Genomic DNA, 227,078 nt, shown 5'->3' with positions numbered 1-227,078 from the left:
GGGCCGGCTGCCCGGCAACGCGCACTTCTCCTTCCCCGGCTGCGAGGGCGACGCCCTGCTGTTGCTGCTCGACGCGCAGGAGATCGCCTGCTCGACCGGATCGGCCTGTTCCGCCGGGGTGGCGCAGCCCTCGCACGTACTCCTCGCGATGGGTGCCGACGACGACCGCGCCCGCTCCTCGCTGCGGTTCTCGCTCGGCCACACCTCGACCGCCGAAGACGTCGACGCGCTGGTCGCCGTGCTGCCTGCCGTGGTCGAGCGGGCCCGCCGGGCCGGCGCGGTCAAGTCCGCCCGGAGCTGAGCACCGCCCTGACGGCCGGGTCGGGCCCGCGGCCGGGCCGGTTACGCTCGGAGGGTGGAAGGGATGAACCGGTGAAGGTACTGGCAGCGATGTCCGGCGGGGTCGACTCGGCGGTCGCCGCCGCGCGGGCGGTGGACGCCGGCCACGACGTGACCGGGGTACACCTGGCGCTGGCGCGTAACCCGCAGACCTACCGCACCGGCGCCCGGGGCTGCTGCACGCTGGAGGACTCCCGGGACGCCCGGCGCGCGGCGGACGTGCTCGGGATCCCGTTCTACGTCTGGGACCTGGCCGACCGGTTCCACGAAGACGTGGTGGAGACCTTCGTCGCCGAGTACGCCGCCGGCCGTACCCCGAACCCGTGCCTGCGCTGCAACGAGAAGATCAAGTTCGCGGCGGTGCTGGACCGGGCGGTGGCGCTCGGCTTCGACGCGGTGGTCACCGGCCACCACGCCCGGCTCGGCCCGGACGGGCTGCTGCGACGCAGTGTCGACGAGGCCAAGGACCAGTCGTACGTGCTGGCGGTGCTCACCCGCGAGCAGTTGGACCGGTCGGTCTTCCCGCTCGGCGACTCGACCAAGGCGCAGGTACGCGCGGAGGCGGCCCGGCGTGGCCTGGCGGTCGCCGAGAAGCCCGACTCGCACGACATCTGCTTCATCGCCGACGGCGACACCCGGGGCTTCCTCGCCAACCGGCTGGGCGAGGCTCCGGGCGACATCGTCGACGCCGGTACCGGCGCGGTGCTCGGCGCCCACTCCGGCGCGTACGCCTACACGGTGGGCCAGCGCAAGGGACTGGCGCTGGGGGTACCCGCCCCGGACGGGCGGCCCCGCTACGTGCTCTCGATCACCCCGAAGACCAACACCGTGACGGTAGGCCCCGCCGAGGCGCTGGAAGTCTCCACGGTCAGCGCCGAGCGCCCGGTCTGGCCCACCGCCCCCCTCCCCACCACCCCCATAAGCTGCGAAGTCCAACTCCGCGCCCACGGCCAGGTCGTCCCCGCCACCGTCCACCTCACCGACGACGGCACCCTGCACGCCGACCTGCACCGCCCGGTCCGCGGCGTGGCCGCCGGCCAGGCGATCGTGGCGTACCGCCCCGACCCCGCTGGCGACGTCGTCCTCGGCTCCGCCACCATCATGTAAGGAAGGGCCCCTTCTTATCGTTTTCTGTAGAAGAAGGGCCCCTTTTTAACGCTCCTGCGCGGCGGGGGCGGAATGGGCGGTTGGTGGGATCCGGCCTGGTGGGGCGTGGTACGAATACCGGGGCGGACCACGCGGGGCGGGCGGATTGGTGGCAGGGCAGCGGCCGGCACGGCTCTTGCGTCAGCGCGAGCACTCGCGCCAGGCGTCCTTCCTCGAACTCTTCTTCGACCTGGCCTTCATCGTGACGCTGATGACGATGTCGGCGCGGCTGGTCCGCAACCTCGACTGGCTCAACGTCGGCGAAACGGCGATCCTGTTCGCCGCCGCCTGGTGGGTGTGGGTCGCGACCGCCTGGTCGACGGACTGGTACAACCCCAACGAGCCGATCATCCGGACGCTCGTCCTCGGCGTGATGTTCCTCGGCCTGCTGATGGCCGCCGCCGTTCCGAGGGCCTTCGGCGAGCACGGGCTCGTCTTCGCCGGTGCCTATGCGGCGATCCATCTCGGTCGGGCCGCGCTGCTCATGCCGGCACTACGCGGTCATCCGGTGCAGCGACGTACCCTCCTGGTCGCGATCTGGTTCGGGCTGTCCACGATCCCATGGATCGTCGGCGCACTCATGTCGGGCACGGCCCGGCTGGCCCTCTGGGCGCTGGCCGTCGTGCTGGACTACGCCAGCGCCGCGCTGGGCTGGCCGGTGCCGAGGCTGGGCCGCCTGCCCTCGGCACAGTTGCGGGTGATCGGCGAGCATCTGTCGGGGCGCTACCAGCAGGTTTTCATCGTCGCCCTGGGCGAGATCTTCCTGGTGATGGGGATGGCGTACAGCCGGGACCGCCTCGACCCGGTCGAGACGGTCATGTTCGCCGTCACCTTCGTGAATGCCGGGCTGCTGCTGTGGATGTACTTCGTGCCGGCCAGTAGCCGGCTCGGCGGAGCGATCGAGGAGAACCAGCCCCGCGGGGCCGTCCTCGCGGCCTACTGTCACGCGATCATGATCGCCGGGACGGTCCTCACCGCGGTCGGCGCCGAGGTGATGATCACCCATCCGCTCGGTGAGACCCGGGCGGCCTGGTCGGCGGCGATCATCGGCGGAACCGGGTTGTTCCTCACCGGGCGGATCCTGATGAGCCTGCTGCTGTGGGCGCGGTACACGTGGCGGTCGATCACGGGCCTGCTGGTCCTGCTCGCCAGCAGCCCCGGCCTGATCCGGCTTCCGCCGCTGGTCGTGGGGATCGTCACCAACGTCGTCCTGCTTGCCGTGGTGCTGGCCTACACGTTCCGGGCCGAGGCACGTCAGGCCCGGGCCGAGCAGCGGCGGGCGGCGGAGCGGCGGGCGACGGAGCGGCCGGTCGAGGAGCGGCAGGTGACCGAGCGGTGGGCGGAGGAACACCGCGAGGAGCGCCGGGCTGAGGAGCGGCGGCACACCACCTGACGGTCGGGATGCGCCGCCGGCCCGCCGACGGGTTATGGCACCAGTACGATTCGGCCCCGCAGGCCGCCCTTGGCGAACCGGGCGTGCGCCTCGGACGCCTGCTCGAAGGGCAGGACGTCGGCGACCCGGAGAGTGAGGTGACCCCGCTCGACCAGCCGGACCAGCTCGCGGAGCTGGGCGCCGTCGCTGTGCAGGCCGACGATCTCCATCCGGATGCCGCGCTCGGCCGGCGGTGTGGCCGGCGGTATGACGCTGACGAACACCCCGCCGTCGCGGACCGCTCCGAGCACGGCGGTGCCGAGCACGGCGGCGTCGAGCAGCCCGTCGACACCGTCGGGCGTGATCGCGCGCAGGGCGCCGGCCGGGTCGTCGCTCCGGGGTACGTAACGGGCGTCGCGCGAGGTCAGGAACCGCTCGTCCGGTGCCGAGCCGATCGCCAGCACCCGGATGCCACGCAACCGGGCCAGCTCGACGGCGTATCCGCCGACCGCGCCGCCGGCGCCGGTGATCGCGAGGGTCTGCCCTCGGGCGAGGCCGAGCAGGTCCAGGGCCTGGACGGCGGTGAGGGCGTTGGCCGGCAGGGTCGCCGCCTCCTGCGGAGTCACCCGGGCCGGGGCGGGAGCCAGCGCCGTGGCGGGCAGCACGACGAACTCGGCGTGGGTGCCGACCCGGGTGGCGAGCCAGTCGGAGAGCCCGACCACCGGCTGGCCGGGGCCGAGGTCCTCGACTCCTGGGCCGAGGTCCTCGACTCCGGGGCCGACCGCGTCGACGACGCCGGCGACGTCCCAGCCGGGAACGTACGTCGGTCCCGGCGGCACCATCGGGCCGAAGGCTCCGGATCGTACGGCCAGGTCGGCGGGTTGTACGGGAGCGGCCTGGACCCGGATCCGGACCTGACCGGCGAGCGGTTCGGGCCGGGCGACGTCGACGACGGACAGTACCTCTGGGCCACCGAAGGAGGTGAACGCCACGGCTCTCATAGTGTCTCCAGGAAGTCGGTGGGAGAATTAGTTAACCACATAAAGATTATGTGCATAACTAGTTTCTGGCGCAACCCGGAGGTCCACGGTGGAGTACGAACAGGCCGACGCGCTCAACGGAGCGATCCGGGTGATCGCCATCCGGCACCGGGCCCGTGCCGCGGCGAAACTGGCCGAACTCGGGCTGCATCCGGGGCACGAGGCGGTCCTGCTGCTGCTCGACGCGTACGGGCCGCAGACCCAGAAGCAGTTGGCCGTCGGGGCCGGCTGTGAGCCCCCCAGCATCACCCTGATGGTGCGCAAACTGGAGGCGGCGGGTCTGCTGAGCCGGCGCTCCTCGACCGAGGACGCCCGGGCGGTCGTGGTCGCGCTGACCGACGAGGGACGGGCCGTCATCGCGCCGCTGAAGGCGCTGTGGCAGGAACTCGCGGACGAGACTGTCGCCAGCCTGACCAGCACCAGCGCCGAGCAACTTCTCGCCGTACTGACCGATCTCGCCAACGGTCTGCGCAGCCCGGCGGTGGGCGACGGGTCGGTCTGAGCCGACACCGACCTTCCCGGGCCCGGCTGCCCGCAGCGGCCGGCTCCGGGGCTAACCTGCCCAGGTGACCGACCAACAGCAGGTGACCGAGCAACAGCAGGCCGCGGATCGGAAATGGCCGTGGCCGGTCGGGGCGGCGACCGGCATCGGATCGATGCCCGGCACCGACATCGCCGAGGCGCAGCGGATCGTGTTGGGCGAGCTGGCCCTGCCGCACCTGCCCGAACTGCCCGCGCGGGGACCCGGCGCCGACCTGATCGGACGGACCGCCGGGCTGCTGGTGGACCTGCCGGTCGAGCTGTACGCGGCCCGGTGGCGGATCGCCGGACGCCCGGGTCGGGACCTGCGCCGCGCCCTCGACTTCCTGGAGCGCGACCTGGACCAGATGACCGAGCAGGCCGGCGAGTTCACCGGCACCTTCAAGGTTCAGGCGGCCGGGCCGCTCACCCTGGCAGCCGGCCTGGAACGGCCGGTCGGCGGGCGGATGCTCCGGGATCCGGGCGCGGTCCGGGACCTCACCGAGTCGCTCGCCGACGGGCTGCGGGCGCACGTGACCGAGGTACGCCGCCGGCTGCCCCGGGCCACGGTACTGCTCCAGCTCGACGAGCCGACGATGCCCGCCGTACTGGCCGGACGAATTCCGACCGAGAGCGGGCTGGGGGCGTACCGGCCGATCGAGTCGAGCACCGCCACCGGACTGCTCCGGACCGTCGTCGAGGCGGTCGGCGTACCGGTCGTCGTGCACTGCTGCGCGCCGGACGTACCGCTGGAACTGATCCGGTCCACCGGAGCTGTCGCGGTCGCGCTCGACCTGCAACTGGTGGACCGGCTCGATCCGGTCGGTGAGGCGATCGACGCGGGCCTCGGGCTGTTCGCCGGGGCGGCACCGACGCTGCCTCCGCCGTCCGGCCAGGAGCCGTCGTCGGCCCAGGTCGCCGAGCGGGTACGCCAGGTCTGGGACCGGCTCGGCTTCCCCCGGGCCCAGCTGGCGGAACAGGTCGTCGTGACTCCGGCCTGCGGGCTGGCCGGTGCCTCCGACGGGTACGCCCGGACCGTGCTCACCGCCTGCCGGGACGCGGGCCGGCGACTCGCCGAGGAGTAGGTTTTCGTCGTACCGGCGCGGCAGGATGAGGGAATGATTGGTCGACTACGCACCGTGGTGATCGACTGTCCGGACCCGCGCGCCCTCGCCGGCTTCTACTCCGAACTGCTCGGCCTGCCGGTCGACGATTCCGGCGCCGACGACGAGGACGGCTGGACCGTGGTCGGAGGAGGACCCGGCCAGCATCCCCGGCTCGCCTTCCAACGGGCGAAAAACCTGCGGGAGCCGCGCTGGCCCGACCCGAGCCGGCCGCAGCAGTTTCACCTCGACGTGACCGTCGAGGACATCGACGCGGCCGAGGCGCAGGTGTTGAAGCTCGGGGCCACCCGGCTGCCCGGCCAGGGCGAGGGCTGGCGGGTGTACGCCGATCCGTCCGGCCACCCGTTCTGCCTCTGCTGGGACGAGTGAGCCGTACGTCGCCGGGGGTCGGACCTGCGGGTGGCAGCAGCCCGACGGCTGGTGGATGATGGCCGCCATGGTTGATCAGGTCACCGGTCCGCCGGGCACCCCTGTCGACGTGCGACGCGCCTCCGGATCGCTGTTCGGACTGGCCTACGGGGACGCCCTCGGGGCGCCGACCGAGTTCCTGCCGCTGGCCGAGATCGAGCGGCGGTACGGGCCGGGCGGCCCGCGTGACCTGGTCGGGGAGCCGGCCCGGGTCACCGACGACACCCAGCTGGGCCTGGCGGTCGGCTGGGCGCTGCACGAGGCCGGCACGGCGACCACCCCGGAGGTGCTGGAGCCGTTGCTCCGGCAGAACTTCGTGGCCTGGGCAAACAGCCCGGAGAACAATCGTGCGCCCGGGATGACCTGCCTGCGGGCCTGCGGCGGGCTGGCCGAGGGGCTGCGCTGGCAGGAAGCGACGATCGCCGGCTCGAAGGGTTGCGGGGCCAACATGCGGGTCACGCCCGTCGGACTGGTGCCCGGATACGACCTGGACACCCTCGCCGGGGTCGCCCAGCTACAGGCCGGACTGACCCACGGGCATCCGACCGGGCTCGCCGCGAGCGAGCTGACCGCGTACGCCGTCCGGGTGTTGCGGGACGGCGCGGCCCTGCCCGACCTCCCCGGCCTGCTGCGGCGCCGGGCCGAGGAACAGCGCACGGTCTACCGGGCGGACTGGTTGGGCGACCTGTGGCAGCGGCCCGCGGTCGACGACCCGACGAGCTTCATCTCTCGGGGCTGGGACGAGTGCCTGTCGGTGCTGGACCGGCTCGACTCGGCGCTGGCCCGGCCCGACGACGGCACCGATCCGTGCGAGGCCACCGGAGCGGGCTGGATCGCCGAGGAGGCCCTGGCCACCGCGCTGCTCTGCGCCGTCCGGCACCACGACGACCCGGTCTCGGCACTGGCCCGCGCCGCCACGACCTCCGGAGACTCGGACTCCATCGCCTGCCTGGCCGGCGCCTTCGTCGGTGCGGCGTACGGCATGGCGGCCTGGCCGATCGACTGGCCCGACCGGATCGAGTACGCCGACCAGCTCACCGCCCTCGGCACCGCCTGGGACTGAGCGAGCCCGCCTCCTGTGTGGGCGGACCCGGCGTTCGGCCGGATCGCCTAAGATCCTCTGGGCATGGCGGCCAATCGGGGAACGCGTCCGCCGGTTGGGCCGATCATGGCGGGGAAGGTCCGATGAGCGGCACCGAGGCCGGACTGTGGACACTGCTCGCCGGAACCGACCACATGGCACCCGGACCGGCGCGGACGGCGCTGCTCGAGGACATCATGTGGCGCGCGGACATCGGCGGCCACGCCAAGCTCGCCTCTGTCGCGCGCCGCCTGGTCGCCGATGCGTACTGCCAGGACGGTCAGTGGGAGCGGGCGTTCCCGCTGTTCGACCAGTGCCTGCGCGAGTTCGACCTCCGGCCCTGGGAGTTCGGCCCGGCCGAGGTGACCGACCTGGTCCGGTGGCTCACCTTCACCGCCCAGTCCATGGCGGACTTCCCGGACATCCCGCTGCGGCAGATCCACGACACCCACCAGGAGTTGGAACAACGGCTCCGGGCAGCCGGGCACAGCTCCCGCGGCCTGTACGCGGCGCGACGCCGGCTGGCCCAGATGATCGGCGACTGGGATGCGGAGGAGCGGGCGTACCGGCAGTGGATCGCGGCCGGTGGACCGGACCCGGACGACGTGTGGGACTTCGAGGCCGACCTCGAACGACTGGTGCTGCGCGGCGACGCGGCGTCGATGGCCCGGGCGTACGCCCTTGCCGAGCCGGTGCTCTCCGGTGGGCGGCGGTTCACCGAGCCGGCGGTGCCGGTCCAGTGCCTGATGCTGCTGCCGCTGGTCCGGGCCGGCGAGCACCGGAAGGCGGCGCTGGTCGAGCGGCGGATCCGGCGGGCGATGGCCCAGGGCGCGCACCGCTACGAGTACCTCGGGATGCTGGTCGAGTTCTACGCGCACACCGGCAACGAGGACGCCGGGATCGATCTGCTGGGGCTGATGGAGGGCTTCGACGCGTTCGAACGGCCGAGCGGCAAGCTGGAGTTCGCCACCGCCGTCGCGGTGCTGACCGGGCGGCTGATGGCGCTCGGCCGGGGCGGGACGCTGATCGACCTCGGTGACGGCCGGGGGCCGGTCTCCTTCGAGGCGTTGCACGACCGGACCCGGGGGATCGCCCTGGACCTGGCCGCCCGGTTCGACACCCGCAACGGCAGCACCGCGTACGGCGACCGGATCAGGGCGCGGCTCGTGGCAGAGCCGGTGGCCGACTTCGTGCCGCTCCGGCAGGGCAGCCGTCGACGGGTCGGCCTGCTGCCGCCGCCCGGCCTCTCCGACGAGCAGGTGCTGGACCGGGCGGAGTGGCACAACCACCGCTGCGAACCCGACGAGGCACGGGCCTGCCTGGCTGCCGTCGGGGACCTGCCGGAGCGGCTGGCGGCCCGTGCGGTGGAGTTGCGGGCGATGTTTTTCCAGAGCCCGGAGACCGAGTCCGGGTTGCGCTGGGCGGCCGAGGTGCACCAGCGGTACGGCGACCGTCAGCGGTCCCTGCTCACCCGCTGCTGGCTCGGCCTCTGGGTGGCGTACGACGGACGTGCCGAGGAGGGCGTGGCGTTGACGGCGGAGGCCGTGGCGGGGCTGCGCGACGACGGGTCCGAGTGGGCCCGCGCCTGGGGCGAGCACTGGCTGGCGCACGTTCTGGCCGGCCAGGGGCGCCGCGACGAGGCGTACGCCGCGCTGCGGCGGGCCGAGGCACACGCGACGCGGTCCGGCGATCCGCTGGTCGTCGGCGTGGTCGCCGGCCTGGAGGCGACGTGGCGGAACGCCGACCTCGCCGATCCCCGGCAGGTGATCGAGCTGGCCACCTCGGCCACCGAGTCCTTCGTCGCCGCGTCGGCCGGGCAGCGGGCGGTGGAGGCCGTCGAGCAGCTCCGGATCGGCGCCGTTCGGGCCGGAGCCGAGCGGGAGTTCGCCGCCTTCGTCGACCGGCAGCTGGCGGCGCCGGCCGTGGAGTCGATCGATCGGCTTCGCGGACACCTGCGTTATCTGCGTGGCCGGCGGCTCATCGACGCCGGACGGGCCGCCGAGGCGGTCGACGACCTCTACGAGGCGGTCGGGCTGGCGGCATCGACGGGGCAGGACGGCGCGGAGCTGTGGTACCACCTGGTCGTCGCCGCTCACGCCGACGGCCGGTTCGCCGAGGCGGTCGACGCGGGCCTGCGAGTCACGGACTGGTTGGACCGGCTGCGCGAGACCGGTGATCCGGCCGGGATCGAGTGGGCGGACAACTGCCGGCTGTTGCTCGCCGACAGCTATCGCGGGATCGGCGAGCGGGTGGTCGCGCTCGACGAGTACGAACGGGTCGTCCGGAACATCGAGGACCACACCGGGGGCGTCGGCGTGCCCCCGGCCAGGGCGCTCTCGGCGATCGCCGAGCTCTACGCCGAGCTGGACCGGGGCGGGTAGCCCGGCCCGCGCCGGTGCGCTTGTGCCGGAGGCGGTTCCGTCGGCCGGGTGTGCGGGTCGGGCCGGACGGTTACGGTTGCGGGGAGCGCGATCACGGAGGTCGACGGTGTCTGAGGAAGCGATCCCGCAGCAGGTCAGCGCCGCACAGGAGGCGGCGGCCGGCGCGGAGCCGACGGCGGGGGCCCGGGAGCGGCACGCCGCACTGAGTACCGAGATCACCGATCATCAGTACCGCTACTACGTGCTCGACGCGCCGATCGTCTCGGACGCCGAATTCGACGAGCTGCTGCGTGAGCTGGAGGCGCTGGAGAACAGGTTTCCCGCGCTGCGTACCCCGGAGTCACCGACCCAGCGGGTCGGGGGCACCTTCTCTACGCTGTTCACCCCGGTCGCCCACGTCGAACGAATGATGTCGCTGGACAACGCGTTCGCCCCGGAGCAGTTGGCCGGGTGGGTGGAGCGGATCGAGCGGGACGCCGGAGGCCCGGTCGACTACCTGTGCGAGCCGAAGGTCGACGGGCTGGCGATCAACCTGACGTACGAACGGGGTCGGCTGGTCCGGGCCGCCACCCGGGGCGACACCCGGACCGGCGAGGACGTCACCGCGAACGTCCGGACCATCCGGGAGGTGCCGGAGCGGCTGACCGACGGTACCGACCCGGTCCCCGAGCTGCTGGAGGTGCGCGGCGAGATCTACTTCCCGGTCGAGGCGTTCGCCGACCTCAACGCCGGCCTGGTCGAGCAGGGCCGGCCGCCGTTCGCCAATCCCCGCAACGCCGCGGCGGGGAGCCTGCGTCAGAAGGATCCCCGGATCACCGCGTCCCGACCGCTGCGGCTGGTCGTGCACGGTCTCGGAGCGCGCCAGGGCTTCGAGCCGGTGGCCCAGTCCGAGGCGTACGCGGCGCTGAAGGCCTGGGGGCTGCCGACCAGTTCCCGTTGGCGGGTCGTGCCGGACCTGGCCGGGATCCAGGGCTACATCGACTACTACGCGAAGCACCGGCACGACGTCGAGCACGAGATCGACGGTGTGGTGATCAAGGTCGACCCGGTCGCCATCCAGGGCCGGCTGGGCTCGACCAGCCGGGCGCCCCGGTGGGCGATCGCCTACAAGTACCCGCCGGAGGAGGTGACCACCAGGCTTCTCGACATCGCCGTCAACATCGGTCGGACCGGCCGGGTCACCCCGTTCGCCGAACTCGAACCGGTCAAGGTGGCCGGCTCCACGGTGGCTCGGGCGACCCTGCACAACGCGCACGAGGTGGAGCGCAAGGGCGTGCTGATCGGCGACACGGTGGTGGTACGCAAGGCGGGCGACGTGATCCCGGAGGTGCTCGGGCCGATCGTGGACCTGCGTCCCGCCGATGCCCGCCGGTTCGTGATGCCGACCCACTGCCCGGCCTGCGGCACCGAGCTGGCGCCGGCCAAGGAGAGCGACGTCGACATCCGGTGCCCGAACACCCGGACCTGTCCAGCCCAGCTTCGTGAGCGGATCTTCTACCTGGCCAGCCGGGAGGCGCTCGACATCGAGGTGCTCGGCTTCAAGGCGGCGGGTGCGCTGCTCGACTCGGCGGAGATCCCCGACGAGGGTGACCTGTTCGGGCTCGACTCCGAGCGGCTCGCCCGGGTGCCCTTCTTCGTCAAGAAGGACGGCAGCCTGGGCAGCAACGCGCGTAAGTTGCTGGACAGCCTCGCGGAGGCGAAGCAGCGGCCACTCTGGCGCGTGCTGGTGGCGCTGTCGATCCGGCACGTCGGCCCCACTGCGGCCCAGGCGCTGGCCCGGGAGTTCGGCTCGATGGCGGCGATCGAGGCGGCGAGCGAGGCGGAACTGTCGGCCGTGGACGGTGTCGGCCCGACGATCGCGGCCGGCCTGCGGGAGTGGCTGGCGGTCGACTGGCACCGGGAGGTGGTGCGGAAGTGGGCCGAGGCCGGCGTACGGATGGCGGAGGAGCGCGTCGCCGAGGGGCCGCGCCCGTTGGAGGGTCTGACCGTGGTGGTGACGGGGACCCTCTCGGGCTTCACCCGGGACCGGGCGGCGGAGGCGGTGCAGGCCCAGGGCGGCAAGGTGAGCGGTTCGGTTTCGAAGAAGACCGACTTCGTGGTGGTCGGCGAGAATCCGGGTTCGAAGGCGGAGAAGGCCGCGGCACTCAAGGTGCCTATGCTCGACGAGGCGGGCTTCGCCGCGCTGCTCGGGGAGGGTCCCGAAGCGGCAGGTAGGCTCGCAATAAGTAACGATTAGTGATTGAGTAATCAGCTCTCCGTCAACAAAGGCACCCAAGCAAGATGCGCAGTATTTCAAGTTAGTCACGACTCGACCCGATTCGCGTCTGTCGCCCCCCGCGCGGCATGGGTCAGGGCGTTTCATGGGAGGCATGCCGCGCGGTACCGGCCGCGCCCTGGACCGAAAGGCTCGGGAGGTCCCATGGAGGCCGCCGTGCTGCGGAACTCCGTCCCTCCGAATCGGACGGCGCCGTTCTTCGGTTTCGTCTGGGTGGTCGTCGGCCTGGCCGCCGGAGTTTCCGCCGTCCCGCTCAGCGGGCTGCCCGCGCAGATTCCCGAGCTGCCCGTGGCGTTCTGGCTGATGGCGGTGCTCGCGGTCACCTTCGACGCCCGTCCGTTCAGCCCGCACGGCGAGCGGCAGAGCCAGTCCGTCTTCCCGTCGATCTGCTTCACCTTTGCGATCGGGCTCGAATGGGGACTCGGGCCGGCGATCGCCGTACAGGCGGCGGCGGTGGTGGTCTCCGGCTGGCGGATGCGGTACGCCGCCTGGCGGACGATCTTCAACATCGGCCAGTACGCCTGCTCCCTGGCCGCGGCCGACGTGGTCATCCGGCTCACCCCCCACGGTGGGCCCGGGTCCGAGAGCCAGCTGCGGCTGGTCGACGTCGCCATCGCCATCGGCGCCGGAGCCGCCTGGCTGACCGTCAACCACGGCCTCGTCGCCACCGCCGTACGGATGCGCTTCGGCGGCCGGTGGCGGTCCCGGATCCGGCAGGGGCTCGGCTTCGAGCTACTCGCCACCGGATCCCTGCTGCTGCTCGGCCCGGTGCTGGTCGCCGCCGCCCGGTCCAGCGCCGCGCTGATTCCGATGATCGTGCTGCCGCTCTACGCGGTCTCCCGGATGGCCCGGCTCTCGGCCGAACGGGAGCAGCTCGCCCGGCTGGATCCGCTGACCGGGCTGGCCAACCGCAAGGCGCTGCTCGACGCGGTCACCGAGCAGTTGTCGATCCATGCCGAGTTGGCCGGCAAGGAGGCGCCGGGCGGCCAGCTGGCGCTGCTGCTACTCGACCTGGACCGGTTCAAGCACGTCAACGACGCCCTCGGGCACGCGGTCGGTGACCGCCTGCTGGTCGAGGTCACCCACCGGCTGACCGCCGTGGTACGCCCGCAGGACGTGATCGCCCGGCTCGGCGGCGACGAGTTCGCCATCGTGGCGACCCGGCTGTGCGGGGTGGACGACGCCCGCCAACTCGCCGACCGGATCGTCGGAGCCCTGACCGAGCCGGTTCCGCTGGACGGGCTGCCGCTCGACGTCGGCGGGTCGATCGGGATCGCGCTCTACCCCGAGCACGGCGCCGACTTCGCCACCCTGATGCGGCACGCCGACGTGGCGATGTACGACGCGAAACACCGTGGCGATCCGGTGGCGGTCTACGCCGCGGAATCCGACCACAACTCCGCCGAGCGGTTGAGCCTGCTGGCCGACCTGCGCCGGGTGTTGGAGACCGGTGGCACCGCCCCGCCGCCCGCCGGGGCGGGCCCGTCCGACGGCGACGCCACTGCGTCGACCTCCGCCGTGGCCGGCGGCGACGCGGGCGAGATCACCCTCTACTACCAGCCCCAGGTCGCGATCGACACCGGTGAGGTGATCGGGGTGGAGGCGCTGCTGCGCTGGCGGCACCCCCGGCGCGGCATGGTCGACCCGGAGGAGCTGATCCGGGTCGCGGAGCAGAGCGCGGTGATGCGGCTGCTGACCCGCCGGGTCATCGACGACGTCGTGGAGCAACTGGCGAAGTGGGCCGCCGCCGGGCTGGAACTGCGGGCCGCGGTCAACGTCAGCGTCCGCGACCTGCACACCGGGGAGATCGCCGACCAGATCGCCGAACGACTCGCCCAGTACGGCGTACCGCCGTCACGGATCCAGTTGGAGATGACCGAGGGGGCGCTGATGGCGGATCCGCGCCGGGTCCTCGCCACCATCACCCGACTGGACCGGATCGGGGTGGCGATCGCGCTGGACGACTTCGGCACCGGCTACTCCTCGATGCAGCACCTGCGCCGGCTGCCACTGGCGGAGGTGAAGGTCGACCGGTCGTTCGTACTCGGGATGGCGGCCGACGCCGACGACGCGGCGATCGTCCGGTCGGTGATCGAGCTGGCCGGAGCCCTCGGGTTGCGGGTCGTCGCCGAGGGGGTGGAGGACGAGCGCACCTGGCGGCTGCTGCACGCGGCGGGCTGCGACGCGGCCCAGGGCTGGTTCTTCGCCCGGCCGATGCCGGCGGAGGACCTGGTCACCTGGCTGGCCCGGTACCGGCCGATCAGCCCGAGTGGGGGCGGCGCGGCCCGGGCCGACCGGCGAGCCGCGCCGGAGGCAGCACCGGCGGCCCGGGTCGATCTTCCGGTGGAGTCGGTGGAGCCACCGACGGTGCTGATCGAGGCCGTGGAGGCCCCGGTCCGGCCGGGGCCGGCCGAGTCGATCGCCGGGTTGCATCCGAGCGTGGAGTGAGCCATGGCACCCACGCCCGGAGGATCTTCGGGGGAGCCGGGGACGGCGGCGGTCGGGGTCACAAATAGACTCGCTCGGGTCACGGCGCGCGTGCCACGCTGCGCCGGGAAGACGTCGGCGTGAGCCGCGTAGACGCCTAAGGCATGAAGGGGGCACCGATGTCCGCCATCTCCCGCGAGGAGGTCGCGCACCTGGCGCGGCTGTCGCGGCTCGCCGTCACGGAAGAGGAACTGGCAACCTTTGCCGGCCAGCTCGACGTGATCCTGCAGGCCGTCGCCCGGGTCGGTGAGGTGGCAGCCGCCGACGTCCCGCCCACCACACACTCCGTACCGCTGACGAACGTGCTTCGCGAGGACGTGGTGGTGCCCGGCCTGACCAGGGCCGAGGCGCTCTCCGGGGCGCCGGACAGCGAGGAGGACCGGTTCCGGGTGCCGCGCATCCTGGACGAGGACGAGCCGCCGAGTCCGCGCGGTGAGGGCCCGGCGGACTCCGAAGGGAAGGCGTGACCACCATGGCTGACGTGACCAGGATGACCGCGACCGAGATCGCGGCCGTCATCGCCTCCGGCGAGGCGTCCGCGGTCGAGGTGACCCAGGCCCACCTGGACCGGATCGCGGCGGTGGACGAGCGGGTGAACGCCTTCCTGCACGTCGACACCGAAGGGGCGCTGGAGTCGGCCCGAGCGGTCGACGCCCGGCGTGCGGCCGGGGAGGAACTCGGACCGCTGGCCGGGGTGCCGGTGGCGGTCAAGGACGTGCTCACCACCAAGGGCGTACCGACCACGGTCGGATCGAAGATCCTGGAGAACTGGCGCCCGCCCTACGACTCGACGATCGTGCAGCGGCTCCGCGCCGCCGGCACGGTGATGCTCGGCAAGACCAACATGGACGAGTTCGCGATGGGCTCCTCCACGGAGTACTCGGCGTACGGGCCGACGGGGAACCCGTGGGACCTGGGCCGGATCCCGGGCGGCTCCGGCGGGGGCAGCGCCGCCGCGCTGGCCGCGTACGAGGCGCCGCTGGCGATCGGTTCGGACACCGGGGGCTCGATCCGGCAACCGGGCGCGGTCACCGGCACCGTCGGGGCCAAGCCGACCTACGGCGGCACCTCCCGGTACGGCCTGGTGGCGTTCTCGTCCTCGCTCGACACCCCCGGCCCGTGTGCCCGTACCGTGCTGGACGCGGCGCTGCTGCACGCGGCCATCGGCGGGCACGACCCGCGCGACTCCACCTCGATCCCGCTGCCGGTGCCGGACGTGGTCGCCGCCGCGCGGGCCGGCGCCACCGGTGATCTCACCGGGGTACGGCTCGGCCTGGTCACCGAGTTCTCCGGCGAGGGTGCCGAGCCGGGCGTGCTGGCCGTGTTCCGGGAAGCGGTCGATGCGCTGACGAAGCTCGGGGCCGAGGTGGTCGAGGTCTCCTGCCCGCACTTCCAGTACGCGCTGCCGGCGTACTACCTGATCGCGCCGAGTGAGTGCTCCTCGAACCTGGCCCGGTTCGACGGGGTGCGGTTCGGGCTGCGGGTCGGTGACGACGGCGTGCACTCGCTGGAGGAGGTCATGTCGCTGACCCGGGACGCCGGCTTCGGGCCGGAGGTCAAGCGGCGGATCATGCTCGGCACGTACGCCCTGTCGTCGGGCTACTACGACGCCTACTACGGGCAGGCGCAGAAGGTGCGGACCCTGATCACCCAGGACTTCACCACCGCGTTCGAGCAGGTCGACGTGCTGATCTCGCCGACCACCCCGTTCGTGGCGTTCCCGTTCGGCTCGCGTACGTCGGACCCGTACCAGATGTACCTGGCGGACCTGTTCACCATCCCGACCAACCTGTACGGCGGGCCCGGCATCTCGGTGCCGTGCGGGCTCTCCGAGGGGCTGCCGGTCGGGTTGCAGATCATGGCGCCGACAATGGCGGACGACCGGATGTACCGGGTCGGCGCCGCGCTGGAGTCGGTGGTCGGCACCCTCACCCCGCCGGAACTCTGAGCGGAGGTCCGGCTCCCCATCGGACCGGTGGTTGCCGTCCGTCGCGGCCCGAGATCCGGGTACGTCAGGAGAGCGCCTTGTTGCGCATCGTGGCGATCAGAGCGGCGGCCTCCGACGTCTCCGGCACGATCCCGGAGTACCAGCGCATCGAGGTGTCCGGCTCACCCGGACGCTCGCCGGGGCGGCCCTGCCGGTAGATGGAGAGGGTGCCGTCGTCCGACTCGTGCACCCGGACCACCTCGGCCCAGCGCAGCGTCGACTGCTCGCCGGGGCCCAGCCCCCTGCCGTCGACGACGGAGAGCCCGCCCTGCATCACGGCCAGGTTGCCGAAGACCGCCCCGCTGCGGCGCATCGCCGCCTCGGACCGAGGGCTCGGCCCACCCGCCCGGCGGGCTCGGATGGCGTCGACGAACCGGTCCTGATGGCGGTAGCCGTGGTATTCCAGGACCAGCGGTTTGCCGTCGCGTTCGGCGACGATTCGCGCGGCGGCGCCGGTGGCGGTCACGGTGCGGGCCATCCCGGCCGGCATCATGCCGACGGATTCCCGGCTCTGGTCGACCCGCTGGATCTGCTCGAACCGCACCGGGCGAACGATCAGGTCGTGTTCGGGCATCCCGCCGGAGGGATCGGAGAAGGGCCGGGTGATGTCGATCAGGCCGTGCTCGTAGAGCGCGACCCAGCGGTCCGGCCCGTCGGGTGGCAGAAGCCGGGCCGCGATCGGCCCGGACAGCACCAGGCCGAGGATGTGCAGCGTGGCGACGAAGGCGAAGTACGCGCCGTCGGGGTAGAGGCTGTACTGGTGGTAGCGGGAGTACTGCTGGTCCCAGAGCACCCAGAGCAGGCCGACGAAGAGGCCCCCGAGGATCAGCCACAGCCAGCGGGCCCTGAAGCGGATCAGCGGCCGTTCCTGCCGGTGCAGGCTGACCAGCGATCCGAGCTGATGCTTCTCCGCCGTCGGGGCCAGCGCGGAGCCGAGATACCGCTTCACGATCCCTCCCGGCACGCAACTCCCGGCCGCCGGACGCGTGCCGGCAGTGGACGTCGACTCGACGCGTCGATCAACCGCACGATCGCAGAGTACGGCGGCTCGGCCAGATCTCGTGGTGGCCGGACAGCCATCATTTCGGCGTGGTGGTCCGCGATGCCGGTCACAGCCGGGGGCTTATTGCCATGAGTTTGCAATAGTGTGGGTGCGAATCGGTTACTCCGCGATGGGACGACTCATGCCGTACGCCGCCGACCTTGCCGCCACCCGCGAGGGCACCTACTCGGTGCCCGAGTTGGTGATGGCCTGGGGACGCGGCTGGGCCGTTTCCCGGGGCACCTCCGCGCCGGTCGGGGTGTCCGGCGGCTTCCGGGTCGACGTGGGACTGCCGGGCCACCGGGTACGCCACGTGCTGCACACCTACGACGCGGGCTCGCTCGGCCGGCTGGGGCGGGAGTTGACCGACCCGGGCACCTGGATCAAGGCGAGTGGAGATCCGGACGAATTCCGGGCCGCGCTGCCCGACGGCTGGACGGTGGACACCGCCGGATACCTGATGACCGTATGGTTCCGCGAGGGCGCGGTCGAGCCGCGGTCGGGGTACACGATCCGGGTCGACACCGAGCCCGACACCGGGGTCGTCGTCGCGACGGTGCTCGACGGTGCCCGGGAGACGGCGGCGTCCGGGCGGCTGGCGCCGGCCGGCGAGTTCGGCATCGTGGACAAGGTCGAGACCGAGCCGGCGCACCGGCGACGAGGACTGGGCACCGTCGTCATCCGTACCCTCGCCGATCGCGCGGCGGCGGGCGGGATGCGTACCGGGATCCTGGTCGCCACCGACGACGGCCGGGCGCTGTACCGCTCGCTCGGCTGGACGGTGCGCTCCGACGTCCCTGGGGCGTACCGCCCGGAGACGAGCGGTCCGGGTCTCCGGAGGTAGCGCCCGGCTCGTACGGTGGCGCGGTGGACGCGCAAGGATCGAAACAGGAGACGGTGCGGCTGTGGCGGCCGACCGGGCAGGCCGAGCTGGACCTGGTGGCGGCCTCGGGATGGCGGGCCTGGCCGCCGCGCCTGCCCGAGCAACCGATCTTCTACCCGGTCCTCAACCGCTGGTACGCCACCAGAATCGCTCGGGAGTGGAACGTGCCGGCCGGCGGCGTCGGCTACGTCACCTCGTTCGAGGTACGGCGGCAGTTCCTCGACCGCTACCCGGAGCGGCAGGTGGGCGGTGACGAGGTGCGCGAGTACTGGATTCCGGCCGAGGACCTCACCGAGTTCAACGCGAACATCGTGGGTGCGATCGTCGAAGAGGCGGACTACCGGGCGCCGGTGTCGGATGAGGAGTTCGCGGTGGCGGAGGCGGCCGGGGCACCGCTTCCCGCCGCCTGGCGCGGCTACCTGCAGAGCGCGTCGTGGTTCCGCCGTGGTTGGCTGCCCAACGAGCACTACCTCTGGCTCTACCCGCCGGTGGAGGCGATCGAGCTGCTCGACGCCTGGGGCGAGGAGGCGGCTGCCAGGCATCCCAGTGTCGCCATCATCGGGGGCAACGGTTCGCGTGAGCACCTTGCGCTGGACCTGCGCCAGGACCCGGCACCCGTCCTGCTGGTCGAGATCACCAGCGAGGGCTGGGCGGACGCCGTACACCAGGCCGACGACGTGGCGTCCTTCGTGGAACAGGTCGAGTCCGGTCGGTTCGAACTCCGCTGGGAGTAGGAGCGCCCGGTGTCGTGGGTATCGCCCCAGCGACGCCGAAATCCGATGGTCCCGCCGACTCGGCCCGTGCGAAGATCGACATCTGGGTCGCTAGCTCAATTGGTAGAGCACTCGGCTGAGTAGCGCGTCCGCTCTCCGCTTGTGCGGTTATGGGTGCGCTTCCTTCTCCTGGTTTAACCGAATGGTTCGGGGTTCGAGTCCCCGGCGACCCACTGTGCTGCGGCCGCGAACCGGCGACTGCCGGAGTCGACGCCCGGGTTGGCGTGAGGTCTGCTGCTCTGTCGAGGATCACGACCAGCGGAAGGGAGGATCGCGTGCTCGAAAGGCTGATTATCCAGAAGACACTGCGGGTGCCGGCAGGCACCGGCACGGTTGGCGACGGCACGACAGTGGCCCGGCAACTGGATGCGGTGCTGCTCGACGTCGGGTTCTCGGCGTCGCGAGCCTTGTTGGAACACGTCGGCACCCTGGCCCCCGGGCCGGCGCTGGATCTCGCCGCCACGGTCGTGTCCGCCGTGCGCGAGCTGGTCGGCGACCACGTCCAGCACAACGCCTATTTCATCGGCTTCCCCGACGGCGTGCCGGACACCGTCGAGTTCTGGATCGAGCGGCTGCGGGCGGCCGTGCTCACCGGCGGCGGCACGGCGACCGACGCGCAGCTGCGGGACGCGGTCGTCTCGGGCGGCGTGAACCTGCTCGACCTGCCGGCTTACGGCGCCTACCAGCACACCTACGCCGAGCTGTTGGCCGCGCACGACGCGCTGATCTCCGCGGCGGGTGACCGGTTGACCTTGCTGCGTCTCGGCGACACCGTCGACGTGGAGGCAGCGCGGCTCTATCTCGCCCTGGCCGGCAGCTCGACGCCACACGGCGAGGCGGACCTCGCGATCCTCGGCGAGCTCGCGGTCGCCTGCCTGGACGGCGCGCAGCCGGCCGAGATCCCGGTCCGGGAGAACCGCGCCGTACTCAACGGGATCCGGCTCGTCCTCGGGAGGCCGCTGGTCGCCGTGGACACCACGACCGACGTGCTGCGCCTTGCCTGCCAGGTCTCCGGCGGGGACGCCTCGCTCACGACACCCACCCGATTTCGTGCCTTCCGGCGCCGGGAGCGGCGGATCCTGCTGGCCGCGCTGAACGAGGTCGTCGGTGCGAGCGCGGACAAGCTCGGCGATGTCGTGCGCTACGCGGAGCGGTGGAAGCGGCTCGGGGAGCGGCTGCACCCGCACGAGTACGACGAGTGGCCGCACGCCCGGGAGGTGTTCGCGGTGGCGCGTGGCGAGCGGCGGGTACGCAACCTCGCCGGCCGCGCGGAGGCGGCGATCCGTACCGGAGCCATCGGTCCGGCCGCGTCGGTGCTGTCGGCCGCGCCGGGCCTGCTCCTGCGATCCGCGGACCGGCTGCTGCGGCTGGCATCGGCGTCGGAGCGAACCGTTGTGCTCGAAGCAGTCACGGGTGCGCTCGGCTCGGCGTCGGGCCGGGTGCTCTGTTCGCTGCGGGAGCATGTCGGCAATCGGCTGACGCCCGCGTCCGCCCGGATGTACGCGAGCCGCTCGCGCCGCGCGTGGATCGGTCCGGACGAGCGGCCACCGCTGCCGGCCGGGTTGGTGGCCGAGTTGTCGTCGCTGCTCGACGCGGAGATCAGCGCCCGGCTGCCGGAATCGGACCGACCGCTGGTGGTGGATCCGGAGGTGCTCGACGTCGCACTGCCGCTGTCCGGCAAGGCGGCCGAAGGCGGATTCGCGGTGCTGCCGAGGGGCTCGCGGGCCCCGGTATCCGGTGAGCTGCTGCGGTTCTTCACGTACTGGCGCCAGACCAGTAAGCGCACCGACCACGACCTGTCGGTGCTGCTGCTGAATGACGAGTTCCACAGCGCGGGCCAGGTGTCCTGGACGAACTACCACCACGACGGCATGGTGCACTCCGGCGACATCACCGACGCGACGGACGGTGCGACCGAGTTCGTCGACGTTCCCCTGACGGTCCGCGCGCACTACGTGGTGCCGCAGGTCTACGTCTATGCGGGCGAGTCGTTCGACGAGGTCGCCGAGTCGATGTTCGGGTACCAGACCCGCACACGGGACCAGCGCGGCGCCCCGTTCGACGCACGGACCGTGCGGGCGCGTTCGCACCTGCGCGGCCAGGGCCGAGTCGCACTGCCGATGGTGTTCGCCAGGGGCGAGCGTGGCTGGCAGGCCGTGTGGCTCCACCTGTACCTGCGGGGTATGCCGTCGTTCAACCGCGTGGAGGAGAACACGTTCACCACGGCCGACCGGGTACGGGCACTGGTGGAGCGGAACTACCTCACCGTGTCCTACCTTGTCGACCGGTGGCGCGGACGGACCGAGGTGACGACCTGGAACGGTCGGTTGCCTGACGAGCCGATCACGTTCGTCGGCATCGAGGCGCCCGAGGACCTGCCGGACGGATCGGAGGCCTACACGCTGGACCGGCTGGCCGAGCTGATTCCGGGGTGAGCGGCGACGGCCGAGGCCACGCGGCCGCTTCCGGCGCTACATCCGGGTACGGAGATCGTTGACGATCTTCTCTGCGGGAAGACGGTCGCCGGGCGTGGTCACGAGAGCCGCCACGTACAGGGTCTGGCTCGCGGAGCCGGGGCCGAACGCGCCGGCCGGTGCCCGCCAGACGTGCTCCAGCAGCAGATGGAAGGAACTCCGCTGGAGGATGTCCGGCTCGGTCGTACGCTCGGCGAGCCAGGTTACCGAGTCGACGGCCCGGGTCGGTCCGAACGCGAACGGCGGCCGCAGCCGCGACCTGGCGGCGGGATCGCAGGGCGAGGCACAGGGCGCGAGCAGCATGCGCAGTTCGAGTGCGTTCGAGTAGTTCTCGGCGCACTCCCACTCCGCGGTCGGCCGGGCAGTGTCGTCGGGCACGCTGAACACCACGCAGTGCCAGGGGAAGTGCGCCGGCAGCAGGAACGTGATCGGCAGGCCCGACTCGCTGATGGCGGTCGCCTCGGCCGGGCGGAACCGTGCCCCCGTACCGGTGTCCGGGCCGGCGGCGGGCGCCAGCGGCAGCGGCGTCGTGAGTGGATAGTGCGGAGCCGGCGGCACGGGAGGTATCGACACCCGGGTGGCCGCGCGGTCCACCCGGGCAGCCTGGGCCCGGCCCACCTGGGGCGCCACCGCCTGGCCCAGGGCGTAGCCGCCCCAGGAGAGCGCGGCGACGACGAGGAGCAGCGGAACCGGTGCCCGCTTCTTCCACCGGCGCAGCGACAGCAAGGCGTCCAGCCATTCGCTGTGGTCCTCCCGCTTGTCCGGCCGGACCGGGTCGGTCAGCATGTCGCGTGACATCGGGCCGCGACCTCCTGCGCCAGGCTCCTCGTCGCCCTGAACAGGGCGTCCCGGGTCGCGTACGGCGTGCTGAGCTGCGCTTGGACCGTCACCGTGCCGATGCGGACGCGTACCTGTGCGAACTGCCGGATCTCCTCGTACGTCCAGCCGTGTTCGAAGGACTCGTCGCCGATCCGGACCGGGGTCGGCTGCGAGTTGCAGTTGAGGCAAGAGGCGTAGCGGACCTTGCGCCGGGCCTGGAATTCCGCCGACGCCCCCTCCTTCCGCCCCTCGCGGACGTAGCCGAACCACAGGTCCACACTCTTCCGGCCGGCGCCCTCGCCCACCCAGCCCGAGAACTCGCACCAGCTGTTCGTGGGCCGGATGTCGGCCTCCGGCTCCGACGCCTCCGGCACCAGGCGGGCGATGGTTTCCGGACGGACGAAACCGCACACGTCGATCGAACGGCCATCGGGCGGCGCGTCGGCGGTCGTCACCTGCCAGCCGAAGCAGGCCACGGCGAGCGCACAGCCAACTATCAGCGCGTTACGTAGCCAGATCCAGACCTGCCGTGGCATACCACGACAGTCTAGGACGTCGGTGCACCCGTTCCCGCCGTCCGGACACCGCCTCCGCCGCGTCCGCCGTACCCGATCGAGCCGGACCGGAGGCGGCCCTGGCCGACCCCACGTCCAGCCGTGTCCAACCACGTCCAGCATGCCCGGCGACCCTCTCGTACATCGATGAATATCTCCCCAACAGTCGCGCCGGAGGGGGTTCGGTGCGGTGCCTACCGAGGAGGAGCCAGTACATGAGAGTTCTCGCGAGCAGGGGCAACTGGGCGACGTCGGCGATGGTCGCACTGGTCTTGGCGGCGGCGCCCGCGCTGGCGCTGGGCCAGCCGGCGAGTGCCGCACCGGCACCGAGCCTGGACCCGGTTGCCACCGCCGAGGCGTGGGCCGCCGGTCGGGCCGCGCACGGCGCGGACGCCACCGAGCACCAGGCGATCGTGGCGTACTGGACGCCGGAGCGGATGCGGGCCGCGCAGCCGGCCGAGGAGTCGCCCGCCTACAAGCAGGCGGTCAAGCGGTACGTCGACAGTGGCCAGGCCACCCGGCAGTCGGTCGACCGGGGCGCCCGGCTGACCGTCCCGCCGGCCGCCGGTGCGCTGGGAGTACCGAACAACGGTCCGGTCCCGGCGGCGCTGAACCCGAACTTCGCGTCCAACCACCCGACCGCGCGGACCAGCGGCAAGGTGTTCTTCACCCTGAGCGGCAGCAACTTCGTCTGCTCCGCCACGGTGATCAACTCTGAGGGTCAGGACACCGTCTGGACCGCCGGGCACTGCACCCACTCCGGCGGCGCGGGCGGCGTGTTGGCCACCAACTGGGCGTTCGTGCCCGCGTTCGACGACGACCTGGCCAACCAGCGGCCGTTCGGTACCTGGACCGCGGCGAGCCTGAGGCCCGCACCGGGCTGGCAGGCCAGCGGCAACTTCAACGAGGACATGGCCGTGGCGATCATGAACACGCTCAACGGCCAGCACATCGTCACCCAGCTCGGCGGGCAGGGCCTCGACGTCAACCGGGGCCTGAACGTTGCGATCAACGCCTTCGGCTACCCGCAGGAGGCGCCCTTCGACGGCGGCAACCTGATGCGCTGCTCCGGCACCTCGCAACCCGAGTTCCAGGGCGCGACCCAGACCATCCGGATCCCCTGCGACATGACCCGTGGCTCCAGCGGTGGCGGTTGGCTCCTGAACTGGGACGGAAACTTCGGCTTCCTGTACGGCGTCAACAGCCGGATCGACCGGATCGTCGCGCCGACCATCATGATCTCGCCGTTCTTCGACAACACCGCCCTGAACCTCTACAACCAGACCAGGAACCTCTGATCACCTGATCGACCGTCACACGCGGGGCCCTGGCGGGTGGACCGGCGCAACGGTCCACCCGTCAGTCTCGTGAGCAGGGCCTGATGCCTGATCTGGAGTGACGAGACCGCACGGTTCTAGCGGGCCATGGCCGGTTGGACCTGCATCCGGCCGAGGAACTCCCGGATGTGGCCGGCGATCTCGTCGACGTTGGTCTCCAGCGCGAAGTGCCCGGCGTCGAGAAGATGTATCTCGGCGTTGGGTAGGTCCCGTTGGAAGGCGCGGGCACCGTCCGGGCCGAAGATCTTGTCGTTGGCGCCCCAGACCGCGAGCAGTGGCACCTGGGTCTGCCGGAAGGCCTCCTGCGCCTGCGGATAGATGTCGAGATTCGTCTTGTAGTCCCGGAAGAGCTGCAACTGGTTCTCGTCGTTGCCGGGCCGGGCGAGCACCTCCAGGGCGTGCCGCCAGGCGTCCGGGCTGACCAGGCTGGTGTCGGGCACGCCGTGCTCGTACTGCCAGCGGACCATCTTCTCGGTGAAGGCCTGCCGGGCGGCGGCCTCCGTCTCCGGTCCGGGAGAACTGGCGTACGCGAACAGCGGCTTCCAGAACTCCTCCACAAATCCGTCCGGGTACGCGTTCCCGCTCTGGGTGATGATCGCCGAGATGCTCTCCGGACGGCGTAGCAGCAGCCGCAGCGCGATCGGCGCCCCGTAGTCCTGCATGTAGACGGCGTACCGGCGGATGTCGAGCTGGTCCAGCAGGCTCGCGGTGACGTCGGTCAGCGCGTCGAAGGTGTACGGGAAGTCGCCCAGCGGCGGCACCGAGGAGTAGCCGTACCCGATGTGGTCGGGGGCCACCAGGTGGTACTGGTCGGCCAGCGCCGGAATCAGCTCCCGGAACATGTGCGAGCTGGTCGGGAAGCCGTGCAGCAGGACCAGCGGGGGCGCCCCCGGCGACCCGGCCTCGCGGTAGAAGACGTCCAGTCCGTCGACCGTCGCGATCCGGTGGTGTACGCCGCCGACCATGGTGCCCCCTCAATCGCCCCGCCCAATCTGCCACGTTCTTCTCATACTGCCCGGCCTGCGGCCCTGCTCGGGTGGGTATCGACGTCGTCGTACCCCATGGGGAGGGACCGGGGCCGGCGCGCCGACGGGCGCCGGAACGCGCGCGGTTCTCCTCGCCTGCGCCTGGTACGCCGGCCCGGCGGTCACGGCTGGAGGAACCAGGGACTGGTGTACGCCACACCCCAGTCGTTGCACGGGTGGTTCGCCGGCCCGGGGCTGGCGTTCGGCTGGGACGGGTCGGAGATCCGCAGCACCACCCAGTGCCCGTCGACGATGTCCAGCGGCACGGTGAACTGGGTGACCCGACCTGCCTCTATGTCGATCATCTCCGGTACGACCGGCGCGTCACTGCCGGGCCGCAACACCTGGATCCGCAGCGGCTTGCCCACCCAGTCCGGTCCCCGGTCGAGGTCCACCGAGAAGGTGACGTCGCCCCGGCCGACCGGGAGTACCCCGCCCATCCGTACCCCGTTCGCGGTCGCGTCGAGGCGCAGCCCGGAGACCCGGGTGGCGAAGAACCGGCGGGCCCGCATCGCGGCGAGCACCTCCTGCCGGGTGTTCTGGGTGACCCAGAGGCCGGTTCGACCCTTGCCCTCGGGAAATCCCCAGTCGGTGCCGTGTTCGTCGGACACGCCGGTGAGACCGGGGCGCCAGCCGGCGTTGAGGCAGGCGACCAACGGCGACGTCTGCCCGCTGCCCCAGCCGTCGAAGAGGTAGTCGTCGCCCCGGTTGAACATCTCCAGCCCGATCATCGGCTCCCGGGCCCCGGCGACGTACCGGAAGTTGTCGAACCGGCCCACCTCCCGGCCGGGGTGGTTGAACCCGGCGATCCCGCCGGAGCCGCCGATCCAGCTGTAGAGCCGGCTCATGCTCGACGATTGCAGCAGATCGGTGTAGCTGCCGCTGAACCAGACGTTGACGTGGCCCAGCAGCGGGTGCGACCACTCGAAACCCCGGATCGCGGTGTACTGGCCGGGGTCGTCGGCGGCGTCGGCCAGCGCGCCGGTCCGGTCCCACTCCGATCGGGACAGCCCCTCGATCGAGAACAGCGTGCTGTGGTCGGTGAGCGCGGCGACGTCCAGGCCGGCCTCCCGCATCGAGGCGAAGGCGAGCGCCGGGTCGCCGTCCCCATCGGACATCAGGGTGTGGTTGTGCAGGTCGGCGTGGACCAGGGTGGTGCCCTGGGTGACCAGGGAAGTGCGCGAGGCGCCGGATCCCGGCGCCCGGTTCGGCCCTGCCGCCCGTGGGGTCGTGGCGGCGGACGCGGTCCCCGGGGCGGACGCGAGCATCAGCAGACCGCCGGCGCCCGCGATCAGCGTGCGCCGGCTGGTGCCGGTGGAGGTGTCTCCGGTCCCTGCGTGGGTGTGTGTCATGCCGGACAGTGCATAACGCGGCCGGCAACTCCGGCGGAGGAGCAGTTTGCCGGACGGTTAAGTCTGTCGATCGCTTGGCTGGCGATCCACCCGCCGACACGCCGAGCCGGTCAGGACGAGGGCAGCGCGTGCGCGGTGAGGAGTTCGGCACCGTCGAGGACCAGCGGTCTCCACTCCGCCGCCCCGGTACGCCCGTGCTTCGGATCGATCGCGGTGAAGATCCGGCCGCCGACGCGTACCCGGACGTGTCGCGCGGGCCAGTCGACGGTGGCGCGCTGGCGTACCCGGCCGGGGCAGCGCCAGGTCTGGTCCGCGAAGCGTACGGGCTGGGAGTGCCCGTGCACCTGGCCGAAGGGGACGAACCCGCCACCGGCGTAGAACTCCAGCCACGGCTCGTGCAGCTCCCAGCCGGCCTCGGCCCAGAACGGACCGGCCGCCCGGTCGACTCCGAACTCCCCACCCCGGAAGATCAGCGGCTGCGGGCGTTCGTCGAGCAGCCGGGCGGCGATCGCGGCGGTCGGCGGCTCGGCCAGCTCCCGCCAGGCGCCGACCGTCAGCCCGGCATGGGTGACCAGCAGGTCCTCCGAGTCGGCCGTCCGGATCGCGACGGCCACCCGCATCCGGCGGTCCGCCCACCAGGACCGCAGCAGGTCCGCATCGGCGTCGCCGAGGCGCTCCGGCCAGAACTCGGTGCCACCGGGCAGGTACTGCGACTCGTGGTTGCCGGCGAGCTGGACCCATCGCTCCGGCTGATTTTCGAGGTACCCGCGCACGATGGCCAGCACCGCCCGGCTGTCCGGGCCACGATCGACGAGGTCACCGACCTGGACCACCGTCATCCCCTCGGGCAGGTGGTGCCGGTCGACGTCCGCACCGAGCGAGGAGAGCGCGTCGCGAAGTTGGCCGGGGTGGCCACCGACGTCTCCGACAACCACTACCCGGGCCATGTCCACTCCTGTACCGAGCCGAACTCGCGTCTGACGAGCCTATCCCGGTGACGCCGGCGAGCCCGCCGGTTCCGCCGCCCGCGAAGGTCCCGCGCCGGCTAGGAGGGCGGGGTGATCCGGATGCGGCCATCTACTAGGGTCCTTGCCATGATCGGTGGCTCAGGTGACGGCTTCACCGTGGATCCGGCGGCGCTGGAGACCTTCGCCAAGACCAGTTTCGCGCGGGCGGACGACTTCGACGGGGTGCGCGGGCGGCTACGCGAGGGTGCGGTCGGGCGTTCCTCCTTCGGCATCATGCCCGCCTCGTTCACGCTCTACGACCAGTACGAGTCGTGCCTCGACGACTGCCTCCAGGCGCTGGCGGACGGCGTCGAGGTGATGGAGGTGATCGCCGACGCGATCACCGCCGAGCGGGACGCCTACCTGGCCAGCGACGCCGCCGCGCAGGGGCGGTTCCGGACCGGCGGCTGACCGGACGGGTCGGCGAGCCGGTCGACGACCGCCGGAGCCGGGCGGATCACCCATGACGATGCGTGCAGGGACGACGAAGGGGGATGGCTGAGTGTCGGCCGTCGCGCTGGAGCGCAGCAAGACCTATTTCGAGCAGTTCGTCGGCTCGGTGCCGGAACCGTTGCAGGGCTTCACCCGTACGGTGCTGTCGCCGTTCGAGCAGCTCCTGGAGCAGGTCGCCGGCGACCCCGACGACCTGATGCGGGGCGCCGAACGCTGCCTCGCCGCGTCGACCGACGTACTCGGGATCGCCGCACAGCAGGCCAGTGACCGGGCCCGGCTGCAACCGCCGGCTTGGGGCGGGGAGGCCGCGGACGCGTTCCAGACCGGCCTGACCAACGTCGAGGAGTCGATCCGGCAACTCGGGGACGGGCTGGCGGCGGCGAAGGAGGTGCTGGTCGAGGCGGCGAACGCCGCGGTGGACGCGTTCAACCTGCTCTGTGAGCTGATCTTCGAGTTCCTGACCGCCTTCCTGATCGAGGCGATCATCGCTGCCGCGGCGGCGTTCCTCAGTTTCGGCGCGTCGATCGCCGCGTTCGCCGTACGTTGGCTCGCCCGGCTGGCGCTGACGCTGGGCCGGGGCGCCCGGATCGTGAGCAGGCTGGTCCGGGTCCTGGTGAAGCTGGCCCGCAAGCTGGACGACGTCAAGGCCCTGCTCACCACCTACCGCAAGCGGGTCATGGAGCTGCGCAAGCTCAAGAAGCAGTACGCGATGTGGCGACAGCAGGGTCGGACCCCGCAGGGCCTCGCGGTGGCGAAGGAGTACGGCCTCAAGGTCGGCCTGCCACGCTTCGTCTTCAACCAGGTGTCGCCGGTCAACCTGAGCGGCAAGGGCGGAGCGGTGCTGGACACCGTCGTCGGTGGGCAGGACATCCGCGACGGCCAGAAGGACCGCAACTACGCGACCGACGGCACCTACCGGGACGACATCGGCCCGTACACCAAGAGCGTGCAGGATCTGATCGACTCGGTGGGCTGACCCGCCGGGCCGGCGGTCGCCCGACCCGGGCGGACGAGGGCAGGAGAGGAACGACGTGGAATACCCCGCGCTGGATCGGCTGGAGCAGCTCGCGAACAGCCTGGACGGCCTGCAGGACAGGATGAACCGCCGGGTCGAGGAACTCCGGCAGCAGCCGGTGGAGCTGGAGAGCGAGAGCGGCGCCGTACGGGTGTCGGTCGACCACGGCGGTCGGGTGGACCGGGTGGACATCACCTCCCGTGGCATGCGGTACAGCCCGGACCAGCTCGGTTCGGAGATCACCGGCACGATCCGGCGGGCGCAGCGGGAGGCGACCAGGCGGCTACAGGAGTCGATGCGGGAGGTGCTGGGCAGCGCCGCCGACGACTACCCGCTGGACTGAGCCGTGGGTACCGACTACCGCCACCTGTACGGCGACGCGGTCGCGCACCGGCTGGAACCCGGTGAGGCGATGCTCGCGTGCAGCGAGGCCAAGCGCCCGCACGGCCTGGCGCCGGACCCGCCCCCACGACCGCCGGAGCCGGCTCCGGGCGACGGGGCGAAGGTGGCCGGAATGGGCCTGGCCGGCGCCGCGCTCAGCGGTGTCGAGTTCGTCGACAACATCGGTGGCGGCGGTCCCACCGACTGGCTGATCCGGCTCCTCTTCGGTCGCGCGGCGCGCGGCCGGCTCGACTCGGTCGCCGCCGGTTACGTACGCGAGGTGCCGACCGACGCCAAGCTGCTGGTCGTGGTCACCGACCGGCGGCTGATGGTGCTGCGGATCGGCCGTTCCAACGAGATTCGACCGTTCGGCGAGCGGCGCAGGCCGGTGGTGGCGGCGAAGCTGAAGCCGCTGTGGTCGGTGGACCGGGCGGAGATCACGGGCGCCCGTCGGCGCTGGCACCGGCTGCACGGCGCCCGGCTGCGGGTGATGTTCCGGGACGCCTCCTGGTTGGAGCTGACCGGACCGCTGTGCCTGGGCCGCCGCCGGGCTGGCGAACTGCGCGACGCCCTCCGCACCTGAGTGCGACTCCCTGCGCACCTGAGTGCGACGCCCTCCGCACCTGAGCGCGACTCCCTGCGCACCTGAGCGCGACGCCCTCCGCGGCTGAGTTCGCCCCCGCGCACTACCGTGGTCGACGAACGACGGGTACGGGGGCTGCCCGGCGCGAAGGAGGTCCGACCGTGAGCCGGGGCTGGGTGCTGGACGACTGGCGAGAGGTGTTCCTCGTCGAGGCCCGGCTGCGCCGACTGCCCGGCACCGAGATCGGGGAGGCGCTCGCCGAGATCGACGCGTACTGCGCCGACTCCGGTGCCGATCCCGCCGAGGCGTTCGGAGAGCCGGTGGAATACGCCGCCGCTCTCGCCCACGGTCGCCGATCCGGGCAGGGTCTCCCGGCCGGGCGACGCCCGCTCTGGCGGGGCGTACTCGTCGCGGGCGGCACCCTGACCGGCGTGATGTCCCTGCTCGCCGGGGTCGACGCGGTTACCCGGGACGCCCCGGCCACCATCACGGTCGGCCAACTCGTCTCGGTCGCCGTCGGGGTCGCCGGGATCGTCGGCGTCGCCGCGTTCCTGCTCCGGTCGGGTCGCCGCCGCTCCGGTGGCCTCGACTGGCGGTTCGGCCTGGCCGCGGGCGTCGGGATCGCCGTGACGGCCGTTCCGCAACTGGTCTGGACGCGGGAGGTGCTCCGCGCGTCGGCCTGGCCGCTGCTCGGCGTCGGCCTGGTGCTGCTGGTGTGCGCCTGGTGGCCCCTGCTCTCCGGCCGGCTGCTGGCCGACCGCGTGGTCGATCCCGCTACCGGCGCCGAATCGGTCCCGACCCCGGGGTGGCTGCTCGGCGTCGTCCGGTGGGGCCTGCCGGTCGCGCTGCTCTGCGCCGTGCTCCTCGCCGTCCTGCTCGGGACCACCGACACCGGCTGAGGCGCCGCCGGGGTGCCGATGCCCTCGCACCCTCGGCGGGACGTCGGGATGCCGTCGCGACGGGCCCACCCACGGGCGCCGCCACCGTGTCGCCCGGGTCGGCTAGGGTGCCCGCCCGGACGCCAGCAGTGCGGCGGTGGGCAGCGCGAGGAAGCCACCGTCGGTGAGGTGAACGGCGCTCAGCCGGTCGTAGTGCTGTCGGATCTGCTCGACCACACCCGGCGGTTGGGCCGCCATCAACCTGCCGAGACGTCCGATGCCGCTGGCGGTGCCGTACCACCAGTCCTCGGGATCGGTCTGGTGGACCCAGGCGACGGTTTCGCAGTGCACATCGGTGAGCGAGGCGGCGCGGAGCAGTCCACCGAATCCCTCGACGGTATGCGCGAAGTCCCGTTCCGGCGGCACCGCCGGCTCATCGGCCGGACGTCGGGCACCGGCGGCGTCGAAGACCTGTTCCCAGAGTCGCTGTAACGGTGGTCGGGGACTCGGCCAGACCGTGGCGGCGATCCGACCGCCTGGACGGACGATCCGGCGTAGTTCGGCGACCGAGACCGCCGGGTCCCCGACGTGGTTGAGTACGAAGTTCGCCACCACCGCGTCGAAGTGGTCGTCCGGAAACGGCAGGTCGGGCAGGACGGCGTGGCACAGTTCGGCCTGCGGTACGCGGCGGCGCGCCAGCCGCAGCATGCTGAACTCGGCGTCGACCGCCACCACCCGCGCCCCCCGGGCACAGGCGAGGCCGGCGGCCGTCCCCGGACCCGTGCCGACGTCCAGTACCCGCGTTCCGGCCCGGACCCGCGCGGCGTCGAGCATCGCCGCCGCCGGATGAGCGCAGAGCGGGACGAAACAGCGTTCGTACGCCTCCGCCTGTCCCGCCCAGTGCGTCCGTTGCAGACGGTCGAACGCGGTCATCGGCAGCAGGCACCCTTCTCTGACCTAGCGTCGACGCCTGACCAGCGCACAGTAGCAGGATGGCGGGCCATCGATGCCGCGCCGGGTTTGCCGGTCCGTACGTCGACTACTGCGTCTGGCGTAGGTCGTGCTCGGTGGGCGTATCCGGTGACGACGGCCGTTGGCCGACGCCGCAGCAGGCCGGCCCGCCTAGCGTCGGTGTCGTCAGCTTCGCGGAGGAGGGACGACCGACATGACAGCAGGAACCGGATACGCCGGCCCGCAGGCCCCGGACCGGAGTCGACCGGAGATCGGGCATGCTCGACTGATGGCGGCAGGTGGTGGGCGCGAGGCCGGAGCCGGACCGGCGGTGGTACGCCGGCCGATCTGGCGGGACCTGGCACTGGCGGCCCTGACGACCTTCGGCGTGCTGGTCGGTACGGCCGTCGCCGGGGCGCCGATCACCTACGAGGGCACCGTGCCGATGGCCACCACGCTCGGCCTGCTCCTGCTGGCCCACCGACGGTGGCCGGTGGCCGTCCTGCTGACCAGCCTGGCCGTGATCATCGCGTTGCGCACGGCGGAGCTGACCGACGCCGGCTGGGTGTGGCCGGCTGCGGTGATCTTCTTTCTCGTCGCGGCCGACGACACCGCCGCCCGCCCCAGGCTGCCCTGGGCGGTCGGGGCGGGGCTGTTCCAGTTGGTCTTCGCCGTCAACTGGCAGTGGTCGGTGAGCGGGCAGGAGACGCAGCGGGCGATCGGCGAGGTCGGCGGCGAGGCGCTCTGCCTGGCGCTGCTCGTCGCCGTGGCGGTGGCGTACCGCAACTGGTTGCGTTGGCGTACCGAACTCGCCGCCGGGCTGGCCCACGCCGAGCAGGAACGGCGACTGGAGGCGGGTCGGCGGTCGGCCGAGGAGCGGTTGCAGATCGCCCGCGAACTGCACGACGTGGTGGCGCACACCCTGACCGTGGTGGGTGTGCAACTGCGGGTCGTGGACGAGGCACTGGACGACTCCACCGCCGAGGCGCGCGCGGCACTGCGTACCGCCCAGGAGGTCCGGGCCAAGGCCGTGGCTGACCTGCGGTCTCTGATCGACGTACTGCGGGCGCCGGGTGAGCGCTCCGACGCGGGTGCCGTACCCGCGCCCCAGGCCGACCTGGCCGGCCTGGCCGACCTGGTGGTACGGAGCCGGACCAGTGGGCTGGAGGTCGTCCTGGAGACCAGCGGCGATCCGGCGGTGGTCTCCGCGCCGGTGGCCCTGGCCAGCTACCGGGTGATCCAGGAGTCCCTGACCAACACCGTCAAGCACGCCGCTGCCCGCCGGGCCACGGTGCGGCTGGACATCACCGCCGACTCGGTGGACGTGGCGGTCATCGACGACGGGGTCGGCCCGGCCCCGGGTGCGGTGCCCGGCCACGGCATCAACGGGATGCGGGAACGGGTCGCGGCGCTGGGCGGTACCTTCCGGGCCGGTGCCGCCGAGGGCGGCGGCTACACGGTCCACGCCACGATCCCTGTGGCAGGCTTCCGGCCGTGACGATCACCGTGCTGCTCGCCGACGATCAGGCTCTGGTCCGGGCCGGGTTCCGCAGCCTGCTCGGCCGGGGCCGGGACATCGAGGTCGTGGGCGAGGCGGCCAGTGGTGACGAGGCGGTCCGGCAGGCCCGTACCCTCCGGCCCGACGTGGTGCTGATGGACATCCGGATGCCGGGGATGGACGGCCTCGCCGCCACCGAACGGATCGTCACCGACCCGACGCTGTCCGGATGCCGGGTCATCATCCTCACCACCTTCGAGACCGACGAGTACGTCTTCGCCGCGCTGCGCGCCGGGGCGAGCGGCTTCCTCACCAAGGAGATCGAGCCGGCGCAACTCCGCCAGGCGGTCGGGATCGTGGCCGCCGGCGAGGCGCTGCTCTCGCCCAGCGTCACCCGCCGGGTCATCGAACAGTTCGCGCACCGGCCGGTGGCGCCCACCGACAGCGAGGCGCGGTTGTCGGTGCTCACCGAGCGGGAGCGTGAGGTGCTGCAACTGATCGCCACCGGCCTGTCGAACGAGCAGATCGCGCAGCGCCTGTTCATCAGTCCGCTGACCGCCAAGACCCACATCACCCGGGCGATCGGCAAGCTCGGCGTCCGGGACCGGGTCCAGCTGGTGATCCTGGCGTACGAGACCGGCCTGGTCCGACCCGGCTCGGCGGCCGACCCACCGGTCTGAGTCCTCGTCGCCGGCCGGTCGACGAGAACTGAGGACAACTTCCGACCGGCCCGGGCGTCGTCGGCCGGGCCGGCCGGTGCGGTTCAGGCGACGGCCGCCACCTCGGCGACCTGCTCGGCGTCGGGTCGCAGTTGCGGGCTGGCCAGGGTGAGGAGCACGTTGGCGACCGCGAACGCCGCCGCGACCAGGAGACCCCGGTGGAAGCCCTCCACCAGGGCCTGCTGCTGGCCGGCTCCCTCGGCGAGCGCGTCGCCGACGCGGGTGGTGGAGAGCGTGGTCACGATGCCCAGGCCCAGCGCGCCACCGACCTGGAAGAAGGCGTTCACCACGCCCGACGCGGCGCCCGCCTCGTGGTTGGCGACGTCGGCCACGGCGACGATCTGGGCCGGCACGCTGAGACTGACGATGCCGAAACCGAAGAGCAGCAGTCCGGGCAGCAGTTCGGTGGCGTAGCTGCCGCCGGCTCCGGCCTGGCCGAGCAGCAGCAGGCCGACGAGGCCGACGGTCGCACCGGCGAGCTGCACCGTACGGGTGCCGAGCCGGTGCACCAACTGGCTGGCGAGGACGGCACCGAGGATGGCCGAGGCGCCCATCGGCAGGAAGTGCAGGCCGGCGTCCAGGGCCGAGTCGCCGCGTACCTGTTGCAGGTAGATCGCGGTCAGGAAGAACATCGACAGGAACGCGGCGCCGTTGAGGGCCAGGGCGGCGCTCGACACGCCCAGCGCCCGGGACCGGAACAGCCGTAGCGGGACCAGCGGGGCGGCGGAGCGGGCTTCGACGGCGACGAAGGCGACGAGCAGGGCGACACCGCCGACGAGGAAGGTGAGCACCTCCAGCGATCCCCAGCCGCTCGGTTCGGCCCGGACCACCCCGAAGACGACCGAGAGCAGCCCGGCCGTGCCGAGCAGCGCTCCGGCCGCGTCGAAGGTTCGCGCGCCGTCCAGGCCGTGCCGGATGTCCCGGACGTAGCCGGGGATGACGGCGACGAGCCCGATCACGATCGGCACGTTGACGAAGAACACCCACTGCCAGCTCAGCGAGTCGACGAGCAGGCCGCCGGCGACGACGCCGAGGGTGCCGCCGAGTCCGGCGAGGCCGCCCCAGACGCCCATCGCGATGTTCCGTTCGCGTCCGTGCGGGAACGTGACAGTGAGGATGGCCAGCGCGGCCGGGGACAGCATCGCGCCGCCCAGGCCCTGGACGGCCCGCGCCCCGATCAGAAAGCCGGGGGAGTCGGCCAGCCCGGCGACCAGCGAGGCGGCCCCGAACAGGACGAGCCCGGCGATGAAGACCCGGCGCGGGCCGAGCAGGTCGGCGGCCCGGCCGCCGAGGAGCAGGAAACCACCGAAGAGCAGCGTGTACGCGCTGATGACCCATTGCAGGTTCTCGGGGGTGAAGCCCAGGTCCGTCTGGATGTGCGGAAGCGCGACGTTCACGATCGTCACGTCGAGCACCACGATGAACTGCGCGAGTGCCAACACCGCGAGTGTGGCCCAGGGACTGCGTCGCATTACCTACCTCGTCTGCGGAAGCGGTCGGATGTGTACGGCGTAGGTCTACGCAGTATGTCTACACCGTAGACGAAAAGTCTACGGTGTAGACTTGGCGATGTGGCAAGTACGAGCAAGGACACCGGCCGGCAGCGGCGGCTCGATCCGGACAAGATCGCGGAGAGCGCCCTGGCCATCGCGGACGCCGAGGGGTTGTCCACGGTGACGGTCCGGCGGCTCGCCCAGCACCACGACGTCACCCCGATGGCCCTCTACCGGCACTTCCGGGACAAGGACGAACTCCTCGACGCGGTCGCCGAACGGCTCTTCGCCGCCGTCGTCCTGCCCGAGCCCAGTGACGCGCCCTGGCACGAGCAGATGCAGGACCTCCTCGCCGCGATCCTCGCCGCCCTGTCGCCGCACCCCAACGCCGCCGGGCTCACCCTCCACCGGATCTTCGCCTCGGAACCCGGCCTGACCGTGGCGGAACGGGCCCTCGCGCTCCTGGCCGAAGCCGGTTTCTCCGCAGACCAGGCCGCCGAGATCGGTAGTCAGGTGATCGGCTCCCTGATCGCCATCGTCACCCCCGAACCGGGGACCACGGAGAATCCCGATCCCGAGGCCCGCGACGAGCAGTTCCGGGCCAAGCGGGCGGCGCTGGCGGCCCTCTCGCCACGGCGTTACCCGCACGTCGTCGCCGCCGCCGAGACCCTGGTGCACTGCGCCAGCGGGCGGCGCGACCACGCCCTGGCCGTACACCTCATCGTGGCGGGTGTCCGGGCCGTGCGGCCGACCAACTCCCCGGCCACCACCGGGGCCTGACCGCCGGTTCGCCTCCGCCGGGTCGGTGCCCGGCCCCCGCGACCGGCCGGTCGGCCAGCGGGGGACGGGCCGTTCGACCGGGAATCCTCAGTAGAACGGCGGGCCGGTTCCCGACTGCCGACTCAGCTACCCTGCTCCCGGTCTTTCCGGTGCGTTGACGAGCGGGGTCAGATGGAACACGTCGTGGAGCAGCAGGATCGGCGGAGCCGTGGACCGGAACGGGTGCCGGCTACGCCGGAGCCGACCGGCGACGAACCCGATCCGACCGGAGCCGGCGCCGGAACCGGAGCCGTCGCGGGCGCCGGAGCCGTCGCGGGCGCCGACGACCCGAGCCCGACCGCCGGCCAGGACCGGCCCACGGATGTCGACCCCGCCGGTGGCTTCGTCCGGCGGAGCCTGCTGGCGGTACGTCCGCTGTTGTTCGCGGCCGCCGTCGGGCTGGTGGTGCTGGCGATCCACGCCCTGGCCGTGCGGGCCGGAGCCAGCCCCCGCTCCGGGCGCACCGAGTACGGCCTGCACACCGCGGCGCTGGTCGTGGCCGCCCTGGCCGTGTTCGCGGTCTGGTGGGCCCGGCGTCGCGGTCAGTCCTGGGACGCCGACCTGCTGCCCGCACTCTTCGGCGGCCTCGCCGCGCTGACGCTGATGACGGCCCTGCACGGAACCCCGTTCGACGCCTTCGGCCTGCGCGGCGACCAGTCCTTCCGCACCGCCATCGTCACCCGGTTCGCCGACTCGTGGCATCTCGCCGACTACACGTACGAGGGTCTGCCGGCCTACTACGCGCCCGGCTTCTTCTGGCTCCTCGGGCGGGCCGCCGACCTGGCCGGCGTCGCCCCCTGGAAGATGCTCAAGTACGGCCTGATCGCCGTCGGCTTCCTGGCGCCGATCGTCTCCTATCTACTGTGGCGCCGCCTGGTGCCGCTGCGGGTCGCGGCGCTGATCTCGGCCGTACCGCTCGTCTCGCCCGAGCTGTACGAGTCGTACGGCTGGATCGTGCTGGTCGCGATCGTCCCCTGGTGGCTGGAGGCGGTCCACGGGCTGGTCCGACCCGGGCTCCGGCCCCGCCACCCGGTGCTGCTCGGCCTCATCGGCTCGGTGCTGTTCTGTGTGTACTACTACTATTTCTTCCTCTTCATTCTCGTGTTCGCCCTGTACCTGCTGGTGGAGTGGCGGCGCGGTGAGTTCAGTCGGGCTCGGACCGGTCGCGGTCTGGGCGTACTCGCCATCGCGGCGCTCGGGGCCTCGCCCTACTGGGGCCCGCTGGCCTGGAACTTCCTGACCGCATCCCACTTCGAATCGCTGAACAACCGGTGGATCACGCTGAACTCCGGTGATCTCGCGTTGCCGATGCTCTCGCCCTCGGTCCTCGGCGTCCTCTACCTCGTCGGTCTCGGCTTCCTGCTGGTGACCGTCCGGGAGGCGTTGTCCCGGTCACTGCTGATCGTCTTCGTCTCGCTGTACGTCTGGCACGCCCTGGGTTGGCTCTTCGCCGCCGCCGACATGCCGCTGATGTCGTTCCGGATGAAGGCGCTGGTTCCGGTGGTGCTGCTGGCCGGGGCGGCGCTCGCGCTGGTCCGGGGGACGAGGTACGCGATCGGCCGGCTGTCCGCCGTGCACGAGCCCGCCGGCTACGTCTGGCGGATCGTGGCCGGCGGCGGGGTGCTGCTCGCGGTCTTCGCCGGTGACCGGTTCGTCACCACCGTGATGGACGACGAGCGGATCAGGGCGGCGCACAACGAGCCGTTCCCGAGCGGACGGCTGCCCGGCTTCCACGACGAGGAGGCGAAACCGGTCCCGCCGACGGCGGAGCCGGTGAACGCGTTCATCTCCGCCCGGTACCAGGGCTCCGGGCACCCGGTCGTCCTGTCGGACCGGACCCACCTGTTCGCCTTCTACCCGTACTACGGCTTCGTGCAGTGGAACGCGAACTACTCCCATCCGACGGCCCAGTACCACCGCCGGCTGGACTTCCTGGACAAGGTGGCCCGGTCGGCGACCCCGGACGAGTTCGCCGAGCGGACCGCCGCCAACCCGTACGACCGGATCGACGTCCTGGTGCTGCGCGTCGACAAGGACGTGCTGGTCTTCCAGACGGCCGACGACGCCTTCCCGTTCGGCACGAAGGCCCGCACCATCCGGATACCCCTCCGGCTCGTCGGGCCGGAACACTTCGAGATCACGAGGATCGACGGGTACCTGGTGGCGGTGCGCAGATAGCGCGTCACGGCGACCCGCTAAACCCGGGCGAGGCCGGGTCGGGTGAGCCATTAGGCTTGCAGGGTTCTGTCCGGATGTTTGCCGGGGGCGGTTGCCGCCCGAGAGCTGGAGTCTTGATGAGCACGACCGTCCTGCCCTCGTACGACGATGTCGTCGAGCGCTACGCCCCGGTGATCGGCCTGGAGACCCATGTCGAGCTGGGCACGAACACCAAGATGTTCTGTGGCTGCCCGACCGACTTCGGCGGCGAGCCCAACACCCGTGTCTGCCCGGTCTGTCTCGGTCTGCCCGGTTCGCTGCCGGTGGCCAACAAGGCGGCGATCGAGGCGACGATCAGGATCGGCCTGGCGCTGAACTGCTCGATCGCGTCCTGGAGCCGGTTCGCCCGGAAGAACTACTTCTACCCGGACATGCCGAAGAACTTCCAGATCAGCCAGTACGACGAGCCGCTCTGCGTGGACGGTTTCCTCGACGTCGAGGTCGACGGGGAGATCGTCCGGATCGGGATCGAGCGGGTGCACCTGGAGGAGGACACCGGGAAGAGCCTGCACGTCGGCGGGGCCACCGGTCGGATCCAGGGCGCGACGGAGTCGCTGGTCGACTACAACCGGGCCGGCATCCCGCTGGTCGAGATCGTCACCAAGCCCATCCCGGGTACCGGGGCGAAGGCACCGATCGTCGCCCGGGCGTACGTGACCGAGCTGCGGGACGTGCTCCGCACGCTCGGCGTCTCCGACGTCCGGATGGAGGAGGGCTCGCTGCGCTGCGACGTGAACACGTCGCTGTCGCCCGCCGGGTCGGCCGAGTGGGGCACCCGGACCGAGACCAAGAACGTCAACTCGCTGCGCTCGGTCGAGCGGGCGGTCCGCTCGGAGATGCTGCGCCAGGCCGCCGTACTGGACGGCGGGGGCCGGATCGTCCAGGAGACCCGGCACTTCCACGAGGACACCGGCGACACCACCTCGGGCCGGTCTAAGGAGACCGCCACCGACTACCGCTACTTCCCGGAGCCCGACCTGGTGCCGCTGGCGCCGGACGCGGCCTGGGTCGCCGAGCTCAAGGCCGCGCTGCCGGAACTGCCCCGGGTGCACCGTCGGCGGTTGCAGCAGGACTGGGGCCTGTCGGACCACGACATGCAGTCGGTGCTGAACGCCGGTGCGGTCGAGCTGATCGAGCAGACCGTGGCCGCCGGGGCGACTCCGGCCGGCGCCCGGAAGTGGTGGCTGGGCGAGCTGTCCCGGCGGGCCAACGAGGCCGGCGTCGAGTTGGCGGCGGTCGGCGCCAGCCCGGCCCAGGTCGCGGAGCTGCAACTCCTGGTCGACGAGGGCAAGCTCAACGACAAGCTGGCCCGTACCGTGCTCGAGGGTGTGGTGGCCGGTGAGGGCTCGCCGCGCGAGATCATGGCTGCCCGGGGCCTGGAGGTCGTCTCCGACACCGGCGCGCTGACCACCGCCGTCGACGCGGCGATCGAGGCCAACCCGGACATCGCCGCCAAGGTCCGGGACGGCAAGGTGGCCGCGGCCGGGGCCCTGGTCGGCGCGGTCATGAAGAGCACCCGGGGGGCGGACGCCAAGACCGTCCGCTCGCTGATCCTGTCCCGGCTCGGCGTCGAGAGCTGAAGGTGTAAGGAAGGGCCCCCGCTTATCGTTTTCTGCATAAGCAGGGGCCCTTCCTAACACCTCAGCCCGTGGGCGTGGGGGTGGGCGTCGACGGCGGGGTGGGAGTCGCCGGGGTGGGGGTCGCCGGGGTCGGCGGCTCCGGTTTCTCCACCACGTGCCGTTCCAGGTTGACCTGCGCCTCGCCGGTCCCGCCGAGCTGGATGTCGTCGTACGCCTGTAGGGCCCGTTGCTGGTCGAAGTAGAGCACCGACATCGCCAGCGGCGTCGGCTTGTCACCCTCCAGCCCGCGCAGCCCGGCCCCGCCGGTCGAGCCCTGCACCTGTAGCTGGGTGGCCATGGCGCCCGGCACCTGCGGCAGCTCGCGTACCTCACGGTTGTGGGTGTGCCCGGCCAGCACCAGCGGTACGAGGCCGGAGAGTGCCCCGGCCGAGGCCGGGTCGTGCACCAGCGCGATGTCGACCGGCCGCCCCGCCGCCCGGATCGTGCTGGCCAGCTTCTCGCCGGCCCCGGTGACCTGGCTCACGGTCTGCGGCGAGCTGCCGGACCCGCTCGGTGAGGTCTCCTTGTCCGGGGTGAAGCGGGGGTCCCCGATGCCCGCGATGGTCAGCCCGGCCACCGTGATGACCTGGTTGTCGAGCACGACCGCGTTGGGCTGCCGGTCGACGGCGGCGGCGGTGGCCGCCGAGTCGTGGTTGCCGCGGATGAAGACGTACGGCACCTTCAGCAGTCCGATGGAGCCGACGAAGGACGCCTCCGGCTCGCTGCCCCAGTCGGTGATGTCGCCGGTGTCGATCACCATGTCGATCTTGAACTGCTCGACCAGCGTCCGGACCACCGGCCAGACCGTCGGGTTCAGGTGCAGGTCGGAGACGTGCAGTATCCGTACCGTGCCCTGTTCCTGGTCGAATACCGGGAGGGTGGAGACGGTGGTGTAAAGCTGGCTGACGTTGCCGACCATCCGCTGGAGCTGTTCGGCGTACCGGCCGTAGTCGTCGGCGATCCGCCGGGCGTCGCCGACGATGGCCGGGGCGTTGACGAGGAGTCCCTCGTACCGGGGCTCCTCGATCGAGTCCGGCCGGAAGCTGAGCGCCGCGATCCCCAGGCTGCCGCCGGTGATCGCCAGAGCGAGCGTGCCGGCCCAGGCGACCCGGCGGGCCCGCCGGAACACCAGCGCCGACAGGATCAGCGTGGCCAGTACGGAGACCGCGACGGTCCGTACGCCGACCCGGATCACCCCGTTGGTCACGTCGGTGACGGCGGACTGGCTGGCCCGACTGATGCTGGCCGGGTCGTCGATCAACGCCTCGGTACGCCGCTGGTCCAGCGACCCGAGCCGGACCGACAGGTGCGCGGGCCCGGCGTGGCTGTCCAGTTGCAGCGCTCCGAGCGGCGGAATGGTGACCGTGGTGCCCCCGCTCACGGACGGAGTGATCGCCATCTCGGCGCGGAACGGCCCGATGTCGGTCTGCATCCGACCGCCGAGCAGTACGCCGATCACGATTCCGGTGACGGTGACGGCCATGATCGCCAGCGCCACGCCGGTCCGCCGAACCCCGACCGAGGTGAGGACGGCGCGGGCGACCCGTACGCCGGCATCGAGTGCCGCCAGCACACGCCGAACCGCCGGGGGCGACTCGCCCCCGGCGGTCCGGATGTCGTTCCTCCGCCTGTCCATGCTCAATCATGACCTGCCCAGCGGGACATCATCAAAACCTGCCGCAGGTCACACCCCATTTCGGCCATCCGGGCGGTCGGGTCAGCTCTTTCCGGCGACCCCGCCGGAGAAGACCAGCCGGATGATCCGGTCATCCTCGGGGGCCGGCTCGCGCTTGCCGTCGTGGTTGGAGGTGGAGATCCACAGCGAGCCGTCCGGCGCCGCCACCACGGCCCGGAGCCGGCCGAACTCGCCGGTCAGCAACGGCCGGGGCTGACCGAGGACGGTGCCGGCGGCGGTGAGTTCCACCAGCCAGAGCCGTTCGGCGCGCAGGCAGGCCGCCACGAACACCCGGTCGATGAAGGCCGCACCGGAACAGGACGCCTCGGCGGTGGTCCAGACGACGAGGGGTTCGGTGAACTTGTCGTTCCCCGCGCCGTCCTCGCTCTCACCCTCGACGTCGGGCCAGCCGTAGTTCTTGCCCGGCTGGATCAGGTTGACCTCGTCCCAGCTGTTCTGTCCGAACTCCGTCGCGTAGAGCCGCTTGTTGGCGTCCCAGGCGATGCCCTGGACGTTGCGGTGCCCCAGCGACCAGACCAGGGAGTTCGGGAACGGGTTGCCCGGCGCGGGCTTGCCGGCGGGGGTCATCCGGAGGATCTTGCCGCCGAGGCTTCCGAGCTGCTGGGCCAGCCCGCGCTCGGAGGCGTCTCCGGTGGTGGCGTAGAGGTAGCCGTCCGGGCCGAAGCCGAGCCGGCCGCCGTTGTGGATGCCGGAGAGCGGGATTCCGGTGACGATCGGCGTCGGCCTGGCCCCGAGGGTGAGCTTGGCGATCCGGTTGTCCTCGCTCGTGGAGTAGTAGATGAAGATCGTCTTGTCGCGCTGGTAGGCCGGCGACACGGCGATGCCCAGCAGACCGCCCTCGCCAGCGGCGTCGACCTCGTCGATGGTCTGCACCGTGCTGACCTTGAGCCCGTCCGGGTCGGACTCCGGCCCGACCTTCAGGATCTTGGCGGTGTCCCGCTCGGTCACCAGCGCCCCGCCGTCGGGCAGGAACGCGATCCCCCATGGCACCCGGAGCTGCTTGGCCAGCACGGTCGCCGCGACCTGCTGTTCGGCACCGCTTCCGGTCGGCGACACCGACGGGGTGGGGAAGGTCGGCGGCTCGCCGGCCGGGTCCGGCTCCGGTTCGCCGAACGAACAACCACTGATCACCATCACGGCTGCCGCACAGAGCGCGACGGCCGCGCGCCGACGGCTGATTCTGGGGTACGGGCGGACGCTCACCCGGCCCAGGGTAGTCGGGTCCGCGCATCTGTCGTTGGTCCGCTCGATCATTGCACCGGTCTTCCCGATCCGTCTCCACCCGGTCCGCCGGGTCAGCGCGGTCGTACCGCCTGGCCGGTGCCGGTCGGGTCGCCAGCACCGGACGACCCGTCAGCGGTGTGAGCCGTGGCCCGTTGGACAGGTTCCCGGGTTGGCCGGTCCGGTCGTGCGAGACTGCGCGGCATGGTGCTCGCGACCTCGGCGGAGCTGGCCGCGCCATTGATCGGACCCGCCCGGCGGCGACTCACCGCCGGGCGGGTGGCCGTCGGGCTCGCCGCGCTCGGTATCGGCTACCGGCTGGTTCTGCTGCTCGCCGAGGTGCCGCCCACCAACAGCGACGAGGCGGTCAGCGGCCTGGTGGCCCGGCACGTGGTGCAGGGACGCGAATTTCCGCTGTTCTTCTACGGCCAGTACTACATGGGCGCGCTGGAGTCCTACCTCGCCGCGCCGCTGTTCGCGGCCCTCGACTCGTCGATCCTGGCACTGCGGCTGCCCAACCTGCTGCTCTACGCCGCCTTCCTGGCACTGATGTGGCAGCTCACCCGCCGGCTCTACACCCCGTGGCTGGCGGCGGCCACCGTCGGCCTGCTCGCGCTCGGTTCCGACCGGATCCTGAAGAACCAGCTCATTGCGGGTGGCGGTTATCCGGAGATGAACCCGGCCGGTGCGCTGCTGGTCCTGCTGGCGGTGAACCTCGGGCTCGGCGTCGTACGCCGACGCGCGCTGGCGTACGCCGGCTTCGGGCTGGTCGCCGGACTCACCCTCTGGGACGACTGGCTGATCCTGCCGTACGTGGTCGCGGCGGGTGTGCTGCTGCTCGGCGTCGGATGGCGGGACCTGCCCGGCCGCCAGGGCCTCGCGCTCGGGACCGGGCTGCTGGTCGGACTGATCCCGATCGGGTGGCACAACCTGACCACCGCACCCGAGAACCGGTCGCTGGCCATCTACGACGTCCTGAACGGCGAGGTGGTGACCTCCTGGTACGACCGGTTCTCCGGCGGCGTCCTCTTCGGAGTGCCGATGGGCACCGGGCTCTGCCCGCCGGAGCGGTGCGCGTCCTGGCAACTGTGGTGGGGCCTCGCCTATCCGGTGCTGCTGGTCGCCGCCGTGCTGCTCGCCTCGTGCGCGCTGTTCCGGGCCACCGGCCGCCCGGAGCGGGTCCGGCAGGCGGGCCGGCTGACGCTGCTGGCCGGCGCCGGGGTGACCCTGTTCGCGTACGTCAGCAGCAGCGCCGCCGCGCTGACCCCGGTGGAGAGTGCCCGCTACCTCTCCTGCCTGCTGATCTCGACTCCGGCGCTGCTCTGGCCGCTGTGGTCGATGGCGACCCGGCGCCCGGTGCCGAATTGGCCGCCGGCGTCGGGCTGCCCCGGGACACCCGCGCGGGGCCCGGTGGCGGTTCGGCCTGGCAATGGCCGCGGGTTCCGACTGGTCGGGGCGGTGCCGTTGACGGTGCTCGCGGCCACCATGACCCTGGCCAGCATGTCGCTGATCGGCGCGAGCCCGGCCCTGGCCCGGGAGTCCGCCCAGCGCCGGGACCTGGTCGACGGGTTGGACCGGCTCGGCGTACGGCGGTTCTACGCCGAGTACTGGACCTGCAACAACATCATCTTCCTGACCCGGGAACGGATCGTCTGCGGGGTGATCCGGGACGACCTGCACGCGGGTTGGGACCGCTATCCGGCGTACCCGGCACTCGTCGCCGAGGCGTCCCGGCCGGCCTTCGTCCTTCCGGCCGGCACCGCGCTGAACGCGGCGGTCCGGTCCCACCTTGCCGGCACCGGGGTGGGGGTCACCGAGTCCAGCGTCGCCGGGTACGAGGTCTACCAGACTTCCGCCCCGGTCGACCTGCCGCTGCGCTGACAGGGCCGCGTCCAGGGCCCAACGCGGCGGCCGGCGGAGCTGACGGCTATCGTCGGCGACCGTGAAGGCATGGATTCCGCACCCCGAGGGTCGCGAGTTGCTCGGCGACATTCCCGAAGGCGTCACCGTGGAGGTCGCGCAGGCGCCGGACCAACTGCCCTCGGACCCGGCCGGAGTGCGCTTCTGGGTGCCGCCGTTCCTCGCTCAGGCGGCGGCGGTGCCGGTCGCGGCGAAACTGCCGGACCTGCGGGTGGTGCAACTGCTCTCCGCCGGCGCCGACACCTGGGCCGGACGGCTGCCCGACCGAGTCACCCTCTGCGACGCGCGTGGCGTGCACGACTCGTCGACCGCCGAATGGGTGGTCACGGCGACCCTGGCCCACCTGCGCTCGTTTCCGACCTTCGCCCGGGCCCAGGCCCGCCAGGAGTGGGCGTACGCCAGGGTTGCCCCCACCGACGAGTTGGCCGGCAAGCGGGTGCTGATCGTCGGCGCGGGTTCGATCGGGGCGGCCACCCGGGCCCGGCTGGCGCCGTTCGAGGTCGAGCTGACCATGGTCGCCCGGACGGCCCGCCCCGCCGAGCAGGTGTACGGCGTCGCCGACCTGCCGGAGCTGCTGCCGGCGGCCGACGTGGTGGTGCTGCTGGTGCCGCTCACCGAGCAGACCCGGGGTCTGGTCGACGCCCGGTTCCTCGCCGCGATGTCGGACGGGGCCCTGCTGGTCAACGCCGCCCGGGGACCGGTGGCCGACACCGAGGCCCTGGTCGCGGAGCTGTCCACCGGACGGATCTCCGCGGCGCTGGACGTCACCGAGCCGGAGCCGCTGCCGGCCGGCCACCCCCTCTGGGAGCTGCCCAACGTCCTGCTCACCCCGCACGTCGCCGGCTCGGTACGGGGGCTGCTGCCCCGCGCCTACCGCCTCGCCGGCCAGCAACTGCGCCGGTTTGCCGCCGGTGAGCCGCTGATCAACGAGGTACGCGACGGCTACTGACCGGCCGGGTCGGTGCGGTCCGGACTCCCGCCGTGCGCCTCGGCGGTCCGGCTCGGGTGGGAGTCGTCGAGCGACTGACCGCTCGCGGTGATCAGCGCCGGCAGGTCGACGGAACGGACCGCGGGCAGTGGTGTGGTCCGGCCGTCGCGGAGCCGGACCATCGCCTGGCCACGCGGGTTGGCGGCCAGCTCCAGGATGTCGGACCAGGGGATGCGGCGCTCTCCCAGGAGCGCCCGGATCCGCACGCCGCCGGTGTCGGCGTCGGTGCCGGCCCGCAGGCCCCACACCCCGATCGCCACCGGGACGAGCAGCAGCGGGGCGAGGTACCAGCGGGCGGTCGCGAGGGGGAGGGCGCCCAGGAACGCGATGACGGCGGCCACCGAGATCGCCTGGTTGTGCCGGAAGCGGAGCGTGCTGGTCTTGCTCACCCTGCGATTTTCGCACTTCGGCCCGGCAGGCCCGCAGGGGCCTCCGGCGGACCCGCGGTCCGGCCCGGCCGGCTCGGGGTGCGGGAGACTTGCCTGGGTGAGGGAAGATTCTCCTGAACGCACGAGTGGGAGATCCCCTACCAGTACGTAACCGCGCCCCCTTCCGATCGTTGGGGGTTGATAGGAATGGTTTGGCCCTTCATCCGGACCAGTCCCGCATTACGCCCCGTGCCCCCTCTGCGAAGGCATCCGCCATGTTCGTGGCGCACTCTGCGGATGGTCGAGCCCATCGCCGGCTCGCCACCCGGGTCAGTGAGAGCGGCGTTCCGCTGCTCGCCGTGGGTGTCCTGGCCCTCGGCCACTTCGGAGCGCTGTCTCCGTACGCCGCTGTCGCCCTTGCCGTGGGCGCGACCGCCGCGGTGGCCGCCACCCGGTTGGGACGCCTCGCCCTGCGGCTGCACCGCACCAACACCGGCTTCGGGCCGTGCCGGGGTGCCGGTTTCCTCGGGTTCGGGCTGATCGCGAGCTGCCTCGGTTCGCTCGCCATCTGGCTCGCCCCCTCCGACGCCCGCCCGATGGTGGCTCTCGGCGGCCTGTGCCTGGCCCTCGCCCTCTACCTGCTGGGCATGATGCTGCTGCCGGGCGCCGCGAGCACGGTGGGAGTGCGGCTGCGGCGCGGCTTCGACGGCCTGAGCCTGGGGATCAGCCTTGCCTTCTCGGCCTGGGTGATCCCGCCGGAAGGCGGGCTGCCGCCGCTCGGCCTGGCCGCCGCCCTGCTCGCCACCGGCGGCCTGCCGATCATCACGATCACCACCCTGCGCGCGTACGAGCACCGGCGGTCCGCCGCGCTCTGCGGAACCGGTGCCGGGCTGGCGGTCTTCGGGCACTCGCTGCTGGCCGTGCTCGTCGACTACGGCGCACCGGCCACCGCGTTGCCGGTGGTCGCCGTCGCGCTGGTCGCGGGCCCGGCGTTGATCGCCGCCGGCGCCCGCCGAGCCAACCCGGTGGCCCAGCCGACGACGATGAGCGAGCCGCAGGCGAACCTCAGCGCCTACCCGCTGCTCACGATTCCCGCGATCCTCGCGACGCTCTCCGCGCTGTACCACCTGGTCACCGTCGGCTCCTTCGACCACACCTCGATCCTGCTGGGGTTGGCGATCATTCCGACCCTGGTGGTCCGCGAGGTGCTCGTCATGCTCGACATCCGGCGGTTCGCCAGGCGGCTGGCCAACCAGGAGGCGCACTTCCGCTCCCTGGTGTCCGGGGCCAACGACCTGACCCTGGTCGTCGGCGAGGACCTGTTGATCAGTTGGCAGTCGCCGACGGCGGCGCGGCTGTTCGGGCTCTCCAACGCCGACGTCCTGGGCCGGGCCTTTCCCGAGCTGATGCATCCCGAAGACGCGGCGGACGTCACCCAGGTCCTCACCGACGTGCTCGCCGGGCGTGAGCCGACCGGCCGTCCGCAACTGGTCACCGCCCGGCTGCGGGACGGGCACGGTGCCTGGCGGGACACCGAGTCGACGATCAGCGACCAGCGGAACGTGCCCGAGGTGGCCGCGCTGGTGGTGCACGTCCGGGACGTCAGCGAACGGCAGCGGCTGGAACGGACCCTGCACGAACTCGCCTTCCGCGACCAGTTGACCGGGTTGGCCAACCGGCGGGAGCTGATGCGCACCATCGTCACCCATCGGGCGGTACCGGGCCACACGGGTGCGCTGCTCGTGATCGACCTGCACGGGATGTCGGACGTCAACGACGTGCACGGACGACAGATGGGTGACGCCGTACTGGCCGAGGCCGGGCGGCGGCTCCGGACCGGGGCCGGCACCGACGACGTGGTGGCCCGGCTGGGCGGCGACGAGTTCGCGGTGGTCACGGTGGACCGCCCGGTGCTCGCGTACGCGATGGGGACCCGGCTGCTGACGGCGTTGACCGAGCCGTACGAGGTGGTCGACGTGCTGGTGCAGTTGGGCGGCGCCAGCATCGGGCTGGCCGACCTGTCCGGCGGGGACAACGTCGACGACGTGCTGCGGCGCGCGGACCTGGCCCGGCTCCGGGCCCGGCAGCTCGGCCGCAACCGGGTCGAATGGTACGACGACGAGTTGGAGGAGCAGTTCACCCGCCGGCTCGATCTGGAGCGAGAACTGCCCGGCGCGGCACAGCGGGGTGAGCTGGACCTCGTCTACCAACCGGTCCTCGACCTCGCCACCGCGCAGCCGGTGGGCACCGAGGCGCTGCTGCGCTGGCGGAGTCCGGCGTTGGGCACGGTGCTGCCGAACGAACTGCTGCCGGTGGCCGAGGACCTGTCGCTGCTCGAGGAGCTGGGCCGCTGGGTGCTGGACGCCGCCTGTCGGCAGGTCTCGGCATGGTCGCAACGCCCCCGGCAACTGTGGATGTCGGTCAACATCTCGCCGAAGGAGCTGGCCGCGCCCGACTTCATCACTCTGGTGGGGATGGCGCTGGCCGAGCACAAGGTGGCCCCGGAACGGCTGGTGTTGGAGATCGGCGAGCCACGGGGCGGGGTCGACGTACCGGCGGTGATCACCCAGCTCGCCGCGCTGCGGGCGATGGGTGTGCGTACCGCGCTGGACGACTTCGGCAGCGGGCAGGCGTCCCTGGCCCAGCTCCGCCGGCTGCCGGTCGACTTCCTCAAGGTGGATCGGACGTTGGTGACCGAGGGCGGCAGCCGCAACGGCGAGAGCAAGCCGTTCATCGACGTGGTGGTCGGGCTGGGCAAACGGTTCGGCCTGGAGATCATCGCCGAGGGGCTGGAGTCCCCGGTTCACGTCGAGCAGGCCCGGTCGGCCGGCTGCCGGCTCGGCCAGGGGTACGCGCTGTCCCGGCCCGGCCCGGCGGAGCGGGTGGAGGCGTACCTGGAGGAGTTCCCAAGCCCGTCACGGTGAGCGACGGGCGGGGGAACAACGGAACCCGGTGACTCAGCCGGCGGAGAAGCCCGGCATCGGGTACGCGGCGAGCAGGTCCCGGACCTCGGCCGCGATCCGGTCGAGGGTCGGCTCGTCGTCCTTGATCGCTGCCGTGATCGCCTCGTCCATCCAGGCCGCGACCTGGGGCATCTGCTCCTCGGTCAGGCCACGGGTGGCCAGCGCGGCGGTGCCGAGCCGGATTCCCGACGGGTCGAACGGCTTGCGCGGGTCGTACGGCACGGTGTTGTAGTTCAGTTCGATGCCGGCCCGGTCCAGCGCCTGCGCCGCCGGCTTGCCGGCGATGCCCTTGCCGGTCAGGTCGGCGAGGATCAGGTGGTTGTCGGTGCCGCCCGAGGAGAGGGTGAAGCCCCGCTCGATCAGGGCCGAGGCCAGGGCCTTGGCGTTGGTCACGATCTGCTGGGCGTACCGCCGGAAGTCGGCCGTGCCCGCCTCGCGCAGTGCCACCGCGATGCCGGCGGTGGTGTGGTTGTGCGGGCCGCCCTGTAGGCCGGGGAAGACCGCCTTGTCGATGGCGCTGGCGTGCTCCGCGGTGGTCATGATCATGGCGCCGCGCGGGCCGCGCAGGGTCTTGTGCGTCGTGGTGGTGATCACGTCGGCGTGCCCCACCGGCGAGGGGTGGGCGCCGCCCGCGACCAGACCGGCGATGTGCGCGATGTCGGCCACCAGCACCGCACCGACCTCGCGGGCGATCTCGGCGAAGCCGGCGAAGTCGATGGTCCGGGGTACGGCCGTGCCTCCGCAGAAGATCACCTTGGGGCGTTCCCGGCGGGCCAGGTCGCGTACCTCGTCGAGGTCGATCCGGCCCGTCTCCGGCGAGACGCCGTAGCGGACCGGGTTGAACCACTTGCCGGTCGCCGACACCGACCAGCCGTGGGTGAGGTGCCCGCCCATCGGCAGCGCCATTCCCAGCACGGTGTCGCCGGGGGAGAGGAACGCCAGGTAGACGGCCAGGTTGGCCGGCGACCCCGAGTACGGCTGCACGTTGGCGTGCGCGACGCCGAAGAGTTCCCGGGCCCGGGTAACCGCGAGCGTCTCGATCGGGTCGATGTACTGCTGACCCTCGTAGTAGCGGCGGCCGGGGTAGCCCTCCGAGTACTTGTTGGTCAACACCGTGCCACTGGCCTCGAGCACCGCGGTCGAGACGTAGTTCTCGGAGGCGATCATCCGCAGCTTGTCGTGCTGCCGGCCCGCCTCGGCCTCGATCAACGCCCCCAACTCCGGGTCGGCGGCGGTCAGGCTGGGAATCGGTGGTACATGCACGATCGTCGTCCTCCTGGCTGGTCCACGCCTGCGGCCGATGCTATCGGTTGCCGCCGGACCGGCCGGCGCCGCCCGGTGGATCGGTCAGGGGTGCCGGGGCGGGGCGGTGCTGCCACGCGGGATGAGGTGGGCGGTGTCGTCCTGGTAGTCGCCCAGCGGCTTGCCGGCGATGGCGGCGAGCAGCCGACCGGCGGCGTGTGCCCCGTACGCCGGGATGTCCCGGCTGAGCGCGGTCAGCGACGGATGTACGAGTTGGCACAGCGGCGAGTCGTCCCAGGCGACGATGGAGACGTCGTTCGGCACACCGAGGCCCATCTCCTGGGCCACGGAGAGCCCGGCGATCGCCATCACGTCGTTGTCGTAGACGATCGCGGTCGGCCGGTCGGCGGAGCTGAGCAACCGACGGGTTGCCCGGGCGCCCTCCTCGCCGCTGTAGTCGGACGACACCGTGACCGTACGTTCCAGTCCGAGTTGCCGGCAGACGGTGCCGAACGCCTCGGTGCGGATCTCGGTGTGCAACAGGCCCGGCAGGCCGCCGACCCGGGCGATCCGTCGGTGTCCCAGCGCGACCAGGTATTCGACCGCCTCGGTCAGCGCCGCCGCGTCGTCGGACCAGACGTGGGCCAGCCCGCCGCTGTGCCCCGGTCCGCCGATCACCACGGCCGGCAGGTGCAGTTCCTCCAGCACCGGCACCCGGCGGTCGTCGAGCCGGAGGTCGCAGACGAAGACGCCGTCCACCCGCCGCTCGCCCCACCAGCGTCGGTAGACCGCGATCTCGGCCTCCGGATTCGCCACTACCTGGAGGGTCAGCGCGTACGACCGGGCGGAGAGTTCCGCCTCGACACCGCTGATCAGTTCCATGTAGAACGGCTCGATGCCGAGGATCCGGGCGGGTCGGCAGAGGGCTAGCCCGACCGCGTTCGCGCTGGCGCCGGAGAGCGCGCGGGCGGCGCTGTTGGGGTTGAAGCCGATCTCCTGAGCGATGGCGAGAATGCGTTGCCGGGTGGCGTCGGAGACGCCGGGCTGTCCGTTCAGGGCATACGACACGGCGCCCTTGGAAACGCCGGCCCGGCGGGCCACATCCGCGATTGTCGGCCGCTTCACCCGGTGCTCCTATCTGGGTCGACCCGATCACCGGTGGGCCGGTATCGGTGGCCCTTCGCCCGCTTCCTCCGGGTGCCCGGGCGAGCGGGGAGGCACGCGCCAGCCACCGGAGCAAACTTTTCCGGTTAAGCATACCGATTGGGAAATCTTGCCGGAACACCCGGGTAGGTCGATACGGCGCCGATGTAAAGCCGGATATCCGAGCTTGGGAGCGCTGTCGGCCGGATTGCTTGGATAGCGCTTTCTCGTCACCCTATCGGTCGCCGCAACCGAATTTGCGGCCATTGACAGGGCGGAGAGGCGCCCGTACCGTGACTTTACTTATCCGGTTCAGTCGACATCCCTCGATGTCTTGAGCCCGTCGTCCGGCCTCGCGAACTCGGCGGCGGCGCCCTCCACCTGGAGCAGGTGCGGTGAGGCCATGGCAGGTCGCGACTCGAGTGAGCTGAGGTGCCCGTGACGTCCTGGCAGAGCCTGCACGACGGTTGGTTCCTGACGGCGGTGGCCGGTCCGGAGATCCCGGACGCGCTCACGGCGGCCCGGGTTCCGGCCACGGTGCCGGGCTGCGTGCACACCGACCTGCTCGCCGCCGACCTGATCCCGGACCCGTACCTGGACGACAACGAACTCCGGTCGAGCTGGATCGGCCACACCGACTGGTGCTACGAGACCACCTTCGGATGGGCCGGTGACGACGGGGCGGACCGGGTCGAGCTGGTCTGTGCCGGCCTGGACACGGTCGCGACGATCACACTCAACGACGTCGAGATCGGTCGTACCGCCAACATGCACCGGGGATACCACTTCGACGTGGGCGACCTGCTGCGGGTCGGCGACAACGTGCTGCGGATCAGGTTCGACTCGGCCCACCGCTATGCCCAGGAGCAGCGGGACCGGCTCGGTGACCGGCCGAGCGCGTACTCCGATCCGTTCAACTTCATTCGCAAGATGGCCTGCAACTTCGGCTGGGACTGGGGCCCGTCGCTGGTCACCGCCGGAATCTGGCAGGAGATCGGACTGCGGACCTGGCGGACCGCGCGGCTCGCCGACATCCGTCCGCTGGTCACCGTGACCGACCGGGAGGGCCGGGTGGAGGTCCGGGTCGAGGTCGACCGGGCCGACGACGACGCCGGCGCCGAGCCGCTCACGGTCCGGGCCACGGTCGCCGGGGTGGCCGTCGAGACGGTCCTGCCGGCCGACCGGCGCGTCGCCGAACTGACCCTGACCGTCGCCGACCCCGAGCTGTGGTGGCCCCGGGGGTACGGCGAGCAGCCGCGCTACCCGCTGGACGTGACCCTGCACGCCGGAGAGCGGGAGCTGGACCGCTGGCAGCGACAGATCGGCTTCCGCTCCGTACGCCTGGACACCGCCCCCGACGAGTACGGCTCGGCCTTCACCATCGTCGTCAACGACCTGCCGGTCTTCGCCCGGGGCGTCAACTGGATCCCCGACGACTGCTTCCCGCACCGGGTCACCCGGGAGCGCTACGCGCAGCGGCTCACCCAGGCATGCGAGGCGAACGTCAACTTCCTGCGGGTCTGGGGTGGCGGGCGGTACGAGTCGGAGGACTTCTACGACCTCGCCGACGAACTCGGCCTGCTGGTCGGGCAGGACTTTCTCTTCTCCTGCGCCTCTTATCCGGAGGAGGAACCCTTCCGCGGCGAGGTCCGGGCGGAGGCGACCGAACAGGTCACCCGGCTGGCCAGCCATCCGAGCCTGGTGCTCTGGTTCGGCAACAACGAGAACATCTGGGGCTGGCACGACTGGGGCTGGCAGGAGCAGCTCGCCGGCCGCACCTGGGGCGCCGGCTACTACTTCGAGCTGCTGCCCGGGATCGTGGCCGACCTCGACCCGACCCGGCCGTACTGGCCGGGCAGCCCGTGGTCGGGGCGGCACGACGTGCACCCAAACGAACCCGGGTACGGCAGCATGCACATCTGGACGGTGTGGAACCAGCTCGACTACGTCCACTACCGCGACTACCTGCCCCGGTTCGTCGCCGAGTTCGGCTACCAGGGGCCGGCCGCGTACGCGACCATCCGGCGGGCGATCTCCGACGAGCGGCTGGTCGTGGACTCGCCCGCGATGGCACACCGGCAGAAGGCCGAGGGCGGTGACCTGAAACTGGCCCGAGGGCTGGCGGCGCACCTGCCGGCCCCGCGCGACTTCGACGACTGGCACTACCTGACCCAGGTCAACCAGGCCCGGGCCACCAGCCTGGGAATCGAGCACATGCGCTCGTACCGGCCGATCTGCATGGGCAGCGTGGTCTGGCAGCTCAACGACTGCTGGCCGGTCACCTCCTGGGCGGCGGTCGACGGCGACGGGCGGCGCAAACCCCTCTGGTACGCGCTGCGCCGGGCGTACGCCGACCGGCTGCTGACCATCCAGCCGAGAGACGACGGGCTGGCCCTGGTCGCGGTGAACGACGGCGGCGCCCCGTGGACCGGTCGGGTGGACCTGACCCGGCTGACCCTGACCGGTGAGCCCAGGGCCAAGACGTCGATCGAGTTGGCGGTGCCGCCGTACTCGTCGATGACCTGGCCGTTGCCGGCGGACGTCGGCGCCTCGGAGGAGCCGCGCCACGAGCTGCTGCTCGCCGATCCCGGTGGTGCCGGCGACCGGACCTTCTGGTTCTTCGCCGAGGACCACGAGCTGGCCTACCCGCCGGCCGGGTACGACGCCACGGTCGAGCCGCTGCCGGGCGGCGTGCGGGTCCGGGTGACCGCCCGGACGGTCCTGCGCGACCTGGTCCTCGCCCCGGATCGGCTCGATCCGGCGGCGGAGGTCGACGAGGCGCTGGTCACGTTGCTGCCGGGGGAGTCGACCACCTTCACCGTACGGTCCGCGCAGCGTCTCGATCCGGCGGCGCTCACCGCCCGTCCGGTGCTGCGTTGCGTCAACGACATGGTTCCGCAAGCTGATCCGCACCCCTGATCCCGGACATCCGCTCCCGGAAGGATCACCACCACCATGAAGCGCCGTGCCACCTTCGCGCTGGCTCTGGCCGGGCTGTTGCTCGCGGCCCAGCCGGCCCCGTCCTTCGCCGCCCCGCCCGAACAGAGCGGGCAGGCAAACCCGTCCGCCGGTTTCGTGGTCCGCAAGGGCGACCAGTTGCTGCTCGACGGCAAGAAGTTCCGGTTCGCCGGAACCAACAACTACTACCTGATGAACTAGTCGGAGGAGCGCGGGCAGGGTATCTGAGCTGCATCACCGTAGATCACCGTTCCTCTGTTGGGCGCATGGTGGGCACATCGCGCCGGAAAACGTCATCGATCGCTTGCCGGGAACGATCTTCGTCGTCCGCCCAAAGGTGCGCGTACACCCGAAGCGTCATCGCCGCATCCTTGTGGCCGAGCCGGGCCGCCACGACCTTGGGGTTGAGCCCGGCCCGGATCAGCAGACTGGCGTAGAAGTGGCGTAGGTCGTGCATCCCGACGTCCGGTAACCCAGCGGCGGCACGCGACGGGTTCCACACCTGATCGTTGAAGCTGTTCCGGTCGAGCGGGTTCCCGTCGGCGTCAGTGAAGACGAACCGAGCCATCCGGCGCACTGGCCGCATCCCGGTCGTGTCGAGCACTTCGACTTCCCGTGCCGGGAACTCGGCCAGGTGGGCACGCCACTTCTCCACCACGACCTCGGCCAACGGCACCGTGCGGTAGCTGTGCCGGTTCTTCGGTGCGCAGACGACCACGCCGCCACCGGTAGCCGGTTGCAGCTGCTGCCGGATCTGCACCACCCGCTCCGTGAAGTCGATGTGCTCCACCTCGATCCCGAACGACTCGCCCTGCCGCGGCCCTGCTCCGGCGACACCTTCCACCAGTGCCCGGTATCGCGGCGGTACGGCATCGGCCAGCGACTCGACCTGATCCAGGGTGAGCGGCGTGATCTGCTCGATCGGCAACTCCGGCAGCTTGATCGCACGCCGGCCGCACGGGTCGAACGGGATCACCCGGTTGCGGTACGCGTCGGCGAACACCGCCCGGACGATCGCGAACACCGGCCGGACCGTGCTCGCGGCCAGCGGCAGACCGGTTACGAATCCCTGTAGGTCCGTCTGTCCGATCGTCACCATCGGCCGGTCGCCGATCGCCGGGTAGATGTGCTGCTTGAGTTGCGACTTCACCCGCGCTTGCGTGTTCGGCCGGTGCGGTTGCGCGGTACGCCACAACTCGGCGCGCTCCCGGAACGTGACCTTCCCCGCCCGGGGGTCGATGTACGTGCCGATGCTGAGTTTGTGCTCGACCTCGGCACGGAACCGGTCGGCGTCGACCTTGCGGGCAAAGCCCTTCTTCCGCTGCACTCCGGCGGTGTCGCGCCACCGGCACACGTACGGCGTCTTCGTCCTGGTCGGATCCTTCTTAACCGTTGCCATCGTCGCCCCCGGCGGCCCGTGCTCGCGCTTCCTGCGCCTTCTTCAGTGCCCCGTAGATCGACACGAAGTCGCTTCCGGCGATCTTGCTGAAGTACGTATCCATGTTCTGATCGCCGATCGGCTGCCGACCCCGGATCCACTCCCGAGCGGTCATCGGGTCAACGACCTGTCCCTGTACCGGCTCGAACTCGGTCACGTCCGACTCGGTCGGTACGAGCACGTTGACCGGAGCGACGTCGAGCACGTACGCCAGCGCCAGGAACTCTTCAACGCTGACCGACGCCCGTCGACCGGTCTCCAGGTTGGCCACGATCGAGCGATCCCACGGGATACCCACCTTCACCATCTCGTCAGCAAGCTCCCGGGCGGACCAACCCCGACCCTGCCGGAGTGTCTTCACCCGCTCGGCGATCGCCCGGTGTGGGCGCCGTGTCTGTGACATGAAAGCACAGTACCGCGCCATGGTTGCACAGCACAAGACTTCACACTATGGTCATCTCGTCTCACACGGTTGCGCGTTAGGAGCACATTCGTGAGCGTCAGACGACCATCCCTTGCCACCACCACCGAAGTCGCCGAGTACATCCAGAAGCCGCCCCGGACGCTGGAGCAGTGGCGCTACCGTGGCGCCGGCCCGCGTTGGATCAAGCTCGCCAACCGTGAGGTTCGGTACCGCTGGACCGACGTAGAGAAGTGGCTCGACGACCAGTACGCGGCGGCTGCCTGAGATGGCCGGACAGAGCAACGCCGGGTCCGCAGCGAACGAACCCGGCGCCGAGACGGCCGACGAAGCCACGACCAGCGTACCGCCGGACACCGACTGGCGGGACCGGCTGGAACGCCAGCACACCGACTGGCAGCGGCGTACGACCGACCGGCAGCGGACCCGGACCGAGTTCGCCGTACGGCGTAACCACGGGCTCGCCGCCCGGCACGCCGCGAGGAGCCGAAGGTGACCGTGAAGACCTTCACCGCAGACGAGATGACGGAGTTGCTGGCGCTCGTGTTCTGGTCCGGTCGGCACGGGTTCGACGAAGACGTTGCCGAGATGCGGCACAGCTGGACCGTCCACGCCGACCCGCGCCAGACGTACGAACAGCGGGTTCAGCGTCGACTGCTTCAGATGGAGCAGTGCGCCGAGCGAAACCCTGCGGCGACGTGGCGTGGCCGGTATCCCGGTGGCCCGGTCGACTTCGAGACTGGCCGGCTCGCCCGACGACTGGAGCGTGCCGCGTGAGCGGGGTTGTTACGCAACCCCTGCGGAAATCCCGTAGGGGTGGGCGCCCGACCGTCTGGTCACTCGACTGCGACGTCTGCAAGCTCTCGATCCCGGACGGCGCGCCCGCGCTCTACGGCCAGCAGGAAGGTGGCACCGGTCCGCACCACGGGATGTCCGGCTGGTACACGGCCATCGTCCACCCCGACCCGTGCGGCACCGACTTCCTTCGCTCCTACCGCGACGCGTACAACTCGAGGCCTTGCCGGGGCTGCGCCCGACCGATGTGGGTCCGGCTTCGGTCTCGGCGGACCCATTGCTCGGCCGGGTGCCGGCAAGCTGACTACCGCCGCCGCCGAGACGCCGATGCGGCTGCTCTGGCTGATGGTCAGGTACTCAACCGGGCCGAGTTGTACTGGCGCACGCGGCCGGCCGGGGGTGTCGCGTGACCTTCAACCCCTACCCGCCCGGCGACCCGCTCCACGACGCGTACGGCCGGGGCGGACAGCTTCCGCCTCCGAAGGCGGAAGCTGTCGCGGACCGTTCCACCTCCGAAGGCGGAACGGTTGGTGCCGCTCTGCTCGACGAGTTGCGGGCCGCGCTGGTCCGTTACGTGATCCTGCCGACCGACCAGACGACCGACGCCGTCACGTGCTACATCGCCGCGACGTACGGCGTATCGGCGTGGGAGCACGCGACCCGGCTGATGATCCTGTCGCCGGAGAAACGGTGCGGGAAGAGCCGGCTGCTCGACATCATCGAAGCGACTTGCCACCGGCCGTTGATCACCGTCAACATCTCGCCGGCCGCGCTGGTCCGGTCGCTCGGCGACAAGCCGCCGACCCTGCTGCTCGACGAAGCAGACACGGTGTTCGGGAAGAAAGCCGCCGACAACAACGAAGACCTGCGCGGGATCCTGAACGCAGGGCACCAGCGCTCCCGTCCGTACATCCGGTGGGATGCAGCGGCACGCGCGTTGGAGAGCTGCCCGACGTTCTCCATGGCTGTGCTCGCGGGGATCGGCGACATGCCGGACACGATCATGGACCGGTCGGTGATCGCCCGGATGCGGCGCCGCGCCGCCCACGAGAAGGTCGCCCCGTACCGTCGCCGCCGGGACGAACCTGGGCTACGGGACATCGGGAACCGGGTCGGAGCGTGGGTCCGGGAGCACCTGGCCGAGCTCGCCGAAGCCGTGCCGGAGATGCCGGTAGAAGACCGGGCCGCGGACACCTGGGAACCGCTCGTGGCGATCGCGGATCTGGCCGGCGGGGACTGGCCGCGACGGATCCGGGCCGCGTGCGAATCGATGGTCGGCGAAGCTGACGCCGACGGGGCGGAAGCGACCCTTGCCCGCCGGCTGCTGGCCGATCTCCGGGACGTCTTCGGCGATGCGCAGAACCTCTACACCACGACGGTGCTGGACCGGTTGCACAAGATCGAAGACGGGCCCTGGGCGAACTACTTCGGCCGGCTGATCACGTCGAATGATCTTGCAAAGTTGCTCCGGGACTACCGGGTGAAGCCGGCGGACGTCCGGGAACCGGGTGGGGCGAATCGGAAGGGCTACCGCCGAGATGATCTCCACGATGCATGGAACAGGTACCTACCCCGCGACAGCCGCGACACGAGCGACTTGGCTGCTCAGTCCCGTCGCGGGGATGAATCGGACAGCGCGACAAGCCGCGACACCGCGACAGCCGCGACGCCCCTGACCTGCGAAGTCACGTCTGTCGCCCCTGTCGCGGGTGTGTGCCCTGTGTGTGGCTTCCCGGTCGATCCGGCGGCTGGCGACACCCACCCCGGGTGCGGCCCGTGAGCCGCACCGGGCCGCCGGACAGCAGACCGCCGCCACGGCCACCGACAACGCGACCCCGCCCGCAGTTCCCACGACCGAAGCCAGGAGGTACCCAGTGACCAGACCACGCGGATCCCGGGGACACGGACGCGGAAGGGGTGTCGGCAGTACCGATGCCCTCCACAGTGTGGACACCCCTCCGATGCCCGATCTGACGCGCGCCATCGACCTCGTGATCGGCTCGCTCGACGGCCACCCGCTGCTGCCCCGGATCGCCGCCGTCCGCCCCGTCGACGTCATCGGCGGACTCGTCGGCTTGGCGCTGATCCTCGGCGAACGGATCGCCGGACCCGACGGCCAAGACGCGTACCGGGCGTCGCTGCTCGACCTGCAAGCGCACGAACGACTCCGCGTGCTGTTCGCGGACCAACCCGAGGAGACAACCTCATGACCACCGAACCCGAGACGACCACCGAACCCGAGACCGACCCGGTACGCGACTTCACCCGGGCCCTGTTCGCCGGCGCCGACCGGGACGACGCCGAAACCCGGGCCCTGCTCGGTCTGGCCGATCCCCGCGAACCCGCCCAGGAACCCGACCGGAAACGCGCCCTCGTCGTACCCCGCGAGGGCAGCGTCGTCGAAAGCGGCGGTGGCAACCGGGAGTACCGCGAATGGGTCAACGACCTCTTCACCTTCTCCGGACAGATGCCGTGACCGCCGCCGTGATCGACGACGCCCGCCGGGCCGACGCCGTCAACCTGATCCGCGCCCTGTGCGGCCGCGCCGGAGACGAAGACGCCGTACTCGACGTCATCGAGCGCTACGCCCGACTGTTCGGCCCCGTCGAGACGGTACGAATCGTCGCCGCCGCCCTCGTCGTCACGTACGGCTCCTGCATGACCGCCCCGGTACCGCTCGACCCGCGGACCCCGATCCAGATCCCGATCCCCACCGAAGGAGCACCAACCCGATGAGCGCCACGCTGACCGCCCGCTCCGCCCTGTCTCTGCTCCGCCAACACTTCCGTAACCTCGGACTCGACCTACCCGCCGAGATGACCGCCGCCCTCGACGAACTCAGCGCCGCCAGCGACCACGTCACGCTGCACGCCAACCCGCGTGCTCTCGGTGCCGCGATCCTCGACGCCCTGACCGACGGCACCGACCCGGCCACCGACCCCGCCGTGCTCGCCGAACTCGCCCGACGGCAACTCACCGGACTCAGCGTCCTCATCGCCGACGCGATCGAAGAACGCCGCGCCGCGATCCTCCACACCTACGCGGCCGACATCCTCAACGCGCTCACTCCCGTCGTCGCCGCCGCAGACACGGCGCTCACCGACGCCCGCGAGAAGATCGGCGACCGGTTCGACCTGGCCGACACGACCATCGAACAGCTACGGCCCACCGAGATGACGCTCTGGGGCACCGCCCGGGAACACGCACACAGGGCACAACTCGCCGCCCAGTGCTGGCAGACCGTCGTACTCGCAACCGGACTCGTCGACCTACCCACGTACAAGCATCCGCTGATCCTCGCCGACCTCGACGCCGACCAGCTCGACGCGCTCGGCAACCGGCCCGCGGCCAACACACCGATCGCCGCCGGCCACCGGCTCGACCTGGCCACCCCGGACACGTTCCGGCAGCGATGCCAGCGCATCGACAAGGAACGGACGGAGCGAGCGGCCAAGCGCGAACGCGAGCAACGCGGCGGGCTACGCGCAGTGGCGTAGCAACACCAGGTGGGGGAGGAGATGCCAGACCCCCAGGGCCACTCCTCCCCCACCCCACCCCCGGCCGCACTCCCCCGGCATAGGCGAATCTCCCTCCGCACTTCTTTTTCCAAAGCGGCTAGCTGTCCCGTATCAACCTCTGCGCCCGCAGAATCGAGCAGATCCGGTGGCGAACACCGAAGTAGGGGCCGCGTACGTCAGCATTCTCCCTTCGCTGAAGGGGTTCACGAAGTCGCTGCAACGTGAGCTGAAGAAGGAACTGAACGCGGGCGCGATCGACAAGATGCTGTCGGACGCGTTCACGAACGCCCGGGTGCGGTTGCCGGTCGAGCCGGTTGTCGACGACGTCGGCCGGCTCGATCCGGTGGACGTGCCGGTGCGGGCGGACCGGTCGGCGCTGGACGATCTCCGTGACGACGTCGAGCGGATCGCGGAGCAGACGCGCGCGGTCGTCGCTGTGGGCCCGGACGGTACGACGTTCGGTCGGCTGCTCCGGGAGGAGGTCGACCGGGCTGACGACGGCGTACGCGCACGGGTCGGGACGGACGTCGACACGGGTGGGTTGCTGGCCCGGCTGAGCGAGTCCGTACGGGCCGCATCCCGGTCGGTGGTGGCTCGGGTACGGGTCGAGTTCGACCGGGAGCGGCTGGACGTCGACGTCCGGGATGCGATCGGCCGGATCCATGTCGACGCGGAGGGGCGGCAGCTCGGTAGCCGGCTCGCCGCCGGCGCTGGCGAATCGCTCCAGGGCGGCATCAGCTCGGCGCTGTCGAGCGTCGTCAACAACCCGGTCGTGTCGACGCTCGGGATCGGGCTCGGGGTCGGGATCGCTGGTGCGTTCGCTCCGGTCGCCGCCGCGACCATCGGGTCGGCGATCGGAGCCGCGATCATCGGCGGGACCGGGCTCGGGTTGATCGGCGCCGCAGCGTTGATCCTGAAGAACGAACCGGAGTTCGTCTCCGCCGCCGAGTCGCTGAAGGAGAAGTTCAGCAGCACCCTGCGGGATGCGGCCGAGCCGTTGCTGAAGCCGTTCGTCGCCGCCATGGGTGCGATCGAGCAACTGTTGACGGACATCGCCCCGGATCTGAAGTCGCTGTTCGCGGTGTTCGCTACCCCGGACGAGAACGGTACGACGGCGATCTCGGCGCTCACGGAAGCGCTGGCGGGCTTCGTGAAGGGTGCCCTGCCCGGGTTGACGGAGATGGCGAAAGCGGCCGTGCCGTTGTTGAAGGATCTGGCGTCGACGCTGCCCCGGCTCGGTCAGGACGTCGGCGACTTCTTCTCGCTCGTCTCCGAGGGCGGACCGGGTGCGTCGACGTTCCTGCGGGACCTGATCAACATCTCCGGACTGGCGTTGATCACGTTCGGCCAGTTCATCAGCTACGCCGGACAGGTGTACTCGGTGCTCCGGGCGACCGTCGACGACGCGCTCGAAGTCCTGCGGCAAGCGGTCGTCGGATGGGGGTACATCGTTGAGGACGTCGGCGACTTCTTCCAACACCTGGGCGCGATCATCGCCGCTGTCTGGCGGACGGTCCGGTACGACACCGGGGCGGTCGTCGACTTCTTCGCCGGCATCCCGCGTCGGATCCTGCGTGCGCTCGGCAACCTCGGTGACCTACTCCGCAACGCCGGTCGGTCGATCATCCAAGGGTTGATCAACGGCATCCGGGGCATGGTCCCGTCGCTGTCCGGGACGCTCGGCTGGATCACGAACATGATTCCGGATTGGAAGGGTCCGATGGACACCGACCGCCGGCTGTTGGAACCGTCCGGTACCGCGATCATGGGCGGACTGATCCGGGGCATCCACGGCGAACGCCGGGCCCTGGAGACCGAACTCGGGTCGGTCACGACGCTGATCAGCGGTACGCCGTTGACGTCGCCGGCCGCGGGCTTCGGCGCTTCGGCACCGGTCGCTCCGGCGCCGCGACTGACCGCCGAGTGGATCGGGAACGGTACCGATCCGCTCACCGTGGCGTTGAAGGAGAACATCCGCATCAGCTACGGCGGGGATCCGGTGTTCGCGCTCGGCTCGTGACCTCAGCCGAACGTACGAGGTGAACGCTCGGCACGCACAAACCGGCATAGCGGGACAGATGGCAGGGGTACGCAGAACGTGTGTACCCCTGCCGTTCGGCGAGATCATCCGCGACGGGGAGCGAGTTCAGAAGAGATCATCCGCGAGCGGCAACGAGATCACGTCTCGTCGGTGCGCTGCGTCGGTCGGTACTCCGCGATCCAACGTTCGACGTCCGCGCGATCCCAGACGCGCACCTTGCCGGACGCCACCGTGTCGATCGGCGCCGGGAACGTTTTCCGGTTCGTGATCTCGGTCGTCCTGGTCCGCGACACCCCGCCGAGCATCTCGGCGATGTCGGAGAGCGCGACCAGTCTCACGACCTTGACGGTATGAACGTGCAATGGGTGAACGTTGCCACTTCCAACCTTGACGGTGTGCACGTTGCAACTGAGTCTGGTGGGACGGGTCGTGCCGCTCTTGGCACGGAGTGCGGGGGCGGCACATCGGCCCCGGTCTGCCCCCGGCCGGATCACCCCGGAAGCTCTCCCATGGGAGAGGAGATCCGCCGGCCGGCGGGCGGACCCGGACGCGACGAAGGGTGTTCGCCGCCATGTTCAGTGAAGGTGACTTTCTCCAACCCGTACCCCGGGATCCCGGACCGGACCCGGTACCCGCCGACGTCGAGCGCGCCGAGATGCGCTCGATCCTTCGACGCCACACGGTGGTGAACGACCGGTGCCAGTCGTGCGGGAACCCGCCAGACCACACCGGCTACTGCTGGGCCGGCAGGGTGGCGTACGAGCGGCTACAGACCCCCTGGCCGAACTGACCACACGTTCCATCCGGAACACGTGCTGAGGGGACCTGAACCGCTCCCAAGGCGGTTCAGGTCCCCTCGATCACTTTCGGGACGTCCCGGATCTGATCAGGTCGACTCGACCCGTTCGGCTTCGGCCAGCACCCGGGCCGCGAACTGGCGGGCTTCGCTCGGGGTGAAGGACACCCACGCTTCCCGGGGCTCACCGAGCCCGGTCGGCCCTGCGACGACCAGGTGTACGCCCGGTCGCCCGTCGTCGCGGGTCTCGGCGTACACGCTCGCCACCCCGACCGTCACCCCACCAGCATCCTGGTGGATCTGCTCCCCGGCGGTTGCGAGCGTGTCGACGGGCTCGCTCATGCAGTCCATGCCGTCACAGGTCCGGTTCATCTCGCCGACACACCACGAGTGGACGCCGGCAACCGTCTCCGTCTCGGAGTCGGTTGGACCGGCACCGGTCCGGGCGACCGCCGACGCGATGGTGAGCTGTCCAGCGAGCCGAGCCGCGTGATCCGGGCTCAGTTCCCCGTCACCGGTCCCGACCGACACCGTGACCGCCGTTCGTTCGCCGGTTTCGAGGTCGTCGCACGTCGCCACCGCCACCGACGCGATGTAGTCACTGCCGTGGAAGATCTCCGGCAACCGCACCTCGTGCAGCCGGATCGCAGTCTCCTGCTCGATTTCCGCTTTCTGCCCGTGGTCGACACGGCAGAACTCGGGGCACGGCTTCGTCCGCGGGTCCGGGCGCCACCGCTTCGCCGACGCGGGCGGGCGAGACGGGTTCCGCCGACCCTTTCCGGCGCTCACCGCAGGTCCATTCCGGCCAGCGAGACGGCAACCCGGAGTTGACGGCTGAGCGACTGGGCCACGTCGAGCGGGTACCGGACGGACCGGGGGGCGATCCCGTCGAGCAGAGTGATCGCCGGCTCGCCGCCGACGTGCGGCTGCTCGATCTGTAGGGCGATCCGGTCAGTGACCCGGAAGAGCGTCGAGCGGTGGGTCCGGTCCGTGTCGTTGCGGTGGCACCAGCGCGGGTGTCCGCTGGGCAGCGGCACCTTGTTCGCGGCGATGAACGCGGCCACGTCGGCGTCCGACGGCGCAGTTACCGCTCCCGAAGCGGCAACCACTGGCGTAACGCCAGTGGTTGTCGTGTCGCCAATTGGCGACACGACGCCGGCCGGCTCGACCGGGGCGGAGAACGTGAAGACGCGTCCGCACGGCCACGTCGACACGTCGACCGGGGACGGATCCCGGTGCGGGGTGAAGCCGGCAACCTGAAGCGCCGAAACGATCTCCATGGCGTGCCGGTCGCATCCGTACGCCGCGCCGTCGAAGCTGCCGTGAGCGGCTGTCGCGGTCGGCGTGTAGATCTCGATCCTGGTCGTGCTGGGCTGCCCGCATCCGGGCAGGGTGGGTAGGTTACGCATTGGGTCAGGGCTCCGTCCTGATCAAGGGCCCGGCCGGTGCTTCGATCACCGCGTCCGGGTCCGTCCTATTGGGGAAACCGTGGGCACATGTTGGGCACGTGCCACTGTGAAGACGTGTGAGTTAGTGAGTAGTTCTCAGGGCTGTTTTCCCTGGTCAAGCGGGGTGCTGGAGGGTCATTTGCAGGTCACGGGCTTGCCGTGACTTCTTCCTGATGTACAAGTCCCGGACGATGGTCGACGACGTCTTCGCCGACGCCAAGGCCGCCGGGTTCACCGTGCTGCGGCACTGGGGCTTCCTCGACATCGGCAACGAAGACGGCACCGACTCGGTCGCCGGCAAGTCCGACGGCGTCTACTTCCAGTACTGGGACGGCGCGAGGCCGGCCTACAACGACGGGCCGGACGGCCTGGAACGGCTCGACTACGTCCTGTACGCCGCCCGGCAGGCCGGAATCAAGCTCGTCATCCCGCTGACGAACAACTGGCGGGACTTCGGCGGAATGGACCAGTACGTCCGCTGGCGGGGCGGGCAGTACCACGACGACTTCTACACCGACCCGGTGATCCGGGGCTGGTACAAGGACTGGATCTCGCACGTACTCAACCGGACCAACTCACTGACCGGGGTGCGGTACGCCGACGACCCGACGGTGATGACCTGGGAACTGGGCAACGAGCCGAGGTGCAAGGGCTCCGGCGTCTACCCGATGTCGCCGACCTGTACGCCCGAGGTGCTGACCGGCTGGGCCGACGAGATGACCCGGCACATCAAGTCGGTCGACCCCAGGCACCTGGCCAGCGTCGGTGACGAGGGTTTCTACTGCGACGACCCGGCAAGCTCGGACTGGACCGTCAACTGCGGCGAGGGGGTCGACAGCCTCGCGCTGACCCGGCTGCCGGCGGTGGACGTGGTGTCGTACCACCTCTATCCGGACCACTGGGGCAAGGACGCGGCCTGGGGCGTCGAATGGATCAAGCGGCACAACCGGGACGCCCGGCGGCTCGGCAAGCCCGTGATGCTCGGTGAGTTCGGCTACGTCGACAAGGCCACCCGGAACCCGGTCTACCAACAGTGGACGGACGCGTTCATCGGAACCGGCGGCACCGGGTTCCTCTACTGGATCCTCTCCGGGATCCAGGACGACGGCACGCTCTATCCGGACTACGACGGGTACACCGTCTACTGCCCGAGCCCGGTCTGCACGACGTTGAGCAATGCCGGCGACGAACTGACCCGGGGGCAGCGGTCCCGATCGCCGGTCGCCGACCACGACAACGCGGTGACCGAGTCGGGTACCCCGGTGACGCTGACCCCGGCCGGGAACGACATCGCGTACCGGACGACGGTGCGGGCGGCCAGCATCGATCTCGATCCGGCCACCGCCGGCCAGCAGCGCGGGGTCACCGTCCCGGGCGGCGGGTTCGCGCTCGACCCGGGTACGGGGGCGGTCGCCTTCACTCCGGCCGACGGCTTCCAGGGCCGGGCCGTCGCCCGGTACACCGTCCGCGACCAGGCAGGGCGTACGTCGAACGCGGCCGACCTGGCGGTGACGGTCAAGCCGGCGCCCGGTGATCCGATCCTGATCGCCTCCTGGGAGACCGGGCTCGAGGGCTGGGCACCGGGCAACTGGCAGCCCGACGCCGGCACGCTGGCACCGACCGCCGACTTCCACACCCACGGCTCGGCCGGGCTGCGGGTCGCCGCGACCGGTGGCGGCTGGTTCGGGGTGACCCTGCCGACCCCGGTGGACCTGTCGGCCAAGGCGACGCTCCGGTACGACCTGCGGACCGGGGCGGCGGCCGGCACCTCCAGCGCGATCGCGTTGCAGACCGGGCCGGAGTACGCGTGGTGCCAGTCCACCTTCGGCTGGGTGCCACAGGGCACCGAGACGACCGTGGTGGCCGACCTGCTCACCGAGATGTCCTGCGACGCGGCGGCGCTGGCAGACGTACGCGGGATCCTGATCTGGGTCAGCCCCGGTGACTTCGACCTGGACCACCTGCGCGCCGAGTGACGGTTGCCGGTTGACGTACGACGGGCCCCTGCCTATCCGGCGGGGGCCCGTACCTGTTCCGCTGCCACAATGATGATCATGTCCTGGATGCAACGGATCGTCGAGGTGACCGGCGCACGACCGGAGCCGCGTGACATCGACTGGACGTCAGTCGAGGCAGAGCTGGGCACGACACTGCCGACCGACTACCGCGAGCTGTGCTCGCTGCTCGGTGGCGGCTACTACTCCGGATTCCTACGGCTCGTGCGGCCCCTCGGTGACGCGGCGACGGACAGCCTGCTCTCCTCCTGGCGGTGGCACCAGGCCCGTCCGGAATATGCGGGTCTCTACGCGCCGTACGACCTGTACGGCGGTCCAGGGCGGCCGGGCCTGCTCTGCTGGGGCGACGATCAGACCGAGGGTGAGTACTACTGGCTCGCGAACGCGGAGACCGACCCGGCGGCGTGGCCGGTGGTCGCTCGCAAGGACGGTGTCGAGCCGTGGCACCGATACGACAGGAGCCTGTCGGAATTCATCTACCACATGCTCACAAATCGCGACTTCAAGCCGTTCACGGTGGCCGCCACGACAGCGCGACCGTTCCTGCTACCCGAGGGCGTGCAGATCACCACGGTAGAGGAGTGGAACGCGTGGGCGAACCGAACCGATCGCGATCCCAAGCCCTGACCTCGCTGCGAGTCCAGCGGGTGCCGAATGGATGGCTGGAGACCCTGGGATCATGACGTGATGTCGAACCAACATGATGCCGGTGACGCTCGGGCGACCGACCGGGCCGGAGGAGTTCCAGATCGTGATGGTTCACGGGGAAGCCTGCGGAAGTTCGGCTCGGCCGTCGGGGCTTTCGGCCGCCGACGATCCGGACTGGTGTTCCTGACCTGCCTGGCGCTGGTAAGCGCACTCGCCGTGGTGGCGGCCACCGTCCGGATCAGCTCGGCACTGATCGAGAGGGTGGGTCAGGGCGTGGCCGAGGAGAGGGCGGTCGAGGTCACCTACTGCGCGGGATGGGAGCCGGGAAGCCGGAAGCCCGTCGGCGTGATGGGTGTGGAAGAGGCGCGCAGGCGCGATTCGGCCGGTGAGCCTTACGCGGTACTGCTCACCGCCGGCGCACGGCCGAGGGCGCTGCTGCAGATCGACTGGGGGCACCGTTACCTGGGCCTGTTCCTCTTCGACGAGCACGGCCGCCGCGACCGTGCCTATGACTACCGCGAGCTCGAACCGGGCCTGCTCGATCTCCGCCAGTACGAGCAGTGGCGCTACGGGTCTGCGGACGAGCCGGAATTCCCCGAGCGCGGCTGGCACTTCACCCTCACCGCCCGGCCGGACAGTGACACCGCCGACGTGGAGCTGGACCATGGCAGCCTCTTCCAGACCAGCCGCGACGTCCCGGAGCGGCACCGCACCCTGCGCAGGGCCCCGTTCGCCGACTGGACGGCGTACGCGGACGGCCGGATGCTCGGTTTCAAGCGAAATGCCGGTCACGTAGCGCTCGTACCTGCCAGGCACCAGGAAGACCAGGGTCACCGGGAGGCCGCAACGCCGCCGTGGACGGCTCCGTCGGGCCTGCGGCCCCGCCATCTGGAGGCGCTGTTCACCCGGGGCAGTCGGTTCTCCGACACCGAGTCCGGCGTCGCGTTCGTTACCGAACCCCAACCCGCCGGGGTGCTGCGAGTGCCGACCGGCGCAGTGATCGCCGCCGACCCCGGCACCCTCGGCAGCAGCGATGAGCCGTACACGGTAAGGGTCCCGGCCGGCGACCACCCCGTGTTGGTCGCCGGCCTGCGGCGGGAGAGCGAAGGCTGGAACGAGACGACCGCCGCCATGGTGCGGATCCTGGACAAGCCCACCGCGAGCTGGGAACTCGCGGTCCGTCCCGGGCAGGACATCCGGCTGCTCGGCGACGACGAGTTCTACGGCTTCGGAGTGGACACCGGCACGGGCGCATTCCTGGACGCGTCAGGGCGGGACGCCCTCGGCGCAGCGTACGAGCACCGGCAACAGAGCGACGCCCGGGAGGATGACAAGGAGACGGAGGTCGCCGATCCGGCCACCGGTACCAATCTGATCGCCTTCCCGAGCGGGGCAGGCGACGGCTCCTACCCGGTCTGGATCGGCCGCACCGCCGACGGCGAGGTCACCTGTCTGGTGGCCGACATGCTGGTGCTGCACGACATGAGGCCCCTGCCGCCCACCGCACCCGACACCGCAGTCTTCCTCACCCCGGCCCCGACGGGCAGCGGCGTGCGGCCGGAGCCGAACCCGGCGGACCCCGAGGCAACCGCCGAATTCCTGGCCAAGGCCGCTGCCAGGATCGGGGCCGAGAAGGAGTAGGGCCAGGAGATCGTCAGGAGGCGGTGGGGACGTGGTCGCTCGGGCGGTACTTCATCAGGACGACGCCGGAGGCGAAGGGTTCGGCGGAAACCAGATCCAGTCGGACAGGCGGCTGGCTGCCGTCGAACAGGGCCTTGCCCTGGCGGAGGAACAGGGGGTGGACCAGGAGATGGAACTCGTCGACGAGTCGGAGATCGACGAGGGATCGGATCACTCCGAGACTGCCGTAGACCACGATGTTCCCGCCGGAGCGGCGCTTGAGCTCGGCGATCTCGCCGGGATCGATGCGGGCGAGCCTCTCGGTGTTCTTCCATGTGGCGGTGTTGCCTGAAGCGGAGACGACGATCTTCTCCATGGCGTCGAGCCGCTGGGCGTACCCCCTCACCTCGTCCGGCCCGTCGGGATCCTGGGCGGCCTGCGGCCAGTAGCCGGCGAAGTCGCCGTGGGTGATCCGGCCCAGCATCAGACTGCCGGAGTCTTCCACCAGGTCCCGCTCGTATCTCTGAAGCTGGTCGTCGACCAGGAGCCAGTCCATCTCGTCCTGTGGGCCGGCGACGAACCCGTCGAGGGTGATCCACACCGATACAATGATCTTGCGCATCCAACATCCTCTGTTCTGCGGCGTTGATTCTCTGCACCCTGCCCGGTCCATCACCCGGGCTCAGGCTGGTCTCCTCCGGTCAGCCCTCTCGACCGGGCCGGCTACCGGTCGGCGCCGAGGGCGGCCCGGACGGGCTGGGGTGTTCTCTCCGGGACCCGGTCCTGGAAATCGAGGACTCCGACCCACGTGGGGCGCAGTCCGATCCGGACCATCCGCAGGCCGGGCTGGTCGATCGCCTCCAGGTACGCGCTACCGGCCTCGTCGCCCATCCCTGCGCGCTGGATCGTGGCGTACTCGGGGAGGACGCCCTCGACCTCGGCCAGGGTGACCTTTCCGCGCAGCATGAGCACCTGCGGAAGCCCTTCGGTGGTGTCGATGCAGATCGCCACGTCCGGCCGGGCCCGCAGGTCACGGATCTTGTAGGTGCCGGCGAACGCGCCGACCACCAGCTCTTCGCCGGTCCACAGGAAGTTCACCGGGATCAACCGGGGCGTCCCGTCCTTGCGGGTGTAGGCCAGGTGCGCCACCCGGGGCTCGGTGAGCAGGCGCTGCGCGGCGGGCGTGTCCAGCAGCTTCACGTCGCCTTGCGGCAGGCTCGCCGCGCGGCTGTCGAGGAGGCTCATGGAAGTCAAGCTAGAGAGCTAACTCCTAAAAGACAAGTGACAATCCTAAACTAGGAGCTACGGTAGGCTGAGGGTCATGAGCGGCGTGCGCAGCTATGGGGATCCTTGCGGTGTGGCGCGTGGCCTGGACGCCATCGGCGAGCGGTGGGCGATGCTGGTGGTACGGGACCTCCTGCTCGGCCCCAAGCGCTTCAACGACCTGCTCGGTGGCCTGCCAGGGGTGAGCCCGAACGTGCTGAGCCAGCGGCTTCGCGAGTTGACCGAGCACGGCGTCGTGCGACGGCGGGACCTGGGGCCGCCGACCCGGGTCCACCTCTACGAGCTCACCGACTGGGGCCGCGCCCTGGAGCCCATCCTGCTGGAGCTCGGGCGCTGGGGGAGTCAGGCCCCACCGGTACGCGAAGGTGCCCTCGGCGTCGACTCCCTGCTGCTCAGCATCAAGACGGCCTTCGATCCGGCGCCCACCGCGGAGCTGCGCGGCGTCTACGAGTTCCGCGTCGACGCCGACACCTACCTCGTCGAGGTCGCCGACGACTCGGTTGCGATCCGTCGGGACACGGCGCAGGGGCAGCCCGATGCGACGCTCACCACCGACATCGACACGCTCCGGGCCGTCTGCGGGCACCAGGTCACCCTGGCGGCGGCGCTGGACTCGGGCACGCTACGGCTGGGCGGTGACGAGGACGCCAAGCGGCGCCTCACCGATCTTCTCCTGGCCCCGTTCGGACCGGCACCACAGTCCGCCCCATGACACTCACGCACCAGGTGGCGCAGGTACGGCCACCCGGTCGGCGACGAGCGGGCACGCTCCCGAGGACGCGATCAGTGCTGGCGACCCCACTGTCCATGGTGGATGACCGTGTCGGCGCCCCGGCGGCGCCCGGCGATGGCTGGGTTCTGCGGCGGCAGGTCGTCGGCGCGGTAGCCGATACAAATACCGCCGATCGGCGAGTACTCGTCGGGGATCGCGAACTCCGCTTTGAAGGCGGCGGTGTGCGCGGGCACGTCTGTCGCAGGATCGAAATCATCGTCCGCCATCGGCATGATGCCGAAGAAGCAGGCGCCCAAGCCTTCGTCGACAGCGGTGAGCAGCATCATCAGCGAGGCCATTCCCGTGTCGATGTACCAGTACGGTGCCGGCCAGCGGGCTTCGGACCGATCGGTCCAGCCTTTGTCGGCTTCGGCATACCGGGCAAGATATGCAGCCTTGTGCGCGAGCGGTACCACGACGAGGGGCGCGTCCTGCATGGTCGGAGTCTGCGCGACGCGGGTGGGGACAAATGGCCAGAACCTGGCCCGGTCGGCCGGGTCGGTGAGCGCGAGGAAGGCCCAGCCCTGCGAGAAACCGGCCGAAGGCGCGCGTAGCGCGCTGGCCAGGATCCTCTCGATGACGTCGGGACTCAGCGGCCGGTCGGCAAAGTGCCGCACCATCCGACGACGACGGATCACCTCAGCAAACTCCATGCCGAACATCCTGCCACCGCGGGACGACCATCACCGGGCGGTCATGATCGGTGCCGGCCTGTTGGCCGCGATGACCCTCTCCGTACGGGGGCGCGGCGCGCTGAGCGCCGAGCGAGGCGTCCGGCACGCCGCTACGGCGACGTGCGGACGCCTCGAGCGTTGCCACGGGGGCGAACCGGGTTACTCGCCGTACTTGGCCTGGATCCCGGCGATGTCGTCAGCGGACAGGAAGCGATGCGAACCGTTGTAGAAGTCGAACATCAGGGCGTTCCGATCGGCTGAGTGCCGCAGCCCCAGCGCGTGGCCGATCTCGTGCGCGGCCACGGTGCGCAGGTCGATGGGCTGCGCGCTGCTTGACTGGGACAGCGCGCTCCAGGTCTCGTCGTCGTCGAAGTGGACGTCGCCGGCGATCGAGGTGGTGTTGGTCGGTGGCGGGAAGAACCCGTGTGCCAGGACCCCGTTCCGGTTGTCGAACGGGAAGCCGTCACTGTGGTCGTCGGTGACGAAGGAGAACACCAACTGGCCCCCGGTGGTGACCTCGCTGAAGCTCAGGTTCGTCTCGGTCGCCCACAGGTCGAGCGCCAGGCGGATCGCGCTGCGCTGGTCGAAACCGCCCACGTCCGGCGTGCTGTTCGCGAACCGGTAGGTGAGGGTCCGGTCCGGCAGCCAGGTGCCCGCGTCGAGTACGAACCTCGGCGCCCCAGCGCTGGCCGGTGGCAGGTGGTCGTAGCGCAGCGGGGTCGGCTTCGAGGTGGCCGCCGGGGCGGCCGGGCCGGGCTCCTCGGCAGTGGCGTTGGCCGTGGACGGGCTGGCGATCAGGAGGGTCAGGGCCCCTGCCGCAGCCACCCAACCTAAGCGCCTCTTGGTCGATCGCAACATCTTTCCTCCCCTGGATCGGTGCGTGCGGTACGACAGTGCCGCAGCGGCCCCGACCCGACGGGAGGAGTTGGACACCGTCGGACAGCGGTGGACGAGTTACGCGGCAGGGCTCACAGCCCGAGGCACGAACGCGGCGCCGACCGCCGGAGCGGAAGCGGGCTCCGTGCACTCCACACCGGGCGTAAAGCCTCTGCCACTCGGGGAGCCGCACCGTTTCGCGATTGATCGCGTCGGGTTACCCTCTAGATACTTAGAGTTATCGATAGGGGGCGACGTGACGCCCGATCAGACTCAGTTGCTCCGTTCCCCGCTCCGGACCGTCGAGGGACTCGACCGCACGCTGCTGGCGCAGTGCGGCATCGCCGACGTCGACGCCGTCAGAAGAATCGTCAACCGCCCTGGCACCGGCCTCGTCGTCACCGCCCGCCAGGGCAACCTGCCCGGGGTCTACCGCTGGGCGTGCTACCTGGTGGAAAAGGGTTACGACCGTCCGCTCCTGCTGGACGCCAACCGGTACGGCGGGAACCGCCGGCTGCCCGCCAACACACCGTTCAGCTCCGACTGGTTGGGACGGCAGCGGGAACTGGGACTGCCGGTGCTCACCGACTCGGGCTACGTGGGGTGGGGCGACCTCGACGGGCTCGTCGCGATCCTGCGCAGGACGGCGATGATCGGCGACGCGATCGCACTGCTGCCGCTGCACCTGTCCTGGCTCAGAGTGCCAAGCGCCCGGGACACCCTGCTGCGACAGGTGCGCGCCTTCGCCGTTCCGGTCGCGATCATCGTCGAGTACCAGGCCGACCCGTTCGGCGTACGGGGCGTCGTGGACGGCCTGATCGAGCTGTTGAACTGCGACGTGCCGCTGCTCCTGCTGCGCAGCGACATCTCCGCGCTGGGCGCGCTCTGCTGTGGAGCGGTCGCGGCGGCGGTCGGCACCCGTGCCGCCCTGCGTCACCTCTATCCCATGGCCCCGCAGCCGGCACGTCGCCGATGGTCCCGGCCGGCGCCGTCCGTCGTAGTGTCAGGCTGTCTCTCGTACAAGCGGCTCGGCACGGTGGCGCGAACGAAGCGACGGCACCCGGACAGCAACCTCTGGTGGTGTGGCTGCTCGACCTGCGAGGGCAGGGACCTGGACTGGATACTGCACCGTCCGGAGCGGATGCGGGAGCGGCTGTCCTTCCAGCATTCGCTCGATGCCCTTGTCGAGTTGCGGGATGAGCTCATCGGGCCGGATCCCCAGCGGGACCAGTTGACCTGGCGGGCCCGATGCGCGAGTGCCGCGTACTGGCGTCGTGAGGTGGGCTGGGAGCCGTTGCCCGCACTCGACCGCTGGCAGCAGGCGATCGGGCTACCCCCATCGGATGATCCGGCGTTTCCGCTACACCGTCCAGGTCGGAGCATTCCACCGCAACGGGGGAGTGAACGGTCGACATCGCCAGAGTGATCGCCGGTAATGTGCGGAGAGCCATCGTTAGGGGAGGCGATCCGGCGAGTGAGTGTGCCACCCGCGTTGCAGCAGCTCGGCGACTACCGGCTCGTCCGTCCACTTGGGTCGGGAGGGATGGGGGACGTCTACTTCGGTGTGTCACCGACGGCAGACCGGGTCGCGGTGAAAGTCATCCGACGGCACCTGCTCAGTGACCCGACGGTGCGGCAGCGGTTCGCGGCCGAGGTGGAGAGCCTGCAGGTCGTCTGGGGCTCCCGGGTCGCCCGCCTTGAGGCCGCCGACCCGCTCGGTGATCCGGCCTGGCTGGCCGTCGAGTACGTACCCGGCTCGACCCTGATGCAGCACGTCGAGCAGCGCGGCCCGTTATCGCTGCCGCTGGTCGCGATGGTCGGAGCGATGCTCGCCGACGGCCTGGACCGGGTGCACCAGGCCGGTCTGGTGCACCGGGACCTGAAGCCACACAACATCATTCTCGGCCGGGACGGGCCGGTGCTGATCGACTTCGGGCTGGCGGTGCTGACCGAGCGGGGAGACTTTCTGACCGATCCCGGCGGGCTGGTCGGCACACCCGACTACATGTCCCCGGAACGGATCCAGGGCGAGCGGAACATGGCCGCCGGCCCGGACATCTACGGTCTCGCCGCGACACTGGTGTTCGCGCTCACCGGGCACAAGCTCTACTCCGCCGGCAACGGGCTGCACGGACTGCTGCTCCAGATCACCGATCCTGACGTGCTGCCAGACCTCTCCGGCGTGCCGGTCGAGGCGGTACCGGTGCTCGGGGCGATGCTGGCACACGATCCGACCGCCCGGCCCAGCCTGGCCGCCGTACGGACCCGGCTGCTCGTGATCGCGACGTCGGGCGGAGTACCGGTGACCGAGATGCGTCGCCAGGTCGGGGAGCTGACCTTCGACGGCAGCACCGAGATCGTGGTGCCGCCGGAGTTCACCGACCCGTCCCAGGATCCCGAGCAGACGACTCCGGAGGATGACGGCGGCTCGGACGACGGGCCGGTCACCGAGGTCGATCCGAATCCGCCCGCCCGGCTGCCGACCACGCTGGTGGACCCCGATCCGCCGGACAAGCCGCGGGCCGAGGTCGGCTGGCTGATCGACAAGCTGCGTCAGCAGTACGCCCGCCGCGCCACGCTCTGACCCCGCTGGCCGCCCCACACAACTCCGCTCGACACAACAGAACATCCCCTCCCGCGAAGGACGCCCACCCCATGACGCCTCCGTCCCCGCCCGCGGCCATTCAGTTCGCGCCCGGATCGCGCATCCTCGTCCGGGACGAGGAATGGCTGGTCCGTACCGCCAAGCCTGCCCGGGACGGCACGATGGTCAAGGCCGTCGGGGTTTCCGAATTCGTCCAGGACGTCGAGGCGACGTTCTTCACCGAGTTGGACGACGTCCGGGCGATGCGGCCGGAGGAGACCACCCTCGTCCAGGACACCTCGTCGCGGTTCCGGAAGAGTCGGCTGTTCCTGGAGGCGGTGCTTCGGCGTACCCCGTTACCGCAGTCGGAGCGGGGTCTGGCGCTGGCCGACCGGTTCCTGCTGGATCCGCTGACCTACCAGCAGCGGCCGGCGGAGCTGGCGTTGTCCGGGCTGCGGCCCCGGATCCTGCTCGCCGACGTCGTCGGACTCGGCAAGACCCTGGAGATCGGGTTGATCCTGGCCGAGCTGATCCGGCGTGGCCGCGGCGACCGGATCCTGGTGGTGTCGCCGCAGCAGGTGCTGGAGCAGTTCCAGCGCGAGTTGTGGACCCGGTTCGCCATCCCGCTGGTCAGGCTGGACTCCACCGGCATCCAACGGATCCAGCAGGAGATCCCGGCCGGGCGGAACCCGTTCACCTACTTCAAGCGGGCGATCATCTCGGTCGACACCCTCAAGGACGCCGGCCAGTTCGGTCACCACCTCGACGCGATCGAGTGGGACGCGGTGGTGATCGACGAGTCACACAACCTGATCAACGAGCGCACCCAGCGCAACGAGCTGGCCCGGCGGCTGGCCGCCAAGACCGACGCGTTGCTGCTGGCCAGCGCCACCCCGCACAACGGGGACAAGAAGTCGTTCGCCGCGCTGATCTCGTTGCTGGACCCGGCCGCGATCGCCAATCCGGAGGACTACTCGGCCGAGGAGATCGCCCACCTCTACCTGCGCCGGACGAAGATCAGCCCGGAGGTACGGGACCAGATCGGCAACCGCTGGGCCGACCGGGGACCGTCCCGGGCCCTGCACTGCCCGGCCACCGATGCCGAGGAGCGGATCTTCGCTGAGCTGACCGAGGTGTGGCTGGCCGGCGAGTGGACCGACGCGCCGCTGAGCAGGCAGGACCGGCTGTTCCCGTACACCTTGTTGAAGTCTTTTCTCTCCTCGCACGTCGCGCTCGCCGCGACGGTGGCGAACCGGTCGAAGAAGGCGACCGGCCGGGAGCGGGCGGCGCTGGACCGGCTCGCGGACCTGACGGCGGAGATGTCCGACGACGATTCCAGCAAGCTGGACCGGCTGGTCGCCGAGCTGCGGGACAAGATCGGGGTCGGGCCGACCCGCCCGGTCCGGGCGGTGGTCTTCTCGGAGCGGGTGCCGACGCTGAAGTGGCTGGCCGAGGTGGTGCCGCGCCGGCTCGGCCTCAAACCCTCGGCGGTACGCACCCTGCACGGCGGGCTGACCGACGCCGAGGAGCAGCAGGTGTTGCAGGAGTTCGAGCTGGCCGGGAGCGACGTCCGGCTGCTCTTCACCGGCGACGTCGCCTCGGAGGGGGTGAACCTGCACCAGCAGTGCCACCACCTGGTGCACTACGACATCCCGTGGAGCCTGATCCGGATCGAGCAACGCAACGGCCGGATCGACCGGTACGGGCAGCGGCACGAGCCGCAGTTCCGGGCGCTGATCCTCACCTCGAATGTGGCGGACGCGAAGGACGACCGGACGGTGGCGGAGAAGCTGCTCGACCGGGAGGAGGCGGCGCACCGCAGCCTCGGCAGCGTGGAGGCGATGACCGGCCTCTACGACGCCAGGCTGGAGGAGGACCGACTGGTCCGAGACCTGCTGGAGGGCAAGACGGTCGACGAGTCGTACGCCGCCGGTGCGGCCGAGGTCGACGTGCTCGCCGACCTGATGGCCTCGGTGGGTGAGGCGCCGGTGGGTGCGGAGCCGAAGCGGGTGCAGGTGCCGAAGCTGTTCGACGCGACCAGCGACTTCGTCGACACGGCGCTGGCCGAGTTGTACGACGACCGGCCCGACGACCGGATCGGGTTGCGCCGGGAGGACGAGCTGATGTCGTTCCTCGCCCCGCCGGATCTGGTACACCGGTTGTCCGACCTGCCCCGGTCCTACCTGCGGGCGCACGCCGAGGGCGACGAGCTGCGGTTGAAGGTGACGTTCGACCGGCGGCTCGCGCAGCGGAAACTGGACGAGGCCCGGCAGTCGAAGAAGCCGACCTGGCCGGAGATCGCGTTTCTCAGCGACGTACATCCGATGGTGGAGTGGCTGGTCGACAAAGTGCTGGCCCGGCTCGGCCGGCAGCAGGCGCTGGTGCTGACCGCGGCCGTACCCGAGCCGGTCTTCCTGGTCCAGGGCGTCTACTGCAACCGGCTCGGCCAGCCGACGGTGGTGGAGTGGATGGCGGTCTCCGGGCTGCCGGACGCGCCCCGGGTCGGCCCGATGGTCGACGCGTTGACCGACGCGAAGGTCGGGCCGAACCTGGCGAACCCGGGCCGGCGGATTCCGCTGGACGAGCTTCAGGCGCTGGTGCCGGCGGCGGTCGAGGCGGCCCGGGTCGACCTGGCAGCCCGGCGGGCCGAATGGGACGCCGAGATCGCCGCCCCGCTGCGCGAGCACCGCCGCAAACTGGAGCGCTTTGAGCAGGACAGCCTGTTCGGCGAGCTGGCATCCGGGCAGCGGGAGCGACGCCGGGAGCGAGTGCACCGCACCGTTCGGGAGCAGACCGACCTGGTCACCCGGTTGGAAACCGCCGGTGAGCCGCTGCTGCGGGTGCTCGCCGTCCTCGTCGACGACGCCTCGGAGGGTGTGGCATGAGTTTCGAGTCGCTGACCAACCGGGGCGAGTATCTGTCGGCGCACTACCTGGCCGAGGTGCTGCCGACCACCCTGAAGGGTGGGCTGGTCAAGCGCTGGTCGGAGGAGGAGCGGGGCGGTCGGCTGACGCCGAGGGCCGGGCTGCGGGGATTCCGGCGGGACTACTTCGATCGGAAGATCGAGCTGGCCGACCCGGAGTTGTTCGACCCGGAACGGCTGCGGAAGCTGCATTTCGAGCTGCTCAAGGTGCTCGGCTTCGGCGATCCGCAGGCGGGCACCGTTACCGTGGAGCGGGCCGGGCAGGAGCACGAGATCCCGGTCGCGCACGCCGAGCTGGGCACCGGGCACGGGATCGTGGCGGTCGACTGCGGCTGGGCGGTGGACACCGACGCGGCCCAGGACCCGACCGAGGCGGGCCGGCTGCTCAGCCCGATCGAGCTGGCCGGCGGCGAGCTACTGGCGACCGGGGCGAAGCTCGCGTCGTGGCTCTTCGCGACCGAGGAGCCGCCGAGATATGTGCTGATCATGAGCGGTGGGGTGATCACCCTCGCCGACCGGAGTGTCTGGGGTGAGGGCCGCTATCTGGCGGTCAGCCTCGACGTGGCGTACGGCCGGAACGACGAGCGGGAGCTGGACGTCGTCGCGGCGCTGTTCGGTGCGGACTCGCTGCGCCCGCCGGCCGAGGGTGGCAGCGAGCCGCTGGCCGACCTGGTCGCCGGCTCCCGGCAGCACGCGGTCGGGGTGAGCGGCGAGCTGCGGGAAGGGTTGCGTACCTCGGTCGAGCTGATCGCCAACGAGGTGCTGGACCGGATTCGCCAGGCCGGCTACCGGCCGGAGGAGGTCGCCGACCTGGACGAGCTGGCCCGGGACCTGAGCCGGGAGGCGCTGCGCTACCTCTACCGGATCCTGTTCCTGCTCTATGCCGAGGCCCGGCCCGAGCTGGGGGTGCTGCCGGTCAACGATCCCGAGTACGTCTCCGGCTACAGCATGGCCCGGCTCGGTGACCTGATCTCCCGGCGGCTGCCCCCGTCGGCCGAGGGCGGCTTCCACCTCTACGAGTCGCTGGACCTGCTCTGCACGAGGGTCAACGAGGGCTACCGGGTGCGTGGGGCCGACGAGGAGGTGGGGGAGCAGACCAGCGAGGACGTGGGGCTGCGGTTCGAGCCGATGCGGTCCGACCTGTTCCTGCCGGAGGCGATCCGGCTGATCGGCCGGCAGGTGCCGCAGCCGGGCAGTGACGAGGACGATCCGGACGGGCCGAAGCTGGACACCCGGCTGCGCAACGGGACTCTCTACGAGGTGCTGCGCCGGCTGATGATCACCAAGGGTGGCAAGCGGAAGCGCGGCGGCTTCATCTCGTACGCCCAGTTGGGGATCAACCAGCTCGGCGCGGTCTACGAGGGGCTGATGTCGTACACCGGGTTCGTCGCCACCGAGCGGCTCTACGAGGTGGCGAAGCACGGCGACCCGAAGGACGGCTCGTGGATGATCCCCGAGTCGAAGGTGGAAGATTACGACGACGACGTCTTCGTGTTGAAGGAAAACCCGGTCACCGGGGCGAAGAGCCGGATCCCGTACGAGCCGGGCTCGTTCGTCTACCGGCTCGCCGGGCGGGACCGGCAGACCAGCGCCTCCTACTACACCCCGCAGTCGTTGACTGAGGTCACCGTCCAGCTCGCGCTGAAATACCGGATCGAGGAAGCTGGCGACGGGCTGCGCGCCCGGGACCTGCTGGACTGGACGATCTGCGAGCCGGCGCTCGGCTCCGGCGCCTTCCTCAACGAGGCGATCAACCAGGTCGCCGCCGAATACCTGCGCCGCCGCCAGGAGGAACTGGAGGCCGCCCTCGAACCCGAGGCGTACCACCTGGAGTTGCAGCGGGTGAAGGCGTACATCGCGTTGCACAACTGCTACGGCGTCGACCTGAACCGGACCGCGGTCGAACTGGCCGAGGTGTCGCTCTGGCTCAACGTGATGCACGTTGGATTGCAGGCGCCCTGGTTCGGCCTGCACCTCAAGCGGGGTAACTCGCTGATCGGCGGCGGACGGCGGCTCTACCGGCCGGAACAGCTCGCCGACAAGTCGTGGCTGAACACCGCACCCGAGGACCGGCCGTTCCGGGACGGTGACATCGACGAGGGCACCATCCACCACTTCCTGCTTCCGGCCGACGGCTGGGGCGCGGTCGCGGGGGAGAAGGAAGCCCGCGAGCTGGCGCCGGCCGAAACCGAAAAACTCAAAAGATGGCGTACGGCGATCAAGCGCGCGCCGTCGGCCAAGGGGACGAGGAAGCAGCCGTCGCAGGTGGCCCGGTTGCAGGCGCTCGCCGGTCGGGTGGAGTTCCTGTGGAAGCTGGTCGGGCGGCGGCTGGAGATCTCGGAGCGGGAGATCCGACGGGACATCGCGGTCTGGGAGGTGGCCCCGGATCGGCCGTTGCCGAGTGCTGACGGGGCGGTGGCCAGGGAGAAGATCCTGGCGGACCTGACGGCGGCCGGTACGCCGTACTGGCGATTGAAGACCCTGATGGACGTCTGGTGCGCGCTGTGGTTCTGGCCGCTGGATGCCGCTGAGCTGCTGGACGGGTCGGCTGAGGTGTATCCGGCCGAGCCGGTCGAGGTCACCCACGTCCGGGAGGTGCCGACGTATGACGATCCGGCCGTCTACGAGAAGGTTTCGCTCTGGGACGAGGTGGAGCCGCAGCAGTTGAAGATGCCGGTCAAGCCGACCGGGACCCGGAAGGTGAGTTTCGCCGAGCAGCTACGTCGACCAGTGCCGCTGACGAACCTGGACAGTTGGCTCACCTTCGCCGAAGCCCTGCTAGGCCGGGCCGACATCCCGGGCGACTCGCTGGTCTCTCAGCTCACCTCGCTCACCGAGCTGAGCGAGTACGAGGGGCGGCTTGAAGGGCTGATGGGGATGGAGAACCCGTTCCGGCTCGAAGAACGCTTCCCCTGGCTGCACACCGCGACCCGGATCGCCGAGGAGCAGGGCTTCTTCCACTGGGAACTGACCTTCGCCCAGGCGTTCGGCCGGGGCGGCTTCGACCTACAGGTCGGCAATCCGCCCTGGGTACGGCCGAGGTGGCTGGAGGATGTCGTGCTCGCCGAGCACGAACCGTGGTTCCGGCTGGCCGAGAAGCCGTCGGTTGAGCTTTGGCAACGGAGGCGAGCGAACCTTTTGCTCATGGACCCGATTTGTATTAGCTACCTTACGGAGTTAGGACTGAATTCAGCTGCAGTAAACTTCCTCAGCCATAAGACCGTGTATCCGCTATTGGCCGGGACTCAACCGGACTTGCATCGCGCGTTTGTGTGCCGGACGTGGATCAACCTATCTCGAAGCGGAACGGTCGGATTGATTCACCCCGACACTCACTTTAGTGGCCTCAAGGAGGGGCGCCTTCGTGGCGCTGCCTACAGGCATCTCCGGGTCCATGGTGGCTTCGTTAACGGGGCGAATTGGGCCTTCGCAGATGCTAGTCGGGATTTAGAGTTTGGGCTCCATATATATGGAATTCCTAGGGAGCCTAGCTTCCTACATTTGAGCAAGCTCTACGGGCCACGTGTCCTAATCGACTCTATTTCACACGATGGCCAAGGAGACCTCCCTGGCCAGAAATACAACGGAACCTGGGATCTTCGTCCTCACGGCGCGCGTGTAGTCCTGGTCGACGAAAGCGTATTGATGCAGTGGGGACGGTTGCGCGGCGATGCTGGGCCGAGAGAGCAAACTCCTTTACTGCACCCGATTAGTTCGGGTGAGAATGGCGCGATAGCCGCCCTTTCAAGCTACGAAGCGCGACTCGGAGGCCTCCCGCATCGAATTAGCCGCGGTTACGATGAGGCTAACGCAAAGAAGTCAGGACTAATTGTTTGGAAGCAGGTCCTGCCGGGTACGTCGTCGGAGCTTATAATCCAGGGGCCCCACCTTGGTATTGCTACTCCGGCCTATAAGCAGCCTCGTAACCCCTGTCGCAGTCAGGGGGACTGGGATCCTATTGACGTGGGGTCAATTTCTTCAGACTTCAGGCCGATATCGAACTACATCCTCGCCGGAGACGAGGCGCTCAGCCGGCGAACTCAGGATGCCTGGGATGGGAAGCCGTATACCGAGTACTATCGTCTAGCTTGGCGGGCGATGATTAACCCTAAGAGCTCTGAGAGGTCGCTTTATGCTGCTTTGATTCCACCTGGGCCGGCGCACGTGCTAACCGTATTTTCTCTGGCGCTAGCGACCAATGAGGTGACGGCCCTCTCAAGTGGGTTCTGGGCGTCATTACCGCTAGACTACTTGTTGCGGATAACGGGCAGAACTCACCTGGTTACTGGCGAAGCCAGATCGATGCCGGTCCCAGTTCCGACCAACCCACTTAGCTCAGCTCTGCTCCTAAGGGCACTTAGGCTGAATTGCCTCACCGTCGACTACGCGGCGCTCTGGAAGGAAGTGTCCAGGTCAGCGTGGTCTACAGAAAGCTGGGCCATTGAATGGCCCGGCCTAAGTCACCTGGGTGGGGTCACCGATGTTTGGACCCGGGATACGCCTCTGCGGAGTGAGTTGGCTCGGAGGGCTGCCCTTGTCGAGATTGATGCGTTAGTTGCTGTCTGGCTTGGTATCGAAATGCAGGAGCTTGTTGCTATTCTTCGATCTCGCTACCCAATCTTGACCGATCGTGAAGAGCAGATGTGGTTCGATGCGGCTGGCCGGAAGATCGCCGCTGACCCGTACGCGTTCGGTTTCGGTCAGACGAAGGAGCACTATCGGCAGTTGATGGAGTACCTAGATGATCCGGGTCGGCCGGTGCCGGAGGGATATAAGGCGCCGTTCTACAAGGTGGATCGGGAGACCGAATACCGGCGGGCACATGCGGAGTTCAGCCGACGACTCGCCGAACATGCGCCTGGCGTATGAGAACTGTCTTGGAGGCAAGGTGCGTCCGGAGGTGGGGCTATGCCGGACGAACCATGCTGCAGAGAACGGCTATAGCTGGCCCACTTTCGAGCGAGGCAGCCGGGTAAAGAATCACTGAGCCTAGGGCTTTGTTGAGCTATAAGGCTCTCCGACTCGTTTCAAGTGGGGAGGCCGCATGAATGTCAAAGGGTCGTGGCGTCGCTTACTCGCGAACGCGATGTCGGCGATGCTGGGCGCAATCGAGATCTACAATAAGCCCCGTTTCGTCTATCGAGACGAAGTTTTTGTCGTCTTGCTGATCAATGCCTGGGAACTCCTCTTGAAGGCAGTGGTCTCTAAGGGTAGCGGTCGCATCTATTACCCCAAGAAGCGCGGTGAGGCGTACCGAACCCTGACGTGCCGCGACGCATTCTGGAGGGCCGCGAATTCCCAACTGTGGCCGAAGAAGATTTCTTCCGCCGCCATTGACGCCAACATCGAGCTGATCTCCATTTATCGAGATCAAGCAATTCATTTCTACAACAACAAATCGTTTGGCGCAGTTATCTACTCACTTTCCCAGACTTCAATCATCAACTTCCGAGACGTAGCCATGGCCGTATTTGGCCGTGACATTGGTGATGAGATGAGCTGGCGCATCATGCCGCTGAGCATGTCAAGTGTCGTTGATCCGGTGAAGTTCATGGGCGGGAAGGGAGCGGCATCAGATCAAACTCGGGCGGTGCAAGATTTCCTCATGCTCATGCAGGAAAAGACCGATGAGTTAGACGCCTCCGGTATCGATACCGGACGCCTCTGTACCGTTTTTGACATATCTCTCAATTCAGTGAAGAAAATTTCCAAAGCGGATATCGTGGCAGGCATTACGACCGAGGATCGTGCCGACGCATTCATCGTCCAACGGCGAGTTGATCCGAACGTAACGCATCCATTCCGCAAGAAGGATCTCATGCCGAAGCTGGCCGGGAAATTGACGCCCTACGAGTTCGATGCCGTCGTGTATGTGCGCCAACTTAAAGAGGATCCAAAATACTGCTGGAAGGATAGTGGCACTTCTCTGGTCAAGTGGTCTCCTGAGGCCGCCAGGTACCTGAAGGGTCTGACGTCCGAGCAGATCGCCAGTGCGCGAGCCGAATATACTGGTCGGTTGAAGAAATCAAAGAAGTGAACCATTGCTCACTGCTTCATTATCGGTGCGCTGCTAAGAGCACCGGTCGGCGCGCCCATGACTCGTTGAGTAGTCCCTTCGGCTGTTTGGTCAGGACGTGGCGCTGTTCTGCCATCGCGCGGCAAGAGCCTCCGCCTGCGCCAAGAAGTCGTCTAATTGCTGCTCGGACAGACCTTCGTCTGCGATGATCTTGAACAGGAGTTGTCCCTCGATCTCGGTGATAGTGCCGATGTCGAGTCGATCGATGGTCTCTTCGACACCCGGCGCATCCAGGTCAAGTGTGGCGCAGATCAGTGCCTCAGCTTCCTCTGCCGGTAGGTCGCGACCTTCGGACAGGAAGCTGCGAGCGTCTGCGACGAACTGGATGATCTCGTCCATGTCTCTCCGCTGCCTAAATCGCCGCTGAACGGCGATGTTGAAGGCGAAGCCGATTATCGCAGTCGGAGTTCCCTTGCCCTGGCTCTCGAATTCAGCCAAGAGTGCATCGTATGCTTCCCAATCCTGCTGAAGGATTGACTTAAGGAACCTCGTGTTGTCGTCCACCATCGTCGCCCTTCTGTTCTTTACGCTGTTCGCTCTTCGTTCTGGCTTTATTGCGAAGCCTGGCAGCTACCTCGGCGCCCTTGATCCCCAAGAGCGCGACAGTGAACGCGGCGAGGAGGGCATCTCCGGCCGACGCATCCGGGGTCCTCGCGGCCGTGATCGCAGGCTGGGGTGACTTGGCGACCGCAACCCCGCCGGAGCCCGTCGCGTCCTTGATGGCGGTGGCGATCTTCTTGGCGTGCTGTAACCCGTCATCCGCGTTCCGGACAGCCGCCGTACGCCCGAGCACCTTCGAAGACAGGGAACCCTGTCCGGCTGCGGCGGCGAGAACCTGTTCGCCAGAGGCGTCGGCCTCTGGGGCTGAGGAGCGAGGTGGGACAGTGCCGGGCGCGATGACGTTGATGTAGGTGGTGAAGTGCTCGGCAGCTTCGGCGAGCAGGCGGGCGGTTTTCCCTGCCTTCTCCCCGGCGGTCCTGGAGTCGACTACCGCCGTACGCATCAACCTGTCGGCGGTCCCTCGGGAGGCCTCGGTGTAGGCCGCGGATGCCTGTTGGGCCTGCCTCTGAGCACGTTCAGCGGCCACAGCGGCCTCGTCGATTAGGCCCAGCACCGTGCGGATCTGAGCCACGACGTCGCCCACGGAGGTATCCGCCATCAGAGCCTCGAAGCGTACTCGTCCGCTGCGGCGGCACCAGAGCGAAGCAGCTCGGCGACCCGCGACGCTTCTTTCATCGCTTCCTTCAGCTTCTTCATGCCTGCTTCGACCTCGTCGTGCGTGCTGTCATGGGCCGTTGCGGCGGCTGATGTCTGAGCCTGCTCGGCTCGGTCCCGGACCCCCTGCATCAGGACGCTCCCGTCCTTGGCTGCTTGGCTGCCTTGGCTGATGGTCGCCTTCACCTGGGTGATGTCCACCGGACGCGTCCTCGAAGCCGCTCAGCCGAGGATGCCGGCGTACTCGCGGGCGGCGGTGGCGCTGCCCTGGATGAGGGTGGCCGCTTCGTGGAGACGCTGCCTGCTCTGTTCGGCGAGTTGGATGGCTTCAAGGACCTTGGCGTGGTTGGTGCCGGCGGCGACACCTCGGAGACGGGCGAGAACCTGCTCGGTCTGCTCGGCGGCTGAGCGGATCTGGTGGAGTGTGGCGTTGCCCTGCTCGGCGGCCTGCACGAGTGCGGCTTTGACTTCCTCGATGCTGGCCATGCGTCCTCCCGATTGCAGGCTGCCGTACGACGTTGGACGAGAGCCAGCCCGGACGGACACCGCTGAGTGTCACTCCTGCGTGGCCGACCGAACACTATCCGAGATGGTCGAAGGACGTAGCCCCGACATCGGGGCGCGTCGGCGGCGACTGGCTGGACTAGAAAGGCGCCGACGGGCCGCGGCTCGGCACAGTGGCTCCGCGCCTCGATATCCCATCGGATAGAAGCCCATCGACATCGTTCCTGCGGTCACGTAACGTGTGTGCTTGCATACCGAAAGGTATGTGCGGATCACTCGGTTCACTCGCGATCGTCAGGAACGAATCCGTGAGGTGGTCGCCGCATGCAAGGCAGGAAGCACAGCGTTCCTTGTGAGAGGGCGCTCAAGGACGGTTGCCGCTGTACCGGCTGCGGGGGATCCCAGCACGGCTGGGGCGGCTCAATGGATCTAGTGAACGGTACCCCCGACGACCGCCTGCGGCGCCGCGAGGTGTACGAGGAGAAGTTGCGGGTGAAGCCGGGCTCACGGTGGCCGAACAACCAGATCCGTTCGATCGTCGCCCATCTGGCGCGACTGGACGCGGTGGACTGGCTGGCCAGTTCGGCACAAGATGGCACGCCGGATCGGGCACGGCCGGGACCTGGGCAACCGTCCGGCGGAGAGGGCGAGGTCGAGGACCGGATCCGACCGGCAGAGCAGGTATCTCTCATCGCCGAGGCGATGACCACCGGAACCTGGCCAAAGATCACCGGGGAGCTCGACCAGGTCACGTCACATCCGACAGTCGTACGGGGAGAGCTGGCCAAACACGGCTGGTGTGACCTGCTGGTCGGGATGGTTTGGACAATCGAACAGGTCAAAGGGCCACTCAACAAGCTCGCCGAGATGCCTGCCTCTCTGATCAAGAGGGCCATCCTGACGTCATCCATGCAGGGTGGACGTCCGCACGTTTCCGGACCTGTCGTGGACCTCGTGGTGGGCGAGGTGTGGCGGGCCTTCAAGGCAACCGCGTCTGGCGGGATACCGTTGCTTGACCTAGTCACGAACGAAGAGGCCCTGCGCGCCCTACGGATCCTGGCCGTGTTCATCTGTCCCGCGCCCAGCAAGCATCCCGAGGTACGCAAGTACGCCCTAAAGCCGCTCGGCGAAGACGTACATCACGTTCTCAACGAGCAGACGGAAGCGCGGTTGGCCGAGCTGTTCGTTGAGTGGCTGCCGTAGGACGACGGACGCACCTACCCCGGGGGTTGGGTGCTCGGTCGGAGCTGGGTCAGCTCGGGTCAGCCTGGAGGGTCGCGACGAAGCCGGACCAGGCCGGGCCGGAGAAGGCGAGGATCGGCCCGCCGAGGTCCTTTGAGTCGCGTACGGCCACAACCCCGCCCGTCAATCGCACCTCGACGCAGGCGGCGTTGTTCGCGCTGCGGGACGACTTGAACCAGTCCTGCTCAGGGGTGTGCTCGATGGGGGTCACGTCATCTCCTTGGCGATCCGCCGGATCAGCGCCAGCGACTCGTCCGAGCTTAACGCGCGCTCCAGGGTCTCCTCGAAGGTGATCACGTAGTCAGCTACCCGGCCCGACTGGTCGATGATGTCGCTGGAGGTCAGGATCTCCTGCCAGACCAGCTCGGGCAGCCGAGGCGACGGGAACGAGAGGATCTGGAACGGTCCACCCAGCGCGGGATAGGCGCCCGCGGTGAACGGCACGATCCTGATCTGGATCTGCTCCGGTCGCTTGGTGACCAGCGTGGCGAGGTGTTGGAGCTGGTCCCGCATCACGGTTGGTCCGCCGACTTGCTGCCGAAGCACGCCCTCGCCGAACACGGCGGTGAGAGTGAGCGGGTTATCCCCAGTCAGTCGCGTCTGCCGAGCCATCCGAACCGCGATCCGCCGGTTGACCTCGGTGAGCCGAACGTAGGTGTTGCCACCACGCATGATCGCGCGGGCGTACGCCTCGGTCTGCAACAGGCCGTCGATCACGTCGCTCTGGTAGCTGCGGACATGGTCAGCGCCGGCTTCGTAGCCGAGGAACCGGAGGAACTCGGCGGGGAAGAGCTGGGAGTACTGGTGCCACCAGGCACGCTTGGTCGACGACTCCCGTAGCTGCTCAAGCTCTGCCGCGTCGTCGGGCTCGATCTCGTAGACCTGCACGAGCTGAGCCAGACGGTCAGCCGGCAGCTTGACCTTGCCCGCCTCCACACCCGACACGTACGCCTGGGCGATGCCCGTGGCCCGACCGGCCGCGACGGCGGTCATGCCCAGTTCCTCGCGTCGCTCGCGCAACCGGAGGCCAAGTTCCCACGCTTGCACGGTCGGGGACTCCGCCGGGCTCGGCTTCGACCGACGCGACCTTGACGCTCCAGACGACCCGGCGCTCATCACGACTCCTCCTGTCGACAACGATGATGGCAGATAGTACGCGGAGAATATCTTGGCGTCATCCTCTTGATATCAACGCGATCATCGTCAATCCTGGTCACTATAGGTAGTGACGACGTCGTCACACAAGATGCCCCTAGAGGTACTGGGTCGACTTTGGAGTCACTCCACCGTCCGGAGCGGTCGGGGGACGGCCAGCTTGTACGGGTTGTCCGTCCCGGCTTCTGAGTCACGCCCTGCTCCCGTACGTGCTGCTTGTCGGCTGCGGCGGTAGGGCGGGGTGGCCCCGGTCCGGGGTGAGCGACCCGAAGATTCGGGCCGGGGCCACCCACCCACGTCCTGTGATCGAGAGGCTGGTGAGAGGTTGTGCGTGCTCTGCTTCGGTGGTTGTTTCGGTGGGAGGGCCACCCGCTGCGACGGCTTGAGTCGGCGTACCGGTCCGCGCCCCACCGCCCGTTGATGCCGTCGCAGGTGCGGCTGCGTCGGTTCACCCCGGTCGGCTTCGGTCGGCGGGGGGTCGATCCGGACGAGGTGACTGAGTTCCTGGATCAGGTCGCCGGTGACCTGGCCAGGGCGTACACCGAATTGGCTGGCGTCCGGGAGCAGAACGCCCGGATCAAGACCGCGTTACGGCGGTGGCAGTCCCAGCAGGTGCCGACGGCGTACGAGTTGGCGCGGCGCTGATGGCCGGGCTGCCGATGGTGCAGTGCCGGTCGTGTGACGGGCTCTCCTTCACCCTCGACCCGTGCCGCTGCACCTACGGCGGCAACCAACTCCTGGTCAGCGCCGACGATGAGAGCCGGCGGGCCGGGGAGGCGTACCAGGACTGCCTGGAGTGTCAGGGGGTCGGCACCGTCGGCCAGCCCTGCCACGACTGCCGGCAGACCGGGCGGCGCCGCGCACAACTCGTACTGACCATGGCGAACCTGGACACCGGGGCGGTGGCCTCGGGGAACGTCGTACCCGGGGTGGTGGAACCCGAGCCGTGGCCGGACGACGGCGGTGGAAGCTGGTATCTACCGCTCGCCCCGCTGCTCCGCGACCTGGCCGCCGTCGTCGGCGTCGGCTCGTGGACGGATGTTCGTCAGCCCGGTGAGCCGGACGGGCCGCTCGTCTTCCTGCCGCGCGCCTGGCGGCCGGAGCATCCCGCGTCGGCCCGGGAGGCGCGGGAAGCCGAGGCGATCGCCGGGGAGAGCAACGACGGGTGGCGGCTCTATCTCGGCCGGGCAGCGGTCGCGCCGCCCCGGGAGGCGGCGGCCGAACTGGGCCGGCTGTGCCGGATGGCGAATCTGCTCTGCCTCGACCTGGTGGTCGAGGCCCGCAGCTTGGTCGCCACGGCCGGGCTGACCTGGGCGATCCGGTTCGAGGTGCCGGGTGGGCCGGTGCCGGCCGAGGCCCGCGGCTACGCCGACGACTTGACCACCGCGATCACCAGCACGACCGATCTCGACGCCTGCTCCGGGCTGGAGGAACGCGGCCTCACCGCCCCCGCCCACCACCTGACCATCGGGGAGCCGCCGCCCGACCCACCGCCGGTCGACCTGGACCAGCTCGAACGGCGGATCCTCGCCGACTGTCTCGACCTTGCCACCGGTAGCCCGACCGCCGGGGCGCAGGCGATCTGGCGGGACGGCCGCTGGTGGCACACCAGCCTGCGCACCGCCGGGACGACGGAAGTCCTCAGCGAGTGGTCGACCGGGTAGCTCTTCAGCCGGCCCGCGACGATCCTGCGGCGAGGATGGCAGCCGCCGGCACCGTCGTGGCAGGACTCGCCCATCGCGTACGTCGACTGCCCCGACTGTGACCCGCACAGTCAGCTCCAACGCTGTGACTGCCGACTGACCACCGGACGGGTCGACTCCGACTGCCCGAGATGTGCCGGCTCCGGTCGTAGCCCGTCACTGCTGCGTTGTCACACCTGCCGGGGCACCCGCCGGTCCCATTCCGAGGCGGCTGTCACGATCACCGATCTGGCCGGCCGGGTCGTGCACCTCAGTTGGCGGGCCGGCGCGTCCGGCTGGCGTACCGGCGAATTCGCCTGGCACGCCGACCTCGCCGGCCGGCAGGCCGATCGTGCCGGACCGGGCGACGGGCTGGCCGGGCAGGCGGGTGAGGAGACCTGGCGGACCGGCCAACACGTGCCCGCACCGCAGGTGGCAACCCACCCCGGCGGCAAACCCCTGCACCAGCTTCCCGAGCAGTTCCGGCTCGCCGGCTGGGCCGACCACTTCGGCGTACGCCCGGAGGACCTGGTCGAACTCGACGGCGGCGGCAGCCTCGACCACAACCTCCGGGACGGCACCGTCACCCTGCACCGGCTCGGCGCCGACCCGCTGACCGAGTACCTGTCCTGTGCTTCCCGGGGCCGACCCGGCGGCCGGCTGTTCGTGCTGGCCCGCCGACCCGACGTACCGCCCCTGGCCGACCTGGTCCGGCTCGTCCTCGGGCTGCGCCTGACGGTCACGATCACCCTCACCGACCACCTCAACAATGCCGGCGACCTCAGGCTCGTGCAGGGCGAGGGCTGGGACGTCACCATCAACCACCCCGGTCAACCACCCGCCCCGGCCGACCCGCCCAGCCGATCGACCCCGGAAGCCGCGGTCGCGTACTGCCTCGAATTTCTCGAACTCGCCATCGCCGGCAACCTTCCCGCCGATCCGAGCGAGCCGATCCCGCTGCCGCAGACTCCGACCCCGATCGTGGTCGACGACCCCGTGCCGCTGCTGCGCCGACTCGCCCGCCACCACCCCGGGCAACCCGTGGCCGTCCACTACGACGGCGTCACCTGCCAGGTGTGGCTACGCGAGCGCGACGACGTACGCCAGCTCGCCACCGCGCCCACCCTCCCCGCCGCCATCGGCGCCCTCGGTCTCTGACCGATCGCCCGCTGCGTGGCGCCGTCACACTGCCCGGACGCCTCGGTCCGATGCCAGGTTGAAAGAGCCTCATAGGAGTCTCGCGGCTCGCGACTCCAGATAGCGCTGCTCGGGCAGGCTGAGGGTGAGCCGCGCCGCCTGCCGGTAATGCACCCGCGCCCCGTCCAGGTCACCGGCCATCTCCAGCAGGTGGGCGCGGACCGTGCTGGTCCGGTGATGGCTGGCCAGCACCGGATCCCCGGCCAGTTCGTCCAGGGCGGCGAGCCCGGCGGGCGGGCCGTCGACCATGGCACGGGCCACGACCCGGTTCAGGGTGACCATCGGGCTGGGCGCGAGCGCGTGCAGCATTCCGTACAGGATCAGGATCTGCGGCCAGTCGGTGTCCTCGGCCCGCGCTGCCTCGTCGTGCACCGCCGCGATCGCGGCCTGTAGTTGAAAGGGCCCGATCGGGGCCTGCGAAAGGGTACGCGTCAGGATCACCACGCCCTCGGTGATCGCCGCCGCGTCCCACTGCCCGCGGTCCTGCTCGGCGAGCGGGATCAGCGCCCCGCCCGGCCCGGTACGCGCGGGCCGGCGTGCGTCGGTGAGCAGCATCAACGCCAGCAGCCCGGCCACCTCGCCGTCCTCCGGCAACCGCCGGTGCAGCTGACGGGTCAGTCGGATCGCCTCCCGGGTCAGCTCCACCCGGTGTAGCTGCTCGCCGGAACTCGCGGTGTAGCCCTCGTTGAAGATCAGATACAGCACGTGGCGCACCGCGCCGAGACGTTCGCCGAGCTCGTCCGGCGGGGGCATCTCGAACCGCGTGCCGGTGTCGCGGATCCGCTGCTTGGCCCGGCTGACCCGCTGGCCCACCGTGGCCTCCGGCAGCAGCAGGGCCCGGGCGATCTCCGCGGTGGTGAGCCCGCCGACCGCCCGGAGGGTGAGGGTGACCTGCGCCGGCACGGTCAGCGCGGGATGACAGCAGAGCAGTAACAGGGCGAGCTCGTCGTCGCCGCGGACCTCAGGTGTTGGTTCGTGCCACACCGCCTCCTCGCGCCGCCGCCGGGCGGTCTCGTTGCGCAGCAGTTCCACCCGGCGGCGACCGGCGACGGTGATCAGCCAGTTTCGCGGCTGCGCGGGGACGCCGGCCTCGGGCCACTGCCGGGCGGCCGCCAGCAGTGCCTCCTGGACAGCGTCCTCGCACGCCTCGAAGTCGCCGTAGCGGCGCACCACCGCAGCCAGGACCTGCGGGGCCAGCTCGCGCAGCAGGTCCGGCAGCCCGGTCAGAACTCCCATGTGCTCATGTCCAGGACCGGCCGCACCTCAACTCTGGTGTAGGCCGCGTCCGGCGCCTTCGCGGCCCAGGCGACCGCCTCGTCGAGATCCGCGACGTCGATCAGGTAGAAGCCGGCCAGATGTTCCTTGACCTCGGCGTACGGGCCGTCCGAGGTGATCGTCTTGCCGTCGCGGACGGAGACCTGGGTGGCCAGCGCCGGATCACCCAGCCCCTCGCTGGCCACCAGCACGCCGGCCTCGCGCATTTGCTCGGTGAGCCGCAGGTGGCCGAGCCCGAGATCGGTGCGCTGCTGGTCGGTCAGCGTCTCCCAGACCGCGAGGGATTGCGGGTTGGACTGGATCAGGATGACGTACTTCATGAGTTCTCCCCTTTCTCTCACCAAGGATGTCGAAACCGGCCGGCCCGGCTTCGACGTCCCGGCAAAGAGAAAGGTGGAACCCGTCATGAACGAGATCCGGGAAGTCATCGAACGCAAGGCCGCGCTGCTGGAGACCGGCGACGTCAAGGCCGTCCTGTCGCACTATGCCGACACGTTCGTCGAATACAGCCTCGCCCCGCCGCTGCGGCAGCCGGGCGACGGACGCGACCCGGCGGTGCTGGCGGCCTGGGTGGCGACCTTCCAGGCGCCGCCGCGCCGGGAGGTAACTCAGCTGGAGATCACCGCGGATGGCGACGTGGCGTTCGCGACCAGCATCGACTGCCTGTCCGCCACGCCGCGCGGCTCGAACGAGAGCTTCAGTCTCTGGTTCCGAGTGACGCTGGGGCTGCGCCGCATCGACGGGCGCTGGCTGGTGACCCACGAGCACGAATCTGTGCCGTTCGAGATGGACGGTTCGTTCCGCGCCTCGGTCACACTGCTTCCGTGAACGGGCGCTGGGCCCGCCGCCGATGCCCGTCGGCAGCGGGCCCCAGCCCGGGGAATGCGTCGGTCAGGGCGCCGCTACCGCTGCGCGTACGGCCTGGGCGCTCGCCGGGTAGCGGGAAGTACTCCGAACCCGAGCCGCCCGGGGGAGTGCACGTAGATCGGGGTCTCCCGCTGGGTGCGCGACTTCCCCGGCCCCAGCCGCGCGGTCGTTCACTCCCAGGTGATGTCCGGCTTCCCACCATCGGACTGGAAGCCGACGGACGTCACCGGGTTGGCGGGCGAGGAGAACACGATCTGGCAGTGATCGTGCCGTCCACCCTTAATGGAGAACTCGGGCGGGGGTGGTGCCCCCATCGGGCAGTTGAGCAGTCCGATCTCCATGAAGGCGATGCGGAGCGCAGCGGCGTCTCCGCCGCTCTCGGTCGTACCTCTCAGCAACGGACCTGAGTACGACGAGTCGAAGTGCCGACCGTCCTTGTTCTCCAGGACCGCCTTGATGAAATAGATCGACCCGGCCGGCCGGTCCCCCACGGCCGGCACGCTGGCCCGGACCACGTCCAGGTCCTCCGCGGTGCCGCGCTCGACGCCGGTGACCGTGAGACCGACGAGTGACCTGCCTGTCCCGACACCAACGGTGATGACCGCCTCCTGGCCGAACTTCAGTTTGGTGCCGGGCGGCGTCGAGCCCGGTAGCGACTCCGAGTCGGCAGCCAACTGCTCCTCGGATGGGAGCCCAGGCCGCGTCTTCGTTGGCGTGGGGTCTGCTCCTGTGCACCCGGACGTCAGAAATGCCAGCGCGATGGCTGGACCCACGAGGACACGAGGCCAGTTCGTCATCGTCGGTGCCTTCCGTCGGCGGCGATGAGGCTTGCTTGGGAAACCTCGGGAACCACGCAGCCTGTCTCTTCCGGGGTCGGGCCGATCAGGCGTTTCTCGGGATGGCCCGGCTTGACTCTGCCGCGGGTCATTCTCGGGCCGGATACCGGCGTGGATCAAGCGGACGCGCTCACCTGGCTAAACAGGTGGCGGAATCGGCGCCTGTAGCGCCTCGCGGGGTGGCCTGGGTGCCGCCTCGGTCTTTCCCGTGATGAAGAATGCGGTGATGGGCACGGAGCCGACCAGCAGGATGACCATGCCCTGCACCGGCGCCTGCTGATTGAGGAACTCCACGGCTACCCGAGCGATGAGGACGAGCGCGCCGAATCCCAACAGGACTCGGACGAGTCTCAACCACCAGTTCGCCCACTGCCGTCGTCGCGCGGACCGTTCCTGGCTGTGTCGATGATCCATGTCGCAGCGGACAAGTTCCATCAGGGCATCCATCGCCTTTGCCGGATCAGGGTGCTGTTTGGAGATCCGCTCCCAGGCCTGTTCGGTCTGGAACCAAGACGCGCTGTCAGACGCGCGCACCTGCTCTGTCACCCGGCTGGGTCCTTCAGATGCCAAGGAGGGGAGGCGCATCGATCGGGTCAGCTTGCCGGCCGCTGCCGAGGCGGCGCGGGGCGTGGCGCTGTCTGTGTCGTGCAAGCCTGCGCATTCCGGTCGATCGAGGTGAGTGTCTCGCCGAGGAGCTGACCTACCCGCTCGACGCTCTGGTTCACGCGCTCCACGGACTGATCCGCCGAGATGTTCACCGGCGCCGCGTGTGGGAACTCAAGGTCAAGTGCTCGCACGAGGAACCGGCACGCTCGCCCGATGAACTGGGCCACGGCCTTGAGCGCGCTGAGAAACAACAGAATGGGATATGTCAGCAGGATCAGACCCGTGCCGAAGATCTGGCTGGGGCGCGCACGTTCCAGGCGTACGTCAACAGATCCGCTGATCACTGGAAGCTGCAACTCGACCACCGTCGACCGTGCGGTGGACTGAGGGCGTTGATCGATTTGCGGATGTTCGTCGGTGAAATCGATATACCAAGACGGTAGTGCGGCGGTGATCGCCACGTGCCTGCCCATCCGGTATTCCACGTCGTCCCCAATGGCTCGGAGGCGCCAGAATACTGTACAGAAGAGATCGACTTCGACATCCGACGGTGTCTGGTGTCCGCCATTTGTACGACCGGACCGGCATGGCCCCGCTGTCCGAGGGACAGGTCGAGGAGCAGGCCAAACTTGATCAATAGATTGACTGCTATCGTCGGGCGCGGGACAGCGGGGAGGGATTTGAGATGTTAGATAACCCTGGTGGATTCGGCACAGACACGGACGTCCTACGGCAGTACGCGACTCATCTGGATCAGGTAGCAGAGGATCTCAAGCCGATACAGGAGAGGTTTGCTGGGGGAGGACCGGCAACGATCCCGATCGACGCGTTCAGTAGCCGTACCGGTTGGCTTCATCTGATGGCCGAGGAGCTTCGGGCCTTCCGGGATACCTATGCGGACGCGCAGTCTGGGACGGAGTGGCGCCTGCGCCGGATCCGGGACGCCATCAGGGAAGCTGGACGTCTGCTCGGCGAGGCGGCTGACGAGTACGACCGCAGCGACCGGGGCGCCGCGGGCCGGACCGGGGCGGCCGGCCGATGACTCTCGCACTGCCGGAGGCGGCCCACGTCCTCAGCGGGGTTGCCCGACTGGTCGGCGTCGATGACCCGATCAAGATGCTCAAGGAGTTCCAGCAGTTCGTCGACACGGACGAGTTCCGGCGTGCGGCTACCGAGGTGTGGGGCACGAGTCCTACCTCCTCGCCGACCTCGCCCGCGCTGAACGTTCACGCAGAGCGGTTGGTGGACGAGTTCCTGCGGACGGTCGAAGACCGTTGGCAGGGCAGCGCCAGCGAGGCGTACGAACGCTATCTCGGCGAGGTCCGAGCGGCGCTGCACCAGGAGGCCGACAGCATTCCGATCGTCGGTGGCGCCCTTGTGGCGGTGGCGGACGGCATCGAACTCACCTGGCTGGAGATGGTAGGCGCGGTACTGACCGCCGTCGGCCTGATCCTGAGCGTGGTGAGCCTGGTCGGAGCCGGCAACATCATCCTGTCGCTGCTCGGACTGATCGGTGCGCTCGCGTCCGGGGTCATCACGTACCTGTCGATGGCGACGCCGCGTGTCGCGTTGCTGGCCAAGCACGAGAGCACGCTCGACAGCGTCGGCCGCCACTCCAACTCGCCGGTCGACGCGCTGCCCAGCATCGACGGTCGCGCGCAGGGCTGGACCCCGAAGACCGCGGACCCATACACCTAGGAGTAGCTGTGCGAGAGGACCTTGCCGCCCGGCTCGACGAGATGGTGAACGCCTTCGAGGCGACCCGGGCTCGCATCCTGGAGGCCGGGAACGCCATGGCGCAGCTACGGGTGACGCGACATAGCGACGATCGGTTGATCGAGGTCACGATTGGTCCTGATCGCGAGGTGCTGGACCTCCACATCGCCGACTCGGCGCTGCGCCGGGGTGACGGCCGCGCCATCGCCCAGGCGGTCCTGTCGCTCATCGCCGAGGCGCAGGCCGAGTTCAGCCGTACCGCCCAAGCGGAATATCGAAGGATCACGGGTCTTACTGTCGATCCCGCTGCGCTGGACGGCCGCGACGGCCCGGCAGTGCTCGGTCGACTGTCCCGCGAGATGTTCGGTGGCTGACGACCAGGTCATCCGGAGTGCGCCGAGCATTCCGGACGAGGGTCAACCGTTCGTCCTGCGCCGCAGGGCGCTCGTATGGATATTGGCCCTGCAACCGGTCCTGTGGCTGGGCATCCTGTCGCCGCTGTGCGTTCCGGCAATGAGTCCGGCCGGAGTGCCGTGGACCCTGCTGGTGCTCGTCCTGCCCTTCCTGATCGTGATGCTCTTCGCCATCCTCCGCGTGATGCCGAAGGTAACCGGGGTCTGGCTCGCCGCCGATCTGGGCGGGGTCTGGGTACGCGCACGGAGTCGCACCGGCACGGATGCTTTCGCCATCCGGGCGCCCTGGAGCCACATCGAATCCATCTTCGCGATCCAAACGAGTCGTACGGGCATCTCGGGCGGCCCCTGGACGCTGGTGGTCCGGATCAAGGACCTGCCCGCCACGCTCCGTCCACCGGATCAGCAGGGAGCGGATCGCGCAACGTTCACCGTGAGTACCTGGCTCTCGAACTACTCGGCCCGAGACGCGATCGACGTGCTCACCCGGCTCGCCGCTCAGCGCGCTCCGGTCGGTTGAGCACCCCACCGGGCGGCGCCGCATCACGTGTTGAGCGTGCGGATCAGGTCCAGGAGATGTCGAAGCCTGTGCAGGTTGGCCGCCTTCACCGGGTCCGGGTTGAAGTGCACGAACCCACTCGCCAAGCGGAACCGCCGCTTACGTTCGCATGTCACACGGCGGTGTGGAGCCGTGCGTAGTGGTCGCGGAGCAGGTCGGTGCCCCAGTCGTCGCGCAGGTGCCGCCATACGGAGTGGGCATGGTTGGCGTTGTCCTGGGTGTTGTCGTACTCGATGAGGAAGTCGGCCGCCTGGATGCAGTAGTAGTGGCCCTGGCCGGGGCTGGTCGGGCCCGCCCACGCGAACCGGATCCGGTGCAGGCCCGCCGCCTCGGCGTCACGCCAGCAGGCTTGGGCGTACGGCGCCGGTGCGCGGTGGAGATAGCGCTGCACCAGCTGGTCGAGGATTTCCCGCTGGGCCGGGCGCAGCAGGTCGCGGCCGATACCTTCGGGCAGCAGGGTGGGGTCGGCCACCGGGTCGGCCCGGGTGAGGATGTCGTCGGGAGCGACCTCGGCGCTGATGCCCAGCGTGCGCTGGTCGGGGTCGAGCCCGGTTGCCAACTGGCGGGCCAGGTCCTCCTCGGGACCGAGGATCCGGCTACCGGCGTGCGGCCCGGTGGGTACGACGGCCGGTTCGGAACCGACGAAGTGCGGCGTGAACGTGATGCCGCGCGGCGTCACGACGACGTGTACGGCCAGGTGATGCCCGTTGATCCGCCAGCCCCACGGCTCGTCGCCGTCCGGGTCGCCGAGCACCCGCAGCCAGTAACGGTCGCCCTCGGGTGGTGAGCCGGTCGCCAGTTCCCGCCTGACCCGTTCGATCTCGACGGCGCCGACGGCGAGATCGCCGCCTTCGGGAGAGTGGGCCGACCGGAGCAATTCGATCGCGAGTGTGTGCTGAGCGCCGGTGAGGTGCTCCATCGGCAGCCCAGGCCGTTGCCCCGGCAGATAGGTCCACTGTCGCAGGTCGACATCGGCGAGGTCGCCGCCGACGAGGTGGCGCTGCTGGTCGTCCAGGCTTGCGACGAGGGCGTGCGCGCAGCGGCGGGCGTCATCGGCGGCGGTCGTCATCAGGTCCTCCCAAGATTCGTGAGGCGCCGCATCACTTGTTGAAGGTGCGGATCAGGTCCAGGAAATGCCGAAGCCGGTGCACGTCGGCAGGCTTCACCGGGTCTGGGTTGAAGTGCATCACGCCGTTGCGCACCTTCCGGAGATGGTCGAGGCGGCTGATGAACACCTTGCGGTGCAGCGGCCAGCCGAGTCGCTCCCAGCAGGCCGGGTTGTCCAGCACGGCCTGGTAGTTGCCCATCGTCATGGCTTCGAACGACTTGAAGGTCTGGCCGGCGGCGGTGCACGCCTGCCGCACCGTCTCGGCGTCGAAGGTGCCCTGGATCAGCCGGCGCAGCTCCTGGTCGACCTCGCCGATCAGCAGGAATGGGGTCGCCGTCTCGTCGTACTTGTTCACCACGTCGGCCGCGGTGATGATGCCAGAGATCTTCCGGTCGAAGTCGCGGACGAAGATGAACTCCTCCCGCTGGAGCGTGTCGAGCGCGCGCAGCAGCCGTACGTCGTAGTCGAAGACCTGGGCGGGCACGATCATGCTGCTGAACGAGGCGTTCGGGTCGGCGTGCTGGGCTCGGGCGATCGACTTCCAGCTCACCGCGCCGTGCAGCGTTCGTGGATTCGTCAGCACCGCGAGCTGTGAGAAGTCATTGAGCAGCATGGCGGTGATGGCCTCTTCCACCGAGGCGGACGGCGAGACAGCGACCAGGGTGTCCTCGGCGGAGAGCAGGTTGCCGAGGGTCAGTCCGATCTCGGCTTCGCTCTCCTCGACCAGGTCCGCTTGAAGCGACCCGGAGTCGTCGGGGATCGGCGCGCCGGCCGGGACCTCGTCGACGGGCTCCGGCGGCGTGATCAGCCGAACAGTCCGGTCGAGGCTGACGGCCCGGAAGTCCGGGGCGGTGGTCAGGCTGTGGTTCGCCAGATCGCCGTCGATCTGCCGGATGACGTCCCGATCCCGGTCCTCGTGCCCCCACCAGCGGAGTAGCTGGCGCACAGTCAACGTTTCCGGCTCACCGGCCTTGGCCTTCCGGCGTGCGAGATCGAGCCGGCCGAACCGCTCCCGCGCCGCGCCCTGATCGGATTTCTCCCTGGTGACCTCGTCCGGCGGTACGGGCTCGTTCGCTACCGACTCCAGTAGCCGCTGGCGTAGCTCGTGCAGCGTTGGACCGCCCCTGCCGACCCGCCAGGCCTCCCAACCAGGTACGGCGATCAGCCCGCTGGCGGCGCTGCCGGCGGCGGATGGCGTGCCGAACTCCCGTCCGTCGGGCAGCCTCAGCCGACCCGGCTCGATCACGGTCGCCCGGTGGGGTATCTCGCCCAGCCGCTGTTGGAAGAAGAGCTCCTGGCCCGGCCTGAGCAGTTCGGCCTCCAGCAGGTCGGAGATGCGTACCCGGCGACCGTTGATCAGGATCTCTCGGCGGGTACGGGACGAGGCGTCGGTCAGGGACATGCCGGATGCCACTCCAGGGTGAATACGGTGGGGGGCTGGAATACTACTGACGGTGGCGCTGGCGCGACAAGGAGTCTCGGTCACCGCATCGAGAGTCTGCTCGGCGGGGCGACCCCGGTTGGGCCGGTCGGTAGCTGAACCGCCACCGTTCGTCCGTCTATCGTAGACACAATCACGACAGATCTATCTAGATATAGACGAGTAGCATGCCTGCGGTGAGTTGCTCATGAAGCCGACGATCGCCGCCGACACCCTCCAGAAGACGCTCACGCAATACCTCACCACCACCTTCGGGCTGACCGACGAGCCGGTCCGAAGCGGGCTGGAGGCGTTCCTCACCCACCCCGAACAGGGCATCTTCCGGGGGCCGTACCTCCGGATCCGTACCCCGTTCCGGCCGGCGTCGGGCGAGTGGCGCACCGCCCTGGACTGGGCACCGGCCGATTTCACGCCCTACCTGCACCAGGCGAAGGCGTTCCGCCGACTGTCCACACTGGGCAAGGACGCCGAGCCGACCTTGATCACCACCGGCACCGGCTCCGGTAAGACCGAGGCGTTCCTGATCCCGCTGCTGGACCACTGCCGGCGGGCCAGGCAACAGCGCGGGCCGGGAATCAAGGCGATCCTGCTCTACCCGATGAACGCGCTCGCCACCGACCAGACCAAGCGGCTCAACGAGCTGCTCGTCGAGAATGCCGCACTGCACCAGGTCACCGCCGGTCTCTACATCGGCGACGTGGCCGCCGTCGACTATCCGAGGGTGCTCACCAAACGGTCGGAGATGCGGCGTACCCCGCCGGACATCCTGATCACCAACTACAAGATGCTCGACCTGCTGCTGCAACGCGCCGACGACCTGCCGCTCTGGGAGGGCGCCGAGCCGGCGTACGTCGTACTGGACGAGTTCCACACCTACGACGGTGCCCAGGGCACCGACGTGGCGATTCTGCTCCGTCGCCTCGCCGCCGCGCTCGGCCGGTCGACCGACGACCGGCCACTCGGGCCGATCTGCCCGGTGGCCACTTCGGCGACCCTCGGCGAAGGACGGGGCCGGGACGGCCGGACCGCGATCCGCGAGGTCGCCGAGCAGGTCTTCGGGGTGCCGTTCGAGCCGGACTCGCTGATCGGCGAGGACCGCTACGAACCGGCCGAGTTCATCGCCCACCAGGATTTCAGCCTGCCGCTGCCCGCCCCGGAGACCCTCGCCGCACTCGACGGGCGCGACACCGAACGGCTCACCGATCAGGTCGCCGAGCTTGTCCTGGGCGAGGTGCCCACCGACCCGGCCCGGCTCGGCGCGCTACTGCGCCAGCACCCGCTGACGAAGGCGGTACTCGACTCGCTCGGCCCCGACCCGCGCACCTTCGAAGAGGTCATCGAGGTGCTGCCGCGTAAGAACGCGACCGGCTGGGGCAGCGCGATGAAGACCCGGCCCGAGGTCACCGCGCAGGCCATCGCCAGGTTCGTCGGTCTGCTGGCCCGCGCCGAGAATCCGGACGCGCCGGGCCGCCCGCTGCTCAACATCGAAACCCACCTCTGGGTACGCGCGGTTTCCCGACTGCTGCGCGGCGTCGGCCCGGAAGCCACCTTCGGCTGGTACGGCGAGCCGGAGCGCGACGCCGACCCGTTCGCCCCGGAGATCGACCAGGTGGTGGCGGACAGCCGGTACGAGCGGCTGCCCGCCATCTACTGCCGGCACTGCGGGCGCTCCGGCTGGGCGGCGCTCTCCCCGGAGAAGGACCCGCAGGAGCTGGAGACCGACCCGGACAAGATCTACCGGGGCTCGGTCGGCCGGGACAAGCGCCGAATCCGGGCGTTCATCGCGGCCACCGCCGACGAGATCCAGCACCGCGACCGGGGTCTGCTGGTCCTGGAGTACGGCCGCCGCGTCCGCCCGTTCGATCCCGCCCGGGACCGGGCCGGACGGCTCGGGGACGAGTCGACGGTCGTCCTCGGCGACCTGCTCGCGCTCGACGCGGCCGAGAAGGACCGCTGCCCCTCCTGCGAACTCGACCACGGCATCCGCTACCTCGGTGCCGGCCTGGCCACCCTCGCCTCCGTCGCGATCACCCAGCTCTTTACCGGCGGCGAACTGGCTGGCGCCGAACGGAAGACGTTGCTGTTCAACGACTCCGTACAGGATGCCGCGCACCGGGCCGGCTTCGTCGCCAACCGCTCGTACGCCTTCTCGCTGCGGGCGCTGCTGGCCCGCCAGCTCGAACCCGGTAAGCCGGTCGGACTGGACGAACTGATCGTCGACATGATCGGCGCCGCCGTCGAGCCGGAGATCCTCTCCACCGTCGTCCCGCCCGACCTGCACGACCAGCCCGGTGTGGACAGCCTGCTGGCCGGGGACAACCTGCGGGACCGGAAGGCGTGGACACTCGTCGGCGAACGGCTCGCCTTCGCCGCCATCCTGGAGACTGGGCTGCGTGCCCGGCAGGGCCGGACCCTGGAGTTGACCCGTACGGTCGCGGTCGAGGTCGGGCTCGACGATCCGGCCGAGGCGGCGGCGCTGTGCCGGGACGTACACCTGACCGGGCCCGGCGCCGACGGCGGCCCGCTGCCCGACGACGCCCGCTACCTCGCCTTCCTGCGCGGCCTGCTGGAACGGCTGCGCACCCGGGGCGCGATCTACCACGAGTGGCTGGTGCCCTATCTGCGGCGTGGCGGCGCCCGCTGGCAGATCTGGGGCGGTCGGCCCGAGGGGATGCCGGCCTTTCCACGCGGGCTCTCCGGGCCAGCCTTCCTGCTCGCCAGCCCCAAATCGCGCTCCGAATTTGACGCGGTCACCGCCAAGGGGAACTGGTACCAGGACTGGACCAGCCGGTGCCTGGGGCTCGACGCGTCCGGCGCCGCCAGGTATCTGGACCGGCTGATGCCGGCGCTGGCCGCCGCCGGAATCGTCGCGGCCGGAAACACCGAGGACGGCAACCGGGCGTACGGTCTGCTGCCCGGCCACCTCCGGGTGACCCTGCTCGGCGACGCCGCCGCGATCACGGCCGGGGTCGGCTGCGACATCTGCCACTGGCAGCAGACCGAACACCCGGACCGGGTCGCCGGGTGGACCGGACAGCCGTGCCGGCAGTACCGCTGCGGCGGGCGGCTGCGCCCCGCTCCCGACGACACCGCACCGGACGACTACTACCGGCGGCTCTACCTGGAGAGCCCGGCGTTCCGGGTCGTCACCGGCGAACACACCGGCATGCTCACCCGGGCCCAGCGGGAAACCGTCGAGGAACGATTCCGTACCGGCGACCGGTACACCGACCCGAACGTGCTCTCCTGCACCCCGACCCTGGAGATGGGCATCGACATCGGCGCCCTCTCCGCAGTGGTGCTGGCGTCACTGCCGACCGGGCCGGCGAACTACGTCCAGCGGGCCGGCCGGGCCGGTCGGAAGAGCGGCAACGCCCTCGTGCTGACCCTGGTCGGCCGCTCGGAACGGGACCGCTACTACCTCACCGAGCCGCGCGACATGATCGCCGGCCAGATCGTGCCGCCCGGCTGTTTCCTCTCCGCCGTCGAGATTCTCCGCCGGCAATATCTCGCGCACCTGATCGACCTCGCCGCCCGGGGCCGGCTGCCCGGCGTACTGCCGCTGCCCCGGCGCGCCCATCTGCTGTTCGGCACCACCGGCTGGCTCGGGACACTCGCCGACGCCGGCCAACGGGACGGTGCCCGGCTGGTCGAGGGATTCCTCGGGCTGTTCGGCGACAAGGTCTCGGCCGTCGCCGCCGAGCAGCTGCGACACTTCGCCGACGCCGGCCTCACCGACCGGGTGAAGCGGGCCGACGCCGCCTGGGAGGACCGCCGGGGTGACCTGCAACGGCGGCTGGCCGGCATCGACGCCGTCGCCGGCACGTTGGTGGCCAGCGACCCCGACCACGCCCGCGAGCTGAAGATGCTCAAGTCGGAGGCGCGAGAGGTACGCAAGCTCCTGCACCGGATCGCCGGTGCCGCCGCACACGGCACCCTGGTCGAGTTCGGGCTGCTGCCCAACTATGCCCTGATCGACAACCGCACGCTGCTGGACGCCACCCTCACCTGGGAAGAGAAGATGCCGGACGGCAGCCGGCGGTTCCACACCGAGTTGCGCGAGTACGACCGCCCGGCCCGGCAGGCCCTGGTCGAGATCGCACCCGGCAACGCCTACTACGTACGCGGCTACAAGCACGAGATCTCCGGACTCGACCTCGGCCCGGCGAACCGGCCGGCGTACGAGCGGTGGCGGATCTGCGCACAGTGCGGCTACGCCCGTACCCACCTGGCGCAGGAGGACACCAGCGCCTGCCCGCGCTGCGGTGACGACGGGTTGGCCGACCAGAGCCGGGTCTTCAACGTGCTGCAACCGACCCGGGTACTCACCCGGGACCGCCGCGACGACGCGCGGATCCGCGACGACAGCGACGACCGGGAGCGCCGCTTCTACGTCACCCCGATCACCGTCGACGTCGACCCGGGCCGGATCGACTCCTCCTGGCGACACACCGGGGACACCTTCGGGGTCGACTACACCCGGCATGCCACCATCCGGCACTTCAACCTCGGCGCCCAGCGGTACGACCGGGCCAGCGAACTCTTCGCCGGAGACGAGGTGCGGGTCAACCCGTTCCACACCTGCGACTCCTGCGGCGGTACGACGATCGACGGTCAGCCCACGGTGAGCCAGGAGGTCGCCGCGCACCTCGCCGGTTCGGCGGTGGCGAAGGAGGCCGAACACCACCGGCCCTGGTGCCCACACCGCCGGTCGCCGGGCACCGCCAGCCACATTCCGTTGATCCTCGCCCACGAACTGCGGACCGAGGCACTACGCATCCTGATCCCGGCCGTCACCGCGCTGGTGGAGGAGCGCGTCGTCTCGTTCGCCGCCGCCGTACGGCTCGGCATCGCCGCCGAGTACGGCGGTGACCCGGCCCACCTGCGGGTGCTCTCCGCGACCATGCCGGATGCGCCCAGTGGCGGCACCCGCAACTACGTGGTCGTCTACGACACCCAGCCGCAGGGCACCGGCTACCTGCACCGACTCGCCGATCCGGACCAGTTCCGGCAGATCCTCAAGCGGGCCCGTCAGATCATCGGCAGTTGCGTCTGCCAGCACGAGGGCCGGACGGCCTGCCACCGGTGCCTGCTGCGCTACGCCCGCAACAGCGAGTTCAACCTGATGAACCGGGACGAGGCGTTGGGCATGCTGAGCCGGCTGCTCGACACCTGGGCGGTGCTGCCGGGCACCCGTACCAACGACATCTCGCTGATCCACCAGGTGGAGAGCGAGCTGGAAATGCGGTTCCTGAACAAGCTGCTGGCCTGGGCCGCCGAGCCCGGCTCCGGCGTACGCCTCGACAGGCGCACCGACCACGACGGCGCCCGGATCGCGGACCTGCGGTTCACCGCCCCGAACGGGGTCGACGTCACGCACTGGCAGATGAAACTGCAGAACACCATCCGGGGCACCCGACCCGACGTGCACTTCCGGCGGCTCGACGCACCGGCCCCGGAGATCGCGGTCTACCTCGACGGGTTCAAGTACCACGCGTCGCCGGAGTACAACCGGCTCGCCGACGACGCCGAGAAACGCAACCGGCTCCGGGCCCACGACTTCTACGTCTTCGGCATCACCTGGGACGACGTCGACGGTTGGCGGAACAACGCGGACGGCACGAGTGCCGTCGCCTGGGAACCGTACGGCGGGCTGGCGAAGAAACGGGCCCGGGACCTTTACCGGCAGTCCGTACCCCACGCCGACCCCGCCGACCTGGAACGGTACGTCTGGACGAACCCGGTCGACCTGCTACTGCGGTTCCTGGCCGAGCCCGATCCGGACCGGTGGCGGCGTCGCGCCGAGGCGGCCCTGGCCGGCCTGCTCGTGCAGGCTACCGAGAAGCCGAGCACGGCCGATTCCAGCGGCATCGGCGAACGGATCCTCGCCGGTGTGCGCGGCGAGCCCCTGCCCCCGGCCCGGCCGGGCCGGATCACCCTGGTCCGATCGGTGGATGCCGCCGATTGCCCGGTCACCATCGTCGTCGACGGACGGGCCGCTGACCGTGTCTGGTCGGCGTTGGCCGTCATCGACGACCGGCCGGAGACCGTGAACGCCGGCACCGACGAGCGGCGCGAGCGGCACCGCCGCCGCTGGGCCGGCTGGCTGGCCTGGGCGAACGTCGTCCAGTTCCTCGCGGCTGGCGGCGGCGACGGTGCCCAGCTCGCCCGGACCACCCTCGACGACTTCGATCCGGCCTCGATGGCGGTCTCCGAAGGCACCGGCCTGCGGCTCACCCAGCGGCCGATGCCGATCGACGCGGAGACGAGCACCTGGCTCGGTCTCTCCCCGGAGGCGACCCCGCCGGACGACGACCCCGCCGACGTGGATTCGCCGTGGCAGGACGTGCTGCACTACTTCAACCGGGACGAGTCGGCGCTGGAGGCGCTGGTGCAGACGCTCATCCGGCGTGGTATGCCCGTACCGGTCGTCGGCTACGAACTCGGTGACCAGGGTTGGCCGGCCGAACTCGCCTGGCCGGAACAGCGGGTCGCGGTCGTACTGTCCGGCTCCCCGGACGATCCCGAGATCACCGATCGGAACGGCGCATACGCCGCGGCCGGTTGGCGCGTCCGTACCGCGCGGGAATGGTCGGCGGAGGAGCTGACCGATCGGCTCGCGCACAACAGTGGGGGAGAGCGTCAGTGATCGCCAAGGCCGCGACGTTGCGGATGCTGGACCGCGCCGACAAGGAGGTCATGAAGCTCTCCCGGGCCGAGATCGGCGCCGTCTACGAGTTCATGCACAAGTTCCGGCACAACCCGAACAACCCGGGCCTGCGACTCAAACAGCTCGGCGGAAGCTCGCGACTGTGGTCCGCACGGATCAACCAGGACCATCGGGCACTGCTGCTGCACATCGCTGACCAGGACTACCTGCTCGTCGCGGTCCGGCACCGCAGGGACGTCTACGAGAACCTCGACCGCTACTCGTACCGAATCAACCGGGTGACCGGCGGAATCGAGGTGATCGACCTGGAGCCGGTGGGGGACAGCATCGTCGGTCGGGTGGTGTCGGCCGACTCGTCCGTGGCTGTGCCGGAGAGCCGGCCCGACGTGACCGAGATGGGCGTACCAGCTCTCTCGACCGAGTCTGGCGGCTCGGCGGCCGATGGCCTGCCGGTCGAGCCCGGCCCGACAGTGGTGCCGCTGTTCGAGCGGTTCACCGACGCACAACTCGTCGAACTGGGAGTCGCCGAGCCGCTGTTGCCGCAGATCCGCGACCTGACCAGTGAGACCGACCTGCTGGAGCTGAGTGAACGGGCTCCACAGCTCACCGCCGACGTGTTGCTGTCGTTGCACGACGGCAGACCGTACGACGACGTGCTCACCCACATCACCGAGCCGGTCCGGGCCGGCGAGGCGGTCGACCCCGACGACTACCGGACGGCGGTGGAGCGGCCGGCGACCCAGGTCTCGTCGGACGACGAGGCTCTGCAGGCAATGCTTGCCGAGTCCTTCGACCGGTGGCAGATCTTCCTGCATCCCACGCAACGTAGGCTGGTCGAGAAGTCGTACCGGGGGCCGACCCGGGTCGGGGGTGGTCCGGGCACCGGTAAGACCATCGTCGCGCTGCACCGGGTAGCCCACCTGGTCCGGAGACTGCCTCCGGGCGTGGACAAGCCGATCCTGCTGACCACCTTCAATCGCAATCTCGCGGCGGACCTCCGTACCCGGTTGATCGCGTTGGGCGGGCAGGAACTGGTGTCCCGGGTGGACATTGTCAACATCGACCGGTTGGCCAGCCGGGTCGTCGCCGAGGCGAAGGCCGGAGTGGGCAAGCGGATCGTCGACGACAACAAGGTGCCGGAACTCTGGCAGAACTTCCTACTGGAGACCGAGGACTCCGGCTGGGACCCGGAGTTCCTGGCCGCCGAATGGACCCAGGTCATCCTGGGTCAGGTGCTCGGTTCCCGGGCCGAATATTTCGGCGCGCGTCGACCCGGCCGGGGTCGTACGCTCAGCCGGGCTGAGCGGGACCAGGTCTGGCAGCTCACCGAGCGGTTCACCAAGTGGCTGGACGACCAGGGCAGGTGGACCTGGCGGCAGGTGGCCGAACGGGCGGCCCGGCTGGAGATGGACCGGGCCGCGCGCAGCGCGGGCCTGCCCCCGGAGGACTCCGGCGGATTTCTGCGGCACCGCTACCGGCACATCGTGGTGGACGAGGCGCAGGACCTCAGCGCCGCGCACTGGAAGATGCTGCGTGCCATGGTCGCGTCCGGACCGGACGACCTGTTCCTGGCCGGCGACACCCACCAGCGCATCTACGACAACCACGTCACGCTGGGCAGCCTCGGTGTCAACATCCGGGGCCGGTCCGCCCGGCTGACCCTGAGCTACCGGACCACCCGGCAGATCCTCGCCGCCGCCCTGGAAATAATGAGTGGCGAGACGTACGACGACCTTGACGGTGGCGCGGAGAGCCTCGCCGGCTACCGGTCGCTGCTCCGGGGCGGGTCGCCGACGTTCCGGGGCGCCGGATCGTGGCATCAGGAACGCGAGTTGGTCGTCGGGCAGTTGGCGGCGTGGGGAACTCCGGCCGATGGTTCGGTCGCGATCGCCGTGCCCACCCGGGAGCTGGCCAGCGAGGTCGCCGCGCGGCTGGAGGCCGACGGTATACCTGCGGTAGAGATCGGTCCCGACGGGCCGAAGCGACCCGACGGCGTGCACGTCGGCACGATGCACCGGTTCAAGGGACTCGAATATCAGCGGATCATCATCGCCGGAGTCAGCGACGGACTGGTTCCCCGACAGATGATCAGCCGGCACCGGAACACCGATCCGAAGCGCTACCAGCGGGAGCGTCAACGTGATCGGTCGCTGCTCTTCGTCGCCGCCACTCGGGCCCGTGACGAGTTGGCCGTCTTCTGGCACGGTACGCCGAGCCCGTTTCTCTCCAGCCGTCTGGTGCGGCTACCGACGGCCTGACCCCATGTCCCCATGAGATCGGGTAACGGGTACGCAGGGTCGGCCCGTACCGACCAGAACTGATCACCGGCTCAGCCGTCGGCCCGGGTCATTTTGCCGAATGGCCCCTACAGTCGAAGGATGCGAAGTCTGGCGGTCTCGCGGTGACGACGGCGGTCGGCGGCGGAGCCGATGTCCGGACACCAGCTTCGGCGACCGAGGAGCCGAAGAGCCGGTGGCGGCCCACGCGGCTGCGCCGGAAGGCGCTGATCGGGGCGGCGCTGGTCTGGGCCGTGGCGATCACGGCGGTGGTGTTCCTCCGCGGCGCTGATGGGCGGGAGGCGCCAGGCGCGGTCGCACCGTCGGCCGCGCCCTCCGCATCGGAGGGACCGCTCAGCGTGACTCAGGTCTATCGGACGCTGCTGCCCTCGGTGGTACTGATCCGGACGACGGTCAGCGGGAAGTCCGCCGGGAGCGCGGCGACGATGGCCGAGTCGGCGATCGGTACCGGCGTGATCGTCAACGCGGACGGCACCATCCTCACTGCGGCGCACGTGGTCGACGGCGCCGACAAGGTCACGGTGACGTACGCCGACGGCACCGAGTCCACGGCCGTGGTCGCGAGTGCCGACGCCAGGCAGGACGTCGCGACACTGGCCCCGGCGACGTTGCCGGAGACGCTCGTGCCGGCGGTGCTCGGCGGCGGCACCGCCGTCGGAGACGACGTGGTGGCGATCGGCAACCCGCTGGGGCTGACCGCGAGCACCACCAGCGGTGTCGTCTCCGGCCTGAACCGGGAGGCTCGGTCCGGGGCGGCGGAGATCTCCGGACTCATCCAGTTCGACGCGGCGGTCAACCCGGGCAGCTCGGGCGGACCGCTCGCCAACGACCGGGGGCAGGTGGTCGGCGTCGTCGTGGCACTCGCCAACCCCACCGAGGCCGGCACCTTCATCGGCATCGGCTTCGCCGTCCCGATCGGGGCGGCGCTCGGTGCCGGTGAGGGCGAAGGTCGGGTGCCCCCGCTGTGACGACGATCCCGGTAGCCCCGGACCTCCCCGTAGCCCCGGACCTCCCCGTAGACCAAGAACAGAGGACGGATCGATGAGCATGCCGGCAAGTCGCACCGGGAAGTGGGCCGAGGCGGTGTCCGCACCGGCCTCCGCCGGCCCGATCGAGAAGGTGCGCTACGAGGTCAAGAAGACCATCGTGGGCCAGGACCCACTCCTCGAACGGCTGATCGTGGCGCTGCTCGCCCGGGGGCACATCCTGGTCGAGGGCGTACCCGGCCTCGCCAAGACGCTCGCCGTGAAGTCGCTGGCGGAGGCGATCGGCGGGGACTTCCACCGGGTGCAGTTCACCCCGGACCTGGTACCTGCCGACATCATCGGCACCCGCGTCTACCACCAGCCGACCGGCGAGTTCCAGGTCTCGCTCGGGCCGGTCTTCACCAACCTGCTGCTCGCCGACGAGATCAACCGGGCGCCGGCCAAGGTGCAGAGTGCGCTGCTGGAGGTCATGCAGGAACGGCAGGTCACCATCGGCCGGGAGACCCACCCGGTGCCGAACCCGTTCCTGGTGATGGCCACCCAGAACCCGATCGAGTCCGAAGGCACGTATCCGCTGCCAGAGGCGCAGGTCGACCGCTTCATGATGAAGGTCGTCGTCGACTACCCGAGCGTGACCGAGGAGTTCGTCGTCGTCGAGCGGGCGCTCGCCCCGGCCACCCCGATCCAGCGCATCATCGACCCGGCGACCCTGGTCGGGCTCCAGCAGGAGGCCGACCGGGTCTACGTCGACCCGTCGCTGATCGAGTACGCCGTCGCGCTGGCCCACGCCAGTCGCGATCCCGGCCGGGTCGGCCTGACCGACCTGGCCCGCTACGTCACGTTCGGCGCGAGCCCCCGTTCGTCGATCAGCCTGGTGCTCGCGGCCCGTGCCCTCGCCTACGTCCGGGGCCGGGAGTACGCCGTCCCCGAGGATCTCACCGACCTCGCCCTGGACGTGCTGCGCCACCGACTCGTCCTCTCCTACGAGGCGCTCTCCGACGAGGTGACCGCGGATCTGATCCTGTCGAAGATCCTGGCGAACGTGGCGATGCCGGAGCCCGCCGGCCGCGGTCGCTGACCGATGGCCACGGTTCCCGACCGGCTGCTGCGGCGGCTGGAATGGCGGCTCGGCCGCCGCCTCGACGGACGGATCCAGGGCGCCTACCGCACGGTGTGGCAGGGCGCCGGCATCGACTTCACCGACCTGCGTGCCTACACGCCGGAGGACGACGCCCGGCACATCGACTGGAACGTCACGGCCCGGCTGGACGAGCCGTACGTTCGGCAGTACACCGAGGACCGGGAGCTGACCGCCTGGCTGGTCGTCGACCGCTCCGCGTCGATGCGTTTCGGCGGGGGACAGGGCAAGGAATCCATCGCGACCGAGCTGGCAGTCAGCCTGAGCCGGCTGGTCGCGCAGGGCGGTAACCGGGTCGGCGCGATCCTCTACGACAACCACGCCCACCGGATCGTCCCGCCCCGGACCGGCCGCGACCAGGTCCTGCGCATCGCGCACGAGCTGCTGCGCCCAGCACCGGACGCTGGCTCGGGCGCGACCACCGACCTGGCCGCCATGCTGCGCCTGGCCGCCACCACCACCGCGCGCCGCCGCAGCCTGGTCTTCGTATTCTCCGACTTCATCGGAGACCCGGGGTGGGAGCGCCCGCTGAGCATGCTCAACCACCGCCACGAGGTGGCGGTGATCCGAGTGGTCGATCCGGCCGAACTGGAGCTGCCCGACCTCGGCCTGATCCTGGTCCAGGACGCGGAGACCGGCGAACAGCTCCTCGTCGACACCAGTGACCCGCTGCTCCGTGGCCGCCTCGCCGCCCAGGTCGACGCCCGCGAGGAGGCACTGGCGGAGGGGATGCGGCGGGCCGGGGTGGATCCCTGGCACGTCACCACCGACCAGGACCTGCTCACCGTGCTCGTCAGCATGGCTCGCCACTCCGGACGGAGGCGCCGGTGACCTTCCGTTATCCGGTGGTGCTCGTCGCCGCCGTACTGATCACCGCCGTCGCGATCGCCGGTTACGTGGCGCTGCAACGCCGCCGTACCGCCGCGTTGGCCGCGGCCGGCTTCGGGGCCGCCACCAACGGGGGTACCCGGCGGGCCGCACTGCGTCGCCACCTGCCGTACGCGCTGCTGCTCGCCGCCCTGCCGATCCTGCTGGCGGGCATCGCCCGACCACAGGCCGACCTGGTCGTGCCCCGGGTCGCCGGCACGGTGCTACTCGCGTTCGACGTCTCCAACAGCATGTCCGCCACCGATGTGGCACCGACCCGGCTCGCCGCCGCGCAGGCCGCCGCGATCGGCTTCGTCGAGGAGCAGCCGGACTCCGTCGACGTGGGTGTCCTGGCCTTTGGTGAGCAGGCGCTGCTGACCCAGGCCCCGACCGACGACCACGCCGCCGCGGTGGCCGCTATCGGACGGCTCTCCGCGAGCGGCGGCACCGCGCTCGGGCAGGCGATCCTCGTCGCGCTCGGCACCATCACCGGCAAGCCGGTCAGCCTGCCGGCCGACGGGGCCGGCGCGACCACGGAGGATCTCGGCTACTGGCCCTCGGCGACGATCGTGGTCTTCTCCGACGGTCAGCAGACCGGTGGCCCGGACGCCGAGGAGGCAGCCGGTCTCGCCGCCGCCGCCGGGATACGCATCCAGACCGTCGGGGTCGGCACCGCCGCTGGCGCCACCGTCGAGGTCGACGGCTACCAACTCGGCACCGCGCTGGACGAGGCGCTGCTGATCACGGTCGCGCAGACCACCGGCGGCACTCACCACCAGGCGGGCGACGCGGCGGCGCTGGCCGACACGACCCGCTCCATCGACCTGCGCCTGACCACCAGGAAGGAGTCCGTCGAGCTGACGGCGCCGTTCGCCGGCGCCGCCCTGCTGCTGTTGACCCTCGGTGGACTGCTCGGCATCCGCTCGCACGGAAGGATCGTCTGATGTCGTTCAGCTGGCCGTGGGCGCTGCTCGCGCTGCTGACCGTGCCCCTGCTGCTGACGGCCCGCTGGTGGCTGAACCGGCGCCGCAGGCGGGCCGCCGTCACCGTCTCCAGCATCACACTGATCCGGGCGGCGCTGCCCGGACGCACGTCGTGGCGCCGCCGCATCCCGGTCCACCTCTTCCTCGCCGGCCTCGTCGCGCTGGCGGTGGGACTGGCCCGGCCGCAGGCGTCGGTCGCCGTACCGTCGAACGACACCTCGATCCTGTTGGCGATCGACGTCTCCCTCTCCATGTGCAGCACCGACATCGCGCCCAACCGGATGGCCGTGGCGAGCGACGCGGCCCGCGACTTCATCGAGGCGCAGAACGGCGACACCCGGATCGGCCTGGTCGCGTTCTCGGGAATCGCCGCCCTGCTGGTACCCCCCACCACCGACAAGGACGCATTGCTCGACGCCGTCGACACCCTCAAGACCGCCAGGGGTACGGCGATCGGCCAGGCGATCCTGACCGCCGTCGACGCGATCGCCGAGACCAACCCGAACGTCGCCGCCACCGGCGTCGACCTCGACGACGCCGCCCCCGACGCCCTCGGCGACTACCAGCCCGACACCATCGTCGTCCTCACCGACGGCTCGAACACCACCGGCGTCGACCCGGTCACCGCGGCCGAGCAGGCCGCCGCCCGCCGGCTACGCGTCTACACGATCGGGTTCGGCACGACCGAGCCCGCCCAGATGATGTGCACCGCCGACCAGCTCAGCGTCGACTCCACGTTCAGGCAGGGTCTACGGGACATCCCGCCCGGCGGTGGGGGTGGCCGCTTCCGCAACCGGGAGATCGACGAGGACGCGCTGACCCGGGTCGCGGACGTCTCAGGCGGGCGGTACTTCCGGGCGGAGGACGCCGACGAGCTGACCGACGTACTCGTCGACCTGCCCCGGGAGTTCGGCCTGCGCAAGCAGAACGTCGAGATCAGCGTCTGGCTCGTCCTCATCGGAGCGTTGCTGGCCTTCACCGGTGCGGGGCTCGCCCTCTGGTGGAACCGGATCCCGGGCAGCCCGACATCTGCCAGGACCACGGACGCCGCCTTCCGGCGGCCCGGTGGATCGGGGCCGGCTGGCCCGGCCGGCGCGACTGACCGGCGACACCCCTCTGCGCGGGGCCGGCGAGATTGATCGCCACGAGAATCATCGAGGATTGGCGGTCAGTTCCGACGCTCTCCACTCACCCCGATGATGGGGGGTGGAAGCGCGGCCACCCGCCTGGCGAAGATCGCAGCGATCTCCTCACCACCGTCGAACAGGCCGGCGATGAACCTCCGCCACGTCAGCACGACGTCCGCGGACTCCGTACGACGGGCACCGATCAGGCGTCCGCGCGGGTCGTACAGCACCTCGTAGGCCACGGTCGAGTCGAAGCTCGGATAGTCGGGTTCCTCGAACGTCTGGCGCCGCTCCAGTTTCCAGAAGCCCTGGGCCGCCCGCCCGAACTGCTCGGCGAACTCAACCTGATAGGACGGCAGGTCCAGGAGATCGCCCGCGATGTCCGGCGGTCGGTCCGGCATCCGTACCTCCTGGCGACGAGTCGAGCGCGACCCTGTCGGGAATTCGCAAGCTAGTCGCCATCGGAGATGGGTGGCAAGGCTACGCCACTGGCGTACGTTGACTGGTTGTGCAGAACACTCCACAACAGCAGACCATCTCCCGCCGCTCGCTTCTGGCCGTCGGTGGGCTGACCGCCGTCGGGACCGTCGGACTCGCCGGCCCGGCCGCCGCGCAACCGCCCGGCGACGCACCCGTGGACACCCCGGAGGCGGCACTCGCCCGCCTGACGGAGGGGAATCGGCGATTCGTCCGAGGACACGGCCGGCATCCACACCAGTCGCCGCGCGACATCCGTGAACTCGCGAACGGGCAGGACCCGTTCGCGATCGTCGTCGGCTGCGCCGACTCCCGGGTACCGCCGGAGGTGCTCTTCGACCAGGGCCTCGGGGACCTGTTCGACAATCGGGTCGCGGGCAACATCGTGGATACGATCATGCTGGGCAGCATCGAGTACGCGGTCGAGCACTTCGCTCCGCCCGTACTGGTGGTGCTCGGTCACGAGCGCTGCGGCGCCGTCTCCGCCGCCGTCGAGGTGATCGAGAGCGGCGGCCACGCCCCGGGTGCGATCGGCGCGATCGTCGAGGCGCTGCGTCCGGTCGTCGAGCCGCTGATCGGCGGGCCCGGCGACGTGGTCGAGGCGGCCGTCCGGGCCAACGTGCTGGCTCAGGCCCGGCACCTCACCGAGGCCAGCGAGATCGTGCGGGAGAAGGTCCACGCCGGTGACCTGGCGATCGTCGGTGCCCGGTACGACCTCGACACCGGCAGGGTCGTGCTGCTCGACTGACGTCCGGCGTCGACACCGGCTCGACCGACGTCCGGCGTCGATACCAGGGGGCCACGGGGGCTGATGTCGCACCCGTGGCCCCCTGAGGTGTCCGGAGCAGGGAACGCCGTCGGTTAGGCGCAGATCCCGTCCGGCGGCCCTAGACCGGGCAGGTCCACCGCACCGGTTGGTTCTTGCTGGTGCCACCGATCCGGGTACCGTCGCCGCTCAACGCGTAGGCGTACCTGCTCGTGCTGTCGGGCAGTGGCAGCTCGCGTTGCGAGCCGTCCGGCTCACGCAGCACGACGGTGTTGTCGGGCCCGTTCACCACCAGTTGGCCCCGCGCGTTGACCGCGCCCACCTGGCCGTCGCCCACCGCGCTGGCCGCACCGGTACGCAGGTCCCACAGCACGGCCGCCCGGGGTGCGGCCGACACGTAGACGCCGTCGTCCCGGCGCGTCATCTGCGGATCAGGCGTCGTACCGTCTCCGCTGGACACGTCGGCCGCACCGTACGCCCACTCGCCCTGGGCGCCGGCGACATGGCCGTGGGTGGTCCCGCCGGGGGGAGCCAGTCTGCTGCCCCGGCCCTCGGCGTCCCACCGGTACAGGCCGCCCTCGTTCAGCCGGCCGACCACGATGCCGGAGTCCGAGATTCCGAACGCCATCGCGCCGCCCTTCGGCGCCTTCAGCACCTCCACCCGGGCGTCCGCGCCGGTGCCGTGCCAGACGGCCGCGGCTACCCGTCCGCCGCCGAACAGCACGCCGGCCACCTGCCCCCGATCGTTTATCGCGTTCGCCTCGGCGGCGGTGTAGCCCTGCGGAAGCGGCAGCTTTGTCAGCTTGCCGTTGGCGTAGGTCCACGCTCTCGACCCGGATCCACCCACGACCGTGCCGCTGTCGTTGACGCCCTTCGCCTCGCCGGTACCGGAAACCGGAATTCGCTGCACCCGGCTACCGTTCCACCAGGCCGGTGCACCCGGTTCGGTCTTGGTCCGGATGAAACCGGCCAGGTACCGGCCGTTCGGGGAGCCCGCGTTGACCGCTCCGTCGACGGCCCCGTGCGGCAGTGCCAGCGGTTCGACGGTGCAGGGCCGGCGTGCGGCGGGCGTGGTCGGGCTCGGGGTCAGCGGTCCGGCGCCGACGGCCGGGGTGGTGCCTCCGCCGCCACCCTCGGGGAGGTACGCGCCGATTCCCACCACGACGCCGGCCGTCAGCACGAGTGCTCCGACGGACGCCGCCACCGAGCGCCCACGCCGGCGCCGCCGGGCACGCTGGCCCTCGGCGAGCAGGTCGTCGGCGGTGAGACGGCTCGGCGGAAGAGTCACCGCGGCGACCTGCCGCTGGAATCGCATCGCGTCGTCGTCGCCTTCGAACGAGGTCATCTGGTCGCCACCTCTCGGGCGGGCTCGGAGCTGGCGGCGGGCCACTGCGCGCGCAACGCCGTACGCATGGCGGCGAGGCCGCGGGAGGTCTGACTCTTGACGTTTCCGGTCGAGCAGTTGAGGGCGGCGGCCGTCTCCTGCACGGACATGTCGCAGATGAACCGGAGCACCAGCACGCTGCGCTGCCCCCGGCTCAGTCCCGCGAGCGCGGCCTGTACGGCGGCGGCGTCCTCGGTGCTGGCGGTCGGTTTCGCCGCCAGTTCCGGTATCCGCCAGGCCAGCAGCACCCGGGCCCATGATCGTCGGCTCTCGTCGATGTAGCGCCGCACCAGGACGCGGTGCACGTACCCGTCGAGGTTCTCGACCCGACGAATCTTCGACCACCGCAGGTACACCGAGACGAGCGCCGACTGCACGATGTCGTCGGCGCGGTGGGCGTCACCGCACAACAGAAAGGCGGTACGCCGTAATCGGTCCAGCGACGCCGAAACGTACTCGACGTAGTCCTGATCTTCCTCCGCCGTCACCCGGGCTCCTCTCTACGGCGTCAACCCTCTATCGGCGCGACACCGCGGATCGGTTGCAGGTCCAGTGAGATGTTCTGCGAAATATTTCCGGGTGGGTCGGAGCCGCCCACGATGGCTGCGGTGCGGTGTGGACGGGGTTCGATCGGCGAGGCCGAGGAGGCGGAGTCGAGCTACCGGGCCGCCCCGGCGATGGTCAGCGTCCCGGTGTTCTTCAGGTCCCGGCGCTGGAAACCCGTGGGCTTGCCGGTCTTGCCGAGGGCCTTTCCGGTCGTCCGGTACGTGACACCGAACCGACGCGACCGGTCCGGGACCTCGAAGCGCGCCGACCACTGCGCCGTGGCCAGTCCGGAAACCAACTGCTCGTTGACCACCGGCCTGATCGTCGCGCCCGCCGGGATCGGCACCTTCCGGCCGTCGGGGCCGCGTACGGTCAGGCTCTTGGCCAGGTTGACGGTGAACTTCACGTCGTACGCCACCGTCAGCGAGACGGTGAGGTCCAGCCACAGGTGGCCGGATTTCGCCCAGCCCTTGTCATCGGCGTACGGCAGCAGCACCGCACTGACGGCGACCTCGAACCGGGTGCCCTGGCCGGCGGGGTGTACGCCGTTGATCCGGACCACGTCCTCCAGTTCGATCCCGCCGGTCAGCGCGGGATGGAAGTTCGGCAGTGCGTCCGGACCGCGCTTTCCGGTCCTCAGGTCGATCGACTGTGGCCGATCGGCGTCGGTCACCACGAGCTGTGCCGCCGCGCCGGTCGGCACCGACACGACGAGCACACCGTCGCCGAAATTCGTACCCCGTTCGAGCGGGCGCGACTTTCCGTCGACCAGCACCGCCGCCGTGGCCGGGACGCCGTCCGAGCGGAGGACCTTGGTGCGGGACACCTTCTCACTCAGGTGGACGAGCAGGAACTCCCGTCCGTCGCCCGCCACCATCGGCCCGTCGCTCGGGCCGCCGGAGACGATGAGCCGACGGACCTGGCTGGCCGAGAGTTCGTTGGTGACCGCGAAGCTGTACAGCTGCACCGCGAAGTGCGGCCCCACCAGGACCGAGGACTCGGGCAGTGTGGTCGAGCCGATGCCGAGGGGCTGGAACGGTCGTCCGCTCCTCGCCACACCGACGCTGACGAAGTCGTCGGCGACGGCCGAGGCACCCGGACTCGCCGTGCCGGTCGCCTCCGGGTTGCCCGATCCGCCGCCACAGCCCGCCACGCCACCGATCAGGGCCAGCACCAGCCCCATCGCGACCGTCCGGCTCATCGATATCCCCCGGGATGTTCCGCCGTGTACGTCTTTCGACTGCCGGAATCATTCCACTCCGCCGGCCCGCTGTCCGGCCCGAACGAATCCCGGATGTCCGGCCGGCCGGCTCCCGATCCGGATCCGGCCCGGCCGACTCCTGAATTGGACGCGTCGAGGGGGCGTCACCTGCCGCCGGACTCCCGTCCCGGCCGGGCCGTAGCATGCGATGGTGCTTCTGCCCATGTCACGCTCGGCGCCCGGCTTTGCTGGTCCGGGTATGGGTCGCCGGCCCGGCGGTGCCGGATCGTGAGCCTCGGTGGTGAGGTCGTCACGCCGTACGCCGGAGGTGCCCTCGATCGCGCGGGTCAACTCCGGCGCGATCCCGGTGCGTTGCGGACGTTGGTGGGCCGTGACGGTGCCGAGATCATCCCGATGTGGCGGGACCGTTGCCTGGTGACGAATGAGGCGGTGGTCCGATTGGGCGGCACCGACCGGCACCGGTTGCCGCTCGGGGGCGGCGACCCGGTGTTCCTCGGTCTGCGCGCCGACCGGCCCGTGTTCGTGGTCGACCTGAGTGACGTCCCGGAGGCCGAGGCGCTCGGCGCGGTCGGTGCCGACCGGACGGTGGACGTACGCAAGCTCGTGCACCGGCTGGATCCGACCGAGGCGGCAGTGCTGGGGTACGCCCGTGGCCTCTGCCACTGGCACCGCAACCAGCGCTTCTGCGGCACGTGCGGTGCGCGGACCCGACCGGTCGAGGGCGGCGCGGCCCGGGAGTGCGCCGGTTGCCACCTGCCGATCTTTCCTCGGATCAGTCCTGCGGTGATCATGCTGGTGGAGCTTCCCGGGCCGCCGAGCCGGTGCCTGCTGGCCCGGCACGCCGGGGCGGAAGAGGATTCCTTCGCCCTGCTGGCCGGTTTCGTGGAGATCGGCGAGAGCCTGGAGGACGCGGTCCGGCGTGAGGTGGCGGAGGAGGCCGGCGTCGTCGTCGACTCGGTCCGCTACTTCGCCTCCCAGCCGTGGCCCTTTCCGGCGGGGCTGATGGTCGGTTTCGTCGCCCGGGCCGGCAGCGAGGTTACCCGGGTGGACGGCGAGGAACTGCTGGAGACCCGGTGGTTCAGCCGGGCGGACCTGCGCGCCCGACGGGCGGCACGGGGTCGTCTGGGTGCGCCGGATTCGATCGACCGGCTGTTGCTGGAGTCCTGGCTCGACGCGGGCGACGGGCCCGGCCACCGCGACTGAGCGTGGGCCCCGGCCGGGACGTCGTCCCCGCCCGGTAGCGCGGGTGCCGGCCGGGACGTCGTCCCCGCCCCGGGACGGCGGGCGGGGACGACGTCGGTGACGTCACTTCAGGCGTGCCGCCGCGGAGTCGAGGCCGCCGCGTACGCTGACCGCCCGCACCGTGACCGATTCGCTGTCGGCCTTGGTCACCCGGAGCGTGACCCGCTGCTTCCGGCCGCCGTCCAGGTAGAACTGGGGAGCGTCGCCGACCAGTCTCGCGCCCTCCACCGCCACCGTGTCGGGGGCCACGATCTTGACCTCCTTCGCCTGCTCCAGCGCGGTGGGAATCCGGCCGGTGTTGGTGACGGTGGCCGTGATCTCGTGCGTCGCCCCGTCGGACTGCCCGGCCCGGAGCGGCTTGACACCGACCTGCGAGATCTCCACCTGTGGCAGCGACTCGGTCAGGTAGAGGTTGAATCTGGCCTGGTTCGCGGCCCACTCGCCGATCAGGTCGGGTGCCGGGTTCTGGGCCCAGAACTTGGGGTTGATCCCGCCGATCTCGACCTCGCCCAGCTCGGGGTGCTGGACCTTCGTCCAGGGCAGGAAGCAGTTGTTCCGGCGGTTTTCGACGCACCACCGCGACCGCTCCCAGTCGGCGAACCGCTCGTCTTTGTCGTAGTCGACGAAGTCGCCGCCGTTCCAGATCTCGTCGCCGTACCAGACCGCGCCGTACTGGAAGTAGCCGAAGTCGGGGCCGTGTCCGAACAGCGCCTCCGGGTCGCCGCCGTTGCGGGTGGCGTAGTCGATGTAGACGCTGCCGGAGTACCGGTAGCCGGTGAAGCCGACGCCGGCCCGGTCGAAGTGCTCGTAGAGCTTGCGGTCGTCGGTGTACATGCACTCGACCGGGTCGCACGTCGACGGACCGCGCAGGTGCATCGGAACCCGGGTGTCCATGCTGTTCACCGCGCCGATGTTGGTGTGCGACATCAGCCAGGTGTAGACGTGCCGGGTCTCCGGCTCCGACAGTGGGTACTCGCCGGCACCGGTCTGGGTCAGGTTCCGGCCGGTCTCGTCGTACCCGGGCATGACGTGCCAGTTGTACGGGTAGTTGCGGTGCAGGTCGAGGCCGCCGACGCCGTCCTCGTTGTCGCGGCCGTCACCATCGTTGTCCACGCCCTCGGAGGACATCAGGTAGTCGCCGTTGCCGGCGCCGACGCTGCGCATCACGATCTTGGCGGGATCGCGGTCGTCGATCACGTGGGTGCCCTTGCCGGCCCCGACGTACCTGCGTACCTGGCCCAGGTAGCCGTCGCCGTCGAGGTCCTCACCGGGGTCCTCGTCGAGCTTGCCGTCCCCGTCGTTGTCGGTCGGCCGGACCGAGGACCGGTTCGTCTGTGCGGTGTAGAGATACAGGTCGTGCCCGTCGGGATTGTTCACCGGCCGGATGTAGACGGCCTTGTCGTCGAGCAGCTTGTCCACCTGCCGGTCCTTGCCGGCGCGGCTGATCAGGTGGTTCGCCAGCCACAGTGAGCTCTCGGCCGAGGAGATCTCCCCGGAGTGCCGGTTGCCCTCGAAGAAGGCGGCCGGCTTGTCGGTGTCGGTACCGGTCGACTTGTCGGTGATGGTCACCTGGTAGATCGGTTGACCGCTGAAGCTCTCACCGACGATGTACAGGTCGACGATGTCCGGCCGCTGGTACGCCCACTTCTTGAGCCACCACTGGATCTCGATCCCGGTGTGGAAGTGGTCGAAGTCCAACTGTCCCGGTGACTTCGGCCGCACCTGGTCGTACCGGACGACGTCGAAGGTGCTCTCCCCGTCCCGTTCACCGGCGATGGTGATGGTCGGGGTGGTCGGGGTGACGCTGCCGGGGAAGGGCCCGGGGTCCTGCGGCGGTTGCAGGCCGATGGTGTACGTCGGAGCCGCGGACAGCTCGGCGTCGTCGAGCGCGCCGCCCTCGTCGTCGCTCCAGATGGGTGTACTCGCGATGACGAGGGCGGCGCCCGCCACCAGCGTCATCAGTTTCGAGGCGGGCCGGCGGAATCGGCCGGGCCGGACCGGCGGGGGTACGGGCGGAGGCGTCGCGTCGGAAGCGGAGTTCTCAGGGTGATCGGGTACGGATCGGGCGATCTCGGAGCCCACGGTAGATCTCCTGTCGTCACTTCGGTGCTGCGCTGCCCGGCTCGGGCAGGCGGGCACACTCCGTGTCGGGGGCGCCACCCAACGTTTACTCGCTTGCGATCACGTTAATGGAGGATCTTGTGAGTGTAAATATCGAGCCGCGCTGACCTGCGAGAAGTCCGACGTTCCCGAGGAACTGTCGCCGCAGCGCCGGCCGGTGGATCGCCCTGCTCCGGTAGGCCCGCTCCGGTAGGGCGGAGCCTGGATAGCCTGCCGCTTCCGCAACGACTGCCCGGATCCGAGGGAGCCCCATGCTTGCCGAGTACGTCCGTACCTCCGGGCCCGCTGCCGGTGCCGGTCCGGTGCGCGCGTACCTCCGGTCTGATGTCCTTCCCGCCTGAAGGTGTCGGTCCCGGGTAAGGGTGTCGGTCCGGAGTGGAAGGTGTCGGTCCGAAGTGGAGGCTGGGTCAGTTCCGTCCGGAGGGCGTCGGCCCCGGGCGGGGACGTCCTTCCGGGGCAGGGGATGCGACCGGCGGATGGCCGTTCGGCTATGTCGATGGGCACACCCGGCAGAGATGTCGCCGGGACCGGCAGAGAGTCGATCCAAAGCTGTCGGAGAGATCTGGGAGTGTGCTTCAGTGAGCGCTGGAAGCGCTCCCACCGGAAGGACCGACCGCGATGCCGACACCGTCTGCTGTGGACTGTGTGATGTCCGGTCGTCCAGAGCGGCACGGCCCGGTGGGCCGGCACGCGTCGCGTCGACCCCGTCGGGAGATCCGGGTTGCCGTGGTCGTACTGGCCATCGTCGGTGCGACGCTGTCCGGCTGCGGCGGGGACGATCCCGAGCCGGCCAGCACGGTGCCGCCGCAGCGGACGCTCACGGTGACCAGCCCGGCCTTCCAGGAGGGTGAACGGATCCCGGAGCAGTACACCTGCCGGGGCGCCGGCGAACGGCCCGTGATCGAGTGGTCGGGCGAGGTCGCCGAGGCGGTCTCGTTCGCGGTCGTCGTGGACGATCCGGACGCGCCCGGCTTCACCTATCTGCACTGGGTCGTCTTCGACATCCCGGCCGACACCCGCGCGCTGCCGGCCGGCGAGCTGCCGTCCGGGGTGCTGGAGGGACAGAACTCGGCCGGCCTCGCGACCTGGGCCCCGCCGTGCCCACCGAGCGGCCAGCACCGTTACCGGTTCACCGTCTACGCCCTGAAGGCGGACTCCGGCCTGGCCGCCGATGCCGAGGGGAACGAGGCCCGCAAGGTGATCGAGTCCCTCGCGGTCGGCACCGGCACGCTGACCGGGCTATTCGGCAACTGATCGCGCTGCCGCCGATGGCGTCGGGGTGGGCGCCGGTCGAAGCGGCGGCGCGTTGTCGGCGGCACCGGGCATGATTACTCTGTCCCGTCGGCCGATTCGGGGTCGGCGGCGTAGCACTCGGGAGACAGGAAGACCATGGCCACCTTTGCCGACCAGCCCATCGCCGCCCTGCGGTCGGGCCACGACGAACTCGCCGCGCTGGTCCGGGATCTCGGTCCGACCGACCTGGTCCGACCGTCCGGGGCCAGCCAGTGGCAGGTGTCCCAGGTACTGAGCCACCTCGGCAGCGGCGCCGAGATCAACCAGGCGAGCCTGACGGTGGCGCTCACCGGCGGGGAGGCCCTGGACAGCGAGTTCAACAAGCGGGTCTGGGCCCGCTGGGACGCCATGGCCCCGCTCGAACACGCCGAGGGCTTCCTCGAGGCCAACCGGCAGCTCGTCGAGCTGTACGAGTCGCTGGACGCGACCGTCCGGGAGAAGCTGCGGATCGACCTGGGCTTCCTGCCAGAGCCGGTCGACGTCGGCACCGCCGCCCGGTTCCGGCTCACCGAGTTCGCCCTGCACCAGTGGGACGTCGAGGTCGGCTTCAACTCGTACGCGACGGTGGCGCCGGAGGCGGTGCCGCTGCTCATGGACCCGATCGGGGCCCTGCTCGGTTGGGTCGCGAAGCCGGAGGCGCTCGCCGGCCGGCAGGTCAACCTGGCGTTGCGGCTGGACGACCCCGAGCGTTCGCTCGGGCTGCGGCTGGGTGAGCGGGTCGAGTTGACCGACGTGCCGGAGCAGCCGGACGGCGAGTTGGTGGCGCCCGCCGAGGCGTTCCTGCGGCTGGCCACCGGCCGCCTCTCGCCCGAGCACACCCCCGACGGGGTGACCGTGACCGGTCCGCTCAGCCTGGACGACCTGCGCAAGGTCTTCCCCGGCTTCTGAACCACCGCACCAGCGTCGGCCCCGGCCGCCCGTCCGGGTACGCCCCGCGCGCGGCCGGGGAGCCGTCGACGGGGCGATGGAGCGCCGGGCCGGTACGGTGCCACGGGTGACCCAGGAGATCAGCACCGACACCTGTAGCTGCCTCGGTCGGCAGCGGGCCCGGACGACGAGGCCGGTGCGCTTCCACGCCGAGCGTCAGGACACCTCGGCCCCTGGCTGGCGGCACCTGCTGGCGCTGGTGGAGGAAGCGGCCGCCGACGGGCGGGAGGAGTTCCGGCCGCTGGCCGCGCTGACGCCCGGACAGCGACGGCAGATAGTGACCCTGCCGCCGAGCATCGCGAAGCTCACCGAGGTCAGGCACCTCAACCTGTACGGCTCCAACCTGGTCCGGATCCCACCGGAGATCGGCGAGATGACGAGCTTGCGGCAGTTCACGCCGTACACCTCGTACCGGCTGCACTGGTTTCCGTACGAGCTGACCCGATGCGCCAACCTGCGTGGCAGCACGGTGAGCACCCGGGCGCTGTACGGCAACGTCAAGTACCGTCCGCCGTTCCCACTGCTACCGCCGCCCTCGGCGGGGGACGGTGAGCTCGACCCTGGACAGCTTGACCCCGGCATCCGGGGCGGCGAGGCGGTCCGGGGATGCAGCGTGTGCCGCCAACCGATCGGCCAGGCCGGTCTGCACCAGGTGTGGATCTCGCTGAGGGTCGGCGCCGACGTGCTGCCGCTGCTCGTGAACGCCTGCTCGGCCGAGTGTGTCGCGGCACTGCCGACGCCGGCCCGCGATCACGTGGGCGTTCCGCACACCGGCGGGCCCGACCTCCGGCAGCCGCCCGCCGATGGTTGAGCCTGGGATCAGTCCAGCCCTCGTCTGCCGGGTGCCCAGAAGGGTTTGACGACGATCTGGCGGCGGCTCCAACCGCGTTCCCGGACCAGGTGATCCCGGACCGCCTGGCAGGTACGCGCCTCACCGGCGAGGTAGGCGGTGCCCGGCCCGACGGGCAGGTCGAGGGTGCGCACGGCTCCGAGCAGTGTTCCGGGGTCGGCGGGATCGGCGTCGCCACGGTGGACCCAGGACAGGCGATGGCCGGGTGGCAGCGGTACCTCCCCGTCGGGGTCGTCCGTCGCGAGGACCCCGTAGGCCGGGGTCTGCGGCGGAAGGGCCCGCAGCATGGCGGCGAAGGCGACGGCGGCGGTTTCGTCGCCGATGAACAGGTGGTACGGCGACTCGCGTAGGGTCAGCCGCCCCTCCGGCCGGGACAGGGTGGCCAGTTGGCCCGGTCGCGCGGTCCGGGACCACTGCGCCCCGGGACCGTCGCCGTGGTCGAGGACGCAGAGGTCGAGGGCGCCCCGGGTGCGGTCGAGTTGCCAGACGGAGTAGGTCCGGCGGGCGTCGCCGGGGTGGCGGAGCCACTGCCGGGGCGGCGAGACGTTGACCCGTACGTGCTGTCCGGGCTGCCACGGGACGGTCTTGAGGCGCTCACCGGCGATGCGTACCCGACGCATCCGGCTGGTGATCTGTTCGACCTCCTCGATGGTGCCGGACAGGAAGAGCAGTTCTACCGGTCGTCTCATGCGTCAGGTCCTTCCTCGGTCGGTCGGGTCGTGAAGGCGGTGACCGCCATCCCTCTCGATGACGAGCGGAGACAAATACCGACCGACCGTCGGTCGGTAGTAGGGCACAACCTACCGACCGCTGGTCGGTTGTCAAGGCCGGCGCTAGGCTGCGGCGATATGAGCGGCACCAGACCGACGACCAGACGCCCGCGCGCGCCCCGGGCACCGGCCGAGCGACCAGCGCAGATCCTGGACGCGGCGGCCCGGGTACTGCTGCGGGACGGCGTCGACGCGACGATCGACGGCATCGCCGCCGAGGCCGGTCTGGGCAAGGGCACCGTCTACGAGTACTTCGGCTCGAAGGCCCAGGTGTTCACCGCGCTGCGCAACCGGTGCAACGAGCAGATCCTGGCCGCCGGCGCGGACGCGGTGTCGGCCTCGCCCACCACGTCCGCGTTGGATCGGGTACGTCGGTTCGTCGCCGGCATGTTCGAGTTCGGGATGGCGAACGCGTCGCTGGTGGCCCTGCTGTTCCACGAGGCCGGCATCGAGGAACGCGACGAACTCGGGCCGATCAGGGCGAGCCTGCTGGAACTGGTCCAGGAGGGCGTGGACGCGGGCGAACTGGCCGTCGACGATCCCGCCTTCACGGTCGAGTTCCTCCTGCACGGTCTGCACGGGGTGATGGAGACCGCGTTCGCCGGTGACGCCGCCGCCCGATCGGTGCTCGATCGCGTGGACGGGGTCCTCGCGGCCCTGCTCAATCCAGTCGAGCCTGGCGCCTGACCGGCTTCGGCTGATCTGGACCGGCATCCGCGGCCGCCTCCCTTGCGACCGGAAGCTGTGGCCGGGGCACCGTGCGCAGTTGACAGCCACCGGCGGCTACTTGACGATAGCTGTCAAGTAGCCGCCGGCAGTCGTCGAGTAACGAGGAGAGGCCGTGCCGCCCACTGGTGACGAGCTGGTAGAGCAGCTCATCCGAGCGATCGACATCCGGCTGCTCGATCCGCTGGAGATCCTGCTGGACGGGCACGACGCGATCGACGCGCTGCGGACGATCGTCCGGGTCCGGGCCGAGAACTGGGCGTACCGGCTGGTGAACGGCGACGACCGGGAAGCGCTCGGCACGGCGATGCGGATCGCCTCGACGCTCTATCCCGCAGACGGCCCGTTCGAGCCCCCGGTCGACTGGTGGCGGAGCCCGCTGGGCCAGACCGTCGTCCGGCGGGTCGGTCATCCCACCGCCGGATCGGTGTCGTACGCGGTGGCCGGTGCGATGCTCGGGATCACCCGACAGGGCGTCCACGACCTGGTCACCCGGGGAAAGCTGGTCCGTCATCCCGAAGGCGGCGTGCTGCCCTCGTCGGTCCGTGACCGACTTTTGGAGACCAATCCATAGGCGTTAAGAAGGGCCCCTCTTTCTACAGAAAACGATAAGAAGGGGCCCTTCCTTACACCTCAGTCGGGGACGCGGCGGTAGGCGCCGTCGCTGGCCGAGGTGGCCATCGAGGCGTACGCCCGGAGAGCGGCGGAGACGGGGCGCTGGCGGTCGAGTGGGGTGTAGGGGCGGTCGCGCTTCTCCTGGGCGATGCGGCGGGCTTCCAGGACTTCCGGGGCCACCGCCAGTTCCATGCTGCGGTTGGGGATGTCGATGACGATCTCGTCGCCGGTCTCGACCAGCGCGATGAGTCCGCCGCCGGCCGCCTCGGGGGAGACGTGTCCGATGGAGAGTCCGGAGGTGCCGCCGGAGAACCGGCCGTCGGTGATGAGGGCGCACTCCCGGCCGAGGCCGCGTCCCTTGAGGAACGAGGTGGGGTAGAGCATCTCCTGCATTCCCGGCCCGCCCTTCGGGCCCTCGTACCGGATCACCACGACGTCTCCGGCGACGATCTGCTTGCCGAGGATCGCGTCGACGGCCGCCTCCTGCGACTCGTAGACCTTGGCCGGGCCGCGGAAGGTGAGGCGGTCGGCCGGCACCCCGGCCGTCTTGACCACGGCACCGTCCGGAGCGAGGTTGCCGTGCAGGATGGCCAACCCGCCATCGACGGTGTACGCGTTCGCCTTGTCCCGGATGCAGCCGTCGACCGGATCGGTGTCCAGTTTGGACCAGCGGTTGCTGGTGGAGAAGGGCTCGGTGGTGCGGACGCCACCGGGAGCGGCATGGAACAGCTCGACCGCCTCCGGCGTCGGCGTGCCGCTGCGGATGTCCCAGTCGGCCAGCCATCCGTCCAGGTCGGGCGAGTGCACCGAGTGCACGTCCCGGCGCAGCAGGCCGGCCCGGTCCAGTTCACCGAGGATGGCCGGGATGCCGCCGGCCCGGTGCACGTCCTCCATGTGGTACTTGGGGGAGTTCGGGGCGACCTTGGCCAGGCAGGGCACCCGGCGGGAGATCTCGTCGATCTCGGCGACCCCGAAGTCCAGGTCGGCCTCCCGGGCGGCGGCCAGCAGGTGCAGCACGGTGTTGGTGGACCCGCCCATCGCCACGTCCAGGGCGACCGCGTTCTCGAACGCGGCCCGGGAGGCGATCGCGCGGGGCAGCACCGAGGCGTCGTCACCGTCGTACCACCGCTTGGCGATGTCGACGACCACCTTGCCGGCCCGCTCGAAGAGCGCCTTACGGGCGGCGTGGGTGGCCAGCACCGAGCCGTTGCCGGGCAGTGCGAGGCCGATCGCCTCGGTCAGGCAGTTCATCGAGTTGGCGGTGAACATGCCGGAGCAGGAGCCGCAGGTCGGGCAGGCGGAGCGCTCGATCTCACCGAGCTGCTCGTCGGTGACCGCGTCGTTCGACGAGGCGATCATCGCGTCGATCAGGTCGATCTTGTCGTGCACGATGCCCTCGATCGCCACCGTCTTGCCGGCCTCCATCGGGCCACCGGAGACGAAGACCGTGGGGATGTTCAGTCGCAGCGCGGCGAGCAGCATGCCCGGCGTGATCTTGTCGCAGTTGGAGATGCAGACGAGGGCGTCGGCGCAGTGCGCGTTGACCATGTACTCCACGGCGTCGGCGATGAGTTCCCGGCTCGGCAGGGAGTAGAGCATCCCGCCGTGGCCCATCGCGATGCCGTCGTCCACCGCGATCGTGTTGAACTCCCGGCCGACGCCGCCGGCCTCGGCGATCGAGTCGGCGACCAGGCCGCCGAGATCCTTGAGGTGTACGTGACCGGGCACGAACTGCGTGAAGCTGTTCGCGATGGCGACGATCGGCTTGCCGAAGTCGTCGTCGGTCATCCCGGTGGCCCGCCACAGCGCGCGGGCGCCGGCCATCGTCCGGCCATGTGTGGAGGTCTTTGACCGCAGGTCAGGCATTCGACAAGTGTGGCACTACGCCGGCCGTTCCGCCGCTGTGCCGGTCCGGGCGGTCCAGCAAGCGGGACGCCGGTGGCGCCGGGGGTCGCCGACCGAACGCCCCGATCGTCACCGTGATGCCCGAATGGGGGGTCTGTGCCCCAGATCGCGGATCAGGTCCGCGCGCCCCCATGGAATGCGATCGATCCGGCAGAGTGAATGTGTGCAACTCGCCTCCGGCGTACCGGCCCTCGCGGTGGCGACCGGCCTCGCGTCCTTCTGCGGGCCGGTCCTGCTGGCGTTCTCCGCCCGGCGCCACACCGGTGCCCGCCGGGTCGGACTCTGGCTGCTGGCCGCTGGTGGCGCGCTGGCGGCCGTCAGCGCCGGCGTCGGCCTGGTCACCATCCTCACGATGGCCGAGCACTGGAGTCATCAGCAGGCCCAGCGGACCGGACTGGCGACCCTCGTCGCGGTCGGCACGGCGGTGAGCGGAGTGCTGCTCTGCGCCGGTCTGCTCCGGTTGCCCGGTGCCGCCGAGACCGGCGCCGCGGCGCTCCGGCTCGTGCTGGACGGGCTGGTGATCGGGGCGGCGCTGTGGTTCGTCGGCTGGGTGCTGCTCGCCGAACCGACCCGGCTGCTCGGCGAACTCGCCCCCGCCGGTTGCCTGGCGATCCTGGTGGCCACCGTCACGACGGCGTTGGCGACCGGGCTCACCTTCATCGTCGGGGCGCGTTCGCGGTCGCCGCGACACGGCCTGCTGCTGGTCGGTGGCGGGGTGACGCTGGTGACCGGGTGCGGGCTGGCCATCGCCGCCGGAGTGTGCCAGGCGGGCCCGACCGTGGCGCTGGTCGGCGCGGTGCTGCTGCCCTGCGGTCTGCTGATGGTCGCCCGGGCCAGCCAGGTGACGGAGGCGACGGACGGGCCGGACGCGGACGTCATCCGACGCGGCACGGCGCACGCCTTCCTGCCGATGATGGCGATGGCCGTCTCCGCCGTCTACCACCTCGTGATCGGCGGCACCTTCACGATCTTCGCCGTGGTGGCCGGCATCGTCGAGGGATTCGGCCTGGTGGCCCGGCAGTACCTGGCGTTGAACGACGTGCGCGGCTACGCCAGCCGGCTCGCCGAGCGGGAGGCGCACTTCCGGGAACTGGCCCACACCGATCCGCTGACCGGGCTGGCCAACCGCCGGGGGCTGCTACGGGCCGTGCACCAGGAGACGGCCTCGGAGACGCCCTGGGTGCTGCTCGGGCTGGACCTCGACGGCTTCAAGAACGTCAACGACATGCGGGGGCACGACGTCGGCGACGCGGTGCTGATCGAGGTGGGCCGGCGGCTGCGGACCAACCTCCGCCCCGGTGACCTGGCCGCCCGGCTCGGCGGCGACGAGTTCGCGGTGCTGATGCGGGCCCGTCCGGCGGAGGCGCAGCGGGTCGCCGAACGGCTGCTCGGCGTCGTCGGATCGGCGTACCAGCACGAGGCCGGTGCGGTCTTCCTGTCGGTGAGCATCGGGGTCGCCGAGTCGGTCGGCATCGGCGAAGCCGAGCACACCGACGCGGCGGACGTGGAGACGTTGCTCCGCAACGCCGACCTGGCCCTGCGCTACGCCAAGCAGCGGGGCAAGAACCGCGTCGAACGGTACGACGTGGCCTACGACCGCCTGCTGCGTCGGCGTACCACGCTGGAGCACGAACTGCGCGGGGCGATCGAGCGCGACGAGCTGCACCTGGCGTTCCAGCCGGTGGTGGCGGTCCCCTCGGTCCGGCCGGTCGGCGCGGAGGCGCTGCTCCGCTGGCACCATCCGGAGCTGGGCAACGTCGGCCCGGACGAGTTCATCCCGCTCGCCGAGGAGTGCGGGATGATCGCCAAGCTCGGTGCCTGGGTGCTGCACCGGGCCTGTCACCAGCTCTCCATCTGGCTCGCCGACGGCCACGACGTCTGGGTCTCGGTCAACGTGTCCCCCCGGGAACTGCACGCCCCCGAGTACGTCGTCCAGGTCGCCGAGGCGCTGCGGGCGCACCGGGTGCCACCGCAGCGGCTGGTGCTGGAGGTCACCGAACACGCGGTGGCGACCGACCTGGACGAGCTGATCCGGCGGCTCCGGGCGCTGCGGCTGACCGGGGTGCGGATCGCCCTGGACGACTTCGGTGCCGGGTATTCCTCCCTGGGGCAGCTCCGCCGGTTGCCGATCGACATCCTCAAGATCGACCACAGCCTGGTCGCCGAGCCGGAGCCGATCCGGCAGCCGGGGCCGGGCGGCCGGGCCTTCGCGCCGATGGTCGACGTGGTGATGCGGCTCGGCCATCAACTCGGGCTGGAGGTGATCGCCGAGGGCGTGACCAACCCCACCGAACTCGCGGCCGTGGTCGAGGCCGGGTGCCGGTTCGGGCAGGGGCAGCTCTTCGGCTGGGGGGTGCCGGCCGAGCATCTGGAGGCGATGCTGGAGGCCGCCAGCCCACCCGAGGCCCGGTCCGCGCCGCCGGGCCGCCCGACCACGCCGCGGCCCCGCCCGCCGGCACCGCGGACCCCGGGCGATGCGCGCCCGTCCGGTACCCAGGTGGCGGACAGTCGCCCCAACGAGGCCGGGGCGACGTCCGACAACCGCCCGTCCGGGAACCGGAAGAAGCCCCGGCCCGGCGCGGACCCTGTCCAGAATGCGGGATCAGTTGACTCATCGCATGAGATGCGTCAGGCTTAGCCGCATGTCGCCGACCAGGTCCTTCCGAGTACTTATCTGAGCGCACTCTCGACCTCGAGAGTGCGCAGGCCCCGTGCATCAGCACGTGGGCCGTTTTTATTGGCCACGTACTTCGTTGGCAGGGCGGGCCACCTCCGTTGGCGTACCGGACCTGCCGGCTCGTGCGGATCCGGTCACGCCGGAGGTGAGTTGCCCGCCGAGGCGAGGCCCCACCCGCACCGCCCCCATACCTGGAAAAGAACACTGCTCCGAGCCGAAGGCCTGAATAGCCATGACGAGACCCACACCAGAGACCCTGGCCAACAGCGCACGCCGGCACCGGCCCGCTGCTGCCGAGGGTGTCAACGACCCCTCCCCCGACCAGTACCCCCGTCGACTCCGGCCGGGCGCCTCGGCGTCGGGCGAGGCGTCCGGCCCGCTCGGTGAGGCATCGGCCCGTGCCGCCGCCGCGAGCGGTCAGGTGGTAGCGCCGGTTCAGGTCTCCGGCGCCGGCTCACTGGTCAAGTCGTTGGAGGCGCTCGGGGTCGAGGTCGCGTTCGGCATCCCGGGCGGGGCGATCCTGCCGGCGTACGACCCGCTCTACGACTCGTCGGTGCGGCACATCCTGGTCCGCCACGAGCAGGGCGCCGGGCACGCCGCGACGGGGTACGCCCAGGCGACCGGCCGGGTCGGGGTCTGCATCGCCACCTCCGGGCCGGGAGCCACCAACCTGGTCACGCCGATCGCCGACGCGTACATGGACTCGGTGCCGATGGTGGCGATCACCGGTCAGGTGGCCCGGCCGGCGATCGGCACGGACGCCTTCCAGGAGGCGGACATCCAGGGCATCACGCTGCCGATCACCAAGCACAACTTCCTGGTCCAGACGCCGGAGGAGATCCCGCAGATCCTGGCCGAGGCGTTCCACCTGGCGTCGACCGGTCGGCCCGGCCCGGTGCTGGTCGACATCCCCAAGGACGTCCTCCAGGCGTCGACCACCTTCAGTTGGCCACCCACCCTCGACCTGCCCGGCTACCGGCCGACCCTGCATCCGCACGGTAAGCAGATCCGGGAGGCGGCCCGGCTGATGACCACGGCCCGACGGCCGGTGCTCTATGTCGGCGGCGGAGTGCTCAAGGCCGGTGCCACCGAGGGTCTGCGCAAGCTGGCGGAGCTGACCGGCATCCCGGTGGTCACCACCCTGATGGCCCGGGGCGCCTTCCCGGACTCGCACCCCCAGCACCTGGGCATGCCCGGCATGCACGGCAGCGTGGCCGCCGTCTACGGCCTGCAGAAGGCGGATCTGATCGTCGCCCTCGGAGCCCGGTTCGACGACCGGGTGACCGGCAAGCTGGACTCGTTCGCCCCGGGCGCGGCGATCGTGCACGCCGACATCGACCCGGCGGAGATCGGTAAGAACCGCGCCGCCGACGTGCCGATCGTCGGCGACGCCCGGTACGTGATCGACGAGCTGATCGAGGCGGTCCGGGCCACCGCGGCGGGCCAGTCCGGTGACGCGATCGACCGGACCGAGTGGTGGTCGCAGCTCGACGACCTGCGGGACCGCTATCCGCTCGGCTACGACGAGCCGACCGACGGCACCCTCGCCCCGCAGTACGTGATCAAGCGGCTGGGCGAGATCGTCGGGCCGGACGCCGTGTACGTCGCCGGGGTCGGCCAGCACCAGATGTGGGCCTCCCAGTTCATCTCGTACGAGAAGCCGTACACCTGGCTGAACTCCGGTGGGCTCGGCACGATGGGCTATGCCGTGCCGGCGGCGATGGGTGCGAAGGTCGGCAGGCCCGACACCACGGTCTGGGCGGTCGACGGTGACGGCTGCTTCCAGATGACCAACCAGGAGTTGGCCACCTGCGCGTTGGAGGGCATCCCGGTCAAGATCGCGGTGATCAACAACGGGAACCTGGGCATGGTCCGGCAGTGGCAGACGCTGTTCTACGGCGAGCGCTACTCGAACACGGATCTGGGCACCCACAAGCACCGGATCCCCGACTTCGTGAAGCTCGCCGAGGCGCTGGGCTGTATCGGGCTGCGCTGCGAGACCGCGGCCGACGTGGACAAGACCATCGAGGCCGCGATGGCGATCAACGACGCGCCGGTGGTGGTCGACTTCGTGGTCGGCAAGGACGCCATGGTGTGGCCGATGGTGGCCGCCGGCACCAGCAACGACGAGATCATGTTCGCCCGGGGAGTCCGCCCGGCCTTCGACGACGACGACCTGTGAGGCCGTAGACATGAGCAAGCACACGCTTTCGGTGCTGGTGGAGAACAAGCCCGGTGTCCTGGCCCGGGTCGGCGGGCTGTTCTCCCGCCGTGGTTTCAATATCAACTCGTTGGCGGTCGGCGAGACCGAGAACCCCGAGGTCTCCCGGATCACCATCGTGGTCAACGCCGACTCCTCACCGCTGGAGCAGGTCACCAAGCAGCTCAACAAGCTGGTCAACGTACTGAAGATCGTCGAGCTGGACCCGGGCGTCTCGGTGGCCCGCGAACTGGTGCTGGTCAAGGTCCGGGCCGACCGGGCGCAGCGGGCCCAGGTGCTGGAGACGGTGAACCTGTTCCGGGCCAGGGTCGTCGACGTCGCGCCGGACACCCTCACGATCGAGGCGACCGGTACCGCTGACAAGCTGGAAGCGCTACTGCGCGATCTCGAATCGTTCGGAATCAAGGAAATGGTGCAGTCGGGCCTGGTGGCCATCGGGCGGGGCTCCCGCTCGATCACCACCGGCTCGACGCTGCGGGCCGCCTGAACAGGGCGGGTCCCGCGTAACGAATGACAACGGCGGGCCCGCCTCGGGCCGCCGCAGGAGAGGAAAGTCATGACCGCTGAGGTGTTCTACGACGACGACGCCGACCTGGGGCTCATCCAGAGCAAGAAGGTCGCGGTGCTCGGGTACGGCAGCCAGGGCCACGCCCACGCGCTGTCGCTGCGCGACTCGGGCGTCGACGTGGTGATCGGTCTTCCGGAGGGGTCGAAGAGCCGGGCCAAGGCCCAGGAGCAGGGCCTGCGGGTGCTCAGCCCGGCCGAGGCGTCGGCCGAGGCCGACGTGATCATGGTGTTGGCGCCGGACACCGCGCAGCGGTCGCTCTACGCCGAGGCCATCGCGCCGAATCTGACCGCCGGCAAGGCGCTGCTGTTCGGCCACGGCCTCAACATCCGGTACGGCTTCATCACGCCGCCGGCCGACGTAGACGTGGCGATGGTCGCGCCGAAGGGACCGGGTCACCTGGTCCGCCGGCAGTACGTCGACGGCAAGGGCGTGCCCTGCCTGGTCGCGGTGGAGCAGGACGCCACCGGCACGGCCTTCCCGCTCGCCCTGGCGTACACCAAGGCGATCGGTGGGACCCGGGCCGGAGCGATCCGGACCACCTTCAAGGAGGAGACCGAGACCGACCTGTTCGGCGAGCAGGCGGTGCTCTGCGGCGGCGCGTCGGCACTGGTGCAGACCGGGTTCGAGGTGCTGACCGAGGCCGGTTACGCCCCGGAGATCGCGTACTTCGAGTGCCTGCACGAGCTGAAGCTCATCGTCGACCTGATGTACGAGGGCGGCATCGCCCGGATGCGCTACAGCGTCTCCGACACCGCCGAGTACGGTGACTACTCGCGGGGCCCGAGGGTGGTCGACGCCCGGGTCAAGGACGAGATGCGCAAGATCCTCTCTGAGATCCAGTCCGGCGAGTTCGCCCGGGAGTGGATCGGCGAGGACGACGCCGGCCGTCCCAACTTCACCAAGTGGCGGGCCGAGGGTGCGGCGCACCCGATCGAGGAGACCGGCAAGAAGCTGCGCGGAATGATGAGCTGGGTCGACCGGCCGATCACCGAGACGGCCTGATCTTCCTGGTCGCGACGGCGGCCCCGGGGTCGGTGACCGAGCCGACACCGGGGCGCCGCGGACGGTAGCGGGTAACCCGCCCGGTTACCGGATCTTGACCTGGGCCGTTACCGGATCATTGCCATTCGGCGTCCAATCGGTACCTGAACTGTTGGCATCAGGAAATGGTTGGCAGTTACGGGCGGTTAATGCGTCCGCTCGGGTACTGTCGCCGCATGCGTCTGGAGCAAACGCACCGCACCGAGCGTTTCGGCGCCGTTCGCATCCACGAACTTCAGCGGGTCATACAGCTGGACTCGGGAGATGCCACGGGGACAACCGGCGAAGGCATCGTCTCCCACGAGGCGATGCGCGCGATCGAGCGGCAAATGGTCATCGTCATTCCCTGCATGAACGAGACACGCAGAGTAATCGAAGGCGTGCTCTCGGGGATTCCTCATGATTGTTTGATCGTGCTCGTCTCGAACAGCGCCCGACATCCCGTGGATCGCTACGAGATCGAGGTGCAGACGCTGGAGCAGTACTGCCGGGCGGCCGAACGGCCGGCGATCGTGCTGCACCAGCGGGATCCGGGGGTGGCCGCGGCGTTCAAGGCGGCCGGCATGCCGGAGTTGATCGACGACGAGGGACTCGTCCGGGCCGGTAAGGGCGAGGCGATGCTGATCGGCATGGCGGTCGCCGCGCTGACCGGCCGGCGGTACGTCGGATACATCGACGCGGACAATTACGTACCGGGCGCCGTGCACGAGTACGTCAAGGTCTACGCCGCCGGCCTGCACCTCGCGGCCAACCCGTACGCGATGGTCCGGATCTCCTGGCACTCGAAACCGAAGCTGCGGGACGGCCGACTCTTCTTCAGCCGCCGTGGCCGGAGTTCCGAGATCACCAACGAGTTCCTGAACCGACTGGTCGCCGAGTATTCCGGCTTCGGTACCGAGGTGATCGCCACCGGCAATGCCGGCGAACACGCGCTCAGCCTGGACCTGGGGCTGCGGATGCGGCTGGCCGGCGGGTTCGCCGTGGAGCCGTTCGAGTTCGTGGAACTGTTCGAGCAGTTCGGCGGGGTGCTCGAGAGTGCGCATCCCGAGGTGATGGCGAGTTCGGTGCCGGTATTGCAGATCGAGACCCGGAACCCGCACTTCCACGACAACAAGGGCGAGGACCACGTCCAGGGCATGCGGATGCAGGCCCTCAACGTGCTCTACCACTCGCCGGTCTCGCTTCCGCCGGTCCGGCAGGCGATCCTCGATTTCATGGTCGCCCAGGGGGCGCTCGCGCCGGGGGAGGAGCCGCCCCGGGAGCGGATCTATCCGCCGGTCGGCTCGCTCGACCTGGACCTGCTGCAGGACGTGCTGGAGACCGAGGCGGGGACCTTCCGGCAGATCGGCGCCGCGGCGCGGGTGACCCAGTTGCGGCCACGCCAGGTCCTGCCCGGGCTGTCCGCACCGGAAGTGGTCACCTCGGCCTGAGCCGTACCGGGGGTGAGTCCGGCCACGTCGGTGCGCGAACGGAGCGCGCGTTTCCACCGGCCAGGTCGGGGCGCGCGGGCCCGTCCGGCAGCTGTCGGACGGGCTTGTGAGGGCACTCACGCGGGGCTGTGGGCCACCGTGCGCAGCACGACGCCTACGATCGCAGATAGGTGCGTCCGCACCGTAGGGACTCACCCGTTTGGCGGAGCGCGGGACGCAGAGCGGCGCCCACGTGGCCGCAGACCTCGCCCGGCCGACATATACGAGGACCAATGACTCCCGTCGTACTGATCGCTGAAGAGCTCGCTCCCGCCGCCATCGACGTGCTCGCGCACGATTTCGACGTACGCCACGTCGACGGCACCGACCGCCCGGCCCTGCTCAGCGCGCTCTCCGAGGCCGACGCGGTCATCGTGCGCAGCGCCACCCAGGTCGACGCCGAGGCCATCGCCGCGGCGCCGCGGCTCAAGGTGATCGCCCGAGCGGGGGTCGGGCTGGACAACGTCGAGGTGCCGGCCGCCACCGCCCGGGGCGTGATGGTGGTCAACGCACCGACCTCCAACATCGTCTCGGCCGCCGAGCAGGCCCTCGCGCTGCTGCTCGCGGTGGCCCGGAACACCGCCAGCGCCAGCGCGGCGCTGAAGGCGGGGGAGTGGAAGCGGTCCAGGTACACCGGAGTCGAGATCCAGGGCAAGACGGTCGGCGTGGTCGGCCTCGGCCGGATCGGCGTGCTCTTCGCCCAGCGGATCGCGGCCTTCGGCACCCGGCTGATCGCGTACGACCCCTACGTCCAGCCGGCCCGGGCGGCGCAGCTCGGGGTACGGCTGGTCGGCCTGGAGGAGCTGCTCCGGGAGAGTGACTTCATCTCCATCCACCTGCCGAAGACCCCGGAGACGGTCGGGCTGATCGGCGAGAAGGAACTGACGCTGGTCAAGCCGGGCGTACGGATCGTCAACGCGGCGCGCGGCGGGCTGATCGACGAGCAGGCCCTGGCCGACGCGATCGCCGAGGGACGGGTCGGCGGTGCGGGCATCGACGTGTACTCCAAGGAGCCCTGCACGGCGTCCCCGCTGTTCGCCTTCGACAACGTGGTGGCGACGCCGCACCTGGGCGCCTCGACCGCCGAGGCCCAGGACAAGGCCGGCTTGGCCGTCGCCCGGAGCGTCAAGCTCGCGTTGCAGGGCGAGTTCGTGCCGGACGCGGTCAACGTGCAGGCCGGCGGCGTGGTCGCCGAGGACGTCCGGCCGCTGCTTCCGCTGGCCGAGAAGCTGGGCAAGGTCTTCACCGCGGTCGCCGGCGGGGTCGCCGCCAGCGTGACCATCGAGGTACGCGGCGAGATCGTCGCCAACGACGTCTCGGTGCTGAAGCTGGCCGCCACGAAGGGTCTGTTCACCTCCGTGGTCGAGGAGCAGGTGAGCTACGTCAACGCCCCGCTGCTGGCCGCCGACCGGGGCGTGACGGTGGCGCTGACCACCCACGCGGAGACCGTCGACCACCCGAACCTGGTCACCGTGCGGGGCGCCCTGCCGGACGGCCGGACCGTCTCGGTCTCCGGTACCACCGTGCACACCAGCACCCGGGACGTGATCAAGCTGACCGAAGTGGACGGGTTCGACCTGGAGCTCGGCGCGGACGGGATCCTGCTGTTCTTCCGCTACGCCGACCGGCCGGGCGTGGTCGGCACCGTCGGCTCGATCCTCGGCGAGCAGGGTGTCAACATCGCGGCGATGCAGGTGGCCCGGCGGTCCGCCGGTGGCGAGGCGCTGATGACCCTGACCGTCGACTCGGCGATCGCGGCGGACCTGCTCAACTCGGCGGCCGAGTCGATCGGTGCGGTGGCGGCGAGCGCCGCCGACCTGCGCGACGAAGAGGCGTGACGGGAGAGTCTCTCTGATATCCCGGACGGGGCGAGCCGCAGGCAGGCCGCCCCGTCCGTCGTCAGCCGGTCACAGTGGTCGGTGGCGGGTAGACGGAACCGTCCTGTGGATCCAGCAGCAGCAGGCCGTGCACGCCGGCCAGCCGTTCGATGTCGAGCAGCACCTCGTCCGCACAGGACTCGTCGAGGTTCATCTCGACGTGGTCCGCCGCGACGTGCAGCGGGATCACCGCCCACGGCGTACCCCGACCCGGTTGGTCGGGGTATCGGGCGGTGACTGCCCGGTAGAAGGACGAGATCCGTGGCTCCAGGGCGCCGTTGACGTGGTGTCCCTGGCGGCACCGGTCGTGGGCCGCCCGTACGTCGATCGGCGAGGCGCCGTGCCCGAGGGCCCATACGATCAGATCGAAACTCACGGAGGTACAGGGTGCCATCCCGAAGCGTGGGCGTTCGCCGTATACCGGCCGACACGCGGAAGGGCAACTCTTGCGGGGACTCACGTCGGGTCGATAGCGTATTGACGCGGATACCCGGCGAGTTCCTAGGCGTGGACTCGTCTTCGGGTGATGAGGCGTCGCGCCGGCCGGGTAGCCAGCACCCCCGTGTGCGCGAGCCACGCGCACTCGTCGCTGATCGGCCCCCGCGACCGTTGCCGAGATCGCGGGGGCCGATCGCGTCCGGGCGGGTGGGCGAGGGCCGGCCTCGACGTCATCGTCACGGCACTCGGCTGATCAAAAGGACAGGACGCGACTGGTCAAGCCACGACGTGGCTGGGGTCGAGGGAGGACCCGGCTGATCAGGCAGGTCGGCGTGCGGTGGCGAAGAGTGCCCGGTAGCCGTCCTTCGTGGGGAACCAGTCCAGGCCTGCCCGACCGGCGGCGAACAGGGCGGTCGCGTAGCCGTCGGCGACCGCCAGGTCGGGTCCGGTGACCGTCGCCGCGACCAGCCGGTTGGCCGGCTCGCCGGTGTGCGGGTCCACCACGTGGTCGCGCCGTCCGGCGACCCCGGAGGTGCCGATCGCGCCCGACGTCATCTCCAGCATCATGGGCGGGCGGTCGTTCTCGGTCGGATGGTGTACCGCGATCCGCCACGGCCCGCCGTGCGGGGCGTGGCCGCGTACCGTCAGGTCGGCACCGCTGACCACGGCGTAGTCCTCGATCCCGGCGGCCCGCAGCCGTGCGGCGGCCCGCTCCACCGCCCAGCCGACCAGCAGTCCGCCCGGGTCGAAGCCGCCGGGCACCGCCCAGGCGTCGAACCAGCCGTCCGTGGCCGCCCGCATCGCGGCGCAGCGCGCGACGATGTCGGCCAGCGGCGGGTACGCCTCGGCCGAGATCTCGGCACGGCGCAGCCGGGAGACGAGGCTGGCCGGTCGGGCCGGGCTGTAGGTGAGGTCGATGGCCCGCAGTTCGGCGACCGCGTCCCGCAGCGCGTCGCCGACCCCCCGCCAGCCGACCTCGCCGACCCCGTTCAGTACCAGGGTGTATTCGGCGATGGACGTCTGCACCGTGTGTCGCGCGACCACCCTGTCGGCGAGCGCCGCACCCGGTCGAACGTTCCGCCTACCGGCACCCAGCCGCAGGTCGGGCCGTCCCCGGCCCACGGCGGGCGCCGGAGACAGACCTCGGCGATGCTGGCCCCGGCCCCGGCCACCCCCCGGGATCCGCATGTTCGCCCCCTGGATCCGCATGTCCGCCCCCTGGATCCGCATCTTGCTCCTCGCCCTCCTCGGGCCATTGCCGCTCACGATAAGCAGCGAACATGGCTACACCATGAATGCTCCCTGAGAAGGTCCTGTGCAGTTGGGTTCCCAGATTTTGGGAGGAGCGTACCGGGAGCCGGGACGGTCCCTTAACGTTCCTTAGACACGACGAAGGCAAGGGAGCTGGACGTGGCGGTGGCGCGGATCGCGGTGGTGGCTGGTGACGGCATCGGGCCGGAGGTGGTCGCGCAGGCCCGAAAGGTGCTCGACACCGTCCTGCCGGGCATCGAGGCCACCGAGTACGACCTCGGCGCGGCACGATACCACCGCACCGGTGAGGTGCTCCCGGACTCCGTGCTCGCGGAGCTGGCCGGTTACGACGCCATCCTGCTCGGCGCGGTCGGCGACCCCACCGTTCCGCCGGGCGTGCTGGAACGCGGCCTGCTGCTCAAGCTGCGGTTCGAGTTCGACCAGTACGTGAACCTCCGGCCGTCTCGCCTCTGGCCCGGCACGACGGGCCCGCTGGCCAGCGTGAAGCCGAACGAGATCGACCTGGTCGTCGTCCGGGAGGGCACCGAGGGCCTGTACGCCGGCGCCGGAGGCGTCCTGCACCGGGACACCCCCGCCGAGGTGGCCACCGAGGAGAGCCTGAACACCCGGCACGGCGTCGAGCGGGTGATCCGCGACGCGTTCGCCCGCGCCGGTCGCCGGGAACGCCGCAAGGTGACCCTGGTCCACAAGACCAACGTGCTGACCCACGCCGGCTCGCTCTGGGCCCGTGCCTTCGCCACGGTCGCCGCCGAGCACCCCGACATCGAGACCGAGTACCAGCACGTCGACGCCGCCGCGATGTTCCTGGTCACCCAGCCGCAGCGCTACGACGTGGTGGTCACCGACAACCTCTTCGGCGACATCCTGACCGACATCGCCGCCGCCGTCACCGGTGGAATCGGCCTGGCGGCGAGTGGCAGCATCAACCCGGAACGGGCGTACCCGTCGATGTTCGAGCCGGTGCACGGCTCGGCGCCGGACATCGCCGGCCAGGGGGTGGCGGACCCCGCCGCCGCCGTCCTCTCCACCGCGCTGCTCCTGGACCACCTGGGCCACCCCGACGCCGCCCGCCGAGTAACCGAGGCGGTCGCCGCCGAACTGGCCGCCCGTACCTCGGGCACGCCGCGGCGTACCGCCGAGATCGGCGACCGGCTCGCCGCCCACGTGGCGTCCTGACCCGGTAGCTCCACCAGACGCTCCCCGCCCGCCCACCAGAGGTCCGTGCCGTTGCCGGATCTGCACGAAGGTGCGGGTGGTGAGTTCTCCGGTCGACCGGAGGGTCGAGGTTGAACGACCGTTCGGGTAAGTTTCAGTCACGAGTCTTACTTTCCCGGCCCACCCATGCCTGGGTGCCGGTTCCCCGCATGGAGGTCAGCGCGATGAGCGGTGGTGACAAGCTCGACTTCGAGATCCGTCCGAATCCTCAGCCGGTAGCCCCCGCCGAGCGCGATGCGCTGATGGCGAACCCGGGATTCGGTCGGGTCTTCACCGACCACATGGTCATCGTCCGGTACGCCGAGGGCAAGGGCTGGTACGACGCCCGGGTGGAGGCCCGGGCGCCGATCCCGATGGACCCGGCCAGTGCCGTGCTCCACTACGCCCAGGAGATCTTCGAGGGGTTGAAGGCGTACCGCGCCGTCGACGGCTCGGTGACGATGTTCCGGCCGGACGCGAACGCCGCCCGGTTCGCGGACTCGGCCCGCCGGATGGCGATGCCGCCCCTGCCGCAACAGGTCTTCCTCGACTCGCTGCGCCACCTGATCGAGATCGATCGGGCCTGGCTGCCGACCTCCGAGGAGGGCAGCCTCTACCTCCGGCCGTTCATGTTCGCCAACGAGGTCTTCCTCGGGGTGCGCCCGTCCAACGAGTACCTCTACGTGCTGATCGGCTCGCCGGTCGGCTCGTACTTCCCCCGGGGCGTGCAGCCGGTGAACGTCTGGGTCTCTCCGACGTACACCCGGGCGGCACCGGGCGGCACCGGCGAGGCCAAGTGCGGCGGCAATTACGCCGCCTCGCTGGCCGCCCAGGCCGAGGCGATGGAGCACGGCTGTGAGCAGGTGGTCTTCCTGGACGCCGTGGAGCGTAGGTACGTCGACGAACTGGGCGGGATGAACATCTTCTACGTCTACGACGACGGCTCGCTGGTCACCCCGCCGCTGGGCGGCACCATCCTGCCGGGCATCACCCGGGAGTCCGTGATGACCCTGGCCCGGGCGGCGGGGCGGACCGTGGTCGAGCGGCCGGTGGCGTTCGAGGAGTGGCAGGCCGACGTGGCCAGTGGACGGCTCCGCGAGGTGTTCGCCTGCGGCACGGCCGCGGTGATCACGCCGATCGGCGTCGTGCGCCATCCCGACGGGGAGTTCAGCATCGCCGACGGCCGTCCGGGAGAGGTCACGATGGGCCTGCGGCAGACTCTGGTCGACCTCCAGCGGGGGCGGGCCGAGGACGTCAACGGCTGGATCCACCACATCCGCTGACCCCGCCACACCGGATCGCGCCCCCGCCCGTGGGGTCGGAGGGCGCGCACCCACGGCGTCGACCCGGACCGGTCCGCTCAGCTCAGCAGGTGGGCGCGGAGGGCGTCGATCCGGGCGGGGTCGAGGCCGGCGTCGAGCAGGTACCGCTCCACCGATCCGTGCCGGCCCCGCAGCTCGCCGAGGAAGAGGCTCATCGCCTCGGCCGGGCAGCCCAGGAAGGGCGCGAAGACCGGGGTCGCGGCCGGCAGTGTGCTGGCGATCCACTCGCTGAACCGGGCCGAGCCCTCGATGGTCCGGGCGTAGTCCTCGGCGATGTCCTCGTCGGCGACCCCGAGCACCGACAGGGTCAGCGCGCAGACCACTCCGGTCCGGTCCTTACCGGCCACGCAGTGCACCAGTACCGGGGCGGCCTGCACGTCGGCGATCACCTCGATCGCCGCGACCAGCCCGGCCGACCCCGTGCTGGCGAGGTCGTGGTACCGGTCGGCGAGATAGCGGGCCATGCCCAGTTCCTCGGAGTACGCCGACTCCTCCCAGAACGCGTGTTCCGGATGGATGTGGTGGTAGGCCAGGCCGTCGTAGGCCGGCACCCGGCCGTCGCGGCGTACCTCGGAGGGGCGGCGCAGGTCGATCACGGTGCGGATGCCGAGCGCGGCGAACGCCTCGCGGTCGTCGCCGTGGATCCGGTGTGGCGAGTCCGAGCGGTACAGCCGTTGCCGCTGGACCAACCTGCCGTCAAGCCCGGGGCGTCCGCCGACGTCCCGGAAGTTGAAGAGAGTGGCGAAGGCCGGCGTACTGGTCGTCATCGGAGTCACGTCCACGCGACCACAGTAACGACTCCGTGCCGCAGGCCGGCGGCGTGCGTTCGCAAGATCGGTCCGGCGGCCCGGCGAGGTCGGTCAGGCATGGGGAAGGGAAGTCGGTCAGGCCTGCGGAAGGCCGGCGGGGCATCGGCCCCACCGGCCTTCTGACACGCGGGTCGCGCTTACAGGGCGCGCCCCGGCGGAACCGTCCAGCCCGGCGAGCCGTACGTCCCGCCGTAGTAGCCACCGATCTTGTCTCGGTAGCTCGGATCCCCGTGACCGGTCTCGTCGAATTCCGGAGCGTCCTTGATCTGTTCCTTGCTCCGGTCGACGTACACCTTCCGGTCGTCGTGGTCGACGTGGTTCACCACCCCGGCCGGCAACATGACCTTCTTGCCGAAGATCCACGGGCCGGTGTCCACCACCAGATAGCTGGCGTTGACCTCGTGGCTGGCACTGTCGATCTTGCCAATGCCGCCGTCGGTCGCCTCCACCTTGTAGCCGACCAGGTCGGCTCCGGTGACTCCGGCGTCGTCGCGGTACCGCCACGGGTCGAACTCGCCCGAGGGCGTGCCACCCGCGAAGGCGCCACCGCCACCATGGATCAGGGGATCCGGGCTCTGCTGCTGCGGGGTCGTCTGAGGATCGAGCCTGTCCACTGGCTATCACTCCTCTTCTCGACTGTCTCGACGTTTCTCCGCTGTCCCGGACCCTCCTACCCAGGGATCTCGATCCATACACCAACCGGTCTCGCGGGTCCCGGACGGCCTCGTCCACCGCCTCCTGGCGCTGCCGTCGGCCGGGGCGCGGCGGACGACCGCCGTCCGGGCGGTTCCCGCGATGTGGATTTCCTTCCCAGATCCGGGATCCGCGTGGCAGAGTACGTTCCGTGACCTGCTCCGCACTCATTATTGGCAACTAGCGCGCCGGCGACCTCGGGCCGAGCGCGCAGACCTCCCGCATTCGCGGGGGGTCATTTTGTTTGTCGGGCCGGGAGACATCGGAGCAGGGGCTGCGCAGCTCTCGAAGGAGATCAAATGACGTACCAGGTGTTCGACACGACGCTGCGCGACGGGGCACAGCGCGAGGGGATCAGCTACTCGGTCGTCGACAAACTGGCGGTGGCCCGGCTGCTCGACGAGTTCGGCGTCGGATTCATCGAGGGTGGCTGGCCGGGGGCGATGCCGAAGGACACCGAGTTCTTCCGCCGGGCCCGGACCGAGCTCGACCTCAAGCACGCCGTCCTGGTCGCCTTCGGCTCGACCCGCAAGGCCGGCCTCGACGTGGCCGCCGACCCGCAGGTCCGGGCGCTGCTCGACGCGGAGACCCCGGTGGTGTGCCTGGTCGCGAAGTCCGACATCCGGCACGTCGAGCGGGCGCTGCGGACCACCGCGGCCGAGAACCTGGCGATGGTCCGGGACAGCGTGACCCATCTCGTCGCCGAGGGCCGCCGGGTCTTCCTGGACTGCGAGCACTTCTTCGACGGCTTCCGGTACGAACCGGCGTACACCTCGGCCGTGGTCGAGACCGCGCTCGAGGCCGGTGCCGAGGTCGTCGTGATGTGCGACACCAACGGCGGCATGCTGCCGTCCCAGGTGACCGGCGCGATCGGCGAGCTGACCGAGCGGCTGGGCGTCTCGCCGGCCCGGCTCGGCATCCACACCCAGAACGACACCGGCTGCGCGGTGGCGAACACGATCGCCGCCGTCGAGGCCGGGGTACGGCACTTCCAGGGCACCGCCAACGGCTACGGCGAACGGCCCGGCAACGCCGACCTGTTCGCGGTCGTCGCGAACCTGCAACTCAAGCTCGGGCTACCGGTCCTACCGGACGGGTGCCTGGCGCAGATGGTGCGCGTCTCGCACGCCATCGCGGAGATCGCCAATATCGCCCCCGACACCCACCAGGCCTACGTCGGGGCCGCTGCCTTCGCTCACAAGGCGGGGCTGCACGCGAGTGCGATCAAGGTGGATCCGCTGCTCTACAACCACGTCGACCCGGCGGTTGTGGGCAACGACATGCGGATCCTGGTGACGGAGATGGCCGGCCGGGCCAGCATCGAGCTGAAGAGCCGTGAGCTCGGGCTGGATCTGGCCGGCCATCCCGACGCCGCCGGCCGGGTAACCAAGCGGGTGAAGGAGCTGGAGGCGGGCGGCTGGTCGTTCGAGGCGGCCGACGCGTCCTTCGAATTGCTGGTCCGCAGCGAGCTGCCGGGGATGGGCGCTGCCCGGCCGTTCGCGCTGGAGTCGTACCGGGTGCTGGTCGAGCACCGGGAGGACGGCGCGGTGGTCTCGGAGGCGACGGTCAAGCTCCGGGTACGGGGTGAGCGGGTGATCGCCACCGCCGAGGGGAATGGTCCGATCAACGCCCTCGACGAGGCGCTGCGGGTCGGGCTGCTCCGGCACTACCCCGAACTGCGCGGCTTCGAGCTGGCCGACTACAAGGTGCGGATCCTGGAGGGCAGCCACGGTACCGGCGCGATCACCCGGGTGTTGGTGGAGACGACCGACAGCGGTGGCCGGGACTGGACCACGGTGGGTGTACACCCGAACGTGGTCGAGGCGAGCTGGCACGCCCTGGTCGACGCCCTGACCTACGGCGTCGCGCGTACTCCCGCCGAGGTCTGAGTACCTCCGGCGTACCGGAACGGTTTCTGCTCCGACGGCCCCGCTCACGGATGAACCGTGAGCGGGGCCGTCCGTGTCCGGCGGCTCGAATTCCCGCTTTCGGAAAGGCGTTCGGAATTGGCCGCCCCCCGTACCGGCGCGCCGGTGCGGTCGGCAGTGGAAACGTGAGATCCGAACGGCGTATGTATTTATTTCACGAACCGGCCGGCGTCGGGGTGACTGGTTGTCGGTAAATGGGTCGGAGACCGATCGGTCGATACCGCTATTGACCTGCGCGTTTGCTGAATGCTATGTTCGCTCATGGTTGTTGAGTGGCCACTCTAGGTAGTATCCGCCGATGAAGGCGGGGTTCGGCCGGCGCCGGTCGGGCGTTCTCCACGCCGCAGAATCTGCGGCAATGATGCACACAGCCGTCGCTCCCCGATTTATCGGTCCCGGATGCGCCCTACTCGGAAATTGCCGGGCAATCCATTGTCGATCGCGGGTCGGGTCGTGCGCGGGCGTATCCGGAGCAGTAAGGCGTAGGTAAGGACCATCTCCATCGTCGGTAAGACCATCACCATCCTGGGTAGAAAGAAAGAGATGACGTCATGGCCAGAATCTTTGGGCGCAAATCGATCCTGCTCGTCGTCGGGGCGCTTGCGCTGACCCTCGTCGGTGGCGGCATCGCCGTCGCCGCGCCGGAACAGCGCGACGACCCCGGCGCCGTCCGGATCAACGGCCGGGTGGTCCAGCAACCACCGGTCACCCAGGCCGACATCGACCTGGCGAAGGCCGCGCTGGTCAAGGGCGGCTCGGGTGTGCAGGCGGCGAGCGCGACACTGCTCGCCGTCGTCAGCGCCAACGGCGGCCTGGTCCGTGGCGACCAGGCGGTCTCGGTGACCCTGCTGGGCGTCGGCCTGTACCAGGTGGTGTTCAACGTGCCGGTGAACACCGGCGTGTTCGTGGGGACGATCGGGTTGACCGGCAGCGTCGGAACCTCCCCGACCGGCTTCATCTCGGTGGTCGGCCGGACCAACCTGGCGCAGGGGGTCTTCGTGCAGACCTGGAACCAGTCCGGTAACCCGGCCAACCGGAGCTTCCACCTGGCCGTACACCTTCAGTGATCCACGGATAGCCGCTGGCCTCCGCGTCCCTCCCGAACGGGCGCGGAGGCCAGCGCTGTACCGCCGGCACCGGTACCGGACCGACGGAGAGGTGCCGATTCAGGGCGAGGGCAGGGCGACCTCCGCCAGCACCGGGCGGTGGTCCGAGCCCGGCAACGGGAAGACCGCCACCCGCCGAACCGCGATCCGGCGGTCCACCAGGACGTGGTCGATGGTCACCGGGGGGATCCGGTCACCGTCGTACGGCCCCCAGGTGCCGGTCAGCCCGGCCCCGACCGAGGCGGCGGCGTCGGAGTAGCCGGTGTCCAGCAGCCGGCGCAGTGCGGCATGGTCGAGCGTGGCGTTGAAGTCCCCGGCCAGGATCCGCAGCGGTCCCCGTGGGGTGGCGGACGGCTGCGCCCGCAGGTCGTCGTGCCAGGCCGGCAGTCTGGACAGCGTGGCCGGCGCCATCGGGTGCACGGACTCGACCAGCACCGCCGGCCCCGCGTCCGGCTGCACCGTCCCGTACGCCTGGGAGAAGCCGCCCGTGTTGCGCCGGGTGCCGACGTCCCGCAGCGGAAGCCGGGAGTACAGCGCCGAGCCGGTCGTCCCCGGCTCCGGATTGACCTGCCGGTACGGCAGCAGGCCGGCCAACCCGGACTGATCAAGCGCCGCTTCCGCGTCGGGGGTGAACTCCTGCATCGCCAGCAGATCGACCCGCTGAGCCCGGACCAGCTCGACCAGGGCGGTTGGCTCGGCGGCCCCGGCGAGCAGGTTGGCGGTCAGCACCCGCAGGATCGGGCCCCCGGCGACCGGCGGCTCGTCGGACAGGGCCCGGGGCGCGACCAGGCCGACCAGGATGACGGCGGCAAGCGCGGCGGCGCCGGCTGCCCACCACCGCCGGACGGCGAGGGCGAGCCCGAGCGGTACCACCGTCCAGGCCGCCAGGTACGGGGTGAAGGCGAGCAACTGCACCAGCGGACCCCGTTCCAGCCCGCCGAGTCGGATCGCCGCCCAGCCGAGTCCCGGCGCGACGAACAGCCAGCACACCACGGTGAGCGGAACCCGACGTCGACGGCCGGCGCCGACCGGTGGTTCGGACGCCGGATCCGGGGCGAGATCAATGCTCATACCGGCACGCTAACCATCCGGTGTGGAGAGCCCGTGGCGAACGTGTGCGGGCTCGGCGGCGGTGTCCGGTAACCACCCGATCGGGGTCAGCCGGCCGACGGCCAGGTGTCGGTGAGCACTCCGGTCAGCGCGTCGTAGCGGTAGACGGTCGTACGGTGCGGCTGGGTCGTCTGGTGGTCCTTCACCTGGGTGACCAGGACGCCGATCTTGACGTAGTCCTGGCTGACGACCGAGCGCCACGGCGTGCCGTCCCGGGAGACGTCGACCCCGTGCGAGAAGTCGCCGTCCGGCGCGGTGATCGAGTAGCGGGGCCCGGCCGGCGGGTCGACGTCCAGTCCGCCGTCGGCCCGGATGGTGAGGGTGACGACCAGAGCGCCGGACGGGTCGTGGATCTTCGCCGGATCCCCGGCGTAGAAGCGGCTCCGGCCCTGGCCCTGGATGTCCATCCCGTTGTAGAAGGTCTTGCCCTGCGCGTCGACCCAGAAGTGCGGCACGTGCGCCCCGGCCGCGCCGTAGGTGAGGCCGGGATAGTAGGCCAGGTGCCAGTGTGGCGGGTTGTCCGGATGCAGGACGTTGTTCGTCTCGAAGCCCATCAGCGAGAAGAAGTGGCCCTTGCGGCGTGCCTCGGCGGCCAGCCCCGAGTCCTGTAGCACCGCCTCGGTCGCGATCATGTAGTTGATCACCGATGCGGCCTGTACCGCCGGCCACGGCACGCTGGTCCACGGCCCCGCCACCCGGTCCGGATCGTTGTGCTCGATCCGCCAGTGCACCCCGCTCGCCGTGGAGTCGTTGAGCATGCTCCAGACCTGGACGGTCGGCTGGTTCGCGTTCACCGTCGACCAGGTGACCGGGACGACGAAGCTCACCCGGTACGGCGCACCGGCGTGCCGTCGTACCGCCAGCCGGGTGTCGGTGGCGATCACGGATCCGATCCAGGTGCGGGGCCAGTCGACGGTGACCGTCACCGCCTCGCTGCGCGGGCCCCGGATGAAGGAGTAGTACTCGGCGCGGCTGGCCACCTGGTGCTGGGCCCCGGGAACGAGTTCGTAGCCGGCGGGCAGGGTGATCTCCGGGGTGCTGGGGTCGCCGGGGATCGCCTTGACGAGCCGGAAACCCGCGTAGTTGGGCGCGGGCACCGGATCGGGGGCCGCGACCGCCGGAGCCGCGAACGCGACGACCGAGGCTGTTGCCAGCAGTACCGTCAACCACCGTCGCAGCACCACATGCGCCTCCGGAGTTTCATGCCGCCCCGGCGCCCCGTGACGGTTTTGTGTGCTGTCGATTTTATTGGTACGGCAGGGATTCCAGGGACCCCGAGGTGCGGGAGTTGCCGAACTTGTGATGATGCACGGGTGACCGTCGGGTTTGCCGCTGGTCAGGGCGGGAAGCCCGCACCGTGACGGACATGTCAGACACCGTGACCACCCGCCCCAGCCCGGTCGAGACCGTTTCGGCCGGACCGGAGCTGGAGCAGGCACTCTTCGAGGTCAAACGCGTCATCGTCGGGCAGGACCGGCTCGTCGAACGCCTCTTCACCGCGCTGCTGGCCGACGGGCACTGCCTACTCGAAGGCGTACCCGGAGTGGCCAAGACGCTCGCCGCGCAGACCATGGCGACCGCCGTCGGCGGCAGCTTCTCCCGGATCCAGTTCACCCCGGACCTGGTGCCGTCGGACATCGTCGGCACCCGGATCTACCGCGCCTCCACTGAGAACTTCGACGTGGAGCTGGGACCGGTGATGGCGAACCTGGTACTGGCCGACGAGATAAACCGGGCGCCGGCCAAGGTGCAGTCCGCGCTGCTGGAGGCGATGGCCGAGCGGCAGGTCTCGATCGGCGGGCGCAGCTATCCGGTGCCGGAGCCGTTCCTCGTCCTCGCCACCCAGAACCCGATCGAGTCCGAGGGCGTCTACCAGCTCCCGGAGGCGCAACGGGACCGGTTCCTGATGAAGGTGCTGGTCGACTATCCGACCGATGTGGACGAACTCGCCATCCTCTACCGGATGAGCGCGGACCGTCCCACCGCCCGCGCGGTCCTCGACGCGCAGCGCCTGCGGGACCTCCAGGACCGGGCGTCGCGGGTGTTCGTCCACCACGCGCTCGCCGAGTACGTCGTCCGGCTGATCCTGGCGACCCGGGATCCCGCCCGGTTCGGGGTGTCGGAGGTGGCGCCACTGCTCGCGTACGGGGCGAGTCCCCGGGCCACCCTCGGCCTGGTCGCCGCCGCCCGGGCGCAGGCGCTGATACGCGGTCGGGACTACGTGCTGCCCGACGACGTACGGGAACTGGCGTCCGAGGTGATCGCGCACCGGCTGGTGCTCTCCTTCGACGCCATCGCCGACGGGGTGCCGGCAGAGTCGGTGGTGCAACGGCTGGTCGAGGCCGTACCGCCGCCCCGGATCGCACCCAGCCGCGAGCACCACCGGCCGGGCCTGGCGGTCGCGTGAGTCGCGTCGAACCGCAGCCGGGCGTCGACGGTCAGCCGGGCCGAGGTGACCCGACGCTGCGGCAGCTCGCGCCCGAGCACCGGCTGCGCCGGCTGGAACTGCTGGTCACCCGGCGGCTCGACGGGTTGCTGCACGGCCAGCACCTCGGTCTGCTGCCGGGTCCCGGCAGCGAGTACACCGGCGCCCGCGAGTACCGGGCCGGCGAGGACGAGGTACGCCGGATGGACTGGGCGGTCACCGCACGTACGACGCTGCCGCACGTCCGGGAGCTGGACGCCGACCGGGAACTCTCCACCTGGCTGCTGGTGGACTCGACCCCGAGCATGGACTTCGGCACCGCCGAGCTGGAGAAGCGCGAACTGGCGGTGGCGGCGGTCGCCGCGGTCGGCTTCCTCACCGCCGGAGTGGGCAACCGGCTCGGCGCGCACCTGCTGGACGCGGGCGGGGTGCGCCGCTATCCCGCCCGCAGCGGCCGAGCCCACCTGCTGGGGCTGCTCGGTGCGCTGCTCGCGGCACCGCGGGGAGACGTCGGCGGTACTCCGCCCTCGCTCGCCGAGGCGGTGACGGCACTGCACCGGGCCAACCCGAAACGGGGACTGGCGGTCATCGTCTCCGACTTCCTCGACGGCCTGCCCGACGGCGAGGACGGCACGCCGGACTGGGAACGCGCGATCCGCCGGCTCGCCGTCCGGCACCAGGTCCTCGCCGTGGAGGTGGTCGACCCGCGCGAGCTGGAGTTACCGGACATCGGCCTGGTCACCCTGGTCGACCCGGAGACCGGGCGGCGCCGGGAGGTGTCCACCGGGGACCGCGGGCTCCGGGAACGGTACGCGGTGGCCGCCGCCGAGCAGCGTGAACTGGTACGGCAGGCGTTGCGCCGGACCGGTGCCGCACACCTGTCACTGCGCACCGATCGGGACTGGACCGCTGACGTCGTACGGCACGTGCACACCCAACGGCGACTGGCCGGGGCGACCCGGGCGCCACGGACGGCGGTACGGGGAGGCGCGGCATGACCTGGCAGTCTCCGGAGCGGCTGTTGCTGCTGCTGGGCGTGGTGGGGCTCGCCATCTGGTACCTCGTGCTGCAACGGCGCCGCAGCCGGTACGCCGTACGGTTCACGAACCTGCGGCTGCTGGACCGGGTCGCGCCGGACCGGCCGTCCTGGCGCAGGCACGTTCCGGCCGGGTTGTTCCTCGGCATGCTGGGGCTCCTGGTCGTCGGCTTCGCCCGGCCGGAGGCCGAGGTCCGGGTGCCCCGGGAGCGGGCCACCGTGATGGTGGCGGTGGACGTCTCGACCTCGATGCTGGCCACCGACGTGGAGCCGGACCGGCTGGCGGCGGCGAAGTCGGCGGCGCACAAGTTCGCCGACACGCTGCCCGACGAGTTCAACGTCGGATTGGTCGCCTTCGCCGGCAGCGCGGCGGTCCTGGTGCCGCCGAGCACCGACCGCTCGGTACTGCACGCCGGGATCAAGCGGCTCGCCGAGGGCAGTACCGGGGTCCAGGGCACCGCCATCGGCGAGGCGATCGGCACCTCGCTGGAGGCGATCAAGACCTTCGACACCCAGGCCGCCAAGAACCCGCCGCCGGCCCGGATCGTGCTGCTCTCCGACGGCGCGAACACCTCCGGGCGGGATCCGCTGGCGGCGGCCGACGAGGCGGTGCAGGTGGGCGTGCCGGTGCACACCATCTCGTTCGGCACCGCGTCCGGGTACGTCGCCCGGGGCGGTCGGCCGATCCGGGTACCGGTCGACGGCCAGACCCTGCGGGCGGTCGCGGAACAGACCAAGGGCGGATACCACGAGGCGGGGACCAGCGCCGAGCTGCGCGCCGTGTACGAGGACATCGGGACCTCGGTGGGCTACCGCACGGAGAAGCAGGACATCTCCGCCCGGTTCATCGGGATCGGGCTGCTGCTGGCCCTCGCGGCGGCCGGCGGCTCGATGGCGTGGTTCTCCCGGCTGCCCTGATCCGACGCGGGGCGTCCCGATCGGACTTCTGCCGTGATCCGACGAGGAGTGGACTGACGAGGAGTGAGCTATGGCAACGCAGACCGGGCTCGGTGAACCCCGCGGCCCATGGTTCATCTCACCGGATCTCGAACCGGACGGGCGCGGTGGTCCGGGCGTACCCGATGGGCCGTTCGCGCCGACCAGGGCGGCGCGGCGCCGGCGGGCGCTGCTCGCCGCGCTCGCGGTGGTCGCCCTCTCCATCGGCTCCGGCGGACTGGCCGGCGGCTACGTGGCCAGCCAGGAGTCGTCGGTGGGGTCGGGGAAGGCGGCCCAGGCCGCCGTCCCGGCCGACCTGGTGGCCGCGGCGGCGCAGGTGGTACCGGGCGTCGTCTCGGTGATGGTGGCCGGCGGCGGCAAGTCGGCCGGTGGCTCCGGATTCGCCCTCGACGACATGCACCACGTCGTCACCAACGACCACATCGTGGCCCGGGGCGGCGGCGGGGAGTCCGGCGGCGCGGTGATGGTCGAAACCTCGGACGGGCGGCAGTTCCCGGCCCGGATCGTCGGCCGGGACTCCAGCAGTGACATCGCGGTGCTCCGGGTACCACCGTCGGCCGGACTGGCGGCGCTGCCGCTGGCGAAGCCCGGCGTGACCCGGGTGGGTGAGCCGGTGCTCGCGGTCGGCTCCCCACTGGGGCTGGCCGGCACGGTCACCGCCGGAATCGTGAGCGCGCTGGACCGCGAGGTCCGGCTGGGCGACAACCGGCACAGCGCGGTGCAGACCGATGCCTCGATCAACCCGGGCAACTCCGGCGGCCCGCTGGTCAACGCCCGGGGCGAGGTGGTCGGGGTGAACACCGCGATCGCCACCATCGACGGCAGCGGTTCGATCGGAATCGGCTTCGCCATCCCGATCGAGCAGGCGCAGCAGGTTGCGGACACCATCATCGGCAAGGGCGGCTGAACCGTCCGTACCGTACGTACCCGAGACCCGGCGGCCGGCGGCGTTCGATCGTGTGGTCGGTGGCGGGCGGCGGCGTTCGATCGTCGTGTTCGGTGTGGCCGGTGGCTTCGCACGGATGGGAACTAACCTCAACAGATGGCCGACGACCTGCGCGTGACCGACCGACTGGTGATCCCCGGCGGTGAGTTGCGGGAGCGGTTCTCCCGTTCGTCCGGACCGGGTGGGCAGGGCGTGAACACCACCGACTCGCGGGTGGAACTCTCCTACGACGTCGGCTCGTCGCCGACGCTGCCGGAGCGACTCCGGGAACGCGCCCGCGAGCGGCTCGCCGGCCGGCTGGTCGACGGCGTGCTCACGGTCACCGCCAGCGAGCACCGGGCGCAACTCGCCAACCGCGAGGCGGCCCGCGCCCGGCTGGCAGCGCTGCTGCGGGACGCGGTGGCGGCCCCGCCCCCGCCCCGGCGCGCGACGAAGCCGAGCCGGGGGGCGAAGGAACGGCGGCTGGCCGAGAAGAAACGACGCGGCCAGATCAAACAGTTGCGCCGGGGCGACGGCGAGTGACGTCGGCGGCCAGGACTTGAACCCGACGTAACGGGAGGTCCTACCGTTGCGGACGTGATCGGGAACGGCGGACGTCGGTGGAGCATCGGCGAGTTGGCACGGGCGAGCGGGATGACCGTGCGCGCCCTGCGGCACTACGACGAGATCGGCCTGCTGAGCGCGGGCGAGCGCACCGCGTCGGGACACCGCCGCTACACCGAGGGCGATCTGCGGCGGCTGTACCGGGTGCGGTCGCTGCGGTCGCTCGGGCTGTCCCTGGAGGAGATCGCGGGCGTACTCGCGGAGCCCACGGGCGACCTGGTGGCGATGCGTGACCTGTTGACCGCCCAGTTGGGCGGCCTGGAGGCGCACGCCGTCCAGGTCCAGCGGCTCACCCAGCAGCTTCGTGGGTTGCTGGCGCGGATCGACAGCGCGTCGATGCCCGATCCGGACCAGTTCATGACGACCTTGGAGATGATCTCCGTGTTCGAGACGTACTTCACGCCGGAACAGCGGGAGCAGTTGGCCCAGCGCAGGGCCGCCCTCGGCGGTACGGCGATCGAGGCGGCCAAGACCGAATGGGCCGGACTTGTCGAGGAACTCCTGCGACACGTACGGGACGAGACGCCGGTCGACGATCCACGGGTACGGGACCTGGTCGGGCGCTGGGACGCGCTGGGGAACCGGTTCCACGTCGACGGCCAGGACGGCGAGCGGACGAAGGCGGCGGCGCGGCGGATGTGGGACGACAACAGCGAGGAGATCGGCCGCGGCCTGCCCTGGCCGGTCGACCGGATGCGGCACCTGCTCGCCTACCTGGAACGGGTTCGAGGACAGCTCGGATGACGGCCCAGGCAATGGGCGGTCGGACGCGTTCCAGGGTGGCCCGAGCACGGTAGCCGATATGTGCATTGCTCCCACCCGGCGTGACTGGGACAGTGTGGCGTAGCTGTCACGACGGGCTCCGACTGCTCGGGACCGGCAGGCCGCCGGGGGAGGGACCGAGTCGATGATCATCCGGCAGTGCCGGGAACCGGATGTCGCACTCCTGGAACGGCACATCCCGTCACCCGGACGGAACCGCTATCACGAGGAGCGCTTCCTACGCCACCAGGCCGGTATCAGCACGTTCCTGGTGGTGTACCTCGACGACGTACCGGTCGGGTCGGGCGAGGTCCGCTGGCAGGGATGCGACGATCCCGAGGTGCGCAGACGCTATCCCGGCTGCCCCGAGTTGAACGGGCTGACCGTCTGGCCACCCGAGCGCCAGTCCCGGGGCATCGGCACCGCCCTCGTCCGCGAGGCCGAGAACATCGCCCGGCAGCGTGGGCGCCGCCAACTCGGCCTCGGCGTCGCCGACGACAATCCCCGGGCGGCCGCGCTCTACCTCCGGCTCGGCTACCAGGAGACCGGATGCCGGTACGTCGGGACCTATCCCTTCGTGGACGACCACGGGATCCGGCACGAGATCGCCGAGTCCTGCCGGTTCCTGGTCAGATCCATCCAGGGCGGTCATGCCGACGTCGAGGGTCCGACGGGCCCGCCTGGTCCTGCTGGGCGCCGCCCGGTAGCCGGCTCAGCCCAGTAGGGCGGCCAGGGCCAGGTCCACGTCGTACTCCGTGGAGTAGAGGTGGAACGAGGCGCGGACCCGACCGGCCCGGACCGCCGCCCGGACCCCGGCGGACGCCAGCTTCTCCGCCGCCCCGGGTACGTCGACCGTGACGATCGCGCTGTTCGAGGGCGGCTGGCCGAGGCCGGTCAGGAACCGGTTGGCCAGCCCGACGTTGTGGTCCCGGATCGCCGGCAGTCCGATCTCGGCGAGCAGTTCCAGGGCGGGCGCCGCCCCGACGAAGCAGAACCAGGCGGGGGAGATGTCGAACCGGCGAGCGTCGCCGGCCAGCCGCAGCGGGGGACCGTAGTACGACGCGTGCGGGTCCTCGCCCGCGTACCAGTTCGCGGCCAGCGGGGTGATCCGGTCCCGGATCCGGGGGCTGAGGCAGCCGAACGCCGCGCCGCGCGGAGCCATCAGCCACTTGTACGCCCCCACGGCCACCACGTCCGCCCGGCTCGCGTCGAACGGGAGCCAGCCGCAGGCCTGGGTGGCGTCGACCACCACCAGCGCGTCGTGCGCCTCGGCGGCGGCGAGTACGTCGTCGTACCGGGCGACGGTGCCGTCGGCGGACTGGACCAGGCTGAACGCCACCAGGTCGGTGTCGGCGTCGACCGAGTCGGCGAGCCGGTCGAGTGGCACGGTGCGGACCCGTACCCCGCGTTCGGCGTGCACCTGCCAGGGGAAGAGGTTGGAGGTGAACTCGACCTCGGGTACGACCACGGTGCTGCCGGCCGGCAACGCCGCACCGACCGGGGCGAGCAGTTGGGACACGGTCGCGCCGACGGTGACGTCCGAGACCGGTACGCCGACCAGGCCGGCGAAGGCGGCCCGGGACCGTACGGTCGACTCGTCCCACCCCTCCCAGGACCTACGGCCGACCTGCCAGTCGGTCAGCGCCGCTTGCAGTGCCGTCCACGCGGGCTCGGGCGGCAACCCGTAGCTGGCCGTGTTCAGCCAGCCCGGCTCGGGTTGCCACAGCTTCTGCGCCGTTAGGAGATCCACTCGACCAGGGTAGTCAACGGCCCGGGCGGGTCATGATCGTGACGTCCGGGCGCTGCCGAGGGCACCGTGCAGGAACAGGTCGACCAGTTCCTCGATGACGACCTGCGACTGCCCCTGGGCTGGCCTGCCCCGTCCGAAGAGGAAGCTCAGGAAGATGTCCGCCAGCCTGTCGGGCGGCAGCCGTAGCGTGGCCGCTCCGTCAATCCCTTATTCCCGGTCATCTCGTCGGCCGCGTAACGACGATTACATCGAGCCTGTAGCGCTGATTCAGAAGAGCTGTTATCCTCGTTAACGTGGATACGAGAACACGGATACTTCACGCGGCGGCGGACCTGCTCGCCAGCTCGCCCGAGGCCGACGTCTCGACCCGGGCGGTCTGCGAGGCCGCCGGCGTCGGCGCCCCGGTCCTCTACCGGCAGTTCGGCGACAAGGAGGGCCTGCTGTCGGCCGTGGTGGACTTCGGATTCGCGCAGTACCTGGCGGGCAAGCGCGCCGCGAAGCCCTCGAACGACCCGGTACGGGACCTACGGGACGGCTGGGACAACCACGTCGCCTTCGCACTGGAGAACCCGAACTTCTACCGGCTGATGTACTCGCCCGGGCTCTCGACCCCGCCCGCCGCCGCGGCGGAGGCACACGGGCTGCTGCTGGCGGTCCTCGAACGCTGCGCGGCGGCCGGTCGACTGCGGGTCAGCCCGGAACTGGCCGCCCAGATGGTGATGCCCGCCAACGCCGGTGTCGCGTTGCTGCTCATCACCCGTCCCGCCATCTACTCCGACGCCGCCGAGGTCTCCGCCCGGGTCCGGGAGGCGATCGTCACCGCCGTCACCACCCCGGACGAGCCGCCCCGTACCGCCCAACCGGATGGTGAGGTGGCCGTCCAACCGGATGGCGAGGTGGCCGTCCTCGCGGCCAGCCTCGGTGCCCTCCTGCGAGCCGCACCGACAAGCCCCCTCTCCGCCCCGGAAACCGCCCTGCTCCTGGACTGGCTGACCCGCTTGTCCGACGCCTGAAGCGAAGGAAGGGCCCCTTCTTATCGCTTTCTGTAGAAGAAGGGCCCCTTCTTAACCAACCACCCCAACGGCCGTCGCAGACCGGCGACGTCCGGCGATGACAGCTGCCCTCATCCCCTCGAAGGAGAAACACCATGTCCATCGACGCCACCCCGACCACCCCGACCCCCCGGACCGCCGTCGTTACCGGAGGCTCGCGCGGCATCGGCCGCCGGGTCGCCACCCGACTGGCCGCCGACGGCTACGCCGTCGTCGTCAACTACGCCAGCAACTCCACCGAGGCCGAGGCGGCCGTGCGGGAGGTCGAGGCCGCCGGGGGCCAGGCGATCGCGGTACGCGCCGACGTCGCCGACGAGAATGCGATCAGCGCTCTCTTCGACACCGCCGAGCAGACGTACGGCGGGGTCGACGTGGTCGTGAACGCGGCCGGTCGGATGCCTCTCGCGCCGCTGGCCGACCTCGACCTCGACGTCCTGGACGCTCTTTACCGGACCAACATCCGGGGCACCTTCGTCGTCAACCAGCAGGCGGTACGGCGGCTGCGTCCCGGCGGCGCCATCATCAACCTCTCCTCCTCGGTCGTCGGGCTCGCCTTCCCCGGCTACAGCGCCTACGCGGCCACGAAGGGCGCGGTGGAGGCGATGACGCTGGTGCTGGCCCGGGAGTTGCGGGGCCGCGACGTCACGGTGAACGTGGTCGCACCGGGGCCGACCGTCACCGACCTGTTCCTTCAGGCCAACGACGAGAAGCGGGTCGCGCAGCTGGCGGCGCAGCCGCCGCTGGAGCGGCTGGGCACCCCGAGCGACATCGCGGAGGTGGTCGCCTTCCTCGCCGGTCCGGCCGGGCACTGGGTCAACGGCCAGGTGCTGCGGGCCAACGGCGGAATCATCTGACCGCCCACGGCGGAATCTGACCGCCCACGGCGGAACCAGCTAACCAGGAACGTTCTAGGGAGAACGACAATGGGCAGGATCATCGTCATCACCGGCGCTTCGAGCGGGTTCGGGGCGCTCAGCGCGCGGGCGCTCGCCGACGCGGGCCACACCGTCTACGCGGGAATGCGGCAGACCAGCGGCCGGAACGCGGCGGCCGTCACCGAACTCGACCGGTACGCCACCGGGCACGGCGTCGACCTGCGTGCCGTGGAACTGGACGTCAGCTCGCAGGAGTCGGCCGACGCGGCGATCGGCCGGGTGATCCGGGAACAGGGTCGGCTGGATGTGGTCGTACACAACGCCGGGCACATGGTTTCCGGCCCGGCCGAGGCGTTCACCCCGGAACAGCTCGCCGAGGTGTACGACACCAACGTGCTCGGCACCCAACGGGTCAACCGGGCGGCGCTGCCGCTGCTGCGGGCCCAACGCAGCGGACTCCTCCTCTGGGTGGGCAGCTCCAGCACCCGTGGCGGTACCCCGCCGTTCCTCGCCCCGTACTTCGCCGCCAAGGCCGCGATGGACGCGCTCGCCGTCAGCTACGCCGCGGAGCTGATCCGGTTCGGCATCGACACCTCGATCGTGGTCCCCGGCGCCTTCACCTCGGGCACCAACCACTTCGCCAACGCGGGCACGCCGGCCGACGAGGCCCGGGCGGCCGACTACGCGGACCGGTACGGCCAACTGATGGCCGAGGTCGGGGAGCGGCTCGCCGCCCTGGTCCCGCCGGACGCGGACCCGGGCGCGGTGGCCGAGGTCATCGTCCGGGTGGTGGACCTGCCGGCCGGCGCCCGGCCATTCCGGGTGCACGTCGATCCCGCCCGGGACGGCAGCGAGGTCGTCTCGACGGTCGCCGACCGGATCCGGGTCGAGTTCTTCCACAGGATCGGACTCGACGACCTGTTGACGGTGGACAGCAGTCGGTAGCCGGTGACCGTGGGAGGGTCAGGGGCGGATCGCCCAGGCGTTCACGGCCAGCCGGCCGGTGTTGCCGAGGTCGATTCCGCCCCGTGGCGCGACGATCTGGGGCGCCTCCCCCGCGGCCGGGGCGATCTCCAGATACTCGCCCTCGGCTGCCGGCACCGTCGACTCCGTCAGCGTGTTGCGCCACAGGACCCGCGCCCGCACCTGCTCGCCGGGCCGCAGCGTCACCGGCCGGGGCGGAGCGTCGAAGCTGTCCGGCGCGCTGACCGGGGACGAGCCGTTGCCGACCGTGATGTCGAGTGGCTGCCGGTCCGCGTCCAGCACCCGGACCACCGGAAAGCCGTTCGCGGTGTAGTCGTGGGTGCCGCAGTTGGTGAGCAGGATGCCGAGCGCCCGCAGGCCCATCGCGCCGTCCACCTCGCCGACGGTGATCGCGACTCCCGATTCCGGGCAGGCGGCAGCCGTGCTGCTCGGAGACGGAACAGGTGGGGGTGGGACCGGGGCGGGGCTGGTGCAGGCGGCGAGCAGAGCGATCCCACCGAGCAGGACACTTCCGCGAAGTAGAGCACTTCCGCGAAGTAGGGCACTTCCGCCGAGTAGGGCACCTCCGCGAAGCAGCGGGCCGAAGCGGCGGATCGTTCTCGCCGGAGCACATCGGAGCTGGTCAACGGCCGTGGACAGGGCGGATCTCGGGTTCACGCCACCGAGGATTCCACCACGGCCGAGGGGACGGCCAACCGGCCCGGCGTGGAGACGTCGAGCAGGGCTGCGCAGACGGAGATCAGCCGGGCGCGCAGCTCACCGGCGCGGTGCGAGAACTCGCGTTGCCGGGCCACGTACTCGGCCCTGCCCTCCGGGGTTTCGATGGCGACCGCCGACTGTCCGTACGAGGAGAGGTCGTACGGGGACGCCCGCATGTCGAGCAGGCGGATGTCCCGGGCCAGTTCGAAGCAGTCGAGCGCCAGGTCTCCGGGAACCGCGGGGCCGAGCTTGGTCGCCCACTTGTGGCAGTCCATCGAGGCGTGCAGGCAGCCCGGCTGGTCCAGGTCCACCTGGGTCGCCCGGGTGGGTTGAAGGCGGTTGAGACCTACCGCCTCCGGGGTGAAGAACCGGAACGCGTCGAAATGCGTACACCGGATCTGGAAAGACTCGACCACGGCGTCGGTGCCGTCCTGCCCGAGTCGCAGCGGAAGGGGGTGCCGATGCTCACGCTGGCGGTACACCATCGCCCACTCGTGCAACCCCAGGCAGCCGGTGAAGGCCGGGCGCGACGCGATCGCGGTCAACAGTCGATGGATGAAGCGCACCGACTCGGATCTGTCCGCCAGGTAGGCCGTCACGTCGAGCCGTACGACCCCGTCGGCGTCGGCGGCGTACCAGCGCCACTGCTCGTGTGGCGCGGCGCCGGCTGGACCAGGTTCCAGCCCGGTGCCCACTCCGGGGTGCCAGCGCCGCAACTGCGCCGGCCTGGTGCCGTAGTAGTCGTAGAGGAAGTCGTCGATCGCGTGGCGTTCCCCCGATGCCTTCCGGGCCCGGTGTCCCGAGGTGAGGAAATCAGCGCGTTCCTCGTGGGCCTCGGCGAGGCCACGCCAGATCGTCGCGGGCAGGATCGTCGGGGGCAGGCTGGTCACGGCCGGGCACCCCGGTCGTCCGTCGCCCGCCGGGCACGTCGGTCGGCCGTGTCGGCCGTGTCGGGCACGGCGGTCCGGGTGCGGGCGGCGGTCACCGATCCAGGGTACGACCAGCCCTGACCCGCGCCCCGGCGGCAGGGTGCCGGCCAGCCCGGGTCAGTGCGGTACGTCGACGCTGACCCCGGCCGAGAAGACCGCACTGCGCAGCTCGATCCGGGTCGGTGGGGCTGGCCCGGCCGGGGCGAAAACCAGCGGAAGGAGCATGCGTTCACCCGCCGGTACAGGGTCGGCGAACGGATCCTTGCCGGCGTTGGCCGTCTGGGTGGCCGGTACGTCCGCGCCGACCCAGTCGCCCGTGGGCAGGTACGCCCGTTGCAGCGTGCCGTGCCACTGCTGGCTCCGGTCGGTCAGGTTGCGTACGCCGACGATCGCCTGGCATCCCGCCGGTGCCGGTGGGCAGAGCAACCGGTACACGGTGAACTCGAAGGCGCTCTCCCGCAGGCTCGTACCGACCGGGCCGGCCACGGTCTTGCCGACCCATGCCCCGCTGGACGGCTGCCGGCCGGAGCTGATCGCGCTCACCTGGCTCGATCCGATCCACGCGGTGATCGTGGCGAAGGCCACGGCCAGCAGCAGGGCGACCCCGACAGCCAGCCAGGCCGGTGGCTTCGCCCGCCGCCGTGGTGGCCGGTACGCCGTGGCCGGATGCGGGCTGGGCCGGGCCCGACCGACGGCCGGGGACACCTCTTCCGGGTACTGCTCCGGTGCTTCCCCCGGCTCGTCCCCGTACTCCGGTACCTGCTCGGTCTCGGCAGGTACCGGAGTACGGGGCGGTACCGCCGCCTGGCCGACGTACCGGGCTCCGCCCGCGATGCCCACCAGCCCTTCCGGCTCGGCCGGCTCGCCGGGCGCGGGAACGCGGTCGTGCTCGCCCAGACCGTCGTCCGTCAGCAGGCCGTCGTCCGTCAGCAGGCCGCCGTCGTCGACCGGTTCGGCACCGTCGTTGTCGACCAGTTCAGCCTCGTCGTCGACCAGTTCGGCGCCGTCGCCGTCCGGCCGGAGCCGGTCGTCCGCGAGCCGGTCGCGCTCCTCCGCCAACTCCCGGTCCTCGAAGAGGCCGCCGTCGGCAGCCAGTTCGGCGTTCGCGGCCAGGCTGTCGTTACCGGCCAGGCTGTCGTTACCGGCGAAGTTGTCGTTACCGGCCAGGTCGTCCCTTGCGACCGGTTCACCATTGGTGAACAGCTCGCCGCCGCTTCCGGCCAGGACGCCGTTCTCGGGATGGCCGGTGGCGCGGCGGACGCTGGCCGGCGCGGGAATCTTGGCGTTTCCGCGTACCCGGGCGGTGGCCCTGGCGATGGGATTGCCGGACCTACGGATCACCCGGCCCTGGGCAGCGGCGGCGCGCTCCTGCGCGGCTCGCCTCTCCGCCGCGTGCTTCTTCGCACGCTTCTTCGCGGCGCGTCTCTCCGCAGCGCTACTCGGGCCCGCAGCGCTACTCGGGCCCGCAGCGCTACTCGGGCCCGCAGCGCCACTCGGGCCGGTGGTGCCAGTCGGGCCGGTGGTGCCATCCGGACGGGTGGCGTTCACCTCGCCAGCCGCCCGTCGACGTCGTAACCGGCGGGACCAGATCAGACCGGCAGCCCCGGCGAGCAGGATCACCACCACAATCGCGATGCCGAGCATCAGCGTGCTGCGCCACCACGGCGGGGAAGCGGCCGGCTCGGCCCGTACCGAATTGCCGGTACCGGATCCACCACCGCCAGCGGCGCCGGCCTTCGCCGGGTCCCAGGTCGCGCTCGCGCAGTCGTACGGCATGTTGCCGTTGGCGACGAAGGCGCAGGCCGGCGCGGTGACGTTCGTCCCGGCGGGCGGCGGCGCGAGGGTGGTGGTCAGCCGTGCGGTGGTCCGGGCGCCCAACTGCACCTGCCAGACCACCTCCGGGCCGGTCTGACCGGGCTGCCCACCGGCGGGAACCAGCTGCCCACCCTGGCTGATCATCGCCGGGGTGGTCCCGGGTGGCAGGTCCTGCCGGACGGTCGTCCTGACCATGCCGTCGGTGGCGTTGCGCACCTGGATCTCGTAGTGGGGCGACGCGCTTCCGGAACTGGTCATCGCGACCGTGATCAGCGGATCGGCCGCTCGGGCGGGGACGCCGGGTGCGGCGGCGGCCAACAGGCAACCCCCGATCACCGCCCCTGCCGTACGTAGTCGGGTCGATGCAGGCATCACGAAGAGTCCTCCCGATCCGACGCTAGGCCGGTCCCGGCGCCGGCCGGCGGCGAAGGATCGAACCGCTGCCCGGGAGCCGGAAGCTGCGGTATCGTGCGCCGCCCGGTGCGACATCGGCCCTGGCCGCTGGTGGGGATAGATTGGCCGGGTGCGTATCGCTCGTTTCGCTCATGCAAAGGGAATGTCGTTCGGCGTGGTCGAGGGTGATCCCGAGGCTGGCCCCGAGGGCCTGACGGTGGCCGAGATCGAGGGCCATCCGTTCGGCGAGATCCGTTTCACCACGGCCCGATGGGCGCTGGCGGACGTCCGCCTGCTCTCCCCGATCCTGCCGAGCAAGGTGGTGTGCGTCGGGCGTAACTACGTCGAGCACGCCGCCGAACTCGGTAACGAGGTGCCCGCCGAGCCGCTGCTGTTTCTCAAGCCGTCCACCTCGGTTATCGGGCCACGGGACGCGATCCGGCTGCCGACCCAGTCGAAGCAGATCGAGCACGAGGCCGAACTGGCCGTGGTGATCGGGCCGCCGGGCGTACGCCGGGCCGACCGGGCCACCGCCGCGCAGGCGATCTTCGGCTACACCTGCGCGAACGACGTGACCGCCCGGGATCTCCAGCGGTCGGACGGTCAGTGGACCCGGGCCAAGGGCTTCGACTCGTTCTGCCCGCTCGGCCCGTGGATCTCGACCGGAATCGACGTCAGCGACGTCGAGGTCCGCTGCGAGGTGGGCCGCGCCGCCGAGGAGATGGAGGTACGCCAGCTCGGTCGGACCAGGGACATGGTCTTCGACGTACCGACCCTGGTGTCCTACATCTCACACGTGATGACGCTGCTCCCCGGCGACGTGGTGCTGACCGGCACTCCGGCGGGGGTTAGTCCGATCGTCGACGGGGATATCGTGACGGTGCGCGTCGGAGGGATCGGCGATCTGTCGAACCCTGTGGTGGCCCTGGATTAGGGCGTGGGGTCGGGAGGGTGCGGGGCCAGCGTCCGGTACCGACCCGATTTGGCCTCCACCACCGGGTCCGGTAAAGTTCGCTCTCGGTGCGATGAGCACCGATGGGGTATGGGGTAATTGGCAGCCCAACTGATTCTGGTTCAGTTAGTCTAGGTTCGAGTCCTGGTACCCCAGCCACCGATGCCCGAAAGGGTGCCGGTAGCTGGTCTCTGGTAGAGTTCAGCAGCGTTGATCGCAAGGTCAACAAACGGAAGTTCTGGCCCCGTCGTCTAGCGGCCTAGGACGCCGCCCTCTCAAGGCGGTAGCGCGGGTTCGAATCCCGTCGGGGCTACATCTGACGGCCTGTGTCACCACTGGTGGCGCGGGCCGTTTCCGTTGCGCCGGGAATGCGAGCGCACCGGCGGTACGGGCACGGGCCCTACGGCACGGGCCCCGTTGCGGCGTAACCCTTGCGTCGTACCGCTTCGCGGACTGCCGCAAGCGGCACGCGGTCTGTCGCGCCGCTTCGCGGTCTGTTCGCACCGCTTATGGGTCGAGCATCGCACATCAGACGCGGTGCGGCGGACGAAATGAGCTATTTGCCGCTGCGCCCCCGGCTCGGTGAGCCGTAGCCGCGCAGTGGTTAGGAAGGGGCCCTTCTTCTACAAAATCCGATAAGAAGGGGCCCTTCCTTACATCCGCTACAGGCCGCTGAGGCGTTGGCCGGCTCGGACGACGGCCATCGCGTGGCGATCGCCGGGGCGGCGGCCCAGCCGCTCGATCGGGCCGGAGATGCTGATCGCCGCGATGACGCGGCCGGTGCGGTCGCGGATCGGGGCTGAGACGCTGGCCACCCCGGCCTCGCGTTCGGCGACGCTCTGGGCCCAGCCGCGGCGGCGTACCTCGGCCAGGGTGCGGCCGGTGAACTTGCACCGGGGGAGGAGCGGCATGACCGCCTCCGGCGGTTCCCAGGCGAGCAGGATCTGGGCTGCCGAGCCGGCGGTCATCGGCAGTACCGACCCGACCGGCACGGTGTCGCGCAGTCCGCTGGCCCGCTCGGCGGCGGCCACGCAGATCCGCTCGTCGGCCCGGCGGAGGTAGAGCTGGGCGCTCTCGCCTGTCGCGTCCCGGAGCGCGGAGAGCAGCGGCTCGGCCGCGGTCAGCAGTACGTCCGGGGCGGCGTTCGCCAGCTCGCCCAGGCGCGGCCCGGGGCGCCAGCGCCCCTGGGTGTCCCGGACCAGCATCCGATGGATCTCCAGGGCCTGCGCCAGGCGATGCGCGGTGGCCCTGGGCAGCTTGGTGCGATCGACGAGTTCGGCCAGGCTGGCGCCGTCGACGCAGGCGGCGAGGATGACCACCGCCTTGTCGAGAACGCCGACACCGCTCATACTGTGTCCCACAAGCCGAAACCTACCTCCCAGAATTTAGGATGTCCAGATGGTGGGAGTCACTCCAGAGCCGTCCTCGCCCAGGACCTTGGCCGAGAAGGTCTGGGATGCTCACGTGGTGCGATCCGCTGACGGTGAGCCGGATCTGCTCTATATCGACCTGCACCTGCTACACGAGGTCACCAGTCCGCAGGCGTTCGACGGCCTGCGGATGGCCGGTCGTCGGGTCCGTAGACCGGACCTCACGCTCGCGACCGAGGACCACAACACCCCGACCGGGTACGACGATCCCGCGTTCCGGTCCCGGCGAGGTGACCTGCTCACCATCGCCGACCCGACCTCCCGGACCCAGATCGAGACGCTCCGCCGCAACTGCGCGGAGTTCGGTCTCCGGCTGCACCCGCTCGGTGACGAGAACCAGGGCATCGTGCACGTGATCGGGCCACAACTCGGGCTGACCCAGCCCGGCCTGACCATCGTGTGCGGCGACTCACACACGGCCACGCACGGCGCGTTCGGCGCCCTGGCGTTCGGCATCGGGACCAGTGAGGTCGAACACGTTCTCGCGACCCAGACCCTGCCGCAGAGCCGCCCCAGGACGATGGCGGTCACGGTGACCGGTGAGCTGGCCCCAGGGGTCACCGCCAAGGACCTGGTCCTGGCGCTGATCGCCCAGGTGGGCACCGGCGGCGGTCGCGGCCACATCGTGGAGTACCGGGGCGAGGCGATCAGCCAGCTCTCCATGGAGGGCCGGATGACCATCGCCAACATGTCCATCGAGTGGGGCGCGAAGGCCGGCATGATCGCGCCCGACGAGACCACCTTCGCCTACCTCAAGGGCCGCCCGAACGCCCCGCAGGGCGCGGACTGGGACGCGGCGCTGGAGTACTGGCGGACGCTGCCCACCGACCCGGGCGCGACGTTCGACAGCGAGGTGGTGCTGGACGCGAGCCGGATCAGCCCGTTCGTCACCTGGGGCACCAACCCGGGGCAGGGCACGGCGCTGAACGCGTCCGTGCCGGATCCCGAGGAGTTCGTCACCGACGCCGAGCAGACGGCGGCGCGGCGGGCCCTGGAGTACATGGACCTCAAGCCCGGTACCCGGATGCGGGACGTTCCGGTGGACGTGGTCTTCGTCGGCTCGTGCACCAACGGCCGGCTGGAGGACCTGCGGGCCGCCGCCGACGTCCTGCGCGGGCACAAGGTGGCCGACGGGGTGCGGATGCTGGTCGTGCCGGGTTCCGCCGCGGTCCGCGAGGCGGCCGAGCACGAGGGCCTGGACCAGGTCTTCACGGCGGCGGGTGCGGAGTGGCGGTTCGCCGGCTGCTCGATGTGCCTCGGCATGAACCCGGACACCCTCAAGCCGGGCCAGCGCTCGGCCTCGACCTCCAACCGTAACTTCGAGGGCCGGCAGGGCCGGGGTGGTCGTACCCACCTGGTCTCGCCACCGGTCGCCGCGGCCACCGCCGTGGTCGGCCGACTGGCCGCTCCCGCCGACCTGTGAAGGGCTGAGCTGACATGGACAAGTTCACCGTGCACACCGGTACGGCGGTTCCGCTGCGCCGGTCCAACGTGGATACCGATCAGATCATCCCCGCCGTGTACCTCAAGCGGGTGACCCGGACGGGCTTCGAGGACGGTCTCTTCAGTGCCTGGCGGGAAGACCCGGCATTCGTTCTCAACGATTCCTCATATTCCGGTGCGTCGATTCTGGTGGCCGGCCCGGAGTTCGGCACGGGGTCGTCCCGAGAGCACGCGGTCTGGGCTCTCCGGGACTGGGGGTTCCGGGTCGTCATCGCCCCCCGCTTCGGTGACATCTTCCGGGGGAACTCCCTCAAGGAAGGTCTCCTGCCGGTGGAGCTGGAATTGAAGGCCGTCGAGGCATTGTGGGCGTTGGTGGAGTCCGACCCGACGGCGCGGATCGACGTTGATCTGACCGCCCGGGAGGTCCGGGCCGGTGACGAGACCTGGTCCTTCCCGCTCGACGATTTCAGCCGTTGGCGGCTCATGGAGGGCTTGGACGACATTGGACTGACCCTCCGGCATGAGGCGGACATCACCACGTACGAGGGGCGGCGCTCACCCTTCCGGCCCGTGGTGGCATAGGCCGAACGCTCGACCACACAGTCGTTTTCGCCCCCGTCGGTTCGCCCGGCGGGGGCGAATCCGTTGCGACACAATGGGTTTTTTCGAGCAGATGTTTGTGTCCCGGTGGCACAGGGCATACCGTGCGCGCAGAATGGCTCGCGTTGAGTCCAGTTGCACATTGGGAGGGAAGTCGTGAACAAGGCCGAGCTCATCGAGGCTCTTGCCGCGCGTCTGGGTGACCGGAAGGCGGCGACGTCGGCGCTCGACGCGGTCCTCGCGGAGGTCCAGGCGGCGGTCACCAAGGGGGATCGGGTGGCCATCACCGGGTTCGGGGTGTTCGAAAAGCGCGTGCGCGGTGCTCGAACAGCCCGCAACCCTCGCACCGGCGAGTCGGTGAAGGTGAAGAAGACATCGGTTCCGGCCTTCCGGCCGGGAGCCGGGTTCAAGGAGATGGTCGCCAGCGGCAAGGCTCCGAAGAACACGGTCGCGGCGAAGAAGACCGCCACGGCCACGACGGCGAAGTCGACCGTCGCGAAGAAGACCGCGACCAAGAAGGCGGCGCCGGCAAAGGCGACCGCCACCAAGGCCGCGGCGGGCAAGAAGACGGCTCCGGCGAAGAAGGCCACCGGCGTCAAGAAGGCCACCACGGCCAAGAAGACGACGGCGGCGAAGAAGACGACGGCAGCCAAGAGCACTTCCACCCGCGCAACGGCGGCGAAGAAGACCACCGCCAAGAAGGCTCCGGCCAAGAAGGCCGCGAAGCGCTGACTTGGGCACCGCGAGGGCGTCTCCGGCTTGTCGGAGGCGCCCTTCGTGCTGTCCGGGACCGCCCCTGGTGCCGGTCGAGGGGTCCGTCGGCGCCGATAGTCCTACCGCGAAGGGGGTTCTAGGGGCCCTGAGCGGCCCCTGGACGGCCCGGAACCCCCTTGCCCTTGTGCGCGGTTACCTTCCGGGCAGCTGTCCCCGCAGGGACGTTGCTACGCAGGTCAGGAGTCCGGGGTGGCGAACCGGTCCGTGCCGTCCAGCCGGTCCGCGCCGTCCAGCCGGCTGGCGGCGACCAACCGGTCGGCGGCGAACGCGAGTAGCCAGCCGGTGCCCTTCCCGGTCCGGAAGTCCCGCGGCGGCTCGGCCGGATCCACCGGGTCGGCCAGCCGGGCCAACGCCTTCGGAATCACCTTGCCCTGACTGCACACCACCGTCGGGCCGCCGTTTCGGGCGAGGTCGAGCAGCGCACCGGCGGCGGCGAGCGCGTTCTCCGCCGCGTCCTGGCCCGGTGCCGGTTCGTCGAAGGCGGAATCGACCTCGACCGGCCGGTCGAGCAACTCGGCCAGGGGCTGGAGCGTCTGTACGCACCGCCGGGGCGCCGCCGAGAGCAGGCGTACCGGACGGATGAGCGCGAGGAGTTCCGCCATGGCGCGGGCCTGTGCCCGGCCGGCGCTGTCCAGCGGGCGAGCGGTGTCCGGCCCGGACCAGGTGCCCCGTTTCCCGGCCGGCGCGTGCCGGACAAGCCCCACCATCGCGGTCACCGGTGGCAGGGCGGCGAAGTCACCGAGCACCCGTACGTCGTGCGGATAGCTGAGCAGCCGGGTGGCTTCACCCAGCGGCAGCCAGCGCACGTCGTCGACCTCGGTCTGCGGCTGGAAGCCCCCGGTGTCGGCCACCCGCATCGACCAGAACTCGACCACCTTCGGCGCACCGTCCCGCATCAGGTAGTGCACCGGCGGCAGCCGTACCTGCGGTACCCCGCGTACGTCGGCCTCCTCGGCGACCTCGCGTACGGCGGCGGTCAGCGGATGTTCCCCCGGATCCAGCTTGCCCTTGGGCAGCGACCAGTCGTCGTACCGGGGCCGGTGTACGACACACACCTCCACGGCGTCGCCGGAGGGCCGCCAGACCACGCCGCCCGCTGCCCGTACCGGGATCATCGCAGCCATGCCGTCCGGCGTTTGCGTGCCGCCCGGCCCCAGGCGTCGGGGAAGGCGGCCCGAACGGCGTGCACGCTGGCCCGCTCCCGTTCGTAGAGCCGCCCGGCGGTGACCGCCGTGGCGTGGTCGTCCCGCTCCAGTTCCGCGATCGACAGCCAGGTCTGCGCGGCGACCGCCGCGTCCTGGTGCTCACCGAGCAGGTCCTGCACCTTCGCCAGCGCGCGGGCGAGCTTCGCCGCCTCGCCGCCGAGTACTCCGGCGACGGCGTCGACGGCGTACCGGGCCCGCTTGCCGTTGATCCGTACCGCGTGCCAGCGCTCGTCCGGCGCCCCCGGGTCGAGATCGGCGGCGCCGTCGACCTCGTCGTCGCCGTCGGTCAGCCGGTGCCACGGCCGGGCCACCAGCCGGGGCAGGACCTCGGTCGCCGGTCGCCCGGCCCGGCCGGTCAACTGCGGCGTCCGGGCGGCGTCCACCAGTGCCTCGACCAGGGCGAGGTAGCGCGCCGAGCCGAGTGCCTCGTCGACGGCGGCCAGCGCCGCCTCGTGCCGGGTGGTCAGCACCTGGTCGATCCGGGCCACCGCCGCCGGGTCGAGCGGGCTGAGCGGATCGGCCGCCGCCGTACGCGACAGTCGGGCCCGCAGCACCTCGGCGTCCCGGGCCTGCCCGAGTACCCCGGCGAGCCACTTCAACTCGTCCCGCAGCGGCTTGGCCCAGGGCTTGCGGACCAGTGGCCCGAACGTCCGCAGGTCGCTGCGGAGCCGCCGACAGCCGACCCGCATCTGGTGTACGGCGGTGTCGTCGTCACCGACCGGTGCCCGCAGCCGGACCAGTGGATCGTGCCCGAGCAACCGCCCCGTGCTGCGACGGATCGCGGCGACCACCACGTCTCCGGCGCTCGGCTCGGCGGGAAGTTCGCCCGGGGCGACCAGCTCGGGCTCGCCCTCGGCCGCCGCGCCGAGGGCCCGGACGTGCTTCGGGGTGAAGCCACCGGCCCGGGCACCGGCGCCGGTCAGTACCGACTCCACCCGGTCGAGCAGCTCCCGTTCGCCGCGCTTGCGCTCCACCTCGATCTCGCGGAACGTGGCCCGGACCCGCTTGCCGTCCAGCACCGACACCGCGTCGTCGGCGAGTTCCACCAGCACCCGGTCGGCGTCGTCGCGCACCTCGTACGCCCGGCGGACCGTCTGGACCACTGCCGCCGGGGTCAGGTCCACTCCTCGGGAGTATGCGGTGACCAGCGCGACGAGGTCGGCCGGCGGGGCCTTCGGCCGGCCCTCGCGGGAGATCTCGTGCCGTACGCCGGGACTGTCCGCGGGCAGCTTGACCGTCCAGGGCAGGGCGTCGCCCCGGCGGTGGCGCAGCGAGACACCGGCCCGAGCCAGGCGCAGGTCGGCGGTGTCGAGGTAGGTCGCGGTGAGCGTTACCGGGGGCAGCTCCACCAGTCGCCCACCGGCCGGCACGGCGTCGGACAAATCGGGCAGGACGAACTCCTGGTCCACCTCGTACTTGCGTTCCTCCTCCAGCATCGGGCAAGCCTAGTCCGCCGATCCGGGGCAGCCACCGCCTCGACGGGGCACCCGGATCACTTGGCGTGTCCGGAGAAGCGGCGCAGCAGCGCCTCCTGCAGGTGGATCAGCGGCCGGTCCGGGCTGCCCGTACGGCGGGTCCAACTGCCGTCCCCGGCCAGCTCGAACGCGTCGATCCCGTCGCCCAGCGAGAGCGTCAGCAGCTCGTCGAGCTCGGCTCGGGCGACCGGATCGGCCACCTGCACCAGCGCCTCCACCCGGCGGTCGAGGTTGCGGTGCATCAGGTCGGCCGAACCGATCCAGAACTCGACGCCGTCCTCCGGGCCGCCGCTGCCGAACCGGAACACCCGGGAGTGTTCGAGGAACCGGCCCAGGATCGAGCGCACCCGGATGTTCTCCGACAGCCCCGGTACGCCGGGCCGGAGCGTGCACATTCCCCGGATCAGCAGGTCGACGTGCACCCCGGCCTGCGACGCCCGGTAGAGCGCGTCGACGATCGCCTCGTCCACCAGCGAGTTGACCTTGAACTGGACGAGGCCCGGTACGCCCCGGCCGACCTGCTCGACCTCCCGCTCGATCCGCTCGATCAGACCGCTCCGGATGCCCTGCGGCGCCACCAGCAGCCGCCGGTACGAGGTCTGCCGGCTGTAGCCGGTCAGCACGTTGAACAGGTCGGTGAGGTCGGCACCCACCTCCGGGTCGGCCGTGAGCATGCCGAAATCCTCGTAGAGCCGGGCGGTCTTCGGATGGTAGTTCCCGGTGCCGATGTGGCAGTAGCGGCGGATCTGGTTGCCCTCCTGCCGTACCACCAGGGCGGTCTTGCAGTGCGTCTTGAGCCCGACCAGGCCGTAGACCACGTGGCAGCCGGCCCGCTCCAGCACCCGGGCCCACCCGATGTTGGCCACCTCGTCGAACCGGGCCTTGATCTCCACCAGCACCACCACCTGCTTTCCGGCGGCCGCGGCGTCGATCAGCGCGTCCACGATCGGCGAGTCGCCGCTGGTGCGGTAGAGGGTCTGCTTGATGGCCAGCACGCTGGGGTCGGCGGCGGCCTGCTCGATGAACCGCTGCACGCTCGTCGAGAACGAGTGGTACGGATGGTGCACCAGGATGTCGCCGTCGCGCAGGGTGGCGAAGACGCTGCGCGGCACCTCGCCCTCGACCAGCCGGGGATGGGTGGCCGGCACGAACGGCGGATACTTCAGATCGGGCCGGTCGCACTCGTTGTAGACCTGCCACAGCGACGACAGGTCGAGCAGCCCCGGTACCCGCAGCACGTCCTGGCTGTCCATGTCGAGTTCCCGGACCAGCAGGTCGAGTACGTGGTCGGAGACCGACGCGGCCACCTCCAGGCGTACCGGTGGGCCGAACCGGCGCCGCGCCAGCTCCCGTTCCAGGGCCTGGAGCAGGTCCTCGTCCCGGTCCTCGTCGACCTCCACCTCGGCGTTGCGGGTGATCCGGAACAGATGGCACTCGACCACCTGCATGCCGGAGAAGAGCTGGTCGAGGTGGACCGCGATCAGGTCCTCCAGCGGCAGGAACCGGCTACCGGGGGCGTCCCGCTCGACCCGGACGAACCGCGGCACGTTGTTGGGCACCTTGACCCGGGCGAAGAGTTCCGAACCGGCGTCGGAGTCGCGGACCACGACCGCGAGGTTGAGCGACCGGCTGGAGATGTACGGGAACGGGTGCGCCGGGTCGACGGCGAGCGGGGTGAGCACCGGGAAGATCTGCTCCCGGAAGTACGTCCGCAGCCGCTGCCGCTCCGGGGTGGGCAGGTCGTCCCAGTGGACCAGGCCGATGTTCTCGGCGGCCAGCTTGGGCATCACCTCGTCGACGAAGCACCGGGAGTGCCGGGCGACCAGGTCGGCGGCGGTCTCCGACACCAGTTGGAGCTGGGTACGCAGCGGCATCTGGTCGCCGCCCCGGACCGGTAGCCCGGCCGAGAGCCGGCGTTGCATACCGGCGACCCGGACCATGTAGAACTCGTCCAGGTTGTTGGCGAAGATGGCCAGGAACTTGGCCCGTTCCAGCAGCGGGGTGTCCGGGTCCTCGGCCAGGGCCAGCACCCGGGCGTTGAAATCCAGCCAGGACAGCTCCCGGTTCAGGAACCGGTCCGGCGGCAGCGGCTCCGCCGGGATCGGCTCCTGGCCGGCGGGTCCCGGCGGCGGACCGGGGTCGGCCGGCGGCATCGCCGCTCCGGAGCGGGCGGGTATGCCGCTGTCCGGCGTGGCACTGCCCGGCCCGGTGGCGGGACTGCCCCGGCGCCCGCGCAGTGGGTTGTCCGGTCCGGTGGCCGGCGTCCGGTCCGTCCCACCGGCCGCCCCACGAGCCGAATCCGCCGCCTGGTCCGGTTCGGCCCCGGGGGAGTCGGGGGTCGGATCGTCCGGCTGGCCGGCCGGGGCCGCGTTCCGTCGGGTGGCCAGCTTGCCGGTGGCGTTGCCGTCCGCTGCGCGCGCCGGCCGGGACCTGGTCGCCCGGCCTGATTCGGCGGATCGGCCGAGGGCGGCGCGGCGCGGTTCGGCCGCCGCCGCCTCGGAGCCGGTGGCGTGCTCGGTGGAGCGGGATCGCGATTGACGCTCGGACTGGGGGCGACGGGACGGTGGGGTGCTCACCTCCCCATCATTCCCCGGGGGCGGTGAACGGAAAATGAACTTGCCTACCGGATCACTGGAAGGTCGGCAGCGTTATCCGAACCAGCGTTCCGGCGGCGTCGTGTTCGAGACGCACCCGTTGGCCCAGCCGGAGAAGCCGCAGGCCGGAGGCGTCGAATGCGGCGGCCGGAAAGGTGACCGTGCTGCCGTCGTCGAGCAGGAGCGTGCCGGTCCGGGTCTCCGGATCGTAGGTGGCCACCGTGCCCTGCATGCCCAGCACCGTACACCGGGTACCGGAGCCGGTGCCCCGCACCGGTCAGCGATCGGCTCCGGCGGGCGCGGACCGTCGGGTCAGCTCCGCGGTGTGCCGGCCGAGCCCGAGGGTCGTCGCGGCGAGCAGGTCCGCCGGGGTGTCGACGTCCCGGCGCAGCGTCGGCCAGGCAGGGGTGAGCGGTACGGCGCCGGACGCCGCGTGCGCCGCCGCCGAGCGCGGGCCGAACCGGGGATCCAGCGGAACCCCGGGCGGGGCGGTGAGCAGGACCGTCCCGGTACCCGGGGCGTCGGCGACGAACCGGCGTACGCCGGACGGGCCGATCTCGGCGGCCCGCAACGCCTCGGCCAGCTCGGCCGGACGCAGGGCCGGCAGGTCTGCGGTGAGCGCGGCGACCCACCCGTCGGCGACCAGTGTGGCGCCCCGGCCGAACGCGGGGTTCAGTCCGCTCTCCGGCGGTTCCCCGATGATCCGGGCACCGAGCCGCCCCAGCACCCGGGTGGCCTCGGGATCGTCGGTCACCACCAGCAGTTCGCGCACCGGGGCGCAGGCCAGTGCGGCGCCGACGGTGTCCTTGGCCAGCGCCAGGGCGAGCAGTTCGTGCGGTACCCCGCCGAGCGCACCCCGCAGCCGGCTCTTCGCCGATTCGAGGCGCTTGACCGGCACGACCACCGTCCAGTTCCGCTCACCCACGAGGCAATCCTGCCAGCCGGCCGGCGTCGGCCGGTGCGCGGCGTCGGTGGGACCGGGGCCACCCTGGCTGGCCGTACCCCGGGCGAGCAGGCATGATTTCGCTGCGGGCGGCGGCATCCCCCACGGGTCGGCGGCGTCCCGCCGGCGGTGGCAGGTCGCCGAGGGCCGTGGGCACGGGCGCGGGTGGGAACGACTCTCCACCGGTGGCGTCCGGCGCCCGCGCAGCGTCTCGGGCGGGCCGGGCCAGGGTGGGGACGACAAGGAGGCACAGTGGCACGGCGCAGGCTGGGGTTCTGGCGACGGTTTGCCGTGAGCGTGGTCAAGCCGGTGATGGCCGGGTGGACACGGCGTACCTGGAGCGGCATGGAGCACCTGCCCGCCTCCGGGGGCGTGATCATCGTGCCGAACCACCTCTCCCACGCCGATCCGCTGGTCTCGGCGCACTACATCTACGACGCCGGTCGCTGGCCCCGGTACCTCGGCAAGGCCAGCGTGTTCCGGGTGCCGCTGGTGGGGCGGATCCTGTTGAAGTGCCAGCAGATCCCGGTCGAGCGGGGCACGGTCGACGCGGCCCGGTCGCTGGAGACGCTGATCGGCGCGGTCCGGGACGGCGGCGCGGTGGTGATCTATCCGGAGGGGACCACCACCCGGGAGCCCGAGTTGTGGCCGATGCGCGGCAAGACCGGAGCGGCGCGGTTGGCCCTGGCCACCGGGGCTCCGGTGATCCCGGTGGCGATGTGGGGACCGGAGAAGATCTTCGACCCGCGTACGAAGAAGCTCAGTCTCCGCCCACAGATCCCGGTCACCGTGATGGCCGGCCCGCCGGTGGACCTGAGCCGGTGGGCCGGTGCCACTCCCAGCCGGGCGGTGCTGGACGAGATGACCGACGCGATCATGTTGCGACTGCGCGACATGTTGGCCGAGATCCGGGGTGGAACGCCGCCACCGCTCTGGTCGGCACAGTCCAACCGCCGCGCCGAGGGGTCGACCGGGCGGGCCAACCCGGCCCCGCCGGCCGGGGGCCCAGCATGACCCACGTCGTGGTGCTCGGTGCCGGTTCCTGGGGTACGGCGTTCGCGAAGGTGCTCGCCGACGCCGGGCGGGACGTGGTCATCTGGGCCCGCCGCCCCGCGGTGGCGGAGGCGATCCGGTCCACCCGGACCAATCCCGACTACCTGCCCGAGCTGCGGCTGCCGGCGGGGGTGCGGGCCACCGCCGACGCCGCCGAGGCGATCTCCGGCTCCGATCTCGTCGTGCTGGCCGTGCCGGCGCAGACCCTGCGGGGGAACCTGGCGGAGTGGGCCCGGCACCTCGAACCCGACTCGACACTGGTCTCCCTGATGAAGGGCATCGAGTTGGGCACCACGAAACGGATGAGCGAGGTGATCGTGGAGACCGCCGGGGTGGCCGCCGACCGGGTCGTGGTCGTCTCCGGTCCCAACCTGGCGGCCGAGATCGCCGCCGAGCAGCCCGCGGCGACCGTGGTCGCCTGCACCGACACGGACCGGGCGACCGAGGTGCAGAACTCCGTGAACACGCCGTACTTCCGGCCGTACACCAACGACGACGTGATCGGCACCGAACTGGGCGGCGCGGTGAAGAACGTGATCGCGTTGGCGTACGGGATCACCACCGCGATGGGACTGGGCGACAACACCCGGGCGACCCTGATCACCCGGGGGCTGGCCGAGACGGCCCGGCTCGGGGTGGCCCTGGGTGCCGACCCGCTCACCTTCGCCGGCCTGGCGGGCCTCGGTGACCTGGTCGCCACCTGCTCGTCGCCGCTGTCCCGCAACCGCACCTTCGGCGAGCACCTGGGCCGGGGGGAGACCCTGGAGCAGGCGCAGGCGGCGACCCGGCAGACCGCCGAAGGGGTGAAGAGCTGCCTGGCGATCCGGGACCTGTCCCGCGCGCACGGGGTGGAGATGCCGATCACCGAGCAGGTCGAGCGGGTCTGCCACGAGGGTGCCGACCCGCAGCACGCGATGGCGGTGCTGATGAGCCGCAAGCCGAGGCCGGAGTGACCGGGCCGGGGGCGGCCGGGCTGCCGGAACGCACCGGGTACGGCGACGGCACCCGGTGCGTACACGCCGGTCTGCCGGAGCCGGTGCCGGGCGAGCCGTTCCTGCCGGGTCCGGTCTTCGCCGCGCCCTACCATCTGGATCCGGTGGCCGGGCCCGAGGCGACCCCGAACGGGTACGGGCGGCCGGACAATCCGACCCGGCGTGGGCTGGAGGCGGCGATCGGCGAGCTGGAGGGTGGAGACTGTCTCGCCTTCGCCAGCGGACAGGCCGCGATCACCGCCGTGCTGCTCTCGGTGCTCCGCCCCGGCGACACCGTGCTGCTTCCCACCGACGGCTACTTCCCGGTCCGGGCGTTCGCCACCGAGACCCTGGCGGGCATCGGGGTACGGGTCGACTTCGTACCGACCGCCGGGCCGTATCCGGCGTTCGACGGCGTACGGCTGGTGCTGGTCGAGACGCCGGCCAATCCGGGCCTGGACGTCTGTGACGTGGCCGAACTGGCGGAGCGGGCGCATGCCGCCGGCGCGCTGCTCGCGGTCGACAACACCACCGCGACGCCGCTCGGGCAGCAACCGCTCGAGCTGGGAGCCGACCTGGTGGTCGCGTCCGGCACGAAGGCGTTGACCGGGCACTCCGACCTCCTCCTCGGCTACGTGGCCAGCCGGGACGCCGAGCTGCTGGAGAGGGTCCGGGCCTGGCGGACCACCACCGGATCGATCCCCGGCGCTTTCGACGCGTGGCTGGCGCACCGCTCGCTGGCCACCCTGGACCTGCGGTTGGCCCGGCAGAGCGCCAACGCGGCGGCCGTGGCGGCGGCACTGCGGGACCGCAGCGACGTCTCCGGCGTACGGTGGCCGGGGCTTCCCGACGATCCGGCGTACCCGGTGGCCAGCCGGCAGCTCCGGCGGGTGCCCGGGATCGTGTCGTTCGACCTCGGCGACGCCGGTCGGGTGGCCCGGTTCCTGACCGCCAGCCGGCTGGTCTTCGCGGCGACCTCCTTCGGTGGCCTGCACACCAGCGCCGACCGGCGGGCCCAGTGGGGTGACGACGTCTCGGCCGGCTTCGTCCGGTTCTCCTGCGGGGTCGAGGACACCGCCGACCTGCTGGCCGACCTCCACGCGGCGCTCGACGCGGCCGGCGGCGCGTAGCGACGCGACACGGGGCGCCCGGCCGGCGGCGCCGCAGTGGTGGTGACCGGCGGGAACCAGAGTGCCGCACGGAGACTCGGGTGGACATGACCACACCGCGCCGGGCCATGCCGATCCTCGTCGCGATCGGCCTGCTGGCCGCCGGATGCTCCGGGCCGGGTCCGGCCGGACCGACACCGACGGCGTCGCGCGGCGCCGGGCCGGCGACCTCGACGGCCGCCCCCGGGGGTACGGCGACCGGTTCCGTCCCGGCCGGGGCAGCCGTGGTCTCCTGCGGGCACATCATCGACCGGCTCGACGCACCGCCGGCCGACCGGACCGTGCTGGCGGACGCGGTCGCCATGTGGACGGAGATCCTGCGACCCCGAACGACCGGCGACACGGATCCGGCCCGGCTCTTCGCCAAGACGGGCCTGGTGGTGCGGGCCGACTCGGTCGTCGACCTGTCGGTTCCGGCGGCCTCGACCGGTCGGCCCTGGATCGGCTGGGGCAGTCCGGCCCGACCGGCGCGTCAACTGCGGCTCCCCGGCTGCCCCGGTGAGTCCGGCTGGGTGGTCTTCGCCGGTGGCTTCTGGCTCGACGAGCCGGCCTGCGTCCCGCTGACGGTACGGTCCGGTGGGCGCGTGGAGCGGGCCCGGGTACGGATCGGCGTCGACTGTCCGGGGTGACCGGCCGAGCGTACGGTCGACCCGTTGTCGGCGAATGTCCCGTTCGCGGCGCCGGCCCGGCGATCTCCGGGGGGCCGGTCGCGATGCCACGGTGCGCGCCCGGAGGGCTGCGGGATAACCGTGGGTACGGCAGGGTAAGGGAATTCGGCTCGGCACCGCCCGTCGTCCCGAGGAGGCAGACCATGGCGAGCTCGGACATCCCGGTCGTCGTCGGACTGGACAACGGCGGTAACAGCAACAACGCGACCGTGCTCGACGCCGCCGGACGTTTCCTGGTCGACGAGCTGCTCGAAACCCCGTGCCAGGTGCTGGACGGGCCGGAGGCGGCGATCGAGGCGTTGGCGACGGCGATGGAACAGGTGCTCTCCCACACCGGCACCCCGCGCGAACTGGTCCGGGCCGTCGGGTTGGACACCCCGGGGCCGTCGAGCGCCACCGGCGTCATCTCCTCGAAGGGCTCGACGAACTTCTCCCAGCCGGCCTGGCGTGGCTACGACATCCGGACCGCCCTCGAACGACGGCTCGACCTGCCGGTGATCTACAACAACGACGGCAACGCCGCCGCGCTCTACGCCCACCACGCCCACTTCGGCGACGACGCGATGAACCGGTCGTCGGTCTCCGCCATCGTCGGCACCGGACTCGGCGGCGGCGTGATCGAGCGTGGGCAGGTGGTGACCGGGGCCGCCGGGATGGCCGGCGAGCTGGGCCACGTGCACATCCCGATGTACGGCCTGCTCGCCGAGGGACAGCCGGTGCCGCTCTGCAACTGCGGGTTCGTCGCGGACGCGGAGAGCGTCGCCTCGCTCACCGGGATCCGGCGCAATCTGCTGCCGTACTGGTTGACCCGCTTCGTCGGGCATCCGCTGGGCGAGTTGGACCCGGTCCGCGCCGCCAAGCAGGTCCGGACGTACGGCGTGGACGGCGACCCGATGGCGATCAAGATCTTCGAGCAGCAGGCGATGGCGTTGGGCCGGCTGTTCACCATCGTGGCGAACTTCGCCGACCCGGACGCGTACTTCGTCGGCGGCGGGGTGGTGGAGGCCGCGCCGGAGTTCCGGACCTGGTTCCTGGACATGGTCCGCGAGCACACCTCGCTGCGGACCGAGCAGGCGGCGCAGGCGCGGTTCGCACTGGTCCCCGATCTCGACATGGCGGGCGCCAGGGGTGCCGCCATTGCCGCGCTGAAGTCACTCGACGGCCAGCTCACCCCGTCCGCCGGGTAGCCCCATCCGGCCTGGTAGGGCCAACCTCACCCTGAACCACTCAGGGTCGCGGAACCGGGGGAACGGTCCGGGATCACGCCGGATTCGTCGCCCCGGCGTCACGATCACGCTGGTCACATGATGTCCGGATCCCTTACCCAGCCGTGGACCGCCCGCCCGCTCGCCCTGGTGGCGGCCGTCGGCATGACGCTGACGGCGATCCTGGGTGTCGTCGCGCACCTCGCCCCCGACCCCGGGATGAGCCCACTGTCCCTGACCATCAGCGACTACGCGGTGTCGAACAACGGCTGGCCGATGAACGTCGCGATCCTCGTCCTCGGTATCACCTCGCTGGCCGTACCGCTGGCGTTGCGGGCCGTCCGGATCAGGGTCGGTGCCGTCGCGGAGGCACTGCTCCTGGTCTGGTGCCTGGGACTGATCGTCGCGGCGGTCGTGCCGACCGACCCGATCGGGGTGGTCGAGCTGAGTACCAGGGGATACGTGCACCGGTACGTCTCGGTGGCCGCCTTCGTCGCGCTGCCGGTCGCGACGCTGCTGGCGATCCGGCGCCTCGCCGCGGATGTACGCTGGCGCGGTGCCGTACGGCGCCTGCGGGCGCTGGCGGTGACGAGCATGCTGGCGCTGGTGGGGCTCTACTACGTCGCCTTCCCCGGCGGCCGGGTGATGATGGGCCTGGTCGAGCGGATCCTGGTGGTCGTCGAGCTGGCGCTGCTCGCCGTCCTGGTGGGACAGATACTCCGGCTCGGCACCGGGTCCCGACGACCGGGATCCGTGCTCACCGTCGGGGCCGCACCAGTGACAGCTCCATGGTCGGTACGTCGTCCGGCCGGGCGGCCGCACGCCGATGTGGCCGCAGCCACGCTGGTGCCCACCAGTTCGCCTCGCCGAGCAGCCGCATCAGCGCTGGCAGGACGACCCCGCGGATGATCGTGGCGTCGATCAGGATCGCGGCGGCCAGACCCACTCCGAGCTGCTTGTACTCGAGGATGGACAGCGTCGCGAAGACGGCGAACACGGCGACCATGATGATCGCGGCGCTGCTCACCACCCCGGCCGAGGAGACGATGCCGCGTTCGATGGCGTCCCGGGTCGGCATGCCACCCAGCACCAACTCACGGATCCGGCTCACCACGAAGACGTGGTAGTCCATGGACAGCCCGAAGAGGATGACGAACAGCATCAGCGGCAGCCACGAGACGATCCCGCCGTTGCCGTTGAAACCCAACAGTCTCTCGGCCCAGGAGTGCTGGAACACCAGTACCAGCAGCCCGTACGCGGCGCCCACCGAGAGGGCGTTGAGCAGGATCGACGTCAACGCCACCAGGACGGACCGGAAGCTGGCCACCATGACGAGGAAGGAGACGACGAGGACGAACCCGACCACCAACGGGAGGGCGTCCGACATCCGGTCGAGGAAGTCCTGGTCGGTAGCGGTACGACCGGCCACCGCGAATTCGGTCTCCGGTACCGTGCCGACGGTCTCCGGCAGCAGTTCGGCCCGGAGCCGCTGGAGCGCCTGTTTCGCCTGTTCACCGTCGACCGGACCGGCCACGTGGGCGGAGATCAGGCCCACCAGTCCGTCCGCGGATCTGCGTACGGTGGGCTGACGGTCGTGGGAGAACCCGGCGTCGTCCCGCAGCCGCGCGCCGAGTTCGGTGAGCGCCCGGTCGAGTTCGGCGACGTGTCCGGCGGTTGTCCGGACCGCGACCGTGTGGCTGGTGCCGAGATCGCTGCTGGGAAACGCCTCGGCCATCCGGTCGTAGGTACGCAGGATCGGGATCGACCGCGGTAGGTCCGCCGAGGTCGGGCGGCCCAGGCGCATCTCGAGGGTCGGCACGGCAAGGGCGATCAGTGCCAGTACCGACACCAGCAGCGTCGGTAGTGGCCACCGCAGTGCGGGGCGCAGGGCGACGGACCAGAACCGGCTCCCGCCGGCCCGCTCGATCCGCCGGCCGAGGAACGGTACCCGGGGCCGGTCCACCCACCGACCCAGCAGGACCAGTACGGCGGGCAGCACGGTCAGCGAACCCAGCACCGCGACCGCGACGACCAGAATCGATCCGATGGCCATCGAGCTGAACGTGGTGTCGCCGACCAGGAAGAGACCGGCCATCGCGGCCATCACCGCGATGCCGGAGACTCCCACCGCGTGGCCCGAGGTGGCGGCGGCGATCTCGACGGCGCTGCGGTGGTCCCGACCCCGGGCCCGTTCCTCACGCTCCCGCCGCAGGTAGAACAGCGAGTAGTCGACCCCGACCGCCATGCCGAGCAGCAGGATGATGCTGTTCACCAACTCGCCGGCCGGGACGACGTGCGAGGCGAACGCGGCCAGTCCGAACGCGGCGGCGACCGCCGACAGCGCCAGCAGCACGGGGACGCCCGCCGCGATCAGCGCACCGAAGCTGATGACCAGGATGGCCAGCGCCACCGGAACGCTGATCAGCTCCGCCTTCCGGAAGTCGGCGCCCAGCGTCGCCGTGAGGGCCCGACCGAGCGAGGCCGAACCAATCTGTTCCACCCGCAGGTCCGGATAGCCGTCCTGGACCGCCGAGGTGACCGCCAACAGCGCCGGTACCTGCGCCTCGGCGCGGTCGGCCGCACCCGTGGACTTCTCCGGCTCGTCGGCCAGCACGACCTCGACCAGCACCGCCTTGCGGTCCGGCGCCGACGCCGGCTGCCGCACCTCGGCGACCTGCGGCAGCGTACGCATCCGCGTGCTGACGTCGGCCGCGGCGGCGTCGGCGCGTTCCCGGTCGAGCGGGCCGGTGACTGCGGTGATCAGGACGTTCTCGGTGGTGGGTGGTTCGGGGAACTGGCCGGCCCGCTCGATCCGGTCCGCCCGGGCCAACTCGCCGTGCAGGCTGTTCCCGTCGGTGGACGGCACCGTGCCGACGGCGGCGCCGCCGGCGACGCAGACGACCACGAACAGCAGCCAGCCGAGGACGGCGAGCCGGGGACGTGTGGCGCTCCATCGGCCGATGCGTACGGTCAGGGGAAGACGTGTCACGGGTCGGAATCCTCATCGTGCGATGGCGGTTGCCGGGTCCGTCGGGACCCGGATTCCGACGCTACGAACCGGGGCCCGGGCTCACCATGGGGTGCGGCATCCGCCCGGCTGTGGCCGGCCCGCAGGTTGGCGGGTGCGGCAAACCACAACCGGCAGGGGATCGTCGGGGTCGAAAACCCCGTTCTCAGACCCGGTCGACGGCCACCCGCTCGACCAGTTCGCGGTATTCGGCCTTCATCGGCAGTTCCCGGTCGACCCTGACGCGTCGTCGGGTGCTGGTCACCTCGGTGCCACGCACCGGGTCGCGGCCGGCGTGCCGGTAGGTCTCCCACCAGAGTCCGACGCCCCGGCGTTGCCAGGCGGGTAGCTCGGTGAAGTTGATGCCGTACCGGAAGAGCAGTTCGTTCTTGTCCGACGTGCTCGTGCCGGTCAGTGCCCGGCTGGCCTCCTCGGCGGACCGGCCGTCCTGGCGCAGCGTCCAGTAACACCAGCCGTTGAGCGCGCAGCGGGTGGCGTCGGACTGCCGCCAGGAGAAGTAGTCGGCGACGTCGGTGACGTCCACGCCGAGCCAGATCCGGGCGTCGAAGTGGGCCGCTTCGCCGGCGGCCCGGGTGAACGCGGCGCTGCCGATGCCCGCCGAGATGGAGACGAGCTTCTCCACGCTGCGGCCGAAGAGCGTGAAGTCCGGCGGCAGCAGCAGGGAGATCTCGTCGCTCTCGGTGTACGCGTAGCGCCCGGCCAACTCGGTCAGCAGCGTCTGCGCGGTGCCGACCATCAGCTCGCCGAAGCGCGGGTCGAACGGCTTCTCGAAGTGTTCCTCTGTGAACCGGGAGAAGGAGCGTCCGTCCAGCCGGATCACCGTCCAGGCGCCGGGCAGTACCCGCAGCGAGTGGAAGTACTCCCGGGCCCGCTGGCGGGACTCGAACTCGTCGGTGTCCATCTGCCGCTCACCTTTCCGCGTTCGTCGGGTAGCGGGCCTGGAAGTCGAGTCGTGCGTCGGCTTCCCCGGCGATCCGGCCGAGAACGTCGTCGAGGCCCATGAACGCCGCCCAGGGCTGCTCGTCCCCGGCTCCGGCGAGCCGGCCGACAACCAGCGTTTCGAGGTCCTGTTCCCGCCGGCCCTTCCAGACCTTGTCGGCGAGGCTGACCAGCAGATCGTCGATCGTGACGTCGGGGTGGTCCCAGCGGGCGTGGGTAGCCGCGAACCGGGCCAGTTCGGCGGGTACGCCGTGGGTGAGCAGAAGCTGCCGACCGGCGGGTTCGTGCCGGGAGCCCGGTCCGGAGAGTTCCTCGGGATGCAGACACTTCCCGATGTCGTGGGTGGCCGCCCCGAACAGCACCGCCTCGTGGTCGACCACGAGGCGTGGGTACCGCTGCCGCAGCCAGTCGAGCAGTTGGGCGGCGACGTCGTGCACGGCCCTCAGATGCGCGGCGAGCCGGGGTGGGGCGTCCACCGTGACCAGCAGCTCGACGGCCCGCGGCGGCAGCGGCCGGAGTGCCGGGGTGGCCGGATCGGAGAGCGCACGGTGCAGCGCAGTGGCGATCACGGTGTCGAAGGTTAACCGAGCGGTGCGATCCGGGCGGCGCAGTTTTCCGCCGCTGAAGTGTTAGGAAGGGCCCCCGCTACAACGGAAAGCGATAAGAAGGGGCCCTTCCTTGCAACCCGCCACGCCCCCTGCCGCCGACCCGGACCGGCGGAACAGGGGGCGTGGGGCACCGGAGCTGGGCGGGCCGAGCGTTGCCGGGGGACGCAGCTCGGGAACCGCCAACCTCCCCCCGGTCAGGGGAGAATGGGGGAGGCGGGCAGCGCGGTGGTGAATGCGGTCCAGGCGGCCGGGGAGAAGCGGAGCACCGGGCCGGTGGTGTCCTTGGAGTCGCGGATCGCGACGGTGGTGCGGGTGTCGGTGGCGGGTTGGGTGAGCAGGGCGAACTCGACGCAGGCGCCCTGGTCGCCGCTGTGGGTGCTCTTCCGCCAGGCGGCACTGGCCAGCGGTGCGGTCGTCTCCGGTGACATCTCACAGTCCTTTCAGGAGGCGGTTGATGGTGTCGCGACTCTCCGCGGGGCTCAGCGCGACGGCCCGCAGGTGTTCCATGATCTTCGCGCAGGTCCGCAGGTCGTGCGGCCGGTCGAGGATCAGCTGCCCGGCGACCGTCTCGACCGAGGCGAGGGTCGGATCCTCCGGATCGGCGAACTCGAGGATGTGGAGGGAGCCACGGGTGCCCCGGTGGTAGCCGGCCTTGAGTGGGATGACCTGGATGGTCACGTTCGGTAGCTCGGACATCTTGAGCAGGCTCTGTAGCTGGGCGGACATCACGGCCTCGCCGCCGACCGGGCGTAGCAGCGCACCTTCGTCGACGATGGCGTCGAAGATCGGCGGGTCGGACTCCTTCAGCCGTTCCTGCCGGCCGATCCGGATCTGGACCCGCTGCTCCACCTCCTCGTCGTTGAGGGTGTGCGGGCCGCCTCGCATGATCGCCCGGATGTACTCCGTGGTCTGGAGCAGTCCCGGCACGACCGAGGGCTCGAAGTTCGCGATCGCGGTGGCCTCGGCCTCGACCGCGATGAAGTCGATGGTGCGGCGATCCAGGATGTACGAGTAGGACACCCACCAGCCCGGCTTCCGGGCCTCCTTGGCGAGCTGGACCATGTCCTCCATCTCGTTCTCCGGCCGCTTGTAGAGCGTGAGCAGCGCGCGTACCGAAGCCGGGCTGACCATCGTCTGCGCGTTCTCGTACCGGGAGAGCGTGCTGCGGGTGCTGTTGATCTCGTCAGCAGCCTGTTCGAGGGTGAGCCCGGCCGCCTCGCGGGCATGGCGTAGGGCTATGCCGAGGCGGCGGGCGCGGAACGACTTCGGAGCCATGCATCGATACTGTCACATGTTGGCGGGAAAGCGTGCATGAGAGAACGCCCGTGAGAGTTGCATTCACGCGTTCACAACTGGCAATCTGTCATCACGTCCTCACTGCCGGTGGTCGTGTCGACGGTGGCTGTGGGTGACCGAAGGGGAATGAGGCGCACGGCGATCGGACCTTCCCGTACCCGATCGCCGTGTCCCTCCCGCCAGCCCGCGGACCTGGAGGTGACAGATGACCCCGAGCCCGTGCTGGCCTCGGATTTCCCGGTGTCGTTGGTGCGCCCGACCCGTGCTGAGGGACAACGAGGGCGCCTGGATCCACGCCGACCTGGCCTACGTGTGTCGGGACCGGTGGGGTGGGCTGGCCGCCACGACGGCCGAGCCGGAGGCGGCGTCCCGTGGAATCTGACCGGCGGCACGCCCACCCCGGGCGGCACGCCCACCCCGATCCGGGCGGACGGCGTGGCACCCGCGCCGATCACCGCGCACGGTGGTCCCGGTGACCCGTTTCCTCGTCGTGCTGACCGACGTGCGGCCGCTGTCCAAGGAGGGGCGGGACGAGCGGATCGAGCCGGAGCGTCGTCGTCAGGTCGTCGGTGCCACCAGTAGGGAGGCCGCCGAGCGGATCGCCGCCGCCTTCGCGGCGCTGGGCATGGTCCGGGCGGGACGGCAGCGGGTCAAGGTGCTCGCCGTCGGCCGACGGCGCTCGGGCGTCGACTGAGCGCGCCAGGCGTCGACTGAGCGCGCCAGGCGTCGAGCGAGCGCGCCAGGCGTCGAGCGAGCGCGCCAGGCGTCGAGCGAGCGCGCCAGGCGTCGAGTGTGGGTAGCGGATCGGAGCGAGTCTCAGCTTGTCGACGGGGGCGGCCGGTGGAGCCGGAACCAGCAGCGGCGGACGAACCAGAAGAACTCCCGCAGAGCCCGGCTCCGCCAGCGGATCAGCAGCGTCAACAGCGGCACCGAGAACAGGATCGGGCCGACGATCTCGACCACCTGCGGCGGATACGGACCGAGGTTGATCAGCAGCATTCCGCCGGCCAGCGCCGCGAGCCGCAGTGGGGCCGTGACAAAGGTGAACCGGTGACGGTTGGCGCCCAGGAGAGCGCGGACCGGTCCGGAGAGCCGGGAGAGCCGCCAGCGGAGCAGCATCAGCACGCCGCCGACGGCCACGACGGTGACCGTCACACCGCCGGCCGCGGCGAGGGGGCGGGACGGGACCAGCTCCTGCATCGCCACCACGACGAAGTTCGCGAGCAGGAGCAGCACGCAGCCGAGATCGGTGAGCAACCAGAGCGCCTGCCGGGCTCCGGACGTCGCCGCCCGCAGCGCCGCCGGGTCGTTGGGCACCGCCTGGAGCATGCCGCCCATCACCGGGGACGCCCGGACCGCCCGTCCCCGCTCGGCGTCGAGCGTGGCCAGGCCGAACAGTGCCGGCGGGTCGTCGGGGGCGAGACGCAACGCCTCCAGGTACGCGGCACGGGCCCGGCCGAACTCGGCCATCCGGCGCTGCACCTTGGCCTCGGTGACGTGCGCCCAGACACTTCCCGGATCGAGCTCCCGGGCCCGCCGCGTCGAGGCCAGCGCGGAGAGCACGGCCCGGGTGCCGCTGCCCCGAAGCAGCGCCTCGGCCCGGACGAGTTCGTTGCGGGCGTCGTCCGGATCGAGCGTACGGGCCCGCTCGGCGGCGTCGAGCGCCTCGGGGATCCGGCCCAGTTGACGGAGCGCGACGGACCGGTTGCGATGCAACTGGGCACTGTCCGGGGTACGTCGGCCGCGATGTCGAGCACGGTCAACATGTCCGACCAGCGGTTCTCCCGCTGGTAGCAGTGGGCGTACACCTGGAGGGTGTAGCTGTCGCCGGGATCGGCGCGCAGTACCTCCAGCAGCAGCGGGTACGCCGCCTTGACCCGGCCGACCTGGGCGAGTTGCAGAGCCCGCTCCAGCATCGAGTCCCTGACCTGTTCGGTCATCACCGTTCCGGCGGGCGGGGCGTCACCGACCGCGGCCGTGTCGGGTACGGCCCCGTCGGTCATCAGAGCATCTTCCGCCGCTTCAGGTAGGCCACCAGGTCGTCGTACGTACCACCCTCGTTGGCGAACATCGCCACGTTGCGGGCGGTGGCGAACCACGGCTTCGTCGAGGGACGCACGTCCTTCAGCGCCCGGTCGAAATCGCGCTGCTCGATCATCCGTACCTCGCCGCGACGGATCGAGTCGGCCATCGCGTACTCGGCGGCGGACTCGCAGAGGTGGGCCAGGTCCGCACCGGAGAAGTCCTCGGTGGCGCCGACGATCCGGCGTACGTCGATGTTGGCGATCGGCCGGTCCCGCAGGTGGTACTCCAGGATCGAGGTCCGGGCCGGGGCGTCCGGCGGCAGCACCAGCACCACCCGGTCGAGTCGGCCCGGACGGCGTAGCGCGGCATCGACGTCCCACGGCGTGTTCGTGGCGGCCAGCACGAAGACGCCCTCGTTGTTGCCCTCCACCCCGTCGAGTTCGGCGAGCAGTTGGTTGCCGAGCGTCCGCATGTTGCTCGACGTCACCTTGGACCGCTTGTGCCCGAGGGCGTCCACCTCGTCGAGGAAGAGTACGCACGGCGCGCTGCGCCGAGCCGCCTGGAACAGCTCGTGCAGGTTGCGCTCGGAGTTGCCGATCCACATGTCCAGGACGTCCACGATGGACAACGAGATGAACTTCGCTCCCATCTCCCCGGCGATCGCCTTGGCCAGGAACGTCTTGCCGCAGCCGGGCGGGCCGTACAGCATCAGGCCGCCGCGCAGGCTCTTGCCGTACAGCTTGCGCAGTTCCGGGTTCCGCAGCGGGCCGAGGAAGGCGAGTTCCAGCCGTTCCTTGACCTCGGTCATCCCGCCGACGTCGCTGAGCCGGATCGTCGAGGTCTCCACGTCGAACATCCGGTCGGCGTCCCCGATCACCGGCTCCGGCTCGTCGCCGGCCGACACGAAGCGGGGCGGCACCACGTCGGCGAGTTCGGTCTCGTAGGCGGCCAGCGGGTCGTCGGTCGGCGGCGGTGCGCCGGGCCCCGCCGTCCCGGCCGGTCCAGGCGCGTCGCCCGTCGGTCCGGACGTCGGTCCGGTGGCCGGTCCGGGCGGCGATCCGGGTGCGGTCGACCCGGCCGCTTGGCCCGCTGCCGGTCCGCCGCCGAGAGCCCGCTGCATCAGTGACTGCGCGGCGGCGTCGGCGGGGTTCCGGGCGAGCGCCTGCCCGATCTGCGCGATGGCCTCGGCGGGCCGACCGGCGTCGAGCAGCAGCCCGGCCAGATGCAGGCGCAGCGGAACGTCGTCGGGATTGGCACCCACCGCGACGGTCAGGCTGTCGATAACCGAATCGGAACTCACAAGACGAGGAGCCTAGACGGCGCGCGCCACCCGCGACGACGCAGCGGCACCTCCGGGCGCTCCAGTCGCTTCGGCCACAGTTCGCAACTGGTTACGTATCGTGTTCGTCTTGCTTCCCCGGCGATGGTTTCCCGGTCCTGAAAAGGGGTGTGGACCCGGAAGTTGGCCACGCAGAGTAGGGTCACCCGGTGGGCGTACGAGGAGCACGGCGGCGCCCCGGCGGGTACCTTCCGTGGTTGTGGCGTGAACGGTCGCGATCGAGATCCAGGTGGCGATCGGCGTCCGCCGCGCCGGAACGGTTCGAGGCCCGAGCGGTGACGCGAACTAGCGGCGACGCGAACTAGCGGTGACGCGAACGAAAGGTGACCGGAGTGACCACCCCAGGCAAGACCCGTGTGGCCGTCGTCTTCGGCGGGCGCAGCACCGAACACGCGATCTCCTGCGTCAGCGCGGGCAGCATCCTCGCCGCGCTGGACCCGGACGAGTACGACGTGGTTCCGGTGGGCATCACCCGGGCCGGTCAATGGGTCCTGACCGACGGTGACCCGGCCCGGTTCGCCATCACGGAGCGCCAGTTGCCGGAGATCACCGCGGCCGCCGGCTCGACCGTCGTGCTGCCGGCCGACCCGACCGGCAGCGGGCTGATGATGCTGGATCCCGCCGAGGGGCCCCGGGCGCTGGCCGACGTCGACGTGGTGTTCCCGGCGTTGCACGGTGCCTACGGGGAGGACGGCACCATCCAGGGGCTGCTGGAGATGGCCGGCATTCCGTACGTCGGCGCCAACGTCTTCGCCTCGGCGGCGGCGATGGACAAGGAGTTCACCAAGAAGCTCGCCACGGCCGAGGGAATCCCGGTCGGCCCGTACGTGGTGCTGCGCAACGGGGTCAGCCTGACCGAGGAGGACAAGCAGCGGCTCGGGCTTCCGGTCTTCGTCAAGCCGTCCCGGGCCGGTTCGTCGGTCGGGATCAGCAAGGTCTCCGACTGGGACGACCTGGACGCGGCCGTCGCGCTGGCGCGGCAGGTCGACCCGAAGGTGCTGGTCGAGGCCGCGATCGTCGGCCGGGAAATCGAGTGCGGGGTGCTGGAGGCAGAGGCCGGTGGTGGCCCCGAGGCATCGCTGCTGGCCGAGGTGAAGGTGGCCGAGCGCGACTTCTACGACTTCGAGGCGAAGTATCTCGACGAGGGCTCCGAGTACGAGATTCCTGCCGGGCTGCCGGACCGGGTGACCCGGCAGGTGCAGGAGTACGCCTGCCGTACCTTCACCGCACTGGACTGTGCCGGCCTGGCCCGGGTCGACTTCTTCGTCACCCCGGATCTGGACGTCTATCTCAACGAGATCAACACCATGCCGGGGTTCACCCCGAGGTCGATGTTCCCGCAGATGTGGGCCGCGACCGGGTTGGAGTACCCGAAGCTGGTGAACCGGCTGATCCGGACCGCCTTGCGTCGGGGTACCGGGCTGCATTGACGAACGAATGCTCCGCCGGGCGGGCGGCGTACCCGCGTCGGCGTGTCGGTCGCGGCGGGCTCCGCGGGTGTCAGCCCCCGGCGCAGCCGGTCGGGACGTCCGGCACCGACGGCACCGAGGCGACCAACGACTCGGACACCGGGGCGGCCCACTGCACCGTCTGCTCCTGCCCCTGCGGTACGACGAGCCGTACCGGCACCTCCCGGTCCACAGTGGTCAGCACCAGGCCGGCGTCGCCGTGCTCGGTGTGCCAACAGACCTTGTTGACCATCCAGAGGTCCGCGGTCGGCGCGACCGTGGGCTTCGGCACCCCGCACGAGACGGTGAGAGCCGGATCACCGTACGCGGCGTTCTGCTCCGGCCCGGCGGTCACCGGACGCTGGCCGAGGTCGCGGATCGTGGCCGGCAGCCGGGACAGCAGCGCCCGGCAGACGGTGGCCGGTCGTTCGGCCAGTGCCGGTGCGGCCATCTCGACCGGTGCGGTCGACTGCGGACGGGCCGAACTGGGCGACGGCTCGGGCGTGGCCACCGGGTCCGGGTTGAGCTGTCCGAAGACCAGCACCGCGACGAGGGCGGTCAGTGGCAGGGCGACCACCGTCGCCCACAGCGCGGCCTGTCGGGTGGTCCGGTCCGGGCCACGCCGGTCCGTCCGTTCTGTCTGCTCTGTCCGGTCGCCGGGGTCCGTGCTGGCGTCCGGCTCGGGCTGGGACGCGTCCGGCTGCTGCCCCGGCATCGTGGTGCGTTCCATCTACAGCCGCACCACCGAGCAGGTCAGCGTGCGGGTGATGCCCGGCACCAGCTGCACCTTGCTGACGATCATCTTGCCCAACTCGTCCACGGTGTGCGCCTCGGTGAGCACGACCACGTCGTACGGCCCGGTGACCGCGTCGACCCGGACGACTCCGGCAATATCCGAGATGTGCGCGGCCACGTCACGTGCCCTTCCGACCTCGGTCTGGATGAGGATGTACGCCTGGACCACGACCCGCCTCCCGTCCGCCGCCGAGCGGCTCGACCGTGAAAATACCGTACGGAGCAGGTCGGATCCCGATCGGTGGTCAAGGGAGACACGATGAGCGATCGAATCGTCCGGCTCGGTGTGTGCGTGGCTGGGCCGGGAAGACGCCGGATCCTGTCCGGCGACCAGTGCGGTCGGGGGCTGGCGTGAGCGTCGCACGGGCCGGCGAGTTCGGTCTGATCGCCCGGGTGACAGCGCGGCTGGCCAGCGGGCACGCCACACTGCTCGGGCCCGGCGACGACGCGGCGGTGGTACACGCCCCGGACGGCCGGGTGGTCGCCTCCACGGACGTACTGGTCGAGGGGCGGCACTTCCGGCGGGACTGGGCGAGTGCGGTGGACATCGGGCATCGGGCGGCGGCGGCGAACCTCGCCGACATCGCGGCGATGGGCGCGGTGCCGACCGCTCTGCTGGTCGCCCTCTGCATGCCGCCGGACCTGGAGGTGCAGTGGACCGAGGAACTCGCCGACGGTCTCGCCGCCGAGGCTGCCCGGGTGGGTGCGAGCGTGGTCGGCGGGGACATGTCGGCCAGTCCCACCCTGACCATCGCGGTCACCGCCCTCGGCGACCTCGGCGGTCGTGCCCCGGTGGTACGCAGCGGGGCGCGCGCCGGTGACGTCGTCGCACTCGCCGGTCGGCTCGGGTACGCCGCCGCCGGATACACCGTGTTGTCCCGCGGATTCCGTACCCCGAAGGTGCTGGTCGAGGCGTACCGGAGACCGGAGGTGCCGTACGGGGCGGGTCCGCAGGCGGCTCGGCACGGCGCCACCGCGATGATCGACGTGTCGGACGGACTGCTCGCCGATCTCGGCCACGTGGCGGCGGCGAGCCGGGTCGGGATCGACCTGCTCGGCGCCGCGTTCGAGGTGCCGGACCAGATGCGGGACGCGGCACACGCCCTCGGGGTGGATCCGCTCGGCTGGGTGCTGGGTGGTGGCGACGATCACGCCATCGTCGCGGCCTTTCCGGAGGACCTGCCGCTGCCCACCGGGTTTCGCCTGATCGGTCACGTGGTGCACGGTGCGGGAGTGACGGTGGACGGGCGGACGTACAAGGGTGCCGCCGGATGGGACCACTTCCGCTGAGGCCAGACCCAGGATCGGTAAGGAGCGGTCGGGGTCGTACCCTTGCGCCCGTGAGTGAGCTGGAGATCCGTTCCGAACGCTATGACTCCCCGGTGGCGCAGGGACTTGTCGTCGCCGCGCTCGCCGACCTGGCGACCCGGTACGGCGGCGAGGGCGACGAGACCCCGGTCGCGGCGGCCGAGTTCGTCCCGCCGTCCGGGACGTTCCTGGTGGCGTACCTGGATGACGTTCCGGTCGGCTGCGCCGGCTGGCGCTCCCACGGCGACTCCGGTGAGCTCGCCGAGCTGAAGCGGCTGTACGTGGCGTCGACGGCGCGTGGACGCGGGATCGCCCGGTCGCTGCTGGCCGCGGTCGAACGCTCCGCCCGGGAGCACGGGCGGCGCCGGCTGATCCTGGAGTGTGGCGACCGGCAGCCCGAGGCGATCGCGCTCTACCAGCGCAGTGGGTACGAGCGGATCGAGGACTTCGGGTACTACCGCGACGAGCCGGACGTGCTGTCCTTCGGGCGGTCGCTCTGACTCTCCGGCCGATCCGGAGCACGAGTTCCGTGCACGCCAATAGCCGCCGGGTGGTGTTCCCGGCGGCTATTGGTACGTTATTGCGGCGTGCTCAGGCGCGGGCGACCTTGCCGGCCTTGATGCACGAGGTGCAGACCTGGAGCTTGCGGGTCGTGCCGCCGCCCGCCGGGGTCCGCACCGACTGGATGTTCGGGTTCCAGCGGCGGTTGGTCCGCCGGTGCGAGTGGGACACGTTGTGGCCGAAGCCAGGCCCCTTGCCACAGATGTCGCACACGCTAGCCACGGGATACTCCTGGAATTGATCGTTCGTCAGGTCGCGGGCAGGGTGCCGCCCGGCAACCTGGTCAGGTTACCCGATGCCCGGTCCGCCGGGCCAATCGGCTCCACCGGCGTCCCGGGCGGGCTCGGTGGGCGTCTTCGCCGGCCACGCCGACCGGAAGATCGCGCGGCTGTGCCAGCGGTGGGTCAGGGGGCGCCAGTAGGCTTCTCGCCGTGCTGCAGACCCTTGACGCCGCCGCCCTGCGCCGGTGGTGCGCGGGCGGGCTGGCCGCGCTCGAGCGGCACCAGGACGAGATCAACCAGCTCAACGTCTTCCCGGTGCCGGACGGGGACACCGGCACCAATCTGGTGCTCACGCTGACCTCGGCCGAGCAGGCGCTGCGGCTCGACCCGGACGACCCGGACGACCCGGACGACCCGGCCGATGCCGGACATCCGCCGCACGGACGGGTGCTACGGCTGCTGGCCCGGGGAGCGCTGCTGGGCGCCCGGGGCAACTCGGGTGTGATCGTCTCGCAGATCCTTCGCGGCCTGGCCGACAGCCTCTGCGACGTCCCGGCGGTACGCGGCCGGGCGCTCGCGGCGGCCCTCCGCGCGGCCAGCACCACGGCGTACGCGGCGGTGGCGAGACCGGTGGAGGGGACCGTGCTCAGCGTCGCCGCCGCGGCGGCGACCGCCGCCGAGCGGGCCGACACCGACGATCTCGCGTCCGTTGCCCGGGCCGCCGCGTCCGCCGCCGACGAGGCCCTGGCACGCACGCCGGAACAGCTACCGGCGCTGGCCCGTGCCGGAGTCGTGGACGCTGGTGGGCGCGGCCTCTGCGTCCTGCTCGACGCGCTCGTCGAGGTCGTCACCGGCGACTCGCCCACCCAGGCGCCGGCCGGCTCCACGCCACCGGCCGGCTCCACGCCACCGGCCGGCTCCACGCCACCGGCCGGCTCCACGCCACCGGCCGGCTCCACGCCACCGGCCGGCTCCACGCCACCGGCCGGGGCCACGCCACCGGTCGGGTCCACGCCACCGACTGGGTCCGGTCCGCGCCCGGGGTCGGGAGCGGGCCCGGGAGCCGAGGCCGCCGAGCCGGCACCGTCGAACCGGCCGGCGACGGCAGCCCGGGAGACCGGCTCGCCGGAGTACGCGTACGAGGTGCAGTTCCTGCTCGACGCCGAACCCACGGCGGTGCGGAGGCTGCGGGCGGAACTGGACCGGCTCGGCGACTCGCTGGTGGTGGTCGGCGACGGGGCCGGCCCGGGGGAGACGGCCACCTGGAACGTCCACGTCCACGTCAACGACGTCGGCGCGGCGATCGAGGCTGGCGTGGTCGCCGGTCGGCCGTACCAGATCTCCGTCACCCGCTTCGAGGATCAGGCGCCCCGGCCCGTTTCCGCCCCGGCGGCGGCCCCGGGAACGCCGGAGCGGGCGGCGGTGGTGGTGGCGGCCGGCCCCGGACTGGCGGCCATCTTCGCGGCCGAGGGAGCCGCCGTGGTGGACGCGAACCCGTCCGCCGGGGAGCTGCTCGACGCGATCAGGTCGACCGGCGCACCCCGGGTGGTGGTACTGCCCAACGATCCCAACACCCAGGCGGTGGCCGGGGTCGCGGCGGAGGAGGCGCAGCCCTTCGGAGTACGGGTGAGCGTGGTGCCGACCCGGTCGCCGGTGCAGGCGCTCGCCGCGCTCGCCGTACGGGATCCGGCCCGCCGGTTCGCGGACGACGTGATCGCGATGGCGGAGGCGGCCGGTGCCTGCCGGTACGCCGAGGTCTGCCACGCCAGCCGGGAGGCGCTGACGGTGGCGGGCCCGTGCCAGCCCGGTGACGTACTCGGGCTGGTGGACGGCGAGGTACACCTGATCGGCAGCGATCTGGTGGCGACCTGCGAGGCGCTGCTCGACCGGATGCTCGGGGGCGGTGGGGAACTGGTCACGCTGCTGCTCGGCGCCGACGCGCCGGATGGCCTGGCCGACGTCGTCCGGGCGCACGTGGCCCGGCGCTGGCCGTTCGTCGAGGTACACCACTACTCCGGCGGTCAGCCGTTCTACCCCTTGCTGGTGGGAGTCGAATGACGATGCTCGTGGGGGGCCGATGACAGCGCTCGTGGGGGACCGATGACGACCGAAGATCCGAACTCGGCCCAACTGGACACGCCGCTGCGCAAGCTCGTCGGGGAGAAGACCGCGAAGGCGTTGGCCAACCATCTCGACCTGCACACGGCGGGCGACCTGCTTTACCACTTTCCGCGCCGGTACGACGAGCGGGGCGAGCACACCGACATCCGCTCCCTGGAGGTCGGCGAGCAGGTCACCGTGCTCGGCCAGGTGAGGCGTACGGACGTGCGGCCGATGCGCCAGCGCCGGGGGAAGCTGCTGGAGGTGACCGTCGGGGACGGTAGCGGCGGCGTACTGACCCTCACCTTCTTCGGCAACCAGGCGTGGCGGGAACGGGACCTGCGACCGGGCCGGTGGGGGCTGTTCGCCGGAAAGGTCACCGAGTTCCGGGGCAAGCGCCAGCTCAACGGCCCGGAGTACGTCCTGCTCGGCGACGGGAGCGGCGACGGTGGCGAGGGCGGGGCGGGCGCCGACGGTGCGGACGGTGCCGAGGCGGCGGCGAGCGAGGAGATCGAGGAGTTCGCCGGTGCGCTGATCCCGGTCTATCCGGCCGCAGCGGCGGTACCCACCTGGGTGATCGCCAAGTGCGTCCGGGTGGTGCTGGACACCGTCACCCCACCGGAGGACCCGCTGCCGGCGACCCTGCGGGCCAGCCGCAACCTAACCGGCCTGGGCACCGCACTGCGGGGAATCCACCGGCCGGCCACCAAGGAGGAGCTGTACCGGGCCCGGCACCGGTTGAAGTGGGACGAGGCGTTCGCCGTACAGCTGACCCTGGTGCAGCGGAAGCACCGCGCGGCGGCCTGGCCGGCCCGCCCCCGACCACGTCGGGACGACGGCCTGCTCGCCGCGTTCGACGCCCGGCTGCCGTACGAGCTGACGGCCGGGCAACGCACGGTCGGTGAGGAGGTCGCGGCGGACCTGGCGACCGCACATCCGATGCACCGGTTGTTGCAGGGCGAGGTCGGCTCCGGCAAGACGGTCTGCGCGCTGCGCGGGATGCTCCAGGTGGTCGACGCGGGTGGCCAGGCCGCCCTGCTCGCTCCCACCGAGGTACTGGCCGCGCAGCACTACCGGGGGATGCTCGACCTGCTCGGCCCGCTCGGCCGGGCCGGTGAGCTGGACGGCGACCCGGACGGCACCCGGCTGGCCCTGGTCACCGGTTCACTGGGCGCGGCGGCCCGACGGCGTGCGCTCGAGACGGTGGCCGCCGGGGAAGCCGGCATCGTCGTGGGTACCCATGCCCTGCTGTACGAGGGGGTCGACTTCGCCGATCTCGGCCTGGTGGTGGTGGACGAGCAGCACCGGTTCGGGGTCGAGCAGCGGGACGCGTTGCGGGCCAAGGCAGAGCAGCCGCCGCACGTGCTGGTGATGACCGCGACCCCGATCCCGCGCACCGTGGCGATGACCGTCTACGGCGACCTGGAGATCTCCACCCTGTCCGAGCTGCCGCGTGGTCGTTCGCCGATCGCCTCGCACGTCGTGCCGGCGGCGGAGAAACCGGCGTACCTCGACCGGGCGTGGCGACGGCTGCGCGAGGAGGTCGCCGCCGGCCACCAGGCGTACGTGGTCTGCCCCCGGATCGGTGACCAGGCGACGACACCGGAGGAGGTCGGGGCGGCCGGCGAGGACGGCCGGCGTCCCCCGCTGGCGGTGGCGGAGGTGGCGCCACTGCTGGCCGACGGGCCGCTGCACGGGCTGCGGATCGGCGTACTGCACGGGCGGTTGCCGGCCGACGAGAAGGACTCGGTGATGCGGACGTTCGCCGCCGGGGATCTCGACGTACTGGTGGCGACGACGGTGATCGAGGTGGGCGTCGACGTACCGAACGCGACCGTGATGATCGTGCTGGACGCGGACCGGTTCGGCGTCTCCCAACTGCACCAGCTCCGTGGCCGGGTGGGCCGGGGTTCCGCCGCCGGACTCTGCCTGCTGGTGACGGAGGCGGTCGAGGGTGCGCCGGCCCGGGAGCGGCTGGACTCGGTGGCCTCCACCACGGACGGTTTCCGGCTGGCCGAACTCGACCTGGAGCAGCGCCGCGAGGGGGACGTACTGGGGGCGACCCAGTCCGGCCGACGGTCGCATCTGCGGCTGCTCTCGCTGCTGCGCGACGCCGAACTGATCCGCAACGCCCGGGCCGAGGCGATCGCCCTGGTCGAGGAGGATCCGGAGCTGGACCGGCATCCGGCGCTCGCCGCCTCGGTGGCCACGTTGGTGGACTCCGAACGCGCCGAGTACCTGGAGAAGGGGTAGGGGCGGTTGGCGGTCACAGAGGCATGACGTAGGCGTTCACGAAGAAGTGTTCGACCTTGCCCCAATGCAGATGACCGGCCTTCGCTTCGTCTTCCTGGCGGCCGAGCACGACGTGAATGTGCACGGTGCCGTCCTTGACCTCACCGGTCCCGGTGAGTTCCATCGTGGAGATCGCGCAGCCCTCGACCGCTCCGATCAGCGACACGATCGCCCCGTTTGCGACGCCGCGTGCCTGAAGCTCGTCCGTCAGTGTCGACATGACTTCCTGCCCGGGTTGAACGGAAACGAGAATCATCGAGGCCTCTCCAGAGTCGTCGTGATCGGGTCCGCACCCGCCAGGAGCCCGGCCATGGTGCGCAGGTTTTCGGGCGCGCTCTCGGCTCGCAGGGCCTCGGCGACGGCCGCCTTGACCGGCTCGCGGCCGGCTGCCCCGGCTCGATGCAGGAGCAGGGCACTACACCACCGGGCCGCTGCGTCGCGCGGATTGCGTAGCTCTTCGGCCAGCTTCAGTACCGCATCCGATCCGACGGCGCCCGAACCCTGAGCGAGTTGGGTCGCGAGCGTCCAGGGCAGCGCGAGGACCCGGCTCGCGACCGCCGTCAGGTACAGCACCCGCATTGCCTCGTCAGCCCGCAGCGCCGCTATCACCAGGTCTGCTGTCTCGGGCGTCGCGGTCTTCGCCAGGATGCCAGCCGCGTTCACCCGCAACACGTCGGTTGCGCCGCTCCTCATCCATCGGCTGAGGGTCGCTTCGCTGGCCGGATCCTGTTCGACAAACTCGCGGATCACGAGATCGGTTGCATGGCTGGTCTGGACGGCCTCGAGCCGCTCGCTCGTACCCGTCGCGATCCCGTCGAAGACCCGGCACGCCAGGTGGAAGTCGATGAGGCCCGGGTGGGGGAAGCGCACGAACCCGGTGGGCGTGCGGACCAGTTGGCGACGCTGAACGAGCTGAGTCGCGGCGGGCCGTAGGGCGGCCGGTATCAGGCTTTCGTGTAGCTCGCGCCCGTCCCCGCGCCAGATCTCCCACGCGATCCACTGGGCGCATCCGTCCCGGGGTGCCCGCGACCGTGCCAGCGAGGGTAGCTCCGGCCAACGAGAGAAAGTCCTTACGTCTCACCTCGTCAACGGTAGGCGACGGCGCCTCGGTGATCGTCCGACGTATCGCCCGTTGGTACAGCTCGATCGTGGCCGGCGTGACCGGCCGCTCGCCGGCCTCGATCCGGGACAGATGGCTGGTGGACAGGCCGCCAAGGCGGGCGATCTGAGCGAGTGTGAGGTCCGCTTCGCGCCGTGCCTGCCGTAGTTCGGGTCCGGTTTTCATCTCCACTCCGATTGCCGCACCTTTGTTGCGGCACGGGTACGGCTCCCGAGCGTAGGCGGTTCCCATACAGAGTGGTAGCAAGCGCCCCTGTTCGAACCCAGGTCGCAAGGTGCACGGACGGGTGGGGGTTGCCGGTGGGGGTGGCGCCCGAAGCTGTCGGAGCCTGAGCGCCGTCCCTGCCTCCAGTTCAGCAGAGGAGGGGACATGAATTGGCTTCTACGACCCAGGCCGCTGCATCGCCGAGACTGGCGCCGCCTCTGGCGTTACTGCCGCTGTGGGTTCCGATGGGTCTGCCCGGACTGGGGCGACCGGATTCCGGTGCCGTACGCGCCCGAGGTGCCGTCGCTGGCCCGGACCAAGTACCGCGCGGCAGTGCGCGGGGACGCTTCCGTGCCCGTGGTCGTGACCCCGGACGCCCCACCCCGACAGGCCCGCCACCGTCCGAGGAACAACCGCCAGTCGCTGTGGAACCCCTTGACCGGCTCTCGGGCGATCGGAAGGGTGGGGGCGCTGCCGACAGGTCAGGCTCGCCGCAGCGGATGTGTCGGGCGAGCCCACGGGGTCAAGTAGGTATGACCCGGCCGCACATCCCGCGCCGACCCCATACGCCGATGCGGCCGTCGTTCCGGTGTCGTGCGTGTGGTGCCGAGTGGCCGTGCTCACTTGCCCGCCGGATGTTGCTCCACCTTTACCGAAACAACCGGACCGGTCTGCTCATCTATCTCGCCGCCCAACTCGCGAGAGCGCTTCAAGACCTACCTGAGGTACACCCCGCGTTGCTGGCCGGCCGCATCGTCTACTGGGTACCCCGCGACCGCGACGCCTGACCTCAGCCAAGCCCGCTGACTGGCGTACGCCGGGAAGACGCTGAGGGCGCGCCGACCGTTTCCGGTCGACGCGCCCTCAGGCGTTTGGTTCAGATCGTGCTGGTCTTACCGATCAGGCGGTGAAGGTCACCCGACGGCGACGGGCCACGATGTACAGCACCACACCGGCACCGAGCAGCAGCAGAGCGCCACCCGCGATGCCACCGGCAGCGGCACCGGTCAGCGGCAGTTCGCCACCGCCACCGCCACCGCAGTCCTGCGGCTCCTCGTACTTGATCGGGTCGCCCTCGATGCCCTCACCGCTCGGGGTGACGGTCAGGCCGGCCTTGGCGGGGAACTTGACGCTGCCGGTCTCGCCCGGCGCCACCGTGAGGGTCTTCGCGTCGCCCTCGTTCGGCGTGAAGACGATGGTGATCGACTCGTCGGTGGGGTTCTCGAGCGTGAGGATCAGCTCGTCACAGGTGGACTCGTAGGTGCCCACCGGCTCGACCGGTTCCGGCGTCACCGACGGGGTCGGCTCCGGGGTCGGGGTCGTCGGCGGGGTCGGCTCCGGGGTGGGGGTCGTCGGCGGGGTCGGCTCCGGGGTCGGGGTCGCCGGCGGGGTCGGAGTCGGGGTCGTCGGCGGGGTGGTGGGCGGGGTCTTGCACTTGCCCGTGCCCACTGCGTCGACCGTACGGTCCTCGGTGACGATCTGGTTGGGCCTGATCCACTTGGCCTTGACCGTCAGCGACTTGTTGAGTTGCTGAGCCGAGTTGGCGGTGCGGATCTCGGTGCCGGTGAGCGGAGCGCCACCCTTCGGGTTCAGCTCCGCGCCGACCTTGATGTCCCCGACCGCGCCGGGGCGGACCTGGATGACCTCAGCCTTGATGTTCTCGCTGTTGCCGACCGTCCACTTGAACTCGTAGTTGTTGCTCCCCTGGACCTTGCAGTAGGTCCCGAAGATCTCGGGGTGGTGGGCGCTCGCGGGCGCGGCCACCGCGACCGCCGCGCCGAGGCCGAGGAACGCGGCCCCGATGATGGCGGCCGATCGCCGAAGCGACAGCTTAGGACGGATCACGCGTACTCCTGAGAGATGAGAGCGTCACGGTACGACGTGGGAATGGCGATGAGGGCCGCTGCCGGTACGGCGCGACCTGCGAAAATTGCCTTCCTGGCGTCGTAGGCCGGCAAGACGCAGCCGGCACAGCGCACGACCTTAGCGATTGCCGTCGAACGCGGATACTCTTCAGGCTTCTCTAACGATGATGTTGTGAATTCGAGATGATTGATAAACGGGCGGTGATGGAGCTATCTCCCTCGGTGCGTGCGCCCTGTCGTTTTGTCCGTTGCCAGCCTTCCGGAGGCGAGACCGGATCATCGCGTAGCGTCGGGCCCATGGAGAGGAAGTCGGGATGACCCGGATCGTCGCGGGAGTGCTCGGTGGACGCCGGATCTCCGCGCCGCCCGGGGCGAACACCCGGCCGACCAGTGACCGGGTCCGGGAGGCACTGTTCAGCGCGGTCGAGTCGATGACGGAGTTGACCGGTGCGCGCTTCGCCGACCTGTACGCCGGCTCCGGCGCGGTCGGGCTGGAGGCGCTGTCCCGGGGCGCCGCCCAGGTGCTCCTGGTGGAGTCCGATCCCCGGGCCGCCCGGATCATCCGGGAGAACCTCGCCGCGCTGCGCTCGACCCCGGCGAGCCCACTGAGCGGCACCGCCCGACTGGTCACCGGGAAGGTCGCCCAGGTGCTCGGCACACCGCCCGAGGGCGGTCGCTACGACGTCGTCTTCGCCGACCCGCCGTACGCCGTACCGGACGCCGACCTCGCGGTGGTGCAGGTGGCGCTGCGCGACAACGGCTGGCTGGCCCCGGACGCCCTGCTGGTGCTGGAGCGGTCCACCCGGACCGGACCGGTCGACTGGGTGCAGGGAATCACTGCCGAGCGCAGCCGCCGTTACGGCGAGACCACTCTTTGGTACGGTCGCCGATCGTGAGACGTGCGGTCTGTCCCGGCTCCTTCGATCCGGTCACCAACGGTCACCTGGACATCATCGGTCGGGCGAGCCGACTGTTTGACGAGGTGATCGTCGGCGTGTTGATCAACGAGTCCAAGCGTGGGCTCTTCACCGTCGACGAGCGGATCGACATGCTCCGCGAGGTGACCGCCCCCGACGGCAACGTACGGGTGGAGTCGTTCCAGGGTCTGCTGGTCGACTTCTGCCGTACCCAGCAGGCCGCTGTCGTCGTCCGGGGGTTGCGGGCGGTGAGCGACTTCGACTACGAGTTGCAGATGGCCCAGATGAACATCGGGTTGGCCGGGGTCGAGACGTTGTTCATGCCCACCAGCCCGCTCTATTCGTTTCTCTCCTCGAGCCTGGTCAAGGACGTCGCCAAATGGGGCGGTGACGTCTCCCCGCACGTTCCGGACGTGGTCCGTGAGCGCCTGCGGGAACGGCTGGTCCGTCCGGGTTCCTGACCGGCGACGGTCCCGCCCGGTCCCGGTGACCGGTCCGCCGGCCTCGACGCCGGCGCCGCCCGGCTCGGCGACCAGCCTTTCCGGCCAGCCTCAGACGCCCGTTGGCCTGCGGCGACGCGCCGGTCCCGGGTCGATCGCCAGCCCGGTCCGGGGCGCACCGCATCATTGGTTGAGCAGTAATCCGGTCTGACACCCCATCATGTATGTCGACCGAAGCAACGACGGGAGTGAGGTACCGGTGGACCCGCTCGATCGCATAGACGAGATCATCGGCATGGTGGAGACGGCGCGTTCCGTCCCGATGTCCCGCAACAACGCCATGGTCGACCGCGCTGAAATGATCGGTGCCCTGGAGGAACTGCGCGTCGAACTGCCCGTCGACCTGCGTCGGGCGGCGGCTCTGCTGGACGAGCGCGACAAGATCATGGATGCCGGCAAGCGCGAGGCGGACCGGATCATCAGCGAGGGTGAGGCGGAACACGCCCGGCTGGTCTCGGTCAACGAGATCACCGTCTCCGCCGAGCACGAGGGTGCCCGGATCGTCGCCGAGGCCCGGGCCGAGGCCCAGCGGCTCCGCGAGGAGGTCGACGACTACGTCGACACCGCGCTGGCCAATTTCGAGCAGTTCCTGACCCGGGCGCTGGCCTCCATCGAGCGCGGCCGGGACAAGATGCACGCGCTGCGGGAGATCGGTACCTTCGCTGGGGAGGAGAATGAACGTCCTCTGCCGTTCTGAGCGCGCCGTCCGGATCGCCGACCCGGTCCGAGCCGTTCAGGACCGGGCTGGCCTGCCCCAATTCGACGCTAAGCCCGCTGCTCAGGTAACCTGTTTCGTCGGCCTCGCACAGGCCGGAGTCTGACTATGCCCAAGCATCTGCCGACCCACCTCAACCCCAGGTCGCCGCTGGTCCTCGACACGAGGGAACTGCCGCGCCGTCCTGGAGTGCTGCGTACGGTCGCTCGGACGGCACCGGCACCGGCAGACCTCGGGCTGGAGCTGATCGGCGTGCCGGAGGGCGCGGAACTGAGCCTCGACCTGAGGCTCGAGTCGGTGTCCGAGGGCGTACTCGTCTCCGGGACCGTCACCGGTCCCGTCAAGGGCGAGTGCGGCCGCTGCCTGCGCCCGATCACGGACTCGTTGGTCGTCCCGATCCAGGAGCTGTACGCCTACGAGCACAGCACCACGGTCGAGACCACCGAAGAGGACGAGGTGGGCCGGATGCAGGGCGACCTGATCGACCTGGAACCGGTACTGCGGGACGCGGTGGTGCTCGCACTGCCGACCAACCCCGTGTGCCGGGAAGACTGCCCAGGCTTGTGCCCCGAGTGTGGGGTGCAGTGGGACGAACTGCCGGCTGACCACAGCCACCAGCAGGTCGACTCCCGCTGGGCGGGCCTGTCGCAACTGACCCGTCAAGAAGAGTAGGAAGAACCGTGGCCGTCCCCAAGCGCAAGATGTCGCGCAGCAACACCCGGTCCCGCCGGGCGAACTGGAAGACCACGGCGGTCGCGACCGTCGCCTGCCCGCAGTGCAAGTCGCCGAAGCTGCCGCACGCGGCCTGCAGCGTCTGTGGCACCTACAACGGCCGCCAGGTCATCGAGGTCTGACCTGGATCCCGAGTGACGCCACCGACCTCTGGTCGGGCGGCGCACCCGCCCTGGCGACTGCCCGGTGTGCCGGCTCCCGCCGCCGCCGACCGACTTCGGCCGGCCGGCGTTCCCGTGGAGCCGGGCACCGTGCGGATCGCCGTCGACCTCCTCGGCGGGGACGATGCTCCCGCCGTCGTGGTTGACGGCGCTCTGCGGGCGTTCGGCGCTGACCCCGATCTGCGTCTCCTGCTTGTCGGCCCGGCTGAGGTCGCCGACGAGCTGATCGCCATGCTCCGGCCCGCTGAGCGGGACCGGGTTGCCGTCCGGCCGGTACGCGAGGCCGTCGCGATGACCGGGGACCCCGCCGCGCTCGTCCGCTCGGACAGCACCATCCGGGCGGCGGTGGCCGCCGTGGCCGAGGGAGCGGCCGACGCCGTCGTCTCGGCCGGTTCGACGGGTGCCACCGTGACCGCCGCCGTACTCGGCTTCGGTCGCTGGCCCGGCGTCCGGCGTCCGGCGTTGATCGCCACCCTGCCGGCCCTCGACGGTCCGGTCGCACTGCTCGACGTCGGTGGCTCGCTGGAGGCCCGTCCGGCCACCCTGGCCCGGCACGCCGTGCTCGGCGCGGCCTACGCCGCCGTCGCGCACGGGGTGTCCGAACCCCGGGTCGGTCTGCTGTCCATCGGCACCGAGACCGGCAAGGGCGACCGGGCCCGGCGGGCCGCCGATCCGGTGATCGCCGATCAGCCACTGCCGGCCGACGGCCGGTACGTCGGGCTCGTCGAGGGACACGACGTGGCCCTCGGTGCCCGCGCCGACGTGGTGGTCACCGATGGCTTCACCGGCAACGTACTGCTCAAGGGGATCGAAGGCGCGTACGCCATGGCCGGAGGTCCGCCGGCCGGCGGCGGTGCCCCACGGGCCGCCGCGCTGCTGGGGGTGGCCGGCGTCGTGGTGGTCTGCCACGGCGCGGCCCGGGGCGACGACGTCGCCTCCGGCATCGCGCTCGCCGCCCACCTGCACCGCCGCCGGGCCATCGCGGCGGTATCCACGCTGCTCGCCGAACTGACGGGGGCCAACCGCATCACCGACACCGAGGTAACGGCATGACCAAGGACAAGCGGCGGCGACCGCCGATCACCCACCTCGAAGCGGCGTTCGGCGTCGCCCTGGACCCGGAGCTGCTGGAGCGGGCCCTCACCCACCGCTCCTTCGCGTACGAGAACGGTGGCCTGCCGACCAACGAACGGCTCGAGTTCCTCGGTGACTCGGTGCTGGGCGTGGTGATCACGACGGCGCTGTTCCACAACCATCCGGACCTGCCCGAGGGACAACTGGCCAAGTTGCGGGCCAGCGTGGTCAACATGCGGGCGCTGGCCGACGTGGCCCGGCGGCTCGGCCCGGCGGGTCTCGGGCCCTACCTGCTGTTGGGCAAGGGCGAGGAGAGCACCGGCGGCCGGGACAAGGCGAGCATCCTCGCGGACACGCTCGAGGCCCTGCTCGGCGCGATCTACCTCCAGTACGGGCTGGACACCGTGGCGATCGTCATCCACCGGCTCTTCGACCCGCTGATGGCGGAGTCGGCCGGGCGTGGGGCGGCGCTGGACTGGAAGACCAGCCTCCAGGAGCTGACCGCCGCGCTGGGACTCGGCGTTCCCGAGTACCGGATCGACGAGGCGGGCCCGGATCACGCCAAGACCTTCACCGCCTGGGTGGTGGTTGCCGGCCGGAAGTACGGCGGCGCTGATGGCCGCAGCAAGAAGGAGGCCGAGCAGCGGGCCGCCGAGGCGGCCTGGCGGACCCTCTCCGACCAGGGCGAGGACGCCGTCGAGCCGGCTGCCGCGCCGTCGCCGGGTGCTCCGGTCGCGCCGTCGCCGGGTGCTCCGGTCGCGGCGGTCGACGACGGCCATGCTCCGGAGGTTGCCGCCGGGGCCGAATCCGGCGCAGGTGCCGACGCGACCGTGGGCATCGATGCCGCGGTCGATCTGGTGGCCGCTCCGGGGCATCACGCGGATCCGGCGACCGATCCCGCCACAGGTTCCCGTACCGCGCCGGCCGGGGGTTCCACCGGTGGGTCCAGCACGCCGAGCTGATCGAGGGTCACATGCCTGAACTGCCCGAGGTGGAGACGGTCCGGGAGGGCCTGAGCCGCTGGGTGACCAACCGCCGGATCGCGGCCGTCGAGGTACGGCATCCGCGCGCCATCCGCCGGCACCTCGCCGGTGCCGAGCACTTCGCGGCGGTGCTCGCCGGCCGGACGATCCTCTCCGCCTGCCGCCGCGGAAAGTACCTCTGGCTGCCGCTGGACAGCGGTGACGCGGTCATCGGGCATCTGGGCATGTCGGGGCAGCTACTGGTCCGGCCGGCGGAGACGGCCGACGAGATCCATCTGCGGATCCGGTTCACCTTCGACGACGGCGGGCCGGAACTCCGCTTCGTGGACCAGCGCACCTTCGGTGGCCTCTCGGTCTCGGAGGACGGTGCGACCCTGCCGTCGGAGATCGCGCACATCGCCCGGGACCCGATGGATCCGGAGTTCTCCGACGCCGGCTTCGTGGCCGCGGTACGTCGGCGTCGTACGGAGATCAAGCGGGCGCTGCTGGACCAGACGTTGATCTCCGGCGTCGGCAACATCTACGCCGACGAGGCGCTCTGGCGGGCCCGCCTGCACGGTGCCCGGCCGACCGACGCGCTCACCGGTCCGGCGATCACCCGGCTGCTCGGGCACGTCCGCGACGTGCTGGGAGAGGCGCTCAAGCAGGGCGGCACGAGTTTCGACGCGCTGTACGTCAACGTCAACGGCGAGAGCGGCTACTTCGACCGGGAGCTGAACGTCTACGGCCGGGAGGGGCTGCCGTGCCGGCACTGCGGCGCGCTGGTCCGCCGGGAGGCATTCATGAACCGCTCGTCGTTCAGCTGTCCCCGCTGCCAGCCCCGACCCCGCACAGCGGCGCCGAGGTGACGACGCGCGGCGCCGCTTCGCGCGGGGCCGCTCAGCGCGGCGGCGCGGGCGCGGCTCAGAGCGGGCAGGTGTCGCGGCGTACGCCGAGGTTACGGTCCTTGCGGATGGAGCTGAAGCCGTAGCCGACGGTGGCGGTGCAGAAGTCGACGGCCGACCCCTCGTACTCGACGTGGAACACCGGCTTGCCGGCGTCCACGAACGGCATCAGCCGGTCGCACTCCGTACGCCGGAAGCACTCCTCGTTGACCACGAAGTCGAAGTACGGCTCCAACGCCATCACCTGTTCGATGTCGTTGGTCAGTCCCGGAGCCAACCGGGTCTGCCGGGCCAGCTCGGCGACGTGGCGGTTGAAGGTGAGCTGGTCGTCGAAGGTCAACGGGAACCCGCTCCGGCGGATGTACGAGTCCATCCCGACCGGCAGTACGGCGACGAAGCCCTTGCCCCGGCAGAGCCGGAACCGGTCGGCCAGCACCGGTTCGAGGGTCGACCACTGCCGGATGTCCAGCCACCGGCCGCGCGGGGCGGCGCCCTTCGGCTGACCGGGTACCCCGGCCGGGCGGCCCAGCACGGCGGCCGGGAACCGAGTCGCGTCGGGGCGGGACTCCTGGAAGATCCCGACCTCCACGGAACAGATCAGGCGCCGGCCGTCGGCCCGGAGCCGGCGGGCCTCCTCCAGCGAGGTGCGGAAGACGTCGAGCGCGTACACCTCGGCGTCGACGGTGGGGTCGAGCGGTCCGCTGAGCTGCCACTGCCAGCTCGGGGCGGGGCTACCCGGCCAGGGCGGCACCGGGGCGGAGCGGTTCGGGAGCAGGCGGCATCCGGGCAGGAGCAGCAGCAGCCCGACCGCGAGCAGCAGTCCCGTGGCCCGGCTCCTCGGCACCTCAGTGAGCCGCGGTGTTCACAGCCGCACACCCCCTCGTACCGGCCAACGAGTCAGCCGGTGCGGCGGGCACGCCGAAGGGCGGCGTACGGGTCAGGCGGCCGAGCCGAACACCTGGGTCCAGTACAGCCGGCCGTCGGCTCCGGTGGCCACCCCGACACCCATCGCCTTCGCGTTGCAGTTCAGGATGTTGGCGCGGTGTCCGGAGCTGTTCATCCAGCCCTCCATCACCGCGGCCGGGGTGGCGTAGCCCATCGCCACGTTCTCGCCGATCGGGCTGTCGTATCCGGCCCGCCGGGCCCGCTCCACGAAATCGCTGCCGTCGCTGCCGGTGTGCGACATGTTGGTGTGCTCGCCCTGGTCCTGGCTGTGCAGCCGGGCCGCCTCGGCCAGGTCACTGTTGATCACTACCGAGCCGCAGCCGTTGGCGGCGCGCTCGCGGTTGACGATCTCCAGCACCTGCGCCTCCCGGCTGTCCCCGGTCTGGCTGGCGGCGGCCGGGGCCCGGGCGGACGTACGACGCACCGGCGGTCTGGTCGTCCGGGGCGGCCTGGCGGTGGTGGCCGTGGGCTTCGGCGTCGCCCGTGGGACGGGGGTGGCGGTGGGGGTGGGTGCGGCGGTTTCGTCGTCGACTTCGGTCGGCTCGTCCAGCGGCACCGTCGGCTCGTCGAACCCGTCGGGGGCGGCCGCATCGGCGGCGGGTTGGTTCGGGCGGGCGGCGGGCGCGTCGGCGAGGCTGGGCGGAAGGAGAGCGGCTCCGACGCCGAACAGGCCGAGCAGGGCGGTCACGGCGATCCCCAGACCCACCGGCCCGGGCAGGCGGCTCGGCCGCCGGTGCCGTCCGGTACCACCGGGCTGATCGGCCTGCCGGTGGGCCAGCGCGGGAGCGCCGCCGCGACCGTCCGGCTGCCGGTCGCCGGACCTCGTCCACCTGGGTACGGCTCCGGTCCGCCCCCGCCCCGTCTCGACTTCGGGGTCCGGTTCGAAGGTGCCGTGTTCCGAGCCGAGCGCGAAGGTGCCGAGTTCCGCCGTCAGGTCCGGCTCCGAGCTGTCCGGATATTCCGAGCGGGCCGGCGCCTGGGCCCGACCGGCCGGCTGGACGGGCCCCCATGGGCCCTCGTCCCGGTCGTCCGGTTCGTTCCACCCGTGCACGCCAATACCTCCACTCGTTCCGCTCTCCGACCGTGCGGACGCTACGCGGGCCCCTGGCCAGGGGCAACGCGGCTAAGGAAGAGTTAAGAGGAGGCCCGCGAGCGGGATCGGGCCGCTGGCCTGGGGTGTTACCAGATGAGACATCGACTGGCGGTACACTCCTGATGTCCGAACAGCGACCTGGTTCGTGCCTTGCGGCAGCCCTCGGTTCCGGGTGGTGGACAGCACAGGTGGCCCGCGCCCCGGTGGAACTTGACTCAGCCGGGACATCGGCACACTATAGAAGTGTCGCCAGTCGCGCCCGACCATGCCCGCGTTTTGCCTGCGGGTAGGTAGTCGCGAACGAGTTGGGCGCGCGTTGGCCGGCCTTTCCGGCAGCGCATTACAAGGAGACGATATGGCGAAGGCCCTCTACGGCCACGTTGGTGCGGCGCAAGACCGGCGCCTACTCGACGAGGTCACCCGACTGCGTGCCAGGGTTCAGGCACTGGAGTTCGAGACTACGCGGTTGCGCGCCGAGAACGATCGGCTCGCTGCGGCGGTCGCCGAGGCAGATGACCTGCTGCGGCTGGCCGAGCCCGCGCTGACCTGAGCTTCCGGGCGCCGGGTCACCGGCGCCCCAGCCTGACAACTGAAACGCACCCAGAAATCGCGCGCCGACACGTCCGTGGCGGCGCGCAGTTCTGTATCCGGGCCGACTGTCGGTGCCCGACCATGCGACATCCGGACCGACCGGGGACGACCTGAGCCGCCCGGGTCCGGTCCTGCCCCGGAAGGGGTTCCGGGTGATCCGATACGCTGATCGGTGCGTGCCGCGTCGGGCAGGGCGTCGAATCCCGGGTTACCCTGCGGGTTGACCAGGCTCCCACCGCCGGGAGCGAGCCATCTCCTCCGGCGTCCGGTCGCGGCCGACCGGGCCGGCGAATCCGGTCGCGGTCGGGCCGGGCGGGACCGGGGAGCGGAACGACCGGGAAGCGGCGAGTCTGCCCGGCGGTCACGTCGGACGAGGATCGAGAGCGTGTATCTCAAGAGCCTGACGGTGAAGGGCTTCAAGTCCTTCGCCTCCAGCACGACCTTCAAGCTGGAGCCGGGAATCACCTGCGTGGTGGGACCCAACGGCTCGGGCAAGTCCAACGTCGTCGACGCGATCGCCTGGGTGCTCGGCGAGCACAGTGCCAAGGCACTCCGCGGCGGCAAGATGGAGGACGTGATCTTCGCCGGCACTGCCGGCCGGGCCCCGCTGGGCCGCGCCGAGGTGACCCTGACGATCGACAACACCGACGGCGCGCTGCCGATCGACTACACCGAGGTGTCGATCACCCGACGGATGTTCCGGTCCGGCGAGAGCGAATACGAGATCAACGGCGACTCCTGCCGGCTTCTCGACATCCAGGAACTCCTCTCCGACTCCGGAATCGGCCGGGAGATGCACGTCATCGTCGGCCAGGGGCAGTTGGACGCCGTACTCCACGCGAAGCCGGAGGACCGGCGGGCGTTCATCGAGGAGGCGGCCGGCGTACTCAAGCATCGCAAGCGCAAGGAGAAGGCCCTCCGCAAGCTCGACGCGATGCAGGTCAACCTGAACCGGTTGACCGACCTGACCGCGGAGCTGCGCCGCCAGCTCAAGCCACTCGGCCGGCAGGCCGAGGTGGCCCGGCGGGCGCAGGGGATCCAGGCCGACCTGCGCGACGCCCGGCTGCGGCTGCTCGCCGACGACCTGGCCACGCTGCGTTCCACGCTGGACAAGGAGATCGCCGACGAGGCGGCGCTGCGGCAGCGCCGCGAGCAGGTCGAGCGGGAGCACGCCGAGGTACAGACCCGGCTGGCCGAGCTGGAGGCGGCGCTGGCCGAGGACGCCCCGCTGCTCACCCGCGCCCAGGACACCTGGTACCAGCTCTCCGCGCTACAGGAGCGGTTCCGCTCGACCGAGCAGTTGGCCCGGGAGCGGCTGCGCCACCTCAGCGCCACCCCGGACGACGAGCGCCCCGGCCGCGACCCCGACCGGCTCGAAGCCGAGGCCGAGGAGGTGCGTGCGCACGAGGAGGAACTGCGGGCCGCGCTCACCGACGACCAGATCCGGCTGGCCGAGGCGGTGGAGAGCCGACAGCAGCTGGAGCGCCAGCTCGCCGAGGCGGAGCGGTCGCTCGTCGCCGCCGCCAAGGCGATCGCCGACCGTCGGGAGGGGCTGGCCAAGCTGACCGGGCAGGTCAACTCGGCCCGTGCCCGGACGGGTTCGGCGGCCGAGGAGATCGCCCGGCTCGCCGCCGCGCACGCCGATGCGCAGGTCCGGGCCGAGCAGACCCAGACCGAACTCGACGCGGTCGCGGAGCGGTCCAGCGAGGCCGACCGGGACAACGCGGACCTGGACGCCCGGCACGCCGAGGCGGTCGCCGCGCAGGAGGCGGCGGCGGCCACCGTACGCGCGCTCTCCGACGCCGAGCGCGCGGCGGAGAAGGACGCGGCGACCTGGAAGGCCCGGGAGGAGGCGCTGGCCATGGGCCTGCGCCGCAAGGACGGCGCCGGAGCCCTGCTGGCCCGCGCCGACCAGGTACCGGGACTGCTGGGCAGCCTGGCCGGGCTGCTGACCGTCGCGCCGGGCCACGAGGCGGCGCTCGCCGCCGCGCTCGGCAGCCTCGCCGACGCGGTCGCGGTGGCCGGGGTCGACGAGGCGGCCGAGGCGATGCGGTGGCTGAAGATCCAGGACGCCGGCCGGGCCGACCTGCTGGTCGGCGGGCAGGCCGGGCCGGGCATGATCGGTACGGCCGACGCGCTGCGTCCGGCGCTGCCGGCCGGGGCCCGGTGGGCGCCGGACCTGGTGGGCTGCCCCGACGAGGTACGCCCGGCGGTGCACCGGGCGCTGCGGGACGTGATCCTGGTCGACGACCTGGAGACGGCGACCCGGGTGGTGGCCGACAACCCCGAACTGCGCGCGGTGACCTCCGACGGCGACGTGGTGGGCGGGTACGCGGCCGCCGGTGGTTCGGCCAAGGCGCCCAGCTACCTGGAGGTGCAGGCCGCGGTCGAGGAGGCCCGGACCAACCGGGCGACCGCCGAGCAGACCATCGCCGAACTGCGCGAACAGCTCGGCGCGGCCCGCGAGGAGGTGGCCGAGCACAAGCAACGCGTCGCCGCCGCCGCAGCCGTCAAGCGGGAGGCGGAGGGGCAGCGCAACGCCGCCGCCCGCCGGCTCGCCGAGCTGGGCGGGGCCGCGCGGTCGGCGAAGGCCGAGATGGACCGGCTGGCCGAGTCCCGGGACCGGGCCCAGCAGGCGCGGGACCGCGACCTCGCCGGCCTGGCCGAGCTGGAGGAGCGGCTCCGGCTGGCCGAGGCCACCCCGATCGACGCCGAGCCGTCCACGGAGGAGCGCGACGAGCTGGCCCGGTACCTGCCGCCGGCCCGGCAGAACGAGATGGAGGTCCGGCTCGCGGTGCGTACCGCGGAGGAGCGGGTCGCCTCGATCGCCGGCCGGGCCGACTCGCTCGCCCGGCAGGCGGCGGCCGAGCGGGCCGCCCGGGAACGGGCCGCCGCCCGGCGGGCCGCCCGGGCCCGGGGCGCCACCATCGCCCGAGCGGTGGAGATCGGCGCCCGGGAGGCGCTGACCCGGCTCGCGGTCTCGCTGTCGGCGGCCGAGCAGACCCGGGACGCCGTGGCGCAGGCCCGGTCCGCCCGGGAAGCCGAACTCCAGGAGGTACGCGGCGCGGCCAAGCGGCTCAGCGCCGACCTGGAACGGTTGACGAGCGCGGTGCACCGGGACGAGGTGGCCCGGGCCGAGCAGCGGCTGCGGATCGAGCAGCTGGAGGCCAAGGCGGCCGAGGACTTCGGGCTGGACGTGGAGACCCTGGTCGCCGAGTACGGCCCACAGCAGCTTGTACCGCCGACCCAGGCCGAGATCGCCGCCGCCGAGCGGGACGACCGGCCGGCGCCCGAGCCGGTGCCGTTCGAGCGGCCGGTGCAGGAGAAGCGGGCCGCCAAGGCCGAGCGCGAGCTGGCCCTGCTCGGCAAGGTCAACCCACTGGCCCTGGAGGAGTTCGCCGCCCTGGAGGAGCGGTACAAGTTCCTCTCCGAGCAGCTCGAAGACCTCAAGGCGACCCGCAAGGACCTGCTCACCGTCGTCAAGGACGTGGACGACCGGATCCTGGAGGTCTTCGCCAGCGCGTACGCCGACACCGCCCGGGAGTTCGAGCAGGTCTTCACCGTGCTCTTCCCCGGCGGCGAGGGGCGGTTGGTGCTGACCGACCCGGAGGACCTGCTCACCACCGGCGTCGAGGTCGAGGCCCGGCCGCCGGGCAAGAAGATCAAGCGGCTGTCGCTGCTCTCCGGTGGCGAGCGGTCGCTGACCGCCGTCGCCATGCTGGTAGCGATCTTCCGAGCCCGGCCCAGCCCGTTCTACATCATGGACGAGGTGGAGGCGGCGCTCGACGACGTCAACCTCGGCCGCCTGATCACCCTGATGGCCCAGTTGCGGGAGAAGAGCCAGTTGATCGTCGTCACCCACCAGAAGCGCACCATGGAGGTGGCCGACGCCCTGTACGGCGTCACCATGCGCAGCGGCGTCACCCAGGTGATCAGCCAGCGTCTCAGCAACGAGGAGGACTGATGCCCCGGGAGCGCCCGACCGCACTGCTGGTGGACCTGGACGGGGTCCTGCGGCGGTGGGATCCCGAGGTGGCCGCCGGTGTGGAGCGCCGCTACGACCTGCCGGCCGGCGTGCTGTTGGAGATCGCGATGCAGTGGGCGCTGCTGCGTCCGGCGGTCACCGGGCAGCTCACCCACGCCGACTGGATGGTCGCCGTGGCGGACGCGCTCGCCGGACCGGGCCGGGACCGGGAGCGGATGCAGGCGGCGGTCGACGAATGGCAGGCGGACCGGGGGACGGTGGACCCGGACGTACTGGCGTTCGTCCGGGAGGCGCGGGCCGCCGGCGTACGGGTCGGACTGGCCACCAACGCCACCGACCTGCTCGAGGCCGACCTGGCGCTGCTCGGCCTGACCGAGGAGGTCGACGTGGTGGTCAACTCCTCGGCGCTGGGCGTGCACAAGCCGGCGAAGGAGTACTTCCAGCAGGCCTGTCTAGCCGTGGGCGCCCCGCCGGCCCAGGTGCTGTTCGTCGACGACGAGGACCGTTCGATCCGTGGTGCCCGGGTCGCCGGGCTCTCGGCGTACCGGTGGACCGGGCCGGACGACCTGCGCTACCTGCGGGCGGCGCTGGCCATCTGACCGACGGCCGGGCCCGGGGCGGACCCGTCCACGGTATCGTCGTCGGCCGTGGCCTCTCCCAGACGCATCGTGCTCATCGGTGTCGCGCTCGTGGTGGTGTTGATCGCCGTCGTGGCGGTCGCCGGTCCGGCGGTCCGGCGGAACCTTCGGTACGGCACCGTCCTGGACCGGGAGACCGCCAGCGCCACTGTGGACGTCGGGGACCCGTTCTCGGTGCGGGTGCCGGACCGGGGAGCGTCCGTCGGCGACGACTGGACCGCCTCGGCCGACCCCGCCGACCGGGTGGCGCTGGTCGGGGACGAACTGGTGTCGGACAGCCTCATCGACAGGTTGTTCGGCGCGGCGAACGGTGGCGGTGGAGGCACTCGTTACTTCCGGTTCGACGCGGAACGCGCCGGCCAGGTGACGATCACCGTGACGAACTGCTTCCAGGGCTGCGGCAACGAGCGCACCAGGGCGGCGTCGGAGACGGTCACCTGGACGGTGACGATTTCCTGAAGCCGACGGTGACGATCTCCTGAGGCGTCGGTGACGGTCTGCTGGACCTCAGTCCGGCGTGCCGCCTCGGGCCTTGCGGCGGGCGGCCACGACCAGGGCCACGTTCTCCAGCCAGCGGGCCACCGTCTCGTCGTACTCCGGACCCTGCTCCGGGTTCGAGTTCGCCGCCTCCAGCCAGGTCGCGGCGAGCGCGGTCTGCTCCGGCGTCGGCAGCGGCTCCGGGAGGGTGACCGCGTACCCGGTACCGCCCCGCCGGACCACCTCGGCCAGGAACGTCAGGGAGCGGGGACGGGTGCCGAGCCGGTCGGCCGCGAGTGCTCCGGCCACCGTGACCTCCCCGGCCGGCGGCCTGCCCGCTCGCAGCCCGGCGGCCAGCGCGGCCGGTACGTCGATGGTCCGCAGCTCGTCCTCGTCCATCCTCGGGTGGGTCATTCCGTCCTCCTCACTCCGGCAGCCGGACGCTGGTCAGCTCGGTCGGTACGCCGTTGCCGATCGAGTCGAGGCGGCCGTTGACGAAGTCGTCCTCGTTGACCCAGACCGTGTAGCCCCAGGGGTTGTAGACCTGCAACCGGTCGCCCTCGTGGCCGATGACCATCATTTGGTGCCCACCGCTGTCGTCCCGGCTGGAGAACGGCACCGCGTGGCCCTCGTCCACCGCGCGCTCGATCTCCGGCAGGACCGCGCGGCGCTCGTCCGCGTTGTCGACATCGCGGCTCTCGTAGTTCGCACCGGTACGGGAGCCGATCTCCTCGTCGGCGATCGTCTCGGACTGGTCGTTGCTCATCCCGTCACTGCCGATCAACGGCAGGTCCTGGTACCAGGAGCGACCGCCGTCGTAGACCCGGACCTGCTCGTCCCGGAGCCGCTCGCCGAACGCCGTGCCGTTGTCGTACGCCGGGTCGCCCGGATGGCCGCCGGTGGTGAGCTGCAGCGCGTAGAGCGGGTCGACCTGGGCCCGGGCGGTGACGGTGGAGGACGCCACGCAGGTCGGATACTGCCCCTGCGTCCATTCCGTGCCGTCGAACGTCGTGTCCCGCTGCTGCCCGGTCGGCATCTGACCGCCCGCACCCAGCGGGTTGAGATGCTCGCGCAGCCAGGCCGGGTCGTTGCCGTACGGCTCGATCAGCCGGTTGAACTCGGTGATCCTGTCCATGTCGTAGCCGGCCGCGAGGGCGCGCATCAGGTAGGCGCGCTGCTCCGGGCTGTCCGCCCCGGCCAGCAGCGCCTCCATCCGGGCCCGGTCCGCCTCGCTCATCGCGCCGAGACGATCGGCCGCCCGGTCGGCCATCGAGGCGGACAGGATCGCCGAGTCCACACTGTCGCCGGTGCTGCCCGCGTCGGCGATCAGCAGTTCGTCCAGGGCGGACAGCGGCGAGTCGGCCAACCGCCGCAACCTGGCCTGGGAGGCGAGGTCGTGGAACGTGCTGCTCGCCTCGCGGGACGCCTCCTCGACGCTGCTGTGTGCTCCGACCCGCTCGGCCATGGCACCGATCGCGAGCTGCTGAGCGCGGTTCATCTTGTCGCCGTCGTAGTGCAGCGGGTCGGTGAAGGGCCCGGCGGTGACATCCTCGGTCAGGCCGTACGCTTCCTGGAGCGGAGGAAGGGCGCCGCTGTCGCGTTTCTTCCCGCCTTCGACGGCACCGGCCAGCCCACGTAGCTCGTGTGTGACCTTGCCCAGCACGCCGACGCCGCGCTCCAGACCGCGTTCGGCAGCGGCGAGCGCTTCACCTGCCGCGACCCGGCTCTCGCCCGCCCAGACGGCGGGCAACTGCCCACGGCGGATCTCGCCGACCGTCATCAGCGCGGCGTCGAGGCTCTTCCCGGCCTTGTCGTAGTCGGCGGCGATCGATTCCAGGGTGGACGGTGTGCCAGCCGGCCCGCTCACCTGCAGGGCGTCCCGGATGGAGTAGTGCAGGGCGCCCGCGTTCCAAAAGCCGTTCTGGTCGTTGACGTCGCGCTGGATCTCCTTGAGCCGGGGCAGCGGGAGGTTGTCGTCGCTCATCGGGGCCCTCCACCGAACCGCGCGGCGGCGGCGGCGTCGGACTGGTCGTAGTTGTCGGCCGCCTTGTCCAGCGCGTCGGCGAGCTGGCGCAGGGCCTCGGCGAGGCTGCCCAGCTCGGCGCGCCACGCCTCCGAGACCGCCCGGTAGCCGTCGTAACTGCCGTACTGGTCGAAGGCGAGGCCCACCAGCGTGCCGCCCTCGGTGCTCTGGGTCGCCTTGACCGCCTGGCCGACCGCATCCGCCGCCTCGTCCCGCAACCGCTTGGCCGCCGCCCGTAGCACGGCCGTGTCCACCTGGACCATCTCCGGCGCCCCCTCCCCTCGGGTCGCCCAGCACACTATCGCCCGGCTGGTCACAGTGCGGCCCTCCGCCTACGGGGCCGCCGGGCGCGGCCGCCGGCAGGTGGGCTTTCACCGGTGGCCGGGACGTCACTCGCCGGTCGTACCGTCGATCCGTTCGCGGATCAGGTCGGCATGGCCGTTGTGCCGGGCGTACTCCTCGATCATGTGCACGTACACCCAACGCAGGCTGATGTCCCGGCCCCTGGGTCCGACGAACGTCTCGTCCAGCGAGCGGCCGGCGACCGTCTGCCGGACCAGTTCGATCTCCTCGTGGAAGATGGCGAGATCGGCTTCCGGGTCGGCCGTGGCCACGTCCTCGAAGTCGCGGTCCCGCTGCTCCTCCGTGTAGTAGTGGTACGGCAGGTCCAGGCCGGCGAACTGCTGCCGGAACCACCACCGCTCGTTCTCGGCCGAGTGCCGGACCAGGCCGAGCAGGGTCATGTTCGAAGGTTCGACGCTGGCGGTCCGAAGTTGCTCGGCGGTGAGCCCCGCGCACTTGCTGAGCAGGGTCTGCCGGTGAAAATCAAGCCAGGCGTCGAGCATGCTGCGTTCGTCGGCGACGACCGGGGCGCGTTCACGGTCGATCTCAGGAGCGGTCCAGGTCATCCGGTCATGATTTCATGATCATCGGGGGCCGGCACCGGTCAGCCCGCACCGGTCAGCCCGCTCCGGTGACTCCGCCGGGGTCGGCGACTCAGGCGGGGCTGGCGGCGACGACCTTGCGGAGGCTGCGCAGGCACAGGCCGAGTGCCCGGTGCTTGGAGACGGAGTGCTCCCGGGTGTGTTGCCACGCCGCGTAGAGCAGTGACCAGAGCACCTGCTGGACCCAGATCGGATCGAGGCCCGGGTCGAGGGTGCCCTCGGCGTGGCCGCGCTCGACGAGCCGGATCAGCGCCTTGTCCGCCTCGCTGCACTCCTCCCAGGCCTGGGTGTTGACCAGTTCCGGCTGGGAGAAGACGCACATCAGGATGTCGCCGAGTTCGAAGAGTTCCTGGCAGAGCCGCTCCAGGGCATCCGGCGCGGGACCCCGGTCGAGCTGGGACCGTTCGGCGGCGGCGTCGATCCGGGCGAGCACGTCGGCGCTGAGCGCGGTCATCAGGTCGGCGCGCTCGGGAAAGTAGCGGTGCAGGGTGGTGCGTCCCACCCCGGCGGCGTCGGCGACGTCGGCGAGGGAGGCGGCGCTGTGCTGCGACAGGACGGTGATCGCGGCGTCGAGGATCGCCCTCCGGGTACGGGCCCGGGCCCGGCTCTCGACGTCGACGCTGTCCCTTACCGCCATGCGAGCAAGTCTAGACAACATCGAACCCATCTTGAAATATCGGTTGTCCCTAATGGAACACATGTGCTCCACTAGGGGGCATGTCTGTAGCGAAAGAGGTTGGCACTGATCAACTCTCCTGGGGGAGGCTACGGATCCTCTGGTCCTTCGCCCGACCGCACACCGGCAAGCTGGCCCTCGGCCTGCTCCTGGCTCTCCTCGGATCGGCGGCCGGGCTGGCGTCGCCGATGGTCACCAAGTGGGTGCTCGACTCGCTCGGCGGATCGGCGTCGCTGTCCGGGCCGATAACGGCGCTGGCCGTACTGCTCGTGGTCGGCAGCGCGATCTGGCTGTGGCAGTGGATTCTGCTCGGCACCCTGGGTGAACGGATCGTGCTGGACGCGCGCGAGTCGATCATCCGGCGCTTCTTCCGGGCCACCGTGCCGGAGGTGACCCGCCGACCGACCGGTGAACTGGTCGCCCGGGTCACCTCGGACACCGTGCTACTGCACCAGGCCGCGTCGTCGAGCATCATCGGCCTGATCAACGGCACGGTCATGATGGCCGGCACGCTGGTCCTGATGGGCGTGCTCGACCTGGTGCTGCTCGGCACCACCGTGGGCGCGGTGATCGTGGTCGCGCTGATGTTCGCCGTACTCATGCCGTCGATCGCCAAGGCGCACGAGCGGTCCCAGGAGCATCTCGGCCGGCTCGGCGGGGTGCTGGAGGGCGCGCTGCGGGCGATCCGGACGGTGAAGGTGAGCCGCGCCGAGCACCGGCAGTCCGAGCGGATCCTCGCCGAGGCGCGCCAGGTGGCGAGGTTCAGCGTCCACGCGGCCCGGCGCGAGGCGATGGCCTGGACCATCGTCTGGTCGGGCATCCAACTCGCCATCATCCTGATCCTCGGCATCGGCGCGTGGCGGGTCGGCGAGGGACAACTCGAGGTGTCCAGCCTGATCGCCTTCCTGCTGTACGCGTTCAACCTGATGGGCCCGATCACCGAGATCAGTCAGAACGTGACCGCCCTCCAGTCGGGCATCGCGGCGGCGGGCCGGATCCGCCAGGTCGCCGACATCGAGGTGGAGAGCCCGGACGCCGGGGCGGTACGCGTCGACGGGCATCGGCCGGAAGGCGACCCGCTCGACGGACGCCGCTCCCGCCCCGGACCGGTGCTCGAACTGCGGGGCGTCTCCGCGCGGTACGGGCCGGACGCCGCACCGGCGGTCAGCGGAATCGACCTGGACATTCCGAGGCGCGGGCACACCGCGATCGTCGGACCCTCCGGTGCGGGCAAGACGACGCTCTTCTCGCTCATCCTGCGCTTCCTCGAACCGCAGGAGGGAGAGATCCGGCTCGACGGCCGCCCCTACCGCGAGCACACGCACGGCGAGATCCGCCAGCGGCTCGCGTACGTCGAACAGGAGAGCCCGGTGGTCCCCGGCACGATCCGGGAGAACCTCCTGTTCACCTATCCGGACGCGACCGAGGAGGAGGTACGGGACGTACTGGCGCAGGTCCGGCTCACCTCGAAGCTCGACGCGCTGCCCGAGGGCCTGGACACCCCGCTCACCTCGTCGTCGGTCTCCGGCGGCGAACGGCAACGGATCGCGCTGGCCCGGGCCATCCTGCGTACCCCGGACGTGCTGCTTCTCGACGAGGCGACCGCGCAGATCGACGGGCTCACCGAGGCGGCGATCCACGAGGTGATCAGGGACCGGGCGGCCGGCGGGGCGGTCGTCACCGTCGCGCACCGGCTCTCCACCGTGATCGACGCGGACACGATCGTGGTGATGGAGGCCGGACGGGTCAGGGCGCGGGGCAGCCACGAGGAACTGCTGGCCGCCGACGAGCTCTACCGGCAGCTCGTCGAGGCCCTGCGGATCGCGGGTGCCGCCGGTGACGCCGACGGACCGCCGCAGCCGGCTCGACCGGTGGCGGCCGGCGCGGTCACCCGGTGAGGCGGCGGCGGGCGACGGTGAGCAGGTTGCCCTCCGCCGAGGTGCCCTCGATGGTGACCTCCGCCGACCGGCCGTCGTGCCGCAAAGTGCTCACCGCGTTGCCGAAGTAGGGCCCGTCGAGTCGGCGCCACCGCACCGGCGGCTGGCGTACCCCGGCGGTCCGGGCCAGTGCACGGGCCGCCACGGACGGTCCGCGCCACCAGCCGACCCGCAGCAGCGGGCGCATCGGAGCCGGAATCTGGTTGTGGATCGGCGAGCAGGTGAGCTGGTGGACCGGGGTGGCGACCTCGGTGGCGAAGCGGGCCCGGGCGACATAGGAGTGGTGTACGTCCCCGGAGAGCACGCTGATCGACGCCGGCGGCGGGTACGCCGGACCGGTGCCGACCCGGTCGCCGGGCTGTCCGGGGCCGCCGCTGCCGAGCCGGGCGAAGACCTCGGCGAGCGCGTCGAACGACCGGCGGAACGCGGGCCAGTGCTCCAGGTCGAGTGCCCGGCGCAGCCGCTCGGAGTACGCGGCCACCCAGGGCCGGTCCGAATCGGCCAGCCGCTCGTTCCAGGACTCCAGGTGGTGGATACCGGGCGGAAGGAGCCAGGGCAGCGACGACCCGACGACCAGATGGTCGTAGTCGCCGTGTACCTGGTCGATGAACCAGGACCACTCGGTCGGCGGGAGCATGGCCCGGTGGTTCTTGTCCAGCACCCGGCTGCACCGGTTGTCCAGCACCACCAGCCGGGTCCGGCCGAGGTCCAGGGAGTAGCTCCACTGGTACCGCCCGGCCACCGCCGCGTCGGCGGGTGCCGTTCCGGCGCCCAGCGCGGCGTCGTAGCCGGTCGCCTCGGCGTCGACCCGCTGGCCGAACTCCTGGAGCACCGAGGTCGCGTCCTCGGCCGCCAGCACCTTGGCGTAGACCGGGTCCGCCGCGATCTCGTCCGGCTCCAGGTTGCCCAGGTGCTGGTAGACCCAGTACGACGCGAGCCCGCTGGCGATCCGCTCCGGCCACCAGGGCTGACTGTGCACCTCCGCCCGCCACGGGGTCGAGGTGTTCCAGTCGTCGATGATCTCGTGGTCGTCGAAGATCATCACGCTCGGCACGGTGGAGAGCAGCCAGCGGATCTCCGGATCCCGCCACGACTCCAGGTACAGCTTGGTGTACTCGTCGAAGCTGACCACCTGGTCGGCCGGGGCACCGGCGGTCCGGCGCCGCCGCCGTCGGAGCAGCTTGCGGACCGTCGGCGAGGTCTGGTCGGCGTAGACCTGGTCACCGAGCAGCACGATCAGATCCGGCCACTCCGGGTCCGTGCCGTCCGCGCCGGCGTGGTACCCGGCGATCAACCGCCGGGCGTACGCGTCGAGCGCGTCCGGCGGCAACTTCCGCGCGGTGGCGTGCTGGGTGGTCTCCCGGCACGAGCCGAAGATCAGTCGGGCGTCGGAGTCGTCCTCCCGGCGGGTATGGATCGCGCTCGGCGGGAACTTCGACTCCGGTTCCGGCCATACCTGCTCGTCGTCGAGGAAAACCTGGTAGGGGGTCGCCCTGTCCGGCGTCAGCCCCTCCACCACGACCAGCGCGTAGTGGTGGTCGAAGGCGGTGAAGGTGGTCGCCTCCCCGCCGGCACCCTCCGACGTACCGACCCGGACCAGAGCCGGCCCGCTGGTCTCGACCCAGACAGTGGCCCTGGATCCGACCACCCGGCGCAGGACCGGGCCGATCAGTAACCGGGCGGTGGGCATGGCACGACCTCCGAGCGGGTGAGGGTGGTGGAGGAATCCTCCTACCCCGGTTGGCCGTGGCGCTACCGGAGCTTCGCGGCGAGCCTACTCGGGCGGTTCGTCCGACACAGGTGCGGCGGCTGCGCCGGGCCGCCCGGCGTCTGACAGGATCGGCCGTATGGACAACATCGTCGTCATGGCGGCCGTGGCTGCCGTGCTGCTGCTGCTCCTGGTGGGCCTGACGGTCGGGGCGGTGGTGACCCGGCGAGGTCGCCGGCCGGCACCGCCGGTACCGCCCATCCCACCGGCACCGCCGGTACCGCCAGTGCCGACGTCACCGCCACCGACCGAGCTGGCGGCCCCTCCGGTGGAGGCCCCGACGGCACCCCCGGTGCAGGTGCCGCCGGTCGAGGCGCCGCCGGTGGAGCGGCCGGAGCCGACCGCCGGCCGACTGGTCCGGTTGCGTGCCCGGTTGTCCCGATCGCAGAACGTGTTCGGCAAGGGCCTGCTGACCCTGCTCTCCCGTGATCATCTCGACGAGGAGGTCTGGGAGGAGATCGAGGACAGCCTGATCGGCGCCGACGTCGGGGTGGAGGCCACCCGGGTGATCGTCGACCGGCTGCGGGAGCGTACCGCCGTGCTCGGCACGCGCAGCGCGAGCGAGCTGCGCGGGCTGCTCGCCGACGAACTGGTGAGCGCGCTGGACCCGACGCTGGACCGGACCCTGCGGGCCACCCGGCCCGGCGACACCCCGGCGGTGCTGCTGATGGTCGGGGTGAACGGCGCGGGCAAGACCACCACCTGCGGCAAGGTCGCCCGGGTGCTGATCGCCGACGGTCGTACCGTGGTGCTGGGTGCCGCCGACACGTTCCGGGCCGCCGCCGCCGAACAGCTCACCACCTGGGCCAGCCGGGTCGGCGCCGAGGTGGTTCGCGGCCCGGAGGGCGCGGACCCGGCGAGCGTGGCGTTCGACGCGGTCCAGCGGGGGATCGAGGCGTCCGTCGACACGGTCCTGATCGACACCGCCGGCCGGTTGCAGAACAAGGTCGGCCTGATGGACGAGCTGGGCAAGATCAAGCGGGTGGTGTCCCGGCACGGGCCGGTGGACGAGACCCTGCTGGTACTCGACGCCACGACCGGACAGAACGGCCTGGAACAGGCCCGGGTCTTCACCGAGGTGGTGGACGTCACCGGAGTGGTGTTGACCAAGCTCGACGGCACCGCGAAGGGCGGCATCGTGATCGCGGTGCAACGCAAGCTCGGCATCCCGGTCAAGCTGGTCGGGCTGGGCGAGGGTCCGGACGATCTCGCGCCCTTCGATCCTGCGCAGTTCGTCGACGCGCTACTCGGCACCGAGCCGCTTGGCGTCGACGCGTAATCTCGGGGGACTCTGCAAATGCGCCCCGGTCCCCCCGGGGCGCGACCGCGCCAACCGATCCGGCGCCGCTCCTCGGGAGAGACGTACGTGACTTCGCAGGAGATCCCGCTGCACGGCGGGAACGTCAGCACCGTTGTACGGGTGGGTGACACCGTCCGCCGCAACGCGGGCCCGTGGACGCCCTCCGTGCACGCCCTGCTACGCCACCTTGAATACGTCGGCTTCACCGGCTCACCCCGGGCGCTCGGGATGGACTCGCGCAACCGCGAGGTGCTGTCGTATCTGGAAGGGGAGTGTGGCGAGTACCCGCTCGCCCCGCACTGGGTCACCGACGAGGCGCTGGTCACGGTCGCGACGATGCTGCGGATGTTCCACGACGCGCAGTACGGCTTCCAGCCGCCGCCCGGAGCGGTCTGGCGCTCCTTCGGGCCACCGCCGCCGGACACCGAGGTGATCTGTCACCACGACGCCGCACCGCACAACGTGATCTGGCGTCCCGACGGCACGCTCGCGCTGATCGACTTCGACCTCGCCTCGCCCGGCGCCCGGATCTACGACGTGGCGTACGCGGCCTGGACCTGGGTGCCGCTCTTCTCCGACCGGGACTCCTACACCCTGGGCTGGCAACGGCCCAACCGGCCGCGCCGGCTGCGGCTGTTCGCCGACGCGTACGGGCTGATCCCCCGGGACCGGCACCGGCTGGTGCGGACCATCCGGAAGCGGATCGTGGACCACGTGGAGGGGATCCGCAGGATGGCTGCCGCCGGTGATCCCGCGTTCGTCCGGATCGTGCACAAGGGTCACCTGCGCCGCCCGATGCGTGATTTGCGGCTGCTGGACTACGAGCGGCACACCCTGGAGTACGCGCTGCGGTAGCCGGGCGTCGCTTTCCGTTCATTTACGGCGAGCTATTCGGCTGATATGCCCCCGTCCGTTCCATCGATGGTGCGGGCTTCTTCACACGTTGGAAACAACCCGTCACGCGGCGGAAACCACGTGGGCACCACGGGTGAAACAGCGAGCCACGAAGCTTCCGCGCAACCGGCGTACGGGCGATGCTGCCTCGGTGGGCCGGGAAGGAGGGTAACCAACTTTAGGAGGCCAGCGTGCCTGAAGCACCGACGATCGATTCCGGCAACACCGTATGGCTGCTGGTGTCGACGGCGCTCGTGTTGCTCATGACGCCCGGTCTGGCGCTGTTCTATGGCGGCCTGAACCGGTCCAAGGGCGTGCTCAACATGATGATGATGAGCTTCTCCGCGATCGGGCTCATCTCTGTTCTGTGGTGGTTCTACGGCTTCAGCGTCGCGTTCGGCTCGGACGTGAACGGATTCTGGGGCGACATCTCCCAGTACCTCGGCACCAAGACGTTCCTGGCCGAGACTGACCTCTGGGGTGCGACCGCCGAGAACCCCAGCGGCATCGGCATCCCGCTCTACGTCTTCATGGCGTTCCAGATGGTCTTCGCGGTGATCACCGTCGCGCTGATCAGCGGCGCCATCTCCGACCGGGCCAAGTTCGCCGGTTGGCTGCTCTTCGCGTTCGGCTGGGCCACCCTGGTCTACTTCCCGGTCGCGCACTGGGTGTGGGGCGGCGGGTTCATCGGCGCCGACATCCACGCACTCGACTTCGCCGGTGGTACCGCCGTGCACATCAACGCGGGTGCCGCCGCGCTCGGTGTCGCACTGGTGCTCGGCAAGCGGCTGGGCTGGCCCAAGGAGGTCATGAAGCCGCACAACATCCCCCTGGTGGCGCTCGGCGCCGGCCTGCTGTGGTTCGGCTGGTTCGGCTTCAACGCCGGCTCGGAACTCACCGTCGACTCGGTGGCCGGTCTGGCCTTCATCAACACCCAGCTCGCCACCGCCGCCGCGGTGCTCGGCTGGATCATCATCGAGTGGATCAGGGGCGGCAAGCCGACCCTGGTCGGCGCCTCCTCCGGTGCCATCGCCGGCCTGGTGGCGATCACCCCGGCGTGCGGGTTCATCGCGCCCTGGGCCGCGGTGATCCTCGGCCTGGTCGCCGGTGCGGTCTGCGCCCTCGCGGTCGGCCTGAAGTACAAGCTCGGCTACGACGACTCGCTCGACGTGGTCGGCGTGCACTTCGTCGGCGGCTGGATCGGCTCCCTCTGGCTCGGCCTGTTCGCCACCAACAGCGTCAACGGCGCGATCAGCGACGTGGTGGGCGCCTCCGACGGCCTCTTCTACGGCGGCGGCGCGACCCAGCTCGGCCGGCAGGCCCTGGCCGGCCTGGTCGTCACCGTCTGGTCCTTCGGGATCGCCTGGCTGCTGGCCTTCGCGATCGAGAAGACCATCGGGTTCCGGGTGAGCGGCGAGGCCGAGGTCGACAGCATCGACCTCGCGGAGCACGCGGAGAGCGGCTACGACCTCTCCACGGCCTCCGGCAGCGGCGGTGGCGGCGCCTTCGCCATGGCCGGGATCGGTACGCCGAACACCAGCACCGCGGCGGACGAGCCCGCCACTCCGGTCAGCGAAAAGGTCGCCGGTTAACGTTACTGCGATGGAGGGGTTGGATATGAAGCTGGTGACCGCGGTCATCAAGCCGTACCAGCTGGACGCGGTGAAGGAGGCGCTGCACGCTCTCGGCGTGGCGGGGCTGACCGTCAGCGAGGTCCAGGGGTACGGACGGCAGAAGGGACACACGGAGGTGTACCGGGGTGCCGAGTACACCGTCGAGTTCCTGCCGAAGATCCGGGTCGAGGTGCTGACCGACGAGATCGACGTCGACAAGGTGGTCGACGCGGTGGTCACCGCCGCCCGCACGGGCAAGATCGGTGACGGGAAGGTGTGGGTGACCGGGGTCGAGGACGTGATCCGGGTCCGCACCGGCGAGCGCGGCCTCGACGCTCTCTAGGAGAGACCATCACGATGAGTAGGGGACCCGTGCCGTTGACCGCCGGTCAGGCCGACCCGAGGCCCCTGCTCATCGCGGGTATCGGCGCCGCCGCAC

At 70.8% G+C, this 227,078-nt stretch carries 202 protein-coding genes, 3 tRNA genes and 6 pseudogenes (1 of these 211 cut by a window edge); 130 read left to right on the top strand and 81 right to left on the bottom strand.

Annotation, left to right across the window (positions count from 1 at the left end; all coding sequences use genetic code 11):
* The 3 genes from ACFP2T_RS15610 to ACFP2T_RS15600 form a co-directional block, all read left to right on the top strand.
* Positions 1 to 301: the 3' end of a cysteine desulfurase family protein gene (locus ACFP2T_RS15610; RefSeq protein ID WP_377422022.1), read on the top strand. The gene continues 878 nt to the left of window position 1, outside the view; 301 of the gene's 1,179 nt are visible here — the last part of the coding sequence; its start codon lies beyond the left edge, outside the window; it ends in the stop codon at positions 299 to 301.
* Between the two features lie 71 nt (positions 302 to 372).
* Positions 373 to 1,446, top strand: a complete 1,074-nt coding sequence (gene mnmA, locus ACFP2T_RS15605) for a tRNA 2-thiouridine(34) synthase MnmA (protein ID WP_377422020.1) — start codon at positions 373 to 375, stop codon at positions 1,444 to 1,446.
* Positions 1,447 to 1,594: 148 nt separating this feature from the next.
* Complete coding sequence (locus ACFP2T_RS15600; RefSeq protein WP_377422018.1) at positions 1,595 to 2,878, top strand: low temperature requirement protein A; 1,284 nt, start codon at positions 1,595 to 1,597, stop codon at positions 2,876 to 2,878.
* Positions 2,879 to 2,910: 32 nt separating this feature from the next.
* On the opposite strand, the gene ACFP2T_RS15595 is transcribed toward ACFP2T_RS15600, so the two are convergent.
* Positions 2,911 to 3,858: an NADP-dependent oxidoreductase gene (locus ACFP2T_RS15595; RefSeq protein ID WP_377422016.1), complete on the bottom strand. Its 948-nt coding sequence runs from the start codon at positions 3,856 to 3,858 to the stop codon at positions 2,911 to 2,913.
* An 88-nt stretch (positions 3,859 to 3,946) separates the two neighbouring features.
* Here ACFP2T_RS15595 and ACFP2T_RS15590 point away from each other — a divergent pair, with 88 nt between their 5' ends.
* The 9 genes from ACFP2T_RS15590 to gatA all read left to right on the top strand — a co-directional run bounded on the left by ACFP2T_RS15590 (position 3,947) and on the right by gatA (position 16,120).
* Positions 3,947 to 4,399 (top strand): MarR family winged helix-turn-helix transcriptional regulator, encoded by a 453-nt coding sequence (locus ACFP2T_RS15590; protein ID WP_377422014.1) that lies wholly within the window; start codon positions 3,947 to 3,949, stop codon positions 4,397 to 4,399.
* A 154-nt stretch (positions 4,400 to 4,553) separates the two neighbouring features.
* A complete protein-coding gene (locus ACFP2T_RS15585) occupies positions 4,554 to 5,501 on the top strand; it encodes a uroporphyrinogen decarboxylase/cobalamine-independent methonine synthase family protein (protein ID WP_377422857.1) in 948 nt (315 codons plus the stop codon).
* 33 nt (positions 5,502 to 5,534) lie between these two features.
* Positions 5,535 to 5,909, top strand: a complete 375-nt coding sequence (locus tag ACFP2T_RS15580) for a VOC family protein (RefSeq protein WP_377422012.1) — start codon at positions 5,535 to 5,537, stop codon at positions 5,907 to 5,909.
* A gap of 67 nt (positions 5,910 to 5,976) precedes the next feature.
* Positions 5,977 to 7,011, top strand: coding sequence for an ADP-ribosylglycohydrolase family protein (locus ACFP2T_RS15575; protein ID WP_377422010.1), 1,035 nt, complete (start codon positions 5,977 to 5,979; stop codon positions 7,009 to 7,011).
* A 122-nt stretch (positions 7,012 to 7,133) separates the two neighbouring features.
* Positions 7,134 to 9,410: a hypothetical protein gene (locus tag ACFP2T_RS15570; protein WP_377422008.1), complete on the top strand. Its 2,277-nt coding sequence runs from the start codon at positions 7,134 to 7,136 to the stop codon at positions 9,408 to 9,410.
* A 106-nt stretch (positions 9,411 to 9,516) separates the two neighbouring features.
* Entirely contained in the window at positions 9,517 to 11,646 is a 2,130-nt protein-coding gene (ligA, locus tag ACFP2T_RS15565) for an NAD-dependent DNA ligase LigA (RefSeq protein ID WP_377422006.1), read from the top strand.
* 183 nt (positions 11,647 to 11,829) lie between these two features.
* Positions 11,830 to 14,133, top strand: a complete 2,304-nt coding sequence (locus ACFP2T_RS15560; RefSeq protein WP_377422004.1) for a putative bifunctional diguanylate cyclase/phosphodiesterase — start codon at positions 11,830 to 11,832, stop codon at positions 14,131 to 14,133.
* A gap of 158 nt (positions 14,134 to 14,291) precedes the next feature.
* On the top strand, positions 14,292 to 14,639 hold the full coding sequence (gene gatC / locus ACFP2T_RS15555; protein WP_377422002.1) for an Asp-tRNA(Asn)/Glu-tRNA(Gln) amidotransferase subunit GatC: 348 nt from the start codon (positions 14,292 to 14,294) through the stop codon (positions 14,637 to 14,639).
* Positions 14,640 to 14,644: 5 nt separating this feature from the next.
* Positions 14,645 to 16,120, top strand: a complete 1,476-nt coding sequence (gene gatA / locus ACFP2T_RS15550; RefSeq protein ID WP_377422000.1) for an Asp-tRNA(Asn)/Glu-tRNA(Gln) amidotransferase subunit GatA — start codon at positions 14,645 to 14,647, stop codon at positions 16,118 to 16,120.
* 64 nt (positions 16,121 to 16,184) lie between these two features.
* Here gatA and ACFP2T_RS15545 read toward each other — a convergent pair whose 3' ends face one another.
* Positions 16,185 to 17,108, bottom strand: coding sequence for a hypothetical protein (locus ACFP2T_RS15545; protein ID WP_377421998.1), 924 nt, complete (start codon positions 17,106 to 17,108; stop codon positions 16,185 to 16,187).
* A 202-nt stretch (positions 17,109 to 17,310) separates the two neighbouring features.
* On the opposite strand from ACFP2T_RS15545, the gene ACFP2T_RS15540 reads away from it, so the two are divergent.
* The 4 genes and pseudogenes from ACFP2T_RS15540 (at position 17,311) to ACFP2T_RS15525 (ending at position 21,292) form a co-directional block, all read left to right on the top strand.
* Complete coding sequence (locus ACFP2T_RS15540; RefSeq protein WP_377421996.1) at positions 17,311 to 18,045, top strand: GNAT family N-acetyltransferase; 735 nt, start codon at positions 17,311 to 17,313, stop codon at positions 18,043 to 18,045.
* A 23-nt stretch (positions 18,046 to 18,068) separates the two neighbouring features.
* A pseudogene (locus tag ACFP2T_RS15535) lies at positions 18,069 to 18,407 on the top strand (ADP-ribosylation/crystallin J1); the annotation flags it as partial.
* A 495-nt stretch (positions 18,408 to 18,902) separates the two neighbouring features.
* Positions 18,903 to 19,030 (top strand) — tRNA-OTHER (locus tag ACFP2T_RS15530).
* A gap of 102 nt (positions 19,031 to 19,132) precedes the next feature.
* Positions 19,133 to 21,292 carry a hypothetical protein gene (locus ACFP2T_RS15525; protein ID WP_377421994.1) on the top strand — a complete coding sequence of 720 codons (2,160 nt, stop codon included), beginning with the start codon at positions 19,133 to 19,135 and terminating at the stop codon, positions 21,290 to 21,292.
* A 36-nt stretch (positions 21,293 to 21,328) separates the two neighbouring features.
* On the opposite strand, the gene ACFP2T_RS15520 is transcribed toward ACFP2T_RS15525, so the two are convergent.
* Entirely contained in the window at positions 21,329 to 22,129 is an 801-nt protein-coding gene (locus tag ACFP2T_RS15520; protein WP_377421992.1) for a hypothetical protein, read from the bottom strand.
* Positions 22,111 to 22,686 (bottom strand): hypothetical protein, encoded by a 576-nt coding sequence (locus ACFP2T_RS15515; RefSeq protein ID WP_377421991.1) that lies wholly within the window; start codon positions 22,684 to 22,686, stop codon positions 22,111 to 22,113. Before ACFP2T_RS15515 ends, ACFP2T_RS15520 begins: the two co-directional genes overlap by 19 nt.
* A 233-nt stretch (positions 22,687 to 22,919) precedes the next feature.
* On the opposite strand from ACFP2T_RS15515, the gene ACFP2T_RS15510 reads away from it, so the two are divergent.
* Complete coding sequence (locus ACFP2T_RS15510) at positions 22,920 to 24,002, top strand: trypsin-like serine peptidase (RefSeq protein WP_377421989.1); 1,083 nt, start codon at positions 22,920 to 22,922, stop codon at positions 24,000 to 24,002.
* Between the two features lie 116 nt (positions 24,003 to 24,118).
* Here the strand turns inward: ACFP2T_RS15510 and ACFP2T_RS15505 are convergent, their stop codons facing one another.
* The 3 genes from ACFP2T_RS15505 to ACFP2T_RS15495 form a co-directional block, all read right to left on the bottom strand.
* The gene (locus ACFP2T_RS15505; protein ID WP_377421987.1) at positions 24,119 to 25,006 is read right to left on the bottom strand and encodes an alpha/beta fold hydrolase; all 888 of its coding nucleotides are present in this window, start codon (positions 25,004 to 25,006) and stop codon (positions 24,119 to 24,121) included.
* Between the two features lie 182 nt (positions 25,007 to 25,188).
* Complete coding sequence (locus ACFP2T_RS15500) at positions 25,189 to 26,418, bottom strand: CehA/McbA family metallohydrolase (protein ID WP_377421985.1); 1,230 nt, start codon at positions 26,416 to 26,418, stop codon at positions 25,189 to 25,191.
* Positions 26,419 to 26,528: 110 nt separating this feature from the next.
* Positions 26,529 to 27,365 carry a metallophosphoesterase gene (locus tag ACFP2T_RS15495; protein WP_377421984.1) on the bottom strand — a complete coding sequence of 279 codons (837 nt, stop codon included), beginning with the start codon at positions 27,363 to 27,365 and terminating at the stop codon, positions 26,529 to 26,531.
* Between the two features lie 147 nt (positions 27,366 to 27,512).
* On the opposite strand from ACFP2T_RS15495, the gene ACFP2T_RS15490 reads away from it, so the two are divergent.
* From ACFP2T_RS15490 to ACFP2T_RS15470, 5 genes are all read left to right on the top strand, one after another.
* On the top strand, positions 27,513 to 27,836 hold the full coding sequence (locus ACFP2T_RS15490) for a hypothetical protein (RefSeq protein ID WP_377421983.1): 324 nt from the start codon (positions 27,513 to 27,515) through the stop codon (positions 27,834 to 27,836).
* A gap of 91 nt (positions 27,837 to 27,927) precedes the next feature.
* Positions 27,928 to 28,854: a WXG100 family type VII secretion target gene (locus ACFP2T_RS15485; protein WP_377421981.1), complete on the top strand. Its 927-nt coding sequence runs from the start codon at positions 27,928 to 27,930 to the stop codon at positions 28,852 to 28,854.
* A 55-nt stretch (positions 28,855 to 28,909) separates the two neighbouring features.
* Positions 28,910 to 29,236 carry a YbaB/EbfC family nucleoid-associated protein gene (locus tag ACFP2T_RS15480; RefSeq protein WP_377421979.1) on the top strand — a complete coding sequence of 109 codons (327 nt, stop codon included), beginning with the start codon at positions 28,910 to 28,912 and terminating at the stop codon, positions 29,234 to 29,236.
* A 3-nt stretch (positions 29,237 to 29,239) separates the two neighbouring features.
* Complete coding sequence (locus ACFP2T_RS15475) at positions 29,240 to 29,857, top strand: hypothetical protein (protein ID WP_377421977.1); 618 nt, start codon at positions 29,240 to 29,242, stop codon at positions 29,855 to 29,857.
* A 161-nt stretch (positions 29,858 to 30,018) separates the two neighbouring features.
* The gene (locus tag ACFP2T_RS15470; protein WP_377421975.1) at positions 30,019 to 30,756 is read left to right on the top strand and encodes an HAAS signaling domain-containing protein; all 738 of its coding nucleotides are present in this window, start codon (positions 30,019 to 30,021) and stop codon (positions 30,754 to 30,756) included.
* A gap of 102 nt (positions 30,757 to 30,858) precedes the next feature.
* On the opposite strand, the gene ACFP2T_RS15465 is transcribed toward ACFP2T_RS15470, so the two are convergent.
* Entirely contained in the window at positions 30,859 to 31,668 is an 810-nt protein-coding gene (locus ACFP2T_RS15465) for a class I SAM-dependent methyltransferase (RefSeq protein WP_377421973.1), read from the bottom strand.
* A gap of 232 nt (positions 31,669 to 31,900) precedes the next feature.
* Between ACFP2T_RS15465 and ACFP2T_RS15460 the strand changes: the two genes are divergently transcribed.
* Both ACFP2T_RS15460 and ACFP2T_RS15455 read left to right on the top strand, forming a co-directional pair.
* A complete protein-coding gene (locus ACFP2T_RS15460; RefSeq protein WP_377421971.1) occupies positions 31,901 to 33,184 on the top strand; it encodes a sensor histidine kinase in 1,284 nt (427 codons plus the stop codon).
* Positions 33,181 to 33,864, top strand: a complete 684-nt coding sequence (locus ACFP2T_RS15455; protein ID WP_377421970.1) for a response regulator — start codon at positions 33,181 to 33,183, stop codon at positions 33,862 to 33,864. Before ACFP2T_RS15460 ends, ACFP2T_RS15455 begins: the two co-directional genes overlap by 4 nt.
* Positions 33,865 to 33,947: 83 nt before the next feature.
* Here ACFP2T_RS15455 and ACFP2T_RS15450 read toward each other — a convergent pair whose 3' ends face one another.
* On the bottom strand, positions 33,948 to 35,375 hold the full coding sequence (locus ACFP2T_RS15450; RefSeq protein ID WP_377421968.1) for a DHA2 family efflux MFS transporter permease subunit: 1,428 nt from the start codon (positions 35,373 to 35,375) through the stop codon (positions 33,948 to 33,950).
* Between the two features lie 99 nt (positions 35,376 to 35,474).
* Between ACFP2T_RS15450 and ACFP2T_RS15445 the strand changes: the two genes are divergently transcribed.
* The 3 genes from ACFP2T_RS15445 (at position 35,475) to gatB (ending at position 40,012) form a co-directional block, all read left to right on the top strand.
* The gene (locus ACFP2T_RS15445) at positions 35,475 to 36,176 is read left to right on the top strand and encodes a TetR/AcrR family transcriptional regulator (protein ID WP_377421966.1); all 702 of its coding nucleotides are present in this window, start codon (positions 35,475 to 35,477) and stop codon (positions 36,174 to 36,176) included.
* 171 nt (positions 36,177 to 36,347) lie between these two features.
* The gene (locus tag ACFP2T_RS15440; protein ID WP_377421965.1) at positions 36,348 to 38,393 is read left to right on the top strand and encodes an arabinofuranosyltransferase; all 2,046 of its coding nucleotides are present in this window, start codon (positions 36,348 to 36,350) and stop codon (positions 38,391 to 38,393) included.
* Positions 38,394 to 38,509: 116 nt separating this feature from the next.
* Complete coding sequence (gatB, locus tag ACFP2T_RS15435) at positions 38,510 to 40,012, top strand: Asp-tRNA(Asn)/Glu-tRNA(Gln) amidotransferase subunit GatB (RefSeq protein WP_377421963.1); 1,503 nt, start codon at positions 38,510 to 38,512, stop codon at positions 40,010 to 40,012.
* A gap of 61 nt (positions 40,013 to 40,073) precedes the next feature.
* On the opposite strand, the gene ACFP2T_RS15430 is transcribed toward gatB, so the two are convergent.
* A complete protein-coding gene (locus tag ACFP2T_RS15430) occupies positions 40,074 to 41,687 on the bottom strand; it encodes a metallophosphoesterase family protein (protein WP_377421961.1) in 1,614 nt (537 codons plus the stop codon).
* A gap of 81 nt (positions 41,688 to 41,768) precedes the next feature.
* Positions 41,769 to 42,950 (bottom strand): PQQ-dependent sugar dehydrogenase, encoded by a 1,182-nt coding sequence (locus ACFP2T_RS15425; RefSeq protein ID WP_377421959.1) that lies wholly within the window; start codon positions 42,948 to 42,950, stop codon positions 41,769 to 41,771.
* A 222-nt stretch (positions 42,951 to 43,172) separates the two neighbouring features.
* Here ACFP2T_RS15425 and ACFP2T_RS15420 point away from each other — a divergent pair, with 222 nt between their 5' ends.
* Positions 43,173 to 44,849 (top strand): hypothetical protein, encoded by a 1,677-nt coding sequence (locus ACFP2T_RS15420; RefSeq protein ID WP_377421957.1) that lies wholly within the window; start codon positions 43,173 to 43,175, stop codon positions 44,847 to 44,849.
* Positions 44,850 to 44,910: 61 nt separating this feature from the next.
* Complete coding sequence (locus ACFP2T_RS15415; protein WP_377421955.1) at positions 44,911 to 45,837, top strand: 2-hydroxyacid dehydrogenase; 927 nt, start codon at positions 44,911 to 44,913, stop codon at positions 45,835 to 45,837.
* Here the strand turns inward: ACFP2T_RS15415 and ACFP2T_RS15410 are convergent.
* Complete coding sequence (locus ACFP2T_RS15410; protein WP_377421953.1) at positions 45,831 to 46,265, bottom strand: PH domain-containing protein; 435 nt, start codon at positions 46,263 to 46,265, stop codon at positions 45,831 to 45,833. The genes ACFP2T_RS15415 and ACFP2T_RS15410 overlap by 7 nt on opposite strands.
* A 254-nt stretch (positions 46,266 to 46,519) precedes the next feature.
* On the opposite strand from ACFP2T_RS15410, the gene ACFP2T_RS15405 reads away from it, so the two are divergent.
* Positions 46,520 to 49,168, top strand: coding sequence for a putative bifunctional diguanylate cyclase/phosphodiesterase (locus ACFP2T_RS15405; RefSeq protein WP_377421951.1), 2,649 nt, complete (start codon positions 46,520 to 46,522; stop codon positions 49,166 to 49,168).
* 33 nt (positions 49,169 to 49,201) lie between these two features.
* On the opposite strand, the gene ACFP2T_RS15400 is transcribed toward ACFP2T_RS15405, so the two are convergent.
* Together ACFP2T_RS15400 and ACFP2T_RS15395 are read right to left on the bottom strand one after the other, a co-directional pair.
* Positions 49,202 to 50,470, bottom strand: a complete 1,269-nt coding sequence (locus ACFP2T_RS15400; RefSeq protein WP_377421949.1) for a serine hydroxymethyltransferase — start codon at positions 50,468 to 50,470, stop codon at positions 49,202 to 49,204.
* Positions 50,471 to 50,554: 84 nt separating this feature from the next.
* A complete protein-coding gene (locus ACFP2T_RS15395) occupies positions 50,555 to 51,574 on the bottom strand; it encodes a LacI family DNA-binding transcriptional regulator (RefSeq protein ID WP_377421947.1) in 1,020 nt (339 codons plus the stop codon).
* A 456-nt stretch (positions 51,575 to 52,030) separates the two neighbouring features.
* On the opposite strand from ACFP2T_RS15395, the gene ACFP2T_RS15390 reads away from it, so the two are divergent.
* Together ACFP2T_RS15390 and ACFP2T_RS15385 are read left to right on the top strand one after the other, a co-directional pair.
* Positions 52,031 to 54,511 carry a glycoside hydrolase family 2 protein gene (locus tag ACFP2T_RS15390; RefSeq protein WP_377422855.1) on the top strand — a complete coding sequence of 827 codons (2,481 nt, stop codon included), beginning with the start codon at positions 52,031 to 52,033 and terminating at the stop codon, positions 54,509 to 54,511.
* A gap of 36 nt (positions 54,512 to 54,547) precedes the next feature.
* The gene (locus ACFP2T_RS15385; protein WP_377421945.1) at positions 54,548 to 54,751 is read left to right on the top strand and encodes a hypothetical protein; all 204 of its coding nucleotides are present in this window, start codon (positions 54,548 to 54,550) and stop codon (positions 54,749 to 54,751) included.
* A 43-nt stretch (positions 54,752 to 54,794) separates the two neighbouring features.
* Here ACFP2T_RS15385 and ACFP2T_RS15380 read toward each other — a convergent pair whose 3' ends face one another.
* Positions 54,795 to 55,949 carry a tyrosine-type recombinase/integrase gene (locus ACFP2T_RS15380; RefSeq protein ID WP_377421943.1) on the bottom strand — a complete coding sequence of 385 codons (1,155 nt, stop codon included), beginning with the start codon at positions 55,947 to 55,949 and terminating at the stop codon, positions 54,795 to 54,797.
* Positions 55,936 to 56,391, bottom strand: a complete 456-nt coding sequence (locus ACFP2T_RS15375) for a helix-turn-helix domain-containing protein (RefSeq protein ID WP_377421941.1) — start codon at positions 56,389 to 56,391, stop codon at positions 55,936 to 55,938. The genes ACFP2T_RS15380 and ACFP2T_RS15375 overlap by 14 nt, the downstream gene beginning before the upstream one ends.
* A gap of 90 nt (positions 56,392 to 56,481) precedes the next feature.
* Between ACFP2T_RS15375 and ACFP2T_RS15370 the strand changes: the two genes are divergently transcribed.
* From ACFP2T_RS15370 to ACFP2T_RS15330, 9 genes are all read left to right on the top strand, one after another.
* Positions 56,482 to 56,676: a helix-turn-helix transcriptional regulator gene (locus ACFP2T_RS15370; RefSeq protein ID WP_377421939.1), complete on the top strand. Its 195-nt coding sequence runs from the start codon at positions 56,482 to 56,484 to the stop codon at positions 56,674 to 56,676.
* Position 56,677: 1 nt separating this feature from the next.
* Positions 56,678 to 56,905: a hypothetical protein gene (locus tag ACFP2T_RS15365; protein WP_377421937.1), complete on the top strand. Its 228-nt coding sequence runs from the start codon at positions 56,678 to 56,680 to the stop codon at positions 56,903 to 56,905.
* A complete protein-coding gene (locus ACFP2T_RS15360; RefSeq protein WP_377421935.1) occupies positions 56,902 to 57,186 on the top strand; it encodes a hypothetical protein in 285 nt (94 codons plus the stop codon). The genes ACFP2T_RS15365 and ACFP2T_RS15360 overlap by 4 nt, the downstream gene beginning before the upstream one ends.
* A 424-nt stretch (positions 57,187 to 57,610) precedes the next feature.
* Entirely contained in the window at positions 57,611 to 58,984 is a 1,374-nt protein-coding gene (locus tag ACFP2T_RS15355) for a DUF3631 domain-containing protein (protein WP_377421933.1), read from the top strand.
* A 181-nt stretch (positions 58,985 to 59,165) separates the two neighbouring features.
* The gene (locus ACFP2T_RS15350; RefSeq protein WP_377421931.1) at positions 59,166 to 59,414 is read left to right on the top strand and encodes a hypothetical protein; all 249 of its coding nucleotides are present in this window, start codon (positions 59,166 to 59,168) and stop codon (positions 59,412 to 59,414) included.
* On the top strand, positions 59,411 to 59,680 hold the full coding sequence (locus tag ACFP2T_RS15345) for a hypothetical protein (RefSeq protein ID WP_377421929.1): 270 nt from the start codon (positions 59,411 to 59,413) through the stop codon (positions 59,678 to 59,680). Before ACFP2T_RS15350 ends, ACFP2T_RS15345 begins: the two co-directional genes overlap by 4 nt.
* Positions 59,677 to 59,940 carry a hypothetical protein gene (locus tag ACFP2T_RS15340; RefSeq protein ID WP_377421927.1) on the top strand — a complete coding sequence of 88 codons (264 nt, stop codon included), beginning with the start codon at positions 59,677 to 59,679 and terminating at the stop codon, positions 59,938 to 59,940. The genes ACFP2T_RS15345 and ACFP2T_RS15340 overlap by 4 nt, the downstream gene beginning before the upstream one ends.
* A complete protein-coding gene (locus tag ACFP2T_RS15335) occupies positions 59,937 to 60,701 on the top strand; it encodes a hypothetical protein (protein WP_377421925.1) in 765 nt (254 codons plus the stop codon). Before ACFP2T_RS15340 ends, ACFP2T_RS15335 begins: the two co-directional genes overlap by 4 nt.
* A 166-nt stretch (positions 60,702 to 60,867) precedes the next feature.
* Positions 60,868 to 62,742, top strand: a complete 1,875-nt coding sequence (locus ACFP2T_RS15330) for a phage tail protein (protein WP_377421923.1) — start codon at positions 60,868 to 60,870, stop codon at positions 62,740 to 62,742.
* 158 nt (positions 62,743 to 62,900) lie between these two features.
* Here ACFP2T_RS15330 and ACFP2T_RS15325 read toward each other — a convergent pair whose 3' ends face one another.
* Positions 62,901 to 63,101, bottom strand: a complete 201-nt coding sequence (locus ACFP2T_RS15325; RefSeq protein WP_377421921.1) for a helix-turn-helix transcriptional regulator — start codon at positions 63,099 to 63,101, stop codon at positions 62,901 to 62,903.
* Positions 63,102 to 63,334: 233 nt separating this feature from the next.
* Between ACFP2T_RS15325 and ACFP2T_RS15320 the strand changes: the two genes are divergently transcribed.
* Entirely contained in the window at positions 63,335 to 63,553 is a 219-nt protein-coding gene (locus ACFP2T_RS15320) for a hypothetical protein (RefSeq protein ID WP_377421919.1), read from the top strand.
* A 96-nt stretch (positions 63,554 to 63,649) separates the two neighbouring features.
* On the opposite strand, the gene ACFP2T_RS15315 is transcribed toward ACFP2T_RS15320, so the two are convergent.
* Together ACFP2T_RS15315 and ACFP2T_RS15310 are read right to left on the bottom strand one after the other, a co-directional pair.
* The gene (locus ACFP2T_RS15315) at positions 63,650 to 64,348 is read right to left on the bottom strand and encodes a DUF6907 domain-containing protein (protein WP_377421917.1); all 699 of its coding nucleotides are present in this window, start codon (positions 64,346 to 64,348) and stop codon (positions 63,650 to 63,652) included.
* Positions 64,345 to 64,968: a hypothetical protein gene (locus ACFP2T_RS15310; protein ID WP_377421915.1), complete on the bottom strand. Its 624-nt coding sequence runs from the start codon at positions 64,966 to 64,968 to the stop codon at positions 64,345 to 64,347. The genes ACFP2T_RS15315 and ACFP2T_RS15310 overlap by 4 nt, the downstream gene beginning before the upstream one ends.
* 212 nt (positions 64,969 to 65,180) lie before the next feature.
* Here ACFP2T_RS15310 and ACFP2T_RS15305 point away from each other — a divergent pair, with 212 nt between their 5' ends.
* From ACFP2T_RS15305 to ACFP2T_RS15295, 3 genes are all read left to right on the top strand, one after another.
* A complete protein-coding gene (locus ACFP2T_RS15305; protein WP_377421913.1) occupies positions 65,181 to 66,983 on the top strand; it encodes a cellulase family glycosylhydrolase in 1,803 nt (600 codons plus the stop codon).
* Between the two features lie 78 nt (positions 66,984 to 67,061).
* Positions 67,062 to 67,649: an SMI1/KNR4 family protein gene (locus ACFP2T_RS15300; RefSeq protein WP_377421911.1), complete on the top strand. Its 588-nt coding sequence runs from the start codon at positions 67,062 to 67,064 to the stop codon at positions 67,647 to 67,649.
* A 198-nt stretch (positions 67,650 to 67,847) separates the two neighbouring features.
* The gene (locus ACFP2T_RS15295) at positions 67,848 to 69,311 is read left to right on the top strand and encodes a DUF4241 domain-containing protein (protein WP_377421909.1); all 1,464 of its coding nucleotides are present in this window, start codon (positions 67,848 to 67,850) and stop codon (positions 69,309 to 69,311) included.
* A 13-nt stretch (positions 69,312 to 69,324) separates the two neighbouring features.
* On the opposite strand, the gene ACFP2T_RS15290 is transcribed toward ACFP2T_RS15295, so the two are convergent.
* Together ACFP2T_RS15290 and ACFP2T_RS15285 are read right to left on the bottom strand one after the other, a co-directional pair.
* Entirely contained in the window at positions 69,325 to 69,912 is a 588-nt protein-coding gene (locus ACFP2T_RS15290) for a dihydrofolate reductase family protein (RefSeq protein ID WP_377421907.1), read from the bottom strand.
* Positions 69,913 to 70,013: 101 nt separating this feature from the next.
* Positions 70,014 to 70,535: a pyridoxamine 5'-phosphate oxidase family protein gene (locus ACFP2T_RS15285; protein WP_377421905.1), complete on the bottom strand. Its 522-nt coding sequence runs from the start codon at positions 70,533 to 70,535 to the stop codon at positions 70,014 to 70,016.
* Between the two features lie 76 nt (positions 70,536 to 70,611).
* Here ACFP2T_RS15285 and ACFP2T_RS15280 point away from each other — a divergent pair, with 76 nt between their 5' ends.
* Entirely contained in the window at positions 70,612 to 71,286 is a 675-nt protein-coding gene (locus ACFP2T_RS15280) for a winged helix-turn-helix transcriptional regulator (RefSeq protein ID WP_377421903.1), read from the top strand.
* Positions 71,287 to 71,357: 71 nt separating this feature from the next.
* On the opposite strand, the gene ACFP2T_RS15275 is transcribed toward ACFP2T_RS15280, so the two are convergent.
* Both ACFP2T_RS15275 and ACFP2T_RS15270 read right to left on the bottom strand, forming a co-directional pair.
* Complete coding sequence (locus ACFP2T_RS15275) at positions 71,358 to 71,999, bottom strand: nitroreductase family protein (protein ID WP_377422853.1); 642 nt, start codon at positions 71,997 to 71,999, stop codon at positions 71,358 to 71,360.
* A gap of 180 nt (positions 72,000 to 72,179) precedes the next feature.
* On the bottom strand, positions 72,180 to 72,845 hold the full coding sequence (locus ACFP2T_RS15270; protein ID WP_377421901.1) for a M10 family metallopeptidase domain-containing protein: 666 nt from the start codon (positions 72,843 to 72,845) through the stop codon (positions 72,180 to 72,182).
* A 307-nt stretch (positions 72,846 to 73,152) separates the two neighbouring features.
* On the opposite strand from ACFP2T_RS15270, the gene ACFP2T_RS15265 reads away from it, so the two are divergent.
* The 5 genes from ACFP2T_RS15265 to ACFP2T_RS15245 all read left to right on the top strand — a co-directional run bounded on the left by ACFP2T_RS15265 (position 73,153) and on the right by ACFP2T_RS15245 (position 84,440).
* Complete coding sequence (locus ACFP2T_RS15265) at positions 73,153 to 74,322, top strand: hypothetical protein (RefSeq protein WP_377421899.1); 1,170 nt, start codon at positions 73,153 to 73,155, stop codon at positions 74,320 to 74,322.
* Between the two features lie 48 nt (positions 74,323 to 74,370).
* Positions 74,371 to 75,480: a serine/threonine-protein kinase gene (locus ACFP2T_RS15260; protein WP_377421898.1), complete on the top strand. Its 1,110-nt coding sequence runs from the start codon at positions 74,371 to 74,373 to the stop codon at positions 75,478 to 75,480.
* Between the two features lie 71 nt (positions 75,481 to 75,551).
* A complete protein-coding gene (locus ACFP2T_RS15255; protein WP_377421896.1) occupies positions 75,552 to 78,365 on the top strand; it encodes an SNF2-related protein in 2,814 nt (937 codons plus the stop codon).
* The gene (locus ACFP2T_RS15250; RefSeq protein WP_377421894.1) at positions 78,362 to 83,272 is read left to right on the top strand and encodes a DNA methyltransferase family protein; all 4,911 of its coding nucleotides are present in this window, start codon (positions 78,362 to 78,364) and stop codon (positions 83,270 to 83,272) included. The genes ACFP2T_RS15255 and ACFP2T_RS15250 overlap by 4 nt, the downstream gene beginning before the upstream one ends.
* Positions 83,273 to 83,447: 175 nt before the next feature.
* The gene (locus tag ACFP2T_RS15245; RefSeq protein ID WP_377421892.1) at positions 83,448 to 84,440 is read left to right on the top strand and encodes a DUF3644 domain-containing protein; all 993 of its coding nucleotides are present in this window, start codon (positions 83,448 to 83,450) and stop codon (positions 84,438 to 84,440) included.
* Between the two features lie 90 nt (positions 84,441 to 84,530).
* On the opposite strand, the gene ACFP2T_RS15240 is transcribed toward ACFP2T_RS15245, so the two are convergent.
* Genes ACFP2T_RS15240 through ACFP2T_RS15225 form a run of 4 tightly spaced genes read right to left on the bottom strand, consistent with a single transcriptional unit; the run spans position 84,531 to position 86,180 of the window.
* Complete coding sequence (locus ACFP2T_RS15240; protein ID WP_377421890.1) at positions 84,531 to 84,917, bottom strand: hypothetical protein; 387 nt, start codon at positions 84,915 to 84,917, stop codon at positions 84,531 to 84,533.
* A 40-nt stretch (positions 84,918 to 84,957) separates the two neighbouring features.
* Positions 84,958 to 85,623 carry a hypothetical protein gene (locus ACFP2T_RS15235; RefSeq protein WP_377421888.1) on the bottom strand — a complete coding sequence of 222 codons (666 nt, stop codon included), beginning with the start codon at positions 85,621 to 85,623 and terminating at the stop codon, positions 84,958 to 84,960.
* A gap of 14 nt (positions 85,624 to 85,637) precedes the next feature.
* Positions 85,638 to 85,895, bottom strand: a complete 258-nt coding sequence (locus ACFP2T_RS15230) for a hypothetical protein (RefSeq protein WP_377421886.1) — start codon at positions 85,893 to 85,895, stop codon at positions 85,638 to 85,640.
* Between the two features lie 21 nt (positions 85,896 to 85,916).
* On the bottom strand, positions 85,917 to 86,180 hold the full coding sequence (locus tag ACFP2T_RS15225) for a hypothetical protein (protein WP_377421884.1): 264 nt from the start codon (positions 86,178 to 86,180) through the stop codon (positions 85,917 to 85,919).
* Between the two features lie 489 nt (positions 86,181 to 86,669).
* Between ACFP2T_RS15225 and ACFP2T_RS15220 the strand changes: the two genes are divergently transcribed.
* The gene (locus ACFP2T_RS15220; protein ID WP_377421882.1) at positions 86,670 to 87,401 is read left to right on the top strand and encodes a hypothetical protein; all 732 of its coding nucleotides are present in this window, start codon (positions 86,670 to 86,672) and stop codon (positions 87,399 to 87,401) included.
* Between the two features lie 49 nt (positions 87,402 to 87,450).
* Here the strand turns inward: ACFP2T_RS15220 and ACFP2T_RS15215 are convergent, their stop codons facing one another.
* Both ACFP2T_RS15215 and ACFP2T_RS15210 read right to left on the bottom strand, forming a co-directional pair.
* Positions 87,451 to 87,651 carry a DUF397 domain-containing protein gene (locus ACFP2T_RS15215; protein WP_377421880.1) on the bottom strand — a complete coding sequence of 67 codons (201 nt, stop codon included), beginning with the start codon at positions 87,649 to 87,651 and terminating at the stop codon, positions 87,451 to 87,453.
* Positions 87,648 to 88,556, bottom strand: coding sequence for a helix-turn-helix domain-containing protein (locus tag ACFP2T_RS15210; protein WP_377421878.1), 909 nt, complete (start codon positions 88,554 to 88,556; stop codon positions 87,648 to 87,650). Before ACFP2T_RS15210 ends, ACFP2T_RS15215 begins: the two co-directional genes overlap by 4 nt.
* A 375-nt stretch (positions 88,557 to 88,931) precedes the next feature.
* Between ACFP2T_RS15210 and ACFP2T_RS15205 the strand changes: the two genes are divergently transcribed.
* From ACFP2T_RS15205 to ACFP2T_RS15195, 3 genes are all read left to right on the top strand, one after another.
* Entirely contained in the window at positions 88,932 to 89,240 is a 309-nt protein-coding gene (locus ACFP2T_RS15205; RefSeq protein ID WP_377422850.1) for a DivIVA domain-containing protein, read from the top strand.
* A complete protein-coding gene (locus ACFP2T_RS15200; protein ID WP_377421876.1) occupies positions 89,192 to 90,259 on the top strand; it encodes a hypothetical protein in 1,068 nt (355 codons plus the stop codon). Before ACFP2T_RS15205 ends, ACFP2T_RS15200 begins: the two co-directional genes overlap by 49 nt.
* Before the next feature lie 282 nt (positions 90,260 to 90,541).
* Positions 90,542 to 91,435: a hypothetical protein gene (locus tag ACFP2T_RS15195; protein WP_377421874.1), complete on the top strand. Its 894-nt coding sequence runs from the start codon at positions 90,542 to 90,544 to the stop codon at positions 91,433 to 91,435.
* A gap of 69 nt (positions 91,436 to 91,504) precedes the next feature.
* On the opposite strand, the gene ACFP2T_RS15190 is transcribed toward ACFP2T_RS15195, so the two are convergent.
* Complete coding sequence (locus ACFP2T_RS15190; protein WP_377421873.1) at positions 91,505 to 92,710, bottom strand: RNA polymerase sigma factor; 1,206 nt, start codon at positions 92,708 to 92,710, stop codon at positions 91,505 to 91,507.
* Entirely contained in the window at positions 92,698 to 93,069 is a 372-nt protein-coding gene (locus ACFP2T_RS15185; protein WP_377421871.1) for a YciI family protein, read from the bottom strand. The genes ACFP2T_RS15190 and ACFP2T_RS15185 overlap by 13 nt, the downstream gene beginning before the upstream one ends.
* Between ACFP2T_RS15185 and ACFP2T_RS15180 the strand changes: the two genes are divergently transcribed.
* Positions 93,068 to 93,577 carry a YybH family protein gene (locus ACFP2T_RS15180; protein WP_377421869.1) on the top strand — a complete coding sequence of 170 codons (510 nt, stop codon included), beginning with the start codon at positions 93,068 to 93,070 and terminating at the stop codon, positions 93,575 to 93,577. The two genes, ACFP2T_RS15185 and ACFP2T_RS15180, sit on opposite strands and share 2 nt — an antisense overlap.
* Positions 93,578 to 93,786: 209 nt before the next feature.
* Here the strand turns inward: ACFP2T_RS15180 and ACFP2T_RS15175 are convergent, their stop codons facing one another.
* From ACFP2T_RS15175 to ACFP2T_RS15165, 3 genes are all read right to left on the bottom strand, one after another.
* Entirely contained in the window at positions 93,787 to 94,290 is a 504-nt protein-coding gene (locus ACFP2T_RS15175; protein ID WP_377421867.1) for a hypothetical protein, read from the bottom strand.
* A 300-nt stretch (positions 94,291 to 94,590) separates the two neighbouring features.
* Positions 94,591 to 94,998 carry a hypothetical protein gene (locus tag ACFP2T_RS15170; RefSeq protein ID WP_377421866.1) on the bottom strand — a complete coding sequence of 136 codons (408 nt, stop codon included), beginning with the start codon at positions 94,996 to 94,998 and terminating at the stop codon, positions 94,591 to 94,593.
* 47 nt (positions 94,999 to 95,045) lie between these two features.
* Positions 95,046 to 95,531, bottom strand: a complete 486-nt coding sequence (locus tag ACFP2T_RS15165; protein WP_377421864.1) for a hypothetical protein — start codon at positions 95,529 to 95,531, stop codon at positions 95,046 to 95,048.
* 386 nt (positions 95,532 to 95,917) lie between these two features.
* Here ACFP2T_RS15165 and ACFP2T_RS15160 point away from each other — a divergent pair, with 386 nt between their 5' ends.
* From ACFP2T_RS15160 to ACFP2T_RS15145, 4 genes are read left to right on the top strand one after another with little or no spacing between them, the layout of a single operon-like run.
* Positions 95,918 to 96,100 (top strand): hypothetical protein, encoded by a 183-nt coding sequence (locus ACFP2T_RS15160; protein WP_377421862.1) that lies wholly within the window; start codon positions 95,918 to 95,920, stop codon positions 96,098 to 96,100.
* A complete protein-coding gene (locus tag ACFP2T_RS15155; protein WP_377421860.1) occupies positions 96,097 to 96,756 on the top strand; it encodes a hypothetical protein in 660 nt (219 codons plus the stop codon). Before ACFP2T_RS15160 ends, ACFP2T_RS15155 begins: the two co-directional genes overlap by 4 nt.
* Positions 96,757 to 96,764: 8 nt before the next feature.
* Entirely contained in the window at positions 96,765 to 97,148 is a 384-nt protein-coding gene (locus tag ACFP2T_RS15150) for a YbaB/EbfC family nucleoid-associated protein (protein WP_377421858.1), read from the top strand.
* Complete coding sequence (locus ACFP2T_RS15145) at positions 97,141 to 97,707, top strand: hypothetical protein (protein WP_377421856.1); 567 nt, start codon at positions 97,141 to 97,143, stop codon at positions 97,705 to 97,707. Before ACFP2T_RS15150 ends, ACFP2T_RS15145 begins: the two co-directional genes overlap by 8 nt.
* Before the next feature lie 151 nt (positions 97,708 to 97,858).
* Here the strand turns inward: ACFP2T_RS15145 and ACFP2T_RS15140 are convergent, their stop codons facing one another.
* Entirely contained in the window at positions 97,859 to 98,815 is a 957-nt protein-coding gene (locus ACFP2T_RS15140) for a DUF3500 domain-containing protein (protein WP_377421854.1), read from the bottom strand.
* A gap of 31 nt (positions 98,816 to 98,846) precedes the next feature.
* Positions 98,847 to 100,256 carry a restriction system modified-DNA reader domain-containing protein gene (locus tag ACFP2T_RS15135; protein WP_377421852.1) on the bottom strand — a complete coding sequence of 470 codons (1,410 nt, stop codon included), beginning with the start codon at positions 100,254 to 100,256 and terminating at the stop codon, positions 98,847 to 98,849.
* A 226-nt stretch (positions 100,257 to 100,482) separates the two neighbouring features.
* Between ACFP2T_RS15135 and ACFP2T_RS15130 the strand changes: the two genes are divergently transcribed.
* The 7 genes from ACFP2T_RS15130 to ACFP2T_RS15100 all read left to right on the top strand — a co-directional run bounded on the left by ACFP2T_RS15130 (position 100,483) and on the right by ACFP2T_RS15100 (position 114,375).
* Positions 100,483 to 106,944, top strand: a complete 6,462-nt coding sequence (locus ACFP2T_RS15130) for a DEAD/DEAH box helicase (protein ID WP_377421850.1) — start codon at positions 100,483 to 100,485, stop codon at positions 106,942 to 106,944.
* Positions 106,945 to 106,967: 23 nt separating this feature from the next.
* Complete coding sequence (locus tag ACFP2T_RS15125; protein WP_377422848.1) at positions 106,968 to 109,223, top strand: UvrD-helicase domain-containing protein; 2,256 nt, start codon at positions 106,968 to 106,970, stop codon at positions 109,221 to 109,223.
* A gap of 143 nt (positions 109,224 to 109,366) precedes the next feature.
* Positions 109,367 to 110,230, top strand: a complete 864-nt coding sequence (locus tag ACFP2T_RS15120) for a S1C family serine protease (protein WP_377421848.1) — start codon at positions 109,367 to 109,369, stop codon at positions 110,228 to 110,230.
* 73 nt (positions 110,231 to 110,303) lie between these two features.
* Complete coding sequence (locus tag ACFP2T_RS15115; RefSeq protein ID WP_377421846.1) at positions 110,304 to 111,326, top strand: AAA family ATPase; 1,023 nt, start codon at positions 110,304 to 110,306, stop codon at positions 111,324 to 111,326.
* A 3-nt stretch (positions 111,327 to 111,329) separates the two neighbouring features.
* Positions 111,330 to 112,217 carry a DUF58 domain-containing protein gene (locus tag ACFP2T_RS15110; protein ID WP_377421844.1) on the top strand — a complete coding sequence of 296 codons (888 nt, stop codon included), beginning with the start codon at positions 111,330 to 111,332 and terminating at the stop codon, positions 112,215 to 112,217.
* Entirely contained in the window at positions 112,214 to 113,197 is a 984-nt protein-coding gene (locus tag ACFP2T_RS15105) for a VWA domain-containing protein (protein ID WP_377421842.1), read from the top strand. The genes ACFP2T_RS15110 and ACFP2T_RS15105 overlap by 4 nt, the downstream gene beginning before the upstream one ends.
* Positions 113,197 to 114,375, top strand: a complete 1,179-nt coding sequence (locus ACFP2T_RS15100) for a VWA domain-containing protein (RefSeq protein WP_377421840.1) — start codon at positions 113,197 to 113,199, stop codon at positions 114,373 to 114,375. Before ACFP2T_RS15105 ends, ACFP2T_RS15100 begins: the two co-directional genes overlap by 1 nt.
* 29 nt (positions 114,376 to 114,404) lie before the next feature.
* Here ACFP2T_RS15100 and ACFP2T_RS15095 read toward each other — a convergent pair whose 3' ends face one another.
* The gene (locus ACFP2T_RS15095) at positions 114,405 to 114,764 is read right to left on the bottom strand and encodes a hypothetical protein (RefSeq protein ID WP_377421837.1); all 360 of its coding nucleotides are present in this window, start codon (positions 114,762 to 114,764) and stop codon (positions 114,405 to 114,407) included.
* 107 nt (positions 114,765 to 114,871) lie between these two features.
* Between ACFP2T_RS15095 and ACFP2T_RS15090 the strand changes: the two genes are divergently transcribed.
* The gene (locus ACFP2T_RS15090) at positions 114,872 to 115,588 is read left to right on the top strand and encodes a carbonic anhydrase (RefSeq protein ID WP_377421835.1); all 717 of its coding nucleotides are present in this window, start codon (positions 114,872 to 114,874) and stop codon (positions 115,586 to 115,588) included.
* Between the two features lie 139 nt (positions 115,589 to 115,727).
* Here the strand turns inward: ACFP2T_RS15090 and ACFP2T_RS15085 are convergent, their stop codons facing one another.
* From ACFP2T_RS15085 to ACFP2T_RS15075, 3 genes are all read right to left on the bottom strand, one after another.
* Positions 115,728 to 116,951 (bottom strand): hypothetical protein, encoded by a 1,224-nt coding sequence (locus ACFP2T_RS15085; RefSeq protein ID WP_377421833.1) that lies wholly within the window; start codon positions 116,949 to 116,951, stop codon positions 115,728 to 115,730.
* Positions 116,948 to 117,478, bottom strand: coding sequence for a SigE family RNA polymerase sigma factor (locus ACFP2T_RS15080; RefSeq protein ID WP_377421831.1), 531 nt, complete (start codon positions 117,476 to 117,478; stop codon positions 116,948 to 116,950). Before ACFP2T_RS15080 ends, ACFP2T_RS15085 begins: the two co-directional genes overlap by 4 nt.
* A gap of 170 nt (positions 117,479 to 117,648) precedes the next feature.
* Positions 117,649 to 118,737 carry a hypothetical protein gene (locus ACFP2T_RS15075; protein WP_377421829.1) on the bottom strand — a complete coding sequence of 363 codons (1,089 nt, stop codon included), beginning with the start codon at positions 118,735 to 118,737 and terminating at the stop codon, positions 117,649 to 117,651.
* Positions 118,738 to 119,025: 288 nt separating this feature from the next.
* Between ACFP2T_RS15075 and nudC the strand changes: the two genes are divergently transcribed.
* Entirely contained in the window at positions 119,026 to 119,961 is a 936-nt protein-coding gene (nudC, locus tag ACFP2T_RS15070; protein ID WP_377421828.1) for an NAD(+) diphosphatase, read from the top strand.
* Between the two features lie 102 nt (positions 119,962 to 120,063).
* Here the strand turns inward: nudC and ACFP2T_RS15065 are convergent, their stop codons facing one another.
* On the bottom strand, positions 120,064 to 121,959 hold the full coding sequence (locus ACFP2T_RS15065) for a M14 family metallopeptidase (RefSeq protein WP_377421826.1): 1,896 nt from the start codon (positions 121,957 to 121,959) through the stop codon (positions 120,064 to 120,066).
* A gap of 810 nt (positions 121,960 to 122,769) precedes the next feature.
* Here ACFP2T_RS15065 and ACFP2T_RS15060 point away from each other — a divergent pair.
* The 3 genes from ACFP2T_RS15060 to ACFP2T_RS15050 all read left to right on the top strand — a co-directional run bounded on the left by ACFP2T_RS15060 (position 122,770) and on the right by ACFP2T_RS15050 (position 125,152).
* Entirely contained in the window at positions 122,770 to 123,375 is a 606-nt protein-coding gene (locus ACFP2T_RS15060; protein ID WP_377421824.1) for a YbhB/YbcL family Raf kinase inhibitor-like protein, read from the top strand.
* 135 nt (positions 123,376 to 123,510) lie between these two features.
* Positions 123,511 to 124,302, top strand: coding sequence for a maleylpyruvate isomerase family mycothiol-dependent enzyme (locus ACFP2T_RS15055; protein ID WP_377421822.1), 792 nt, complete (start codon positions 123,511 to 123,513; stop codon positions 124,300 to 124,302).
* Between the two features lie 106 nt (positions 124,303 to 124,408).
* A complete protein-coding gene (locus ACFP2T_RS15050) occupies positions 124,409 to 125,152 on the top strand; it encodes a leucine-rich repeat domain-containing protein (RefSeq protein ID WP_377421820.1) in 744 nt (247 codons plus the stop codon).
* Positions 125,153 to 125,160: 8 nt separating this feature from the next.
* Here the strand turns inward: ACFP2T_RS15050 and ACFP2T_RS15045 are convergent, their stop codons facing one another.
* A complete protein-coding gene (locus ACFP2T_RS15045; RefSeq protein WP_377421818.1) occupies positions 125,161 to 125,880 on the bottom strand; it encodes a siderophore-interacting protein in 720 nt (239 codons plus the stop codon).
* Positions 125,881 to 126,039: 159 nt separating this feature from the next.
* Between ACFP2T_RS15045 and ACFP2T_RS15040 the strand changes: the two genes are divergently transcribed.
* The gene (locus tag ACFP2T_RS15040; RefSeq protein WP_377421817.1) at positions 126,040 to 126,648 is read left to right on the top strand and encodes a TetR/AcrR family transcriptional regulator; all 609 of its coding nucleotides are present in this window, start codon (positions 126,040 to 126,042) and stop codon (positions 126,646 to 126,648) included.
* Between the two features lie 154 nt (positions 126,649 to 126,802).
* Positions 126,803 to 127,261, top strand: coding sequence for a hypothetical protein (locus ACFP2T_RS15035; protein WP_377421815.1), 459 nt, complete (start codon positions 126,803 to 126,805; stop codon positions 127,259 to 127,261).
* A 59-nt stretch (positions 127,262 to 127,320) separates the two neighbouring features.
* Here ACFP2T_RS15035 and ilvD read toward each other — a convergent pair whose 3' ends face one another.
* On the bottom strand, positions 127,321 to 129,168 hold the full coding sequence (gene ilvD / locus ACFP2T_RS15030) for a dihydroxy-acid dehydratase (protein WP_377421813.1): 1,848 nt from the start codon (positions 129,166 to 129,168) through the stop codon (positions 127,321 to 127,323).
* Positions 129,169 to 129,343: 175 nt separating this feature from the next.
* Between ilvD and ACFP2T_RS15025 the strand changes: the two genes are divergently transcribed.
* The 6 genes from ACFP2T_RS15025 to serA all read left to right on the top strand — a co-directional run bounded on the left by ACFP2T_RS15025 (position 129,344) and on the right by serA (position 139,021).
* Entirely contained in the window at positions 129,344 to 131,845 is a 2,502-nt protein-coding gene (locus ACFP2T_RS15025; protein WP_377421811.1) for a putative bifunctional diguanylate cyclase/phosphodiesterase, read from the top strand.
* Between the two features lie 271 nt (positions 131,846 to 132,116).
* Complete coding sequence (locus ACFP2T_RS15020) at positions 132,117 to 134,066, top strand: acetolactate synthase large subunit (protein ID WP_377421809.1); 1,950 nt, start codon at positions 132,117 to 132,119, stop codon at positions 134,064 to 134,066.
* A gap of 10 nt (positions 134,067 to 134,076) precedes the next feature.
* Complete coding sequence (gene ilvN / locus ACFP2T_RS15015; protein ID WP_377421807.1) at positions 134,077 to 134,592, top strand: acetolactate synthase small subunit; 516 nt, start codon at positions 134,077 to 134,079, stop codon at positions 134,590 to 134,592.
* A 69-nt stretch (positions 134,593 to 134,661) separates the two neighbouring features.
* Positions 134,662 to 135,675, top strand: coding sequence for a ketol-acid reductoisomerase (gene ilvC, locus ACFP2T_RS15010; protein ID WP_377421805.1), 1,014 nt, complete (start codon positions 134,662 to 134,664; stop codon positions 135,673 to 135,675).
* 164 nt (positions 135,676 to 135,839) lie between these two features.
* The gene (gene mpgS / locus ACFP2T_RS15005) at positions 135,840 to 137,144 is read left to right on the top strand and encodes a mannosyl-3-phosphoglycerate synthase (protein WP_377421803.1); all 1,305 of its coding nucleotides are present in this window, start codon (positions 135,840 to 135,842) and stop codon (positions 137,142 to 137,144) included.
* A 272-nt stretch (positions 137,145 to 137,416) separates the two neighbouring features.
* Entirely contained in the window at positions 137,417 to 139,021 is a 1,605-nt protein-coding gene (gene serA / locus ACFP2T_RS15000) for a phosphoglycerate dehydrogenase (RefSeq protein ID WP_377421801.1), read from the top strand.
* Between the two features lie 61 nt (positions 139,022 to 139,082).
* On the opposite strand, the gene ACFP2T_RS14995 is transcribed toward serA, so the two are convergent.
* Positions 139,083 to 139,436, bottom strand: a complete 354-nt coding sequence (locus ACFP2T_RS14995) for a hypothetical protein (RefSeq protein ID WP_377421799.1) — start codon at positions 139,434 to 139,436, stop codon at positions 139,083 to 139,085.
* 380 nt (positions 139,437 to 139,816) lie between these two features.
* The gene (locus ACFP2T_RS14990) at positions 139,817 to 140,686 is read right to left on the bottom strand and encodes an FAD:protein FMN transferase (RefSeq protein ID WP_377422845.1); all 870 of its coding nucleotides are present in this window, start codon (positions 140,684 to 140,686) and stop codon (positions 139,817 to 139,819) included.
* Between the two features lie 228 nt (positions 140,687 to 140,914).
* Between ACFP2T_RS14990 and ACFP2T_RS14985 the strand changes: the two genes are divergently transcribed.
* On the top strand, positions 140,915 to 141,946 hold the full coding sequence (locus tag ACFP2T_RS14985) for a 3-isopropylmalate dehydrogenase (protein ID WP_377422842.1): 1,032 nt from the start codon (positions 140,915 to 140,917) through the stop codon (positions 141,944 to 141,946).
* Positions 141,947 to 142,149: 203 nt separating this feature from the next.
* Positions 142,150 to 143,247 carry a branched-chain amino acid aminotransferase gene (locus tag ACFP2T_RS14980; RefSeq protein WP_377422840.1) on the top strand — a complete coding sequence of 366 codons (1,098 nt, stop codon included), beginning with the start codon at positions 142,150 to 142,152 and terminating at the stop codon, positions 143,245 to 143,247.
* Positions 143,248 to 143,324: 77 nt separating this feature from the next.
* Here ACFP2T_RS14980 and ACFP2T_RS14975 read toward each other — a convergent pair whose 3' ends face one another.
* A complete protein-coding gene (locus ACFP2T_RS14975) occupies positions 143,325 to 144,053 on the bottom strand; it encodes a tyrosine-protein phosphatase (RefSeq protein WP_377422837.1) in 729 nt (242 codons plus the stop codon).
* Between the two features lie 179 nt (positions 144,054 to 144,232).
* Positions 144,233 to 144,709, bottom strand: a complete 477-nt coding sequence (locus ACFP2T_RS14970; protein ID WP_377421797.1) for a PRC-barrel domain-containing protein — start codon at positions 144,707 to 144,709, stop codon at positions 144,233 to 144,235.
* A gap of 378 nt (positions 144,710 to 145,087) precedes the next feature.
* Between ACFP2T_RS14970 and cimA the strand changes: the two genes are divergently transcribed.
* Entirely contained in the window at positions 145,088 to 146,677 is a 1,590-nt protein-coding gene (gene cimA, locus ACFP2T_RS14965; RefSeq protein WP_377421795.1) for a citramalate synthase, read from the top strand.
* A 590-nt stretch (positions 146,678 to 147,267) separates the two neighbouring features.
* Entirely contained in the window at positions 147,268 to 147,783 is a 516-nt protein-coding gene (locus tag ACFP2T_RS14960) for a hypothetical protein (protein ID WP_377421793.1), read from the top strand.
* A 99-nt stretch (positions 147,784 to 147,882) separates the two neighbouring features.
* Here the strand turns inward: ACFP2T_RS14960 and ACFP2T_RS14955 are convergent, their stop codons facing one another.
* Both ACFP2T_RS14955 and ACFP2T_RS14950 read right to left on the bottom strand, forming a co-directional pair.
* Positions 147,883 to 148,893, bottom strand: a complete 1,011-nt coding sequence (locus ACFP2T_RS14955; RefSeq protein WP_377421791.1) for an endonuclease/exonuclease/phosphatase family protein — start codon at positions 148,891 to 148,893, stop codon at positions 147,883 to 147,885.
* Positions 148,894 to 148,979: 86 nt separating this feature from the next.
* On the bottom strand, positions 148,980 to 150,116 hold the full coding sequence (locus ACFP2T_RS14950) for a hypothetical protein (RefSeq protein WP_377421789.1): 1,137 nt from the start codon (positions 150,114 to 150,116) through the stop codon (positions 148,980 to 148,982).
* A 173-nt stretch (positions 150,117 to 150,289) separates the two neighbouring features.
* Between ACFP2T_RS14950 and ACFP2T_RS14945 the strand changes: the two genes are divergently transcribed.
* The 7 genes from ACFP2T_RS14945 (at position 150,290) to ACFP2T_RS14915 (ending at position 156,385) form a co-directional block, all read left to right on the top strand.
* On the top strand, positions 150,290 to 151,339 hold the full coding sequence (locus tag ACFP2T_RS14945; RefSeq protein ID WP_377421788.1) for an AAA family ATPase: 1,050 nt from the start codon (positions 150,290 to 150,292) through the stop codon (positions 151,337 to 151,339).
* Positions 151,336 to 152,355, top strand: a complete 1,020-nt coding sequence (locus ACFP2T_RS14940) for a DUF58 domain-containing protein (RefSeq protein WP_377421786.1) — start codon at positions 151,336 to 151,338, stop codon at positions 152,353 to 152,355. Before ACFP2T_RS14945 ends, ACFP2T_RS14940 begins: the two co-directional genes overlap by 4 nt.
* Positions 152,352 to 153,311 carry a VWA domain-containing protein gene (locus ACFP2T_RS14935; RefSeq protein ID WP_377421784.1) on the top strand — a complete coding sequence of 320 codons (960 nt, stop codon included), beginning with the start codon at positions 152,352 to 152,354 and terminating at the stop codon, positions 153,309 to 153,311. Before ACFP2T_RS14940 ends, ACFP2T_RS14935 begins: the two co-directional genes overlap by 4 nt.
* A 70-nt stretch (positions 153,312 to 153,381) precedes the next feature.
* Positions 153,382 to 154,257 carry a S1C family serine protease gene (locus tag ACFP2T_RS14930; protein WP_377421782.1) on the top strand — a complete coding sequence of 292 codons (876 nt, stop codon included), beginning with the start codon at positions 153,382 to 153,384 and terminating at the stop codon, positions 154,255 to 154,257.
* Positions 154,258 to 154,392: 135 nt separating this feature from the next.
* Positions 154,393 to 154,818, top strand: a complete 426-nt coding sequence (arfB, locus tag ACFP2T_RS14925) for an alternative ribosome rescue aminoacyl-tRNA hydrolase ArfB (protein WP_377421780.1) — start codon at positions 154,393 to 154,395, stop codon at positions 154,816 to 154,818.
* Between the two features lie 54 nt (positions 154,819 to 154,872).
* Entirely contained in the window at positions 154,873 to 155,643 is a 771-nt protein-coding gene (locus tag ACFP2T_RS14920; protein WP_377421778.1) for a MerR family transcriptional regulator, read from the top strand.
* Positions 155,644 to 155,806: 163 nt separating this feature from the next.
* Positions 155,807 to 156,385 carry a GNAT family N-acetyltransferase gene (locus ACFP2T_RS14915; RefSeq protein ID WP_377421776.1) on the top strand — a complete coding sequence of 193 codons (579 nt, stop codon included), beginning with the start codon at positions 155,807 to 155,809 and terminating at the stop codon, positions 156,383 to 156,385.
* Here ACFP2T_RS14915 and ACFP2T_RS14910 read toward each other — a convergent pair.
* Complete coding sequence (locus ACFP2T_RS14910; RefSeq protein ID WP_377421775.1) at positions 156,374 to 157,411, bottom strand: aminotransferase class V-fold PLP-dependent enzyme; 1,038 nt, start codon at positions 157,409 to 157,411, stop codon at positions 156,374 to 156,376. The genes ACFP2T_RS14915 and ACFP2T_RS14910 overlap by 12 nt on opposite strands.
* A gap of 293 nt (positions 157,412 to 157,704) precedes the next feature.
* Here ACFP2T_RS14910 and ACFP2T_RS14905 point away from each other — a divergent pair, with 293 nt between their 5' ends.
* From ACFP2T_RS14905 to ACFP2T_RS14895, 3 genes are all read left to right on the top strand, one after another.
* The gene (locus ACFP2T_RS14905) at positions 157,705 to 158,424 is read left to right on the top strand and encodes a TetR/AcrR family transcriptional regulator (protein ID WP_377421773.1); all 720 of its coding nucleotides are present in this window, start codon (positions 157,705 to 157,707) and stop codon (positions 158,422 to 158,424) included.
* A gap of 134 nt (positions 158,425 to 158,558) precedes the next feature.
* On the top strand, positions 158,559 to 159,317 hold the full coding sequence (locus ACFP2T_RS14900; protein ID WP_377421771.1) for an SDR family oxidoreductase: 759 nt from the start codon (positions 158,559 to 158,561) through the stop codon (positions 159,315 to 159,317).
* Between the two features lie 69 nt (positions 159,318 to 159,386).
* The gene (locus ACFP2T_RS14895; protein ID WP_377421769.1) at positions 159,387 to 160,283 is read left to right on the top strand and encodes an SDR family oxidoreductase; all 897 of its coding nucleotides are present in this window, start codon (positions 159,387 to 159,389) and stop codon (positions 160,281 to 160,283) included.
* Between the two features lie 18 nt (positions 160,284 to 160,301).
* Here ACFP2T_RS14895 and ACFP2T_RS14890 read toward each other — a convergent pair whose 3' ends face one another.
* The 3 genes from ACFP2T_RS14890 to ACFP2T_RS14880 form a co-directional block, all read right to left on the bottom strand.
* Positions 160,302 to 160,979 (bottom strand): DUF4232 domain-containing protein, encoded by a 678-nt coding sequence (locus tag ACFP2T_RS14890; protein WP_377421768.1) that lies wholly within the window; start codon positions 160,977 to 160,979, stop codon positions 160,302 to 160,304.
* Positions 160,976 to 161,911: a 3-methyladenine DNA glycosylase gene (locus tag ACFP2T_RS14885; RefSeq protein ID WP_377421766.1), complete on the bottom strand. Its 936-nt coding sequence runs from the start codon at positions 161,909 to 161,911 to the stop codon at positions 160,976 to 160,978. The genes ACFP2T_RS14890 and ACFP2T_RS14885 overlap by 4 nt, the downstream gene beginning before the upstream one ends.
* Positions 161,912 to 162,067: 156 nt before the next feature.
* Positions 162,068 to 164,137 carry a hypothetical protein gene (locus ACFP2T_RS14880; RefSeq protein ID WP_377421764.1) on the bottom strand — a complete coding sequence of 690 codons (2,070 nt, stop codon included), beginning with the start codon at positions 164,135 to 164,137 and terminating at the stop codon, positions 162,068 to 162,070.
* Between the two features lie 151 nt (positions 164,138 to 164,288).
* Between ACFP2T_RS14880 and ACFP2T_RS14875 the strand changes: the two genes are divergently transcribed.
* The 3 genes from ACFP2T_RS14875 (at position 164,289) to ACFP2T_RS14865 (ending at position 165,423) form a co-directional block, all read left to right on the top strand.
* Positions 164,289 to 165,092, top strand: a complete 804-nt coding sequence (locus ACFP2T_RS14875; protein ID WP_377421762.1) for a fumarylacetoacetate hydrolase family protein — start codon at positions 164,289 to 164,291, stop codon at positions 165,090 to 165,092.
* 102 nt (positions 165,093 to 165,194) lie between these two features.
* Positions 165,195 to 165,269 (top strand) — tRNA-Gln (locus tag ACFP2T_RS14870).
* Positions 165,270 to 165,350: 81 nt separating this feature from the next.
* Positions 165,351 to 165,423, top strand: a tRNA-Glu gene (locus tag ACFP2T_RS14865).
* Positions 165,424 to 165,772: 349 nt separating this feature from the next.
* On the opposite strand, the gene ACFP2T_RS14860 is transcribed toward ACFP2T_RS14865, so the two are convergent.
* Positions 165,773 to 166,459 (bottom strand): IclR family transcriptional regulator, encoded by a 687-nt coding sequence (locus tag ACFP2T_RS14860; RefSeq protein WP_347653772.1) that lies wholly within the window; start codon positions 166,457 to 166,459, stop codon positions 165,773 to 165,775.
* A gap of 49 nt (positions 166,460 to 166,508) precedes the next feature.
* Here ACFP2T_RS14860 and leuC point away from each other — a divergent pair, with 49 nt between their 5' ends.
* From leuC to ACFP2T_RS14845, 3 genes are all read left to right on the top strand, one after another.
* On the top strand, positions 166,509 to 167,963 hold the full coding sequence (gene leuC / locus ACFP2T_RS14855; protein WP_377421760.1) for a 3-isopropylmalate dehydratase large subunit: 1,455 nt from the start codon (positions 166,509 to 166,511) through the stop codon (positions 167,961 to 167,963).
* Between the two features lie 14 nt (positions 167,964 to 167,977).
* Positions 167,978 to 168,565, top strand: a complete 588-nt coding sequence (gene leuD, locus ACFP2T_RS14850) for a 3-isopropylmalate dehydratase small subunit (protein WP_377421758.1) — start codon at positions 167,978 to 167,980, stop codon at positions 168,563 to 168,565.
* Between the two features lie 174 nt (positions 168,566 to 168,739).
* Positions 168,740 to 169,315 (top strand): HU family DNA-binding protein, encoded by a 576-nt coding sequence (locus ACFP2T_RS14845; protein WP_377421756.1) that lies wholly within the window; start codon positions 168,740 to 168,742, stop codon positions 169,313 to 169,315.
* Between the two features lie 218 nt (positions 169,316 to 169,533).
* Here ACFP2T_RS14845 and ACFP2T_RS14840 read toward each other — a convergent pair whose 3' ends face one another.
* The 5 genes from ACFP2T_RS14840 to cofC form a co-directional block, all read right to left on the bottom strand.
* A complete protein-coding gene (locus ACFP2T_RS14840; protein WP_377421754.1) occupies positions 169,534 to 170,481 on the bottom strand; it encodes an NUDIX hydrolase in 948 nt (315 codons plus the stop codon).
* Positions 170,469 to 171,998, bottom strand: coding sequence for a CYTH and CHAD domain-containing protein (locus tag ACFP2T_RS14835; protein WP_377421752.1), 1,530 nt, complete (start codon positions 171,996 to 171,998; stop codon positions 170,469 to 170,471). Before ACFP2T_RS14835 ends, ACFP2T_RS14840 begins: the two co-directional genes overlap by 13 nt.
* A gap of 56 nt (positions 171,999 to 172,054) precedes the next feature.
* On the bottom strand, positions 172,055 to 174,424 hold the full coding sequence (locus tag ACFP2T_RS14830; RefSeq protein WP_377422835.1) for an RNA degradosome polyphosphate kinase: 2,370 nt from the start codon (positions 174,422 to 174,424) through the stop codon (positions 172,055 to 172,057).
* A 241-nt stretch (positions 174,425 to 174,665) separates the two neighbouring features.
* On the bottom strand, positions 174,666 to 174,863 hold the full coding sequence (locus tag ACFP2T_RS14825) for a cold-shock protein (protein WP_377421751.1): 198 nt from the start codon (positions 174,861 to 174,863) through the stop codon (positions 174,666 to 174,668).
* A 45-nt stretch (positions 174,864 to 174,908) separates the two neighbouring features.
* Positions 174,909 to 175,673, bottom strand: coding sequence for a 2-phospho-L-lactate guanylyltransferase (gene cofC, locus ACFP2T_RS14820; RefSeq protein ID WP_377421749.1), 765 nt, complete (start codon positions 175,671 to 175,673; stop codon positions 174,909 to 174,911).
* Positions 175,674 to 175,826: 153 nt separating this feature from the next.
* Between cofC and ACFP2T_RS14815 the strand changes: the two genes are divergently transcribed.
* The 6 genes and pseudogenes from ACFP2T_RS14815 to ACFP2T_RS14790 all read left to right on the top strand — a co-directional run.
* Entirely contained in the window at positions 175,827 to 176,588 is a 762-nt protein-coding gene (locus tag ACFP2T_RS14815; RefSeq protein WP_377421747.1) for a lysophospholipid acyltransferase family protein, read from the top strand.
* The gene (locus tag ACFP2T_RS14810) at positions 176,585 to 177,580 is read left to right on the top strand and encodes an NAD(P)H-dependent glycerol-3-phosphate dehydrogenase (RefSeq protein ID WP_377421745.1); all 996 of its coding nucleotides are present in this window, start codon (positions 176,585 to 176,587) and stop codon (positions 177,578 to 177,580) included. The genes ACFP2T_RS14815 and ACFP2T_RS14810 overlap by 4 nt, the downstream gene beginning before the upstream one ends.
* On the top strand, positions 177,577 to 178,728 hold the full coding sequence (locus tag ACFP2T_RS14805) for a cystathionine gamma-lyase (protein WP_377421743.1): 1,152 nt from the start codon (positions 177,577 to 177,579) through the stop codon (positions 178,726 to 178,728). Before ACFP2T_RS14810 ends, ACFP2T_RS14805 begins: the two co-directional genes overlap by 4 nt.
* A gap of 80 nt (positions 178,729 to 178,808) precedes the next feature.
* On the top strand, positions 178,809 to 179,396 hold the full coding sequence (locus tag ACFP2T_RS14800; RefSeq protein ID WP_377421741.1) for a hypothetical protein: 588 nt from the start codon (positions 178,809 to 178,811) through the stop codon (positions 179,394 to 179,396).
* 182 nt (positions 179,397 to 179,578) lie between these two features.
* Entirely contained in the window at positions 179,579 to 180,622 is a 1,044-nt protein-coding gene (locus ACFP2T_RS14795) for an ROK family protein (protein WP_377421739.1), read from the top strand.
* A gap of 117 nt (positions 180,623 to 180,739) precedes the next feature.
* A pseudogene (locus ACFP2T_RS14790) lies at positions 180,740 to 181,333 on the top strand (DUF998 domain-containing protein); the annotation flags it as partial.
* Between the two features lie 64 nt (positions 181,334 to 181,397).
* On the opposite strand, the gene ACFP2T_RS14785 reads toward ACFP2T_RS14790, so the two are convergent.
* The 5 genes from ACFP2T_RS14785 to ACFP2T_RS14765 form a co-directional block, all read right to left on the bottom strand.
* Positions 181,398 to 183,629: an MMPL family transporter gene (locus ACFP2T_RS14785; protein WP_377421737.1), complete on the bottom strand. Its 2,232-nt coding sequence runs from the start codon at positions 183,627 to 183,629 to the stop codon at positions 181,398 to 181,400.
* A gap of 184 nt (positions 183,630 to 183,813) precedes the next feature.
* Complete coding sequence (locus tag ACFP2T_RS14780) at positions 183,814 to 184,569, bottom strand: tRNA(His) guanylyltransferase Thg1 family protein (RefSeq protein WP_377421736.1); 756 nt, start codon at positions 184,567 to 184,569, stop codon at positions 183,814 to 183,816.
* Between the two features lie 7 nt (positions 184,570 to 184,576).
* The gene (locus tag ACFP2T_RS14775) at positions 184,577 to 185,176 is read right to left on the bottom strand and encodes an HD domain-containing protein (protein ID WP_377421734.1); all 600 of its coding nucleotides are present in this window, start codon (positions 185,174 to 185,176) and stop codon (positions 184,577 to 184,579) included.
* A gap of 233 nt (positions 185,177 to 185,409) precedes the next feature.
* Positions 185,410 to 185,643, bottom strand: a complete 234-nt coding sequence (locus ACFP2T_RS14770; protein ID WP_377421732.1) for a DUF397 domain-containing protein — start codon at positions 185,641 to 185,643, stop codon at positions 185,410 to 185,412.
* A 1-nt stretch (position 185,644) separates the two neighbouring features.
* The gene (locus ACFP2T_RS14765; protein WP_377421730.1) at positions 185,645 to 186,490 is read right to left on the bottom strand and encodes a helix-turn-helix domain-containing protein; all 846 of its coding nucleotides are present in this window, start codon (positions 186,488 to 186,490) and stop codon (positions 185,645 to 185,647) included.
* 484 nt (positions 186,491 to 186,974) lie between these two features.
* Between ACFP2T_RS14765 and ACFP2T_RS14760 the strand changes: the two genes are divergently transcribed.
* Positions 186,975 to 187,205: a hypothetical protein gene (locus tag ACFP2T_RS14760; protein WP_377421728.1), complete on the top strand. Its 231-nt coding sequence runs from the start codon at positions 186,975 to 186,977 to the stop codon at positions 187,203 to 187,205.
* A gap of 122 nt (positions 187,206 to 187,327) precedes the next feature.
* On the opposite strand, the gene ACFP2T_RS14755 is transcribed toward ACFP2T_RS14760, so the two are convergent.
* Together ACFP2T_RS14755 and ACFP2T_RS14750 are read right to left on the bottom strand one after the other, a co-directional pair.
* Positions 187,328 to 188,287 (bottom strand): tetratricopeptide repeat protein, encoded by a 960-nt coding sequence (locus ACFP2T_RS14755; RefSeq protein ID WP_377422833.1) that lies wholly within the window; start codon positions 188,285 to 188,287, stop codon positions 187,328 to 187,330.
* Between the two features lie 226 nt (positions 188,288 to 188,513).
* Positions 188,514 to 189,836: an ATP-binding protein gene (locus ACFP2T_RS14750; protein ID WP_377421726.1), complete on the bottom strand. Its 1,323-nt coding sequence runs from the start codon at positions 189,834 to 189,836 to the stop codon at positions 188,514 to 188,516.
* A 371-nt stretch (positions 189,837 to 190,207) separates the two neighbouring features.
* Here ACFP2T_RS14750 and ACFP2T_RS14745 point away from each other — a divergent pair, with 371 nt between their 5' ends.
* Positions 190,208 to 191,305, top strand: a complete 1,098-nt coding sequence (locus ACFP2T_RS14745) for a D-alanine--D-alanine ligase family protein (RefSeq protein ID WP_377421724.1) — start codon at positions 190,208 to 190,210, stop codon at positions 191,303 to 191,305.
* A gap of 70 nt (positions 191,306 to 191,375) precedes the next feature.
* On the opposite strand, the gene ACFP2T_RS14740 is transcribed toward ACFP2T_RS14745, so the two are convergent.
* Together ACFP2T_RS14740 and ACFP2T_RS14735 are read right to left on the bottom strand one after the other, a co-directional pair.
* Positions 191,376 to 192,053, bottom strand: a complete 678-nt coding sequence (locus ACFP2T_RS14740; RefSeq protein ID WP_377421722.1) for a DUF3515 family protein — start codon at positions 192,051 to 192,053, stop codon at positions 191,376 to 191,378.
* Positions 192,054 to 192,287 carry an Lrp/AsnC ligand binding domain-containing protein gene (locus ACFP2T_RS14735; RefSeq protein WP_203865109.1) on the bottom strand — a complete coding sequence of 78 codons (234 nt, stop codon included), beginning with the start codon at positions 192,285 to 192,287 and terminating at the stop codon, positions 192,054 to 192,056.
* A 182-nt stretch (positions 192,288 to 192,469) separates the two neighbouring features.
* Here ACFP2T_RS14735 and ACFP2T_RS14730 point away from each other — a divergent pair, with 182 nt between their 5' ends.
* Both ACFP2T_RS14730 and ACFP2T_RS14725 read left to right on the top strand, forming a co-directional pair.
* On the top strand, positions 192,470 to 193,408 hold the full coding sequence (locus ACFP2T_RS14730; protein ID WP_377421720.1) for a thiamine-phosphate kinase: 939 nt from the start codon (positions 192,470 to 192,472) through the stop codon (positions 193,406 to 193,408).
* A 50-nt stretch (positions 193,409 to 193,458) separates the two neighbouring features.
* Complete coding sequence (locus tag ACFP2T_RS14725) at positions 193,459 to 193,926, top strand: GNAT family N-acetyltransferase (RefSeq protein ID WP_377421718.1); 468 nt, start codon at positions 193,459 to 193,461, stop codon at positions 193,924 to 193,926.
* A 91-nt stretch (positions 193,927 to 194,017) separates the two neighbouring features.
* On the opposite strand, the gene rpmB is transcribed toward ACFP2T_RS14725, so the two are convergent.
* Positions 194,018 to 194,209 carry a 50S ribosomal protein L28 gene (gene rpmB, locus ACFP2T_RS14720; protein ID WP_123555573.1) on the bottom strand — a complete coding sequence of 64 codons (192 nt, stop codon included), beginning with the start codon at positions 194,207 to 194,209 and terminating at the stop codon, positions 194,018 to 194,020.
* Between the two features lie 209 nt (positions 194,210 to 194,418).
* On the opposite strand from rpmB, the pseudogene ACFP2T_RS14715 reads away from it, so the two are divergent.
* The 3 genes and pseudogenes from ACFP2T_RS14715 to recG all read left to right on the top strand — a co-directional run.
* Positions 194,419 to 195,075: pseudogene (locus ACFP2T_RS14715) on the top strand (DAK2 domain-containing protein); the annotation flags it as partial.
* Positions 195,076 to 195,291: 216 nt separating this feature from the next.
* A pseudogene (locus ACFP2T_RS14710) lies at positions 195,292 to 196,266 on the top strand (DAK2 domain-containing protein); the annotation flags it as partial.
* Positions 196,267 to 196,308: 42 nt separating this feature from the next.
* The gene (gene recG, locus ACFP2T_RS14705) at positions 196,309 to 198,561 is read left to right on the top strand and encodes an ATP-dependent DNA helicase RecG (protein ID WP_377421716.1); all 2,253 of its coding nucleotides are present in this window, start codon (positions 196,309 to 196,311) and stop codon (positions 198,559 to 198,561) included.
* Positions 198,562 to 198,574: 13 nt separating this feature from the next.
* On the opposite strand, the gene ACFP2T_RS14700 is transcribed toward recG, so the two are convergent.
* The 4 genes and pseudogenes from ACFP2T_RS14700 to ACFP2T_RS14685 form a co-directional block, all read right to left on the bottom strand.
* Positions 198,575 to 198,856 carry a PCC domain-containing protein gene (locus tag ACFP2T_RS14700; RefSeq protein WP_377421714.1) on the bottom strand — a complete coding sequence of 94 codons (282 nt, stop codon included), beginning with the start codon at positions 198,854 to 198,856 and terminating at the stop codon, positions 198,575 to 198,577.
* Positions 198,853 to 199,470: a hypothetical protein gene (locus ACFP2T_RS14695; RefSeq protein WP_377422903.1), complete on the bottom strand. Its 618-nt coding sequence runs from the start codon at positions 199,468 to 199,470 to the stop codon at positions 198,853 to 198,855. The genes ACFP2T_RS14700 and ACFP2T_RS14695 overlap by 4 nt, the downstream gene beginning before the upstream one ends.
* Positions 199,471 to 199,720: 250 nt before the next feature.
* A pseudogene (locus ACFP2T_RS14690) lies at positions 199,721 to 199,885 on the bottom strand (helix-turn-helix domain-containing protein); the annotation flags it as partial.
* A gap of 939 nt (positions 199,886 to 200,824) precedes the next feature.
* Positions 200,825 to 201,769, bottom strand: a complete 945-nt coding sequence (locus ACFP2T_RS14685; protein ID WP_377421713.1) for a cell wall anchor protein — start codon at positions 201,767 to 201,769, stop codon at positions 200,825 to 200,827.
* 334 nt (positions 201,770 to 202,103) lie between these two features.
* Here ACFP2T_RS14685 and rsmD point away from each other — a divergent pair, with 334 nt between their 5' ends.
* From rsmD to mutM, 8 genes and pseudogenes are all read left to right on the top strand, one after another.
* On the top strand, positions 202,104 to 202,685 hold the full coding sequence (rsmD, locus tag ACFP2T_RS14680) for a 16S rRNA (guanine(966)-N(2))-methyltransferase RsmD (protein WP_377421711.1): 582 nt from the start codon (positions 202,104 to 202,106) through the stop codon (positions 202,683 to 202,685).
* Positions 202,682 to 203,167 carry a pantetheine-phosphate adenylyltransferase gene (gene coaD, locus ACFP2T_RS14675; RefSeq protein ID WP_377421709.1) on the top strand — a complete coding sequence of 162 codons (486 nt, stop codon included), beginning with the start codon at positions 202,682 to 202,684 and terminating at the stop codon, positions 203,165 to 203,167. The genes rsmD and coaD overlap by 4 nt, the downstream gene beginning before the upstream one ends.
* 238 nt (positions 203,168 to 203,405) lie before the next feature.
* Complete coding sequence (locus ACFP2T_RS14670; RefSeq protein ID WP_192767581.1) at positions 203,406 to 203,903, top strand: hypothetical protein; 498 nt, start codon at positions 203,406 to 203,408, stop codon at positions 203,901 to 203,903.
* Positions 203,904 to 204,029: 126 nt separating this feature from the next.
* Positions 204,030 to 204,593, top strand: a complete 564-nt coding sequence (locus ACFP2T_RS14665) for a YceD family protein (RefSeq protein ID WP_377421707.1) — start codon at positions 204,030 to 204,032, stop codon at positions 204,591 to 204,593.
* 8 nt (positions 204,594 to 204,601) lie between these two features.
* Positions 204,602 to 204,775 (top strand): 50S ribosomal protein L32, encoded by a 174-nt coding sequence (gene rpmF / locus ACFP2T_RS14660; RefSeq protein WP_192767583.1) that lies wholly within the window; start codon positions 204,602 to 204,604, stop codon positions 204,773 to 204,775.
* A 114-nt stretch (positions 204,776 to 204,889) separates the two neighbouring features.
* Positions 204,890 to 205,867 (top strand): phosphate acyltransferase PlsX, encoded by a 978-nt coding sequence (locus ACFP2T_RS14655; RefSeq protein ID WP_377422831.1) that lies wholly within the window; start codon positions 204,890 to 204,892, stop codon positions 205,865 to 205,867.
* Positions 205,864 to 206,616: pseudogene (rnc, locus tag ACFP2T_RS14650) on the top strand (ribonuclease III); the annotation flags it as partial. The gene ACFP2T_RS14655 and the pseudogene rnc, both read left to right, overlap by 4 nt.
* 245 nt (positions 206,617 to 206,861) lie before the next feature.
* Positions 206,862 to 207,719 (top strand): bifunctional DNA-formamidopyrimidine glycosylase/DNA-(apurinic or apyrimidinic site) lyase, encoded by an 858-nt coding sequence (gene mutM, locus ACFP2T_RS14645; protein WP_377421705.1) that lies wholly within the window; start codon positions 206,862 to 206,864, stop codon positions 207,717 to 207,719.
* A gap of 55 nt (positions 207,720 to 207,774) precedes the next feature.
* On the opposite strand, the gene ACFP2T_RS14640 is transcribed toward mutM, so the two are convergent.
* Together ACFP2T_RS14640 and ACFP2T_RS14635 are read right to left on the bottom strand one after the other, a co-directional pair.
* Complete coding sequence (locus ACFP2T_RS14640) at positions 207,775 to 208,599, bottom strand: endo alpha-1,4 polygalactosaminidase (protein ID WP_377421703.1); 825 nt, start codon at positions 208,597 to 208,599, stop codon at positions 207,775 to 207,777.
* 93 nt (positions 208,600 to 208,692) lie between these two features.
* Positions 208,693 to 209,751, bottom strand: coding sequence for a CAP domain-containing protein (locus ACFP2T_RS14635; protein WP_377421701.1), 1,059 nt, complete (start codon positions 209,749 to 209,751; stop codon positions 208,693 to 208,695).
* Positions 209,752 to 210,148: 397 nt separating this feature from the next.
* Here ACFP2T_RS14635 and ACFP2T_RS14630 point away from each other — a divergent pair, with 397 nt between their 5' ends.
* From ACFP2T_RS14630 to ACFP2T_RS14615, 4 genes are all read left to right on the top strand, one after another.
* Positions 210,149 to 210,343 carry a hypothetical protein gene (locus ACFP2T_RS14630; protein ID WP_377421699.1) on the top strand — a complete coding sequence of 65 codons (195 nt, stop codon included), beginning with the start codon at positions 210,149 to 210,151 and terminating at the stop codon, positions 210,341 to 210,343.
* A gap of 426 nt (positions 210,344 to 210,769) precedes the next feature.
* The gene (smc, locus tag ACFP2T_RS14625) at positions 210,770 to 214,348 is read left to right on the top strand and encodes a chromosome segregation protein SMC (RefSeq protein WP_377421697.1); all 3,579 of its coding nucleotides are present in this window, start codon (positions 210,770 to 210,772) and stop codon (positions 214,346 to 214,348) included.
* Positions 214,348 to 214,968: an HAD-IA family hydrolase gene (locus ACFP2T_RS14620; RefSeq protein ID WP_377421695.1), complete on the top strand. Its 621-nt coding sequence runs from the start codon at positions 214,348 to 214,350 to the stop codon at positions 214,966 to 214,968. Before smc ends, ACFP2T_RS14620 begins: the two co-directional genes overlap by 1 nt.
* A gap of 48 nt (positions 214,969 to 215,016) precedes the next feature.
* Positions 215,017 to 215,466: a protease inhibitor I42 family protein gene (locus ACFP2T_RS14615; protein ID WP_377421693.1), complete on the top strand. Its 450-nt coding sequence runs from the start codon at positions 215,017 to 215,019 to the stop codon at positions 215,464 to 215,466.
* A 48-nt stretch (positions 215,467 to 215,514) separates the two neighbouring features.
* Here the strand turns inward: ACFP2T_RS14615 and ACFP2T_RS14610 are convergent, their stop codons facing one another.
* The 5 genes from ACFP2T_RS14610 to ACFP2T_RS14590 form a co-directional block, all read right to left on the bottom strand.
* Positions 215,515 to 215,898 (bottom strand): hypothetical protein, encoded by a 384-nt coding sequence (locus ACFP2T_RS14610; protein ID WP_377421691.1) that lies wholly within the window; start codon positions 215,896 to 215,898, stop codon positions 215,515 to 215,517.
* Positions 215,899 to 215,908: 10 nt separating this feature from the next.
* Positions 215,909 to 217,468 (bottom strand): hypothetical protein, encoded by a 1,560-nt coding sequence (locus tag ACFP2T_RS14605; protein WP_377421689.1) that lies wholly within the window; start codon positions 217,466 to 217,468, stop codon positions 215,909 to 215,911.
* The gene (locus ACFP2T_RS14600) at positions 217,465 to 217,770 is read right to left on the bottom strand and encodes a WXG100 family type VII secretion target (RefSeq protein ID WP_377421687.1); all 306 of its coding nucleotides are present in this window, start codon (positions 217,768 to 217,770) and stop codon (positions 217,465 to 217,467) included. Before ACFP2T_RS14600 ends, ACFP2T_RS14605 begins: the two co-directional genes overlap by 4 nt.
* Before the next feature lie 126 nt (positions 217,771 to 217,896).
* Positions 217,897 to 218,415, bottom strand: a complete 519-nt coding sequence (locus tag ACFP2T_RS14595) for a DinB family protein (RefSeq protein WP_377421686.1) — start codon at positions 218,413 to 218,415, stop codon at positions 217,897 to 217,899.
* Positions 218,416 to 218,503: 88 nt separating this feature from the next.
* A complete protein-coding gene (locus ACFP2T_RS14590) occupies positions 218,504 to 219,088 on the bottom strand; it encodes a TetR/AcrR family transcriptional regulator (RefSeq protein ID WP_377421685.1) in 585 nt (194 codons plus the stop codon).
* Between the two features lie 80 nt (positions 219,089 to 219,168).
* Here ACFP2T_RS14590 and ACFP2T_RS14585 point away from each other — a divergent pair, with 80 nt between their 5' ends.
* Complete coding sequence (locus ACFP2T_RS14585) at positions 219,169 to 221,025, top strand: ABC transporter ATP-binding protein (RefSeq protein WP_377421683.1); 1,857 nt, start codon at positions 219,169 to 219,171, stop codon at positions 221,023 to 221,025.
* Here the strand turns inward: ACFP2T_RS14585 and ACFP2T_RS14580 are convergent.
* Positions 221,015 to 222,754, bottom strand: coding sequence for an alkaline phosphatase D family protein (locus tag ACFP2T_RS14580; protein WP_377421681.1), 1,740 nt, complete (start codon positions 222,752 to 222,754; stop codon positions 221,015 to 221,017). The two genes, ACFP2T_RS14585 and ACFP2T_RS14580, sit on opposite strands and share 11 nt — an antisense overlap.
* Positions 222,755 to 222,911: 157 nt before the next feature.
* On the opposite strand from ACFP2T_RS14580, the gene ftsY reads away from it, so the two are divergent.
* From ftsY to ACFP2T_RS14560, 4 genes are all read left to right on the top strand, one after another.
* Positions 222,912 to 224,111, top strand: a complete 1,200-nt coding sequence (gene ftsY / locus ACFP2T_RS14575) for a signal recognition particle-docking protein FtsY (RefSeq protein ID WP_377421679.1) — start codon at positions 222,912 to 222,914, stop codon at positions 224,109 to 224,111.
* Positions 224,112 to 224,129: 18 nt separating this feature from the next.
* The gene (locus tag ACFP2T_RS14570) at positions 224,130 to 224,987 is read left to right on the top strand and encodes an aminoglycoside phosphotransferase family protein (protein WP_377421677.1); all 858 of its coding nucleotides are present in this window, start codon (positions 224,130 to 224,132) and stop codon (positions 224,985 to 224,987) included.
* Positions 224,988 to 225,217: 230 nt separating this feature from the next.
* Complete coding sequence (locus tag ACFP2T_RS14565; RefSeq protein ID WP_377421675.1) at positions 225,218 to 226,618, top strand: ammonium transporter; 1,401 nt, start codon at positions 225,218 to 225,220, stop codon at positions 226,616 to 226,618.
* A gap of 25 nt (positions 226,619 to 226,643) precedes the next feature.
* Complete coding sequence (locus ACFP2T_RS14560; protein ID WP_196205300.1) at positions 226,644 to 226,982, top strand: P-II family nitrogen regulator; 339 nt, start codon at positions 226,644 to 226,646, stop codon at positions 226,980 to 226,982.
* Positions 226,983 to 227,078 lie beyond the last annotated feature (96 nt).

The sequence above is a fragment of the Plantactinospora solaniradicis genome (assembly GCF_042658085.1).
Taxonomy (GTDB): domain Bacteria; phylum Actinomycetota; class Actinomycetes; order Mycobacteriales; family Micromonosporaceae; genus Plantactinospora; species Plantactinospora solaniradicis.
Note: the sequence above shows the minus strand (reverse complement) of the source record. Positions and strands in the feature narration are given on the sequence as shown.

What these genes read in the sequence shown, in the direction of transcription:
- ACFP2T_RS15595 (WP_377422016.1), bottom strand. Translation starts at nt 3,858, where the DNA reads ATGAGAGCCGTGGCGTTCACCTCCTTCGGTGGCCCAGAGGTACTGTCC.
- ACFP2T_RS15585 (WP_377422857.1), top strand. Translation starts at nt 4,554, where the DNA reads ATGCCCGGCACCGACATCGCCGAGGCGCAGCGGATCGTGTTGGGCGAG.
- ACFP2T_RS15580 (WP_377422012.1), top strand. Translation starts at nt 5,535, where the DNA reads ATGATTGGTCGACTACGCACCGTGGTGATCGACTGTCCGGACCCGCGC.
- ACFP2T_RS15575 (WP_377422010.1), top strand. Translation starts at nt 5,977, where the DNA reads ATGGTTGATCAGGTCACCGGTCCGCCGGGCACCCCTGTCGACGTGCGA.
- ACFP2T_RS15570 (WP_377422008.1), top strand. Translation starts at nt 7,134, where the DNA reads ATGAGCGGCACCGAGGCCGGACTGTGGACACTGCTCGCCGGAACCGAC.
- ACFP2T_RS15560 (WP_377422004.1), top strand. Translation starts at nt 11,830, where the DNA reads ATGGAGGCCGCCGTGCTGCGGAACTCCGTCCCTCCGAATCGGACGGCG.
- gatC (WP_377422002.1), top strand. Translation starts at nt 14,292, where the DNA reads ATGTCCGCCATCTCCCGCGAGGAGGTCGCGCACCTGGCGCGGCTGTCG.
- gatA (WP_377422000.1), top strand. Translation starts at nt 14,645, where the DNA reads ATGGCTGACGTGACCAGGATGACCGCGACCGAGATCGCGGCCGTCATC.
- ACFP2T_RS15520 (WP_377421992.1), bottom strand. Translation starts at nt 22,129, where the DNA reads ATGTCACGCGACATGCTGACCGACCCGGTCCGGCCGGACAAGCGGGAG.
- ACFP2T_RS15515 (WP_377421991.1), bottom strand. Translation starts at nt 22,686, where the DNA reads ATGCCACGGCAGGTCTGGATCTGGCTACGTAACGCGCTGATAGTTGGC.
- ACFP2T_RS15510 (WP_377421989.1), top strand. Translation starts at nt 22,920, where the DNA reads ATGAGAGTTCTCGCGAGCAGGGGCAACTGGGCGACGTCGGCGATGGTC.
- ACFP2T_RS15505 (WP_377421987.1), bottom strand. Translation starts at nt 25,006, where the DNA reads ATGGTCGGCGGCGTACACCACCGGATCGCGACGGTCGACGGACTGGAC.
- ACFP2T_RS15500 (WP_377421985.1), bottom strand. Translation starts at nt 26,418, where the DNA reads ATGACACACACCCACGCAGGGACCGGAGACACCTCCACCGGCACCAGC.
- ACFP2T_RS15495 (WP_377421984.1), bottom strand. Translation starts at nt 27,365, where the DNA reads ATGGCCCGGGTAGTGGTTGTCGGAGACGTCGGTGGCCACCCCGGCCAA.
- ACFP2T_RS15490 (WP_377421983.1), top strand. Translation starts at nt 27,513, where the DNA reads ATGATCGGTGGCTCAGGTGACGGCTTCACCGTGGATCCGGCGGCGCTG.
- ACFP2T_RS15465 (WP_377421973.1), bottom strand. Translation starts at nt 31,668, where the DNA reads ATGACCGCGTTCGACCGTCTGCAACGGACGCACTGGGCGGGACAGGCG.
- ACFP2T_RS15460 (WP_377421971.1), top strand. Translation starts at nt 31,901, where the DNA reads ATGACAGCAGGAACCGGATACGCCGGCCCGCAGGCCCCGGACCGGAGT.
- ACFP2T_RS15450 (WP_377421968.1), bottom strand. Translation starts at nt 35,375, where the DNA reads ATGCGACGCAGTCCCTGGGCCACACTCGCGGTGTTGGCACTCGCGCAG.
- ACFP2T_RS15440 (WP_377421965.1), top strand. Translation starts at nt 36,348, where the DNA reads ATGGAACACGTCGTGGAGCAGCAGGATCGGCGGAGCCGTGGACCGGAA.
- gatB (WP_377421963.1), top strand. Translation starts at nt 38,510, where the DNA reads ATGAGCACGACCGTCCTGCCCTCGTACGACGATGTCGTCGAGCGCTAC.
- ACFP2T_RS15430 (WP_377421961.1), bottom strand. Translation starts at nt 41,687, where the DNA reads ATGGACAGGCGGAGGAACGACATCCGGACCGCCGGGGGCGAGTCGCCC.
- ACFP2T_RS15420 (WP_377421957.1), top strand. Translation starts at nt 43,173, where the DNA reads ATGGTGCTCGCGACCTCGGCGGAGCTGGCCGCGCCATTGATCGGACCC.
- ACFP2T_RS15405 (WP_377421951.1), top strand. Translation starts at nt 46,520, where the DNA reads ATGTTCGTGGCGCACTCTGCGGATGGTCGAGCCCATCGCCGGCTCGCC.
- ACFP2T_RS15385 (WP_377421945.1), top strand. Translation starts at nt 54,548, where the DNA reads ATGAAGCGCCGTGCCACCTTCGCGCTGGCTCTGGCCGGGCTGTTGCTC.
- ACFP2T_RS15380 (WP_377421943.1), bottom strand. Translation starts at nt 55,949, where the DNA reads ATGGCAACGGTTAAGAAGGATCCGACCAGGACGAAGACGCCGTACGTG.
- ACFP2T_RS15375 (WP_377421941.1), bottom strand. Translation starts at nt 56,391, where the DNA reads ATGTCACAGACACGGCGCCCACACCGGGCGATCGCCGAGCGGGTGAAG.
- ACFP2T_RS15365 (WP_377421937.1), top strand. Translation starts at nt 56,678, where the DNA reads ATGGCCGGACAGAGCAACGCCGGGTCCGCAGCGAACGAACCCGGCGCC.
- ACFP2T_RS15350 (WP_377421931.1), top strand. Translation starts at nt 59,166, where the DNA reads ATGCCCGATCTGACGCGCGCCATCGACCTCGTGATCGGCTCGCTCGAC.
- ACFP2T_RS15345 (WP_377421929.1), top strand. Translation starts at nt 59,411, where the DNA reads ATGACCACCGAACCCGAGACGACCACCGAACCCGAGACCGACCCGGTA.
- ACFP2T_RS15335 (WP_377421925.1), top strand. Translation starts at nt 59,937, where the DNA reads ATGAGCGCCACGCTGACCGCCCGCTCCGCCCTGTCTCTGCTCCGCCAA.
- ACFP2T_RS15320 (WP_377421919.1), top strand. Translation starts at nt 63,335, where the DNA reads ATGTTCAGTGAAGGTGACTTTCTCCAACCCGTACCCCGGGATCCCGGA.
- ACFP2T_RS15310 (WP_377421915.1), bottom strand. Translation starts at nt 64,968, where the DNA reads ATGCGTAACCTACCCACCCTGCCCGGATGCGGGCAGCCCAGCACGACC.
- ACFP2T_RS15305 (WP_377421913.1), top strand. Translation starts at nt 65,181, where the DNA reads ATGTACAAGTCCCGGACGATGGTCGACGACGTCTTCGCCGACGCCAAG.
- ACFP2T_RS15300 (WP_377421911.1), top strand. Translation starts at nt 67,062, where the DNA reads ATGTCCTGGATGCAACGGATCGTCGAGGTGACCGGCGCACGACCGGAG.
- ACFP2T_RS15290 (WP_377421907.1), bottom strand. Translation starts at nt 69,912, where the DNA reads ATGCGCAAGATCATTGTATCGGTGTGGATCACCCTCGACGGGTTCGTC.
- ACFP2T_RS15285 (WP_377421905.1), bottom strand. Translation starts at nt 70,535, where the DNA reads ATGAGCCTCCTCGACAGCCGCGCGGCGAGCCTGCCGCAAGGCGACGTG.
- ACFP2T_RS15280 (WP_377421903.1), top strand. Translation starts at nt 70,612, where the DNA reads ATGAGCGGCGTGCGCAGCTATGGGGATCCTTGCGGTGTGGCGCGTGGC.
- ACFP2T_RS15275 (WP_377422853.1), bottom strand. Translation starts at nt 71,999, where the DNA reads ATGGAGTTTGCTGAGGTGATCCGTCGTCGTCGGATGGTGCGGCACTTT.
- ACFP2T_RS15255 (WP_377421896.1), top strand. Translation starts at nt 75,552, where the DNA reads ATGACGCCTCCGTCCCCGCCCGCGGCCATTCAGTTCGCGCCCGGATCG.
- ACFP2T_RS15250 (WP_377421894.1), top strand. Translation starts at nt 78,362, where the DNA reads ATGAGTTTCGAGTCGCTGACCAACCGGGGCGAGTATCTGTCGGCGCAC.
- ACFP2T_RS15245 (WP_377421892.1), top strand. Translation starts at nt 83,448, where the DNA reads ATGAATGTCAAAGGGTCGTGGCGTCGCTTACTCGCGAACGCGATGTCG.
- ACFP2T_RS15225 (WP_377421884.1), bottom strand. Translation starts at nt 86,180, where the DNA reads ATGGCCAGCATCGAGGAAGTCAAAGCCGCACTCGTGCAGGCCGCCGAG.
- ACFP2T_RS15210 (WP_377421878.1), bottom strand. Translation starts at nt 88,556, where the DNA reads ATGAGCGCCGGGTCGTCTGGAGCGTCAAGGTCGCGTCGGTCGAAGCCG.
- ACFP2T_RS15190 (WP_377421873.1), bottom strand. Translation starts at nt 92,710, where the DNA reads ATGGGAGTTCTGACCGGGCTGCCGGACCTGCTGCGCGAGCTGGCCCCG.
- ACFP2T_RS15180 (WP_377421869.1), top strand. Translation starts at nt 93,068, where the DNA reads ATGAGTTCTCCCCTTTCTCTCACCAAGGATGTCGAAACCGGCCGGCCC.
- ACFP2T_RS15185 (WP_377421871.1), bottom strand. Translation starts at nt 93,069, where the DNA reads ATGAAGTACGTCATCCTGATCCAGTCCAACCCGCAATCCCTCGCGGTC.
- ACFP2T_RS15165 (WP_377421864.1), bottom strand. Translation starts at nt 95,531, where the DNA reads ATGGGCAGGCACGTGGCGATCACCGCCGCACTACCGTCTTGGTATATC.
- ACFP2T_RS15160 (WP_377421862.1), top strand. Translation starts at nt 95,918, where the DNA reads ATGGCCGAGGAGCTTCGGGCCTTCCGGGATACCTATGCGGACGCGCAG.
- ACFP2T_RS15155 (WP_377421860.1), top strand. Translation starts at nt 96,097, where the DNA reads ATGACTCTCGCACTGCCGGAGGCGGCCCACGTCCTCAGCGGGGTTGCC.
- ACFP2T_RS15140 (WP_377421854.1), bottom strand. Translation starts at nt 98,815, where the DNA reads ATGACGACCGCCGCCGATGACGCCCGCCGCTGCGCGCACGCCCTCGTC.
- ACFP2T_RS15135 (WP_377421852.1), bottom strand. Translation starts at nt 100,256, where the DNA reads ATGTCCCTGACCGACGCCTCGTCCCGTACCCGCCGAGAGATCCTGATC.
- ACFP2T_RS15130 (WP_377421850.1), top strand. Translation starts at nt 100,483, where the DNA reads ATGAAGCCGACGATCGCCGCCGACACCCTCCAGAAGACGCTCACGCAA.
- ACFP2T_RS15125 (WP_377422848.1), top strand. Translation starts at nt 106,968, where the DNA reads ATGCTGGACCGCGCCGACAAGGAGGTCATGAAGCTCTCCCGGGCCGAG.
- ACFP2T_RS15115 (WP_377421846.1), top strand. Translation starts at nt 110,304, where the DNA reads ATGAGCATGCCGGCAAGTCGCACCGGGAAGTGGGCCGAGGCGGTGTCC.
- ACFP2T_RS15110 (WP_377421844.1), top strand. Translation starts at nt 111,330, where the DNA reads ATGGCCACGGTTCCCGACCGGCTGCTGCGGCGGCTGGAATGGCGGCTC.
- ACFP2T_RS15100 (WP_377421840.1), top strand. Translation starts at nt 113,197, where the DNA reads ATGTCGTTCAGCTGGCCGTGGGCGCTGCTCGCGCTGCTGACCGTGCCC.
- ACFP2T_RS15095 (WP_377421837.1), bottom strand. Translation starts at nt 114,764, where the DNA reads ATGCCGGACCGACCGCCGGACATCGCGGGCGATCTCCTGGACCTGCCG.
- ACFP2T_RS15085 (WP_377421833.1), bottom strand. Translation starts at nt 116,951, where the DNA reads ATGACCTCGTTCGAAGGCGACGACGACGCGATGCGATTCCAGCGGCAG.
- ACFP2T_RS15075 (WP_377421829.1), bottom strand. Translation starts at nt 118,737, where the DNA reads ATGAGCCGGACGGTCGCGATGGGGCTGGTGCTGGCCCTGATCGGTGGC.
- ACFP2T_RS15065 (WP_377421826.1), bottom strand. Translation starts at nt 121,959, where the DNA reads ATGACGCTGGTGGCGGGCGCCGCCCTCGTCATCGCGAGTACACCCATC.
- ACFP2T_RS15060 (WP_377421824.1), top strand. Translation starts at nt 122,770, where the DNA reads ATGTCCGGTCGTCCAGAGCGGCACGGCCCGGTGGGCCGGCACGCGTCG.
- ACFP2T_RS15055 (WP_377421822.1), top strand. Translation starts at nt 123,511, where the DNA reads ATGGCCACCTTTGCCGACCAGCCCATCGCCGCCCTGCGGTCGGGCCAC.
- ACFP2T_RS15045 (WP_377421818.1), bottom strand. Translation starts at nt 125,880, where the DNA reads ATGAGACGACCGGTAGAACTGCTCTTCCTGTCCGGCACCATCGAGGAG.
- ACFP2T_RS15040 (WP_377421817.1), top strand. Translation starts at nt 126,040, where the DNA reads ATGAGCGGCACCAGACCGACGACCAGACGCCCGCGCGCGCCCCGGGCA.
- ilvD (WP_377421813.1), bottom strand. Translation starts at nt 129,168, where the DNA reads ATGCCTGACCTGCGGTCAAAGACCTCCACACATGGCCGGACGATGGCC.
- ACFP2T_RS15025 (WP_377421811.1), top strand. Translation starts at nt 129,344, where the DNA reads ATGCGATCGATCCGGCAGAGTGAATGTGTGCAACTCGCCTCCGGCGTA.
- ACFP2T_RS15020 (WP_377421809.1), top strand. Translation starts at nt 132,117, where the DNA reads ATGACGAGACCCACACCAGAGACCCTGGCCAACAGCGCACGCCGGCAC.
- ilvN (WP_377421807.1), top strand. Translation starts at nt 134,077, where the DNA reads ATGAGCAAGCACACGCTTTCGGTGCTGGTGGAGAACAAGCCCGGTGTC.
- ilvC (WP_377421805.1), top strand. Translation starts at nt 134,662, where the DNA reads ATGACCGCTGAGGTGTTCTACGACGACGACGCCGACCTGGGGCTCATC.
- mpgS (WP_377421803.1), top strand. Translation starts at nt 135,840, where the DNA reads ATGGTTGGCAGTTACGGGCGGTTAATGCGTCCGCTCGGGTACTGTCGC.
- serA (WP_377421801.1), top strand. Translation starts at nt 137,417, where the DNA reads ATGACTCCCGTCGTACTGATCGCTGAAGAGCTCGCTCCCGCCGCCATC.
- ACFP2T_RS14990 (WP_377422845.1), bottom strand. Translation starts at nt 140,686, where the DNA reads ATGCGGATCCCGGGGGGTGGCCGGGGCCGGGGCCAGCATCGCCGAGGT.
- ACFP2T_RS14980 (WP_377422840.1), top strand. Translation starts at nt 142,150, where the DNA reads ATGAGCGGTGGTGACAAGCTCGACTTCGAGATCCGTCCGAATCCTCAG.
- ACFP2T_RS14975 (WP_377422837.1), bottom strand. Translation starts at nt 144,053, where the DNA reads ATGACGACCAGTACGCCGGCCTTCGCCACTCTCTTCAACTTCCGGGAC.
- cimA (WP_377421795.1), top strand. Translation starts at nt 145,088, where the DNA reads ATGACGTACCAGGTGTTCGACACGACGCTGCGCGACGGGGCACAGCGC.
- ACFP2T_RS14960 (WP_377421793.1), top strand. Translation starts at nt 147,268, where the DNA reads ATGGCCAGAATCTTTGGGCGCAAATCGATCCTGCTCGTCGTCGGGGCG.
- ACFP2T_RS14955 (WP_377421791.1), bottom strand. Translation starts at nt 148,893, where the DNA reads ATGAGCATTGATCTCGCCCCGGATCCGGCGTCCGAACCACCGGTCGGC.
- ACFP2T_RS14935 (WP_377421784.1), top strand. Translation starts at nt 152,352, where the DNA reads ATGACCTGGCAGTCTCCGGAGCGGCTGTTGCTGCTGCTGGGCGTGGTG.
- ACFP2T_RS14930 (WP_377421782.1), top strand. Translation starts at nt 153,382, where the DNA reads ATGGCAACGCAGACCGGGCTCGGTGAACCCCGCGGCCCATGGTTCATC.
- arfB (WP_377421780.1), top strand. Translation starts at nt 154,393, where the DNA reads ATGGCCGACGACCTGCGCGTGACCGACCGACTGGTGATCCCCGGCGGT.
- ACFP2T_RS14915 (WP_377421776.1), top strand. Translation starts at nt 155,807, where the DNA reads ATGATCATCCGGCAGTGCCGGGAACCGGATGTCGCACTCCTGGAACGG.
- ACFP2T_RS14900 (WP_377421771.1), top strand. Translation starts at nt 158,559, where the DNA reads ATGTCCATCGACGCCACCCCGACCACCCCGACCCCCCGGACCGCCGTC.
- ACFP2T_RS14895 (WP_377421769.1), top strand. Translation starts at nt 159,387, where the DNA reads ATGGGCAGGATCATCGTCATCACCGGCGCTTCGAGCGGGTTCGGGGCG.
- ACFP2T_RS14880 (WP_377421764.1), bottom strand. Translation starts at nt 164,137, where the DNA reads ATGCCTGCATCGACCCGACTACGTACGGCAGGGGCGGTGATCGGGGGT.
- ACFP2T_RS14860 (WP_347653772.1), bottom strand. Translation starts at nt 166,459, where the DNA reads ATGAGCGGTGTCGGCGTTCTCGACAAGGCGGTGGTCATCCTCGCCGCC.
- leuC (WP_377421760.1), top strand. Translation starts at nt 166,509, where the DNA reads ATGGTGGGAGTCACTCCAGAGCCGTCCTCGCCCAGGACCTTGGCCGAG.
- leuD (WP_377421758.1), top strand. Translation starts at nt 167,978, where the DNA reads ATGGACAAGTTCACCGTGCACACCGGTACGGCGGTTCCGCTGCGCCGG.
- ACFP2T_RS14840 (WP_377421754.1), bottom strand. Translation starts at nt 170,481, where the DNA reads ATGGCTGCGATGATCCCGGTACGGGCAGCGGGCGGCGTGGTCTGGCGG.
- ACFP2T_RS14835 (WP_377421752.1), bottom strand. Translation starts at nt 171,998, where the DNA reads ATGCTGGAGGAGGAACGCAAGTACGAGGTGGACCAGGAGTTCGTCCTG.
- ACFP2T_RS14825 (WP_377421751.1), bottom strand. Translation starts at nt 174,863, where the DNA reads ATGCAGGGCACGGTGGCCACCTACGATCCGGAGACCCGGACCGGCACG.
- cofC (WP_377421749.1), bottom strand. Translation starts at nt 175,673, where the DNA reads ATGCCGCCGCCCGCAGCGAAATCATGCCTGCTCGCCCGGGGTACGGCC.
- ACFP2T_RS14810 (WP_377421745.1), top strand. Translation starts at nt 176,585, where the DNA reads ATGACCCACGTCGTGGTGCTCGGTGCCGGTTCCTGGGGTACGGCGTTC.
- ACFP2T_RS14795 (WP_377421739.1), top strand. Translation starts at nt 179,579, where the DNA reads ATGGCGAGCTCGGACATCCCGGTCGTCGTCGGACTGGACAACGGCGGT.
- ACFP2T_RS14780 (WP_377421736.1), bottom strand. Translation starts at nt 184,569, where the DNA reads ATGGACACCGACGAGTTCGAGTCCCGCCAGCGGGCCCGGGAGTACTTC.
- ACFP2T_RS14770 (WP_377421732.1), bottom strand. Translation starts at nt 185,643, where the DNA reads ATGTCACCGGAGACGACCGCACCGCTGGCCAGTGCCGCCTGGCGGAAG.
- ACFP2T_RS14765 (WP_377421730.1), bottom strand. Translation starts at nt 186,490, where the DNA reads ATGGCTCCGAAGTCGTTCCGCGCCCGCCGCCTCGGCATAGCCCTACGC.
- ACFP2T_RS14740 (WP_377421722.1), bottom strand. Translation starts at nt 192,053, where the DNA reads ATGGAACGCACCACGATGCCGGGGCAGCAGCCGGACGCGTCCCAGCCC.
- recG (WP_377421716.1), top strand. Translation starts at nt 196,309, where the DNA reads ATGACGACCGAAGATCCGAACTCGGCCCAACTGGACACGCCGCTGCGC.
- ACFP2T_RS14700 (WP_377421714.1), bottom strand. Translation starts at nt 198,856, where the DNA reads ATGATTCTCGTTTCCGTTCAACCCGGGCAGGAAGTCATGTCGACACTG.
- rsmD (WP_377421711.1), top strand. Translation starts at nt 202,104, where the DNA reads ATGACCCGGATCGTCGCGGGAGTGCTCGGTGGACGCCGGATCTCCGCG.
- ACFP2T_RS14665 (WP_377421707.1), top strand. Translation starts at nt 204,030, where the DNA reads ATGCCCAAGCATCTGCCGACCCACCTCAACCCCAGGTCGCCGCTGGTC.
- mutM (WP_377421705.1), top strand. Translation starts at nt 206,862, where the DNA reads ATGCCTGAACTGCCCGAGGTGGAGACGGTCCGGGAGGGCCTGAGCCGC.
- ACFP2T_RS14630 (WP_377421699.1), top strand. Translation starts at nt 210,149, where the DNA reads ATGGCGAAGGCCCTCTACGGCCACGTTGGTGCGGCGCAAGACCGGCGC.
- ACFP2T_RS14620 (WP_377421695.1), top strand. Translation starts at nt 214,348, where the DNA reads ATGCCCCGGGAGCGCCCGACCGCACTGCTGGTGGACCTGGACGGGGTC.
- ACFP2T_RS14610 (WP_377421691.1), bottom strand. Translation starts at nt 215,898, where the DNA reads ATGACCCACCCGAGGATGGACGAGGACGAGCTGCGGACCATCGACGTA.
- ACFP2T_RS14605 (WP_377421689.1), bottom strand. Translation starts at nt 217,468, where the DNA reads ATGAGCGACGACAACCTCCCGCTGCCCCGGCTCAAGGAGATCCAGCGC.
- ACFP2T_RS14600 (WP_377421687.1), bottom strand. Translation starts at nt 217,770, where the DNA reads ATGGTCCAGGTGGACACGGCCGTGCTACGGGCGGCGGCCAAGCGGTTG.
- ACFP2T_RS14595 (WP_377421686.1), bottom strand. Translation starts at nt 218,415, where the DNA reads ATGACCTGGACCGCTCCTGAGATCGACCGTGAACGCGCCCCGGTCGTC.
- ACFP2T_RS14590 (WP_377421685.1), bottom strand. Translation starts at nt 219,088, where the DNA reads ATGGCGGTAAGGGACAGCGTCGACGTCGAGAGCCGGGCCCGGGCCCGT.
- ACFP2T_RS14585 (WP_377421683.1), top strand. Translation starts at nt 219,169, where the DNA reads ATGTCTGTAGCGAAAGAGGTTGGCACTGATCAACTCTCCTGGGGGAGG.
- ACFP2T_RS14580 (WP_377421681.1), bottom strand. Translation starts at nt 222,754, where the DNA reads ATGCCCACCGCCCGGTTACTGATCGGCCCGGTCCTGCGCCGGGTGGTC.
- ftsY (WP_377421679.1), top strand. Translation starts at nt 222,912, where the DNA reads ATGGACAACATCGTCGTCATGGCGGCCGTGGCTGCCGTGCTGCTGCTG.
- ACFP2T_RS14570 (WP_377421677.1), top strand. Translation starts at nt 224,130, where the DNA reads ATGCGCCCCGGTCCCCCCGGGGCGCGACCGCGCCAACCGATCCGGCGC.
- ACFP2T_RS14560 (WP_196205300.1), top strand. Translation starts at nt 226,644, where the DNA reads ATGAAGCTGGTGACCGCGGTCATCAAGCCGTACCAGCTGGACGCGGTG.